The sequence below is a fragment of the Streptomyces sp. SID5469 genome (assembly GCF_009862865.1).
GTDB classification, from domain to species: Bacteria; Actinomycetota; Actinomycetes; order Streptomycetales; family Streptomycetaceae; genus Streptomyces; species Streptomyces avermitilis.
Window position 1 is genome coordinate 1,539,657 of record NZ_WWIN01000001.1, and the last position, 230,686, is coordinate 1,770,342.

General features: G+C 70.8%; 197 protein-coding genes, 1 tRNA gene and 3 pseudogenes (2 of these 201 only partly in view). 101 read left to right on the plus strand and 100 right to left on the minus strand.

The features are described from left to right. Both GTY58_RS06620 and GTY58_RS06625 read right to left on the minus strand, forming a co-directional pair. A protein-coding gene (locus GTY58_RS06620; protein WP_010982677.1) for a hypothetical protein crosses the window boundary here: on the minus strand, nt 1-84 show its 5' portion. It extends 414 nt beyond the left edge of the window; 84 of the gene's 498 nt are visible here — the first part of the coding sequence; it begins with the start codon at nt 82-84; its stop codon lies beyond the left edge, outside the window. A 95-nt stretch (nt 85-179) separates the two neighbouring features. After that, nucleotides 180-335, minus strand: a complete 156-nt coding sequence (locus tag GTY58_RS06625; RefSeq protein WP_154696722.1) for a hypothetical protein — start codon at nt 333-335, stop codon at nt 180-182. A 32-nt stretch (nt 336-367) separates the two neighbouring features. Between GTY58_RS06625 and GTY58_RS06630 the strand changes: the two genes are divergently transcribed. Continuing rightward, a complete protein-coding gene (locus GTY58_RS06630) occupies nt 368-628 on the plus strand; it encodes a hypothetical protein (protein ID WP_010982678.1) in 261 nt (86 codons plus the stop codon). 183 nt (nt 629-811) lie between these two features. On the opposite strand, the gene GTY58_RS06635 is transcribed toward GTY58_RS06630, so the two are convergent. The 5 genes from GTY58_RS06635 to GTY58_RS06655 all read right to left on the minus strand — a co-directional run bounded on the left by GTY58_RS06635 (nt 812) and on the right by GTY58_RS06655 (nt 5,121). Continuing rightward, complete coding sequence (locus GTY58_RS06635; protein ID WP_010982679.1) at nt 812-1,054, minus strand: DUF397 domain-containing protein; 243 nt, start codon at nt 1,052-1,054, stop codon at nt 812-814. Nucleotides 1,055-1,137: 83 nt separating this feature from the next. Then, a complete protein-coding gene (locus tag GTY58_RS06640) occupies nt 1,138-2,304 on the minus strand; it encodes a thiolase domain-containing protein (RefSeq protein ID WP_010982680.1) in 1,167 nt (388 codons plus the stop codon). Continuing rightward, entirely contained in the window at nt 2,301-3,350 is a 1,050-nt protein-coding gene (locus tag GTY58_RS06645) for a thiolase domain-containing protein (RefSeq protein ID WP_010982681.1), read from the minus strand. Before GTY58_RS06645 ends, GTY58_RS06640 begins: the two co-directional genes overlap by 4 nt. After that, on the minus strand, nt 3,347-4,297 hold the full coding sequence (locus GTY58_RS06650) for an OB-fold nucleic acid binding domain-containing protein (protein WP_037646089.1): 951 nt from the start codon (nt 4,295-4,297) through the stop codon (nt 3,347-3,349). The genes GTY58_RS06645 and GTY58_RS06650 overlap by 4 nt, the downstream gene beginning before the upstream one ends. Before the next feature lie 23 nt (nt 4,298-4,320). Further along, on the minus strand, nt 4,321-5,121 hold the full coding sequence (locus GTY58_RS06655) for a crotonase/enoyl-CoA hydratase family protein (protein WP_037646088.1): 801 nt from the start codon (nt 5,119-5,121) through the stop codon (nt 4,321-4,323). A 186-nt stretch (nt 5,122-5,307) separates the two neighbouring features. On the opposite strand from GTY58_RS06655, the gene GTY58_RS06660 reads away from it, so the two are divergent. Both GTY58_RS06660 and GTY58_RS06665 read left to right on the plus strand, forming a co-directional pair. Then, the gene (locus GTY58_RS06660) at nt 5,308-6,927 is read left to right on the plus strand and encodes an acyl-CoA synthetase (protein ID WP_037646087.1); all 1,620 of its coding nucleotides are present in this window, start codon (nt 5,308-5,310) and stop codon (nt 6,925-6,927) included. Between the two features lie 104 nt (nt 6,928-7,031). Next, nucleotides 7,032-7,817 (plus strand): phosphodiesterase, encoded by a 786-nt coding sequence (locus tag GTY58_RS06665; protein WP_037646086.1) that lies wholly within the window; start codon nt 7,032-7,034, stop codon nt 7,815-7,817. A 97-nt stretch (nt 7,818-7,914) separates the two neighbouring features. On the opposite strand, the gene GTY58_RS06670 is transcribed toward GTY58_RS06665, so the two are convergent. Further along, nucleotides 7,915-8,967 carry a GAF domain-containing protein gene (locus GTY58_RS06670; RefSeq protein ID WP_010982686.1) on the minus strand — a complete coding sequence of 351 codons (1,053 nt, stop codon included), beginning with the start codon at nt 8,965-8,967 and terminating at the stop codon, nt 7,915-7,917. An 863-nt stretch (nt 8,968-9,830) separates the two neighbouring features. Between GTY58_RS06670 and GTY58_RS06675 the strand changes: the two genes are divergently transcribed. The 7 genes from GTY58_RS06675 (at nt 9,831) to GTY58_RS06705 (ending at nt 18,958) form a co-directional block, all read left to right on the plus strand. Then, nucleotides 9,831-11,774 carry a beta-ketoacyl synthase N-terminal-like domain-containing protein gene (locus tag GTY58_RS06675; protein ID WP_037646084.1) on the plus strand — a complete coding sequence of 648 codons (1,944 nt, stop codon included), beginning with the start codon at nt 9,831-9,833 and terminating at the stop codon, nt 11,772-11,774. Beyond that, on the plus strand, nt 11,771-13,318 hold the full coding sequence (locus GTY58_RS06680; RefSeq protein ID WP_010982688.1) for an amino acid adenylation domain-containing protein: 1,548 nt from the start codon (nt 11,771-11,773) through the stop codon (nt 13,316-13,318). Before GTY58_RS06675 ends, GTY58_RS06680 begins: the two co-directional genes overlap by 4 nt. Nucleotides 13,319-13,383: 65 nt before the next feature. Next, nucleotides 13,384-14,568 carry an NAD(P)/FAD-dependent oxidoreductase gene (locus GTY58_RS06685; RefSeq protein ID WP_010982689.1) on the plus strand — a complete coding sequence of 395 codons (1,185 nt, stop codon included), beginning with the start codon at nt 13,384-13,386 and terminating at the stop codon, nt 14,566-14,568. Between the two features lie 246 nt (nt 14,569-14,814). Continuing rightward, nucleotides 14,815-17,565, plus strand: coding sequence for a nitrate- and nitrite sensing domain-containing protein (locus tag GTY58_RS06690; protein WP_037646082.1), 2,751 nt, complete (start codon nt 14,815-14,817; stop codon nt 17,563-17,565). A gap of 14 nt (nt 17,566-17,579) precedes the next feature. Further along, nucleotides 17,580-18,011, plus strand: coding sequence for a roadblock/LC7 domain-containing protein (locus tag GTY58_RS06695; protein WP_042492800.1), 432 nt, complete (start codon nt 17,580-17,582; stop codon nt 18,009-18,011). Then, nucleotides 18,004-18,378 carry a DUF742 domain-containing protein gene (locus tag GTY58_RS06700; protein WP_010982692.1) on the plus strand — a complete coding sequence of 125 codons (375 nt, stop codon included), beginning with the start codon at nt 18,004-18,006 and terminating at the stop codon, nt 18,376-18,378. The genes GTY58_RS06695 and GTY58_RS06700 overlap by 8 nt, the downstream gene beginning before the upstream one ends. After that, nucleotides 18,359-18,958, plus strand: a complete 600-nt coding sequence (locus tag GTY58_RS06705) for an ATP/GTP-binding protein (protein ID WP_010982693.1) — start codon at nt 18,359-18,361, stop codon at nt 18,956-18,958. The genes GTY58_RS06700 and GTY58_RS06705 overlap by 20 nt, the downstream gene beginning before the upstream one ends. Before the next feature lie 18 nt (nt 18,959-18,976). Here the strand turns inward: GTY58_RS06705 and GTY58_RS06710 are convergent, their stop codons facing one another. Further along, nucleotides 18,977-19,813 carry an alpha/beta hydrolase gene (locus tag GTY58_RS06710; RefSeq protein WP_010982694.1) on the minus strand — a complete coding sequence of 279 codons (837 nt, stop codon included), beginning with the start codon at nt 19,811-19,813 and terminating at the stop codon, nt 18,977-18,979. Between the two features lie 186 nt (nt 19,814-19,999). Here GTY58_RS06710 and paaK point away from each other — a divergent pair, with 186 nt between their 5' ends. After that, nucleotides 20,000-21,295 carry a phenylacetate--CoA ligase PaaK gene (gene paaK, locus GTY58_RS06715; RefSeq protein WP_010982695.1) on the plus strand — a complete coding sequence of 432 codons (1,296 nt, stop codon included), beginning with the start codon at nt 20,000-20,002 and terminating at the stop codon, nt 21,293-21,295. Nucleotides 21,296-21,343: 48 nt separating this feature from the next. Here paaK and GTY58_RS06720 read toward each other — a convergent pair whose 3' ends face one another. The 3 genes from GTY58_RS06720 to GTY58_RS06730 all read right to left on the minus strand — a co-directional run bounded on the left by GTY58_RS06720 (nt 21,344) and on the right by GTY58_RS06730 (nt 25,796). Continuing rightward, a complete protein-coding gene (locus GTY58_RS06720; RefSeq protein WP_010982696.1) occupies nt 21,344-22,843 on the minus strand; it encodes an acyl-CoA synthetase in 1,500 nt (499 codons plus the stop codon). 296 nt (nt 22,844-23,139) lie between these two features. Further along, complete coding sequence (locus GTY58_RS06725; protein WP_010982697.1) at nt 23,140-24,690, minus strand: acyl-CoA synthetase; 1,551 nt, start codon at nt 24,688-24,690, stop codon at nt 23,140-23,142. Continuing rightward, nucleotides 24,687-25,796 (minus strand): nitronate monooxygenase family protein, encoded by a 1,110-nt coding sequence (locus tag GTY58_RS06730; RefSeq protein WP_010982698.1) that lies wholly within the window; start codon nt 25,794-25,796, stop codon nt 24,687-24,689. The genes GTY58_RS06725 and GTY58_RS06730 overlap by 4 nt, the downstream gene beginning before the upstream one ends. Before the next feature lie 169 nt (nt 25,797-25,965). On the opposite strand from GTY58_RS06730, the gene GTY58_RS06735 reads away from it, so the two are divergent. From GTY58_RS06735 to GTY58_RS40515, 4 genes and pseudogenes are all read left to right on the plus strand, one after another. After that, nucleotides 25,966-27,813 carry a serine hydrolase domain-containing protein gene (locus GTY58_RS06735; RefSeq protein ID WP_010982699.1) on the plus strand — a complete coding sequence of 616 codons (1,848 nt, stop codon included), beginning with the start codon at nt 25,966-25,968 and terminating at the stop codon, nt 27,811-27,813. A 129-nt stretch (nt 27,814-27,942) separates the two neighbouring features. Further along, the gene (locus GTY58_RS40505) at nt 27,943-28,362 is read left to right on the plus strand and encodes an FAD-dependent monooxygenase (RefSeq protein ID WP_242432189.1); all 420 of its coding nucleotides are present in this window, start codon (nt 27,943-27,945) and stop codon (nt 28,360-28,362) included. Nucleotides 28,363-28,379: 17 nt separating this feature from the next. Beyond that, nucleotides 28,380-28,442: pseudogene (locus GTY58_RS40510) on the plus strand (hypothetical protein); the annotation flags it as partial. A gap of 116 nt (nt 28,443-28,558) precedes the next feature. Then, a complete protein-coding gene (locus tag GTY58_RS40515; protein ID WP_052082303.1) occupies nt 28,559-28,780 on the plus strand; it encodes a hypothetical protein in 222 nt (73 codons plus the stop codon). Between the two features lie 7 nt (nt 28,781-28,787). Here GTY58_RS40515 and GTY58_RS06745 read toward each other — a convergent pair whose 3' ends face one another. The 7 genes from GTY58_RS06745 to GTY58_RS06775 form a co-directional block, all read right to left on the minus strand. After that, a complete protein-coding gene (locus tag GTY58_RS06745) occupies nt 28,788-29,417 on the minus strand; it encodes a TetR/AcrR family transcriptional regulator (protein ID WP_037646077.1) in 630 nt (209 codons plus the stop codon). A gap of 11 nt (nt 29,418-29,428) precedes the next feature. Then, complete coding sequence (locus GTY58_RS06750) at nt 29,429-31,015, minus strand: NAD(P)/FAD-dependent oxidoreductase (protein WP_037646075.1); 1,587 nt, start codon at nt 31,013-31,015, stop codon at nt 29,429-29,431. Nucleotides 31,016-31,311: 296 nt separating this feature from the next. Continuing rightward, nucleotides 31,312-33,576, minus strand: a complete 2,265-nt coding sequence (locus tag GTY58_RS06755; protein WP_010982703.1) for a serine/threonine-protein kinase — start codon at nt 33,574-33,576, stop codon at nt 31,312-31,314. 60 nt (nt 33,577-33,636) lie between these two features. Further along, on the minus strand, nt 33,637-34,434 hold the full coding sequence (locus GTY58_RS06760) for an oxygenase MpaB family protein (protein ID WP_078234589.1): 798 nt from the start codon (nt 34,432-34,434) through the stop codon (nt 33,637-33,639). A 69-nt stretch (nt 34,435-34,503) separates the two neighbouring features. Continuing rightward, nucleotides 34,504-35,682 carry an acyl-CoA dehydrogenase family protein gene (locus GTY58_RS06765; protein WP_010982705.1) on the minus strand — a complete coding sequence of 393 codons (1,179 nt, stop codon included), beginning with the start codon at nt 35,680-35,682 and terminating at the stop codon, nt 34,504-34,506. Nucleotides 35,683-35,920: 238 nt separating this feature from the next. Then, complete coding sequence (locus GTY58_RS06770) at nt 35,921-36,334, minus strand: four-helix bundle copper-binding protein (protein WP_042494274.1); 414 nt, start codon at nt 36,332-36,334, stop codon at nt 35,921-35,923. Between the two features lie 277 nt (nt 36,335-36,611). Beyond that, the gene (locus tag GTY58_RS06775) at nt 36,612-37,013 is read right to left on the minus strand and encodes a nuclear transport factor 2 family protein (RefSeq protein WP_010982707.1); all 402 of its coding nucleotides are present in this window, start codon (nt 37,011-37,013) and stop codon (nt 36,612-36,614) included. An 83-nt stretch (nt 37,014-37,096) separates the two neighbouring features. Between GTY58_RS06775 and GTY58_RS06780 the strand changes: the two genes are divergently transcribed. After that, on the plus strand, nt 37,097-37,663 hold the full coding sequence (locus GTY58_RS06780) for a PadR family transcriptional regulator (protein ID WP_010982708.1): 567 nt from the start codon (nt 37,097-37,099) through the stop codon (nt 37,661-37,663). Between the two features lie 104 nt (nt 37,664-37,767). On the opposite strand, the gene GTY58_RS06785 is transcribed toward GTY58_RS06780, so the two are convergent. The 3 genes from GTY58_RS06785 to GTY58_RS06795 form a co-directional block, all read right to left on the minus strand. Beyond that, on the minus strand, nt 37,768-38,454 hold the full coding sequence (locus GTY58_RS06785; RefSeq protein WP_037646071.1) for a pyridoxamine 5'-phosphate oxidase family protein: 687 nt from the start codon (nt 38,452-38,454) through the stop codon (nt 37,768-37,770). A 19-nt stretch (nt 38,455-38,473) separates the two neighbouring features. Next, nucleotides 38,474-39,544, minus strand: coding sequence for an alcohol dehydrogenase catalytic domain-containing protein (locus GTY58_RS06790; RefSeq protein WP_010982710.1), 1,071 nt, complete (start codon nt 39,542-39,544; stop codon nt 38,474-38,476). A 135-nt stretch (nt 39,545-39,679) separates the two neighbouring features. After that, nucleotides 39,680-42,061, minus strand: coding sequence for a phosphoketolase family protein (locus GTY58_RS06795; protein ID WP_010982711.1), 2,382 nt, complete (start codon nt 42,059-42,061; stop codon nt 39,680-39,682). A 35-nt stretch (nt 42,062-42,096) separates the two neighbouring features. Between GTY58_RS06795 and ppk2 the strand changes: the two genes are divergently transcribed. Next, nucleotides 42,097-42,900 (plus strand): polyphosphate kinase 2, encoded by an 804-nt coding sequence (ppk2, locus tag GTY58_RS06800; protein WP_010982712.1) that lies wholly within the window; start codon nt 42,097-42,099, stop codon nt 42,898-42,900. A gap of 14 nt (nt 42,901-42,914) precedes the next feature. Here ppk2 and GTY58_RS06805 read toward each other — a convergent pair whose 3' ends face one another. Together GTY58_RS06805 and GTY58_RS06810 are read right to left on the minus strand one after the other, a co-directional pair. Continuing rightward, nucleotides 42,915-43,787 carry a universal stress protein gene (locus tag GTY58_RS06805; RefSeq protein ID WP_010982713.1) on the minus strand — a complete coding sequence of 291 codons (873 nt, stop codon included), beginning with the start codon at nt 43,785-43,787 and terminating at the stop codon, nt 42,915-42,917. 396 nt (nt 43,788-44,183) lie between these two features. Further along, a complete protein-coding gene (locus GTY58_RS06810; RefSeq protein ID WP_048894367.1) occupies nt 44,184-47,156 on the minus strand; it encodes an NACHT domain-containing protein in 2,973 nt (990 codons plus the stop codon). Between the two features lie 402 nt (nt 47,157-47,558). Between GTY58_RS06810 and GTY58_RS06815 the strand changes: the two genes are divergently transcribed. Both GTY58_RS06815 and GTY58_RS06820 read left to right on the plus strand, forming a co-directional pair. Then, nucleotides 47,559-48,023 (plus strand): cyclic nucleotide-binding domain-containing protein, encoded by a 465-nt coding sequence (locus GTY58_RS06815; RefSeq protein ID WP_037646070.1) that lies wholly within the window; start codon nt 47,559-47,561, stop codon nt 48,021-48,023. Between the two features lie 120 nt (nt 48,024-48,143). Next, nucleotides 48,144-48,971, plus strand: coding sequence for an SAM-dependent methyltransferase (locus GTY58_RS06820; protein WP_010982717.1), 828 nt, complete (start codon nt 48,144-48,146; stop codon nt 48,969-48,971). 229 nt (nt 48,972-49,200) lie between these two features. On the opposite strand, the gene GTY58_RS06825 is transcribed toward GTY58_RS06820, so the two are convergent. The 3 genes from GTY58_RS06825 to GTY58_RS06835 form a co-directional block, all read right to left on the minus strand. Further along, nucleotides 49,201-49,911, minus strand: a complete 711-nt coding sequence (locus GTY58_RS06825; protein ID WP_010982718.1) for an SDR family oxidoreductase — start codon at nt 49,909-49,911, stop codon at nt 49,201-49,203. A 203-nt stretch (nt 49,912-50,114) separates the two neighbouring features. After that, nucleotides 50,115-51,218 (minus strand): histidine kinase, encoded by a 1,104-nt coding sequence (locus GTY58_RS06830; protein WP_010982719.1) that lies wholly within the window; start codon nt 51,216-51,218, stop codon nt 50,115-50,117. Next, on the minus strand, nt 51,215-51,880 hold the full coding sequence (locus GTY58_RS06835; RefSeq protein ID WP_037646069.1) for a response regulator transcription factor: 666 nt from the start codon (nt 51,878-51,880) through the stop codon (nt 51,215-51,217). Before GTY58_RS06835 ends, GTY58_RS06830 begins: the two co-directional genes overlap by 4 nt. A gap of 175 nt (nt 51,881-52,055) precedes the next feature. On the opposite strand from GTY58_RS06835, the gene GTY58_RS06840 reads away from it, so the two are divergent. The 5 genes from GTY58_RS06840 to GTY58_RS06860 all read left to right on the plus strand — a co-directional run bounded on the left by GTY58_RS06840 (nt 52,056) and on the right by GTY58_RS06860 (nt 56,524). Then, a complete protein-coding gene (locus tag GTY58_RS06840) occupies nt 52,056-53,285 on the plus strand; it encodes a DUF418 domain-containing protein (RefSeq protein WP_010982721.1) in 1,230 nt (409 codons plus the stop codon). A 122-nt stretch (nt 53,286-53,407) separates the two neighbouring features. Continuing rightward, nucleotides 53,408-54,061: a histidine phosphatase family protein gene (locus tag GTY58_RS06845; protein ID WP_010982722.1), complete on the plus strand. Its 654-nt coding sequence runs from the start codon at nt 53,408-53,410 to the stop codon at nt 54,059-54,061. 416 nt (nt 54,062-54,477) lie between these two features. Next, nucleotides 54,478-55,470 carry a dihydroxyacetone kinase subunit DhaK gene (dhaK, locus tag GTY58_RS06850; RefSeq protein WP_010982723.1) on the plus strand — a complete coding sequence of 331 codons (993 nt, stop codon included), beginning with the start codon at nt 54,478-54,480 and terminating at the stop codon, nt 55,468-55,470. A gap of 45 nt (nt 55,471-55,515) precedes the next feature. Next, the gene (dhaL, locus tag GTY58_RS06855; protein WP_010982724.1) at nt 55,516-56,115 is read left to right on the plus strand and encodes a dihydroxyacetone kinase subunit DhaL; all 600 of its coding nucleotides are present in this window, start codon (nt 55,516-55,518) and stop codon (nt 56,113-56,115) included. Further along, nucleotides 56,108-56,524 carry a PTS fructose transporter subunit IIA gene (locus GTY58_RS06860; RefSeq protein ID WP_010982725.1) on the plus strand — a complete coding sequence of 139 codons (417 nt, stop codon included), beginning with the start codon at nt 56,108-56,110 and terminating at the stop codon, nt 56,522-56,524. The genes dhaL and GTY58_RS06860 overlap by 8 nt, the downstream gene beginning before the upstream one ends. Before the next feature lie 174 nt (nt 56,525-56,698). Here the strand turns inward: GTY58_RS06860 and GTY58_RS06865 are convergent, their stop codons facing one another. Beyond that, a complete protein-coding gene (locus GTY58_RS06865; RefSeq protein WP_037646066.1) occupies nt 56,699-57,445 on the minus strand; it encodes a glycoside hydrolase family 75 protein in 747 nt (248 codons plus the stop codon). Nucleotides 57,446-57,808: 363 nt separating this feature from the next. Between GTY58_RS06865 and GTY58_RS06870 the strand changes: the two genes are divergently transcribed. Both GTY58_RS06870 and GTY58_RS06875 read left to right on the plus strand, forming a co-directional pair. Beyond that, nucleotides 57,809-58,795, plus strand: coding sequence for a fibronectin type III domain-containing protein (locus tag GTY58_RS06870; protein ID WP_242432190.1), 987 nt, complete (start codon nt 57,809-57,811; stop codon nt 58,793-58,795). Between the two features lie 212 nt (nt 58,796-59,007). Then, a complete protein-coding gene (locus GTY58_RS06875; protein WP_010982728.1) occupies nt 59,008-59,544 on the plus strand; it encodes a hypothetical protein in 537 nt (178 codons plus the stop codon). A 73-nt stretch (nt 59,545-59,617) separates the two neighbouring features. On the opposite strand, the gene GTY58_RS06880 is transcribed toward GTY58_RS06875, so the two are convergent. The 4 genes from GTY58_RS06880 to GTY58_RS06895 form a co-directional block, all read right to left on the minus strand. Beyond that, nucleotides 59,618-60,163, minus strand: a complete 546-nt coding sequence (locus GTY58_RS06880; RefSeq protein WP_010982729.1) for a PadR family transcriptional regulator — start codon at nt 60,161-60,163, stop codon at nt 59,618-59,620. A gap of 42 nt (nt 60,164-60,205) precedes the next feature. After that, the gene (locus GTY58_RS06885; RefSeq protein WP_010982730.1) at nt 60,206-62,221 is read right to left on the minus strand and encodes an NADPH-dependent 2,4-dienoyl-CoA reductase; all 2,016 of its coding nucleotides are present in this window, start codon (nt 62,219-62,221) and stop codon (nt 60,206-60,208) included. Between the two features lie 298 nt (nt 62,222-62,519). Then, a complete protein-coding gene (locus GTY58_RS06890) occupies nt 62,520-63,338 on the minus strand; it encodes a putative protein N(5)-glutamine methyltransferase (RefSeq protein WP_010982731.1) in 819 nt (272 codons plus the stop codon). Nucleotides 63,339-63,516: 178 nt separating this feature from the next. Beyond that, nucleotides 63,517-64,605 (minus strand): hypothetical protein, encoded by a 1,089-nt coding sequence (locus GTY58_RS06895; protein ID WP_237528727.1) that lies wholly within the window; start codon nt 64,603-64,605, stop codon nt 63,517-63,519. Between the two features lie 191 nt (nt 64,606-64,796). On the opposite strand from GTY58_RS06895, the gene GTY58_RS06900 reads away from it, so the two are divergent. Further along, nucleotides 64,797-65,213: a MarR family transcriptional regulator gene (locus tag GTY58_RS06900; protein ID WP_042494276.1), complete on the plus strand. Its 417-nt coding sequence runs from the start codon at nt 64,797-64,799 to the stop codon at nt 65,211-65,213. Between the two features lie 39 nt (nt 65,214-65,252). Here the strand turns inward: GTY58_RS06900 and GTY58_RS06905 are convergent, their stop codons facing one another. Continuing rightward, complete coding sequence (locus GTY58_RS06905) at nt 65,253-65,978, minus strand: GNAT family N-acetyltransferase (protein ID WP_037646270.1); 726 nt, start codon at nt 65,976-65,978, stop codon at nt 65,253-65,255. 176 nt (nt 65,979-66,154) lie between these two features. Beyond that, nucleotides 66,155-67,075 (minus strand): NADP-dependent oxidoreductase, encoded by a 921-nt coding sequence (locus GTY58_RS06910; protein WP_010982735.1) that lies wholly within the window; start codon nt 67,073-67,075, stop codon nt 66,155-66,157. 248 nt (nt 67,076-67,323) lie between these two features. Between GTY58_RS06910 and GTY58_RS06915 the strand changes: the two genes are divergently transcribed. Next, on the plus strand, nt 67,324-67,929 hold the full coding sequence (locus tag GTY58_RS06915) for a sulfite oxidase-like oxidoreductase (RefSeq protein ID WP_010982736.1): 606 nt from the start codon (nt 67,324-67,326) through the stop codon (nt 67,927-67,929). Then, on the plus strand, nt 67,922-68,677 hold the full coding sequence (locus GTY58_RS06920; protein ID WP_010982737.1) for a ferredoxin reductase: 756 nt from the start codon (nt 67,922-67,924) through the stop codon (nt 68,675-68,677). The genes GTY58_RS06915 and GTY58_RS06920 overlap by 8 nt, the downstream gene beginning before the upstream one ends. A gap of 17 nt (nt 68,678-68,694) precedes the next feature. Here the strand turns inward: GTY58_RS06920 and GTY58_RS06925 are convergent, their stop codons facing one another. Beyond that, nucleotides 68,695-69,582: a universal stress protein gene (locus GTY58_RS06925; RefSeq protein ID WP_010982738.1), complete on the minus strand. Its 888-nt coding sequence runs from the start codon at nt 69,580-69,582 to the stop codon at nt 68,695-68,697. Between the two features lie 387 nt (nt 69,583-69,969). On the opposite strand from GTY58_RS06925, the gene GTY58_RS06930 reads away from it, so the two are divergent. From GTY58_RS06930 to GTY58_RS06950, 5 genes are all read left to right on the plus strand, one after another. After that, a complete protein-coding gene (locus GTY58_RS06930) occupies nt 69,970-70,554 on the plus strand; it encodes a hypothetical protein (protein WP_037646058.1) in 585 nt (194 codons plus the stop codon). A 321-nt stretch (nt 70,555-70,875) separates the two neighbouring features. Next, the gene (locus GTY58_RS06935) at nt 70,876-71,844 is read left to right on the plus strand and encodes an acetylxylan esterase (protein WP_010982740.1); all 969 of its coding nucleotides are present in this window, start codon (nt 70,876-70,878) and stop codon (nt 71,842-71,844) included. After that, nucleotides 71,841-72,260, plus strand: coding sequence for a nuclear transport factor 2 family protein (locus tag GTY58_RS06940; protein ID WP_010982741.1), 420 nt, complete (start codon nt 71,841-71,843; stop codon nt 72,258-72,260). The genes GTY58_RS06935 and GTY58_RS06940 overlap by 4 nt, the downstream gene beginning before the upstream one ends. Before the next feature lie 175 nt (nt 72,261-72,435). Further along, nucleotides 72,436-73,602, plus strand: coding sequence for an EstA family serine hydrolase (locus GTY58_RS06945; RefSeq protein WP_010982742.1), 1,167 nt, complete (start codon nt 72,436-72,438; stop codon nt 73,600-73,602). 141 nt (nt 73,603-73,743) lie between these two features. Next, nucleotides 73,744-74,475: a GntR family transcriptional regulator gene (locus tag GTY58_RS06950; RefSeq protein ID WP_037646056.1), complete on the plus strand. Its 732-nt coding sequence runs from the start codon at nt 73,744-73,746 to the stop codon at nt 74,473-74,475. A 175-nt stretch (nt 74,476-74,650) separates the two neighbouring features. Here the strand turns inward: GTY58_RS06950 and GTY58_RS06955 are convergent, their stop codons facing one another. Then, entirely contained in the window at nt 74,651-75,394 is a 744-nt protein-coding gene (locus tag GTY58_RS06955) for a class I SAM-dependent methyltransferase (protein WP_010982744.1), read from the minus strand. A 155-nt stretch (nt 75,395-75,549) separates the two neighbouring features. Here GTY58_RS06955 and GTY58_RS06960 point away from each other — a divergent pair, with 155 nt between their 5' ends. Next, nucleotides 75,550-77,139 (plus strand): alpha-amylase family glycosyl hydrolase, encoded by a 1,590-nt coding sequence (locus GTY58_RS06960; RefSeq protein WP_010982745.1) that lies wholly within the window; start codon nt 75,550-75,552, stop codon nt 77,137-77,139. A gap of 1 nt (nt 77,140) precedes the next feature. Here the strand turns inward: GTY58_RS06960 and GTY58_RS06965 are convergent, their stop codons facing one another. Continuing rightward, entirely contained in the window at nt 77,141-78,397 is a 1,257-nt protein-coding gene (locus GTY58_RS06965) for a cytochrome P450 (protein WP_037646055.1), read from the minus strand. 101 nt (nt 78,398-78,498) lie between these two features. Beyond that, nucleotides 78,499-79,686, minus strand: a complete 1,188-nt coding sequence (locus tag GTY58_RS06970; RefSeq protein WP_037646268.1) for a flavin-dependent monooxygenase — start codon at nt 79,684-79,686, stop codon at nt 78,499-78,501. Between the two features lie 378 nt (nt 79,687-80,064). On the opposite strand from GTY58_RS06970, the gene rho reads away from it, so the two are divergent. Together rho and GTY58_RS06980 are read left to right on the plus strand one after the other, a co-directional pair. Continuing rightward, complete coding sequence (gene rho, locus GTY58_RS06975) at nt 80,065-81,204, plus strand: transcription termination factor Rho (RefSeq protein WP_010982748.1); 1,140 nt, start codon at nt 80,065-80,067, stop codon at nt 81,202-81,204. A gap of 111 nt (nt 81,205-81,315) precedes the next feature. Then, nucleotides 81,316-82,164: pseudogene (locus GTY58_RS06980) on the plus strand (D-alanyl-D-alanine carboxypeptidase); the annotation flags it as partial. Nucleotides 82,165-82,175: 11 nt separating this feature from the next. Here the strand turns inward: GTY58_RS06980 and GTY58_RS06985 are convergent. From GTY58_RS06985 to GTY58_RS07050, 14 genes are all read right to left on the minus strand, one after another. Then, nucleotides 82,176-83,558, minus strand: coding sequence for a glycosyltransferase family 87 protein (locus GTY58_RS06985; RefSeq protein WP_010982750.1), 1,383 nt, complete (start codon nt 83,556-83,558; stop codon nt 82,176-82,178). After that, on the minus strand, nt 83,555-84,946 hold the full coding sequence (mptB, locus tag GTY58_RS06990; RefSeq protein WP_037646054.1) for a polyprenol phosphomannose-dependent alpha 1,6 mannosyltransferase MptB: 1,392 nt from the start codon (nt 84,944-84,946) through the stop codon (nt 83,555-83,557). The genes GTY58_RS06985 and mptB overlap by 4 nt, the downstream gene beginning before the upstream one ends. Nucleotides 84,947-85,089: 143 nt before the next feature. Continuing rightward, nucleotides 85,090-86,031, minus strand: a complete 942-nt coding sequence (locus GTY58_RS06995) for a glutaminase (RefSeq protein WP_010982752.1) — start codon at nt 86,029-86,031, stop codon at nt 85,090-85,092. A gap of 203 nt (nt 86,032-86,234) precedes the next feature. Then, nucleotides 86,235-87,647 carry an aspartate ammonia-lyase gene (aspA, locus tag GTY58_RS07000; RefSeq protein ID WP_010982753.1) on the minus strand — a complete coding sequence of 471 codons (1,413 nt, stop codon included), beginning with the start codon at nt 87,645-87,647 and terminating at the stop codon, nt 86,235-86,237. Between the two features lie 91 nt (nt 87,648-87,738). Further along, nucleotides 87,739-88,755, minus strand: a complete 1,017-nt coding sequence (locus tag GTY58_RS07005; RefSeq protein ID WP_078234590.1) for an asparaginase — start codon at nt 88,753-88,755, stop codon at nt 87,739-87,741. An 11-nt stretch (nt 88,756-88,766) separates the two neighbouring features. Further along, on the minus strand, nt 88,767-90,188 hold the full coding sequence (locus tag GTY58_RS07010; RefSeq protein WP_107083089.1) for an amino acid permease: 1,422 nt from the start codon (nt 90,186-90,188) through the stop codon (nt 88,767-88,769). Nucleotides 90,189-90,223: 35 nt separating this feature from the next. Next, nucleotides 90,224-90,937 (minus strand): FadR/GntR family transcriptional regulator, encoded by a 714-nt coding sequence (locus tag GTY58_RS07015; RefSeq protein ID WP_042492811.1) that lies wholly within the window; start codon nt 90,935-90,937, stop codon nt 90,224-90,226. 153 nt (nt 90,938-91,090) lie between these two features. Beyond that, nucleotides 91,091-91,924 (minus strand): undecaprenyl-diphosphate phosphatase, encoded by an 834-nt coding sequence (locus GTY58_RS07020; protein WP_010982757.1) that lies wholly within the window; start codon nt 91,922-91,924, stop codon nt 91,091-91,093. A gap of 69 nt (nt 91,925-91,993) precedes the next feature. After that, entirely contained in the window at nt 91,994-92,368 is a 375-nt protein-coding gene (gene crcB, locus GTY58_RS07025; protein WP_010982758.1) for a fluoride efflux transporter CrcB, read from the minus strand. Further along, on the minus strand, nt 92,365-92,607 hold the full coding sequence (locus GTY58_RS07030) for a DUF190 domain-containing protein (protein WP_010982759.1): 243 nt from the start codon (nt 92,605-92,607) through the stop codon (nt 92,365-92,367). The genes crcB (GTY58_RS07025) and GTY58_RS07030 overlap by 4 nt, the downstream gene beginning before the upstream one ends. Then, complete coding sequence (crcB, locus tag GTY58_RS07035) at nt 92,604-93,080, minus strand: fluoride efflux transporter CrcB (RefSeq protein WP_010982760.1); 477 nt, start codon at nt 93,078-93,080, stop codon at nt 92,604-92,606. Before crcB (GTY58_RS07035) ends, GTY58_RS07030 begins: the two co-directional genes overlap by 4 nt. A gap of 422 nt (nt 93,081-93,502) precedes the next feature. Continuing rightward, nucleotides 93,503-93,790: a hypothetical protein gene (locus GTY58_RS07040; protein ID WP_010982761.1), complete on the minus strand. Its 288-nt coding sequence runs from the start codon at nt 93,788-93,790 to the stop codon at nt 93,503-93,505. Nucleotides 93,791-93,960: 170 nt separating this feature from the next. Further along, the gene (locus GTY58_RS07045; protein WP_010982762.1) at nt 93,961-95,529 is read right to left on the minus strand and encodes an arabinogalactan endo-1,4-beta-galactosidase; all 1,569 of its coding nucleotides are present in this window, start codon (nt 95,527-95,529) and stop codon (nt 93,961-93,963) included. A gap of 134 nt (nt 95,530-95,663) precedes the next feature. Continuing rightward, complete coding sequence (locus GTY58_RS07050) at nt 95,664-97,685, minus strand: beta-galactosidase (RefSeq protein WP_010982763.1); 2,022 nt, start codon at nt 97,683-97,685, stop codon at nt 95,664-95,666. Between the two features lie 185 nt (nt 97,686-97,870). On the opposite strand from GTY58_RS07050, the gene GTY58_RS07055 reads away from it, so the two are divergent. The 7 genes from GTY58_RS07055 (at nt 97,871) to GTY58_RS07085 (ending at nt 104,187) form a co-directional block, all read left to right on the plus strand. After that, on the plus strand, nt 97,871-99,190 hold the full coding sequence (locus GTY58_RS07055) for an extracellular solute-binding protein (protein ID WP_010982764.1): 1,320 nt from the start codon (nt 97,871-97,873) through the stop codon (nt 99,188-99,190). After that, a complete protein-coding gene (locus GTY58_RS07060) occupies nt 99,187-100,110 on the plus strand; it encodes a sugar ABC transporter permease (RefSeq protein WP_010982765.1) in 924 nt (307 codons plus the stop codon). The genes GTY58_RS07055 and GTY58_RS07060 overlap by 4 nt, the downstream gene beginning before the upstream one ends. Continuing rightward, on the plus strand, nt 100,107-101,012 hold the full coding sequence (locus tag GTY58_RS07065; protein ID WP_010982766.1) for a carbohydrate ABC transporter permease: 906 nt from the start codon (nt 100,107-100,109) through the stop codon (nt 101,010-101,012). The genes GTY58_RS07060 and GTY58_RS07065 overlap by 4 nt, the downstream gene beginning before the upstream one ends. Beyond that, complete coding sequence (locus GTY58_RS07070; protein WP_010982767.1) at nt 101,009-102,040, plus strand: LacI family DNA-binding transcriptional regulator; 1,032 nt, start codon at nt 101,009-101,011, stop codon at nt 102,038-102,040. Before GTY58_RS07065 ends, GTY58_RS07070 begins: the two co-directional genes overlap by 4 nt. A gap of 238 nt (nt 102,041-102,278) precedes the next feature. Further along, nucleotides 102,279-102,635, plus strand: coding sequence for a VOC family protein (locus GTY58_RS07075; RefSeq protein ID WP_010982768.1), 357 nt, complete (start codon nt 102,279-102,281; stop codon nt 102,633-102,635). An 83-nt stretch (nt 102,636-102,718) separates the two neighbouring features. Next, the gene (locus GTY58_RS07080) at nt 102,719-103,108 is read left to right on the plus strand and encodes a MarR family transcriptional regulator (protein ID WP_010982769.1); all 390 of its coding nucleotides are present in this window, start codon (nt 102,719-102,721) and stop codon (nt 103,106-103,108) included. Further along, entirely contained in the window at nt 103,018-104,187 is a 1,170-nt protein-coding gene (locus GTY58_RS07085) for an FAD-linked oxidase C-terminal domain-containing protein (protein WP_255222040.1), read from the plus strand. The genes GTY58_RS07080 and GTY58_RS07085 overlap by 91 nt, the downstream gene beginning before the upstream one ends. Before the next feature lie 185 nt (nt 104,188-104,372). On the opposite strand, the gene GTY58_RS07090 is transcribed toward GTY58_RS07085, so the two are convergent. Together GTY58_RS07090 and GTY58_RS40520 are read right to left on the minus strand one after the other, a co-directional pair. Beyond that, a complete protein-coding gene (locus GTY58_RS07090; protein ID WP_010982771.1) occupies nt 104,373-104,792 on the minus strand; it encodes an SseB family protein in 420 nt (139 codons plus the stop codon). 450 nt (nt 104,793-105,242) lie between these two features. Beyond that, a pseudogene (locus GTY58_RS40520) lies at nt 105,243-105,473 on the minus strand (L-2-hydroxyglutarate oxidase); the annotation flags it as partial. A 47-nt stretch (nt 105,474-105,520) separates the two neighbouring features. On the opposite strand from GTY58_RS40520, the gene GTY58_RS07100 reads away from it, so the two are divergent. Beyond that, nucleotides 105,521-106,690, plus strand: coding sequence for a PP2C family protein-serine/threonine phosphatase (locus GTY58_RS07100; RefSeq protein WP_242432192.1), 1,170 nt, complete (start codon nt 105,521-105,523; stop codon nt 106,688-106,690). 76 nt (nt 106,691-106,766) lie between these two features. Here GTY58_RS07100 and GTY58_RS07105 read toward each other — a convergent pair whose 3' ends face one another. After that, on the minus strand, nt 106,767-107,240 hold the full coding sequence (locus GTY58_RS07105) for a hypothetical protein (RefSeq protein WP_237528729.1): 474 nt from the start codon (nt 107,238-107,240) through the stop codon (nt 106,767-106,769). A gap of 127 nt (nt 107,241-107,367) precedes the next feature. Beyond that, nucleotides 107,368-108,285: a rhodanese-like domain-containing protein gene (locus GTY58_RS07110; RefSeq protein WP_037646051.1), complete on the minus strand. Its 918-nt coding sequence runs from the start codon at nt 108,283-108,285 to the stop codon at nt 107,368-107,370. Nucleotides 108,286-108,709: 424 nt separating this feature from the next. Here GTY58_RS07110 and GTY58_RS07115 point away from each other — a divergent pair, with 424 nt between their 5' ends. From GTY58_RS07115 to GTY58_RS07140, 6 genes are all read left to right on the plus strand, one after another. After that, nucleotides 108,710-109,645 carry an ABC transporter substrate-binding protein gene (locus GTY58_RS07115; RefSeq protein ID WP_010982775.1) on the plus strand — a complete coding sequence of 312 codons (936 nt, stop codon included), beginning with the start codon at nt 108,710-108,712 and terminating at the stop codon, nt 109,643-109,645. Nucleotides 109,646-109,771: 126 nt separating this feature from the next. Continuing rightward, nucleotides 109,772-110,809, plus strand: coding sequence for an ABC transporter substrate-binding protein (locus GTY58_RS07120; protein WP_010982776.1), 1,038 nt, complete (start codon nt 109,772-109,774; stop codon nt 110,807-110,809). Continuing rightward, nucleotides 110,806-111,579 (plus strand): ABC transporter permease, encoded by a 774-nt coding sequence (locus tag GTY58_RS07125; RefSeq protein WP_010982777.1) that lies wholly within the window; start codon nt 110,806-110,808, stop codon nt 111,577-111,579. Before GTY58_RS07120 ends, GTY58_RS07125 begins: the two co-directional genes overlap by 4 nt. Beyond that, nucleotides 111,576-112,370: an ABC transporter ATP-binding protein gene (locus tag GTY58_RS07130; protein ID WP_042492815.1), complete on the plus strand. Its 795-nt coding sequence runs from the start codon at nt 111,576-111,578 to the stop codon at nt 112,368-112,370. Before GTY58_RS07125 ends, GTY58_RS07130 begins: the two co-directional genes overlap by 4 nt. Before the next feature lie 20 nt (nt 112,371-112,390). After that, the gene (locus tag GTY58_RS07135; RefSeq protein ID WP_202497308.1) at nt 112,391-113,491 is read left to right on the plus strand and encodes an aminoglycoside phosphotransferase family protein; all 1,101 of its coding nucleotides are present in this window, start codon (nt 112,391-112,393) and stop codon (nt 113,489-113,491) included. Between the two features lie 515 nt (nt 113,492-114,006). Beyond that, nucleotides 114,007-115,476, plus strand: a complete 1,470-nt coding sequence (locus GTY58_RS07140; protein WP_010982780.1) for an MFS transporter — start codon at nt 114,007-114,009, stop codon at nt 115,474-115,476. 174 nt (nt 115,477-115,650) lie between these two features. On the opposite strand, the gene GTY58_RS07145 is transcribed toward GTY58_RS07140, so the two are convergent. From GTY58_RS07145 to GTY58_RS07205, 13 genes are all read right to left on the minus strand, one after another. After that, nucleotides 115,651-116,922, minus strand: a complete 1,272-nt coding sequence (locus tag GTY58_RS07145; protein WP_048894368.1) for a helix-turn-helix domain-containing protein — start codon at nt 116,920-116,922, stop codon at nt 115,651-115,653. Next, entirely contained in the window at nt 116,919-118,334 is a 1,416-nt protein-coding gene (locus tag GTY58_RS07150) for an NAD(P)/FAD-dependent oxidoreductase (protein WP_010982782.1), read from the minus strand. Before GTY58_RS07150 ends, GTY58_RS07145 begins: the two co-directional genes overlap by 4 nt. Then, complete coding sequence (locus GTY58_RS07155; RefSeq protein ID WP_010982783.1) at nt 118,327-120,069, minus strand: DUF3556 domain-containing protein; 1,743 nt, start codon at nt 120,067-120,069, stop codon at nt 118,327-118,329. Before GTY58_RS07155 ends, GTY58_RS07150 begins: the two co-directional genes overlap by 8 nt. An 18-nt stretch (nt 120,070-120,087) precedes the next feature. Next, nucleotides 120,088-121,545, minus strand: coding sequence for an AMP-binding protein (locus GTY58_RS07160; RefSeq protein ID WP_010982784.1), 1,458 nt, complete (start codon nt 121,543-121,545; stop codon nt 120,088-120,090). A 410-nt stretch (nt 121,546-121,955) separates the two neighbouring features. After that, nucleotides 121,956-123,167, minus strand: coding sequence for an acyl-CoA dehydrogenase family protein (locus GTY58_RS07165; RefSeq protein ID WP_010982785.1), 1,212 nt, complete (start codon nt 123,165-123,167; stop codon nt 121,956-121,958). Further along, on the minus strand, nt 123,164-124,162 hold the full coding sequence (locus GTY58_RS07170; protein WP_242432193.1) for a 3-hydroxyacyl-CoA dehydrogenase NAD-binding domain-containing protein: 999 nt from the start codon (nt 124,160-124,162) through the stop codon (nt 123,164-123,166). Before GTY58_RS07170 ends, GTY58_RS07165 begins: the two co-directional genes overlap by 4 nt. Then, nucleotides 124,159-124,914 (minus strand): acetoacetate decarboxylase, encoded by a 756-nt coding sequence (locus GTY58_RS07175; RefSeq protein ID WP_010982787.1) that lies wholly within the window; start codon nt 124,912-124,914, stop codon nt 124,159-124,161. Before GTY58_RS07175 ends, GTY58_RS07170 begins: the two co-directional genes overlap by 4 nt. A 20-nt stretch (nt 124,915-124,934) precedes the next feature. Then, nucleotides 124,935-125,705, minus strand: coding sequence for a crotonase/enoyl-CoA hydratase family protein (locus GTY58_RS07180; RefSeq protein ID WP_010982788.1), 771 nt, complete (start codon nt 125,703-125,705; stop codon nt 124,935-124,937). A gap of 26 nt (nt 125,706-125,731) precedes the next feature. Beyond that, nucleotides 125,732-126,898: a CoA transferase gene (locus tag GTY58_RS07185; RefSeq protein WP_107083090.1), complete on the minus strand. Its 1,167-nt coding sequence runs from the start codon at nt 126,896-126,898 to the stop codon at nt 125,732-125,734. Between the two features lie 171 nt (nt 126,899-127,069). Next, a complete protein-coding gene (locus tag GTY58_RS07190; RefSeq protein WP_202497732.1) occupies nt 127,070-127,975 on the minus strand; it encodes a LysR family transcriptional regulator in 906 nt (301 codons plus the stop codon). Nucleotides 127,976-128,171: 196 nt separating this feature from the next. Next, nucleotides 128,172-129,527 carry a beta-1,3-glucanase family protein gene (locus GTY58_RS07195; protein ID WP_037646050.1) on the minus strand — a complete coding sequence of 452 codons (1,356 nt, stop codon included), beginning with the start codon at nt 129,525-129,527 and terminating at the stop codon, nt 128,172-128,174. A gap of 505 nt (nt 129,528-130,032) precedes the next feature. After that, on the minus strand, nt 130,033-131,424 hold the full coding sequence (locus tag GTY58_RS07200; RefSeq protein WP_010982792.1) for an APC family permease: 1,392 nt from the start codon (nt 131,422-131,424) through the stop codon (nt 130,033-130,035). A gap of 54 nt (nt 131,425-131,478) precedes the next feature. Continuing rightward, entirely contained in the window at nt 131,479-132,348 is an 870-nt protein-coding gene (locus tag GTY58_RS07205; protein ID WP_010982793.1) for a carbon-nitrogen hydrolase family protein, read from the minus strand. Nucleotides 132,349-132,442: 94 nt separating this feature from the next. On the opposite strand from GTY58_RS07205, the gene GTY58_RS07210 reads away from it, so the two are divergent. Then, a complete protein-coding gene (locus GTY58_RS07210; protein ID WP_010982794.1) occupies nt 132,443-133,213 on the plus strand; it encodes an FCD domain-containing protein in 771 nt (256 codons plus the stop codon). Nucleotides 133,214-133,343: 130 nt separating this feature from the next. Further along, a complete protein-coding gene (locus tag GTY58_RS07215; RefSeq protein ID WP_010982795.1) occupies nt 133,344-134,366 on the plus strand; it encodes an alcohol dehydrogenase in 1,023 nt (340 codons plus the stop codon). Between the two features lie 129 nt (nt 134,367-134,495). Here the strand turns inward: GTY58_RS07215 and GTY58_RS07220 are convergent, their stop codons facing one another. Continuing rightward, nucleotides 134,496-135,197: an SDR family oxidoreductase gene (locus GTY58_RS07220; RefSeq protein ID WP_010982796.1), complete on the minus strand. Its 702-nt coding sequence runs from the start codon at nt 135,195-135,197 to the stop codon at nt 134,496-134,498. A gap of 125 nt (nt 135,198-135,322) precedes the next feature. Here GTY58_RS07220 and GTY58_RS07225 point away from each other — a divergent pair, with 125 nt between their 5' ends. Then, nucleotides 135,323-136,033 carry a TetR/AcrR family transcriptional regulator gene (locus tag GTY58_RS07225; RefSeq protein ID WP_037646048.1) on the plus strand — a complete coding sequence of 237 codons (711 nt, stop codon included), beginning with the start codon at nt 135,323-135,325 and terminating at the stop codon, nt 136,031-136,033. A gap of 179 nt (nt 136,034-136,212) precedes the next feature. Beyond that, nucleotides 136,213-136,286, plus strand: a tRNA-Met gene (locus tag GTY58_RS07230). A gap of 36 nt (nt 136,287-136,322) precedes the next feature. Here GTY58_RS07230 and GTY58_RS07235 read toward each other — a convergent pair. Further along, nucleotides 136,323-136,532: a hypothetical protein gene (locus GTY58_RS07235; RefSeq protein ID WP_137865276.1), complete on the minus strand. Its 210-nt coding sequence runs from the start codon at nt 136,530-136,532 to the stop codon at nt 136,323-136,325. Nucleotides 136,533-136,786: 254 nt separating this feature from the next. Here GTY58_RS07235 and GTY58_RS07240 point away from each other — a divergent pair, with 254 nt between their 5' ends. Then, nucleotides 136,787-137,812, plus strand: coding sequence for a hypothetical protein (locus GTY58_RS07240; RefSeq protein ID WP_010982799.1), 1,026 nt, complete (start codon nt 136,787-136,789; stop codon nt 137,810-137,812). A gap of 307 nt (nt 137,813-138,119) precedes the next feature. Here GTY58_RS07240 and GTY58_RS07245 read toward each other — a convergent pair whose 3' ends face one another. Beyond that, on the minus strand, nt 138,120-138,596 hold the full coding sequence (locus GTY58_RS07245; RefSeq protein ID WP_037646246.1) for an Rrf2 family transcriptional regulator: 477 nt from the start codon (nt 138,594-138,596) through the stop codon (nt 138,120-138,122). A 151-nt stretch (nt 138,597-138,747) separates the two neighbouring features. On the opposite strand from GTY58_RS07245, the gene GTY58_RS07250 reads away from it, so the two are divergent. Further along, entirely contained in the window at nt 138,748-139,476 is a 729-nt protein-coding gene (locus GTY58_RS07250) for an NAD(P)H-binding protein (RefSeq protein ID WP_010982801.1), read from the plus strand. Between the two features lie 163 nt (nt 139,477-139,639). Beyond that, nucleotides 139,640-140,494, plus strand: a complete 855-nt coding sequence (locus GTY58_RS07255; protein ID WP_137865275.1) for a hypothetical protein — start codon at nt 139,640-139,642, stop codon at nt 140,492-140,494. Here GTY58_RS07255 and GTY58_RS07260 read toward each other — a convergent pair. Next, nucleotides 140,491-141,033, minus strand: a complete 543-nt coding sequence (locus GTY58_RS07260) for an FABP family protein (protein WP_010982803.1) — start codon at nt 141,031-141,033, stop codon at nt 140,491-140,493. The two genes, GTY58_RS07255 and GTY58_RS07260, sit on opposite strands and share 4 nt — an antisense overlap. Before the next feature lie 428 nt (nt 141,034-141,461). Between GTY58_RS07260 and GTY58_RS07265 the strand changes: the two genes are divergently transcribed. Next, complete coding sequence (locus GTY58_RS07265; protein WP_242432194.1) at nt 141,462-144,170, plus strand: M4 family metallopeptidase; 2,709 nt, start codon at nt 141,462-141,464, stop codon at nt 144,168-144,170. A 180-nt stretch (nt 144,171-144,350) separates the two neighbouring features. Here the strand turns inward: GTY58_RS07265 and GTY58_RS07270 are convergent, their stop codons facing one another. Beyond that, nucleotides 144,351-145,154, minus strand: coding sequence for an SDR family NAD(P)-dependent oxidoreductase (locus GTY58_RS07270; protein ID WP_010982805.1), 804 nt, complete (start codon nt 145,152-145,154; stop codon nt 144,351-144,353). Then, nucleotides 145,151-146,158 (minus strand): NADP-dependent oxidoreductase, encoded by a 1,008-nt coding sequence (locus tag GTY58_RS07275; protein ID WP_107083081.1) that lies wholly within the window; start codon nt 146,156-146,158, stop codon nt 145,151-145,153. The genes GTY58_RS07270 and GTY58_RS07275 overlap by 4 nt, the downstream gene beginning before the upstream one ends. A 421-nt stretch (nt 146,159-146,579) precedes the next feature. Here GTY58_RS07275 and GTY58_RS07280 point away from each other — a divergent pair, with 421 nt between their 5' ends. From GTY58_RS07280 to GTY58_RS07310, 7 genes are all read left to right on the plus strand, one after another. After that, nucleotides 146,580-147,119, plus strand: a complete 540-nt coding sequence (locus GTY58_RS07280; protein ID WP_010982807.1) for a DUF485 domain-containing protein — start codon at nt 146,580-146,582, stop codon at nt 147,117-147,119. Continuing rightward, the gene (locus GTY58_RS07285) at nt 147,116-148,732 is read left to right on the plus strand and encodes a cation acetate symporter (RefSeq protein ID WP_010982808.1); all 1,617 of its coding nucleotides are present in this window, start codon (nt 147,116-147,118) and stop codon (nt 148,730-148,732) included. Before GTY58_RS07280 ends, GTY58_RS07285 begins: the two co-directional genes overlap by 4 nt. 217 nt (nt 148,733-148,949) lie before the next feature. Next, nucleotides 148,950-149,966, plus strand: a complete 1,017-nt coding sequence (locus GTY58_RS07290; protein ID WP_242432195.1) for a GlxA family transcriptional regulator — start codon at nt 148,950-148,952, stop codon at nt 149,964-149,966. Further along, a complete protein-coding gene (locus GTY58_RS07295; protein ID WP_010982810.1) occupies nt 149,963-151,759 on the plus strand; it encodes a thiamine pyrophosphate-binding protein in 1,797 nt (598 codons plus the stop codon). The genes GTY58_RS07290 and GTY58_RS07295 overlap by 4 nt, the downstream gene beginning before the upstream one ends. Beyond that, nucleotides 151,731-152,384, plus strand: coding sequence for an SRPBCC family protein (locus tag GTY58_RS07300; RefSeq protein ID WP_010982811.1), 654 nt, complete (start codon nt 151,731-151,733; stop codon nt 152,382-152,384). The genes GTY58_RS07295 and GTY58_RS07300 overlap by 29 nt, the downstream gene beginning before the upstream one ends. Further along, nucleotides 152,381-153,400, plus strand: a complete 1,020-nt coding sequence (locus GTY58_RS40525) for a ketoacyl-ACP synthase III family protein (protein ID WP_010982812.1) — start codon at nt 152,381-152,383, stop codon at nt 153,398-153,400. The genes GTY58_RS07300 and GTY58_RS40525 overlap by 4 nt, the downstream gene beginning before the upstream one ends. A gap of 3 nt (nt 153,401-153,403) precedes the next feature. Beyond that, a complete protein-coding gene (locus GTY58_RS07310; protein WP_010982813.1) occupies nt 153,404-154,498 on the plus strand; it encodes an aminotransferase class I/II-fold pyridoxal phosphate-dependent enzyme in 1,095 nt (364 codons plus the stop codon). A 259-nt stretch (nt 154,499-154,757) separates the two neighbouring features. On the opposite strand, the gene GTY58_RS07315 is transcribed toward GTY58_RS07310, so the two are convergent. Then, nucleotides 154,758-155,555, minus strand: a complete 798-nt coding sequence (locus tag GTY58_RS07315) for a maleylpyruvate isomerase family mycothiol-dependent enzyme (RefSeq protein ID WP_010982814.1) — start codon at nt 155,553-155,555, stop codon at nt 154,758-154,760. Between the two features lie 271 nt (nt 155,556-155,826). Further along, nucleotides 155,827-157,287, minus strand: coding sequence for an MFS transporter (locus GTY58_RS07320; protein WP_306292882.1), 1,461 nt, complete (start codon nt 157,285-157,287; stop codon nt 155,827-155,829). Between the two features lie 179 nt (nt 157,288-157,466). Here GTY58_RS07320 and GTY58_RS07325 point away from each other — a divergent pair, with 179 nt between their 5' ends. Beyond that, nucleotides 157,467-157,904, plus strand: a complete 438-nt coding sequence (locus GTY58_RS07325; RefSeq protein WP_010982817.1) for a MarR family transcriptional regulator — start codon at nt 157,467-157,469, stop codon at nt 157,902-157,904. Between the two features lie 384 nt (nt 157,905-158,288). Here GTY58_RS07325 and GTY58_RS07330 read toward each other — a convergent pair whose 3' ends face one another. From GTY58_RS07330 to GTY58_RS07355, 6 genes are all read right to left on the minus strand, one after another. Next, a complete protein-coding gene (locus tag GTY58_RS07330; RefSeq protein ID WP_010982818.1) occupies nt 158,289-159,071 on the minus strand; it encodes an SDR family oxidoreductase in 783 nt (260 codons plus the stop codon). 1 nt (nt 159,072) lies between these two features. Beyond that, a complete protein-coding gene (locus tag GTY58_RS07335) occupies nt 159,073-160,338 on the minus strand; it encodes an acyl-CoA dehydrogenase family protein (protein ID WP_010982819.1) in 1,266 nt (421 codons plus the stop codon). 444 nt (nt 160,339-160,782) lie between these two features. Further along, complete coding sequence (locus tag GTY58_RS07340; protein WP_037646045.1) at nt 160,783-161,475, minus strand: TetR/AcrR family transcriptional regulator; 693 nt, start codon at nt 161,473-161,475, stop codon at nt 160,783-160,785. Between the two features lie 102 nt (nt 161,476-161,577). Beyond that, nucleotides 161,578-162,207: an HAD family phosphatase gene (locus GTY58_RS07345; protein ID WP_242432196.1), complete on the minus strand. Its 630-nt coding sequence runs from the start codon at nt 162,205-162,207 to the stop codon at nt 161,578-161,580. Between the two features lie 147 nt (nt 162,208-162,354). Continuing rightward, on the minus strand, nt 162,355-163,554 hold the full coding sequence (locus GTY58_RS07350; protein ID WP_010982822.1) for an acetyl-CoA C-acyltransferase: 1,200 nt from the start codon (nt 163,552-163,554) through the stop codon (nt 162,355-162,357). A gap of 769 nt (nt 163,555-164,323) precedes the next feature. Continuing rightward, nucleotides 164,324-165,436 (minus strand): catalase family protein, encoded by a 1,113-nt coding sequence (locus GTY58_RS07355; protein WP_010982823.1) that lies wholly within the window; start codon nt 165,434-165,436, stop codon nt 164,324-164,326. A gap of 140 nt (nt 165,437-165,576) precedes the next feature. Between GTY58_RS07355 and GTY58_RS40530 the strand changes: the two genes are divergently transcribed. Further along, on the plus strand, nt 165,577-166,314 hold the full coding sequence (locus GTY58_RS40530; RefSeq protein ID WP_237528731.1) for a transposase: 738 nt from the start codon (nt 165,577-165,579) through the stop codon (nt 166,312-166,314). A gap of 801 nt (nt 166,315-167,115) precedes the next feature. On the opposite strand, the gene GTY58_RS07360 is transcribed toward GTY58_RS40530, so the two are convergent. Continuing rightward, nucleotides 167,116-168,486 (minus strand): FAD-linked oxidase C-terminal domain-containing protein, encoded by a 1,371-nt coding sequence (locus GTY58_RS07360; RefSeq protein WP_010982824.1) that lies wholly within the window; start codon nt 168,484-168,486, stop codon nt 167,116-167,118. Next, complete coding sequence (locus GTY58_RS07365; protein WP_037646043.1) at nt 168,483-169,184, minus strand: GntR family transcriptional regulator; 702 nt, start codon at nt 169,182-169,184, stop codon at nt 168,483-168,485. The genes GTY58_RS07360 and GTY58_RS07365 overlap by 4 nt, the downstream gene beginning before the upstream one ends. A 111-nt stretch (nt 169,185-169,295) precedes the next feature. On the opposite strand from GTY58_RS07365, the gene GTY58_RS07370 reads away from it, so the two are divergent. The 4 genes from GTY58_RS07370 (at nt 169,296) to GTY58_RS41560 (ending at nt 174,582) form a co-directional block, all read left to right on the plus strand. Beyond that, nucleotides 169,296-169,910 (plus strand): cysteine hydrolase, encoded by a 615-nt coding sequence (locus GTY58_RS07370; protein ID WP_037646041.1) that lies wholly within the window; start codon nt 169,296-169,298, stop codon nt 169,908-169,910. Nucleotides 169,911-170,041: 131 nt separating this feature from the next. Further along, nucleotides 170,042-171,253, plus strand: coding sequence for a PucR family transcriptional regulator (locus tag GTY58_RS07375; RefSeq protein WP_037646039.1), 1,212 nt, complete (start codon nt 170,042-170,044; stop codon nt 171,251-171,253). A gap of 183 nt (nt 171,254-171,436) precedes the next feature. Further along, a complete protein-coding gene (locus GTY58_RS07380) occupies nt 171,437-172,966 on the plus strand; it encodes an NAD(P)/FAD-dependent oxidoreductase (RefSeq protein ID WP_010982828.1) in 1,530 nt (509 codons plus the stop codon). A gap of 1,166 nt (nt 172,967-174,132) precedes the next feature. Then, the gene (locus tag GTY58_RS41560; protein ID WP_052082302.1) at nt 174,133-174,582 is read left to right on the plus strand and encodes a peptidoglycan-binding domain-containing protein; all 450 of its coding nucleotides are present in this window, start codon (nt 174,133-174,135) and stop codon (nt 174,580-174,582) included. A gap of 272 nt (nt 174,583-174,854) precedes the next feature. Here GTY58_RS41560 and GTY58_RS07390 read toward each other — a convergent pair whose 3' ends face one another. Both GTY58_RS07390 and GTY58_RS07395 read right to left on the minus strand, forming a co-directional pair. Continuing rightward, a complete protein-coding gene (locus GTY58_RS07390) occupies nt 174,855-177,269 on the minus strand; it encodes a SpoIIE family protein phosphatase (RefSeq protein ID WP_037646037.1) in 2,415 nt (804 codons plus the stop codon). 354 nt (nt 177,270-177,623) lie between these two features. Next, nucleotides 177,624-179,297, minus strand: coding sequence for a GAF domain-containing protein (locus tag GTY58_RS07395; protein WP_237528733.1), 1,674 nt, complete (start codon nt 179,295-179,297; stop codon nt 177,624-177,626). 293 nt (nt 179,298-179,590) lie between these two features. On the opposite strand from GTY58_RS07395, the gene GTY58_RS07400 reads away from it, so the two are divergent. From GTY58_RS07400 to GTY58_RS07445, 10 genes are all read left to right on the plus strand, one after another. Continuing rightward, nucleotides 179,591-180,616: an NAD(P)-dependent alcohol dehydrogenase gene (locus tag GTY58_RS07400; RefSeq protein ID WP_010982831.1), complete on the plus strand. Its 1,026-nt coding sequence runs from the start codon at nt 179,591-179,593 to the stop codon at nt 180,614-180,616. A 20-nt stretch (nt 180,617-180,636) separates the two neighbouring features. Continuing rightward, on the plus strand, nt 180,637-182,238 hold the full coding sequence (locus tag GTY58_RS07405; RefSeq protein WP_010982832.1) for an extracellular solute-binding protein: 1,602 nt from the start codon (nt 180,637-180,639) through the stop codon (nt 182,236-182,238). Nucleotides 182,239-182,319: 81 nt separating this feature from the next. Then, nucleotides 182,320-183,198, plus strand: coding sequence for a sugar ABC transporter permease (locus GTY58_RS07410; protein WP_037646033.1), 879 nt, complete (start codon nt 182,320-182,322; stop codon nt 183,196-183,198). Continuing rightward, nucleotides 183,195-184,040 (plus strand): carbohydrate ABC transporter permease, encoded by an 846-nt coding sequence (locus GTY58_RS07415; protein ID WP_010982834.1) that lies wholly within the window; start codon nt 183,195-183,197, stop codon nt 184,038-184,040. The genes GTY58_RS07410 and GTY58_RS07415 overlap by 4 nt, the downstream gene beginning before the upstream one ends. Next, nucleotides 184,037-185,125: an ABC transporter ATP-binding protein gene (locus tag GTY58_RS07420; RefSeq protein WP_010982835.1), complete on the plus strand. Its 1,089-nt coding sequence runs from the start codon at nt 184,037-184,039 to the stop codon at nt 185,123-185,125. Before GTY58_RS07415 ends, GTY58_RS07420 begins: the two co-directional genes overlap by 4 nt. A gap of 1 nt (nt 185,126) precedes the next feature. After that, a complete protein-coding gene (locus GTY58_RS07425) occupies nt 185,127-186,206 on the plus strand; it encodes an ABC transporter ATP-binding protein (protein WP_010982836.1) in 1,080 nt (359 codons plus the stop codon). 361 nt (nt 186,207-186,567) lie between these two features. Next, nucleotides 186,568-188,874: a hypothetical protein gene (locus tag GTY58_RS07430; protein WP_037646032.1), complete on the plus strand. Its 2,307-nt coding sequence runs from the start codon at nt 186,568-186,570 to the stop codon at nt 188,872-188,874. Next, nucleotides 188,871-190,016, plus strand: a complete 1,146-nt coding sequence (locus GTY58_RS07435) for a hypothetical protein (RefSeq protein ID WP_010982838.1) — start codon at nt 188,871-188,873, stop codon at nt 190,014-190,016. Before GTY58_RS07430 ends, GTY58_RS07435 begins: the two co-directional genes overlap by 4 nt. 17 nt (nt 190,017-190,033) lie before the next feature. Next, entirely contained in the window at nt 190,034-190,936 is a 903-nt protein-coding gene (locus tag GTY58_RS07440; RefSeq protein ID WP_010982839.1) for a hypothetical protein, read from the plus strand. A 56-nt stretch (nt 190,937-190,992) separates the two neighbouring features. After that, the gene (locus tag GTY58_RS07445) at nt 190,993-191,400 is read left to right on the plus strand and encodes a hypothetical protein (RefSeq protein WP_010982840.1); all 408 of its coding nucleotides are present in this window, start codon (nt 190,993-190,995) and stop codon (nt 191,398-191,400) included. Nucleotides 191,401-191,407: 7 nt separating this feature from the next. On the opposite strand, the gene GTY58_RS07450 is transcribed toward GTY58_RS07445, so the two are convergent. From GTY58_RS07450 to GTY58_RS07460, 3 genes are all read right to left on the minus strand, one after another. Next, the gene (locus GTY58_RS07450) at nt 191,408-191,956 is read right to left on the minus strand and encodes a hypothetical protein (protein WP_137865273.1); all 549 of its coding nucleotides are present in this window, start codon (nt 191,954-191,956) and stop codon (nt 191,408-191,410) included. A gap of 92 nt (nt 191,957-192,048) precedes the next feature. Continuing rightward, nucleotides 192,049-193,035 carry an aldo/keto reductase gene (locus tag GTY58_RS07455; RefSeq protein WP_010982842.1) on the minus strand — a complete coding sequence of 329 codons (987 nt, stop codon included), beginning with the start codon at nt 193,033-193,035 and terminating at the stop codon, nt 192,049-192,051. Further along, a complete protein-coding gene (locus GTY58_RS07460; protein ID WP_010982843.1) occupies nt 193,032-193,865 on the minus strand; it encodes an amidohydrolase family protein in 834 nt (277 codons plus the stop codon). Before GTY58_RS07460 ends, GTY58_RS07455 begins: the two co-directional genes overlap by 4 nt. 607 nt (nt 193,866-194,472) lie before the next feature. Here GTY58_RS07460 and GTY58_RS07465 point away from each other — a divergent pair. The 8 genes from GTY58_RS07465 (at nt 194,473) to GTY58_RS07500 (ending at nt 205,843) form a co-directional block, all read left to right on the plus strand. Next, the gene (locus GTY58_RS07465) at nt 194,473-195,249 is read left to right on the plus strand and encodes an FCD domain-containing protein (RefSeq protein ID WP_010982844.1); all 777 of its coding nucleotides are present in this window, start codon (nt 194,473-194,475) and stop codon (nt 195,247-195,249) included. Nucleotides 195,250-195,705: 456 nt separating this feature from the next. Continuing rightward, nucleotides 195,706-198,726, plus strand: a complete 3,021-nt coding sequence (locus GTY58_RS07470) for a discoidin domain-containing protein (protein WP_237528734.1) — start codon at nt 195,706-195,708, stop codon at nt 198,724-198,726. A 56-nt stretch (nt 198,727-198,782) separates the two neighbouring features. Then, nucleotides 198,783-199,880: an enolase C-terminal domain-like protein gene (locus GTY58_RS07475; protein ID WP_010982846.1), complete on the plus strand. Its 1,098-nt coding sequence runs from the start codon at nt 198,783-198,785 to the stop codon at nt 199,878-199,880. Between the two features lie 32 nt (nt 199,881-199,912). Continuing rightward, nucleotides 199,913-201,298 (plus strand): ABC transporter substrate-binding protein, encoded by a 1,386-nt coding sequence (locus GTY58_RS07480; protein WP_010982847.1) that lies wholly within the window; start codon nt 199,913-199,915, stop codon nt 201,296-201,298. Then, the gene (locus GTY58_RS07485) at nt 201,295-202,227 is read left to right on the plus strand and encodes a sugar ABC transporter permease (RefSeq protein ID WP_010982848.1); all 933 of its coding nucleotides are present in this window, start codon (nt 201,295-201,297) and stop codon (nt 202,225-202,227) included. The genes GTY58_RS07480 and GTY58_RS07485 overlap by 4 nt, the downstream gene beginning before the upstream one ends. Next, complete coding sequence (locus GTY58_RS07490) at nt 202,224-203,138, plus strand: carbohydrate ABC transporter permease (protein ID WP_010982849.1); 915 nt, start codon at nt 202,224-202,226, stop codon at nt 203,136-203,138. The genes GTY58_RS07485 and GTY58_RS07490 overlap by 4 nt, the downstream gene beginning before the upstream one ends. Before the next feature lie 45 nt (nt 203,139-203,183). Then, nucleotides 203,184-204,878, plus strand: a complete 1,695-nt coding sequence (locus GTY58_RS07495) for a class I mannose-6-phosphate isomerase (protein ID WP_010982850.1) — start codon at nt 203,184-203,186, stop codon at nt 204,876-204,878. Then, nucleotides 204,875-205,843 (plus strand): ROK family protein, encoded by a 969-nt coding sequence (locus GTY58_RS07500; protein WP_010982851.1) that lies wholly within the window; start codon nt 204,875-204,877, stop codon nt 205,841-205,843. Before GTY58_RS07495 ends, GTY58_RS07500 begins: the two co-directional genes overlap by 4 nt. A gap of 733 nt (nt 205,844-206,576) precedes the next feature. Here GTY58_RS07500 and GTY58_RS07510 read toward each other — a convergent pair. Further along, a complete protein-coding gene (locus tag GTY58_RS07510) occupies nt 206,577-207,503 on the minus strand; it encodes a hypothetical protein (RefSeq protein WP_037646020.1) in 927 nt (308 codons plus the stop codon). Between the two features lie 388 nt (nt 207,504-207,891). Then, nucleotides 207,892-208,089 (minus strand): hypothetical protein, encoded by a 198-nt coding sequence (locus tag GTY58_RS07515; RefSeq protein WP_137865272.1) that lies wholly within the window; start codon nt 208,087-208,089, stop codon nt 207,892-207,894. A 294-nt stretch (nt 208,090-208,383) separates the two neighbouring features. On the opposite strand from GTY58_RS07515, the gene GTY58_RS07525 reads away from it, so the two are divergent. The 4 genes from GTY58_RS07525 to GTY58_RS07540 all read left to right on the plus strand — a co-directional run bounded on the left by GTY58_RS07525 (nt 208,384) and on the right by GTY58_RS07540 (nt 211,818). After that, the gene (locus tag GTY58_RS07525) at nt 208,384-208,893 is read left to right on the plus strand and encodes a hypothetical protein (RefSeq protein WP_037646017.1); all 510 of its coding nucleotides are present in this window, start codon (nt 208,384-208,386) and stop codon (nt 208,891-208,893) included. A gap of 10 nt (nt 208,894-208,903) precedes the next feature. Next, nucleotides 208,904-209,050, plus strand: coding sequence for a hypothetical protein (locus GTY58_RS07530; RefSeq protein ID WP_154696723.1), 147 nt, complete (start codon nt 208,904-208,906; stop codon nt 209,048-209,050). 278 nt (nt 209,051-209,328) lie between these two features. Beyond that, nucleotides 209,329-210,000: a hypothetical protein gene (locus GTY58_RS07535; RefSeq protein WP_037646015.1), complete on the plus strand. Its 672-nt coding sequence runs from the start codon at nt 209,329-209,331 to the stop codon at nt 209,998-210,000. 432 nt (nt 210,001-210,432) lie between these two features. Continuing rightward, nucleotides 210,433-211,818: an MFS transporter gene (locus GTY58_RS07540; RefSeq protein WP_037646013.1), complete on the plus strand. Its 1,386-nt coding sequence runs from the start codon at nt 210,433-210,435 to the stop codon at nt 211,816-211,818. Between the two features lie 64 nt (nt 211,819-211,882). Here GTY58_RS07540 and GTY58_RS07545 read toward each other — a convergent pair whose 3' ends face one another. The 4 genes from GTY58_RS07545 to lnt all read right to left on the minus strand — a co-directional run bounded on the left by GTY58_RS07545 (nt 211,883) and on the right by lnt (nt 216,892). Beyond that, entirely contained in the window at nt 211,883-213,820 is a 1,938-nt protein-coding gene (locus GTY58_RS07545) for a GAF domain-containing protein (protein ID WP_010982857.1), read from the minus strand. A 69-nt stretch (nt 213,821-213,889) separates the two neighbouring features. Beyond that, nucleotides 213,890-214,690 carry a 3-hydroxybutyrate dehydrogenase gene (locus GTY58_RS07550; RefSeq protein ID WP_010982858.1) on the minus strand — a complete coding sequence of 267 codons (801 nt, stop codon included), beginning with the start codon at nt 214,688-214,690 and terminating at the stop codon, nt 213,890-213,892. A 60-nt stretch (nt 214,691-214,750) separates the two neighbouring features. Beyond that, nucleotides 214,751-215,224: an NUDIX domain-containing protein gene (locus GTY58_RS07555; RefSeq protein ID WP_010982859.1), complete on the minus strand. Its 474-nt coding sequence runs from the start codon at nt 215,222-215,224 to the stop codon at nt 214,751-214,753. A 48-nt stretch (nt 215,225-215,272) separates the two neighbouring features. After that, nucleotides 215,273-216,892 (minus strand): apolipoprotein N-acyltransferase, encoded by a 1,620-nt coding sequence (gene lnt, locus GTY58_RS07560; RefSeq protein ID WP_010982860.1) that lies wholly within the window; start codon nt 216,890-216,892, stop codon nt 215,273-215,275. 206 nt (nt 216,893-217,098) lie between these two features. On the opposite strand from lnt, the gene GTY58_RS07565 reads away from it, so the two are divergent. Then, nucleotides 217,099-218,157, plus strand: coding sequence for an O-antigen ligase family protein (locus GTY58_RS07565; RefSeq protein ID WP_107083160.1), 1,059 nt, complete (start codon nt 217,099-217,101; stop codon nt 218,155-218,157). 48 nt (nt 218,158-218,205) lie between these two features. Here GTY58_RS07565 and GTY58_RS07570 read toward each other — a convergent pair whose 3' ends face one another. Together GTY58_RS07570 and GTY58_RS07575 are read right to left on the minus strand one after the other, a co-directional pair. Continuing rightward, nucleotides 218,206-218,751 carry a hypothetical protein gene (locus tag GTY58_RS07570; protein ID WP_010982862.1) on the minus strand — a complete coding sequence of 182 codons (546 nt, stop codon included), beginning with the start codon at nt 218,749-218,751 and terminating at the stop codon, nt 218,206-218,208. Nucleotides 218,752-218,889: 138 nt separating this feature from the next. After that, the gene (locus GTY58_RS07575; protein WP_010982863.1) at nt 218,890-219,675 is read right to left on the minus strand and encodes an aspartate/glutamate racemase family protein; all 786 of its coding nucleotides are present in this window, start codon (nt 219,673-219,675) and stop codon (nt 218,890-218,892) included. Nucleotides 219,676-219,733: 58 nt separating this feature from the next. On the opposite strand from GTY58_RS07575, the gene GTY58_RS07580 reads away from it, so the two are divergent. Next, the gene (locus GTY58_RS07580) at nt 219,734-220,909 is read left to right on the plus strand and encodes a glycosyltransferase (protein WP_010982864.1); all 1,176 of its coding nucleotides are present in this window, start codon (nt 219,734-219,736) and stop codon (nt 220,907-220,909) included. A 24-nt stretch (nt 220,910-220,933) separates the two neighbouring features. On the opposite strand, the gene GTY58_RS07585 is transcribed toward GTY58_RS07580, so the two are convergent. Then, entirely contained in the window at nt 220,934-222,244 is a 1,311-nt protein-coding gene (locus GTY58_RS07585; protein WP_042492830.1) for a TerD family protein, read from the minus strand. Nucleotides 222,245-222,595: 351 nt separating this feature from the next. On the opposite strand from GTY58_RS07585, the gene GTY58_RS07590 reads away from it, so the two are divergent. From GTY58_RS07590 to GTY58_RS07605, 4 genes are all read left to right on the plus strand, one after another. Continuing rightward, nucleotides 222,596-223,036 carry a DUF6643 family protein gene (locus tag GTY58_RS07590; protein WP_010982866.1) on the plus strand — a complete coding sequence of 147 codons (441 nt, stop codon included), beginning with the start codon at nt 222,596-222,598 and terminating at the stop codon, nt 223,034-223,036. A 44-nt stretch (nt 223,037-223,080) separates the two neighbouring features. Continuing rightward, nucleotides 223,081-223,905 carry an MOSC N-terminal beta barrel domain-containing protein gene (locus GTY58_RS07595; protein ID WP_010982867.1) on the plus strand — a complete coding sequence of 275 codons (825 nt, stop codon included), beginning with the start codon at nt 223,081-223,083 and terminating at the stop codon, nt 223,903-223,905. 249 nt (nt 223,906-224,154) lie between these two features. After that, on the plus strand, nt 224,155-224,760 hold the full coding sequence (locus GTY58_RS07600; protein ID WP_010982868.1) for a hypothetical protein: 606 nt from the start codon (nt 224,155-224,157) through the stop codon (nt 224,758-224,760). Between the two features lie 107 nt (nt 224,761-224,867). Beyond that, a complete protein-coding gene (locus tag GTY58_RS07605; RefSeq protein WP_010982869.1) occupies nt 224,868-227,306 on the plus strand; it encodes a right-handed parallel beta-helix repeat-containing protein in 2,439 nt (812 codons plus the stop codon). Here the strand turns inward: GTY58_RS07605 and GTY58_RS07610 are convergent. Beyond that, nucleotides 227,276-229,732 (minus strand): hypothetical protein, encoded by a 2,457-nt coding sequence (locus GTY58_RS07610; RefSeq protein WP_107083162.1) that lies wholly within the window; start codon nt 229,730-229,732, stop codon nt 227,276-227,278. The two genes, GTY58_RS07605 and GTY58_RS07610, sit on opposite strands and share 31 nt — an antisense overlap. A gap of 279 nt (nt 229,733-230,011) precedes the next feature. On the opposite strand from GTY58_RS07610, the gene GTY58_RS07615 reads away from it, so the two are divergent. Next, nucleotides 230,012-230,686, plus strand: the 5' portion of a protein-coding gene (locus tag GTY58_RS07615) for a DeoR/GlpR family DNA-binding transcription regulator (RefSeq protein ID WP_010982871.1). Its footprint extends 156 nt past the window's final position; 675 of the gene's 831 nt are visible here — the first part of the coding sequence; it begins with the start codon at nt 230,012-230,014; the stop codon falls past the right edge of the window.

Genomic DNA, 230,686 nt, shown 5'->3' on the forward strand with positions numbered 1-230,686 from the left:
GCCCGGCCAGTCGCCCGGGTCCATGGCCAGTACGTCGAAGTCAGGACCGGCGGGAGTGGCGCTGCGGCGGCGGAGGAAGGACATGTCGCAATGGTACGTGCCCGGCGGCGAACCGGGCTCTGGGGGCGGCCGCCGCCGGAGGCCGTGGCGGGCCCCGGTCCCCTCGCAGGTCGGGCCCCTCACCGGCGGCCCGGCGGCGCCCTGCGGGAGATGACCTTGCGGCGGCTGATCCGCCCGCCGTGATCGCCGAGCACGGCGGATTTCTCGTCCGTCGCGCCGCCGGTGGTGCCGTCCGCGTCGCTGCCGATGCCCTGGACAGAGCACGCACCTGCCATCGGCCCGACGCGGTGGGCACGACGTTCGTGAGGTGGTGGGCGACCGGGTCGCCGGGCCGAGCGCGCGCGACGCGTCCCGGCCGGCGGTGATGCGCTCCAGGGCCGGCTGCCCGAAGCCGCAGGGCCGGCTGCCCGAGCCGGTGATGCCGCAGACCGCATCGCATCGCATCGGTGGTGAACAGCGCGCCGAGCCGGTCCGGATTCCCGGCGTCGGACAAGTTCCCATGCGGGGCGAACAGTTCGGCGATCGCCGTGGGTCGTCGAAGCCGGGCGCCAGGAGAATCCTGCTGTGATCGGCAGGATCCTGCCCCCGGCCGGGGGCCGAGCGGGGGTTCGGCCGCCCCCGGGCGGTGAGCCCGCCGAGATCGTCCGCGGGTCTCTCATGGTCGTCGTGCCGGATGGTCGGGGCGGGGTCGAGGGCGACGCGCGCGGGCCGGCGGACCGACGCGCCTGACGTCGGCCCGCCCGGCCTCCGCTCACGTCAGGTCGAACTCCCCTTCGCGGGCCCCCGAGACGAACGCGCCCCATTCCGCGGGTGTGAAGATCAGAGAGGGGCTCTCGGGGCGGCCGCTGTTGCGCATGGCGATGAACCCCTCGACAAAGGCGATCTGGACGTCTCCCCGTCCTCGGCTGCTGGATTGCCACTCGGCCTTGCTGAGGTCCAGTTCCGGCTTGTCCCAGCCCGCGAGTGGATGCTCCTTGATGGTGCTCTCGGCCACGTCCGTACTCCTCCCGGTTCGTCGTCCGCCGCCAGCCTAGCGATCGGTCACGGCGGCGGACAGGCCACGTGAGGGGGAGGGCCTCACAAGACCGGGGGCTCCGCCCCGACCAGCCACATCGAGAAGAACTGCGACCCGCCGCCGTACGCGTGCCCGAGCACCCTGCGAGCCCCTTCCACCTGGTGTTCTCCGGCCTGGCCGCGCACCTGAAGCGCTGCTTCCGCGAAGCGGATCATGCCGGAGGCGCCGATCGGATTGGTGGAGAGGACCCCGCCCGACATGTTGACGGGCAGGTCCCCGTCGAGTTCCGTCACCCCGGACTCGGTGAGCTTCCAGCCCTCGCCCTCGTCGGCGAAGCCGAGGTTCTCCAGCCACATGGGCTCGTACCAGGAGAACGGCACGTACATCTCCACGGCGTCGATCTCCCGGCGCGGGTCCGTGATCCCCGCCTGCCGGTAGACGTCGGCCGCGCAGTCCTTGCCGGCCTGCGGTGAGACCGCGTCCTTGCCGGCGAAGAGGGTCGGCTCGCTGCGCATCGCGCCGCCGTGCAGCCACGCGGGCGGCCGCGGCGAACGGGCCGCGCCCGCACGGTCGGTGAGGATCATCGCGCAGGCGCCGTCGGAGGACGGGCAGGTCTCCGAGTAGCGGATCGGGTCCCACAGCATCGGGGACGCCTGGACCTTCTCCAGGGTGATGTCGTGTTCATGGAGGTGCGCGTACGGATTCTTCAGTGCGTTGCGGCGGTCCTTGTACGCGACCAGGGAGCCCACGGTGTCGGGGGCGCCGCTGCGCCGCATGTACGCGCGTACGTGCGGTGCGAAGAAGCCGCCCGCCCCGGCGAGCAGGGGCTGCTGGAAGGGGATCGGCAGGGACAGGCCCCACATGGCGTTGGACTCGGACTGCTTCTCGTAGGCCAGGGTCAGGACGGTGCCGTGGACGCGGCCCGCGATCAGGTTCGTGGCGACGAGGGCGGTGGAGCCGCCGACCGAGCCGGCCGTGTGCACCCGCAGCATGGGCTTGCCCACCGCGCCGAGCGCGTCGGCGAGGTACAGCTCGGGCATCATGACGCCCTCGAAGAAGTCGGGCGCCTTGCCGATGACCACGGCGTCGATGTCGGCCCATGTCAACTCGGCGTCCAAAAGGGCCCGTTGGGCCGCCTCTCGGACAAGGCCCGCGATCGAGACGTCCCGCCGGGCGGCCACGTGCCTGGTCTGGCCGATGCCCACGACGGCCACGGGCTCCTTGCTCATCGCGGGTCTCCTTCGAGTAGGGCGACCAGGTTCTGTTGCAGGCAGGGACCCGAGGTCGCGTGGGCGAGCGCGCGGTCGGACTCGCCGCGGTGGATGCGGGCGGCGGCCTCGCCGATGCGGATCAGTCCGGCCGCCATGATCGGGTTGGCGGCCAGTGCGCCCCCGGACGGGTTGACGGTCACGCGGTCGTCGAGCCGCAGCGCCCTGCGCAGGACCACCTCCTGGGAGGTGAAGGGCGCGTACAGCTCGGCGGTGTCGACGGGGCGTTCGAAGACGCCCGCCTTCTCGGCGGCCAGGCGGGTGGAGGGCGAGTCGGTCAGGTCACGGACACCGAGGGCGTGTGCCTCGATACGGTGGTCGATGCCCCGGATCCAGGCGGGCCGCGCGCACAGCCGGCGCGCCCGATCCCCCGCCGCGAGGACGACGGCGGCGGCTCCGTCGCCGACGGGCGGGCAGTCGCCGGTACGCAGGGGACGTACGACATAGTCCCCCTGCGGCACCGAACCGCTCAGCTGCGCATGGGAGTTGGTGGCGGCCGACGCACGGCTGCGGGCCGCGACACCGGCCAGTGCGGGCTCGTCGGCGTGCCCCGCGTCGATGAGCGCCTGCGCCTGAAGGGCGGCCAGGGCCACGGAGTCCGGCCACAGCGGCGCCACGTAGTACGGGTCGAGCTGCCGGGTCAGGACGTCGCGTACAGAGCCGGGTGACGACTTCCCGTACGCGTACACGAGCGCGGTGTCGGCGTCGCCGGTCAGCAGCTTCGTCCACGCCTCGTACAGCGCCCACGCCCCGTCCATCTCCACATGTGACTCGGAGATCGGCGGCCAGGCGCCCACCCCGTCGAGCGCCATGGTGAAGGAGAAGGCGCGGCCCGCGAGGTAGTCCGTGGAGCCCGAGCAGGTGAAGCCGATGTCGCCGGTCTTCAGGCCGGCCTGGCCGAGGACGTCGTGCAGGACCGGGATGAGCATCTCCACCTCGGAGAGCTCGTCGCTGGTGCGCCGGTGGTCGGTCTGCCCGAAGGCGACTACGGCGATCTCGCGCGTCACAGCAGCTCCTTGTACGTCTCGTAGTCCGCGTCGGGTTCGCCGGTGGGCCGGTAGTGGTCGGGGTGACGCCCGCCGTCCGTCCATACCGGCTCGACGCGCAGACCCATGCGCACCTGGTCGTAGGGGATGCCGCCGATGCGGCCGTGCAGCGCGAGGTCCGCGCCGTCCAGTGCGATGTGCGCGTAGACGTACGGCACTTCGATGTCGAGGTTCTTCGCTTTGATGTTGACGATGCAGTACGTGGTGACCGTGCCGCGCGGGCCCACTTCGACCGCTTCGGATGTGGCGACACCGCAGGTGGGGCAGGCCCCCCTGGGCGGGACGTAGACCTTGCGGCAGGAGGGGCAGCGTTCACCGACGGTCCGCTGTTCGGCGAGGGCGTCGAGGTGGGCGGACTGCGCGCGGCCGGGTGAGTAGACGTAGTCGAGACGGGCCGGGGCGACGATGCCGGTCACCGGGTCGGCGAACCGGCCGTCGTGGCCGGTGGGTTCGGCCGCCGCGTCGTCGCCGGAGTCGTACGGTTCGAAGCAGGCGATGTCCGTGATGGCTCCGGAGCGTTGCGCGGCCCAGCGGACGCGGACGCGCAGGCCGCTGTGTACGGCGTCGGGGCCGGCGGCGTCGAGGGCGTGGAGGAGGGCCGTGTCGGCGCCGTCGAGCCTGACCAGGACCCAGGCGAAGGGGGTGTCGAGGGGCTGGCCGCGGCGCGGGGCGTGGTTCCAGGCCCAGGTGGTGACGGTGCCGGTGGGGGCGACTTCGACGAGGTCGTGGATCTCCTCGGCGGTGACGGGGTCGTACTCGACGGGTGGGACGAGTGTGCGCCCGTCGCCGGTCTTCACGCCGAGGAGCACGCGCTCGCGCAGACCGGTGAGGAAGGCGCTCTGGACGGGGCCGAGTGAGCGGGTGAAGGGGAACTCCACGACCAGGGGGGCTTTGAGGACTTCGGGCACGGGGACTCCTCGTGGGGGTCGGCTCAGGTGCGCCTGTACACGGGCGGGCGCTTCTCGGCGAAGGCGCGGGCGCCTTCCTTGGCGTCGGCGGTGTCGAAGACCGGCCAGCCGCGCTTCAGCTCGGCCGCGAGTCCGTCGGTCTCGGTCATCTCCGCGGTCTCGTACACGGAGGCCTTGACGGCCTCGACGGCGAGCGGTCCGCAGGCGTTGATCCGCCCGGCGATCTCCAGGGCCGCGGCGAGGGCGGTCCCGTCGGGGACGACATGGCCGACGAGCCCGATGCCGGCCGCCTCCCGCGCCGGGTACGGGCGTCCGGTCAGCAGCATCTCCAGGGCATGGGTCCGCGGGATCTGGCGCTGGAGGCGGACCGTGGAGCCTCCGATCGGGAACAGCCCCCTCCTGACCTCGAACAGCCCGAAGGTCGCGGACTCGCCGGCGACCCGGATGTCGGTGCCCTGGAGGATCTCGGTGCCGCCCGCGACACAGGGGCCCTCGACGGCGGCGATCACGGGTTTGCGGGGACGGTGGTGGCGCAGCATCGCCTTCCAGTGCAGATCGGGGTCGGCCTGGAGCCGGTCCCGGTACTGCTGCCCTTCCATCCCCTGGCCGGCCAGGGCCTTGAGGTCCATCCCGGCGCAGAAGGCACCGCCCGCGCCGGTGAGCACGACCGAGCGGACCGCGTCGTCCTCGTCGGCCTCGACCCAGCCGTCGTACAGGCCGACCAGCATCGGCAGCGAGAGCGCGTTCCTGGCCTCGGGCCTGTTGAGCGTGAGCACCAGTGTGGCGCCCTCGCGCCGCACGGTGAGGTGTTCCGTCCCACCCATTGCCGTCCTCCCGTCAGACAGGCTCTCTGGAACGAGAACAGGTTGCAGTAGGTGCGGGACCAGTACAAGAGTTTTCTGACAGACAGTCAGATTTCTTGTCCCGGGGCCCTTCCCAGTTGCGTCGGCCTTTGCTCTGATGACCGTCGAGCCGATGGATGCCAGGCGTGCCCGGGGTCAGGAGGAGCGGTGGAGTACAACCTTGCCGACCTGTTCGAGTCGGTCGTCGACGTGGTCCCCGACCGCGAGGCCCTCGTGTACCTCGACCACCCCGGCACGGGCGCGGAGCGCCGTCTCGGCTACGCGGAGCTGGACGCGGCGGCCAACCGCGTCGCGCACCATCTGATCGACAGCGGGATTCGCCCCGGCGAGCACCTCGGGCTCCACCTCTACAACGGCGTCGAGTACCTGCAGACGGTCCTCGGCTGCCTGAAGGCCCGGATCGTCCCGGTCAACGTCAACTACCGCTATGTAGAGGAGGAGTTGGTCTACCTCTACCGGGACGCGGATCTGGTGGCGCTGGTCTTCGACGCGGAGTTCACCGAGCGGGTGGCGGCGGCGCTGCCGCAGACGGAGAAGCTGCGGCACCTGGTGCGGGTGGGGACCCCGACATCCGGCGCCGGTCCGCTGCCCGTGGTGGAGTTCGCCGACGCCGAGGCGGCCGGGTCTCCAGGGCGCGGGTTCCCGGCCCGCTCGGCGGACGACCAGTTCATCATCTACACCGGCGGGACGACCGGGATGCCCAAGGGGGTGATGTGGCGGCAGGAGGATCTGTTCTTCTCGGGTCTGGGCGGGGGCGCTCCGACGGGCGAGCCGGTGAAGACGCCTGAGGAACTGGCCGAGCGGGTGGCGGCGGGCGGGGAGGGCATCACCTTCTTCCCCGCTCCCCCGCTGATGCACGGCACCTCGACGCTGACGGCCTTCATCGGCTTCAACTTCGGCCAGCGGGTCGTCATCCACCGCAAGTTCGTGCCGGAGGAAGTCCTGCGGACGATAGAGAAGGAGCGGGTCACCAGCATGTCGCTGGTCGGCGACGCCATGCTGCGGCCGCTGATCGACGCGCTGAGCGGGCCCATGAAGGGGACCGACTGCTCCTCCATGTTCAGTGTGTCGTCGTCCGGGGCGATCATGTCGGAGACCGTGCGCGCCCAGTTCCAGGCGCTCGTGCCGAACGTGATGCTGCTGAACAACTTCGGCTCGTCGGAATCCGGCTTCAACGGCACGGCGACCCCTGACTCGGGCCCGGACCGCGGCTTCCGGATCCGGGTCAACTCCCGTACCCAGGTGGTGGATCCGGCCACGCACGAGCCCGTCGCGGTGGGCGAGCCCGGCCGCATCGCACAGCGCGGCCATGTGCCCCTCGGCTACTACAACGACCCGAAGAAGACCGCCGAGACGTTCTTCCGCAAGGGTGACGAGCGGTGGGTGCTGCTCGGCGACATGGCGACCGTCGACGAGGCGGGCGTCGTCACCGTCCTCGGCCGTGGCTCCCAGTGCATCAACACGGGTGGGGAGAAGGTGTATCCGGAGGAGGTCGAGCAGGCGCTCAAGTCGCATCCGGACGTGTACGACGTCCTGGTGGCCGGGGTGCCGGACACCACGTGGGGCAGTCATGTCGCGGCGGTGGTGCAGCTGCGCGAGGGCGCGGGACGGCCGTCCCTGGAGGAGATCCAGACCCACTGCCGCACCCGTCTGGCGGGCTACAAGATCCCCCGGCAACTGGTCATCACTAGCACCATCCAACGCTCGCCGAGCGGCAAGGCGGACTACCGCTGGGCACGGTCGGTGGCGGCGGAGGCCGACCGCTGACGGCAAAGGCCCGGCGGCCCGCCCCCTCCCCGCTCGCGGGTCGGCGTTGTTCGCCCACGGCTGGACCGGTTGCCCCGTGCCGACGCGGCGGAGAGCGTACGGGCATGGCCTTCTCCGTGGCACATCTCAGCGATCCGCATCTGACGACCGGGCTGCTCGCCGTGGACCGAGTCGCCGCCTTCTCCCGGGCCCTGCGCTGCGTCCTGGCCCTCGACCCGCGACCCGCCTGCGTGGTCGTCACCGGTGATCTGGTCGACCGGGGCGAGGCCGAGGAGTACGAGGTGCTGCGCGAGGTCATCGCGCGCTTCCCGCTCCCGGTGCACCTCGTGCCGGGCAACCACGACGATCCCGGCACCCTGCTGGAAGCCTTCGGCGGCGGCCCTCATACGGGCGGCGCCCGTGCGTTCCCGTACGCCGTGGAGTATCCGAACGCCACCGTGGTGGTCCTGAGCTCCACGGTCCCCGGGGCTCCCTCGGGCCGGCTCGGCGACGAGCAGCTCGACCGGCTGGAGGAGCTCCTGTCCAGGCGCCCGGAGGTGCCCGCCTTCGTGTGTCTGCACCATCCGCCGGTCGACATCGGCATCCCGTACCTGGACGGCATGAACCTGGCGGACGCCGACGCGTTCGGCGAAGTGATCGGACGGCATCCGCAGGTCGTACGCGTACTGGCGGGCCATGTGCACCGGGCGGTCACCGGGGAGTTCGCGGGCAGCACGATGGTCACCGCGCCCAGCACCTACTTGCAGAGCAATCTGAACCTGCGCGTCGGCGGACCGGTGGGATACGTCGACGAACCGACGGCGTTCCTGCTGCACCACCTCACCGGCACGGGGTGCGTGACACACACCGCTCAGGTCAGCCACGCGGGCGGGCTCATCGGGGGGTACTGACCGGGTGCGGGCCGGTGTCGGTACGCGTCGGGGCTCGGGGACCGCATCACCCGAGCCCACGGCCGCGACCTCGACGAGCCGTGTGGGAGGGCGGCATTCAGCCGCGGTACCCGGCGCTCTCCGCGCGCTGCCCGGGCATCCCTCCCGGCAGGCCACCCGCGCCCAGCCGCTCGAACCGCTCCTGGACATTGGCCGCGAAGGCCCGCTGCTCGGATCCCGCGAAGTCCTGCCCGGTGGTGTTCATGGCCACCGTGAGCACACCGCTGATCGGGGCGGCCGGGGACGTGCGCACCGGTGTGCACAGGAAGTTGAAGTCCTGGAGGGTGTGGGAGTCGTACGTCTGGATCGACGCCCGGGCCAGCGTGGCCGCCTGTCCCGTGTGGAAGGCGTCGTCCATCGCGCCGAAGACGCCTATCGCCTCGAGGCCGGGCAGGACGTGCCGCCCGGGGCTGAACTGCGGGACCAGGCCGAAGGCCGAGCCCTGCTTGCCATTGGCGTAGCGCAGCAGATGGTCGGGGCCCTCGGTGAGCATGATCGGGAACGGCGCACCGTCGAAGACGGCGAACAGCTCCTGCTGCTGGGCGAGCAGGCTGTCACGCAGCTTGAAGTCGGACAGCAGGGTCTCGGTGAGCTCCTGCATGCCCTCGCGAAGACCGCGGTCCCAGGTGCGGGGCTTCATGTCGGCGACGCACACGGTGCCGAGGATCATGCCTGTGTTGTCCCGCAGCGGGGTGCCGAGGTAGGAACGCACGCCCAGGTCGTTCACCAGCGGGTTGCCCTTGAAGCGCGGGTAGTCGAAGACGTCGTCCAGAGCCAGTTGGGAACCCTGGGCCACCACATGGGGGCAGAATCCGTAGTCGCCGGGCGCTTCCCGGGAGAGGTTGCTCAGATCGAAGGCGATGCCTCCGCTCTCCGGGCTCACCTTGTCGTCGGGCGAACCGGACGGCACGTACATGCCGCGGAACATCTGCCGTTCGTCGTTGATGAAGTTGACCATGGCCAACGGAGACTGGGTGAAGCTGGCCGCGAGTCGCGCGATGCGGTCGAACGTGGCCTCCGCCTCGACGGTATTGAGGCCGAGAACCTGCAGTCGCAGCCTGCGCTGCTCGCTCGCGAGCCGGGCCGGATCGGAAGATGAGAGGGGGTCCATGGGATCAGATGAAATCAGAATCCCGGCTTCCGTGGATCACCCCTCCCCGTATTTTCCGCATCAGGTGCCTCACACTCAACGCACTTGACCCCGCCGGGACTTGACTCGAAAGGTCCGCTGATGCTCGCGTGACCGTGCCGCCCCACCGGCCCCTCGCAGTTACCCAACCTCAAAGACTGTCCACATACTTCAAGGTTTCAACCTTCGACGATCACTTCCCGCCATTCCTTGAGCGGCCATCGAGCGGAAACGATTTTGCATACGACAATCGTGCGGTGGGCTGGTTTTCGACGCTGACGCGTTCATTCCGTCACGCCATCCAATGGTCGAACCTGAGTTCGGACACGCGATGGCGGGGCGGAAGTGATACGTCCCTCTGCCGGGGCCCGTGCGTACCGAGTTGTGGCGATACGTCTGCGAGAGAGGGCACAGCGGAGTGGGTCAGGTGCGGTTCGAGCCGCGGGCGTCCCGCCGGGGGCGGGTGCGGCAGGACCTTTTCGGTCAGAGCGCCATACGCGATTTCACGCCACGATCCACGCCGCCGCCGACGGCCCGAGACTCCGTGCGAGGCGACCACTCGCCGGCCCGGTCAGAGGTGATGGCCGCTCGGGGCACCGAGCCCGACTGAGCGAGGAGCCCGGTACGACGACGTCCGGGGCTCGAACCACTTCGTAACCCATCCTCATCCCGCCCGGAAACGGGGGTCCTGGCGGCATCGCGGCGCGAGAGACGGCAGGGGAGCCGTCCACAGGCGCCGCTCCCAGGAATGCCGTGGGGCCACATGTCCCCGCCCGGGAGCCATGCGGCAAGGTCAACTGCGCCATCGCGTACGGACAGTGGCGAAGGATCGAAAGGGATTGCTCATGAACAGGTCGGACGTGGACGCACGGTCGGTGGCTGTGATCGGCATGGCCTGCCGGCTCCCCGGCGCGTCGGGGACCGACGAACTGTGGGCCCTGCTGCGGGACGGCGTGGACGCCACCAGCGAGACCCCTCCTGAACGTTACGACGTGGACGCCCTGCACTCCGTCGCCCCCGGACCGGGAGGCATCGCCAGCCGCAGAGCGGGCTATGTCGGCCAAGTCGCGGATTTCGATGCCGAGTTCTTCGGGATGTCCGCCAACGAGGCGGTGGAACTCGACCCGCAGCAGCGGCTGTTGCTGATGACCGCCTGGGAGGCCCTGGAGGACGCGGGCCGGCGGCCCGACCTGCTGGCGGGCACCCGGACCGGCGTGTTCGTCGGCAATGCCCGCGCGGACTACCTGGAACTCGCCCTGCGGCAGGGCCCGGAGGCGGCCACGGCCTCCCAGCTGAACAACTTCCGGTCGCTGTTGCCGGCCCGCCTGTCGCACTTCTTCGACTTCCGCGGACCCAGCATCGTCGTGGACACGGCCTGCTCCTCCTCGCTGGTGGCCGTGCACCAGGCCGTACAGAGCCTGCGCGCCGGAGAGAGTCCCCTGGCGCTGGCCGCCGGGGTGAACATCACGCTCCGCCCGGACGAGGGCCTCGTGATGACGCAGGCCGACGCCATGGCTGCCGACGGCCGAAGCAAGTTCGGCGACGCGCACGCCGACGGGCACGCCCCCAGTGACGCGGTGGCCGTCGTCGTACTGAAGCGCCTGGCGGACGCCCTGGCCGACGGCGACCGCATACGCGCCGTCATCCAGGGCAGCGCCGTCGGCAACGACGGCCGTACCAGCGACACCGTCCTCAATCCGTCGCTGACCGGCCAGCTCGAGGTGCTGCGATGGGCGTACGAGGACGCGGGGGTGAACCCCGCCGATGTCGACTACGTCGAGGCGCACGGCTCCGGATCGCCCGCCCTCGACCCGCTGGAACTGGGCGCCCTGGGCAGGGTGCTGGGCGAGGGCCGGCCCGCCGACCGGCCGCTGCTCGTCGGCTCGGTCAAGACGAACATCGGGCACGCGGAGGCAGCAGGCGGACTGGCCGGACTGATCAAGACGGTGCTCTGCCTGGAGCACGGCCAGATCCCGGCCAGCCTCCACCTCGACACCCCGAACCCCCAGGTCGCCTGGGACGAACTGCCGCTGGTGGTACCGGGCAAACTGCTCGACCTCCCCGAGCTGGACCGGCCGGCCGTCGCCGGGGTCTGCGGGCAGGGCTCCTCGGCCCTCAACGCCCATGTGGTGATCCGGCAGGCCGACCCCGCCTGGTCCGCGTCCGCGCCGCCGGGCCGGGCCAAGCCGTACGTCCTCGCGCTCTCCGCGCGCAGCGCCGCGGCCCTGGAGGCGCTGGCCCGGTCGTACGCCGACCATCTGGGCCCGGACGGCGCGGGCACCGCGTACGCGCTGCGCGACATCTGCTTCAGCGCGGCCACCCGGCGTCAGCACCATGAGCACCGGCTGGCCGTCATCGGTTCGACGCACGCGGAGATCGCGGCGGCGCTCACCGGATCGCCGGGGCTGGGCGGCAGGCCGCTGTCGGCCGTCGCCGAGCGCTACCGCAGGGGCGAGGACGTGGACTGGGGGAAGGTGTTCGGGCGCTCCGGCCGCTTCGTGCCGCTGCCCCACTACCCCTGGCAGACCAAGCGCTACTGGCCCGGCGAGGAGCACGCGCAGGACGGCGGCGATCTGGCGTCCTGGGTCCTGCGCGAGCACGCCCGCACCGGCTTCGACGACGGCTCCACGCTCACCGAGATCGGGATCGACTCCCTGGCGAAACTGCGGATCGTCGTCGAACTGACCAAGCGGTCCAGCCAGGACGTCGACCCGGAGGAGTTCGGCCGGCTGCGCACCGTCGGCGAACTCCGCCGGTGGACGCGGTCCCTGGAGGCAGCGGCCCGATGAGCGATCCGCAGAACCTGTACGCCTGGTTCGCCCGCTCGGCGGCCGCGTACGGCGACGAGTGCACCGCGCTGGAGATCGGCGACGACCGGCTCTCCTACGGTGCGCTGCGTGACCTGGCGGAGCGGCTCGCCGGCCGTCTGGTCGCGGCGGCCGGCGGCACCCCGCCGCGCCGGGTCGGCCTGCTGGCGAGCCGTTCGGTGACCGCGTACGCCGGTTATCTCGCCGTGCTGCGGGCCGGTGCGACCGTCGTGCCGCTCAACCCCGAGCACCCGTCCGCGCGCACCCGCGACATCGTCGAAGCGGCGGGGCTCGAGCTGGTGCTGGCCGACGCCCCGGCGGCCGGCGCGGACCTCGGCGTGCCCGTCCTCGTGGCGGGCCCCGAGGAACTGGCGGCCCTCGCGGCCCTCGTGGACGAGCCGGTGCCCGAACTGCCGGACGCGCGGACCGGTCCTGACGACATCGCGTACATCATCTTCACGTCCGGTTCGACCGGCGCGCCCAAGGGCGTACCGATCCTGCACCGCAACATCTGCGCCTATCTCGGTCAGGTTGCCCCGCGCTACGACATCGAGCCCGGCAGCCGCCTCTCCCAGTCCTTCGAGCTGACCTTCGACGGCTCCGTGCACGACCTGTTCGTCGCCTGGGCGGGCGGGGGAACGCTCGTGGTGCCGATGCGCAGCCAGCTGCTGTCACCGGTGAAGACGATCAACAGCCTGCGGCTGACGCACTGGTTCTCCGTGCCGTCGCTGATCTCCTTCGCCTCGCGCCTCGGCACGCTCGAGCCGGGCAGCCTGCCGACACTGCGGTGGAGCATCTTCGGCGGCGAGCCGCTGACCCTGGCGGCGGCCCGGGAGTGGCGGGCGGCCGCGCCGGACAGCCGCCTCGAAGTCCTCTACGGGCCGACGGAACTCACCATCTCGTGCACCGCGTACCGGTTCCCCGACGATCTTGCGGACTGGCCGAAGACGCCCAACGGCACGGCTCCGATCGGCACGTGCTACCCGTTCCTGGATCTGCTGCTGCTCGACGCGGACGACCGGCCGAGCGACAGCGGCGAACTGTACGTACGCGGCCCGCTGAGGTTCCCCGGCTATCTGGACCCGGCGAACAACGCGGGACGCTTCCTGACGTCCGCTCAGCACCCCGCCACCGAGGAACCACTGACCGACCGCCACTGGTACCGCACCGGAGACCGCGTCGCCATGCGGGACGGGCACCTGGTCCATCTCGGACGGACCGACCACCAGGTCAAGATCCGCGGCCACCGGATCGAACTCGGCGAGATCGAGGCGATGCTGCGGCAGCAGCCCGGCGTCCGGGACGCGATCGTCCTCGCGGTGCCGGCCTCCGACGGCGAGCCGGAGCTGGAGGCCGCGGTCAGCGGCACCGGCTGCGTCCCCGACCGGCTCTACTCGGCACTGGGCGACCGGCTGCCGCCGTACATGCTGCCCCGCCGGATCGCCGTCCTCGACCAGCTGCCGCTCAACCCCAACGGGAAGATCGACCGACGGGCCCTGCTCGCCGAACTGGGACGCTCCCGCTGACCCACGGCGTCCTCGCCGAACCGCCCCGACACCCCACTCCCCGACGTCTGTTGTGAGGCACCCACATGTTCGACGCCATCGTGGTAGGCGCGCGCTGCGCCGGAGCGTCCACCGCCATGCTGCTCGCCCGCTCGGGGTACCGGGTACTCCTGCTGGACCGGTCGGCGGCCGGCTCCGACACCCTCTCCACCCATCTCGTCCACCAGCCGGGCGTCGCGGCTCTCGCCCGTTGGGGGCTCCTGGAGAACGTACGGGCCTCGGGGTGCCCGCCGCTGGACCGGGCGGTCTACGAGGTGGCCGACATCCACCTCGAAGGCTGCGCCAGGGGTGTGGAGGGGCAGCGTGCCTCGTACGCTCCCCGGCGCCATGTCCTGGACGCCATCCTGGTCGACGCGGCCGTCGCGGCGGGCGTCGAGTTCCGCGACCGCTGCCAGGTCACCGGCCTGCTGCGGGACGGCACCGGGCGCGTCGTCGGCGTGGAGGGCAGACACGGCGGCCGCTCCTTCACCGAGCGGGCCCGGCTGGTGATCGGCGCGGACGGCATGCGCTCCACCGTCGCCCGGCTGGTCGAGGCGCCGTACACCGTGACGGATCCACGGCTGACCTGCGCGTACTACACGTACTGGCCGGACGTGCCGGCCACCCTGGAACTGTACGAGCGCACCGGGAGCTGGGTGGCCGCCGTGGCCACCAACGACGCGGCGACCCTCGTTCTCGCCTACTTCCCGCAGGTCCGCTTCGAGGAGGTCCGCACCGACGCGCGCGGCGCCTATCTGGAGCAGATACGCACCACCGCGCCGGCCCTGCACGAGCGGCTGCGGGGCAAGGAGCCCGCCGAGCGGCTGCGCGGTACGGGTGACCAGCAGAACTTCTTCCGGCAGGCGACGGGACCCGGCTGGGTGCTTGTCGGCGACTCCGGACACCACAAGGACTCCATCACCGCGCGCGGGATCAGCGACGCGTTCCTCCAGGTCGACACCCTCGTCCGGCACGTGGACGGTCCGCTCGGCGGCGACCCGGTCCGACTCGACGCGGCGCTGGAGAAGTTCGCCGAGGAACGCGACAGCGCGCTCACCCCGGGTTACGAATCCACGCTGGCGGTCGCCCGGCTGGCGCCGCACGAGCAGCGCCTCTCCCTGCTGCGGGCCGTGCAGACGGATCCGGAACTCACCGCGATCTACTTCGACATGGTCGCCGGGATCGGCTCCGCGGGTGCCCTCTACACACCCAAGCTGCTTGCCCTGCTCTGACCCGTTTCGGGGCGAACGGCGACCCGGACACCCGCGGTGACCTGCCAGGACGGTAAGTCGCCAACTCCTGTCGAATGGCTGGCAGTTGCCCTGGGCCGGTGCTGACGCTGCGCCATGATCCTGATACGGTTCCACCGATCGCCGACTCCGATGACAGAGAGTCAAGTCGCCTCGCCGGTGGCAAGATCGGCACTTTTTGCACCTTCCCTGACCGCCCCAGTGTTTCGCTGCCGTACGAGGAATCAGATGCCAGGCACCCGCGACCGGCGGACGCGTCATCGGTCCGCCCCGCGCAGATCTCTCCGGTTCTCGTTCGTCCTGCCCTTCGTCGTGCCCGCGGTCTGTCTCACCGGACTCTGGGGATACACGGCGGCCGGACTCGTCGACGAGCAACTCCAACTGCACTCCGACGCGGATCGGGCCTCCTCCGTCGCCCGGCCGGCCCAGGACGTGCTGTCCCGGCTGCAGACCGAGCGCCGGCTGACCGCGGTCTGGCAGGCGAGCCGCACGAAGACCGCCCGTACGGAGCTGGACGGCGCCCGCGACGAGACCGACGCCGCCGTCGCCGCGTTCCGGCGCAGTTCCTCCTCCGCGCTGGACACCTCCTCGCTCCAGCGGCGGACCAGGCTGTTCGACGAGGCTCTCGACACCCTTTCCGGCCGCCGCGAGGCGATCGACGGCCGCACCCTCAGTACGGGCGACACGTTCGAGTTGTACACCGACACCGTGTCCCGCGGTATCGGCGTCCTCACCGCGGCCGTACACAGCGACGACGGCCGGCTCGCGCGGGGCGGCAACGCGACGGTGTCCCTGGCCCACATCACGGAGATGCTCTCGCGCGAGGACGCGCTCATCTCCGGCGCGCTGCCGTCCCGTCGGATGACCGCCACGACCCGCGCCCAGTTCGGCCAGTATCTGGCGATCCAGCGCGAGTTCCGCGCGGGCCTGGACATCCACGACCTCCCTGCCGGTGCGGCCGCCACCTACACGCAGCTCACGGACAGCGCCAAGTGGACCACCCTGGGCACGGTCGAGAAGTCCGTGACCACCGGCCGGGGCACGGGGCTGCCCGGTCAGGCCTCGTCCTGGCCGACGGCCACCGAGCCCGTCGTCGGCGGCCTGCAGTCGCTGGGCGCGGACTCCGCGGACGGTCTGTCCGACCTGGCCGCCGACCACGCCGACGACCTGCTGCTCGGCATGCTCCTGGGCACGGCCGCGACGCTGGCCGCCCTGGCCGGCGGTGCGGTACTGGCCCTGCGCGCCCGGCGCTCGACGCTCGGCCGGGTCTCCGAGCTCCAGGCGCACGTCGAGCAGCTGTCCGGCAGCTGGCTGCCCCAGCTTCTGGCCCGAATACAGAACGGCGAGCGGGTCGAGCCGGCCACGCTCGCCCCGCACGGAGAGCAGGCGACCGACGAGCTGGAGCGGCTGGCCGCGGCCATCGACCAGCTGGGCCGGGTGGCCGGGGACACCGCCGTACGGCAGAGCCTGGGCCGCGAGGGCACGGAGAAGGTCTTCGCCCAGCTCATTCGCCGTACGCAGATCCTGATCCACCGGCTGATCTCGCTCCTTGACGACCTCGAGCGCAAGCACGAGGACTCGGACCTGCTCAAGGACATCTTCAAGGTCGACCATCTCGCGACCCGGGTGCGGCGGCACGCGGAGAACCTGGTGATTCTCAGCGGCTCCCCGCCCAGCCGCCGGCTGACCGCTCCCGTCTCGATCACCGACGTGATGCGCGGCGCGGTCGCGGAGACGGAGCAGTACACCAGGGTCAAGGTGAAGAACCTCCCCGCGGACCGGCGCCTCGCCCTGGCCGGCCGGGCCGTCGCGGACGTCACCCATCTGCTCGCCGAACTGATCGAGAACGGCACGAGCTTCTCGCCACCGGACACCCAGGTGTTCGTCAGCGCCACGAAGGTCGCCAAGGGCCTGGCCGTGCACGTCGAGGACCACGGCCTCGGCATGCCGCAGGACCTGCGCGACCACGCGAACGACCTGCTCGCCCACCCGCCGCGGCTGGACATGACGGCCCTGGGCGAGGACCCGCGGCTCGGGCACTTCGTGGTGGCCCGGCTGGCCGAACGGCACAAGATCAAGGTGGAGCTGCGCGAGTCCGTCTACGGCGGCACCCTCGTGATCGTGCTCCTGCCGGCCGCCCTGCTCGAAGAGGTGGCCTCGCCGGTTCTCGACCAGCTCAAGTCGGCCGCCGTCGCTGCCAACAGGGCAGTCGCGGCCGAGGCCTCCCGGGCGGTCGCGGGGACGGACGACTTCGCTGTCGTGGGCGCCGAGGGCATGCCGCTCGTGGGCTCGGCCATCGGATCGGCCGGCCACAGCCTCGACGCGGGCGTCACGATCGGCGGCGTCGACGCGCTCACGCACACGCGCCTTCCGGACCACAGCGGCTTCCCCGAGTACGGAGGTGCGGGCCTCTTGCCGGCCGCCTCGGACCACCCCGCCCCGGCTCCCGGACCCAACGCCTCCTGGGCACCGCCCCGGGAGCACCCCGCGCCCCAGGGCCACCGCACCGAGCCGGGCGGCCTCGGACCACAGGCCGGGCAGCCCGCACACCCCGGAGCACATGCCGGACACCACGGATCGCGGGCCGGATTCACCGAGCCGCAGAGCGGTTTCACCGAGCCGCGGTCCGGGCCACCGTCCCGGCACGAACCCGGTGCCGGAAGCGGGGGTCCCGCCCCCGCCCGGGAGGAGGCGCCCGCACGCAGTGCGGCGCGCCCGCTGACCACCCCGCAGGTCCTGCCGCAACGGACCAGGGGAGCCAGCCTGGCGCAGCAACTGCGCAGGGAGGCGGAGCAGGCACAGGGCCGACCCGACGGTGAGGGAGACAAGGGCGTCATCTCCCCGGACGCGTCGGCCCGCGCGATGATCGCAATTCAGCAGGGGCTGAAGCGGGCCCGGATGTCCGAGACCGACGAGCCGACCGGTGCGGACGGCCGGCAGCAGACGGATCCGAGGGACCCCGGTGCCCATCAACTGTGAGGAAACGTTACGTAATGACTGAGCAGGTACAATCCGGTCCCCGGCTGGACTGGCTCCTCGACGGACTGGTGGACCGGATACCGGAGATCCGCTGTGCCATCGTGCTGTCCGGGGACGGCCTTCTCATCGGCAAGTCGAAGAACCTGCGCCGCGACGACGCCGAGCACCTGTCCGCGGTCGGTTCGGGCATGCACAGCCTCGCCCGGGGCGCCGCGCGCCACTTCCACGGCGGGGAGGTGCAGCAGACGGTCATCCAGATGGACCGGGCGTTCCTCTTCGTCACCGCCGCGGGCCGGGGTGCGCGGCTGGCCGCCATCGCCTCGGAGCAGGTGGACGTGGGGATGATGGCCTTCGAGATGGGCACGCTCGTCAAGCAGGTGGGCCAGTACCTGAGTGCCGCACCGCGCGTGGAGACCCCCTCCGCCGGACACATTCAGGATGCCTGAACCCCGATGGCTCGACGATGCGGAGGCCGGGCGTCACTTACGGCCGTACGCCATCACGGGCGGGCGCACCCGCCACAGTCAGCACACCTTCACATTGATCACGCTGGTTGTCGCGCGGTCCGCGCATGAGTTCGATCACGACCATCTGGAGCCGGAGTCGGTCCAGATCCTCGAACTCTGCCGGGATCGCGCGGTGGCGGTCGCCGAGATCGCCGCGCACCTGGACCTGCCGGTGAGCGTGGTGAAGATCCTCTGCGGAGATCTGCTCAACGCCTCCCTCGTCATCGTCCAGGCGCCGCCCGGGCAGGAGGACCAACCGAGCGTGGAACTCATCGAAAGGGTGATGGATGGTATCCGTCAGCTCTGAGCCCGTCATGCCGACGGCGCTCAAGATTCTGATCGCGGGCGGATTCGGCGTGGGCAAGACGACCATGGTGGGCTCGGTCAGCGAGGTGCCCCCGCTGGAGACCGAGGAGCGGATGACCGCGGTGAGCCTCGGCGTCGACGATCTGTCCGGAGTCGAGGGCAAGAAGTCGACGACGGTCGCCATGGACTTCGGCCGGATCACCATCGCGCCGGAGCTGGTGCTGTACCTGTTCGGTACGCCCGGCCAGGACCGCTTCTGGTTCATGTGGGACGACCTGGCGACCGGTGCCCTCGCGGCCATCGTCCTCGCGGACACCCGTCGGCTGGACGCCTCGTTCGCGTCGATCGACTTCTTCGAGGCGCGTGACATCCCGTTCGCCGTGGGGGTCAACTGCTTCGACGGCCGGCGGGACTGCTCGGCCGAGCAGGTGCGGACGGCGCTGGATCTGGATCCGTCGACGCCGGTGCTGCTGTGCGACGTACGCGACCGTGGTTCCAGCAAGTCGGTGCTGCTCGCCGTGTTGGAGGCGGCGCGTGCGCAGGCGGCCGCGCGTCTCGCTCCGCTGGGCGGCGGTCAATGAGCCGGTTCCGCTCCCGGCTCACCGGGCGAGGAACGCCTCGACCCGGGCGGTGAACCACCCGGGGTCGTCCAGCCACGGGTAGTGGCCGCCGCCCGGCTGCACCGCGAACTCGGCGGCCGGGAAGACGTCGGCGACCCGCCGGGCGAGCTCGGGGCGGGGGCCGCCGTCGAGTTCGCCCGCGTACACGAGGACGGGCGCGGTGAGTCCGGCGAGCGCGGCCCGGGTAGCGGGCGGGTCGTAGGCACCCGCCGAGCCGTACCGGTCCCCCGCCTCGTCGTTGGTCTGCTCCTCGCCACCGGCGGCGTGGGCGCGGGCGGCGTCGTCCCAACGCCCGTAGAAGAAGGGCTCGAAGACAGGGTCCCAGTCGCCGCTCTCCGCCAGCCACGCCTCGAAGGCCGGGAAGGCCGCCTCGAACCAGGGCTCTCCCTTCCTCAGCCGGGCCGCCGCCAGCCGGTCCTCGCCCCGCACGCCCATCCCGACGGCCCACGGGGTGGCGGTGATCAGCGCCAGCCGTGCGATCCGCTCCGGGTACCGGGCCGCGTAGAGCATGGCGAGGTTGCCGCCCGCCGAGTGCGCCAGCACATCCATGCGCTCGAGGCCCAGATGGACCCGCAGCGCCTCGACGTCGTCGACGAGACGGTCACACCGGTACGTCGCCGGGTCCGCCGGCTCCGCGGAGTCCCCGGTTCCGCGCAGGTCGAGCAGCACGAGCCGGCGCCGGGCACCGAGTCCGCCCAGGTCCCCGAGATAGGCGGAGGCCCGCATCGCCCCGCCCGGCAGCACGACGAGCGGTTCTCCCTCCCCCCGCGTGTGATAGGCGAGTTCGGTCCCGTCGGGGGCGCTGAAGTTCGGCATGCGTTCGATCCTCACGGCTGGGGCCGTCTCACGGCAACAGGGTTCTCGGGTCGGGACCGGCGGGCCGTGAGAAAGTCGGGGCCGACCTCTTGCCTGGGCGTGAGCCGGCTGGATTACTGATCTCCAGCAGGGCTACCGAATGATCGGTCGCCCGTATTGACACGGTTGGTGAGGGAGAGGGTTCCCATGGCGGATGCGCGGGACCTGCTGGACGAGGGAGAACGGCTCGACCCGGACGGGCTGCGGACGCTGCAACTGGAGCGGCTGCGCGCCTCGCTGCGGCATGCGTACGCGCACGTGCCCTTCTACCGGGAGTCCTTCGACAAGGCGGGCGTACGTCCCGACGACTGCCGCACGCTCGACGATCTCGCCCGCTTCCCGTTCACCGTGAAGGCGGACCTTCGGGAGAACTATCCGTACGGGATGTTCGCCGTGCCCCAGGACCGGATCCGGCGCATCCACGCGTCCAGTGGCACGACCGGCCGCCCCACGGTCGTCGGCTACACGGAGAACGACCTCTCCATGTGGTCGGACATGGTGGCCCGCTCGATCCGGGCGGCGGGCGGCCGACCCGGCGACAAGGTGCATGTGGCCTACGGGTACGGCCTGTTCACCGGCGGACTCGGCGCGCACTACGGCGCCGAACGCCTCGGCTGTACGGTCATCCCCGCGTCCGGCGGTATGACGGCACGCCAGGTCCAGCTGATCCAGGACCTGAAACCCGAGATCATCATGGTGACCCCTTCGTACATGCTGACGCTCCTCGACGAGTTCGAGCGCCAGGGCGTCGACCCGCGCGGCACCTCCCTGCGCGTCGGAATCTTCGGGGCCGAGCCCTGGACCGAGGAGATGCGGCGGGAGATCGAGGAGCGCTTCGCGATCGACGCCGTCGACATATACGGGCTGTCCGAGGTGATCGGGCCCGGTGTGGCGCAGGAGTGCGTGGAGACCAAGGACGGGCTGCATGTGTGGGAGGACCACTTCTTTCCCGAGGTGGTCGACCCGATCACCGGGGAGGTGCTGCCCGACGGTGCGGAGGGTGAGCTGGTCTTCACCTCGCTCACCAAGGAGGCCATGCCCGTGATCCGGTACCGGACACGGGACCTGACCCGGCTGCTGCCCGGTACGGCCCGGGTCTTCCGGCGGATGGAGAAGATCACCGGCCGCAGTGACGACATGGTCATCCTGCGGGGCGTCAATCTCTTCCCCACCCAGATCGAGGAGATCGTGCTGCGTACGCCGGGCGTGGCACCGCACTTCCAGCTGCGTCTCACCCGGGAAGGCCGCCTCGACTCGCTCACCGTACGGGCGGAGGCCCGGGCCGGTGCCACGCCCGAGCAGCGCGACGCGGCCGCGGGCGTCATCGCCGCGGCCGTGAAGGACGGCATCGGCGTCTCGGTCGCGGTCGAGATCGTCGAACCGGAGTCGCTGGAGCGGTCGGTGGGCAAGATCAGGCGGATCGTGGACCTGCGACCTCGGTAGCCGCAGCCACAAGCACAGCCACAGCCACAGCCACAGCCACAGCGGGGCCTACGCCTCCGCGAACCGGTCCCGCAACTCCCGCTTGAGGATCTTCCCGCTCGCGTTGCGCGGCAGCTCGTCCACGAACAGCACCCGCTTGGGCGCCTTGAAGTGGGCGAGCTTCTCGCGTGCGTGGGCGAGGAGTTCGGCCTCGGTGACCTCGCCGCGCGCGACGACGACCGCGGTGACCGCCTCGATCCACCGTTCGTCGGGCAGCCCGATGACAGCGGCCTCCGCGACCCCCTCATGTGTGTACAGCGCGTCCTCGACCTGCCGCGAAGCGACCAGTACGCCACCGGAGTTGATGACGTCCTTCACCCGGTCGACGACGGTGAAGTACCCGGCCGCGTCCCGCACGGCGAGGTCCCCTGAGCGGAACCAGCCGTCCCGGAAGGCCTCGGCCGTCTCTTCCGGCTTGTCCCAGTAGCCCTCGCACAACTGCGACGAGCGGTAGACGATTTCTCCCTGCTCCCCGTCGGCCACCTCCTTGCCGGACTCGTCGACGACCCGCGCCTCGACGAACAGCACGGGGCGCCCGCAGGAGTCCATCCGCCTCTTGTGCTCGTCGGGTCCGAGGACCATGGACAGCGGGCCGATCTCGCTCTGCCCGAAACAGTTGTAGAACGCCAGCTCGGGCAGCCGTTCCTTCAGCCGCTCCAGTACGGGCACCGGCATGATCGACGCCCCGTAGTACGCCTTGCGCAGCCCGCTCAGGTCGCGGGTCGCGAAGTCGGGGCGGTTCGACAGGCCGATCCACACGGTGGGCGGGGCGAAGAGGCTGTCCGCGCGGCCCGCTTCGACGAGGTCGAAGATCTGCTCGGCGTCGGGTGCGTCGAGGATGACGTTCTCGGCGCCGACCGCGAGATACGGCAGCAGGAACACATGCATCTGCGCCGAGTGGTAGAGCGGCAGCGAGTGCACGGGCCGGTCGCCCGCGCTCAGATCGAGGGCGGCGATCGCGCTCAGGTACTCCTGGACCAGCGCACGGTGCGTCATCATCGCGCCCTTGGGAAGCGCGGTGGTGCCCGAGGTGTAGAGCAACTGCGCCAGGTCCTCGCCGCGCGGCTCCGCACCGTCGTACTGAGCCGTCGTGGCGAGCCGGGTGAGCAGGGAGTCGTCCGCGTCGCGCAGTGCCAGGGTCCGGACCCCGTCGGCCAGATTCCCGGCGAGGTCCGGGTCCGTGAGCACCAGCGTGGCACCGGACTGGTCGACGATGTACGCCAGATCGTCGCCGGTCAGGTTCTGATTGACCGGCACATGCACCAGCCCCGCGCGGGCGCAGGCCAGGAAGCCGATCAGATACGCGTCCGAGTTGTGGCCGTAGGCGCCGACCCGGTCGCCGGGGGCGAGTCCCGTCTCGCGCAGGGCGCGGGCGGCACGGGAGACGGCCTCGTCGAGTTCCGCGTAGGTCCAGGAACGGTCGCGGTAGTGGATCGCCCTGCGTGCCGGGGTCCGCCGGGCGCTGCGCCGCAGCACCCCGTCGACCGTGACGCTTGGTCCCGCCGTCATGACCTGCTCCTTCGTCCGCCTGCCCTGGCGTGATCCTCGTGCCGTCGTACGAGCGGGGTCAAGCTCGCGGCCGCCCCCTTCCGCCACCGTAGCCGCCCTGTGGGGTGGGACCACACGTACTGTCACCGACCCATGTGGTCCAGGGCAAGGCCGATGACTCCGGTCGCTCCGGCGACGAGTACACGCAGGGGAATCGATCTCCTGATGCCGAACCGCCCCCGGGCGTTCCCGAGGGCGGTTCGGCATCAGGACGGGCGAGTGGGTCGCCGTGCGACAGACCCGAGGGGCGAGCTGGATCACACCTTTCGGGTGCGTCCCTCCCAGTACGGATCCCGCAGCCGCCGCTTGTACAGCTTCCCGTTGGGGTCGCGCGGCATCGTCTCGATGAAGTCGACGCTCTTGGGGCGCTTGTACCCGGCGAGCCGCTGTTCGCAGTGGCCGAGGATGTCGGCGGCGAGCGCCGGGCCCGGGTCGTGCCCCGGGGCAGGCTCCACCACCGCCTTGACCTCCTCGCCCCAGTCGTCGTGCGGGATGCCGAAGGCGGCCGCGTCGGCGACGGCGGGGTGGGCGAGCAGCGCCGCCTCGATCTCCGCCGGGTAGATGTTGACCCCGCCGGAGATGATCATGTCGATCTTGCGGTCGCGGAGGAAGAGATAGCCCTCCTCGTCGAGACAGCCCAGGTCGCCGACGGTGAAGAAGTCGCCGATGCGGTTCTTCTTCGTCTTGGCCTCGTCCTTGTGGTACGAGAATCCGCCGGTGCTCATCTTCATGTAGACGGTGCCGAGTTCACCCGCCGGCAGCCGGTTGCCTTCGTCGTCGAAGATCGCGAGTTCGCTGATGGGCCAGGCCTTGCCGACCGTGCCGGGCTTCTTCAGCCAGTCCTCGGCGGTGGCGAAGGCGCCGCCGCCCTCACTGGCGGCGTAGTACTCCTCCACACTGTCGCCCCACCACGTGATCATCGCCCGCTTCACATGGTCGGGGCAGGGCGCGGCGCCGTGGATGGCGTGCCGCATCGACGAGACGTCGTAACGCCCCTTCACCTCCTCGGGGAGTGCCAGCAGGCGGTGGAACTGGGTCGGGACCATGTGTGTGTGCGTGCACCTGTGGGTGTCGATGAGGCGGAGCATCTCCTCGGGCGTCCATTTGTCCATCAGGACCAGACGGTGCCCGATGTGCAGGGACGCGCCCGCGAACTGGAGCACCGCCGTGTGGTACAGCGGCGAGCAGACCAGGTGCACATTGCCCTCGAACGGCTTGATGCCGAAGATCCCGAGGAAGCCGCCGAGGTATGTCTCCTCGGGCAGCTTGCCGGGCAGCGGTCGCCGGATGCCGCGCGGCCGGCCCGTGGTGCCCGAGGTGTAGTTCATGACCCAGCCAAGGGTGCGGTCGGCGGGCGCCGACCCGGGCTGTCCGTCGAGGAGTTCGGCGTACGGCCGGAAGCCGTCGATCGCGCCGACCGCGTACCTCTGCTCTGCTGGCAGTTTCGCCTCGTCGGCGGCGTGGCGCGCGGAGTCCGCGAACCGCTCGTGCGCGATGAGCACCTTGGCGCCGGAGTCGGCGACGATCCAGGCGATCTCGGGGCCGACGAGATGGTGGTTGACGGGGACGAGGTAGAGGCCGGCCTGGGACGCGGCCAGATACGCGGTGAAGAACTCGACACCGTTGGGCAGGACGACCGCGAAGGCGTCGCCGCGTTCGAGGCCCGCGGCGCGCAGTCCGTGCACCAGCCGGTTGACCGAAGCGTGCAGTCGTCCGGCGGTCCACTCCTCGCCGTCGGGGGCGATCAGGACCGTACGCTCCGGGTCCGCGGCGGCCTGGGACCAGAAGCCGTTGGGGGGCACGCTCACTGCTGACTCCTTCCGGCGATGCGGTTGACGCGGTCGACGGCCCGCTCGAAGCCCCGTGTCAGGTCGTCGAAGACGGCCTGGACGCTGCGCTCGCTGTTCATGCGTCCGACGATCTGCCCGACGGGCGTGCCGAGCAGCGGCTCGACCTCGTACTTCTGGATGCGGGAGACCGCCTCGGCGACCAGCAGTCCCTGGAGGGGCATGGGGAGCGTGCCGGGCCCGTTCGGGTCGTCCCAGGCGTCGGTCCACTCGGTGCGCAGCTGCCGGGCCGGCTTGCCGGTCAGGGCTCGGGAGCGGACGGTGTCGCCGGAGCCGGCGGCGAGCAGTTTCCGGATCAGCGCGGGCGAGGGGAGTTCGGCCTCTGTCGTGGTCAGCCAGAGGGAGCCCAGCCACACGCCCTGGGCGCCCAGGCTCAGCGCGGCGGCCACCTGTCGCCCGCTGCCGATGCCGCCCGCGGCCAGGACGGGCAACGGGTCGACGGCGTCGACGACTTCGGGGGTGAGCACCATGGAGGCGATGTCGCCGGTGTGGCCGCCGGCCTCGTAGCCCTGGGCGACGACGACGTCGATGCCCGCCTCGGCGTGCTTGCGGGCGTGCCGGGCGCTGCCCGCGAGCGCCGCGACGAGCACGCCCTGGCCGTGGGCGCGCTCGACGACGTCACCCGGCGGCGAGCCGAGCGCGTTGGCGAGCAGCTTGATCGGGTAGTCGAAGGCGACGTCGAGCTGGGTGCGGGCCACCCGCTCCATCCACCCGGTGATGCGCCAGCCGGACACCTCGCCCTCCGCCAGCTCCGGCACGCCGTACTTGGCCAGGGTGTCCCTGACGTACTGCCGGTGCCCCTCGGGGATCATCGCCTCGACGTCGGCCTCCGTGACGCCCTCCACCTTCTTGGCGGGCATGACGACATCCAGGCCGTACGGTTTTCCGTCGACGTTCGCCTCGAGCCAGTCGAGGTCGCGCTTGAGGTCGTCCGGTGCGGTGTAGCGGACCGCGCCGAGCACACCGAAACCGCCGGCCCGGCTGATGGCCGCGGCGACGGCGGGAAACGGCGTGAAGCCGAAGATGGCGTGCTCGACTCCCAGTCTCTTGCTCAGCTCCGTCTGCATGGCCGCAGAATGCCGCAGCCCTCCGGACGAAGGAAGGCCTTTTCTGATACTCCGTCAGATTCCTTGTTCCGCACGTCCCGTTGACACACCCCACCGCTGACACGAAAGTTTCACCCCGCGGGGCGAACCTCGAAAGATACTTTCAGGCGGTGCGACGGGAGGCTTTTCGATGACCGAAGACACGGCGGACAGCGGGACGGGCGGGCGTGGACCCACCCGCCGTCACCTGGTCAGACGTGCGCTGGCCCTGGGCGGCGCCCTGGCCGTCGCCCCTTTCCCGGCCGGCCCCGCGAAGGCCGTTCCACCGCCTCGCCACCCCCACCGCACCCTGCGGCACGGCTCCCCCGAACGCGCCGGACTGCTCCCGGACCACCTCCGCGGACTCGTCACCGACGCCGAGTCCTTCCTCGGCCCCTCCCCCACGCACCCCTGGTACGCCGGTGCCGTGCTGCTCGCGGGGCGGGGCGACACGGTGGCCCTGCATCAGCCCATCGGCACGGCGGTGCGCTACTCGGCGTACGACGCGAAGACCGACACGGGCGTCGAGTTCCCGGCCGAGCGGCAGATCCCGATGGCCACGGACACCGTCTTCGACCTCGCCTCGGTGTCGAAGCTGTTCACCTCGCTGCTCGCCGTGCAGCAACTGGAGCGCGGCGCGCTGGAGCTGGAGGCCAGGGTCGCCTCGTACCTCCCGGACTTCGCCGGCGCGGGCAAGCAGGACGTCACCATCCGTCAACTCCTCACCCACACCTCGGGTTTCCGCGCCTGGCTGCCTCTCTACAAGGCACCGAGCCGCGCGGAGAAGCTGCGCCTCATCTGGAACGAGGCACCGCTCAGCCCGCCGGGCACCAAGTACCTCTACTCGGATCTGAACCTGATCTCGCTCCAGCTCGTCCTGGAAGAGATCACCGGTCACCCTTTGGACGCCCTGCTCCGCGACGAGATCACCGCTCCGCTCGGCCTGCGCAGCACCCGCTACAACCCGCCCGCCGCCTGGAAACCGAGGATCGCGGCGACGGAGGACGCACGCCCGCCGTGGTCCGGGCTCGACCGCGGACTCGTCTGGGGCGAGGTGCACGACGAGAACGCCTTCGGCTTCGGCGGAGTGGCAGGCCACGCGGGTGTCTTCTCCTGCGCATGGGACCTCGCGGTCCTCGGCCGGACCCTGCTCAACGGCGGCACGTACGGGCACACCCGCATCCTGGCGCCGGAGTCGGTGGAGCTGCTGTTCACCGACTTCAACACCGCCTTCCCCGGCGACGAGCACGGGCTCGGCTTCGAGCTCTACCAGCACTGGTACATGGGCGCGATGGCCACCCCGCGCACCGCCGGGCACACCGGCTTCACCGGCACCTCGCTCGTCCTCGACCCGACGACGGACTCCTTCCTGATCGTGCTGGGCAACTCCGTTCATCCCGTGCGCACTTGGCGATCCGGCTCCGCTCCCCGGGCGGCCGCGGGGAACCATCTGGCGCGAGCCGTCCAGGTCCGGCCCGCGCGCGGACGTACGTCCTGGTTCTCGGGCATGGCGACCGCGGCCTCCGCGACGCTGACACTGCCCGAGCTCGACACGGCCGGTACCGCGGATACCGCCGAAACCACCGGCACCGCCGACAGCACCACCGCCGACAGCGGGGGGCGGCTTCGCTGCGCCCTGTGGTGGGACACCGAACCCCGGTCGGACACCCTCTTCCTGGAGGCCTCGGCCGACGACGGCGCGAGCTGGCAGCCGGTGCCGTTCACGACCGCGTGTGACGGGGAGGAGGCGCGGGAGCACCCCACGGGCTCGGTCACCGGCTGGTCGGGGCGGGTGTGGCACCGGCTCCACGCGGACCTGCCGCGGGCGCGCCGGCTGACGCTGCGGTGGCGGTACACGACCGACCGGTTGTACGTGGGCCGGGGCGCGTACGTCGACGCGGTGCGGGTCGAGTCCGGCGGCCGGGTCCTCTTCGACGAGGCACGTCCGACGGACGCGGCGCGCATCGAGGCGGCAGGCTGGACGCCGTCCGAGAACTGATCCTTCCCGGCATCACCCTTCCCCACTTGCCCAGACTTGTCCATTTTTGTTGTGCCGACCGGGGATGTGCCGCAAATGGCCCACCGTGACGGTCACGAACCGTCGTTCACGCCGTGGAGGCGGACCGGGGTGACCGGGCTGCTGGAGGATGACTCCGGGCGCGTCACCGGCGTCCGGTACGTCGACGAGCACGGCTCGCCGGGCGAGCTGGCCGCCGACCTCACCGTCGCCTGCGACGGACGCGACTCGTCGGTCCGCCGGGCGGCCGGACTCGAGCCCTCGTACTTCGAAGTCCCCATGGACGTCTGGCAGGTGCGCGTCCCCGCCCGTGATCCGCTCAAGGAGGGCCGGGTCTCGCTGACCGTCCGGGACGGCCAGTTCGCCGCCACGCTGGACCGCGGCGACTACTACCAGACGTCCTATCTCATCAAGAAGGGCACGGACGGCGCACTCCGCCCCATGGCATCGAGTGGTTCCGCGACCGGCTCGGCGAGCTGCTCGGCTGGGACCGTACGGCGACGGACGCCATCCGCTCCTGGGACGACGTGAAGCTGCTGGAGGTCACCATGGGGCGACTGGACCGCTGGTACCGGGAGGGGCTGCTCTGCATCGGGGACGCGGCGCACATCATGTCGCCGATCGGCGGGGTCGGGGTCAATCTGGCGGTGCAGGACTCGGTGGCAGCCGCCGCCTGCTCGCCGGGCCGCTGCGGGAATCGACGGTCACCTCCCGCGACCTGGCCCGCGTGCAGAAGCGGCGCAGGCTCCCCACCGCGTTCACGCAGAGGTCCCAACTCGCCGAACACGAGATGCTGTTGCGTCCCGGACTCGACGGCACGCTGCGAGCGGACCGCCTCCCCGTGCCGCTGCGGGCGGTACAGCACGTCCCCGCGCTGCGCTCGGTCGCCGGCTACCTCGGCGGGATCGGGATACGTCCCGAACGCGCCCCCGAGTTCGCCCGGCGCTGAGCCCTCTCTAGCGTCGTCGTGGGGTGCGGCACTCGATGGCGTTCAGTGTGAACGTCTCCAGCTCGTCCGCCGCCGCGTCCAGGTCGAGTTCGGGGTGGGAGAGCCAGTGCGCGACCACCCCATCGATCGCGCCGCCGATGGCCAAAGACGTGACCTGGGCGTCGAACTCCCGGAAGTCACCGGCCTTCTGTCCCGTCGTCAGCAAGGCCGCGAGCTCTTCCCAGCGGCCGCCCGTGTCATGGCCGCCGGGCTCCTTCAACCGCGTCCCGCCCCCGTCGCCGAGGAGCATCTCGGTGATCACGCGCACATGGCGGCGGTTGGCCTGCTGGTAGCCGACCATCGCCCGGACGTACGCGACCACGGCGGCCCGCGGGTCGGACGCCACGAGGACACGCTCGGTGACGAACGCCCGGAACTGCTCCAGCACGTACGCGAACGTCGCCTTGGTCAGGTTGTCCTTGGACGAGAAGTGGTAAAGGATCGCGGCCTTCGAGAGTCCGGCCGCCTCCGCGATGGCCGAGAGCGAGGTCGCCGGATAGCCCTGCGTGGAGATCAGGTCGATGGTGCACTCGATGATCTGCCTGCGGCGGGCCTGCTCGGTGAAGGTGGGGGTGCGGTCCCCGCGACGCGAACTCATCGCCACCGAGCCTATCCCAGCGCACGCTCCCCGACGTCTTCCAGGGCGGCCATCGCCGCGTTGTGCCCCGGCACCCCGCTCACCCCGCCGCCGCGCACGGCGCCCGCCCCGCACAGCAGTACATTCGCGTGCGCGGTCTCCACGCCCCAGCGGCCCGTGCCCTCCTGTGCGTAGGGGAAGGCGAGGTCGCGGTGGAAGATGTTGCCGCCGGGCAGCCGCAGATCGCGCTCGAGGTCCAGCGGAGACTTGGCCTCGATACAGGGGCGCCCCTCCGCGTCGGTCGCCAGACAGTCCACGAGCGGTTCGGCGAGGTGGGCGTCCAGCTGCGCGAGAGTCGACTTCAGCAGCTCCTCCCGTACGCCCTCGTTGTCGCGTTCGAACAGCCGCGCGGGCGTGTGCAGACCGAAGAGGGTGAGGGTCTGGTAGCCCTGTTCGACCAGGTCCGGGCCGAGGATGGTCGGGTCGGTGAGCGAGTGGCAGTAGATCTCGGAGGGCGGCGCCTCGGGCAACGACCCGGCGGCGGCCTGGGCGTGGGCAGCCGCGAGCTGCTCATAGCCCTCGGCGATGTGGAAGGTGCCGGCGAACGCCTCGCGCGGGTCGACGGCGGTGTCGCGCAGTGCGGGCAGCCGCTTGAGCAGCATGTTCACCTTGAGCTGGGCACCCTCGGCTGGGACGGGCGGGCTGTCGCCGGTGAGGCGGGCCAGCTCCTGCGGTGCGGCGTTGACGAGGACGTGGCGGGCGGAGACGGTCCCTTCCCCGTCCGCGTCGCGGTAGGTGACCTCGGCCGAGCGTCCGTCGGTCTCGATGCGGACCGCCTCGTGCCCGGTGGCGAGCACCGCGCCGGCGTCCCGGGCGGCGGCGGCCAGCGCGTCGGTGAGCGCGCCCATGCCGCCGACGGGCACGTCCCAGGCGCCGGTCCCACCGCCGATGATGTGGTAGAGGAAGCAGCGGTTCTGCCGCAGGGAGGGGTCGTGGGCGTCGGCGAAGGTGCCGATGAGCGCGTCGGTGAGGACGACCCCGCGGACCAGGTCGTCGGTGAAGTTCTCCTCGATGGCGGCACCGATCGGCTCCTCGAACAGCACGCGCCACGCGTCCTCGTCGTCGACGCGTCGGCGCAGCTCGTCGCGCGAGGGCAGGGGCTCGGTGAGCGTGGGGAACACCTGCCGGGCGACACGGCCCGTCATGCCGTAGAAGCGCTGCCAGGACTCGTACTCGCGCGCGGAGCCGGTCAGCCGGCCGAAGGCCTCACGGGTGCGGCGCTCGCCGCCGCCGACGAGCAGTCCGGTGGGCCGCCCGTGCCGCTCGGCGGGCGTGTACGAGGACACCGTGCGGCCCCGCACCCGGAAGTCGAGCCCGAGGTCCCGCACGATCTTCCGGGGCAACAGGCTGACCAGGTACGAGTAGCGCGACAGCCGGGCGTCTACGCCGGCGAAGGGCCGCGTGGACACCGCGGCGCCCCCGGTGTTCCCCAGCCGCTCCAGGACCAGCACGGACCGCCCGGCGCGGGCCAGGTAGGCGGCGGCGACCAGCCCGTTGTGGCCCCCGCCGACGATCACGGCGTCGAATCGACCGGGTACGTGTCCCTCATCAGCAGCCATGGTTCTTGGTAGCACGCGATGATCTAGGTCGGCCAGAGGTGTGTGCCACAGGGCCCAACAATCGTCCGGCCTGTCGGCGCCGTTTTGCCTGTCGATGCCGCCCGGCCAGTCCGTGCCGCCCGGCCCTTCGGTGCCGTCCGGCCTGTCGGTGCCGTTTTGCCTGTCAATGCCGCCCGGCCCTTGGGTGCCGCCCGGCCCGTCGGTGCCGCCCGGCCCGTCCGTGCCGTCCAGCCCGTCCGTGGAGAAGACGCCGGTGCGAAGCGGTCCGCCGCGCGGCTCGTGGCCGAGCCGGCCGCTCAGTGGCCGCCCGACGCGCGCCGCTGCCGTAACGCCGCCACTCGCCGGTACAGCTCCACCGCCTCCTGCCCCCGGCCCAGCTGTTCCAGACAGTGGGCCTCGTCGTTGCGGCTGGCGAGGGTGTCGGGGTGGTCGGGGCCGAGGACGTGTTCGCGGGCCGTGGCGACGTGTCGGTACTCGGTGAGGGCGTCGGACCAGCGGCCGAGCCAGCCGAGGCCGACGGCGACCTCGCGGCGGCTGACGAGCGTGTCCGGGTGATCGGCGCCCAGCACCCGCTCGCGGAGGGCGCACACGTCACGGGACTCGGCGAGCGCCTCCTCCCAGCGGCCGAGCCGGCCGAGGTTGACGCCGAGGCCGTGGCGGGCGCGCAGGGTCTCGGGATGGGCGGGGCCGTGGACGCGGGTACGGTCCTCGACGAGGTCGCGGTAGAGCTTCAGGGCCTCGGCGCTGCGGCCCAGCCGGCCGAGGCTGATACCGACCTCGTAGCGGGCGGCGAGCGTGTCCGCGTGGTCGGGGCCGAGGGCCTGCGCGCGGGCCTCGGCGACCTCCTGATACGCCGCCAGGGCCTCGGGCCAGCGGCCCAACTGGCCGAGCGCGTAGGCGACTTCGTACCGGGTGACCAGTGTGTCGGGGTGGGTCGCGCCGAGCACCCGGGCCCGGGCGGCGGCCACTTCGCGGGCCATGCGGTACGAGTCCTCCAGGCGACCGAGCCGGCTCAGGTTGAAGGCGAGGTTGTGGCGGCAGCGCAGGGTGTCCGGGTGGTCGGGGCCCATGGTGCGCTCACGGGCGGCGAGCACCGACGTGTACACCTGGTGCGCGTCGAAGTGCTGCCCCAACTGGCCCAGTACGTAGGCCATTTCCTGCCGGGCGGCCAGCGTCTCGGGGTGGTCGGCGCCGAGCACCCGCTCCCTGGCCTGGGCCACGTGCGCGTACTCGCGCAGCGCGTCGGCGGGGCGGCCGGTGCGGCTGAGCGTGAAGCCGACCTCGTAGCGGCTGGCGAGTGTGTCGGGGTGGTCGGGGCCGAGGGCGTGTTCGCGCTCGGCGGCGACGGCACGGTGCACCTCCCCCGCCTCCGCCCAGCGGCCGAGCCGCCCAAGGCTCAGCCCCGCGTTGTGGCGCCCGGTGAGGGTGCTCACCAACTCGGGTGAGGGGGTGGGGCGTTCACTGCGTACGGGTGCCGGGGCGCGGCCCGTGTCGGGGCGGGCGACCCATTCGCCGGTGAGGCCCGCGCCGGCGTCCGGCGGGGCGGCGCCGAGGCCGGTTCCGGTGGCCTTGTGGCCGGTGGTCATCCCGCGGGTCCAGGAGGGCAGCCGGGGCTCGCGGGACAGCCGCCGCTCCGGGCGCGACGGGGCCGGGGGCGCCGACAGGTCCGGCAGCGGGGACGACGTCACCACGGTCGGCACATAGGCGGGCGTGCCGCGTCCGGCGCCGATGCGGCGGGCCAGCTCGCGGGCGTCGTGCGGACGCTCGTCGGGCAGCTTGGCGAGCAGGTCGAGGATGATCTTCTCGAAGTACGCGGGCAGTTCGGGACGGTGGCCGCGCGGCGGATCGGGCGGGGTGTCGCGGTGCCCGATGAGGATCGCCCAGGCGTCGTCGAGGTCGAACGGCGGCGCCCCGGTGGCGATCTCGTACAGCACGCAGCCGAACGAATAGAGGTCGCTGCGCTGGTCGACCGGGGAGCCACTGATCTGCTCCGGCGACATGTAGTGCGGTGTGCCCATCGCGATGCCGGTGCCGGTGAGGCGTGCGGTGAAGCCGATGTCGTGGCCGAGGCGGGCGATGCCGAAGTCGCAGATCTTCACGGTGCCGTCGGCGAGCCGCATGATGTTGGCGGGCTTCAGATCACGGTGGACGATGCCCTGTTGATGGGTGTACGCGAGGGCGGCGGCGACCTGCTCGGCGATCTCGACGACATCGGCGACCGGCAGCGGATGGTGCTTGTTGTCCTCCAGGAGCTGGCTGAGGTTGCGGCCCTCCAGCAGTTCCATCACCAGAAACAGCACCCCGTCGGACTCGCCGAAGTCGTGGACGACGGTCACCCCGCGGTGCTGGAGGGCGGCGGCCACCCGGGCCTCGCGCCGAAACCGCTCCCGCAGGACGCGCGTGAAGGACTGGTCGTGGTGCGTGCTGAGAGGCTTGAGGCACTTCACGGCGACCTGACGGCCCAGCGACTCGTCTCTCGCCCGCCACACCTCGCCCATGCCACCGCGCCCGATCAGGTCGAGCAGCCGGTACCGGCCCTGGACCAGCCTGGTGTCCGCCATCGCCCGCGATCGCCCCCGTCTTTGGCCCCCGCCCTCCCCTGGCCCGTCCAGTATGGCGAGCTATGCGCCGAGTTTGTACGGTGCCGGGCGCGAGCCGGGGCCGAGCCGTGACATGGCCCGGATAATGTGTTTGGGCGGGAGTTGCCAGCGCAGACGTGCGGGAACACAGCGCAGCAAGGTGCCGGTGCAACGCAGGCGCCGGGTCACCGTGGCGGGCGGCGGCCCCGGTCGGCCGTACAGCTCATGGGCGTACGGCGGCAGAGCGGCGTACGCCAGATGAGCCACGCGCCGCCACAGCAGGGCGCGCGCCGGGATGAGCAACGGGTGGATGGGCGGGCTCTGCAGGAAGTCGTCCACCTCTCGCGCCTCCGGACCGGCGGTCAGTTCCGGCCGCACCTTCTCGAAGTACGCGGCGAGCCCGGCCCGGTCCCCCGGTACGCCGCCCGGGTCGAGCCCCACCAGGCGTGCGGTGACCCGGTGTTCGGCGATGTAGCGGTCGGCCTGCGCGTCGGTCAGCGGGACCCCCGAGCGGCGCAGGACGTGCAGATAGGAGTCGATCTCGGCGCAGTGCACCCAGAGCAGCAGGTCCGGCTCGTCGACCCCGTACCGCTCCCCCGTGCCGGGGTCCTTCGCCGCCAGCATGCTGTGGATCTTCCGCACCCGGGCCCCGGCCCGCTCGGCGGCCTCGGTGCTGCCGTAGGTCGTCGTGCCGACGAAGTCGGCGGTGCGCATCAGCCGGCCCCAGGCGTCGCGCCGGAAGTCGGAGTTCTGCAGGACCCCGCGCACCACTCGCGGGTGCAGGGCCTGGAGGTAGAGCGCGCGGATTCCGGCGACCCACATCATGGGGTCGCCGTGCATCTGCCAGGCCACCGAGGACGGGCCGAAGAGCCCCGGGTCACCTGCGTGAGAGGCCTCCACCAGGTCAGGCTAACGCCGCACGCGCGGCATCCCCAGACCGATCCACGAGATGATCTCGCGCTGGATCTCGTTGTTGCCGCCGCCGAAGGTGAAGATGACCGCCGAACGGTAGCCGCGTTCCAGTTCACCGTGGAGCACCGCGCCCGCCGAGCCCTCCTTGAGAGCGCCGGCCGCGGCGACGATCTCCATCAGCCAGGCGTACGCGTCCCGGCGGGCCTCGGAGCCGTAGACCTTGACGGCCGAGGCGTCCTGGGGGGTGAGCGTGCCTTCCTGGACGGCGTTCACCATCTGCCAGTTGAGGAGCTTCATCGCGTCGAGCCTGGTGTGGGTCCGCGCGAGATCGCGGCGCACCCAGGGGAGGTCGACGACCCGGCGGCCGTCCGCGAGCTTGGTCTCCATCGCCCAGCGCTGTACGTCGCGCAGGGCCCGGATCGCCATCGTGCCGTGCGCGGCGAGGGTGACGCGCTCGTGGTTGAGCTGGTTGGTTATCAGCCGCCAGCCCTTGTTCTCCTCGCCGACCCGGCGGGAGACGGGGACGCGGATGTCCTCGTAGTAGCTCGCGGTGGTGTCGTGCGAGGCGAGGGTGGTGATGAGGGTGCAGGAGTAGCCGGGGTCGGAGGTCGGCACGAGCAGCATGGTGATGCCCTTGTGCGGCGGGGCGTCGGGATCCGTGCGGACGGCGAGCCACACCCAGTCGGCCGTGTCGCCGTTCGTCGTCCAGATCTTCTGGCCGTTGACGAGGTACTCGTCGCCGTCCCTGACGGCCTTCGTCTTCAGTGCGGCCAGGTCCGTGCCCGCGTCCGGCTCGCTGTAGCCGATCGCGAAGTCGATCTCGCCGGAGAGGATCTTCGGCAGGAAGTACGCCTTCTGCTCGTCCGTGCCGAACCGCATGATCGTCGGGCCGACGGTGTTGAGTGCCATCAGGGGCAGGGGCACGCCCGCCTGGGCCGCCTCGTCGAAGAAGATGAACTGCTCGATGGGCGTCAGTCCGCGCCCGCCGTACTCCTTGGGCCAGCCCACGCCGAGCCAGCCGTCCCTGCCGAGCCGGCGGACGGTGTCGCGGTAGAAGCGTTTCTGCGCGGCCGGGTCGGTGTAGCGGGCATAGGCGTTTCCCGGCACCAGATCGGCGAAGTAGCCGCGCAGTTCGGTGCGCAACCGCTGCTGCTCGGGCGTGTATTCGAGATGCACGGCGCCTCCCGGCTCCCAGGGGCTCGACGGGGTCCCCTCGACCTGACGGCGCACACAGTAGAACTTGTTCCAGAAATTGGGAACAAGCGGGAGCATGGTCGGCACCCGGGGGGAAGTGCGTCCACCCGGGGGCGTCGAGGATCCGGCCGCGGGGGCCGCGCGGGCCAGGGCCGGGTGAGCGCTCGGGACGCCGGTTGTCGCACCACCGGGTTCGTGCGCGGCGGCGTCGGCTGCGACGTCAGACGAGGGTCGCCATGAAGTCCGCACAGGCCTGGGCGCATTCACGGCAGGCCTTCGCGCTGTTCTCCGCTCCGGGGTGGTCGTCGAAGACGTGCGCGCACTCGAGGCAGACGGTCCGGCACCACTCCAGTTGGATGCGCAGGGTTTCCTCGTCCTGCCGGGCCTGCTCGGACAGCACCCGGCAGGTCGCGTCGCACACTTCCGCGCACATGATGCCCTTGCGGCGCACGAGTTCCTGCCCCTCCGGTCCGTCCGGACCGGCGAAGCTCGCCCGCAGGGCGCACGCCCGCGCACATTCGGTGCAGGCCTGCGCGCAGGTGAAGCGGTCCTCCAGGAACCGGAAGAGTTCCTGTGGAGAGGCCCCGTCGGGGAATGGATCAGGGGGTGTCCCGGGGGTCGTCCGGGAGGGAATGCGGGAGGCCGCGCGGGCGGTCCTGCGAGAGGTCGTCGAAGTCACACCGCGCGGGTAGCCGTAGGCGGTCGCGCCAAACCCGGAGCCCAGGGCCGGTCGGCTCCCCCGGCCGCATCATGGCCGGACCGGGATGCGCGGACGGCCCCACGCCGGCCGGGGGCGCACGGCGGTCCTTCCCTCCCGGCCGAGCGTCTCGACGGGACGGCCCCGCCGGGGGCGAGAGCCGCGGCGGCCCCTTCGGCAGCGGGGCCCGCGAGCGCCTGAGCAGCGCTCTTCGCTACGCGCCCGCGCCCTGTGCCGCCTCGCGTGCGATGCGGTCGAACTGGGCGCCCATCGCCTCGGACAGGGCCACGGCCGCCGTCAGCGGGCGGACCATGATCATGAAGTCGTCGATCCTGCCGTCCTCGTCGAAGTGCAGGAAGTCGCAGCCGGTGATCGTCTTGTCGCCCACTTTCGCCTCGAAGACGAGCGCATGGTCGCGGCCCTCGGCGCCGGCGATCTCGCGGACGTAGCGGAAGTCGGTGAAGACGCGGCTGACGCCCCGCAGGATGGCCGCGGTGATCGCCTTTCCCGGGTAGGGCTTGAAGGCGACGGGGCTGGTGAAGACGACGTCCTCGGCCAGCAACGCCTCGATCGCGGCGTGGTCGCCGGCCTCGACCGCCTTGCGGAAGGGATGCATCGCGTCCGCCTCTCATACTCAACTAATTGATTAGGTGCAGAGGAGATTAATCGCAGAATGCTCCGACCGTCTAGCCTTGGCGCATGGCATTGCGCAACGCGGTCCTCGCCGCCCTCCTGGAGGGCGAGGCATCGGGATACGACCTGGCGAAGAGCTTCGACGCGTCGGTGGCCAACTTCTGGATGGCGACCCCGCAGCAGCTGTACCGGGAGCTGGACCGCATGGAGTCCGACGGGCTGATCGAGGCCCGGCTGGTGCGGCAGGAACGGCGCCCGAACAAGCGGCTGTTCTCCCTGACGGCAGCGGGCCGGGCGGCGCTGCGCGACTTCACGGCCACGCCGTCGAGGCCGACCGCGATCCGGGACGAGTTGCTGGTCAAGGTCCACTCCGTCGACGACGGCGACACCGAGGCCGTACGGGCGGCGATCGCCGAGCGCCTGGAGTGGGCGCGCGCGAAACTGGCCCGCTACGACCGCATCCGCACCCGTCTGCTGGACGGCCGCGGTGAGGAGGAGTTCCTGGCCGACGCCGAGCGCGTGGGCCCGTACCTCACCCTCCTGCGCGGCCGCGCTTTCGAACGGGAGAACATCGAGTGGGCGGAGCGGGCCCTGCGGGTCCTCGAACAACGCCCCGCGCACAGGTCGCGCTAGCACCGCTCCAGGGTGCGCGGGTGATCGCCGAGCCCGACGTACGTCCACGGTCGGCACGCCCTCGTCCGCTCACCAGCTCACCAGCTCGTCAGCTCGTCAGCTCGTCAGCGGACCACGATCCGCCGGCCGGTGACGCCGACGGGATCGACGCACACCCAGGTGTCGCGCTCACCGCCGGCCCACGGGCCGCTGTACGCCAGTTCCGCCAGCCGGCGCAGGGTGTCGGGGTCCGTCACCAGCCGGGCGAGGCCGCGTACGAGCACGCTCCAGCCCTGGCTGAGCGCCTCGTCGATGTGGTCGACCTCGAAGGCGACCCGGGAGCCCGCGGACGCCGCCGGCTCGCTGTCGGCCGCTGTCCTGAAGCAGACGACCCCGTCGACGACGCTGTAGTTCAGGGGGACGATGACGGGGCCGGTGGGAGTGTCCACCGCGAGCCTGCCGACCCCGTGCGTCGACAACCGTGCCCGGCACTCCTCGTCGCTCAGCTCGAGCAGCTCGGGATGGGCGGCCGCCCGGCCCACGCCCGGTGGAAGGTCCGCGTCGCCGCCCCGCAGGGCCACCACGGTGGTCTCCAGGGCGTCGGCGAGCCGGATGAGGACGTTGGTGCTCGGCAGGGCGGTGGCCTGTTCTTCCAGGTACTGGAGGTAGCCCGGGTCCGTACCGGCCCGGCCGGCCGTTTCCTCCCGGGTCAGACCGAGCTCTTCGCGTCGTTGGGTGATACGACGCCCCACGTCTCCCCGCGCGGTGCCCGCCGACGCGGACGACGTGTTCGGTGATGCCTCTTCGGACATGACCGCTCACTTCCTTGGCTCAGGCCGCCCTGACCATCAGGACGTCGTGCTGCTGCTCACCGAGGACGACCTTGAGCGCGCCGGTATCGGCGGCCCTCGAGAAGACGTCGTACGCCTCCTCCATGGCGTCCAGCGGGAAGGTGTGGGTGACCATGGACGACGCGGGCAGGTGGCCGGCGGCCATCATGCGCAGCAGGGTCGGAGTGGAGCGCGTGTCGACCAGTCCGGTGGTGATCGTCACGTTCTTGATCCACAGGTCTTCGAGGTGCAGCACCGCGGGCCTGCCGTGCACGCCGACGTTGGCCACGTGCCCGCCCGGCCGCACCATGCGCGTGCACATCTCGAAGGTCTCGGGCACCCCGACCGCTTCGATGACGACGTCGGCCCCGAGCCCCAGGGTGAGGTCGGCGACCAGTGGCTCGGCTTCCTCGCCCGCGACGGCCACCGCGTCCGCGCCGAGGCGTTTGGCCGCGTCCAGCCGGGCCGGGGCGAGGTCCACCGCGATGATCTTCTCGGGTGTGTAGAGGCGGGACGTGGCGACGGCGGCGAGACCGACGGGGCCCGCACCGACCACGACGACGGTGTCTCCGGGCCGTACCCGCCCATTGAGCACGCCCACCTCGTAGGCGGTGGGGAGGATGTCGGCCAGCAGAACGGCGTCCTTGCTGTCCATCGCCCCGGGCAGCGGATGCACGGACAGATCGGCGTGGGGCACGCGGACGTATTCGGCCTGCGTGCCGTTGATCAGGTGGCCGAGGATCCAGCCTCCGCCGCCGCGGCACTGCCCGTACGCCGACTCGCGGCAGAAGCGGCAGCGGCCGCACGCCGTGATGCACGAGACGAGGACACGGTCGCCGGGGCGGACCGTGCGTACGTCGCCGCCCGTTTCGACGATCTCACCGACGGCCTCGTGACCGAGCACGGTGCCGGGGCGTACCTCCGGGAGATCCCCCTTGAGAATGTGCAGGTCCGTCCCGCAGATGGTGACGGTGTCGACACGGACGATCGCGTCGCCGGCGTCCTGGATACCGGGGTCCGCCACGTCCTCCCAGACTGACTCTCCGGATCCGTGGAAAACGAGTGCTTTCATGACGAGCCCTCTCCTGGGGTCTGCGCATGCCGGTCGCGCCGGGGGCGTGGCAGCGGCCGGACGGCTGCCTCTCCTCTCCAGCCTGACGGTCCCGGACCCGGCTCGCACGGGTTGACGGCCCGCAGAGCGCGGCTCTCACGCCTCCCACGTCCAGTTCGCGACCTCGGGCAGGTCGGTGCCGTGCTCGCGGATCCAGGCGTGGTGCCGGGTACGTGCGTCGGCCATCGTCTGGCGGACGGCGGCGGCGCGTACGCCGAGGCCGGGGACACGGTCGACGACGTCCATGACCAGCCGGTAGCGGTCGAGGTCGTTGCGGACGACCATGTCGAACGGGGTCGTGGTGGTGCCCATCTCCTTGTAGCCCCGCACATGGAGGTTCCCGTGACCGGTGCGGGAATAGGCGAGGCGGTGGATCAGCCAGGGATAGCCGTGGTACGCGAAGATGACCGGCTTGTCGGTGGTGAAAAGCCCGTCGTACTCGAAGTCGCTCATCCCGTGCGGGTGTGCCTCGCGCGGCAGCAGCCGCGTCATGTCGACCACGTTCACCACCCGGACGGCGAGGGCGGGCAGATGCCGGCGCAGCAGTGCCGAGGCGGCCAGGACCTCCTGGGTCGGCACATCGCCCGCGCAGGCCAGCACCACGTCCGGTTCGCCGTCGTTCTGCGTCCCCGCCCACTCCCAGATCCCCGCCCCGCGCGCGCAGTGGGCCCGGGCCTGTTCCATCGACAGCCAGTCGAAGCACGGCTGCTTGCCCGCCACGACCACGTTCACGTAGTCACGGCTGCGCAGGACGTGGTCCGCCACCGACAGCAGGGTGTTGGCGTCCGGCGGCAGATACACCCGTACGGCCTCGGGGCTCTTGTTGAGGACGTGGTCGACGAAGCCCGGGTCCTGGTGCGAGAAACCGTTGTGGTCCTGACGCCAGACGTGTGAGGTGAGCAGATAGTTGAGGGAGGCGATCGGCGCGCGCCACGCCAACTCCCGTGACGTCTTCAGCCACTTGATGTGCTGGTTGACCATCGAGTCGACGATGTGCACGAACGCCTCGTAGCAGGAGAACAGTCCGTGGCGGCCGGTCAGGAGATAGCCCTCCAGCCAGCCCTGGCAGGTGTGTTCGGAGAGGATCTCCATCACCCGGCCGTGCCGGTCGAGGTGTTCGTCGACCGGAAGGGTCTGGGCCTGCCAGGCCTTGCCGCTCGCGTCGAAGACGGCGTCCAGCCGGTTGGAGGCGGTCTCGTCGGGGCCCACGAGCCGGAAGTCGCGACGGGCGGAGGTGTCCTTCATGACCTGTTCGAGGAGGTCGCCCAGAACCCGCGTGGGCTCGTGCAGGGTCGCGCCGGGCTTGTCGACGGCCACGGCGAACCGGTCGAGGGGCGGGATCGGCAGCGGCCGTAGGAGGAGGCCGCCGTTGGCGTGCGGGGTGGCGCCCAGTCGCCTGGCACCGTGCGGCACGCAGGCCAGCACGTCGGCCGTGGGGCGGCCGTCGGCGTCGAAGAGTTCCTCGGGCCGGTACGAGCGCAGCCAGCCCTCCAGCTGGCGCAGGTGCTCGGGGTTCTCACGCACTTCGGGCAGGGGGACCTGGTGGGCGCGCCAGGTGCCCTCGACGGGCCGGCCGTCGACCTCCGCGGGTCCGGTCCAGCCCTTCGGTGTGCGCAGCACGATCATCGGCCAGCGGATCCGCTCGGTCGCGCCCTCCTCGCGGGCCGTGCGCTGCATCAGGGCGACGCGGTCCAGGGCCCGGTCGAAGGCCTCGGCCAGGGCACGGTGGACCTGGTGCGGGTCGTCGCCGGTGACGTGGAGTGGTTCATGGCCGTATCCGCGCAGCAGCTCGTCGAGTTCGGGCTCCGGGATGCGGGACAGCACCGTCGGGTTGGCGATCTTGTAGCCGTTGAGGTGGAGGATGGGGAGCACGGCACCGTCGTGGACCGGGTCGAGGAACTTGTTCGAGTGCCAGGAGGCGGCGAGCGGGCCGGTCTCCGCCTCGCCGTCGCCGATCACACAGGCGACGAGCAGGTCCGGATTGTCGAAGGCCGCGCCGTACGCGTGAGCGAGCGAGTAGCCGAGCTCACCGCCCTCGTGGATCGAGCCGGGCGTCTCCGGCGCGACATGACTCGGCACTCCGCCGGGGAACGAGAACTGCCTGAACAGCTTCCCCATGCCCGCGGCGTCACGGGAGATGTCCGGGTAGGTCTCGCTGTAGCTGCCCTCGAGCCAGGAGTTGGCCAGCACGGCCGGCCCGCCGTGCCCCGGGCCCCACACGCACAGCGCGTCCAGATCGCGGGCCTTGATGACGCGGTTGAGATGGGTGTGGACGAGGTTGAGGCCGGGCGAGGTCCCCCAGTGGCCGAGCAGCCTCGGCTTGATGTGCGCGGGGCTGAGGGGTTCGGTCAGCAGCGCGTTGGCCAGCAGATAGATCTGGCCGGCGGCGAGATAGTTGGCCGCCCGCCAGTGGGCGTCCAACGTGCGCAGTTCGTCGTCGGTCAGTACGGTGCTGTTCTGATGTTCGACCTGGGGCATGGTGACTCCGTAAGTCGTCGAGCGGAGGAGGCGGCATGGCCGGCAAGAAGACGGCGAGGGTGCCGCGCGCCGCATACGAGCAGGAACTGCTGCGCCTGCAGACCGAGTTGGTGAAGCTGCAGGAATGGGTGCGGGCGGAGGGCGCCCGTCTGGTCATCGTGTTCGAGGGCCGGGACGCGGCCGGCAAGGGCAGCACGATCAAACGGGTGGCGGAACATCTCAATCCGCGGCAGGCACGGATCGTGGCGCTGCCGAAGCCGACCGAGCGTGAGCGCACCCAGTGGTATTTCCAGCGGTACGTCGAGCATCTGCCGGCCGCCGGGGAGATCGTGTTGTTCGACCGGAGCTGGTACAACCGCGCCGGTGTCGAGCACGTCATGGGTTTCTGCACCAAGGAGGAGCACCAGCTCTTCCTGCGGCAATGTCCGATCTTCGAACGGATGCTGGTCGAGGAGGGGATCCTGCTGCGCAAGTACTGGTTCTCGGTGAGCGACGCCGTGCAGCAGGAGCGGTTCCGGCGCCGGATGAAGGATCCGACGCGGCGCTGGAAGCTCTCGCCGATGGACCTGGAGTCGATCACCCGCTGGGAGGCCTACTCGCGGGCGAAGGACGAGATGCTCGTCCATACGGACATCTCGGAGGCTCCGTGGTTCGTCGTGGAGAGCGACGACAAGCGGCGGGCGCGGCTGAACATGATGGCTCATCTGCTCGGCTCCGTGCCCTACTACGAGGTTCCGCCGCCGGTCCTCGAACTGCCGCGCCGCCCGCCGTCGACCGGCTACGAGCGACCGCCACGCGATCTGCAGACCTACGTGCCCGACCACGCGGCGAGCCTCTGAGCCGGCCACGGCCCTCACCCCCGGTGCGGTACGACGGCGACCGGGCAGGCGGAGTGATGCAGCATCGCGTGGGCGACCCGGCCGAGCTGGAGCCCGGAGTGTCCGGGATGGCGCCGGGCGCCGACGACGAGCAGGTCGGCGGTGGCCGAGGCGTCCAGCAGCACCTTGCGGGCCGGGCCCTCGACCGCGCGCCGGCGCAGTTCGACATCCGGCGGGGCCCCGCTCAGTACCGCTTCCAGCACCTCCGTGGCCCGCTCTTCGTGCAGCCGGGCCGCCCTTCGGGAGGACAGCGGGTGGCCCAGGGCCTCGCGAGCGGGGCGGCGCCAGGCCCGTACGGCCTCCACCGCACAGCCCCGTGCCCGCGCCTCCGCGACGGCGAACCGCACGGCGGCCGGGTCGTCCGGTTCCTCGCCGACGGCGAGGACGATGCGCCGATGGCCACCCGCCCCGGCCCGGTTGTCCTGGCTGCCGCGCAGCACGATCACCGGGCAGTAGGCGCGGGCGGCCACGGCCAGGGACACCGAGCCGAGGAGCAGCTCGGCGAGCCCGCTGCGGCCCCGCGACCCCAGGACCAGCGCGAAGGCCTCGTTGCCCTCCCGCAGCAGGGCGGGGGCCGGCTCCTCGGGCAGCACATCGGTGGAGATCTTCACGTCCGCGTGGCGGCGGTGGGCGCGCTGCGCGGCTGCCTCGACGATGTCGTCGGCGATCACCTGCTCCGGAGGCCTGCCGAGCCCGTCGGCGAGCGCGGCCCCTTCGTACCGCTCCCACAGCGACGCGTAGACCAGCCGCAGCGGAACCCCGCGCAGAGCGGCCTCGTCCGCCGCCCAGTCCACGGCGCGCATACTCGACTCGGAGCCGTCGACCCCCACGACCAGGGGAAGCTCCATCGCACTCACCTTCCTCACCGTCCTGCGCCGAAGTCGAAGACGATCGCCGAAGTCGAAGACGATCCGTACCGTGAGCCGGCCGCTCAGCACATCGTCGGACACCTCGGTGACGGAGGCGAGCGGCCGCCACTCACGGACCGCCCTGGTACGGCCCGCCGCGAGCGGCCGGAAGACCTCCGCAGCTCCTGCCGCGTAGCGGCGACGGGGCCCAGCGCCGAGGTGCCGCCGAGCACCGTGTCGAAGATCGGAACCTGGTCGTGCCGTGCGCCGGCCGGGTGACCAGGACTGAGCCTGCCGCGACGCCGTGGGCCCGAACGGACGGCGGCGAAGGCGTCCTCGGTCACGGTGAGCGCGAGGGCGGTGTGTGCGCCGCACCATCGCCCGAAGGTGACGGCCTCACCGAATCCACCGGGTGTCCCCGGCGGCCGTGGCCTCACTCTCGCCCCTTTCCGCCCGGGCCGCAAGGCACTCCTGCAACCGAAGATGCCGGAACTCGTAGCGTGCGCCGGACTGCCGGAGCACGCCCCGCAGGTGGGCCTCGTGCAGGAAGGCCATCAGGCGCCACGGCAGCTGTCCCGTGGCGCCGAGCCACATCCTTGCGACGGTCAGGCGGCCGTACGCGCTCAGGCTCAACGCCAACGGGCCCATGACAAGCGCCATTTGGAGTGACATCCCGTGCATCCCGTAACGGTCGGGCGTGGTCAGCAGCAACAGGCCGCCGGCGGCGGACCCGGCGACGGTGGCGGCCGCACCCCTGGTCAGCACGGCGAGCCGGTCACCTCGCAGGCCGGCGGGCGGACTCGTGGCGCGGGTCAGGTCGGCGGGTGTGTCGAGCCAGCGGTAGACGCCGCAGGCGCAGCCTCCGATGAGCCCCAGGACGAGGCCCGAGACGATGCCTCCCTTGACGCAGTTCTCCACCAGGCCCCAACGGCCGATCTGCCAGAACCACCAGGCGGCCGGCGGGTGCAGGGACGACAGGAGGGTGAGGTCGCGCGCGTCGTGACCGGCGATCCGGACGTGCCAGATCCCGTCCCGCGTGGTGAACCGCACCCGGGCGAGGGCCGTGCTGCACCGCCGGTCCACCGCGTGGCATGCCGCGCCGGGCCCGGGTGGCGCATACGTCCACGCCTGTGCCGGGTTGCGGACGTTCACCATCAGGACCACCCTGACCGGCTCGGCGGGCCGGGCCGTCTTGGTGCCGTCGGGGTAGGCCTCGAAGGTCCATGCGCCGGTGGTCGCGCGGCGGATTCCGGTGCGCGCGTCCAGGGCGGCGGCATCGGTGTGTACGGTTCCGGCGCGTGTGGCCCGCCATTCGATGACGGTGCCCATCACGGCTCCGATGGCGGGACCGAGTGCCAGACCGACCAGGAGGCAGGCGGCCGTGCCGCGGACCAGCCCCTGGCAGAACCGCCGGACCTGCTCCCGGCCCGGCACCCGGTGGCGAGACCCTCGCGGTCCGCGCCGCCGGATGCGGATGACGGCCACCACGGCCGCGCACGCGACGACGGCCGCCGCGCTCGCCCGCCACAGACCGCCGGCCGGGGAGAGGGGGTCCATGACCAGGATCGCCACGCCGGACAGGACCAGGAGGGCAGCCACACCGACGTGGCGGGCGACCGTCGGCCCGGCCCAGGGCAGCCCCAGCGGAGCGGGGCAAGCGGTGACTCCGGCCACCGCGAACACCGCCGACACGGCCGTGCCGAAGAGCACACCGGACAGAAACCGGAAGAGCCAGGCGTCCCCCAGGTCGGCGATGGAGGCGCCGTAGAGGGGCTCGGCCGTGACACCGATGAGGATGCCCAGGGTGGCGGCCGCCAGGGCGGCCTTCGCCATCAGTACCCGCAGTGAGGTCCTGCCGGTGCGGTCGATGAGGACGGCCAGCCCCACCACGCAACCGGCGACGACTCCTGAGGCGTTGCCGACGAGTTCGTACAGTTCGCCGTCGGCCCAGAGGTCGATCATCGTGTGCGGTGCCACCAGTGTCATGACGGCGCCGGCCACCACGGCGGACAAGCACGCGGCCAGCGCCCCCGGCGCCAGCAGCCGCACGATCCGCGGCACCGCGCTCTGCAACTCCCACCAGGCGAACTGCCCGGTGTCCCGGTTCCGCAGGTGACGGGCGAGGAACCCGAGCCACCGCTGGGCGTCCTCGGTCGTGCGGCACGATCCGCTGGTGTCGCCGAACACCGCCGGTACGAAGGCGGTGAGCAGGTGCTCCTCGATCTGGGCGGCCGTACGGAACCGGCCGTCCAGCAGTTGTCCGGGATCGCGGCCGCCGTCACCGTGCACCGCGCGGGCCATGGCGACCATGAGGGGTCGGCTCAGCACCTGCCGCAGGGCGTCCTCGGGCGGCCCGCCGGGCGCGGCCAGACGAGCCAGTGTCGCGCTCCAGGCCGTGCCGATCCGGCCGTCCGGCATGCGTCTGGGACGCGAAGTCCGGGTCAGATAGGACGCGGCATCGGTCAGCCGCAGTGGGGAGAGTTCGACGACCGCCGCGGCCGTGAGCACGTCGCAGGCCTCCACGGTGGCGGCGTAGGCGTCGGTCCTGCTGGTGAGGTACAGGGGCGAGTCGGCGTCCAGTTCGGCGTTGAGGCGGCGCATCGCCGGCGTCCGCTGCGCCTCGGGCAGTTCGTCGAATCCGTCGAGGACCGGCAGCACCAGACGGGCGGCGACCAGGGCGTCCGCCAGTGTGCCGCCGCCCGGCACTCCCGCCGCCAGGGCCGGGAAGTCGGCCGCGATCCGAGCGGCCGTCCAGACGCGCAGCGGTTCGCGGACGGCGTCCCAGGTCCCGACGGGCAGCACGACGGGGACGGCGTCTCCGGGCTGCCGGGCCGCCAGCAGCTCCAGGGTCAGGCTCAGCGCCAGAACCGTCTTCCCCGACCCGGGCTGCCCCAGCACGACCACCCGACGGGACGGAACGGAGAGGAAGGCGGCGCGGGCATCGCTCAACTGTCCCGATCTCAGGGCGGTGTGTGCCTCGGCGCCCCGCCGCACGTTCTCGTCGTGGTCGGCCAGCGGCGCGTCCACCGCAGACCACCGGACGGGCAGCGGTTCCGGATCCTGCAACCTGCGCAGCCGCGCCTCGGCCGCCCACATGTCCTGCACCACCTCGGCCAGGGCGTCGGCCCGGCCCTTCAGCCAGTCCGTGCCGCGGCCCTCCCCGGTACCGGACTCGCTCTGCGTCAGGGTGGACAGCAGCCCCAGCACGGAGACCACGAGCCCCAGAGCGGGCGTCCACCGCTCGATCACGCTCTTGCCGTCGGCGAGCACGGTGACGGCGACCTGAGCCAGGCCGGTGGCCACCAACGCGGCCGCCCACCACAGTTTGCGCACGCGCTGCGCGTCCCCGGCCCACCGCAGTGCCCTCATCCCACTCCCGTTTCTCCGCCCGGCGGCCATGCCAAGCGGAGCCCGGGGCGTTCCGCAACCGGCGCGCGGAAGCGTGACCGGCGGGGGAACGCGAGCCGCACCACCACCCGCCCAGGTGACCGCCGGCCACTCGGCAGGCGGTCGGGCCCGCCTGCCGCGGGCACGCCCGGGCCGCAGCACCGCTGACGGGCCCCCGACGGGCCGTGCCGAGGCGGTGTCCGCAGGACCGGTACGGCGAGTGGATCACCGTCCACGAGGGCGACCGGGACCGCACCGAGTACCGAAGGGCACGGACGCGGTGCCGGGTGTCCTGGTACTGGGGCCGGGCGGCCCGTGGCGCGGGCCGGAACACAGGAACATGCTGGAAGCGGCAGGTCCGTACCCACGTCCTGGAGGCCCGTCATGAACGCTCCCCCCACGTCCAGCATGCTCCGGGCGCTGCCGTCGGAGCACCGGCAGCAGCTGATGCGGGTCGCTCTGGAGGTGTCCTTCCCCGAGGGGACGCGCCTGTTCGAGGAGGGCGCACGCGCGGACCGCTTCTGGGTGATCCGCACCGGCGCGATCGATCTCGACATGCACGTTCCGGGCCGCAAGGCGGTTGTCATCGAGACTCTCCGGCACAACGAACTCGTCGGCTGGTCCTGGCTGTTCGCGCCGCACACCTGGCACCTGGGCGCCGAGACGACGACGCCGGTACGGGCGTACGAGTTCGACGCCGTGGCGGTCCGGGCGATGTGCCAGGAGGACTCCGCGCTGGGTCTCGCGGTCGCGCATTGGGTGGGCGAGATCCTCGCTCACCGCCTGCGGTCGACCCGCACCCGGCTGCTGGACCTGCACGCCCCCTACGGCAGCGGCAGCCGTCACTGACCGCCTCGACGCGAACCACAGGGCCTGGCTGTAGTTGGTGAAGCGGACATCGGCAGCGCAGGGAGGCGTCTAGGTTGGGCACGGTACTGATCACACAGCGACCGCGAGGAGACCCTCGGCATGTCGAACGTTTCGTTACCCCGCGACGAAGGCCGCGCCCACGTGGCCCGGCTCCGCACCGATGTGTCGCACTCGGCCCGCATCTGGAACTACTGGCTGGGCGGCAAGGACAACTACCCCGTCGACGAGGAAGTCGGCGATCAGATCCTGGGTTTCGTACCGGCCCTGCCCCGGTCCGCCGTGGCCGACCGGCAGTTCCTCGCGCGCGCCGTGGGGTTCCTCGCCGGCGAGGCGGGCATCCGGCAGTTCCTGGACATCGGCACAGGACTGCCCACGGTCGACAACACCCATGAGGTCGCCCAGCGGGTCGACCCGACCTGCCGAATCGTTTATGTGGACAACGACCCCATCGTGCTCCGGCACGCCCACGCCCTGCTCACCAGCACCCCCGAGGGGGCCACGGACTACATCGACGCCGATGTGCACGACCCGGACGCCATCCTGGAACGCGCCGCCCGCACCCTGGACTTCAGCCGGCCGGTCGCCCTCACGATGCTCGGCGTCGTCAACTTCATCATGGACACCGACCGGGCCCGGGCCATCGTCCGGCGGCTTCTGGACGGTGTGCCGTCCGGCAGCTATCTGGTGATCTCCCATCCCACCACCGAGGTGGACGGCGAGGCGATGACGGAAGCGGTGCGCTACTGGAACAGCCAGGGCTCGGCGCCGATGACCCTGCGCACCCGCGAGGAGCTGCTGCGGCTCTTCGACGGCGTGGATGTGCTCGAGCCGGGTGTCGTCTCGTGCTCGCGCTGGCGCCCGGCCCCGTCGGGGAAGGACGAGATCGTGGACGTGACGCACTTCTGCGGCGTGGCCAAGAAGCCGTAGGGCGTGGGACACCCGTCCACGTCGTCCACCCCGGCGTGCGCCCCGGCCCCGCGGTGCCCGCACGCTCGGAACCGGACTCGGTACGCGTACCGATCGGCGCACGATCGGCGTCTCCCCCGGCATCCGCGCCGGCATGCCGGCTGTCGCCCTCCAGCGCGGCGCCGGCCGGACCAGGTGGAGACGGCCCGCGTCGGCCGCCGACCGGCCGACGGCCTCGGTCGGGCAGCACCTACCAGGGAAGGATGCCGTCGGCATCGAAGTAGCCTCCGGTGGGGCCATCAGGGTCCACCTGCGCCATACGCACGATGATCTCGGCGCCCTGCTCGACGGTCTGGACACCGCTGTTTCCGTTCAGGTCGGTCTTGGTGTAGCCAGGCTCCACCGCGTTGATCCGCATGTTCGGGAACGCCTTCGCGTACTGCACGGTGATCATGTTGACCGCGGTCTTCGAGGCCGGGTAGGCCAAGCCCGGGTAGGTGTACGCCGGGTCGCCCGGGATGGTGGCCCGGGTCAGCGAGGCCAGACCGCTGCTGACGTTGACCACGACCGGGGCGGCGGAACTCCGCAGCAGCGGGAGAAACGCGTGGGTGACGCGCACCATGCCGAAGACGTTCGTCTCGAACGTCTGTCGCATCACGTCGACGGTCACGTCCGCCGCGCCGATCACGACGTTGTCGTCACCCATCTCTTCTTGGATGCCGGCGTTGTTGACCAGTACGTCCAGCCCTCCGTCGGCCTCGATGGTCTTCGCCGCGGCCGCCACGGACGCGTCGTCGGTGACATCGAGCCGGACCGCCCGCGCGCCCAGCCGCTCGGCGGCCCGACGCCCGCGTTCGGCGTCCCGGCTTCCGATGTAGACGGTGTGGCCCGCGGCGATGAGCCGGCGGGCGGTCTCGAAGCCGAGACCCTTGTTCGCTCCGGTGATCAGTGTTGCTGTCATGCCTCCACGATGCGGCGGAGCCGCGCGGTCAGCCAGACGTCCTGTGCTCCTGGGACTGATCAGTACCAGGGGACCGTGGTGCCGCCGAAGATGCTCAGCAGGGCGCTGCGTCGCCATAGGTGCGGGCAGACGGTGGCGGCCAGGGGCCCGAGCCGGTCACCGCCCGCTGCCCCGGCCGCGAGCGGGCTGGTGACCTCCGCGCGTCACGACGTGCCGTCGGCCGGAAGCTCCAGGCGCAGTTCGTAGCCGCCGTCGGCCGTGGGGCCGGAGGTGACGGTGCCACCGAGGAGTGCGGCGCGCTGACGCAGGCCGATCAGGCCGTAGTGCGCGCTGGGCAGGGGCAGAGCGGGCCGGGTCGGTGCGGTATTGGTGACCGTGGCACGGACGGCGCCGTTCTCCTGGCGGATACGAACCGTCGCGGTGGTGCCGGGGGCGTGCTTGCGTGCGTTGGTCAGCGCTTCCTGGACGGTGCGGTAGATGGCGCGCTGGACTGTGGGCGGAAGGCCGTCAGGCATGTCCGCCTGAAGTTCGGCCTCGATGCCGCTGTTGTCGACCAGCCGCTGGAGGTCGGCCAGGGACGGCTGCGGTGTCAGCTCCGTGGGGCGGCCTCCGGAGGCGCGCAGGACGCTGACCATGTGCCGCAGTTCGTCCAGGGTCTGCACGCTCAGCCGCCGGATCGTGGCCGCGGCTTCCTTGACGTCGGCGTCCTGGGTGCCGACCTGGAGTGCTCCGGCCCGCACCGCGATCAGGCTGACCTGGTGGGAGACCACGTCATGCATCTCCCGCGCGAGCTGCGCGCGCTCCTTGGCCAGCACGGTCTGGTCGGTCAGGAGCCGCTCGTGGTCACGCGCCGCGGAGATCTCGGCGAGTCGCAACGACAGATCACGCCGGGCCTGGACGAGCTGGCCGAGGAAGACCGGAGCGACCGCCGTCGCCCCGGTGTACCCCAGCGTGATCAGGGTCGCGGTCTCCGACAGGTCGAACGTCGGTGACGGCCACGAGGACATGCTGCTCAACGTGAACGCCGTGGCGCAGGCGGCCAGCAGGACACGGTGGCGGGTGAGTGAGGCGAGTGTGTACAGCGCGATCAGTGCGGCGAGGATCGCGTCGGAGAACAGGACGGCGGGCAGGGTGAGCAGGAAGGTCAGCAGCGGCAGGCGACGGCGCAGCACCAGAGCGAAGGCCGCTGCCACGGCGCACGCCATGCGCCCCGGCTCGTCCGAGTCGAAATGGACCCAGACGTCTAGCAGCGCCACCGCGACGACTATGGCGTCCAGCAGCGGGGCGGGCAGGCGGCGGGGGGTCATTCCCCCTCCTGGTCCCGTGGTGGCTTGAGAAGGCCGGCCCGTTCGGCGAGCAGGGCTGCCTGGACGCGGCCGTCCACCTTCAGTTTCGTGAGGATGGCGCTCACATGGTCTTTGACGGTGCCGGTGCTCAGGTGCATCCGGGTGCCGATGTCGGCGTTGGACAGTCCCTCGGCGATGAGGACGAGTACGGCGCGCTCGCGGTCGGTCAGTGCGGCGAGGCTGCGGGCAGCGGGCTCCTGGGGTCCGGCGTTCAGATAGCCGTCCACGACCGTCCGGGTGACCTTGGACGCCAGCACGGTGCCACCGTCGGCCAGGGTCCGCACGAGGAACGGAAGCCCCTCGGGGTCGGTGTCCTTGAGCAGGAAGCCGGCGGCGCCCGAGCGAAGTGCCGTGGCCACGTATTCGTCCATGTCGAAGGTCGTGAGCATGGCCACCACCGGAGGGTGCGGCAGCCGACGGAGGCAGGCCAGGAGGGTGAGGCCGTCGACGTCCGGCATCCGGATGTCGAGCAGCACGACATCAGGTCGTATCTCCTGTGCCGTCTGAAGCGCCTGGCCGCCAGGAACCGCCGCCACGACCTCGATGTCGTCCGCCGTGTCGAGGATGTGCTGGAAACCCGTACGAATCAGGGCCTCGTCGTCGACGACCAATACCCGGATCACGCATGCTCCACTCACTATCGGACCACTGTCCGATTCGTACCACGTCGAGAGACGCCCCGCGGGTTCCCGACACCGAATCCGGTCAGGCGGCGGGGGCTGCGCCAGCCAGTCGGCGGGGCGGTTCCGGACACCTGCCGGATGGTCCTGACCGGCGGCGTCTCCGACCCTGGATCACATGACGCACGTCGTAGCAGAGGCCGCGCCGGCCGAGGCGATGTCGGCTGCGCGGGCAGGCCCTTCCCGTACGTCGTCCACAGGACGGCTGATCGGCCTCGACCTGGCCCGTGGCCTGGCGGTTATCGGCATGTACACGGCCCACCTCGGTACCGACCCCTCGGAGGGCGGCCCACTGGGCTGGGTGACGGAGGTGACCCGTGGGCGGTTCCCCGCACTGTTCGCTCTGCTGGCCGGGTTCACCCTGATCATTCTCACCGGTCGGCCACAGCCGCGGACCGGGCGCGCGGGGCGCCAGGCCATGGGCAGGGTACTGATCCGCTCCGCCGTGCTGATCGCCCTGGGATATGCCCTGGCGTACCTGGACACCCCGATCGACGTGATCCTCGCCGCCTACGGAGTGATCTTCGCCCTCGCCCTTCCGCTGTACCGGCTGCGCGCCTCCACCCTGGCCGTCATCGCCGCGGCGATGACGCTCGTAATGCCCCCCGTCGTGTATCTGCTGCGGGCCGCGGTCGAGGGCGGCAGCTGGGCCGATGCCGTGATCGCCAACGATCCTCTGGCCCGGGTCACCGGTTCGGACGGGATCCTCGAATTGTTCATCACCGGCGAGTACCCGGTACTGACCTGGCTGCCCTTCGTCATCGCCGGGATGGCGGTGGCGCGGCTCGACCTCAGCCGGCCCGGTATCCGCGCCAGGATCGCCCTCCTCGGCGGCGCACTTGCCGTACTCGGTTACGGCGGCTCCTGGCTGGCCCTGCACCTGGTTCCGGGCGCGCAGGCCACCGTGAGCGCGGCGACGGACGGCGGGTCGGCGTCATCGGCCTGGTGGTCCGATGCCGTCGGCGACCCCACCACCAGTACCCCGGACTGGATGCTGGTGGCCGCGCCGCACAGCCAGACGACCTGGTCGATCCTGGGCAACACCGGCTTCGCCCTCGTGATCCTCGCTGTCTGCCTCATCGCCACGGACCGGTCGGCGCGCCTGCGGTGGTTCGCCACACCCGTCACCGCGGTCGGCTCCGTCGCCCTCACCGCCTATGTCGGTCACATCGTGGCCATCAAGGCCCTGGGCATGGACGACGTGCCGACCTCCGACGCCCTGGCGGTCCTGATCGGTTTCGCCTCGGTCGCCATGCTGCTGGCCCTCGCCTGGACCCGGGTCTTCCGGCGCGGACCACTGGAATACCTGGTGCACGCCGCCACCACACCCGCCCGTCTGATCAACTGACTGGCGGTGGACGACCAATGCCCGTAGGAGACACTCCCTCCACCGACGATTCCGCAACACCCACGGATTTCGACGGTCTCGCACCATCCGGCGTCACGCCGGGCCAGCAAGGAGGTAAGCCGATGACAGTCCGCCTGACATTCATGTGCGCGACAGCCGGGGGCACCACCAGGGATGCGGTCTTCGGTGACGGTCTCCTCAGTGAGCGCGGCCTGCGCCGGGCACGCGCCGCCGGCGCAACACTCCCCCCGTACTCGCTGGCCATCCGTGCGCCGTCGGTCCGCTGCGCGCAGACCGCTTACGCCCTCGGCCTGCCGACCACACTCGAGCCCGCACTGCGCGACCTCGACTACGGCACGTGGCGGGGCCGCACAGTCGGCGAGGTCGTCGCGGACGAACCGTACGGTTACTCCGCCTGGCTTACGGACCCGGATGCCGCGCCACACGGAGGCGAGTCCGTACGCCGGCTCTGCCGCCGAATCGCCAACTGGCTGAGCAGCGTGCCGCCTTACCCGGGCCGCGCGTTGGTCATCACGGAACCGTCGGTGGTCCGGGCCTCGCTCGTCCATGCTCTGTCCGCACCAGTGACAGCCTTCCGGCATTTCGATGTGCCGCCCCTGTCCACGGTCTCCCTTACCTTGAGCGACGGCCACTGGATCGTCCGGCCCGGCCGTGTCACCCCGGACAGAGTCGGCACCAGTCGCGCTGTTCCCACGCCCTATGACGCCGCCGAGGGCCGGACGGCGCTCCTGTGGGGCGAGGCGACCCCGGCGTAGCGGCGGGGTACAGGTACAGCGGTTGTGCGGAGTCGTCGGCGCCCGGATCGCAAGTTCGTCGACAGATCGACGAGTTCGGCCGAACAACGAGTTCGGCCGAACGACGACTCCAGCCGAACGACGACTTCGACATGAAGGTCGTCGACATGTTCACCACGGGATGCCTCCCGCCCACCGGCGACCACCGTCGCGCGGGGTGACCATGTACAGAACGGGCGCGGGACAACACCGGTCACGAATCCGAGAGTGTCGTTACACGTGACCATCATGCCCGAAGCGCCGATACTGCCGGGTGTGGGCTGTTCGACCCGCCCATGTGCGCAACAACCGAACAAGATCAACAACCGGTCGTACACGTTCTGACCAGGAAAGATACTGGTCAGGGGCTAAGCTGGAGATCTCACCGGGAGGCACCCATGAAGATGCTCATCAACGTCGCGGAGACGGTGGTCGCGGACGCGCTGCGGGGGATGGCGGCCGCGCATCCGGAGCTGACGGTGGACGTGGAGAAGCGGGTGATCGTCCGGCGCGACGCACCGGTGGCCGGAAAGGTCGGGCTCGTCTCCGGCGGCGGCTCGGGACACGAGCCGCTCCACGGCGGCTTCGTGGGCCCGGGCATGCTCTCGGCGGCCTGTCCCGGCGAGGTCTTCACGTCTCCCGTGCCGGACCAGATGGTGCGGGCCGCGGCCGCCGTGGACAGCGGCGCGGGTGTGCTGTTCATCGTGAAGAACTACACGGGTGACGTCCTGAACTTCGACATGGCGGCGGAACTCGCCGAGGACGAGGGCGTTCAGGTCGCGAAAGTCCTGGTCAATGACGATGTCGCCGTCACCGACAGCCTGTACACGGCCGGCCGGCGCGGCACGGGCGCGACCTTGTTCGTCGAGAAGATCGCGGGCGCCGCCGCCGAGGAGGGCGCGCCCCTTCAGCGGGTCGAGGCACTGGCCCGGCAGGTCAACGAGAACGCGCGCAGCTTCGGTGTCGCCCTGAGCGCCTGCACCACCCCGGCCAAGGGCAGCCCCACCTTCGACCTCCCGGACGGCGAGCTGGAGCTGGGTGTCGGCATCCACGGCGAGCCGGGCCGGGAGCGGCGCGCGATGATGACCTCGCGGGAGATCGCCGACTTCTCGGTGCACGCGATCCTGGAGGACCTTAATCCGAGCAACCCCGTGCTGGTCCTGGTCAACGGTATGGGAGCGACCCCACTCCTGGAGCTGTACGGCTTCAACGCGGAGGTGCAGCGGGTGCTGGTGGAGCGCGGTGTCCCGGTGGCACGCACGCTCGTCGGCAACTACGTCACCTCGCTCGACATGGCCGGCGCCTCCGTCACCCTGTGCCAGGTCGACGAGGAGCTGCTGCGTCTGTGGGACGCGCCGGTGAGCACGCCCGGCCTCCGCTGGGGCATGTGATCCACTCGACGTCCGGTCAACGTACGTACCACGCAAGGAGATTCCGTGCTCGATGCCGACTTCTTCCGCCGTTGGATGACGGCGACCGCCGCGTCCGTCGACCGCGAGGCCGAGCGGCTCACCGCCCTCGACTCGCCGATCGGCGACGCCGACCACGGCAGCAATCTCCAGCGGGGGTTCCACGCCGTGGCGGTCACGCTGGAGAAGGAGGCGCCGGACACGCCCGGCGCCGTCCTCGTGCTCGCCGGGCGGCAGCTCATCTCGACGGTGGGCGGCGCCTCCGGGCCGCTGTACGGCACGCTGCTGCGCCGCACCGGCAAGGAGCTCGGGGACACGGCCGAGGTCACCGAGGAACAGCTGACGGACGCGCTGCGCGCGGGCGTGGACGCGGTGATGCAGCTCGGCGGAGCCGCGCCCGGCGACAAGACCATGATCGACGCGTTGGTTCCCGCGGTCGACGCGCTCAGTGACTCGTTCGCCGCCGGCCGGGCCGCGGCCGAGGAGGGCGCCGTCGCGACGACGCCCTTGCAGGCCCGCAAGGGCCGGGCGAGCTATCTGGGCGAGCGGAGCATCGGGCACCAGGATCCCGGTGCCACCTCCTCGGCGCTCCTGATCGCCGCGCTCGAGGAGGCCTCCGTTGAGTGACACCACGGACAAGCTCGTCGGCATCGTGCTGGTCTCGCACAGCGCGGACGTCGCCACCTCGGTCGCCGAACTGGCCAAGGGGCTGGCCGGGGGCGGCACGACCGCGCCGGTGGGGCCCGCGGGCGGCATCCCGGGCGGCGGCCTCGGCACCAGCGCCGAGCTGATCTCGGCCGCGGCCGCCTCCGTGGACCAGGGCGCCGGGGTGGCCGTGCTCATGGACCTGGGCAGCGCGATCCTCACCGTGAAGGCCCTGCTCGCGGAAGGCGACGAGCTGCCGGAGAACACCCGGCTGGTCGACGCCCCCTTCGTCGAGGGCGCGGTCGCCGCGGTCGTCACCGCCTCGGCGGGCGGTGACCTGGCGGCGGTGGAGGCGGCCGCCACGGAGGCGTACTCCTATCGCAAGGAATGAGAACGGCGAGGAACGGCCACCGCGAGGAATGACGACCGCGAGGAACGGCCACCGTAAGGAGTGACCGTAAGGAGTGACTGCCGCAGGAAGTGAGCCGCAGGCCGGTCCGCCCGGTCCGCTCCGTCCGCCCGTCTCGGCGGGCAGGGGCCGGGCCCTGCGGCCGCCGCCCCGCGGTCAGTTCTGGCGGAGGAACTCGCGGGCCAGCGCCTCTCCTTGGGCCACGGCCTCGACGTGGTTCTCGATGGGCGACACGGCGGAGTTCTTGAAGACGATGTACGTCACCCCGGAGTCGGTGCCGCCGCCACGTGGGTCGGGGCGGATGCCGAGGGCCTGGGCGGTGGCGTACGAGGCCTCGCCGATGATGTCGTGCGGTCCGGTGTCGCCGACGACCGTGTACTGGACCCGGTCCTGGTAGATCACGGCGGCGACCGAACCACCCCGGACGCCATGCTCGCGGTGGTCCCAGATATCGCCCGCGGTGGGCACGACGATGTACGGCAGGGTCTCGGCATTCAGCTGACGGCCGTCGGACTGCTGAAACGCGGTGGCGTCGGAGAACGACGGGTCGGTGCTCTCGTTGCACAGCAGGCCGGGCCGCCCGTCGCAGTCGATGTCCATGTCGGCCTTCCAGAACACGGCGTCGCGCCGGCCGCAGACGGGAATGTCGGCCGGCGCGCCGTCGTCGCTGCGGTAGCGCCCGTTCGAGACGGGAGCGCAGTCGCGTACCTTTGCGAGCAGATCGGCGGCGAGGACGGTGCCCTCACGCGCTGCCGCCGCCGGTTCACGGGTCCCGGCGGCTTCACGTGTCCGGGCGGCTTCGTGGGTCCGGGCCACTTCGTGGGTCCGGACGACGGGTGGCGACGTCGTGGGGGCGACCAGGGCGGCACTGGCCGCGACCAGCGTCAGCGACTGGACACGCACGATGAGGGACCCTCTCGTGGGGGACATTGACGGTCACCCACCCCAAGGTGGTGCGGGTCCCGGGCCACGGCCACCGGGAGGGGTCCGGACGGTGCACGGCGCCCTTACCACGCGCCGTGCGGCCGAGGGCCGGGTCCCCAGGGACCCCGGCCACCCGACCGCTTTCGCCGGCGCGGGATCAGCGACGACAGCGGTCCGCGCCGCGGGCACGAACTCCCATGGAAGACAGGTGAGTTCACACCGCGTCAGCCCTCAGCATACGTAGCCGCGCGCCGTCCCGGCCAACGCCGTCCGCCCTCTTGATGCGAGCGCGCCGCCATGGCATACAGGTACAGACCAATCCCGTCGAGGGAAGGGGGACCCGTGCGCCGACTGGTGCGACGCCTTCGTGTGCCGGTGATCTGCGGCTCGCTGTTCCTGACGGTGTCCTGCGGGTGGGGCGGACAGGACGGCGGCCGGGACGGGCCGCTGCCCTCGGCCCCGATGGGCGTCACGGCCGCGGCCGGCAGCGCGACCAGCGTGCACGTCATGTGGAACCAGGTGTCCGGGGGCCCGAAGGTCGCCGGGTACGAGGTATATCGCGGCACCACGAAGGTGAAGGACGTACCGGGTGCGGAGCACATGGTGGACATCACCAGGCTCAAGCCCTCGACGACGTACGTCTTCACCGTCCGGGCACGGGACGATGCGGGGAACGCCGGGCTGCCGAGCGCGAAGGTGCGCGCCACCACGCCCGCGGCCGTCGCCGCCGATCACCGGGCCCCCACCCGGCCGGGACGGCCCAGCGGCAAGGCGGTCGGGAGCCGGGCGGCCCAGCTGAACTGGGCGCGCTCGACGGACGACCGGGGGGTGGCCTCGTACGACATCTACCAGGGCACCTCGAAGATCCACAGCGTCGGCGGCGGGCAGACGGCGACCGTCGTGACGGGGCTGCGGCCGGGCACCCGCTACTCCTTCACCGTCCGGGCCCGCGACGCCGCCGACAACGTCTCGGCCGCGAGCGCCTCCGTACGGCTGACCACCGCCGGCGGGGCGGACGACGGACGGGGCACCGCGCCCACCCGATTCCGCGCCGGGACCCACCGCGCCGACGGGGCGTACTACATCGACCTGTCCTGGTCGCCGCCGGACACGGACGGAGTGATCACCGAGTACCAGATCCACCTCGACGGCCGTCCGGCGACCTCGCTCGTGTGGGGCGGCAAGCCGCCACGCGGCAAGGCCACGTACAGCTTCTACCTGGGACGGGACGCCGGCGCCAGACACCGGGTGCGGATCCGGGCGAAGCTGCCGGACGGCACGTGGGGCGGCTTCTCCGACGAGCGGACCGTGACCACGGGGGGACGCTAGGCCGTCGCGGCCGAGGGCGGCGGGGCAGCGGACGATCGGACGACAGAGCATCAGCTGTCCGCCGGACGATGGAATCGTTCACCTGCCCGGGGGCCGTCCGCATGCGGGCCGTCCCAGGGGCGCGTTGGCTCTTCCTGAGGCAGCACGGGCGATTCCCGACCCCAGGCGGCGCAAGGGATGTACCGCCAACCGTGCCGCTGGAGGGCAGTCCTATGCGCACTATTCAGCTGTTCAGCCGTTCCGGCCTGGCCGTGGCGGCCGCCGCGCTTCCTCTCACCCTCGCCTCCCCCGCGGCCGCCGCCTGGAATTCAGGGATCTCGGTGAGCACCAGCGGAAGCAACGTTTCGGTCGCCACCACCACGTGCACCCCGTTCAACGGCAGCCTGGGCAACGCCTCGCTGCTCTCCAGCGGCCAGGCGAACTTCACCCAGGGGCGCCTGGCGATGCTGACCGGGTCGAACATCAGCCAGTCCGGCGTCTGGTCCAACGTGAGTCCGGGCACGTACACGGTCGTGGTGGTCTGCGCGAACGGTTCGACGGCCGGCACCCAGTCCATCATCGTCTCCGGCAGCTCGACGCCCACCATCTCCGCGACGGCCTCGCCCTCGCGCGGGGTCATGGGCGGTGTCGGCGGGTCCGTCGAGCACTACGGCACCATCACCTTCGCGGTGGGCGCGGCCCTGGTGGCCGTCGGCGCCGTGGCGACGGGCTGGTATCTGCGCCGCCGCACCAAGCCGTACCGGCTCTGAACGCGCCGGCTCTGGACGCGTCGGCTCTGGACGCGTCGGCTCTGAACGCGTCGGCGGTGAGCGCGCCGGCCACCTACTCGTGCGCGGGCAACTCCTCGAACTCCGCCAGCGCATGGGTCAGCCACTGCGTCCAGAACGTCTCCAGGTCGATGCCGGCGCGCAGCACGAGATGCCTCAGCCGGTCCTGCGGCGTGTCCTTGCCGGGCCCGAAGTCGCGGTCCTGGATCTCCTCGTACTCCGTCAACTGCCGCTGGTGCAGGGCTAGATGCCGACGCAGGTCGTCCTCGATCCCCTCGGTGCCGACCACCGCCGAGGCGCGCAGCCGCAGCAATAGCGTGTCGCGCAGGGGCTTGGGTTCCTGGGCGGCGGCGGTCCAGCGGGCGAGTTCGGCGCGACCGGCGGGCAGCACCTCGTACGCCTTCTTCTGCCCGCGGGCCGGCTGCTGCGTGGGCAGCGCGCGGATGTAGCCCTCGGCCTCCAGTTTTCCCAGCTCGCGATAGATCTGCTGATGCGTCGCCGACCAGAAGTAACCGATCGACTTGTCGAAGCGGCGGGTCAGCTCGAGCCCCGACGACGGCTTCTCTAGCAGGGCGGTGAGGATCGCGTGCGGGAGTGACATGGGCTCATCCTAGGGACGGTGCCGCGGGGGTCCCCGCGGCTGCTACAGCGCGGCCGCCAGCTCCGTGCCCTGCTTGATGGCGCGCTTGGCGTCCAGTTCGGCGGCCACGTCCGCGCCGCCGATGAGGTGCGCGCGGTGGCCCGCGGCGATCAGTTCCTGGTACAGGTCGCGGCGCGGATCCTGCCCGGTGCACAGGACGACGGTGTCGACCTCCAGGACCTGGCTGTGCCCGTCGACGGTGATGTGCAGCCCGGCGTCGTCGATCCGGTCGTACTGGACGCCCGGGACCATGGTGACGCCACGGTGCTTGAGCTCGGTGCGGTGGATCCAGCCCGTGGTCTTGCCGAGTCCGGCGCCGACCTTGGAGGTCTTGCGCTGGAGGAGGTGGACCGTGCGCGGCGGGGCGGGCCGCTCGGGTGCGCCGAGGCCGCCGGGTGCGCGGTAGTCCATGTCGACGCCCCAGCTGCGGAAGTACGTCGCCGGGTCCTCGCTCGCCTTGTCGCCGCTGTCGGTGAGGTACTCGGCGACGTCGAAGCCGATGCCGCCGGCGCCGAGGACCGCGACGCGGTCGCCCACCGGGGCGCCGTCGCGCAGGACGTCGAGGTAGCCGAGCACGCTCGGGTGGTCGATGCCCGGGATCTCGGGGGTGCGCGGGCTGACGCCGGTGGCGACCACGACCTCCTCGTACGCCGCGACCTGCTCGGAGGTGACGCGGGTGTTCAACCGCACGTCGACGCCGTGCTGTTCGAGCTGGGTACGGAAGTAGCGGAGTGTCTCGTCGAACTCCTGCTTGCCGGGGACCTTGCGGGCGACGTTGAGCTGGCCGCCGATCTCGCTCGCGGCGTCGAAGAGCGTGACGTCGTGCCCGCGTTCGGCCGCGCTGACCGCGCAGGCCAGCCCGGCCGGACCGGCGCCCACCACGGCGACCCGCTTGCGCAGCCGGGTCGGGGACAGGATCAGCTCGGTCTCGTGGCAGGCGCGCGGGTTGACCAGGCAGGAGGTGATCTTCCCGCCGAAGGTGTGGTCGAGGCAGGCCTGGTTGCAGCCGATGCAGGTGTTGATGGCCTCCGGGCGTCCGGCCACGGCCTTGGCGACGAAGTCGGGGTCGGCGAGCATCGGGCGGGCCATCGAGACCATGTCCGCGTGCCCCTCGGCGAGCAACTGCTCAGCCAACTCGGGGGTGTTGATGCGGTTGGTGGTGACGAGGGGGACGGAGACGGCACCCATGACCTTCTTGGTCACCCAGGCGTACGCGCCGCGCGGCACGGAGGTCGCGATGGTGGGGATCCGGGCCTCGTGCCAGCCGATGCCGGTGTTGATGATGGTCGCTCCGGCCGCCTCGACGGCCTGGGCGAGGGTGATGACCTCGTCCAGGGACGATCCGCCGGGAACCAGGTCGAGCATCGACAGCCGGTAGATGATGATGAAGTCCTCGCCGACCGCCTCGCGGACGCGGCGGACGATCTCGACGGGGAAGCGCATGCGGTTCTCGTACGAGCCGCCCCAGCGGTCCTCGCGCCGGTTGGTCTGGGTGGCGATGAACTCGTTGATGAGGTAGCCCTCGGAGCCCATGATCTCGACGCCGTCGTACCCGGCCTGCCGCGCCAGACGGGCGGTGCGCGCGTAGTCGTCGATGGTCCGCTCGATCTCGGCGTCCGTCAGCGCGTGCGGCGGGAAGGGGCTGATCGGCGCCTGGAGGGCGCTGGGCGCGACGAGGTCCTGGTGATAGGCGTAGCGCCCGAAGTGGAGGATCTGCATCGCGATCTTCCCGCCCTCGCGGTGCACGGCCTCCGTGATGGCGGTGTGCTGCTCGGCCTCCGCCTCGGTGGTGAGCTTGGCGCCGCCCTCGTAGGGGCGTCCCGCGTCGTTGGGCGCGATGCCTCCGGTGACGATCAGGCCCACTCCCCCGCGCGCCCGGGCCGCGTAGAACTCCGCCATGCGCTCGAAGCCGCGCTCGGCCTCCTCCAGGCCCACGTGCATGGAGCCCATGAGGACGCGGTTGGGCAGGCTGGTGAAGCCCAGGTCGAGCGGGTTCAGCAGGTGCGGGTAACGGCTCATCGGGGGTCCTCCGTGCGCGGTGTCGTGCGTCTGTTGTAGACGACGGCGCAGGCTTTATGCAACTAGTTGCACAATCAGCGGAGGCACGAGTGGGCACGGTCACAGGGCAGGGGCGGCCACGGCGGCGACGGTCCCGGGGCCGGCCGCCGGCCCCGGCATCGGCTCGCTCGACCGCCTCCGCGGGGCGGACGTCCCGCGCGGGGCGACCGCCGACGGCCGGGCGACGACCGTCGAAGGCACCGCGCACCAGACCGGCACGGTGCGGCCCGATGCCTTCGACGCGATCCCGCGCGACTCCCTACGCCCCCTGGGGCTCCGACGCCCGCCCAGGTCTGGTGCCGATCACGACGTTGGCGCAGAGCTCCTCCGAGACGGCGAGCCGGGCGTCCAGGCCGCCGCGGGTGAACGTCTCGACGGCCAGGGACGCTTGGCGCTCACTCGTCTCGACGAGCAGCGAGCCGCCGGGGGACAGCCACCGGGAGGCCTCGGCGGTGACCCGGCGCAGGATGTCGAGGCCGTCCGAGCCGCCGTCCAGGGCGACCAGGGGTTCGTGGTCGCGGGCCTCCGGCGGCAGGAGGCCGACCTCATCGGTGGGCACGTACGGCACGTTGGCGGCCAGGATGTCCACGCGGCCGCGCAGGTGGCCGGGGAGGGCGGTGAACAGGTCGCCCTCGTGGACGTGACCGCCGCAGGCGGCGAGGTTGCGGCGGGCGCAGCGCACGGCCGCCGGGTCGATGTCGGCGGCGTGCAGTTCGGGGCCGTCGAGCGACGCGGCCAGTGCGGCGGCGACGGCACCCGAGCCGCAGCACAGGTCCACGACGACGGACACCTCACGCGCGAGGGAGACCGCCAGATCGACGAGGAACTCGGTACGGCGGCGGGGCACGAAGACGCCGGGATCCACGGTGATGCGCAGGCCGTGGAACCCGGCCCAGCCCAGGACGTGTTCGAGCGGCAGACCCGCGGCGCGCCGCTCGACCATCGTGGCGATCTCGCCGGGCGTGCGGGCGGTGGAGAGGATCAGCTCCGCCTCGTCCTCGGCGAAGACACAGCCGGCCGAACGGAGCGCGGCCACGACGGCGGAAGCGGAAGAAGAAGCGGAAGAAAGTGGTGGCATGGAAGCCGAGAGCCTTTCGGTGAGCCGAAGGGCGCCCTCGCGATCGCCTAGGGGCGGCGATCCGCACTGCTCGGAGAGGAGAGCACCCGACCTGACACAGCGGTAATGGGTCTCACCTCCTCGACATCCGCCCGGCCGGGGCGATCCACAGCCGGGACGACGACCCTAGCAGGAGCGGTCAGACACCGACGGACTCCTCCAACTCCTCCTCGGCGTCGGCCGGCTCCTCCCCGGCCGCCTTCTCCGCCGACGTCACGCCCACCGGCTTCGCGTGCGTGCGCCGGGGTGCGGCCGCACGGGCCCGTACGCGCTCCACCGCGCCGGCCACGGCGGTGAGCACCAGACCGGCCAGCAGCCAGACCACCAGCCTCCACACGTCGCCCGACAGGCCGTCCCGGCCGAAGTACAGGAGGCTGCGGACGCCTTCCACGAATCCGGCGCCGTTCCAGAAGGCGTGCAGGGTGCCGAAGAAGCCGTTCTGCAGCTCGGGGCGGAACAGGCCGCCGGAGCTGGTGAAGTTGAGCATCACGAAGAGCACCATCATGGCGAGGGTGGTCCAGCGCTTGAGGAACGTGTGGAGGCCCACGCCGATGAAGAGGATGCCCGCCGAGTAGAGCCAGCTCATCCCCCACACCGTCAGCAGGTCGTGGTGCGCGAGGTGGAACACGGGTCCGGCCAGCAGCGCACCGATGACGCTCACCACGCCGGAGACTCCGGCGGCCAGCAGCGCCCGGGCCCTCATGGGCAGCGTGGAGCCCGCGGCGCCGAGCGCGGCGACCGAGGCGTACGAGCCGATGCTCACCGCGATGAGCAGGAAGAACAGTCCCTGGCCCGTGGGGTCGTCGGCGGCCGGCGGCGCCACGTCGGTGACCTTGAGCGGGACGTCCCGCTGGGCGGCGACGGGCGTGAAGACCTTCTCGACGGCGGTGGCACCCATGTCGGACGCGGCCGTGGCGACGACCAGTTCGGGCGTCTTCGCGCTCGGCACATAGGCGCCCGTGATGTCACGGGACTTCAGCAGGTCGACCGCCTCGGCACGGCTCGCGACGGTCCGTACGTCGAGCTTGTCCCCGGCCTCGTCCTTGACCGTCTGGGCGAAGACCTTCGCCTCCGGGGCGGCCCCGACGACGGCGACGGGCAGATGGTTCGGCTCCGGTGTCACGAACGCGCCCATGTAGGCCAGCCCCATGCCGAGACACATCAGCAGGGGGGTGACCAGGTGCGTGAGCACATGACGCAGCGCCGGCGACCGCAGCCCGGTGTCCATGTGAACCCTCCTAAAGGTTGGCTTATACAACTCTCACTCAAGTTGTACTATACAACTAGGAGACGGAAGGAGGGGCCGTGAAGACAGTCGAAGGGCCCGATGAGACCGTTGTCACCGTCGAGGAACCCGGCGCGCACGGCGCGCACGGCGGGTCGGACGCGGAGGCGGCCGTCGAGACCATCCAGCGCGAGATGACGGCCTTCGCCCGCCGTGCCCGGGCCTCGGCGGGCCGGATGCACCCCGAGTTGTCGCTGGTGTCGTACACCCTGCTCGGGCACCTGGAGGAGAGCGGCGGCTGCCGCGCCACGGACCTCGCCACGCACTACACACTCGACAAGTCCACGGTGAGCCGTCAGGTGGCGGCACTGGAGCGCACGGGGCTCATCGAGCGGCGGCTCGATCCCGAGGACCACCGGGTACAGGTGCTGCATCTGACACAGGCGGGCCGAAGGATCCTGGCCCAGGTCACCGAGAGCCGCCGGGAGGCGTTCCACGAGCGCCTCGCCGACTGGCCGAAGGAGGATCTGGAGCGTTTCGCGGCCTATCTGCTGCGCTACAACGCGGCGGCGGGCGAGGGCCCGCTCAAGGAGAGGTCGGCGGACGGCTGACCCGTACCCCCTCGAGCGGCCCTCGTGGACTCCGCCTGCTCAGACACCCACTTGGCGGCCGGCCGGCACGTGCTCGGGCACCCGGGCCGCGAGGAACCTGGTCGTGCGGCGCAGCCGGAAGCCCAGGGCCTCGTAGAGGCGGATGGCGTTGGTGTTGCCCGCGCCGGTGTGCAGGAACGGGGTCTCGCCGCGTTCGCGGATGCCGTGGGCGACGGCCAGGACCAATCGGCCGGCCAGGCCCTCGCCGCGGAACTCCGGGTCGGTGCAGACCGCGCTGATCTCGGTCCAGCCCGGCGGATGCAGCCGCTCCCCCGCCATCGCGACGAGGGCGCCGCCCCGGCGGATCCCGAGATAGGTGCCGAGTTCCACGGTGCGTGGCAGGAAGGGGCCGGGCCTGGTGCGCTCGACCAGGTCCAGCATCTCGGGCACGTCCTCGGGGCCGAGGCGTACCGCCTCCGCGTCCGGGGCCGCCGCGATCCCGTTGTCGACGAGCTGGACGCCCGCGATGTCGAAGGTCACCTCCCAGCCGTCCGGGGCCCGGCCGCGGAACCCGGCGAGGGGCGCCTCTTCACCGGGCCCGACCAGCGCGGCGAGATCGGCCCAGTCGTCGGCATCGGGCTCGTCGGGCAGGCCCAGCCACGGCGAGACGTCGACGGGGTAGCGCAGGACACGGCCCCGGCGTTCGGCGAAGTGGGCGTGCGGGCCGGTGAGCGAGGCGAGCGCGGGGTTGTCGAGGACGTGGCGCTCCGGGCGCGGGCCGGCGATGTCCCGTGCGGGACGCGCTGCGGTCTCGCCGCTCACGTCGAGGGCGCGACGGTCGTCGCTCTGCCCCCTCACATCCAGCACATGGCCCTCGGCGCTCCGCCCGCGCACCTGCGGGACGCGGTCCCCGGCGCTCCGTCCGGCCTCCTCCGGCGCGCGGCCGTCGGTGTCCTGTGCGCTCATTCGGCGACCTCGATCACGACCTTGCCGCGGGCGTGGCCTTCCTCGACCGTGCGCAGGGCCTCGGCGGCCAGTTCGAGCGGGAATGTCCGCGTCACGTACGGCTTCAGCTCACCGCCGACGGCGAGCGCGGCCACGGCGTCCAGCACGGCCGCGGTGCGGGCCCGTGCCACCGGCGCGCCGCCCAGCCGCGCGACGGTCTCCCGGTCGGCGCCGGTGATCAGCTTCGTGCGGTCGGTGAGCAGCGTGGCCGCGGCCTCCAGGACCTCGCCGCCGACGAGGTCGAACACAGCGTCCACGTCGCCCGGAGCCGCCGCGCGCACCCGCTCGGCCAGCTCGGGACCGGAGGGCACGTGCACGGCGCTGAGCGATTCGACGAGGTCCTTCTTGGCCTCGCTCGCGACCCCCACGACCCGCAGTCCCGCGGCCCGAGCGAGCTGGACGGCCGCGACACCCACGCCCCCGCCCGCGCCGGTGATCAGCAGCGTCGCACCGGAGGGCAGGCCGAGCTGGCGGACGCCGTCGTACGCGGTCGCCGCCGCGACGGGCAGGGTCGCGGCGTCCGTGAAGGACAGCCCGGCGGGTTTGTGCGCGGTCGTCGTCACCGGCAGCACCGCGTACTGGGCGTATCCGCCGGCCACCGGGTTGCCGAAGACCTCGTCGCCGACGGCGAAGCCGGTCACGCCCTCGCCGGTCTCCTCGACGACGCCGGATACCTCGTTGCCGAAGACGGCGGGCAGTTCGCGGGCCGGGCCGCCGGGGCGCCGGTAACCGGTGCGCTGCTTCCAGTCGACCGGGTTCACGCCCGCCGCGCGCACCGCGACGACGAGCTGTCCCGGGCCGGCGCTCGGCCGGTCCAGATCGACGAGCGCCTCGGTCTCCGGGCCGCCGTACCGCGTGAACACGTACGCCTTGGGCATCTGCTCCCTCACTCTCCTTCGCTGTCACCGAGTGACCGGCTGCCAGGGCCACCGGCGTCGGCACTCAACGGCAAGGGAGATCGCTGGACGGCTATTCCCGGGCCGCCGAAGAGTTCATACGGCCGCAACGATCGGCCGTCCGACAAGGGCGGGGGCGCCGTCGCCGACCGCGTACGGTTGAATGCGTAAGTACTGATCACGTCCGGCCGGCGGGCCGCCGCTCGGACGGCCTGGAGGCACCACCCGCAATGAACGTCACCCGAGGCTTCACGGGGCGCCCGCGCGTCCATCATCCCGGACTGCCGCCCGGCCAGTACGACGCGGGCGACGACTGGCCCGTCCTGTCCGCCGAGGTCACGCCGGACCTGGCGGCGGCCGACTGGTCCTTCCGGATCGACGGTCTGGTGGCCGAGCCGCGCACCTGGAGCTGGGACGCGGCGCACGCGCTGGCGCCGTCCGCCTACGAGGGCGACATCCACTGCGTGACCAGCTGGTCGAAGTTCGGGGTGCGCTTCGGGGGTGTGTCGCTGGACGCGTTCCTGGGTCTCGTACGCCCGGACGCGACCGCCACCCACGCCGTCGCCTACTCGCACACCGGGTACACCACGAACCTGCCGCTGACGGATCTCACCGGGGGGCGCGCCTGGATCGCGTGGGAGTACGACGGCAGGCCGCTGCCCGCCGAGCACGGCGGCCCGGCGCGGCTGCTCGTGCCGCATCTGTACTTCTGGAAGAGCGCCAAGTGGATCGCGGGCCTCAGGATCCTCGACCACGACGAGCCGGGCTTCTGGGAGCAGAACGGCTATCACGCCCGCGGCAACCCCTGGGAAGAGCAGCGTTACTCCGGTGACTGAGACCTTCGTACCCCCGACCCGGTTCGCCGTGCCCGGCCGGATCGCCGTGAGCAACCGGGCAGCGGCCGTCTGGCAGACCGCCACGCTCACCGAGATCCGCCGTGAGACGCCGCACGCCGCCACCTTCCGGTTCGCGGTGCCCGGCTGGCAGGGCCATCTGCCCGGCCAGCACCTGATGCTGCGGCTGACGGCCGAGGACGGCTACGGGGCGCAGCGGCACTACTCGATCGCGTCGCCGCCCGAGGACGCCGGGCACATCGAGCTGACGCTGGACCATGTCGAGGGCGGCGAGGTCTCCGGCTGGTTCCACACGGTGGCCGAGCCCGGTGACGAGGTGCAGGTGCGCGGTCCGCTCAGCGGCTTCTTCGCGTGGCCCGGCGACCGGCCCGCGCTGCTGATCGGCGCGGGCTCCGGTGTCGTACCGCTGATGTCGATGGTGCGCCATCACCGGGCGCAGGGGTCGACGGTGCCGTTGCGGCTGCTCGTCTCGGCGCGCAGCCCGCAGGAGCTGATCTACGCCCGCGAGTACGGCGACGAGACCACGCCCGTCTTCACCCGCGACGCCGCGGCGGGGGTGCCCGTGGGCCGTATGTCGGCCGCCCATGTGGCGCCGCTCCTGGACCGGGCGCCTCCTGGTGGGTGGGAGGCCTATGTGTGCGGCTCCAACGGGTTCGCGGAGCATGCCTCGCGGCTGCTCGTCGAGGCCGGTCAGCCGGTGCACCGTATCCGGATCGAGCGCTTCGGCTGACCTCCCGCGTGGGGCCGTCAGCAGTGCGGGACCACGGCCACCGGACAGCCTGCGTGGTGGATCAGGGAGCGGGCGGCCCGGCCCAGGCCCGGTGCCGACGTACGGCGGCCGATCACCAGGAGCCCGGCCCGGATGGACGCCCTGAGCAGGTGGTGTCCGGGATGACCGGGGATCACCCGCTCCAGGACGTCGGTCCCCGGAAACTTGTGCCGCCAGGGTTGCAGCGTCGTCGTCAGCGTCCGCCGCGCGCCCTCCTCCCGCTCGGCCGCGTCGCCGGGCAGCGGCGCTCCGGGCGCGTGTCCCGTCGGCGGGAGTGTCGTCCAGGTGTGCACCACGTGCAGCGGCGCCGAGCGCACGGCCGCCGCCTCGAAGGCGTAGGCGATCAGCCGGTCGGCCGGGTGGTCCAGGTCGAGGCCGAGGACGACCGGCAGATACGCGGCCCGGCCGGGCGGTGTGCCGTCGTCGGCCGGCATCCGCTCGTCCTCGGCCAGTTCGCCCGTGCGCACGAGCACGACCGGGCGCGCGGCGCGGGCCGCGACGGCGAGGGCCACCGAGCCCACGAGGAATCCCGCGAATCCGGTGAATCCCCGGGAGCCGAGGACGAGCGTCTCCGCCTCCGCTGCCGCCGCCAGCAGCGCCGGGACCGCGGGTGTCTCGGTACGGCGGGCGATGATGTCCAACGCCGGGTGCGCGTAAGCCAGTTGGACCGCGGCCCGGTCGAGGGCGGTGCGCGCGGGCAGGTCGACGTCCGGCACGGGGGCGGGGACGGGCGGTTCGGCGCCCGCGTGCAGCAGGCGCAGCGGGAGTCGGCGGCGTTCGGCCTCGCGTGCGGCCCAGTCGGCGGCGTCGAGGCCGGTGCGCGATCCGTCGATGCCGACGGTGATGGTGCGGGTGCCGGAGGTCATGGCTCCTGCCTTTCGGATTTCGACGATCGACCGTTCCGGGAGGCGTGCACGCGGGGTGCGCGAGGCGTGCGCGCGGGGTGCTGCTTGTGGTGACGGCTGAGGCGCGTGGGGATGTTGTGGCGGCGGGGAGGGCGCACCGGGGTGTTCCCGGCGGCGGTGGGGGCACCCGGGGTGCTGGGCATCCTTCGCCATGCGGGCTCCTTCTCCTCACGCGACCGATGCGCGGGTTCCACGGGGTGCGCGGATCAGTCGTACAGGCGGACAATCAGCACCAGGCCCCTTGTGGGCGCTGCCGTCGGGCGCACCGCGCCGGGAGAGGTGTACCTGCCGGGCCAGGTTCCGTTCGGCCCCTTCCCGGGCCGGGCGGAGGCGGCGAGGAGGTCGGACATGCGAACCCGGATGCGGTACCGGTATGAACGTCGTAATCCGCTGCGGCGCCGCTCGGACGTCGTCGAGGCGTGGACGGCCCTGGTCGTCGCCGTGCTGCTGTTCGTCGCCGCGCCGCTCGCCGGTGCGGCCGTGGGCTGGTGGGCGTACGACAGCTCGCACTCGCTCGCCACGGCCCAGCGGGCCGAGCGGCGGCATGTCTCCGCGACCCTCGTCGAGAACGCTCCCGCCGCGGTCCCGTCCGTCCAGGACAGCAAGGAGCCGCTGTACCAGGTGAAGGTGCGCTGGACCGAGCCGGGCCGGGGCGCGCGCACCGGACCGGCCATGGTCCCGGCGGGCTCCCTGCGCGGCGAACGGACCGATGTGTGGCTGGACGGCCGGGGCAGGAGCGTCGCGCCGCCGGTGACCGACACCCTGGTCTGGCAGCACGCGGTGACGTCGGGCGTGTGGACCACGGGCGGCGTCGTGGGCCTGGTCCTGCTCGCCCGGATCGCCGAGCGCCGGATCGCCGAACGGCACCGCATGGCCGAGTGGGAGGAGGAATGGGCGCGTACGGGCCCGGAGTGGAGGAAGCGGACCGCGTGACGGCGCCCGGGTACGCCCGGGGCGCCCCGGTCAGCGCCCGGTAGCAGGGCTCCGGGAGTCTCCCGCCTGTCTCGGGCCGGGTTCCCGCGACGTCGGCAGCCGCGACCCGGCCCGCACCGATCGCCGGCCAACCGCCGGAGATCTCGCGCTCCCCGTCCGCGACGAGCGGCCGGAGGTCCTTCCCGACCAGATCCGGACGGCCGTGCCGGAGCCGGTCACCGTCCTGTCCTGGCAAGGCCTGGCGGCCCCCTCGGCAGCCCCCGTACGGTGTGATCATCCGCGCTCATGGCCAGACACTCATGACATCAAAGGTGGTCCCTCATGGCCCTGTTCGACCTGCCTCTCGACCAGCTCCGCGGTTATCGCAGCGCGTCGGCCGAGCCCGAGGACTTCGACGCCTTCTGGGCCAAGACGCTCCAGGAGGCCCGCCAGTACGACCTCGGTCCCCGTTTCGAGCCGGTCGAGACGCACCTCGAGACGGTCGAGGTGTACGACGTCACGTTCGCCGGGTTCGACGGTCACCCGGTGAAGGGCTGGCTGACGCTGCCCGCCCGGGCGAACGCGCCGCTGCCGACGGTCGTGGAGTTCATCGGGTACGGCGGCGGACGCGGCCTTCCGCACACGCATCTGCTGTGGGCCTCGGCCGGCTTCGCGCACTTCGTGATGGACACACGGGGCCAGGGCAGCGCGTGGGGCGGCGGTGACACTCCCGACCCGGTGGGCAGCGGGCCCGCTTTCCCCGGATTCATGACCCGGGGGGTGGAGGACCCCGAAAGCTACTACTACCGGCGGCTGTTCACCGACGGCGTCCGTGCCGTGGAGGCGGCCCGGGCCCATCCCCTGACCGACTCCGCCCGCGTCGCGGCCGTCGGCACCAGCCAGGGCGGCGGCATCACGATCGCGGTGGGCGGCCTGGTCCCCGACCTGGCCGCGGTCGCGCCGGACGTGCCGTTCCTGTGCGACTTCCCGCGCGCGACGACGCTGACGGACCGCGACCCGTACCGCGAGATCGGCAGGTACCTCAAGACGAACCGCGGCCGCACGGAGCAGGTGCAGCGCACGCTGTCCTACTTCGACGGCGTGCACTTCGCCGCCCGCGGGAGCGCTCCCGCGCTCTTCTCCGCGGCCCTCGAGGACCAGACGTGCCCGCCGTCCACCGTCTTCGCCGCCTTCAACGCGTGGGCGCACGCCGACAAGGCGATCGAGGTGTACGACTTCAACGACCACGAGGGCGGCGGCCCCTATCAGGAGGCGGCACAGCTGCGCTGGCTGCCGGACCGTCTTCGATGAGCATGAGCCGGGCGGCGACGGCCGAGGCGGCCCGGCGGTTCGTGGCGGTGTGGGAGCGGGCCTGGGCGGCGCACGACGTGGACGCGATCGTCGGCCTGTACGCCGAGGACTGCGTCCACCGCTCGATGCCGTTCCGCGAGCCGCACCGGGGCCGCGCCGCACTCGCCGAGTACATCCGCTGGTCGTTCGCGGCCGAGCGGACCCAGGACGTGCGCTTCTCCGAGCCCGTCGTCGGCGACGACGGGCTCGCGGTCGCGGAGTTCCGGGTGCTGGCCGAGGAGGACGGCACGCCCTCGACACTCGCCGGCTGCGTCTTCGTACGCTTCGACGCGAGCGGCCTGGCCGTGGAGACCCGTGACTACTGGCACACCGTCACAGGCCACAAGGAGCCCACCGGTTCGATGTTCCTGAGGTGAGTTGGGGCTGACGTGGGGCTGACGTCGGGCCGGCTCGGGCCGACTTGGGGCCTCGGCCCGGTGGTGGCGCGACATCCGTCCGCGTCCGACGGCTTCCGTCCGGTCCGACCAGTCGGTACGTTCAGCACGCCCGGTCCCACGGCCGGGCCACCCGGACCCGGACGACGGAGGACCCATGTCCCAGCAGGTGCCACAGGTTCAAGGCCGGTGCGACGAGCGCTTCACGGCGGTGCGCGAGGCGTTCGAGGGGAACTTCCGCGAGCGGGGTGAGCTGGGGGCGGCGGTGGCCGTCACGCTCGGCGGCGAGACCGTGGTGGATCTGTGGGGCGGCTGGGCCGACGCGGCGCGCACCCGCCCCTGGGAGCGGGAGACGCTGGTCAACGTGTGGTCGACGTCGAAGGGCCCGACGTCCCTCTGCGCGCACATCCTGGCCGACCGCGGGCTGCTCGACTTCGACGCCCCGGTGGCCGCGTACTGGCCGGAGTTCGCGGCGGCGGGCAAGGAGTCCGTCCTCGTACGGCATCTGCTGTCGCACCGCGCGGGCCTCGCGGGACTGCGCGAGCCGCATTCCGTCGAGCAGCTGTACGACTGGGAGCTGACCGCGCAGCGGCTTGCGGCGCAGGAGCCCTGGTGGGAGCCGGGAACGCGGTCCGGTTATCACGCGATGACGTTCGGCTTCCTCGTCGGCGAGGTGGTGCGACGGGTGTCGGGGCTGCTGCCGGGTGCCTTCCTGGAGCGGGAGGTGACCGGGCCGCTCGCCATCGACTTCACGATCGGGCTGCCGGAGAAGGAGGCGGACCGGGCCGCGGAGCTGGTGCATCCGCGGGCCGCGGCGACCAGTGAACAGGCGGCGATCTTCTCCCAGTTGGCGCCGGTGGCCCTGGCCGCGCTGCTCAACCCCGTGGTCGGCGCCACCGAGGGCAACACCGAGCAGTGGCGGGCCGCGGAGATCCCGGCGGCGAACGGCCACGGCACGGCGCGCGCGGTCGCCGCGCTGTACGGGATCTTCGCCGGGCGGGGCTCGTGGGACGGACGGCCGATACTCTCCCCCGAGGCCGCCGAGCGGGTGCGCGAGGGCCAGGGCAGCTGCCGTGACCTGGTGCTGGGTGCCGGGTTCGAGAGTGAGACGGAGATCGGCCTCGGCCTCTGGCTCAGCGGGTCCAACGGATCGTACGGTCCCAACCCGAAGGCTTTCGGTCACGACGGCTTCGGCGGCTCCTGCGGTCTCGCCGACCCGGAGGCGGGTGTCTCGCTGGGGTACGTGATGAACCGCATGGGCCCGCACATCGCCGACGACCCAAGGAAGATGGCGCTTGTCGACGCCCTGTACCGCGCGCTCTGAGGCCGTCGCGAGCAGGCCGGGCGACGCGGGTCGGATTCGGCCGAACTGCCCGGCCGCTCTTCCCTGGTGGTTTAGACCAATGCTAGATCTGGTCGCGCAAAGATCCCGCACGACTACGTCTTGTCACCAGGAGGCGCGGACATGGCCCGCTCCACCACATCCGACCACGACCCGCTCTACTGGAGGATCGCCCACGATCTACTCGGCGAACTGCGCGACGGAACCATTCCGCCGGGGGAACGACTGCCCGGCGAGCGGCACTTGGCCACGCACTTCGGGGTCAGCCGCGAGACCGTGCGACAGGCCCTGCAGATGCTGCGCCGCGACGGGCTGGTCGCCACGGACCGCCGGGGCAGCCACGCGACGCTGCCCGGCGCCACGGCCGAACCCGGCGCCGACGCCGCCCACATGCCGTCGCTCACCTTCCCCGTGGGCGCGCAGACCACGGAGCCCTGCCGGGCGACCGTCACCTGGGAAGAACCCCCCGCGGAGCACGCCCTGGCCCTGGGGCTCGCTCCGCGGCGGCCGACGCTCGTACATCGCTACGAGTCGGTCGCGGCCGACGGCAGCGGGCTGCGTACGGCCCTGACGTCGTTCTCCGTCGTCGCGGTCACGGAGGTCGCGGAGCTGGCCCGCTACCGCGACCGCGCGGACGGCTCGGCGGCGGCCCAGCTGTGGCGCGCGTACGACTGGATGCGCAAGGCGGGGCTGACGCTGCACCACCGTGACTCGATCACCCAGTTCCCCCCGTCGGTACGGGTCACCCGGCGCGTGCACGACCAGCATCACCGTCCACTGGAGATCACGGACCTTGTCGCGGATGCCCGACTGGACGCCCTGGTCTACGAGTTCACCCTGCCGGCGGCCGGCTGACCCCTGTGTCGCGCGCGCGGTCCACGGCGGGGCGAACCGGCACCGCTGGAGGTACGCGACGTAAGGGCACGGCCGGTGCTGTGAGGGGTACGGCCATGCGGGGCGCCGTACCCCTTGCCCGGACGGTCAGGTGCGGCCATCCGGCAGATTGCGGGAGCGCCGCACCCGCATGGCGTCACGCCCCGGCCGTACCGCTCTCCCGGGTGGCCACGACCATCCGGCAGCGCGGGCTTCCGTCGGGCCGCTGTCCGAACCCGGGCAGGGCGACGAGCTCCACCCGGAATCCGGCGCGCACCAGTTCCCGGCGTACGTCTCCGAGGCGGAAGGCCCGGTAGTACATGACGAACGGCGGACGCCACAGGGCGTTGCGCACCCGCATCGCCGTGTCGAAGCCCAGCAGGGCCCAGTACCAGGGCGAGGCGGGGCGCGGCGGGGCCGCGACGGGGAACGCGAACCGCCCGCCGGGCCGCAGCACGGAGTGGACCTGAGCGAACAGACCGGGCAGCTCGGCCGGCAGGAAGTGCCCGAAGGCGCCGAAGCTCACGACCAGGTCGAACACGGGGCCGAACGGCAGCGCGCGGGCATCACCGCGGACCCATGTGACGTCGGGCTGGCCGACGGCCCGCGCCTGCTCCCGTCCCACCGCCAGCATCCCCGCGCTGATGTCGACCCCGGTGACGCCTTCCCGGCACACCGTACGCAGCACGTCGACGCCTGCCCCGGTGCCGCAGCACAGGTCGAGCCCGCGGTCGAACGGCCCCATCGGCTCCAAGGCACCCTCGACCGCTTCCAGGACCGAGTCCGGGGTCCGGAACGGCGTGTGGTCGAACTTGGGTGCGAGCAGGTCATAGCCGTGCTCGACGGACGACAGGGCCTGAACGGCCAGTTCGCGGAGGGTGGGACCGTGCGGTGAGAACATCGCGCTCAGCTTAGGGGCAAACGCGCCGCGAAGATGCTCGCCTTCGGAGGCACAGATACCGGAAGAGATCGCCTTCGGCAGCGGCGGGCGTCGAAAGGGGTCACCTTCGGCCGAGGGGCAGCGCGCGCCGGGCGGGCTCGCCTAGGGTCCGCTTCATGACTTCGTTCCGTCCCGCCCCCGCATGGCTGGCCGACGCCGTCTTCTACCAGATCTATCCGCAGTCGTTCGCCGATTCCGACGGCGACGGCATCGGCGACTTCAACGGGATCGTCCAGCGCCTCGACCACCTCGTGTGGCTGGGCGTCACCGCCGTCTGGCTCAACCCGTGCTTCGTCTCCCCGTTCCGCGACGCGGGGTACGACGTCTCCGACTACCTGAACGTCGCGCCCCGCTACGGCTCGGCCGACGACCTGGCCGAGCTGGTCGACGAGGCGGGCCGCCGAGGTATCCGCGTCCTTCTCGACCTCGTCGCCGGTCACACCTCCGACGAACACCCGTGGTTCACGGCCTCGGCGAACGACCCGGACGACCACCGCTACATCTGGGCGCCCGAGGGCCGCCCGGACGGCTTCGTCACCTCGCCCGGCACCCGTCCGGGCGCGTATCTCCCGAACTTCTTCGACACCCAGCCCGCTCTCAACTTCGGCTACGGTCGCAAGAACCCGGCCGAGCCCTGGCGACAGCCGGTCGACGCCGCGGGCCCGCGCGCCAACCGCGAGGCACTGCGCACGATCATGGACCACTGGCTGGGTCTGGGCCTGGCCGGTTTCCGCGTGGACATGGCGGCATCACTCGTCAAGGACGACCCCGGCAGGACGGAGACGGCCAGGATCTGGACGGAGCTGCGGCACTGGCTGGACACGGCTCACCCGGACGCGGTGCTGCTGTCGGAGTGGGGCGAGCCCGAGGTGTCCGTCCCGGCCGGCTTCCACACGGACTTCTTCCTCCAGTTCGGCGGCGCGACGGACGGCCTGCCCCTGCGCTCGCTGTGGAGCAACGGCGACGGCACGGTCAACGAGGCCTGGGACCCGCTGGACTGCTTCTTCGACGCGAGCGGCAAGGGCTCGCCGCGCCCCTTCGTCGAGGCGTGGCGCAAGGCCTCCGACGCCGTCGGGGCCACCGGCTTCGTCTCCCTGCCCACCGCCAACCACGACTTCTCCCGCCTCAACTGCGGTCCGCGCACGGCCGAGCAGCTCCCCGCGGCGTTCGCCTTCCAGCTGACCTGGCCGACACTGCCGGCGATCTACTACGGCGACGAGATCGGCATGCGCTACGTCGGGGGCCTGCCCGACAAGGAGGGCAGCGTGCTGGGCCCCCGCTACAACCGCGCGGGCTCGCGCACCCCGATGCAGTGGGACGACGGTCCGGGCGCGGGCTTCTCCACGGCCCCGGCCGACCGGCTCTACCTGCCGCTCGACCCGTCCCCGGACCGCCCGACGGTGGCCGCCCAGCGCGCCGACGACGGCTCGCTCCTCCATCTGGTGCGCCGCCTCGTCGCCCTGCGCGCGAGCACCCCCGCACTCGGCTCGGGCGGCTCGGTGGAGGTGCTGCACACGGGGTACCCCTTCGTGTACGTCCGGGGCGGCCGCTATCTCGTGGTCGTCAACCCGCAGCGCAACGAGGTGCGTTGCCCCTACGACGCCACGCGGGAGGCACGCGCGCTGGAGGCGTCCGGCGTGCGGGTCGGCAACGGCACCATCGAGGCTGAAGGGTTCTCGTACGGCGTCTTCGACCTGGGCCGGTAGATCAGCTCCGGGGGACTCCCGGCCGCACCGGGAGCGCCCGCACGCTGTTGCCCACGAAGCTGGAGTGGCGCGCCAGTTCCGCCTCGGGGACGGCGAGTTCGAGGTCGGGGAAGCGGGTGAACAGCCGCTCCAGGGCGATGGTGGCCTCCATCCGGGCCAGCGGCGCGCCGAGGCAGTAATGGGCGCCGTGCCCGAGCGACAGGTGGCGCGTGGTCTCGGACCTGGCGGGCCGGGTGACGTCGAACCGGTCGGCGTCCGGCCCGTGTGCGGCCGGGTCGCGTCCGGCGGCCGAGTAGCCGGCCAGGACGGGGGTGCCCGCGGGGATGACGGTGCCGTCGACCGTCAGATCGCGCACCGGGTAGCGGAACGGGAAGTAGCTGACGGGGGCGTCCCAGCGCAGGGTCTCCTCGACGACGTCCGGCCAGCCGGCGTCTCCTTTGCGCACCAGCTCCAGCTGGTCGCGGTTGCCGCACAGCGCGCGTACGGCGTTGGTGATGAGGTTCAGCGTGGTCTCGTGCCCGGCGATGATCATCAGGACCAGGGTGCCGATGAGTTCCTGCTGGCTGAGCCGGTCGCCGCCCTCGTCCCGGGCGGCGATCAGCGCACTGGTGAGGTCGTCGCCCGGGCGCTCGGCCCGGGCGGCGGCCACCGTGCTCAGGACGGCCACCAGCTCCCGGTTGGCGGCGATGGCCTGCTCGGGCCCGATGTCCGTGGCCACCACCTGGTTCGACAGGTGGTGCAGTCGGTCCCGGTGCTCGGCGTCGACGCCGAGCAGTTCACCGATCACACCCATGGGCAGGGGCAGCGCGAAGTGCGCTCGTAGATCGGCGACCTGGCCGCCCTCCTCGGCCGCGCGCCCGAGACCGTCGAGCAGCGCGGACGTCAACTCCTCTATCCACGGTCGCAGTCGCTCCACCCGGCGGGCGGTGAAGGCCTTGCTCACCAGCGATCTGAGCCGCCGGTGGTCCTCACCGTCGGCGGTTGTCATCCCCTGCACGGTGGCGAAGGTCAGCAGCGGCCACCCCGGCGCGGTCCGCCCCTCTTGCAGCGCGGTGAAGTGCCGTGCGTTCTTGGCCACTTCGGGGTGCGCGAGGAACTCCTTGAGCGCGTCGTGCCCGAGGACCGCCATGCCTTCGATGTCACCGGGCAGGAGAACCGGCGCGACGGCGCCCCGCGCGAGCAGCCGCGCGTTGTCGGCGTGCGGACAGCCGCCGGCCGGGTCCATGCGGTGCGGCTGCGTGCCGGACGAGGTGTCCAACGAGGTCTCCTGACTGCGGCGTCGGGTCGGGGCCGTACGACGGACGAGTCTGCCTGCTCGCGGTACCCCGCGCACACGCCCCCGGCGCTCCCTTCAGGCCATCACAGGAAGGGAGTACCCGGGTCCATGCCGGACAGCACGCGGCCGTAGATCTCCATGTTGGTGGTGGGGTTGACGAAGGAGTGCAGACACAGCGCGTGGATGTCGCGGGTGATGCGTTGCATGGGCACCTCCTGGTGAAGGGAGGAGGCTCCGCTCGCGGCGGCGAGCAGGTCGACGGCCTCCCGGCAGATCCGGGTCACATAACCGCTCTCGGCCCGGATGCGCGCCCGCTCCAGCGGGGTGTACGGGAGGTCGTCGCGGGCCTTGGCCTCGATCTCGGCGGTCAGCCGGGCCAGGTGCAGCTCGGCACCGCCGACCCTCATCTCGGCCTCGGCCACCTGGAGATGGGTGACCGTGGCTTCGTTCTGCCGCTCGTGGAAGGTGTACGTGATGCCGCGCCGGTGGATGCGCTCGGTGAACTCCGCCACCGCCGCCCGGGCCAGGCCAAGGGCCACCGGGGCCGACCAGGCGCAGAACAGCAGCAGTACCGGCATACGGTAGAAGGGGTCGTCCGCGTTGGCCTTCGACGGGAACCGCCCGGCGAGCATCGGCCCGACCGCGAGCATGCGGTGCGCGGGAACGAAGACGTCACGGGCCACGACCGTGTTGCTCCCGCTGCCGGCCAGCCCCGTGACGTGCCAGTCGTCCAGTATCTCCAGCTCGGCCATGGGGACGGCGGCCCACCTGATCTCCGGCGGCCCCGGCGGGAGCTGTCCGTCGGCGGCGGCCACCGCGGTCGTCAGCAGGTGCCAGTCCGCGTGATGGCAGCCGGTGGCGAAGGCGGAGGTGCCGCTGACGCGGTAGCCGCCGCCGTACGGCACCGCCGTGGCACCGGGGATCAGCGTCCCGCCGATCCTGACGTCCGGGCCGCCGGGGCCGGTGAAGAACTCGTCCTGCGCCTCGTCGGGGAAGAGCGCCGCGATGTACGAGACGCCCGCCTGACTCAGCGTCATCCACGCGGTGGAAGCGCACTCGGCGGCGATCTCGGCGAAAGCGTCGACCTGGGTCCGCAGCGGAGTCTGGTGACCGCCGTAGCGGCGCGGCACGTTCATACGGTGGATCCCGGTGCCGGTCAGCGCCTCGACGACCTCGTCCGGCACCCGCCGCTCACGCTCGGCGCGCAGCGCGTTCTCCCGGATCAGCGGTCGCAGTGCTCGTACGCGTTCGACGATCCCGGCATCGACCATGCCGACCACCGTCGCGCGCCCCGCCTCCCCTGTCAACGCTGCCGCGACCGGCCGCGTGGGCGGGAATGAGATGGCTCTCGGCCGTGTTGCAGGACTGGATCGCGTATCCAGTGGTACGCTGCCGATGGCACTTGTGTAACGCCCCTTCTTTCGGCGCCGGTGCCCAGTCCTTCTCCATCAGCTGTCGCGCCCGTCCTTCACGACCGGCGATCCAGCTTCTCAGCACCACCTCCTGAGCACGGCCACGGACAGATCGTTCCGTCCGCCGCACCCGAGGTGTTTCCGCCGCGCACAGGCGTGAGCACGCCGCCTCCGGCCTCTCCCCCCTTCCTCAAGACCGCATGACCTCATGACCCAGTCCGTGAAAGGACCTCTCCGATGACCACCACACTCGAACACCCTCCCGTACAGCAGCAGCTCCCGGCCCACGCCACCGGTGTCCTCGACATCGCACAGGGCGGGCAGGGGTACCTGCGCACCGGGAACTGCCTGCCCACTCCGAACGACCTCCAGGTCCCCGCCGCGCTGATCCGCCGTCACGGCCTGCGCAAGGGCGACGTCGTCGAAGGCGTACGCGGCGGCCAGCGCGGCCTCACCGAGGTGGCGTCGGTCAACGGCCGCGCCCCCGAGCAGCTGCGCGGCCGCCCCCACTTCCGTGACCTCACCCCGCTGCACCCCCGCGAACGGATCCGGCTCGAACACCCCGCGGGCGGGCTGTCCACCCGGGTGATCGACCTGATCGCCCCGGTCGGCAAGGGCCAGCGCGGGCTCATCGTCGCCCCGCCCAAGACCGGCAAGACCGTGCTGCTCCAGCAGATCGCCGCGGCCGTCGCCGGGAACCACCCCGAGTGCCACCTGATGGTGGTGCTGCTCGACGAGCGCCCCGAGGAAGTCACCGACATGCGGCGGTCCGTGCGCGGCGAGGTGTACGCCTCGACCTTCGACCGGGCACCGAAGCAGCACATCGCGCTCGCCGAACTCGTCGTCGAACGGGCCAAGCGGCTCGTCGAACAGGGCCAGGACGTCGTCATCCTCCTGGACTCGCTCACCCGGCTGTGCCGGGCGCACAACAACACGGCCGCCGCCGGAGGCCGCACGCTCAGCGGTGGTGTCGACGCTGCCGCGCTCCAGGGCCCCAAGCGGTTCTTCGGCGCGGCGCGCCTGGCCGAGGAGGGCGGTTCGCTCACCATCCTCGCCACGGCCCTGGTGGAGACCGGCTCCCGCGCCGACGACTTCTTCTTCGAGGAGCTCAAGAGCACGGGCAACATGGAACTCCGCCTCGACCGCGCACCGGCCGCCAAGCGGATCTACCCGGCCGTCGACATCACCCCGTCCGGCACCCGCCGCGAGGAACTCCTGCTGCCTTCGGCCGAGTTGGCCGCCGTACGAGGACTGCGCCGCGCCCTGCAGACCCGGGACGGCCAGGCCAACCTCGAAACCCTCCTGGAGCGCCTGCGCGCCACGCCGGACAACACGGCCTTCCTGCGCCAGGTCCAGCCGACGCTGCCCGCCGCATAGGCGGCGCTTGCGGCATCCGGGTGCTCGATCCCCCCGCCCGGCCCAGGCATCCCCGCGTGGGCGGTCTCCGTTCCTACGGTGTCCGGTATGACTATCAGATTCTCATCCCGCATGGTTGGCTCCTGCTCCGCCCTCTGCGTGGTCGGCGCACTCGCTCTGGTGCCGGGCCCGGCCGTCGCCCGCACCGGCGTCGACCCTGCTGCCCCAAAACCCACGGCGTTGCAGCCGCCGCCGCTGTACCGGTCCGGCACGCAGGTGCGGCCACGGGCCGGGGCACCCGAGGTCCCGAACGTGTCGGCGCTGTCGTGGCTGGTGGCCGACGCGGGCACCGGCGATGTGCTCGCCTCGCACGACGCGCACCGCCCGCTGCCGCCCGCCAGCACCCTCAAGACGCTCTTCGCCCTCACCATGCTCCCCACGCTGCCCGGCGGCATCCGGCACACCGTCGCGGAGCGGGAACTGGAGGGACTCGGCGACGGCAGCAGCACGGTCGGCGTCACGGAAGGACAGACGTACCAGGTCACGGACCTGTGGCGCGGAATCTTCCTGCACTCCGGCAACGACGCCGTGCACGTACTGGCCTCGATGAACGGCGGCTGGGACACCACGGCCCACCAGATGCAGGCCAAGGCCCGCGCCCTGGGCGCCCTCGACACCCATGTCGTCTCCCCCGACGGCTACGACGCACCGGGGCAGACGTCGTCCGCCTACGACCTCGCGATCTTCGGCCGGGCCGGTCTGAACCGCGAGGACTTCGCCCGGTACTGCTCCACCGTCGATGCCACGTTCCCGGGCAACGGTGGGGCGTACGAGATCCAGAACACCAACCGGCTGCTGACCGGCGCCGACGGGATCGCGCCGTATCCCGGCCTGATCGGCGTCAAGAACGGCTACACCAGCAACGCGGGCAACACACTCGTGGCCGCCGCGCGCCGGGGCGGCCGCACGCTCGTCGTCACGGTGCTGAACCCTCAGTCGGGCGGCGGCTTGGCCGTGTACGAGGAGGCTCGCTCACTGCTCGACTGGGGGTTCGGCGCCGCCGGGCGCGTCGACCCCGTCGGGTCGCTGCTCTCCGCGCGCACCGTGGCGCAGGCGGGCCCCGCCACGCCGGATGCCGTCATGGCGCAGGACGGTGGCGGTCCCGGCTGGCCGGTGACGGGAGCGATCGCGGGTGCGGCCGCCGTGGGCGCGGGGGCCGTGGTGCTGGCGCTGCGCTTCAAGGGCGGGCGGTCCGGGCGGCGCTGACCGACCGGCAGCCGCAGCAGCAGTCCGAGAGTGACCCACACATAGGTGTTGCTGCCGAGGAACCCGTCGACGCCGGACGCGTCGTCGAACCACAGCCAGACGACGCTGCTGCACAGCACCACGTACAGAGTGCCGGCGACCCGCGGCAGGCGTCGGCGCCACAGGACGGCGAAGGACGGGAGCAGCCAGACCAGATGGTGCACCCAGGTGATCGGGCTGACCAGGCAGGCGGCCAGGCCGGTGAGGGCGAAGGCGGCCCGCCAGTCGCCCGCCCGCAGGGCGCGGTGGGTGCGCCGGGCCCAGACGGCCAGGACCAGCACGACCGCCACCGCCCAGACCGCACGGCTCGGTTCGCCCGGTGCCGCGAGCCGTGCCAGGACGCCTTGCAGCGACTGGTTGGAGACATAGTCGAGGCGGCCGACGCGGGCGGTGTCCCACACCGCCCGGGTCCAGTAGAAGCGGGAGGCGTCCGGCGCCGCCCACGCCGCGAGCGCGGTGGCGGCCCCGGCGACCGCCGTCGCGACGGCCGCGGCCCGCCAGCGGCGGGCGAGCAGCAGCAGACCGATGAAGAGCGCGGGCGTCAGTTTGACGGCCGTCGCGAGGCCGATGCCGACGCCCGCCCGGCGCCCGCGCCCGGTGGACAGCAGCCAGGCGTCGCCGAGCACGAGGGCCAGCAGCAGAAGGTTGACCTGGCCGAAGCTGACGGTGTCGCGGACCGGTTCGAGCAGCGCCAGCGCACAGCCGGCCAGGGCCCAGCCGAACCAGCCGTGGCGCCGCAGAGCGGGCCCGGTGAGGATCAGCAGCACCGCGGCCGTCGCCGCGAGGTTGAGCAGCAGCGCGAGCGCGACCGCCGTCGGCAGGCCGACCAGGGCCATCGGCAGCATGCCGAGGGCCGCGAACGGCGGATAGGTGAATCCGTACGTCGTCCCCGGCACCCGGTAGTCGTAGATACGGCCGCCGTGGTGCACCCACGCGTCGACGGTCCCGTAGTAGACGCGCAGGTCGAACCAGTCGCGCAGCAGCGGCACGGTGGCGGTGAAGACGGCGACGGCGGTGGCGAGGGGCAGCACGAGGGCGAGCCGCCCCCGGTCGGTGTGCGGCAGTCTCACGCGGTCCGCCCCGGCACCGGTGCCCGCGCCGTCTGATGAGCCTGCCAGAGCACGACCAGGGCGAGCACACCACCGGAGACGGCCAGGACCACCTGCGCGGTGTCCGGCGGTCCGCCGTTGGGCAGCACCGCGAGCGCGAGCACGCAGCCGACAGCGGCGGCGACACGGTGGCGCAGGGAACCGCTGGGGGCGGCCGCCGCGATGAGGAACAGGCCCCACAGCGCGTACCAGGGCCGGATCGCGGGGCCGAGGACGGCCACCACGGCCAGGCTCAGCCCGAGCGCGTAGACCGGGCCGGGCCGCAGCCGCAGCCAGATGAACAGGACGGCGGCCGTGGTCGCCACGAGTCCGGCCGCCTGCCAGGCCGGCAGGGCGAGGGGCGCGAGATCGCTGCCGAGGTTCTCCAGCAGGGCGCCGGTGGCACGGCCGAGGACGCTGGTGGGCGACCAGTTGTGGGGCGAGACAGGGGTCTTGAGGGCGGCGATCCAGCCGTATCCCGTACCGGCGACGGCGGTGGCCAGGGCGGTCGTGGCGAGCGCGCCGGCCGTGGTCGTCGCCACCGCCCGCGCCACACCGACGTGTCGGCGCAATGCCACCACGGCGACCAGGCCGAGCACCGCCGGCGCCTTGACCAGCGCGGCCAGCGTCACGAGGACGACGCCCAGGACGTGCCACCGGCCGCGCGCGGCCACCAGTCCGGCGCCGAGCAGCCCCAGCATGACGGCGTCGTTGTGCGCCCCCGCGACCAGATGCAGCAGCACCAGCGGGTGGAGAGCGCCGAGCCACAGCGCGGCGGCCGGGTCGACGCCGCTGTGCCGGGCGAGCCGGGGCAGTGCCGCCGCCATCAGCGCCACCCCGAGCAGTGCGACCAGCCGCATGCCGAGCAGCCCGGCCGGCAGCTCGCCGCGCGTCAGGCCGGACAGGGCCGAGGCGACGGCGAGGAAGACCGGTCCGTACGGGGTCGGCGTGTGCTGCCAGACCGGGGCCACCTGGTCCGCGAGCGGCCCGCCGAGCCGCGCGGGGCCGTACGCGTACACGTCGATGTGGGCGTCGACCATGGCGCCCTGGGCGAGGTAGCTGTAGACGTCGCGGCTGAACAGGGGCGGTGCCAGCAGGAGCGGCGCCGCCCAGGCGGCGAGCACCCCCAGGAGCGAGCGCACGGTGGGCGGTTCGGGGCCTCGTACGACTGTGCCCAGCAGCGCCCACGCGGCGATCAGCAGAACGACGCCGAAGTACACGCCGACCAGTCCGAGCGCCGCGCGCCCGGACTCGGGGGCGATCAGCTCGCGGGCCGGCAGGGCCCCGGCCGTCTCACCGCCCGCCGCGAGGAAGGCGGTGCCGGCCAGGCCGAGGGCCTGACAGCGGCGGAGATCGACGGGGAAAGCCATGGCCAACACTCGGGAAGCGTGTCAACGCCGGATGGCCGGAAGGCGACGCACTTCCCTCCGGGCGGCGGCCTGCGTGTGACCGCCGTGTGCGCGGGGCCGGGCCGATGGGTTCGGACCCTCAGAACGCCGGTGAGTTCGGACCCTCAGAACACCGACACGCCCGTCAGGGTCGTGAAGCGGTCGAGGGCCGCGACGCCCGCCACCGAGTTGCCGCGCTCGTCGAGGCCCGGGCTCCACACGCACAGCGTGCAGCGGCCGGGGACGACCGCGATGATGCCGCCGCCGACGCCGCTCTTGCCGGGCAGGCCCACGCGGTAGGCGAAGTCGCCCGCCGCGTCGTACGTGCCGCAGGTCAGCATGACCGCGTTGACCTGCTTGGCCTGGCTCTGGGTGAGCAGCCGGGAGCCGTCGGCGCGGATGCCGTGCCGGGCCAGGAAGCCGGTGGCGAGCGCCAGGTCGGCGCAGGACGCCTCGATGGAGCACTGCCGGAAGTACTGGTCGAGGAGCACCGGCACGGAGTTGTCGATATTGCCGTACGACGCCATGAAGTGGCCGAGCGCGGCGTTCCGGTCGCCGTGCGCGGCCTCGGAGGCGGCGACGTCCTGGTCGAAGGTCAGCCGGGGGTTGCCGCTCTCGGCGCGCAGGAACTCCAGGAGCGACCCGGCCGCGTCGCCGGTCTGTGTCTGGAGCCGGTCGGTGACGACGAGGGCGCCCGCGTTGATGAACGGGTTGCGCGGGATGCCGCTCTCGTACTCCAGCTGGACCAGCGAGTTGAACGGGTTGCCGGAGGGTTCGCGGCCCACGTGCTCCCACAGGGCGTCGCCCTCGCGGGCCAGGTCGAGGGCGAGGGTGAACACCTTGGTGATGGACTGCGTGGAGAACGGCTGCCGCCAGTCCCCCACGCCGTACACCGTGCCGTCGAGCTCCGCGACGGCCATGCCGAAGCGGCGCGGGTCGCAGGCGGCCAGCGCCGGAATGTAGTCGGCGGGCCGGCCGCGCCCCGGGGTGCGCTCGATCTCGTCGGCGATGCGCTCCAGGACCGGCTGGAAGGCGTGGGACGACCAGGACGCGGACATGATCACCATTCTGCCGCCCGGTCACGCGGAACGCGCATCCGCCTCCGGCGGGCGGGGCCGGCGCCGGTCCGGCGGATCGGGCCGGAGGAAGGCAACGGTGTCTGCTGAGGGGCGGGCAGGTCGGACCCCGCGCCTGCGCCATGATCCGGCGAACAGGCCCTCGGCCGACCGGCCGACACCCCTCCCCGTGGCTTCCGGTGTTCGTCCACTGTTCAGATCTGCGGGGAGCCGCTGCCCGCGAGCACCTCGGGCCGCAGCAGCGACGCGAGCCGGTCGGCCGGCAACAGGCCCTTCTCCAGGACGAGTTCGGCGACCCCGCGCCCGGTGGCGAGGGCCTCCTTGGCGATGGCGGTGGCCGCCGTGTACCCGATGTGCGGGTTGAGGGCGGTCACCAGGCCGATGGAGTTCTCCACGGCGGCGCGCAGTTCCTCGGTGTTGGCCGTGATCCCGTCGACGCACCGCTCGGCGAGCGTCAGGCAGGCGGCCCGCAGATGCGTGATGCTCTCGGACAGCGAGTGCAGGATGATCGGCTCGAAGGCGTTGAGCTGGAGCTGCCCCGCCTCGGCGGCCATGGTGATCGCGACGTCGTTGCCGATGACCTCGAAGGCGACCTGGTTGACGACCTCGGGGATGACCGGGTTGACCTTGCCGGGCATGATGCTCGAACCGGCCTGTACCGGCGGCAGGTTGATCTCGTTGAGCCCCGCGCGCGGCCCGGACGACAGCAGCCGCAGGTCGTTGCAGCTCTTGGAGAGCTTGACGGCGATCCGCTTGAGCACCCCCGACATCTGGACGAAGGCACCGCAGTCCTGGGTGGCCTCGACCAGGTTGGCGGCGGTGACCAGCGGCAGCCCGGTGAGGGCGGCGAGCTGGCGGCGGGCCGACTCGGCGTATCCGGCGGGCGCGTTGAGTCCGGTGCCGATCGCCGTGGCGCCCAGGTTGATCTCGTGGATCAGTTCGACGGCCTCGGCGAGCCGGCTGCGGTCCTCGTCGAGCATGACGGCGTACGCGGAGAACTCCTGCCCCAGCGTCATGGGCACCGCGTCCTGGAGCTGGGTGCGGCCCATCTTCAGCACGTCACGGAACTCGACGGCCTTGCGGGCGAAGGCGTCCTGGAGCACCGCCATGGCCTTGAGCAGACCGCGCACCGCGAACACGGTCGCGATCTTCACGGCGGTCGGGTAGACGTCGTTGGTCGACTGGCCGAGGTTGACGTCCTCGTTGGGGTGCAGGTGCCGGTACTCGCCCTTGGCGTGGCCGAGCAGTTCAAGGGCCCGGTTGGCGATGACCTCGTTGGCGTTCATGTTCGTCGAGGTGCCCGCGCCGCCCTGGATGACGTCGACGACGAACTGGTCGTGCAGCTTGCCGTCCCGGATCTCCCGGCAGGCGGCCACGATGGCCGCGGCCTTCTTCGGCTCCAGCAGGCCGAGTTCCTCGTTGGCGAGGGCGGCGGCCTCCTTCACGGCGGCGAGGGCGTCGATCAGATGCGGGTACGTGGAGATCGGCGTCCCCGTGATGGGGAAGTTCTCCTTGGCGCGCAGGGAGTGGATGCCCCAGTACGCCTCGGCGGGGACGTCGCGGTCTCCGAGCAGGTCGTGTTCGCTGCGGTGGGCTGCGGCGGTCATGGCAGTGCGGGTCTCTTTCAGAGGGGGACGAGTCCGACGTACGGGGTGGGTGCGCCGGACATGTGAGGTGCGTACGTCGGGTGTGCGGGCGTCAGGAGTACGTGTGCCGGGTGAGGGGATCGAGAGCGCGGACGGGCCGGACGCCGCCGACCGGCCGGCCGCCGCCGAGCAGCGGCTCGCCCGCGAACTCGGCGAGCGCCGCCGGGTCGACACCGGCGCGCGCGAGGGCGGCCGCGGCGACCGGGACACGCGCCCGGTTCGCGCCGTCGGCGATCTTGACGGCGACGGCGCGGCCGTCCGGGAGCGCGGCGACCTGTACGCCCTCGAAGCCGTCCTTGGCGAGCAGTCCGGGCACGGCCCGCATCAGCGCGGCGACGTCGCGTCCGGTGCCGGAGGCCATCTCGGCGTGCTCGCGCATCGCGTCGGCCACCCGCGCCTCCGGGGTCCCCGAAGGCGCGGTGGTGATCCGGGCCGCGGCTCGCGCCAGGCCGTGCAGGGAGACGGAGAAGAGGGGGGCGCCGCAGCCGTCGACGGTCACCTTGGCGATGGCCTGCCCTGTGAGGTCCTCGACGATCTCGGCGATGGCCTGCTGGAGCGGGTGCGCGGGATCGAGACAGTCGTCGAGGGACCAGCCGTTGAGCTTCGCCGTGTACAGCATGGCCGCGTGCTTGCCGGAGCAGTTCTGGGCGAGCCGGGACGGCAGCCGCCCCTGGCGCACCCAGGACTCCCGCACGACCGGGTCGAACGGCAGGTCGGGCACATTGCGCAGATCGTCCTCGGTGAGCCCGGCCCGCTCCAGGATCCGCCGGGTGCCGGCCAGATGCCGCTCCTCGCCGGAGTGGCTGGCGGCGGCCAGCGAGAGCAGTTCCCCGTCGAGGGGCAGCCCGGCCCGCAGCATCGCCACGGCCTGTACGGGCTTGAGGGCCGAGCGTGGATAGAAGGCCGCCTCGATGTCGCCGATCTGCAGGTCCACGTTCCCGTCGGCGCCGAGCACCACGACGGACCCGTAGTGGATGCCCTCGATGACCCCTTCGCGTACGAGGTGGGCGACGGGGGTGTGCAGGGGCTCCCGGATCACGGGGGCCTCGGCCAGAGAACTGCCGTACAGCACCGCCTGGTTCACGCGTCCGCTCCGGAGGCCTTGCGGGCGACCCGGCCGCGTACGCCGTACCAGCCGGCCACCAGCGCCGCCGCGATCAGCGGCAGGCACAGCACCGTCGTACGGCCGGCGCCGCCGTCGGCGTACATCAGGACGAGCACGCTGACGAGGAAGCCGATGGTGACGATCTCGGTCCACGGCGAGCCGGGGAGGCGGTAGCTCGGCCTGGACAGCTCGCCGGTGCGGGTCTTCCGCCAGAACATGAGGTGGCAGAGCATGATCATGCCCCAGGTGGCGAGGATGCCGATCGCCGCGAAGTTGAGCACGATCTCGAAGGCGTCGGCCGGGACCACGAAGTTGAGGCCGACGCCGAGGATACAGATGCCGCTGGTGAGCAGGATGCCGCCGTAGGGGACCTGGCTGCGGCTCATCACGCCGGTGAACTTCGGCGCGGAGCCGGACATGGCCATGGAGCGCAGGATGCGGCCGGTGGAGTACAGGCCGGAGTTGAGCGAGGACATGGCCGCGGTGAGGACGACGAGGTTCATCACGCCGCCCGCCGCCGGGACGCCGATGTTGGAGAGGACGGTCACGAAGGGGCTCTGGCCGGCGGTGTACTTGTTCCAGGGCAGCAGCATCGACAGCAGGACGACCGAGCCGACGTAGAAGAGGCCGACGCGCCACATGATCGAGTTGATCGCCTTCGGCATGATCTTCTCGGGGTTCTCGGTCTCGCCCGCCGCGACACCGACCAGCTCGACGGAGGCGTACGCGAAGACGACGCCCTGGATGATCAGCAGCATCGGCAGCAGGCCGTGGGGGAAGATGCCGCCGTGGTCGGTGATCAGGGACGGGCCGGGGTGGTGGCCGTCGACCGGGTGCTGGGTGACCAGCAGGAAGATGCCGATGAGCATGAAGACGACGAGCGCGCTGACCTTGATGATCGCGAACCAGAACTCCAGTTCGCCGAACATGCGTACGGAGATCAGGTTCACGGTGAGGACGACGGCGAGCGCGATCAGTGCGATCACCCACTGCGGGATGTCGGAGAACATGCCCCAGTAGTGGGTGTAGACGGCCACCGCGGTGATGTCGGCGATACCGGTGGTGGCCCAGTTGAGGAAGTACATCCAGCCGGCCGTGTACGCGCCCTTCTCGCCGAGGAACTCCCGGGCGTACGACACGAAGGCGCCGGAGGAGGGCCGGTACAGGACGAGTTCGCCGAGCGCCCGGACGACGAGGAAGGCGAAGATCCCGCAGACCGCGTACGCGACGAAGAGGGACGGTCCCGCGTCGGCGAGGCGACCGCCCGCGCCGAGGAAGAGCCCGGTGCCGATGGCGCCGCCGATGGCGATCATGTTGACGTGCCGGGACTTCAGGGACTTGGCGTAGCCCGCGTCTCCGGCGTCGACGTGCCGCGAGGGCTGCGTCCCGGTCCGTATCGCGCCTTGGGCCTCGCCTTTGAGGGACTGCTCGCTCACGCCTGGGGTCCGCCTTCCGAAGGGGATGGTGCCGTGGAGTCCGTGGGGATCTGGGTGGGGGTGTCCGTGCGCGGGGTGCGCACGATGTCGGTGAGGGTCGTCTCGACGCGGTCCAGGTGGTGGGACATGGCCTCCACCGCGTCGTGCTCGCTGCGGTCGATCAGCGCCTCGACGATCGCCCGGTGCTCGCGGTTGGACTGTTCGCGACGGCCGCCCAGTTCGTTGAGGAAGGCCGACTGACGCGCCAGCGCGTCGCGGATCTCCTCGATCACCCGGCGGAAGACCGGGTTCTGGGCGGCCTCGGCGACCGTGAGGTGGAAGAGCGTGTCCATCGCGACCCACGCGGTGGTGTCCGTCTCCCGCTCCATGCGGTCCAGGAGATGGGCGAGGTGGTCGAGGTTCTCGGGAGTGCGCCGCAGCGCCGCGTACCCGGCGACCGGGATCTCGACGTGGCGGCGGACTTCCAGCAGGTCGCTGGCCACGTAGTCGCCGAAGGTGGGGTCCTCGACCGTGTGAGCCAGGACGAAGGTGCCCTTGCCGGTGCGGGACGCGGTCAGCCCCATCACCTGGAGGGCGCGCAGGGCCTCGCGGAGCACCGGCCTGCTGACTTCCAGGCGTCGGCACAGCTCGGCCTCGGAGGGAAGCTTCTCGCCGATGGCGTAGTCGCCGCGCTCGATGGCGCCGCGAAGGTGGCTGAGCACCGCTTCCATGGCGCTGACGCGCCGCGGTACCGCACCACCTGTCTGGCTGTCTGACAGGTTCACGGGTGTGATCCTCCGGGTAACGGGAGGCGACTGTCAAGGGTCTGAAAATGAGAATCGGCGCCCGCGGAACGGACGCCGATTCTCGTACCGCGGACGGACTCAGCTGAGCACACCCGTGCCGAGCAGGCCCAGGAGCAGCACGCCGATGACGATCCGGTAGATCACGAAGGCGTTGAAGGAGTGCTTGGCGACGAACTTCAGCAGCCAGGAGATGGAGCCGTACGCGACCACGAAGGACACGATCGTGCCGACGGCCAGCGGGGCGACGCCCACGCCCGTGCCCAGGGCGTCCTTCAGCTCGTACAGGCCGGCTCCGGTGAGGGCGGGGATGCCGAGGAAGAAGGAGAGGCGGGTGGCGGCGACGCGGTCGAGGTCGAGGATGAGCGCGGTGGACATCGTGGCGCCGGAGCGGGAGAAGCCCGGAAAGAGCAGCGCGAGGATCTGGGAGCTGCCGACCAGCATCGCGTCCTTGAAGGAGGTGTCGTCCTCGCCGCGCTTGTGCCGGCCCATCTGGTCCGCCGCCCACATCACGCCACTGCCGACGATCAGCGAGGCCGCGACCACCCACAGCGAGGCGAGCGGGCCCTCGATGAGGGACTTGGCGGCCAGGCCCACGATCACGATCGGGATGGTGGCGTAGATGACCCACCAGGCGAACTTGTAGTCGTGGTGGTGACGCTCGTCGCGGTTGCGCAGTCCGCGTCCCCACGCGGAGACGATCCGCACGATGTCCTTGAAGAAGTACACGAGCACGGCCGCGATCGCGCCGACCTGGATGACGGCCGAGAACCCGACGACGGCGTTGTCGTCGACGGGAATCCCCATCAGCCCCTCGGTGATCTTGAGGTGGCCGGTGGAGGAGACGGGAAGGAACTCGGTCACGCCCTCGACGGCTCCGAGGACGACGGCCTGACCGACGTTGATGACGCTCATGGGATCCAGTTCTGGGGTTGGTCGACAGTGTTGTAGACAGTCTTACTACGCGCGGGTGCACTCCGGCCGCTACGCCCACAGAGCCTGGGCGAACCAGACCCCGGCGAATGCCGCGCCGAGCCCCGCCGCCACACTCGCGATCGCGTTGGCGGCAGCGTAGAACCCCGCGCCGGTCTCGGTGAGCCGTAGTGTCTCGTACGAGAACGTCGAGTATGTCGTCAGCGCCCCGCACAGACCCGTGCCGAGGAGGAGCTCCAGGTGCGGGGAGGCGACGCCCGCCGAGGCCGCGCCGGTCAGGAGGCCGAGGACGAGACAGCCCGTGACGTTGATGGCGAAGGTACCCCAGGGGAAGACGGCGTCATGCCTGAGCTGCACCATCCGGTCGGTCACGTACCGCAGGGGCGCGCCGACCATGGCACCGGCGATCACCAGCAGCCAATTCACAACGACTTCTCACCTTTCCGGCCCGGGTTCTCGCGGGCCGCGTACCGGATGACCTCGCAGTCGTCGAGGATCAGCGCGGAGCCGCCGAAGCCCTCGATTCCCCGGAAGACGCTCGCTCCCGCCAGTCCGGCCGCGTGGGCGCGGTGCACGATCTCCGTGTAGAGCGGCTTGTGGTGCCAGGTGTCGCTCTCGCCGATGAGGACCGTCACGCGGAGCGCGCCGCCTGTGAGCCTTGTCATCGCCGCCTCCGTACGAGGACGCGGCGGGCCGCCGTCGCCGCGAGCCGGACCGCCGCGAGGGCCGCGAGCAGGGTCGCGGCGAGGTAGGCCAGCGCGGTGCGTGGATGGCCCGCGTCGACCAGCTTCTGGATGTCGACGGCGTACGTCGAGAAGGTGGTGAAGCCGCCGAGCACCCCGGTGCCGAAGAAGGGCCGTACCAGTCGGTGGGCCGGCCACACATCGGTGATCACGACCATGAAGACGCCGATCACGGCGCAGCCGACGACGTTGACCCAGAAGGTGGTCCAGGGGAATCCGCCCGACTGCGTGGGCCACAGCAGCGCGGCCGCGTACCGGGCGGTGCCGCCGATGCCGCCGCCGAGCGCGACGACCGCCACGACGGGGGCCTGGCCGTGCCAGGCGGAGCGCCGTCGGGCGGGGGCGCGTACGGCGATGCCGGGTTCGCCGACGCTTTCGGGGTGCGGGACTGTCATGTACGTACGTCTCCTACTCGCCGGGGCGCGGGCTCCCGGGCACTCCCCCGAGCTCTGGGCTTCGCTCGAGCGGGGAGGTGCCCCTGTCGCAAGTAGGGACCGTTGGCGGCCGCGGTGCCGCGGTTCGGGTACGGCGGGCCCCACCGCCGTGCCGCGAGGCAAGAATCGCGGCCGATGAACAGGTTAGCGCCGACGGCAGTGGCCCCGCACCCGGGTCAGCCGGCTCCTGCGGGCAGGCCGCACACGGCGACCCCGCGCTCCCCAGGGGCCCGGCTGACCGGTTCGCGACGCGGGGCCGGGCTCGCCGATTCATCACCCGAGGGCCGGGCCCACACAACACCGCCCGAGACCGGGCTCGGGGGTTCACCGGCCCGGGTATGCCGTGCTTCCGCGGCAGCGGGAGCGGTACCGGCGTCGCGCGATCACCAGCCCTTCTCGAACATGCGTCCGACCTCGGCGATGCGGACTTCGTCGCGGCGGTAGTACGTGCGTCGGCGGATCCTCTTCGTGCGCAGGAGACCGATGCCGGCGAGGAGGCCGAGATGGGTGTCGGCGACCGCTCTGCGGACGCCGAGCTTCACCGCGACGGCCGCCGCGGTGACGCCGTCCTCGACGAGGTCGCCGTGCCGGTCCGGCGGAAAGTGTGCGGCCGGGTCCTTCAGCCACTCCAGGATCTCCAGGCGTTTCTCGCTGATGGGTAGCTTCAGCATCTCGACCCTCCGTCCGAGCCTCCACGCGCCTCGTGGTCCTCTGTCAATGTCCCGCAGACCCGGCCGCCGCGTCCGGGACTCCGCGACCCTTGTCCAAGGCCGTTCGGTCGCCCGGCGCAAACAGCGAGGGCCCGGCCGCCCTCCGGCGGCCGGGCCCCGTCACCGCGGACTCAGCGGTGGCTGAACAACGTCATCGCCGGCAGCGCCTTGTCGTCGTAGCCGAACAGGGCCTGGTTCTCCCAGCCGTTGCCGGAGGCCGCGTCGGCCGGGTCCCAGCCGTTGCCGGTGACCGCCGTCCAGGTGGCCTCCCAGTAGAAGACGCCGAGGCCACGGCCGTTGGGCACGGCCTCCACGATGTTCATCACGTCGCGCAGCCAGGCGGACTGCCCGGCCGTGGTGGCGGCGTAACCGGACACCAGCTCACCGGTGGTGTCGATCTGGTTGGTGAGCGAGTCGTCGCTGTCGAGACGGAAGGGGTAGGCCGTCTCGGCGAGGAAGACCGGCTTGCCGTACCGGGACGCCGCGTCGTCCAACGTGGTCTGGAAGTCGTACAGCGAACCGTGCCAGTAACCGTAGTACGACAGACCGATGGCGTCGAAGTTCACGCCGCCCGCCACCGCCTTGTCGAACCACGCGCGGGTTCCCGCGAGGTCGCCGCCCTTGGCGAGGTGCAGCGCCACGACCGTGGACGAGGAGACCGCCTTGGTCGCGCTGTAGCCGGAGTTGAGCAGGCCGGCGAGCTGCGGCCAGTTGTCCGTGGAGCCCTCGGACCACAGCATGCCGCCGTTGATCTCGTTGCCGATCTGCACCATGTCGGCCGTGGTGCCCTGCGACTTGAGGGCGCTCAGGACGTCGTACGTGTGGTTGTAGACGTCCGTCTTGAGCTGGCTGTACGAGTGCCCGGCCCAGGCGGCCGGCTTGCTCTGCGCGCCCGGGTCGGCCCAGGTGTCCGAGTAGTGGAAGTCGACGAGCAGCTTCATGCCCTGCGCCTTGACGCGCTTGGCCATGGCGAGGACGCGCGTCTTGTTGTTGTAGCCGTCGGCCGGGTTCACCCACACCTTGAGGCGGGCGTAGTTCATACCGGCGGACTTGAGGATGGTGAGGGCGTCGCCGGTCGTGCCGGAGCCGGTCTTGTAGACACCGCCGAACGCCTCGCTCTTGGCCAGCGACGAGATGTCGGAGCCCTTGATGCCGAGTCCGGTCGTGCCGGAGGTGAAGGTCAGGTCGTCGACGTTGAGCCAGTTGCCCGCGTTGGCGTCGGAGTTGACGCTGATCGTGCACTGGTTGCCGGTCACCGCGACGGGGGTCACGATCCGGATCCAGCCGCCGGCGGACACCGGCAGGTCCGTGCGCTGCTCGGTGCCTCCGCAGTTCTTCAGCGCCAGATAGGCGGAGTTCTGGCCGCCGCCCGAGCGGACCCAGGCGGTGAGCGTGTAGTTCCCGTTGGCCAGCCCGGACAGGTACTGGTACGTCTCGACCTTGTAGGCCGAGGCCGACCAGTGCGTGAGGCGGTAACTGCCGCTGCGCCCACCGGACTCGGTGAAGGAGGCGGCGTTCTGGCCGGCCGCCGAGTACGTCGACCAGCCGGCCGGCGTCGCGGTGCCGGTGCCGTCCGACTCGAAGCCGGGATTGGTGAGCGTGGCGGCGGCCCGTGCCGAGGTGGCGGGCAGGGTGGTGAGCGCCAGACCTGCGAAGAGCGGTATCAGCAGGGCCCGTAGGGCGCGTCTCGCGTGGAACATCGTCGTCCCTTCGACGAAGGCGGGGGACCTGAAGGAGCGGAGCTGTGACGGCGCCGTGCCCGAACCGCTCCGGACACGGCGCCGCCGGGACCGGCCGGAGGTCCCCCCAGGAGTCCGGCCGGGGTCTTGGGGGGTCAGCCGTCGAGTCGTACGACCCTGACGGCGCCCGCGGGCACGGACACCTGTCCGGCGGCGCGCTCACCCGTGAGCAGCTCGGTGCCGTGGGCGTCGAGCGGCACCTTGGTGTCGAGCGCGGTGTGGTTGACGGCGAACAGGAAGGTGCCGGACTCGCCCGTGCGGCACACCACTTCGACATCGCGGGGCAGATCGGCGCGCGGCGCGATCCGGGCGTCGTCGGCGGCCCGGCCCAGAAGGGCGTCGAGGCCCTGGGCGGTCAGCCGGGTGGAGACGTACCAGGCGGAGCCCTCGCCGAACCGGTGCCGGGTGACCGCGGGGTGGCCCGCGGTGAGCCCGTCGGCGTACGTCCAGACGGTCTCGGCGCCGCGGGGCACCACGAACTCGCTCCACACGTCGCCCGTGAGCTCGGAGCCGTCGGGGCCGGTGACGCGGATCCGGTCGTCCTTCAGGAGCGGCGAGAACTCCTCGACGGTCAGGCCGAGTACGTCACGCAGGGCGCCCGGGTAGGGGCCGTCGTGCACGGCGTCGTGCTCGTCGACGATGCCGGAGAAGTAGGAGACGACAAGGGTGCCGCCGTTCTCGACGTACTCCTCGAGGTTGTTCCCGGCGGCCTCGGTCATCAGGTAGAGCGCGGGCACGACGACCAGCGGGTAGGCCGACAGGTCGGCTTCCGGGTGCGCGAAGTCGACGGTCAGGTGGCGGTCGTAGAGCGCCTCGTAGAACGCGTCGGCACGCTCGCGCGGATCGTGGTCCTCGCTGGGGCGCCACTGGAGGTTCTGCGCCCACCAGGACTGCCAGTCCCACAGGACGGCCACGTCGGCGCGGGTCCGGGTCCCGCGGATCGAACGCAACGAGTCGACGGAGGAGCCGAGTTCGACCACCTCGCGCCACACCCGTGTGTCCGTGCCGCCGTGCGGCAGCATCGACGAGTGGAACTTCTCCGCGCCGCGCCGGGACTGCCGCCACTGGAAGAACATCGCGCCCTCGGAGCCGCGTGCCACATGGGCGAGGGAGTTGCGGGCCATCTGGCCGGGAGCCTTGGCGGGGTTGTGGGGCTGCCAGTTGACGCCCGAGGTGGAGTGTTCGAGCAGCAGCCAGGGGGCGCCGCTCGCCACGGAACGCGTGAGGTCGGCGGCCATCGCGAGGTTGACGTGGGTGCGGCGGCCGTCGGTGATCAGGTAGTGGTCGTTGGTGACGAGGTCGACCTCGCGGCCCCAGGCCCAGTAGTCCACGGAGTCGCACTGGCTCAGGGCGGTCATGAAGTTGGTGGTCACCGGGATGCCGGGCGCGAGGCGGTGCAGGATGTCCCGCTCGGCGACGAAGTTCTCGCGCATGGTGGCGTCGGCGAACCGCTTGTGGTCGAGCGCCTGGCCCGGATTGCCGACCGTGGGCGTCAGGCGCGGCGGGTTGATCTGGTCGAAGCCGGCGTAGCGCTGGCCCCAGAAGGCGGTGCCCCATGCCTCGTTGAGGGCGTCGATCGTTCCGTAGGTGTCCGTGAGCCAGCGGCGGAAATGGGCGGCGCAGCTCTCGCAGTAGCAGGCCGAGACGGGGACGCCGTACTCGTTGTGGACGTGCCACAGCGCGAGGGCGGGGTGCTCGGCGTAGCGGGTGGCGAGCCGGGTGGTGATGTTCGCGGCGGCGGCCCGGTAGTCCGCGTTGCTGTGGCAGATGGCGCCGCGGGAGCCGAACTCGTAGCGGGTGCCGTCGGCGGTCACCGGCAGCGCTTCGGGGTGGGCGCGGTAGAACCAGGCGGGCGGTGCCACCGTAGGCGTGCCGAGGTCCGCGCGGATGCCGTTCTCGTGCAGCAGGTCGAGCAGGCGGTCGAGCCAGCCGAAGTCGTAGGCGCCCGGCGAGGGTTCGAGCAGTGCCCAGGAGAAGATGCCGACGCTCACCATGGTGACGCCGGCCTCTCGCATCAGCCGGACGTCCTCCTGCCATACGGTTTCCGGCCACTGCTCGGGGTTGTAGTCCCCACCGAAGGCGAGCCTGGTGAGGCCCTTGGGGGTGGTCTCCGGCATGGATTTCTCCCGGTTAATCGATCATTTGGGAACGTGCACACACATCGACAGCGGCACGAGCCCAACATAACCGCACAGCAACAACCATTGACAAGTGTCCTGGATGTTTCTCTACTGTGAACGCTCACAGAAGCATGGCAGGTCCTCCGCAGCAGGCGGAGACCCAGGTCAGGGGAGAAAGATCCATGCCAAACACGAAGCACTGCCGCCTCGTGGCCACCGCCCTCGCCGTCGCGCTCGGCGCCACCACGCTCGCCGCCTGCGGCTCGTCCGACGACGACAGCGACGCCCGGTCGGGGCCCGCCTCGCTGACGTACTGGACCTGGACGCCGGGCATGGACAAGGTCGTGGACCTGTGGAACAAGGGCCCGGGCAAGAAGCAGCAGATCACCGTCACGGTGAAGAAGCAGGCGTCCGGCGACACCCTGGTCACCAAGATCCTCACCGCGCACAAGGCCAAGAAGGCGCCCGACCTGGTGCAGGCCGAGTACCAGGCGCTGCCGACCCTGGTCAGCAATGACGCCCTCGCCGACATCTCGAAGAACGCGGGCGACGCGAAGGGCAAGTTCGCCGAGGGCGTCTGGCAGCAGACCACGCTCGGCTCGGACGCGGTCTACGCGATACCGCAGGACATCGGGCCGATGATGTTCTACTACCGCGAGGACCTCTTCAAGAAGTACGGCCTGACGGTGCCGACGACCTGGGAGCAGTTCGCGAAGACCGCCCGCGCGCTGAAGCACAAGGCCCCGGACAAGGACCTCACCACCTTCTCCTCCAACGACTCCGGCCTCTTCGCGGGTCTCGCGCAGCAGGCCGGCGCCAAGTGGTGGACCACCTCGGGCCAGAAGTGGAAGGTCGGCATCAACGACGCGGCGTCGCAGAAGGTCGCCGACTTCTGGGGCGGGCTCGTCAAGGAGGGGGCGATCGACAACCAGCCGATGTACACCCCGGCCTGGAACAAGGCGCTCAACACCGGCAAGCAGATCGCCTGGGTGAGCGCGGTGTGGGCGCCGGGCACGCTGACCAGCGGCGCGCCCGACACCAAGGGCAAGTGGAAGATGGCCCCACTGCCCCAGTGGGGCGACAGCGACAGCGTCACCGGCAGCTGGGGCGGTTCGTCGACCGCCGTCACCACGGACTCGAAGCACCAGGCGGCCGCCGCGAAGTTCGCGACCTGGCTGAACACGGATCCCAAGGCGCTGACCGCCCTCGCGAAGGAGAGCGGCATCTACCCGGCCGCCACCACGGCGCAGACCAGTGACGCGTTCCAGGAACCGCCGGCCTTCTTCTCCAACCAGCCGGACTTCTACCCGCAGGCCGCGAAGATCGCCAAGACGACCGCGCCGTCCGCCTGGGGCCCGAACGTGAACGTCGCGTACACGACCTTCAAGGACGCCTTCGCCGCCGCCGCCAAGAACAAGTCGGACTTCGGTGCCGCCCTGGCCAAGATGCAGGACGACACGGTCGCCGACCTGAAGAAGCAGGGCTTCGAGGTCTCCGAGTGACCAGTGCGCGCCGGACGTCGTACGGGGTCAAGGGGGCCCCGTACGCCTTCCTCCTCCCCGCGGCGACCCTCTTCGCGCTGTTCTTCGCACTGCCCATCGGGTACGCGGTCTGGCTCAGTCTCCACAAGGTGCGCGTCTTTGGCCTCGGCCTGGGAGCGGGCGCCCGGAAAGAGGTCTGGGCGGGCCTGGAGAACTACACCGACGCCCTCACCGACTCCGCGCTGCTCCACGGCGCGCTGCGCGTGGTCGGCTACGGTGCCATCGTCGTCCCGGTGATGCTCGGCCTCGCCCTGGTGTTCGCGCTGATGCTCGACACCGACCGGGTCCGGCTGGCCCCCTTCACCCGGCTCGCGATCTTCCTGCCGTACGCCATTCCCGGCGTCGTGGCGGCGCTGCTCTGGGGCTTCCTGTACCTGCCGGACGTCAGCCCGTTCTACTACGTGCTGAACGGGCTCGGCCTGCCGCAGCCCGACCTGCTGGACGGCGGCCCGCTGTATCTCGCCCTGTCGAACATCGCGGTGTGGGGCGGCACCGGCTTCAACATGATCGTCATCTACACCTCGCTCCAGGCCATCCCGGTGGAGGTGTACGAGGCGGCGAAGCTGGACGGCGCCACCCCGCTCCAGATCGCGCTGAAGATCAAGATCCCGATGGTGGCTCCGTCGCTGGTGCTCACCTTCTTCTTCTCGATCATCGCGACGCTCCAGGTGTTCAGCGAGCCGACCACCCTCAAACCGCTCACCAACTCCGTTTCCACGACCTGGAGTCCGCTGATGAAGGTGTACCAGGACGCCTTCGGCAAGGGCGACATCTACGCGGCCGCCGCAGAGGCCGCGATCATCGCCGTCGTCACGCTCGTTCTGTCCTTCGGCTTCCTGCGGGCCGCGAACTCCGGCAACAAGCAGGAGGAAGCACGATGAGTTCTCTTGCGCTGCGCAAGTCCGCACCGGCCGCCGGTACGACGCCCGGCACCGCCCAGGGTCCGCCGCTGCGCCGCCGGATCGCCCTGGTCCCGACGCTGACGCTGCTGCTCGGCGCCCTGTACTGCCTGCTGCCGGTCGCCTGGGTGGTGATCGCGGCCACCAAGTCGGGCCGTGAGCTGTTCTCCACCTTCACCTTCCTGCCGGGCACCGGCTTCACCCAGAACCTCAAGGACCTCAACGCCTACCGCGACGGCCTCTACTGGACGTGGATGGGCAACTCGGCCCTCTACGCGGGCCTCGGCGCCCTCCTGTCGACGGCCGTGTCGGCGCTCAGCGGCTACGCGCTCGCGGTCTACCGCTTCCGCGGCCGCGAGACCGTCTTCAACGTCCTGATGGCGGGCGTACTGATGCCGCCGGTCATCCTCGCGATCCCGCAGTACCTGCTGCTGGCCAAGGCGGACCTCACGGATTCGTACGCGTCCGTGCTGCTGCCGCTGATCCTGTCCCCGTACGGCGTGTACCTCGCCCGGATCTACGCGAGTGCCGCGGTGCCCGGTGACGTCGTCGAGGCCGGGCGGATGGACGGGGCGAGCGAGTGGCGGATCTTCATCCGGATCGCGCTGCCGATGATGGTGCCCGGCCTGGTGACGGTGTTCCTGTTCCAGTTCGTCGCCGTCTGGAACAACTTCCTGCTGCCGTACATCATGCTCAGCGACGACGAGAAGTTCCCCATCACGCTCGGTCTGTTCACGCTCCTCGAGCAGGGCGCCAACACCCCGGCGTTGTACACGCTGGTGATCACTGGGGCCACGCTGGCGGTCCTCCCGCTGATCGCCCTGTTCCTGGTCATCCAGCGGTTCTGGAGTCTGGATCTGCTGTCCGGGGCCGTAAAGTCATGACCATGCACGCGACGGGCGGCAGGCGCAGGCCGCCGACGATCCATGACGTGGCGCGCGAGGCCGGTGTCTCGCGCGGCACGGTGTCCCGGGTACTCAACGGCGGGCACTACGTCAGCCCGGCGGCGCAAGAGGCGGTCAACGCCGCCATCCGCAGGACGGGCTACGTCGTGAACCGGCACGCCCGCTCCCTGATCACCGGGCGGTCCGACTCGATCGGCTTCCTGCTGACCGAGCCTCAGGAGCGGTTCTTCGAGGACCCCAACTTCAATGTGCTGCTGCGCGGCTGTACGCAGGCGCTGGCCTCGCACGACATCCCTCTGCTGCTCATGCTCGCCGGCACCAAGGACGAACGGCGGCGCATAACGCGGTACATCACGGCGGGCCATGTCGACGGGGTGCTGCTGGTCTCCAGCCACTCGGGCGATCCGGTCGCGGAGGAGCTGCGGGAGGCGGGCGTACCGCTGGTCGCCTGCGGCAAGCCGATCGGGCTGGGCTCCAAGGTGAGTTACGTCGCGGCGGACGACCGGGACGGCGCCCGTGACATGGTGCGCCATCTGCTGTCGCTGGGCCGCCGCCGCGTCGGCGTGGTCACCGGACCGCTCGACACTCCGGGCGGTGTGGAGCGGCTCGCGGGCTACCGGGAGGTGCTCGCCGAGGCGGGCCTCGAGTACGACGAGCGGCTCGTCGTCCCCGGCGACTACAGCCGGGCGAGCGGTGCGGCCGGCGCCGAGCGGCTGCTGGAGCGGGCGCCGGAGATCGACGCGGTCTTCGTGGCGTCCGACCTGATGGCGCAGGGTGTGCTGACGGTGCTCCGACAGGCCGGGCGCCGGGTCCCCGAGGACGTGGCCGTGGGCGGCTTCGACGACTCCCCCGCCGCCACCGCGTCCACTCCGTCGCTCACCACCATCCGCCAGCCCTGGGACCGGATCAGCAACGAGATGGTACGCGTGCTGCTGGCCCAGATCGGCGGCGAGGACCCGGCGGCGGTGATCCTGCCCACGGAGCTGGTCAGGCGGGAGTCGACTTGAGGAGTGCGGGGAGGGAGCGGGCGGCGGGGGTCGGGTCCCCGCGGGCTCAGAGCCCCGCGGCGCGCACGGCCTGCTCCGCGAGGAGGCCGCGGCCCGTGCCCTCCCGTGTCGCCGGCGCCGTCCGCACGCCGTGCACCGCAGACGGTCAGGATTGAAGAAGCCGGACCGGGCTTCCTCCGCCTAGCGTGAAAGCGCCGGCCCGATCGCCGGCGCCCACCGCACCACGGAGGAGTACGTCATGACCGCCGGCCTCAAGACCATCATCTACCCCGTCAAGGATCTCGCTCGGGCGAAGGCGCTGTTCGGCGCGCTGCTGGGCGTGGAGCCCTACGCGGACGAACCGTATTACGTGGGCTTCAAGGACGCGGGGCAGGACGTCGGGCTCGACCCCAACGGACACGCCAAGGGGATGACCGGCCCGGTGCCCTACTGGCACGTGACCGACATCAGGTCCCGCCTGTCGGCCCTCCTGAACGCCGGGGCCGAGCCCCTTCAGGACGTCCAGGACGTCGGCGGCGGCCGGCTGATCGCCTTCGTGAAGGACGCGGACGGGAACCTCATCGGGCTCATCCAGGAGCCGGCCGCACACCAGTGATCCCTGGCCGGCCCCGGTCGGGTGGTTGCAGCTGCACTAGTTGCATGGTCAATGAATGGCCGGTTTTCTGTTACCTTGCAGCCATGGCAGCGAAAACGACCGGTGCCCGGCTCGAGGAGCAGTGGCGGGACATCCTGTCGGTGCACGCCCGCACGATGTGCGAGATCGACCGTGCGCTCCACCCGTACGGCCTCGGCGCCAGCGACTTCGAGGTACTCGACATCCTCGCGACGGAGTCGGCCGAGGCCGGCGACCAGTGCCGTGTGCAGAACATCGCCGGCCGGGTCCATCTGAGCCAGAGCGCCCTGTCCCGCCTGATCGGCCGGCTGGCGAAGGACGGTCTGGTGGAGCGCTCCGTCTGCGAGGAGGACCGGCGCGGAGTGTGGGTCGCCCTCACCCGCAAGGGACGCGACCTGCACGCCGAGGCACTGCCGCTGCAACGGGCCGCCCTGGCCCGCGTGTTGAACGCCTAGGACCGTCCGGCGGTCAGGCCCTGCCCCGTACGGACGACCAGCTCGCCGTCGTGGAACCCGGTGTGATCACCGCCGTTCTGGACCGTGCGGCCGGTGCGCACGGGCTGCGGTACGCGCCCGATCCGGCGAGCGCGGCCCTGTCGACGATCGGCGGGAACATCGCGACCAACGCGGGCGGTCTGCGCTGCGCGAAGTACGGCGTGACCCGGGACAGCGTGCTGGGTCTGGAGGCGGTGCTCGCGGACGGCACGGTCGTGGGCACGGGCCGCCGTACGGTCAAGGGCGTGACCGGCTACGACCTCACCGCCCTGCTCACCGGCTCCGAGGGCACCCTGGCGGTGATCACGTCGGCGACTGTACGGCTGCGGCCCGTGCCGGTGGCGACGGCCACGCTCGCCGCCTTCTTCGACTCCTTCGAGGCGGCCGCCGAGGCCTCGTACGCGATCGGCCGGGCCGGTATCGAGCCCGCGCTCGCGGAACTGGTCGACGGTCCGGTCCTGCACGCCATCGACCCGGCGCTGCGGGAGCGCGGCGCGGCGCTGCTGCTCGTGCAGTGCGACGGCGCGGGCGCGGCCGCCGAGGCGGAAGTGGTCGCCCGGGTGCTCGCGCCGTCCGCCACGGCCGTCGAGACGACCACGGACCCTGTCGAGGCCGAGTCCCTGCTCGCCGCCCGACGGCTCGCCCTGCCCGCTCTCGAACGGCTCGGACGCCCGCTCATCGAGGACATCGCGGTGCCCCGCTCCCGGCTCGCGGAGGCCGTTCGCGAGATCCGCGCCATCTCCGCACGCCATGACGTGCCCGTCTTCACCATCGCGCACGCGGCGGACGGGAACCTGCACCCGATCATCGTGGTGGACCGGTCCCTGCCGGGGCTCCCCGACGCGGCCTGGGAGGCGGCGGGCGAGATCTTCGCACTGGCCCTGCGGCTGGGCGGCACGCTGACGGGTGAGCACGGCGTGGGCGTCCTGAAGCGGCAGTGGGTGGCGGACGAACTGGGGCCCGCGGCCCACGCGTTGCAACGGAGGATCAAACGGGCGTTCGACCCCAGGGGGGTCCTTAACCCCGGAAAGTGCCTTTGAGGCAGGGCCGGCCGGGACGCACTCACCTCGGCCGCTTCGCACAGCGCTGACGGGCCCGGCTCGGGGAGTCGCCACCGCAGTTCCGCCGCAGCCTGTGAGCTGACCGCCGGTGCCCCCCGGGGCCCGGCCGCTGCCCGTTCACCGTGGCCGGGCCCGCTTCCCACGGGCCCGGGCGCCGGATGACTTCACGCGGAGGGCCGGGCCAGCAGGGTGCGTACGCCGTCGGAGTCGAGCGTCAGTCCGTGCGGTGAGCCGGCGTCGATGGCGAGCGAGAGACCGGCGGACGGCCACTGCGAGGCGAGCGCGCCGAGCGGCACCACCCGGTAGCGCGAGACGAACGGCAGCAGTTCGGCCATGGCCGGCTCCGAGGTGAACACGGGCACGGTCTGTTCGCCGCCCGACTCCTCCAGGACGGGCAGGGCCACGATCGAGGGGTCGGAGGCGTCCGGCTCGGCGGCGTCGTCGGGGACGGGCACCAGCACCTCGCTGTCGGCCAGCGTGTCCAGCGCCTCCGTGTCCATCGTGTGGACGGAGAGTGCGGTCAGCGCCTCCTGCGCTGCGGCGGCGGTCTCGGGCGTCGGGCGGTCGTTCGAGGGTGTGTCCATGAGGTATTCCCAGGTAGTGGCGGGTGGGACGCCGGGGCCGACAAGATCCGCCCCGGCTGCGATTCGGGTCGCGTACCCGTCCCCAGCCGGGGCATGCCTGCGGGTGCGGTCAGGTCACCGGGGGTGGTCGGCAAGCACGTCGTCCACCACACCCCGCGTGCCCGGCGTCGGTCAGGGGACCGCGGCCGGGCACGCGATGGACGGGACCGCCTTCGGCACATGGACGCCGGAGCCGGCCGGCTCCTGGTGCCGGGCCGCGGCCGAGCACGGAGGGTCCGACGGCGGCGACGCCCTGGGCGCGGGCGCGCTCGACCGCCTCCTCGGCCGCCGTGGACAGGGCCACCGGTCCGGGGGCGCGGTCGGCGGACACGGTGGCCACGGCCGGGAACGTGGACTCGACGGTGATGTCCGGCCGGGGGTTCGCCTCCCCCGACGCGAGGAGTTCCAGACGATCGCCATGCTCGACGTGGCGGCGGGCGAGGGAGCGTTGCGTACGGTCGTGACCCGGCCGAGGCGGTGGATGCGGAAGTCGCCCACGAGGGTGCCGTCGCGGTCCAGCGCCTGGGCCCGTACGCCGTTCTTGGTCCGTACGACGTCCCTGGCGCCGATGTCGGGCACGTACCGCCGCGCGGCCTTCATGTAGGCGGAGGCGGAGAGCGAGCCGGCGTCCCGAAGGAAGGAAGCGCCCGAGCGACAGGCGCAAAATGGGAGATATGGATGCCCGCCGTGTGTCAGTGGACCGCCTCGTGGGGCGGTCGTCGGGCCAGGGGCTGGTGGCGATCCCGCTCGCGCTGATCGTGGTGATCACCGTGGTGGACATCCACTCCCCTTCGACCATCCATCTGGGTCCGTTGCTGGTCATCGCACCCGCACTCACCGCCTCCATCGCCGGGCCGCGGCTGACCGCTCTGGTCGGGGTGGTGGCTGTGGCCGCCCAGGTGTTCATCGCGGTGTTCCACGGCGGGCTGGCCACGGCCAACCACATCGCGCAGATCATCGCCCTGTCCGTGCTCTCCGCACTGGTGGTCTTCGTCTGCCATGTACGGGAGCGGCGGGATCGGGAGCTGAGCCGGGCGCGATCGGTGGCCGAGACGGCGCAGTTGGCTCTGCTGCGGCCGCCGCCCCGCCGGATCGGGCCGTTGCGCGTCGCCTGGCTGTACATGACCGCCGAGGACGAGACCCAGATCGGGGGCGACCTCTTCGCGGTCGCCCGCGCCGCCCACCCCTCCACCCGGGTGATCATCGGCGACGTCCGCGGCAAGGGCCTGGCCTCCATCGGCGAGGCATCGGTGGTGCTGGGCTCGTTCCGTGAGGGCGCCCACCGCTACGCCACCCTGCCCGAGCTGACGGCGGCGCTCGAGGTGAGCGTGTGCCGGGACCTGGAGGACGTGGCCGATACGAGGCACGACCCCGGAGAGCACTTCACCACCGCACTCGTACTCGACATCCCCGACGACGACTCACAGGCCGAGATGATCGACTGCGGCCATCCCCCACCCCTGCTGCTGCACGATCACCAGGTCACGGTCCTGTACCCCCGCCGTCCCGTACCCCCGCTGGGCATGTGCGAACTGCCCGCCGCGAGCCACCGCACCGACCCGTTCGCCTTCGAACCCGACGACATCCTCCTGCTCTACACCGATGGCGTCATCGAAGCCCGCTCACCAACGGGCGCCTTCTACCCACTCGCCGAGCGGGTCGCCTCCTTCCCCACCTCCAGCCCCGACACCCTGCTGCGCCACATCCACGATGACCTGCTCCACCACATCGGCGGCCAACCCGCCGACGACGCCGCCCTCCTGATCATCGAACGCACCGCCTCCCACCTCCACCGGCCGCACCTCCCGGCCCGCACCCTGGACGGCCGCCGGCGGATCCACCACGGTGGATCCTCTTGACCTGCCGTCGGCACCACGCACCCGCCGCACTGGCCCCGTGCAAGAGCCCGCTCTCCGCCGCGGAGCGCGTCTCCGCTCAGCCGCCGGCGGCCTGGGCAACGACAGCAGCGCGCACGTGGGAACAACTTCCGTCAACGACTGTCCTGGGGATGCGCATCCGGCGCAGCAGACCACGCGTGAGGCGATGGTCGAGCGTGGTGCGCCAGGTGACACCGGGATGCCGGGAGCGCAGATGCAGCAGCGCCCTCGTGCCCAGCCCGCTGTCGCGGAACGGCCCATCGAGGACCACATCGGTGATCACGCCCTCGGCGCACTCGTCACACGCCTGATACGTCACCCGGCCGACCACCTTGCGGATGTGCACCAGCAGCAGACAGTCCTCACCCCGGCCGTCAGGCGCGGGGCACTGCACCAGCTCGACATCGCGATAGGCGAGCAGCCTGCGATGCCACCGGCCCCCTCGCCGTCCGGAACGCCGGTGCCTGCCCTCGGCCCGCCGCGGTGAGGCGCCGGCCCGTGACCCGGGCAACCGGCCGTGCACGGCGGTCATCACCGATGTCTGGTTTCCCTGCATGCCATCGCGTGTGCCCCGATATCAGGGACCAATGTCCGCACCGGGCGATGCACGCGTCGGCCCGCGTGCCGTCAGGACTGCTCCGGCTCCGTCCGCACTCCCATCACCGCTGATCACCCAGCCGCTGATCACCCAGCTGATGACCCAGCCTGATCGGCCTGGACAGGTCCCCGGACCACTCTTCCAGCGAACCGTCGTACAGGCTGATGTCCTCACGGCCGAGCAGCGTCAGGGCGAGTGCGGTGCCGGCGGCCGAGATGCCACCACCGCAGTAGAGGACGACGGGCGACTCGGCGTCCTGGAGAACTGCGCCGGTGCGCCGGGCGAGTTCGGAGCGGGGCAGGAGTCGCCCGGTGGCATCGAGCAGACCGCGTCCCGGGAGGCTGAGGCTGCCGGGAATGTGGCCCCGGCGGCTGTAGCGCGTGGCGGCAGAGCCGTCGAAGCCGCCGGGCGGCAGGGCGCACACCAGTGTGCCGGGACGCTCACCTCGACTGATGGCGGCCACCTCGTCGATACCGGTCCACACATCGGGACGAGGTACCGGCGTGAGCGGCCGCGAGACCCGCACGGCACCCGTCTCGTCGCCGTGGGCGACCGGGTGCCCGCCCTCCTCCCAGACGGCCCACCCTCCGTCAAGTACCGCCGCCGGTACGGAGATCGACCGCAGCATCCACCACAGCCGGGCCGCCCAGATGCCGCCGCCGCTGTCGTACGCGACGACCTCGGAGCCGTCGCGCACACCGAGCCGCTGGAGAGCGTCGGCCAGCGCCCTCGGAGACGGGACCGCGAAGTGGTACGGCGCCTCGTGGTCGGACAGGTCACCCGTGAGGTCGGCGTGGCGGGAGCCCGGGATGTGGCGCTCGGCCCACTGGGCGTGGCCGCTGCCGGACCGGTGGTCGCCGTCGTGGCGGGGCGACGGCAGCAGCGCGGTGGCGTCGAGGACGACCAGTCGGGGGTCGTCGAGGTGGGCCGCGAGCCAGGCGTCGTCGACGAGCGGTCCGGAAAGCAGGGCGTCGGTCATGGCCGGGATGCTAACCCGGCGGCGGATAGAGGCCGCCCCTGAACTGCGATATCTCGCCCACTGGGCAAGGGTGTCCCACATTCTGGAAGCCGTTTGCGCAGCATCGGTTGCCTGGGGTTATGGTTTCGGCCATCTACGCGGGAGCCCCTACCCGATTGGGCTGAGAGGGCGTCTGGGATCCAAGTCGGCGCGAGCCGACCGGTCCCCATGGGAACGCCGACCGCATCACTTGAGCCATAGTGCCCGCGTAGGAGTACCGCATGTCTTCGGCAGTCGAGCAGCAGTGTCCCCCGGCCTCCGCCGCGGCGCCCCGCTCCTGTTGTTGACCCGGACCGGACTCCTCCCTCCTCCCGTTCTCTCTTTCCTCCCTTTCCTTCTTCACCAGGCCCACGCGCCTGAGTGCCCTCCGCGGAGTTGTCTCTCGATGTCGCACGTCCGAGTCATGCTCGACTACTTCCACCCTTGGCCGAATTCGGCCGGTTTGTACGTCGCCCGGGAGCGCGGCTGGTACCGCGAGGCCGGCCTCGACGTGGAACTCGCCGTCCAGGACCCGGGACGTGGCGACACCCTTGAGTACCTGGCCCGCGGCGAGGTGGACCTCGGCCTCTTCCCGCCCAATCGCCTCCTCGCGCGCCGGGCCGCCCACGCCCAGCCCCTGCTCGCCGTCGCCGCCGTCAACCACCGCGCCCTGGAGGCGGTACAGACCGCCCGCTCCACCGGCATCACGCGCCCTCGCGACCTCGCCGGGCGCCGCCTCGCCTACAACCCGACGCCCCGCGGCCGCGCCATGGTCCGGCACCTGGTCGCGACCGACGGCGGCGACCCGGACGCGGTGATCACCGTCGATTCGGGCTACCGCGAACTCACCGTCGACGACATAGCGGCCGGCGAGGCCGACGCCACCTTCGGCAACTACTGGTCCTGGGACGCCCTGCGCGGCGATCTGCCCGAAGAGCACCGGCTGACCTGGCCGGTCGACGAGATCGGCGCACCCCGCTACCACAGCTACCTCCTCGGCACGAGCGAGGCCTTCGCCGACACCGAGCCCGGCCTGATACGCGCCTTCCTGTCCGCCACCGCCCGCGGCTACGCCGCCGCGGCCGCCGAACAGGACCGCGCGCAAGCGCTGTTGGAGCGGGTGATTCCGTACTTCTCCCGCCCCCTGATCGCCCGCTCCCTGGCCCTCGTCGCCCCGACCTGGACCGGCGCCGACGCACGCTGGGGCGTCATCGACGAGACCCGCATGGGCCCGTACGCCGACTGGCTCGCCCGGCACGGCGCCATCGCGCACGCCCGCGACTGGGCGTCGTCCTACACGAACGAACTGCTCGAAACCACCGCCCCGGCGGTCAGCACATGACCTGCCAGGCACGGGAACTGACGAGGCGTATGGCCGTCGACCTCATGCGGGTCAACAGCGCGCTGTGTCGGGCGTGAGGAGCACTGCCACGCCTTCATCGCCGCCCTACCCCCTCCGAGGATCCCCATGAGACCCCGTACGACCGCCCTGCTCGCCCTGGCCACCGCCGCCGCCCTCACCGCGACCGGCTGCGCAGCCCAGGACTCCACCTCCGCCGCGACGAAGAACGGCACCACCCAGGTCACCCTGGCCCTGGACTGGACGCCCAACACCAACCACACCGGCATCTACGTCGCCCAGCAGAAGGGGTGGTTCAAGGACGCCGGGATCGACCTGCGGATCGTGCCGTACGGCTCGACCGCACCCGAGACGCTCGTCGCGAACCACAAGGCGGACTTCGGAATCTCGTACCAGGAGGGCGTCACCACCGCGCGCTCCGCGGGCCAGGACATCACCTCCGTGTACGCCGTCACACAGAAGACGAACGTCACGGTCTCCGTGCGCGCCGACCGTGACGACATCAAGTCCCCCAAGGACCTGGACGGCAAGACGTACGCCGGCTTCGGCGCCCCGTACGAGAAGGCCCTGCTCCAGAAGGTCATCCAGGAGGACGGCGGCAAGGGCGACTTCAAGCAGGTCACGCTGAACACCTCGGCGTACGCGGCGCTGTACGCGGGCAAGGCGGACTTCGCGATGCCGATGCCGACCTGGGAGGGCCTGGAGGCGAAGCTGACGGGCAAGCCCCTCAAGGACTTCCAGCTCGCCGACCACGGCTTCCCGGCCATCTACTCGACGCTCGTCGCCTCCTCCGGGCAGTACCTGAAGCAGAACCCCGAAGTCGCCAAGAAGTTCCTGGCCGTGGTCGACAAGGGGTACGAGTACGCCGCCGGCCATCCCGGCCGGGCCGCCGACCTCCTCATCGCGGCGAACAAGAGCACGCTCACCAACACCGAACTGGTCAAGAAGAGCGAGACGTTGCTCGCCAAGGAGTACTACCGCGCCGCCGACGGCACGATCGGCACCCAGACCGCCGAGCGCTGGCAGGACTTCGCCGACTTCGAGTTCAGGGCCGGGCTGCTGACGGACAAGAACGGCAAGAAGCTCACCAAGGCCCCCGACGCCTCCACCTACTTCACCGACGCGTACCTCCCGGACACGAAGTGAGGGCGGTCCTGCGTGCCGTCTGGCCGCCGCTCCTCGTCCTCGTCGTGCTCGTGACCGGCTGGCAGTGGTACGTGAGTGCCGCCGGTGTCGACCCGACGGTGCTGCCCGGCCCCGGTCGCGTGCTGTCCGAGGGGTGGTCAAACCGTACCGATCTGTGGGACCAGACCCTGCCCACCCTCCAGGAGACCCTGCTCGGCTTCGCGCTCTCCTTCGCCGCCGCCTGGCTGGTGGCCGTGGTGCTGGACTTCTCCGCCGTGGCCCGGCGGGGCCTGTATCCGCTCCTGGTGGCCTCGCAGACCATCCCGATCGTCGCCGTCGCGCCGCTGCTGATCATCTGGTTCGGCTTCGGACTGCTGCCGAAGATGCTGGTGGTGACGCTGACGACGTTCTTCCCGCTCGCGGCGAACCTGGCGGCGGGCTTCGCCGCCACCGACCGCGACGCGATGCGGCTGCTGCGCTCGCTGGGCACGGGCCGGCTGCGCGCCTTCCGTCTGGTCCGCGTCCCGAGCGCGCTGCCGCACTTCTTCACCGGGCTGCGCGTGAGCATCACGTACGCCGTCGTCGGCGCCGTCTTCGCCGAGTACGCGGGCGCGGAGAAGGGCCTCGGGATCTATATGCAGGCGCAGAAGAGCGCGTTCCGCACGGACCTGGTGTTCGCGGCGGTCACCGTGACCGCGCTGCTGAGCATCGCCCTGTTCGGGGCGACCTGTCTGCTCCAGCGGCTCGTGCTGCCGTGGGAGCGGGCGCTGGTGAAGGAGGGCACGTCATGAGTCTCGAAGTGCGCGGAGCGGGCAAGGCGTTCGGCACGCTCGAAGTGCTGCGCGAGCTCGAACTCAGCGTGCGGCCGGGCGAGTTCGCGGCCGTCATCGGTCCGAGCGGCAGCGGTAAGAGCACCCTCTTCAACCTGATCTCAGGGCTGGACACCCCCACCTCCGGCGAGATCCTCGTCGACGGCGCCCCGGCGTCGGTGGCCTCCGGCAAGGTCGCGTACATGCCGCAGAAGGACCTGCTGTTCCCCTGGCGCACCGTGCTCGACAACACCGCGCTGGGACTCGAGGCGCAGGGCGTACGGAAGAAGGAGGCGCGGCGCCGGGCGGGCGAGCTCTTCGAGGCCTTCGGCCTGGACGGCTTCCAGTCCTCCTACCCCTTCCAGCTCAGCGGCGGTATGCGGCAGCGCGCGGCCCTGCTGCGCACCGTCGTCCTGGAACGGCCCGTGCTGCTGCTCGACGAGCCGTTCGGCGCGCTCGACTCACTCACCCGCACCGAGATGCAGCTGTGGCTGGCCGACATGTGGCAGCGCTATCGCTGGACCGTCGTCCTGGTCACGCACGACATCCGCGAGGCCGTGCTGCTGGCCGACACCGTGCATGTGCTCTCGCCCCGGCCGGCCACCGTCGTCGAGCGCGTCGAGGTGCCGCGCTCCGGTCCGCGCGGCCTGGACGCCCTCGCCGAACCGGAGTTCGCGGCGACCGAAAGACGTGTCCTGGACGCTCTGCGCGGCCCGACCGCGGTGACAGCGGCGGTCACGACCGCCATGACAACAGCGGTGAGCGCGACGTGAGTTCACATCTTGCGCACGGCATGGGAACCGAACCGGTCGAGCCCGACTGGCCCCCGCTGACCGAGGCCGAGGTGGCGGATGTCGTGGGACCGTCGCGGGTGGTGTGGCGCAGCCCGCGCCCGCTGTCGGCGGCCGCTGTCGTCGAACGCGGGGGACGCCGCCTGTTCGTCAAGCGGCATCACCTGAGCGTGCGGACGCCCGAAGGCCTCGCGGAGGAGCATGCCTTCCTGCGGCATCTGCGCGAACGCGGGGCTCCGGTGGTGGAGGTGCTGGACGTCGCGACACGGCAGGAGTGGGTGTACGAGGTCCACTCGGCCGGCCTGGGCACGGATCTGTACCGGGACGATCTGTCCTGGTCGCCGTTCCGGTCCAGCACACACGCACGGGCCGCGGGCGCGGCGCTCGCCCGGCTCCATCTGGCCGCGGACGGATTCGAGGCGCCCCGCCGGATTCCGCAGCCGCTGGTGGCCTCGTTCACGATCTTCGCCGCGGACGACCCCGGTACAGCCCTGGAGCGGTACGTGGCCGAGCGGCCCGCCCTGGCCGGGGCGCTGGCGGACCATCCGTGGCGTGCGGACACCCGCCGTGTCCTGCTGCCCCTCTTCGAGCGCTTGGCCCCGCATCTGCCCCTTCTGGAGCCTCTCTGGACCCACAACGACTGGCATGCCTCGAACCTGTTGTGGGACGCCTCCGGAGAGGTCTCCACCGTGCTCGACTTCGGGATGAGCGACCGCACGACCGCCGTCCACGACCTGGCCACGGCGATCGAACGCAACGCCGTCCAATGGCTGCAACCAGGCTTTCCGGTGCGCGAGCAGGACGTCGACGCGCTCCTGGACGGCTACCAGTCCGTTCGGCCACTCACCGTGTCCGAGTCGGCGGCACTGCCCGAGCTGCTCCCTCTGGTGCACGCGGAGTTCGCGCTGTCCGAGATGGGCTACTTCCACGGCATCACCGGGTCCGCGGAGAATACGCGGCTCGCGTACGCGTACCTGGTCGACCACGCCGAGTGGTTCACCGGCGACGCCGGCTCGCACCTGGTCGACAGGGTGCGGCACCGGGCAGCCGCCGCGCCGAAGCCTCCCCCTGCCGGAAGGCCGCTCTCGGATGCCTCCTCCTAGGACACCGGGGCACCGCCCCCGGTTACCGTGCGGGGTCATGCGCCCGGCACCCCGACCAGAGCGACCAGAGCGACCAGAGCGACCAGAGCGACCAGAAAGAGGAGCCGGCATGCCCGGCGAAGACACCTCCGCGCCCGGCTTCCTCGCTCTCGGCGCGCTGCCGTGCTCCGCCGAGGAGGTGTGACGTCCACGAGCGTGTCGCTGCGTGGCGCGGATGCGATGAGCCTGGCAACGCGCGAACGGTCGCCTCGTATCCGGACGAGTGAGCGCGACGTCAGGAGCGCGGACACGTGGCGGCGTCGACGCGCGCCAGATCCACATGCAGTCTGCGGTGCAGCACTGGAGTGCTCACCTCACCATGTCCAGCAGGCGGGCGCGGGACGGACCGTTGCGGCCGCATGAAAATCCGACGGGCCGGCGCGCGGAGCCATCACCTGCGAACGCGGTGTTTCCGTTCTGCGAACAGGAAGCCGTGGCCGGGGACACGCGCCGTCGGGCGGTGTGACCATGTGCGCATGCTCCCGGGAGAAGGTCACGCCGCCCGGCGGGTGTTGATGGTGTGCATGGCGGCCGGGGTCACGACCCTGCTCGACCAGTCGGTCCTCAACATCGCGGTACCGGCGCTGCGTCAGTCACTGGAGGCGGGTTCCACCGATGTGCAATGGATCGTCGCCGGATACTCGCTGACGTTCGGTCTCATGCTCGTGCCCGGTGGCAGCCTCGGCGATGTGCACGGGCGCAAAGGCCTGTTCCTGGTGGGCCTGTCGGTCTTCGTTCTCTTCGGCGTGATCGCCGCCACCGGTGTGCGGCCGGAGATGGTGATCGCCGCACGGCTGATGCAGGGCGCCGGGGCCGGCCTCGTCAACTCCCAGGTCATCGGCACCCTTCAAGATGTCTTCACCGGCCAGGACCGGGCTCGCGCGCTAGGCCTGTACGCCGTCACCGGCGGGCTCGCCGCGGCACTGGGACCGGCGCTCGGCGGCACGCTCGTCGCGGCCTTCGGCCCGGAGCTCGGGTGGCGGCTGTGTCTGCTCCTGAGCACACCCTGCGGAGTGATCACTCTCTGGCTCGCGGCCCTTTGGCTTCCGCGGGCGCGGCGGCCCGACGGACGAAGTCGGCTCGACTGGTGGGGGCTGCTGTGGGTGGGTGCGCTGACGTTGACGCTGATGCTGCCCTTCATCAGCACACCGAGCAGCGGCGGCGAGGCGGCGCTGTGGGCCGGCGCCGCAGTCGTCCTGACCGCCTGCTTCGTTCTGGGGCAGCGACTGCGCGTACGGGCGGGGCGGGCGCCGCTGGTGCATCCGTCGCTCGCCCGCTCGCTTCCGTACACGCTCGGGACGGCCGTTGCGATGGCGAGCTTCGGGTCCTCGCTGGCCGCGACGCTCGTCCTGACCATGTTCCTGCAGAGCGGTCTCGGGCTTTCCGCTCCGGCCGCGGCACTGGTCACTCTCCCGGCGGCGCTGGCCATGGGGGGCGCGTCGGCGGTGGCGTGGCGCACGGTCCGCCGCCTTGGGCCGCACACGGTCACGCTGGGACTCGCCCTGGGGATCCTCGCGCTGCTCGCGGCGGCCGCGGGCGCCGTCATCGCATCGCGCACCGCGCTCCCGTGGGTGCTCGCCGCCGTTCAGTTGTGCTCCGGTGCCGCCTCGGGCCTCACCGTCTCACCCAACCAGGCCCAAGTGCTCCAGCACGCCCCGGCCGAGGCCGCGGGCGTGGCGGGCGGCATTCTCCAGATGGCCCAGCGCATCGCCGCGGCGGTGGCCCTGAGCGCGGTCTCCGGGAGCTATCTGCGCGGCGTGGCCGGGGCGGCGGGTGCGCCCCGTGCGGCTTTCGCCCACGCCATGCTCATCTGTGCCGCTCTGCTCGCCCTGGCCGTCGCCCTGTCCTTGTTGCGCTCTCACCGCACGGGCCCGCGGCGCCCTCCTACGCTGCTGGCTCCCGGGCACCCGCAAGCCACACCCGCACCCGTTCACGAGGAACCGTGACGTCCCTGCCGCCCTGCGACGCGGGAGCGGACCTGCGCGGGGCGCCAGGCCGCCGGCGCCGTGGACGCGGGCCGACGCATCGACGAGGGCATGCGCGGCTGCGCCCCCGACGTCTGGCCGGACGACACCAGGGGGCGACGCGTCACCGGACCTGCCGTCCCCCGTCCCGTTGCGTCATTTTCCCTTGGGTCGCAGGACCTTCCCGCCGTGCCAGCGGCAGACGTTGAGGGCGAAGTGGAGGTCGAAGGCGTTGGCGTCGAGGTCGAGTCGGTAGTGGTCGACGGCGCGCTGGACGCGGTAGTGGACGGTGTTGCGGTGGACCGTCAAGTGGTCCGCGGTGGCGGCGTAGCTGCGGTTGGTGGCGAGGAAGACGCGGAGCGTCTCGCGGAGGACTTCGTTGCGGGGATCGTCGACGGCGAGGTCGCCGAGGGTGTCGGAGACGAAGTCGGCCAGTTCGCGGGGCTCGTCGACCAGGAGGGCGACGGGAGCGACGCGGGCGAAGGCGACCGCCCGGGGCGCGGTGGGTCCCGCGGAGAGGGCGAGGGCCTTCGCACGGGCGGCGGCACGCGTGCTGCGACGGAAACCGTCGAGTCCCGGGCGGACGCTGCCGAGGGCGACCCGCACCGGCAGCGCGGCGTCGGCCAGTTCGGCGGCCACCGTGTCGGCGTCCACCGGGCAGTCGGGCCTGACGGCAAGCCAGATCCGGACGCCGGCCTCGTCGGTGTGGATCAGCAGGGGGCGGCCGTGGGCGCGCAGCACGGTGTGCAGCAGCGAGGCCAGCCGGTCGAAAACGGCGGTGGGGTCGGTGGTCGCCGCGGTGCCGTCGAGCCAGCCCTCCACGCCCAGATGGCTGCCGGACAACCGGTAGCCGAGGGCGGCCTCGGCCTGCCGCTGATCCACCCTGGGATTGTCGAGGAGCTGAGTGACCCAGTGCCGGCGCAGTACACCGCGGGTGCCCACCCAGCGTTCGCGCTCCTCCTCGTAGACGCGGGCGATCTGGTCGCAGACCCGGTCCACATAGGCCGAGCTGAGGCTGACCAGGGTGATGAGGGTGCCGGCGATGTCCGGCAGGTTCAGTCGGACCGCCTCGCCGAGGACCAGATCCAGGCTCTGCGCATGGCCGAGGCGGTAGGCGCGCAGCAGGGCCGAGAGCGGGACGTCTCGCTGGGCGAGGCGGCGGGCGTACGAGACGGCCGAGGCGGGGGCGTCGACGGTCCCCGGATCGATGCGGTTGATGACGACGTGCAGGGAGGTGACGATGTTCTCGGTGATGCTGGCTTCCAGCAGTCCGCGCAGCGGTTCGTCGTGTTCCAGCTGGGAGATCTCCGCCTCCGTGGTGGCGACCAGCTTGGCGATGAACTCGTCCCGGTGCGCCTGCATCACCTGGGCCGCGAGGACGGCCGGGTCCGGCGCCCCGTCCGCCGGCCGCTGCGCGGGGCCGTTCACCGGTCGAGGTACCGCAGCGCGGATCGGGCGGCGTTCGCACCGCACATGCCATGCACCCCGGCGCCGGGCGGGGTGGCCGCCGAGCACAGGTAGACGCCGGGGATGCCGGTGCTGTAGGGGTCGAGGGCCACGCGGGGGCGCAGCGCGACCTGCCGTGCGGTGTTGGCACCGCCGACGATGTCGCCGCCGACGAAGTTCGTGTTGGAGCGGGCCAGTTCGGCGGTCGAGCGCGCCGCGATCCCCACGATCCGGTCCCTGAAGCCCGGTGCGAACCGCTCGATCTGCCGCAGGACCGCCTCGGTGGCGTCACCGGGATAGCCGTGCGGGACGTGCGCGTACGCCCAGATCGGGTGGACGTCGCCGCGGGAGCGGCTGGGGTCGGCGAGGTACTGCTGGCCGACCAGGACGAACGGGCGCTCGGGCATCCGCCCCCCTGCGGTCTGCGCCTCGGTGCGGACGACCTCTTCCAGGGTGCCGCCCAGGTGCACGGTGCCCGCGCGGCGGCATGCCTCATGGGTCCAGGGGATGCCGTCCTGGACGGCGAGGTCCACCTTGAACGCGGCCGGGCCGTGCCGCCAGCCCTCGTAGGCGCTGCGCACCCGGCCGGGCAGCCGGTCGCCGCAGATCCGTGCCGCCGCGCCGGGCGCGGTGTCGAGCATGACGATCCGGGCGGCGGCGAGTTGGTCCAGGGAGTCCACCCGCACCCCCGTCTCGATGGTCCCGCCGAGCTGGGCGAGCAGTGCGGCCAGCGCATCGGTGATGGTGCGCGACCCGCCGCGGGCGACCGGCCAGCCGAAGCGGTGGGCGGCGCCGACGAGCATCAGCCCCACCGCGGAACTGGTGGGCCCCGTCAGTGGATGCATCAGGTGCGCCGCCGCCCCCGCGAACAGCGCCCTGGCCTCCGCACCGCGCCAGCGCCGGGCCACCGTCGTGGCCGGCTGGAGCGCCCGGAGCCCGAAGCGGGCCAGCTCCACCGGGTGGGCGGGCAGATGGGGGACCGGACGCAGCAGATCCTCGGTGAGTGCGTCGAAGTCCTCGGCCAGCGGGGCGAACAGCCGCTCCCAGGCCGGGCCGTCCGGGCCGAGTCCGCGCACGGTCCGCTCCATGGAACGGACCAGCACCCCGGCCCGCCCGCCGTCCAGTGGATGGGCCAGGTCGACGTCGGGCCACGCCCAGGTGACGCCGTACCGCTCCAGGCCGAGGGTCCGCAGGAACGGCGAGCCGACGCCCAGCGGGTGCACGGCGGAGCAGTGGTCGTGCAGCAGCCCGGGAACGGTCAGTTCGCTGGTCCGGGTGCCGCCGCCGATCTCGTCGGCGGCCTCCAGGACCGTCACCTTCAGGCCCCGCCGCGCCAGGGCGACGGCGGCGGCCAGCCCGTTCGGCCCGGCCCCCACCACGATCGCGTCACTCATGTGCGGCCGCCGCCTCGGTCACCGGTCGCGGTGCCTCGATGGGCTCGACGGGGATCGCGGGCGTGTCGTCGTCGAGCCAGGGCTGCCGGACCACCATGTCCCGCACGTTCACATAGCCCTCCTCGATCAGGCCGCTCGCCGCGTCCACGATGCGGTAGTGCTGGCGCGAGCGGTGCGTCGGCTGCGACTCGAGCAGGACGACGCGCAGCTCGCCCGGCGCGAAGCCGCACCGCTGCTGCACGGCGGCCACCAGCTGCTCGTTGTGCAGATGGCCGTCGCCGAAGTTCCAGCCGAGGACCGCTCCCGCCACCATCTCGCCCTCGCGTACATCGTAGGACTCCACGTCGTCCACGGCTCGCGGCAGCAGCCCGACCAGCGCGCGGCCGTGGCTGTGCATGGCGCGCCAGGCCAGCCCCTGGTGCAGCACGAGCTCGGCGGTGTCGGCGCCGTACAGGCGGGTGAGCTGGTCGACGGGCAGACCGGACGCCTTGACGATGTGCTCGTTGAGCCGGTGCTCGGTGCCCTTGCGGAAACACCACAGGCCGGTGGCCCAGTTGCCGGCGTAGTAGCGCATCGAAGGGAGGAACGACACCAGGTCGGGGCGGACATGGCCGAGCACCGGGACCATGACCAGGCTCAGCACCAACACCGCGGCCAGCGCCGGGGAGTGCAGCGCGAAGGCACCGACCGCGGCGTCGTGGCCGAAGAGGACGAGCGCCGAGTAGATGAAGAAGACGTTCCACTCCAGCGGCACGCCCATCGGGAAGGTCGACATGATGTGCAGGTGGAAGACGACCATCACGGCCAGCGCGACGGTGGTGACGGTCCCGCCGTGCGAGAGCACCAGGACCAGCGGCACCACGTACTCGATGACCGTGCCGCCGTGCGCGGCCGCGGCGGCCAGGCCGGACGGCCGCAGATCGTCGGGGTAGTGCCGGTACAGCCGGCGCTTGAGCCAGGCGGGACGCAGCGGACTGTTGCTGATCATCACCGCCACCACGAACGGGAAGTGGCGGTTGAGCTTGGAGGTGGCGGCGCCCCACCACAGGGCGAGCATGATCAGCTTCAGTGCGGCGGTCATGTCGGCCGCCGGGAAGAGGAAGACCAGCAGTGTCAGTCCGTAGTGCTCGGCGCGAGCGGCGAGGAAGACGGTCTTGTCGCGCAGCCCGAGCAGCGCGAGTGCCGCGGCGAGCACGGCGACGCGCCACGGAGCCGCCACGCCGGCCGCCCCCGGGCCGCCCGGTGCGCACAGCAGCCACCCGGCCGCCCCCAGCACCGCCGCGTACAGGGTCACATCGGCCGCCGTCCGCCGGGTCCCCGAGGTGAACGGGATCCTGTCCGGCCACGGTGGCAGCCGTACGGTGCCGGGGCGCAGCCAGTGCAGGAAGGCGCCGACCGGCGGCAGGAAGTGTGAGCTGAGCGGGCCGGAGCCGCAGCCGAGGCCCAGAACCTCGTACAACAGCGTCCAGACGACGAGTTTCTGGTAGACGAGCGGCTCGGCCCACCATGAGCCGAAGTGCGCGATGCCGCCGACGCCGGGGGTCAGGGAGACGACCGCGATGCCGCCGAGCGCGTACGCCGTGATCTTCACCAGGTACAGCAGGTGCACGATGCCGGGGGTACCGAAGCCGTGCCCGGCCCAGTGCTCGGCGAGCGGCCTGATGCGTTGCTGGTACGGGCGGGTGCGCCACTGCCGGATGTCGACGTCCGCCATGTTCGGTGCGAGGAATCCCATGACTGTCTCCGTGTCCGTTCAGCCGGCCGTGGTGAGGGCGGTGGTCCCGGACCGGAGCGCGGGCTTGTCCGTCTTGCCGACGGGGTTCCTGGGGAGCCGGCCGACGAGGGTGATCCCCGTCGGCACTTTGAACTCGGCCAGCCGCGCCCGGCAGTGGTCGAGCAGGTCGGCCGTGGTGGCCGACGCGCCCGGGCGCAGCGCCACGAAGGCCACCGGTACCTCGCCGAGCCGCGGTTCGGCGGCGCCCACGACGGCGGCTTCCAGCACCTCGGGGTGGTCGCCGAGGACGGTCTCGATCTCCTTGGGGTAGATGTTCTCGCCGCCCCGGATGATCAGGTCCTTGATGCGGTCGACCAGCACCAGATAGCCGTCCTCGTCGAAGCGGCCGACATCGCCCGTGTGCAGCCAGCCGTCGATCACGGTGCGGGCGGTCTCCTCCGGGCGGCCCAGATAGCCGCGCATCACGTTGGGACCGCGTACCACCACCTCACCGGTCGCCCCCGCTGGGGCGATCCGGCCCTGCGGGTCCATGACGGCGACCTGCTGTCCGGGCAACGGCAGTCCGACCGTCCCGGGCTTGCGCCGGCCGTACAGCGGGTTGGTGGTGGAGGCGCAGGTCCCCTCGGAGAGGCCGTAGCCCTCCAGGACCGGGATGTCGTAGCGGCGCTCGAACCGCTCGATGAGCGCGGCCGGCATCGGCGCCGCCCCGCAGGCGGCGAACCGTACCGACGAGGTGTCGGGCCGTACGTGGTCCGGCAGTTCGGCGAGCATCGAGTAGATCGCCGGGACCGCGGAGAAGCAGGTCGGGCGGACCGTGGCGACCAGGTCGAAGAAGGTCTCCGCCCGGAACCGCCCGGCCACCGTGACCCGGCCGCCGGCCAGCAGCGGGGACAACACGCCGACCACGATCCCGTTGACGTGGAACAGCGGCAGGATCAGCAGGCTGTGGTCGGTCTCGGTCAGCCGGGCGGTGCCGGTCATCATCTCCGCCATGGCGGCGAGGTTGGCGTGGTCGAGCATCACACCCTTGGGGCGCCCGGTGCTGCCGCTGGTGTAGATCAGCAGGGCGAGCGCGCCCGCGTCCGTCTCCGGGGCGGTCGTGTCCTCGGGGCCGGTGCTCAGCTCGGCCACGGGCAGCGCCCCGGCGAGCGGTGACGGTCCGGCGGTGACGGCCACCGCGGCTCCCGCGTCGCCGAGTTGGTACCGCACCTCGCTCTCGGTGAGTGCCGGGTTGACCGGGGTGACAGCGGCGCCGAGCCGCCAGGCGGCGAAGAGCGCGACGACGAAGTCCGCCGTGTTGGGCAGCAGCAGCGCCACCACGTCGCCGCGTCCGACGCCCCGCGCCCGCAGGGCCGACGCCGCCCGGCGCACCCGCCGGGCGAACGCCGCGTTGTCCAGATCTGCCGCGTCGTCAGCTATACAGGCACCGTCCGCGTCCTGTCGGGCCCGCAGATCTGGCAGTTCCGCACTGTGCATGTCGGCTCCTCGAAGTACGTCGGCGGACGTCGGACGGACGGGGTGCGCGTCCCGAGGCGGGACGGATGTCCGGTACGTGAGGAGAGACGGTACGAATCGGCGGTGCCCCCGGCCCATGGGCGCGGGCGACGACGCTCGGGCCGGTCCTTGTGCGCGGCGCACGAGGCCGGGGGCGGGAGGGCCACGATGGTGCCGGCGCACGAGAGCGGGGCGGGACGCCACAAGCACACCCGGCGCCCAAGAACCCGGCAGGACACCCGCAATGGACCGCGCCGGCGCCGAGGCACGGTTGCACTCGGGGCCGGCGCGGGGGTCGGTGGGGCTGTGGTGGGAGGTCGGGCAAGAGGCCCTGCCCCGCGCCGGCGGCGAGCGATGTGCTCCGGGTCGGCGCGGGTCGTCGGGGACCGCGGTCAGACGAAGGCGCTCTCGCCGGTGACCGCCTTGCCGACGATGAGCGTGTTCATCTCACGGGTGCCTTCGAAGGAGTAGATCGCCTCCGCGTCGGCGAAGAACCGGGCGATGTCGTAGTCGAGCACGATCCCGTTGCCGCCGAAGATCTCCCGGCACCACGCCACCACTTCGCGCATCCGCGAGGTGACGAACGCCTTCGCCAGCGAGGAGTGCTCGTCGCGGAAGACACCGGCGTCCTGGAGTCGCGCGAGCTGGACCAGCATGCCCCAGCAGGCGGTGATGTTGCCGAGGCTCTTGACCAACAGGTCCTGCACCATCTGGAACCGTGCGATCGGGCGGCCGAACTGCTTGCGCTCCTTGGCGTAGCCCAGCGCCAGCTCGTAGGCGCCGAGCATCACGCCGAGGGCCTGCCAGGCGACCCCGCTGCGGGTGGCGCGGAGGATCTCCGCCACGTCGCGGAAGGAGTCGATGCGCTGGAGGCGGTTGGCCTCGGGCACCTTGACGTCGGTCAGGGTGATCTCGGCGTTCTCCACGATCCTGAACGCGATCTTGTTCTCGATCTTCACCGGGGAGAAGCCCGGGGTGCCCTTCTCCACCACGAAGCCCTTGACCTTGCCGTCCGCCTCGTCGCGGGCCCAGACCACCACCAGATCGGCGAACGTCGCGTTGCCGATCCACCGCTTGGCGCCGTTGAGCACCCAGTTCTCCCCGTCCCGGCGAGCCGTGGTCCGCATGCCGCCGGCCACGTCGGAGCCGCCGAGGGGTTCGGTCATCGCGAAGGCGCCGATGGTGTCCAGCGCGGCCATCGAGGGCAGCCAGCGGTCTCGCTGCTCCTGGTCGCCGCCGCGGTAGATGCTGTACATCGCCAGGCCGCTGTGTACGCCGAAGAACGTGGCACTGGAGGCGTCGGTGCGGGTGTACTCCATCGACAGCATGCCGACCAGCAGATTGCTCCCGGCCGGCAGCGGGTCGCCGTACCCCTCGTAGGGAACGCCCGCGAGTCCGAGGTCGCGGAACTTGCCGATGAGCTCGCGGGGGAACTCGCCCTTCGCCCAGTACTCGTTGACCAGCGGCTTGACCTCGGTGCGCATGAACGCCCGGGCGTGCGTCAGCAGTTCGCGCTCATGCGGCGGCAGCAGCGACTCGATGTCGTAGAAGTCGGCGGCCAACCGCTCGTCGACGGATGTCTTCTCGGGCAGCAGGGCGGTCATGACCGGGTCTCCTTCTCCAGGTGGGTGGCGCTGTCCCGGGCGGACAGCACGGCGATCTGCCGGGCGTCGCGCTCCTGGCTGAGGTCGGCGTAGGAGCGGGAGCCGTAGGCGTTCTCGACGGCCTCGACCAGCCGTTCGACGTGTTCGGGGCTCTGCTCGGGGCGGCCGAGCGAGTCCCACATCTTCTGCATCGACACGCCGATGTGCTCGGCCATGTGCCGGTAGCCGCCGGGGCCGCCGCCGAGGTGCGCGCCGAGGAACGGGCCCACCGTGGCCCAGCGCAGGCCGAGCGAGTTCACCATCACGGTGTCCAGTTCCGCCGGGCTGACGACGCCCTGCTCGACGAGGTAGATCGCCTCCCGGCTGAGGGCGTTCTGGAGGCGGTTGCCGACGAACCCGGGGATCTCCTTGCGTTCCACGACCGGGACCCGGCCGACGAAGCGGTAGAACTCCACGGCCCGCGCCACGCTCTCCTCCGAGGTGCGCTCGCCGGGCACCACCTCCACCAGCGGCACCAGGTGCGGCGGGTTGAAGGGGTGGCCGATCAGGATCCGGCCGGCGTCCTCGATGGTGTCCGTGAACGCCGTGGCGGGGATCGCCGAGGAGGAGCTGAGCAACAGCGCGTGCGCGGGGGCGGTACCGACCAGGTCGGTGAACAGTTCCCGCTTGAAGGCGGCGTTCTCGGGGCCGTTCTCCTGGACGACGTCGGCGTCGCGCACCGCGTCGGCGAGGTCGTCGGCGATCAGCACCCGCTCGGCGAGGCCGTGCACGTCCAGGCCCTGGGCGGCCAGCTGCCCGGCCGCCTGGTCGAGTGCCTCGGCGACCGCCTCGGCCAGGTCCGGTCGCGGGTCGGTGATCCGTACCCGTATGCCGTGCCCCGCGAAGAGCGCGGCCCAGGACAGTCCGATCGTCCCGGCGCCGACCACCGCGGCGGCGGTGAATGGCTTGGTCATCACATGTCTTCTTTCTGCGTCCGTGACCGTGGCCGCGCTCACCGCGTGGGGTACGCGGGGTGGGCCAGGTAGTCGTGGACCGGCTTGACCGGCGCGAGGGTCAGATCGGTGAGGATGTGGCTGGCGGAGATGACCTCGCGCACCGGCAGATCGGCCAGCGGCGCCAGCACGTGCTGGAACAGCTGAAGCCGGGCGGGGCCGGTCCAGGCACCCTTCACCGTGATGTCGGTGATCTCGTTGCGCACCAACTGCGCGACCTGCGGCGCCCCGTCGAAGCCGGGGACCAGCTTGAGCATGTAGGTCGGCACACCGACCTGGGCCACGGCCTCCTCGACCGACAACTCGTAGTGCTTGTAGCCCATGGTGGCGGTCGCCACCCGGAGCGTGCCGACGTCGAGGACGCCGACCAGCGCGCCGTGTTCGGCGTAGAGGCCGGGCGAGCCGGCGGTCTTGGGGTAGGCACTGGCCTCGCGGCCGGAGGTGATGGCCGGAAGGTTGTCCAGGTACATGGCGTGCAGGTACTCGCCCCGCTCCCCCTGGTAGGTGACCGGGATCGCCTGGCCCGACTCGGTGTACGGGCCGTACCCGCTGACGTCGCCCATCCGCATGACCTCGAAGCGCACCAGCGGTTCGTCGATCTCCAACGGTTCCGGCACCACCGCGCGCAGGGCCTCGTGGTCGGTGCGGTAGACGATGTTGAGGTACTCGCGGTTGGTGAACCGCGGCACGACCGGCGGATAGGCCGGGTTGGCCAGCGGCGTCGCGAAGTGCCGGGGCACGTCCTGCTGATTCATGGTGGGTTCTCCCTCGGGTTCTACCGGCCCTGCCAGACCGGGGAGCGGCGCTCGGTGAAGGCGGTCATGCCCTCGCGCACGTCGGCGGAGGCCGCGAGAGTGGCCATCAGCCGCCCCTGTACGGCGAACGCCTCCTCCTCGGGCGCGCCGTCCGCGGCGCGGACGAGGTTCTTGACGGCGGCCAGGGCCAGCGGGGCGTTCTGCGCGATCCGCTCGGCCAGGTGCAGTGCGGTGGCGACGGTCTCCCCCGCCGCGACCACACGGTTGGCGATGCCGAGCTGTCCGGCCCGTTCGCCGGAGACCGGCTCGCCGGTGAGCAGCAGTTCCATCGCCAGGTGGTACGGGATGCGCTTGGGCAGCCGGATCACTCCGCCGCCCGCCGCGATCAGCCCGCGGCCGACCTCCGGCAGACCGAACCTGGCGTCGTCCGCGGCGACGATCAGATCGCAGCCCAGGGCCAGTTCGAATCCGCCGCCCATCGCCCAGCCCTCGACGGCCGCGATCAGCGGCTTGGTGGTCCGCGCCCGGGTGAGCCCGCCGAAGCCGCGCCCCGGGATCTCGGGCGATTCACCGGCCAGCGCGGCCTTGAGGTCCATCCCGGCGCTGAACGTGCCCTGGGCGCCGGTGAGCACCGCTGCGCGCAGGGCGGGGTCCGCCTCCAACTGGTCTATGGCGAAAGCAAGTTGAGTGGCTACGGCGGCGTTGACCGCGTTGCGCGCCTTCGGCCGGTCGATGGTGATGAGCAGGGACGAACCGATGGTCTCGGTCCGCACCTCGGTGGTGCTGTGCATGGTGTGAATCCTTGGTCGACGGTGAGTCAGCGGCCGGTGGCGAGCTCGCCGAAGACCTCTTCGGTGTGCTGGCCGGGCAGCGGGGCGAGCCGGCGGACCGATCCCGGGGTGGCGGAGAACCGCACGGGGATGCCGACCGTGCGGATGGCGCCCTCGCTGGGGTGGTCCACCACATCCAGCAGCCGGCCGCCGCGCACATACGGGTCCTCGGCGGCTCGCTCGAGCTCGAGCACGGGTGCCATCGGGATGCTGTGCTTGGCGCAGACCCGGGCCCACTCCTCGGTGGTCATGCTCGGCGAGCACTCCCCCACCAGTTCCATCAGCGCGTCGACGTCGTCATCGGCGACGGCCTCGCCGTTGACCCGCGGGTCCGCGGCGAGGTCGGCGCGATCGGCGGCGAGGAAGAAGTCCCGGAAGTTCTGCGGGTTGTACGGGATGACGCAGGCGAGGCCGTCCCTGGTGGGCACCGCGCGGTGCCCGCGCTTCATCGACAGCGGGAACCCGGTGGGACCCTCCGGCGGCTCGAAGACATGGCCCGCCAGGTGCTCGACGAGGTTGAAGGCGATGAGCGTGTCGGTCATCGGGATCTCGATGTACTGGCCGGCGCCGGTGGGGCCGCGGTGGACCAGCGCGGCGAGCACCGTGTAGACGATGGTCAGCGCGCAGACCTTGTCGCCGATGATCGTCGGCAGATACGCCGGGGTGCCCAGCGCCCGGTTGGCCACGTCCACGAGTCCGGAGGCGGCCTGCACCGTCTCGTCGTAGGCCGCGTTGCCGGCCCGGTCGGAGTCGCTGCGGAACCCCTGGGCGTGGGCGTAGACCAGGCCGGGGTTGCGGGCGGCGACGTCGGCGTGGGCGAGGCCGAGGCGGGCGAGGGCGCCGGGGCGCATGTTGGTGACGAGCACGTCGGCGCTGTCGATCAGCTCCAGGGCCCGTGCCCGGTCGGCGTCGTCCTTCAGGTTCAACGACACGCTGCGCTTGTTGCGATTGACGTTGAGGTTGAGCGGGGTCATGCCGGGTGTGGTGCGGTAGGGGCCCACCCGTACGGTGTCGGACGGGGACTCGATCTTGATGACGTCGGCGCCGAGGTCGCCCAGGATCTGCGCCGCGTAGGGCCCCATCACCACCGTCGACAGATCGATCACCCGCACGCCGTTGAGCGGACCGGTGTCGCCTGCGGTCGTGCTGTCCATCATCGCTCCGTTCCACGCAGTAATTTCGTGGTGAATGTTTTCACCGACGACGTTATGCGCGAACGAGCCGAGAGGGAATGATCAATGGACGAACAAGGGTATGACCACAGCGGTCACACCCTTTCCATGGACCCCCGGAAAAGGATCCAAGAAAAGGGCCCCAGAAATTGGTCAGACGGAGATGACCTCGTGGAAGATCTGCCGCGCCCGCGCGGCGACGTCACTCAGGTCACCGCCGTCGTCCGCTCGGTCCCTACGGAACAACAGGCCTGTCACCAGGGCCGGTTGGAAGTCCTCGACGGGCAGTACAACCACATTGTCCAGCCGGTACAGATGCATCGGACTCTCCGGCGAGAGCATGGTCATCGAGAACGCCATGCCGGACGAAATCAATTCCGAGCTTCCCGAATAATCCGCCATATTTATGCGGATCCTTTTCTTCACGCCGACGGAATTCAGATGGGCGTCGATTTCCTCGAAATAGGCCGGGGTGGCGTCGTTCGGCGTGGCCACATAGGACAGATCGGCCAGCTCGTCCAGGGTGACCGACGCCCGCCCCGCGAACCGGTCGGCCGGCACCGCGGCACCCAGCCGCTCCCGCATCACCTCGATGATCTCCAGCGCGGGATCGGAGACCGGCAGCCGGACCAGCGCCATCGCCAGCCTCCCGTCGTGCACGGCGTCCGCGAGATCCGCCGACGTACCGGGCCAGCGCTTGAGTTCGCACACCTCCCGGCAGGCGTCCTCCAGCAGCCGGACCCGCTCCCGCAGCAGCGGATGCACTCCTGCGGGCATCCCGATGAACAGCCTGTCCAGCCGCGGCCGCACCGCCTCGCTCAGCCGCCAGGGAATCGCGTTGACCCGCTCCAGGATGTCGCGCGCCATCGGCAGCAGTGCGGAGCCCGCCGGGGTCAGGTCGACCCGGTGGGTGGTGCGCTCGAAGAGCTCGTAGCCGAGTTCGCGTTCCAGATCCTTGATCCGCTGGCTCAGCGGAGAGGCCGCCATGTGCAACTTGCGCGCCGCCTGCGAGAAGTTGAGTTCCTCGGCGACGGCGACGAAGTAACGCAGGTGCAGCATGTCCACGCCGTCACCCTACCCATGGCTGGATCCCCCGGCGGCAGAGGCGTCGAAGGAGGCAGCCGGTGCGCCGGTACCGTTCACCCGCGCACGCGACGCAGGGCCGCGCCCCGTCCGACACAGGGCCGCACCTTCACTCACCGCGGTCGGGAGCGGTCGGCCGACCTCGTGCGGGCCTGGGACGAGACGCGGTCGTCTACCAGCCCACCGCGACCAGCAGCCACTGCGGGTTGCTGTGCGAGATGAAGGACGACTGACTCGCCACGTCGTCGTAGGGAAAGCCGTAGGCGAGGCGGTTGATGGCGTTGTCGTGCCAGAACTTGGCGTAGTAGTTCGCCGGCGCCGCCTTGTAGTACTGGGCCGGATCGGCTTGCTGGGAGGCCGGCAGCGTGGCCACGTGCCGGTTGAGGGCCGCGCACACGTCGGGGTGGCCGGCCAAGGAGGCGGCGCAGCCGAAGATGTCGGAGGTGGCCGCGTTGACGCCGACGGACTGGGCGTAGGAGGTGAAGTAGTTGGCGTTGGCGCCGCCCGCGCGGAAGCTCGGGTCACTGCCGGGCGCGATGATCCGGTACGGGCCCTGGGTCCGGGTCAGTACCTTGAACTCGGCCGGGACCGCGTCGGTGAAGCGCTGGAAGGTGGCGGCGCGGTCCTCGGCGAAGGTCTGCCGGTTCTCGCCGACCTCGACGTCGTAGTTGTCCTTGGTGTGCAGTCGCACGGCGAGCTTGAGGCCGAAGGCGTCGACCCGGGTGGTGTTGCCGTTGAAGACGTTGTTGCCGACCGTGAACTCGATGAAGTCGTAGTAGGGGCTGTCGGGTGTGCCCAGGTGGAAGTACATGCGCCCCGCGGAGTTCGCCGGCATGTCGAGGTAGGGCTGTTCGGCGATGGAGTGGACCTGGCCGTTGAAGCTCCAGTACACCTGGCTGTCGGGGTACTTTCCGTTGGTGCGGTTGAGGATCTTCACTTGGACGGCGTTGTTCGCGGGGGGAATGTCGCTGGTGCTGCCCCAGAAGTCGTCCTGCGGAGGGGTGCCGCCGGGCCCGTACACCTCGAACTCCCACAGGGAGTGGCCGTATTGAGTGGCCCTCGCCGTTGCGAGGATGCGCACATAGCGGCCACTGCCGGTGACGGGCAGGCTCTGGGTGCCGCCGGCGGCTGTGGTGGTGGAGTAGATCGTCGTCCAGCTGCTCGCGTTGGTGGACGTCTGGAGCTGGTAGGCCGTGGCGTAGGCGGCTTCCCAGCGCAGGCCGACGCGGGTGATCTGCTGGACGGAGCCGAGGTCCACCTGGAGCCACTGGGGATCGGCGAAGGCCGAGGACCAGCGGGTGCCCGGGTCCCCGTCGACCGCCGCGGCTGCGGGGAAGGCCGAACTCTCGGTCGAGGACGCCGTGGCGGGCCGCCCCTGCGACAGCAGCAGGTCGGCGGCCCACGCGGGCGAGGGCGTCATGGCGACGAAGCAGGCTGCGAGCAAGGCGACGACCAGGCCGAGAGCCGTCCGGGAGCGGGCGGCACCGGTCGATGGTCTGCGCGCGGGAGCACAGGACGAAGTCTGCATGGGGAGCTCCGGAAGCCGAGCCGGCGTGCATGGAGGGGGGAGGAGCAACAGCAGGCGGGAGAGCGCTCTCTCTCACGGGGTTTGTACCCCTGCCCCTGCCCGGCGTCAACAACTGAAGGCAGAACCAGCACAGTTCACAGGAACGAGGCGGCGCGCGGTGTCCGCGGTGACGACGTCACACAAAGCACCGAGCATCCATCCCCTGCCCATCGGCAACGCCCAGCTGGGCGGAAATGCCCCTGGGACCGTGGCCGCAACGCCACGCGGGGGATCCGACCCCTGGTGCGGCCGCTTCGGGTTCCGAGCGCTTGCCCCGGTCCAAGGCGACGTCTCCTTTCACCACTTGACGTGTCTGGTTCAGACCTTTAGGTTCCGGCCAGTCAGGCTTTGTGAAGGCACTCAGGGTTCAGTCAGCCGATCCGGCGCATCGTCTCCGAGCCTCCGCAGTCGTACCCGCTGTGATCGTCTTCCATGGCCGGAGGCCGCCCCACGGCCGGACCTGCTGTCACTTCGTGTTCTGCAGGGCCCCCGCGACCTGGGCCTCGTCCGAATCCGCAGGTGTGAACGACATTTCCGGCGGCGGGACGCGGAACATCCGGGTCAGGTAGGCCAGGTACACCACGCCGAGGCCCAACCAGATCAGGCCCAGGGTGAGCGCCCTGCCGTCGAGGTTGTACAGCAGGTAGAGGTCCACGACCGCGCCGATCGCGGGGGCGACGACGTACGACAGCGGATTCAGGGTGTCCCCGGCGCGCCGACGCCGTATGTACATGGCGAGTACGGACACGTTGACGAAGGTGAAGGCGACGAACGCGCCGAAGTTGATGAAGGACGTCGAGGTGGCCACGTCCAGGCGCAGGGCGATCAGGCCGACCGCGCCGGTCAGCACGATGTTGAGCGCGGGGGTGCGGTAGCGCTCGTGGAGGCGGGCGAAGACCTTGCGAGGGAGGGCGCCGTCGCGGCCCATCGCGTACAGCAGTCGTGAGGTGCTCGCCTGCGCGGCGATGCCGGAGGCGAACTGCGCGACCACGAGCCCGGCCAGGAACACCGACGAGAACAGGTCGCCGCCGATGCTCTTCGCGATCTCGAAGGCGGCGGAGCTGGGGTCGTCGAAGGAGCTGCCCGGGTGGGCGAGCTGCGTGGTGTAGGCGACCAGGACGAAGATGCCGCCGCCGATCAGCGCCGTGAGCAGGATGGCGCGCGGCATGGTGCGCTTCGGGTCGACCGTCTCCTCCGTCAGCGTGGTGACCGCGTCGAAGCCGAGGAAGGAGTACGCGGCGATGGCGGCACCCGCCGAGATGCCGGCCGCGGTGGTCGCGCCGTTGGCGAAGGGCGCGCCGCTCGCCAGCGCACCGGCGCCGCCGATGTGGAGGACGTGACGCAGGGAGAGGACGACGAAGATGCCGATGACCAGCACCTGGAAGACCATGAGCAGGTCGTTGACGCGCTCGGCGGTCTTGATGCCCCGGATGTTCAGCACGGTGGTGACGGCGATGAAGCCGATGATCCATATCCAGCTCGGCACAGCGGGGAACTGCGCCTGGAGATACGCCCCGCCGATCAGCCAGATGACCATCGGCAGGAAGAAGTAGTCGAGCAGGGTCACCCAGCCGACGAGGAAGCCGAGCCGCCCGTCGATCGCCTTGCGGACGTAGGTGTAGGCGGAGCCGGCGACGGGATACGCGGCGGCCATCTTCCCGTAGCTGTGGGCCGTGAACAGCATGGCGACCAGGGCGAGCAGGTACGCGGTCGGGACCGCGCCCCCGGTGTCGGCGGCGACCACACCGAAGGTGCCCAGCACGATCAGTGGAGTCATGTAGGCGAGACCGAACAGGGTGACGGCTCTGAGGGTGAGGGAGCGCGCGAGAGCGGGCGCGCCGGTGGCGTGGTTGACCATGGGGTGGCTCCGGGGACGTACGAGCGGGACGGAGAAGGGTGAGGAGCCGGAGTGTCAGGCTCCGGGACGCCAGGTGCGCGGGTCGATACGGCCGCCGTACAGCGGCAGTTCGATGGGCGCGTCGGTGTCGGTGAACTGGTCCCACATGCGGTTCACGCCTGCGGTGCCGTGGGTCCGGACGCGGGTCACGTCGTCCAGATCGATCACGTCGGTGAGGATGGCGGTGCCGTCGCCGGGCGCCTCTGCCCGGATCCGGCCCTCGGGGTCGACGACCAGGCTGTGCCCGCTGCCCAGGGGGCCCGCGGTGTTCACGCTGACCACGTGGACCTGGTTGACGATGGCGTTGGCGCGGGCCAGGACGACCTCCTGGGCGCGGTCGCTGGTGGTGGTCATCACGGGGTTGACGATGACCTCGGCGCCGCGCCACGCCAGATGGCGGGCGACCTCCGGGAACCAGGCGTCGTAGCAGATCGCGAAGCCGATCCGCCCCGCCTCCGGGACGTCGAAGACCACGAACCGGTCGCCGGGATCGTAGGGCTCGCTCGGCCGCCAGGGGAACACCTTGCGGTACCAGGCCGCCAGACGCCCCTGCGGGGAGAAGGCCAGGGCGGTGTTGAACAGTTCCCCGGCCGGCCCGCGCTCGCACACCGAGCCCGGGAGCAGCCACACCCCCAGATCCCCGGCAAGCTCGGCGAGCTCCTTGACCCGGGGTCCGTCCAGGGGTTCCGCGATCTCCCGCAGCTGCTCGTGCGCCTCGGCGCCGAGGGCGTCGACGCCGCACAGGTGCAGCTCGGGGAAGACCGCCATGCGGGTGTGCGGGAACCGGGCGAGAATGCTCTCCGCCTCAGCCGCGAACCCGCTGAGCGGGGCATGTGCGGGCCGCGGGGGGAGCTGGGCGAGAGCGAGGGGCAGGGGGCGGGACATGGACGCGAAACTAGTTCAAGATGAGCAGTTAAACAAGAGTGCTCAATACGAGCTTTTTTAGCGATGATCCAGCGGAGCTGGCTAGGGTGACGCCATGCCTGGCAGTGACAACGTCCCGACCACCGGCCTCACCGCCCTCGAACTCAGCGGTGTGCGCAGGCTGTCCGCCCTGGAAGCGGTACGCGCCCGGATCGCTCTCGCCGTCGACCTGGGCCTGCTCTCCCCCGGCGAGCGCCTGCCCGGCACCGCACAGATCGCCCGGGCCCTCGACGTCAGCGAGATCACCGCTCGCCGCGCCCTGGTCTCCCTGTGCGGCGACGGCGTACTGGAACGCCGCCGTGGCCGTAACGGCGGCACCCTCGTCGCCGCCCACCCCACCCCGGGCACGGTCCTCACCACGGAGACCTACCGCACGGCCACCGACGCCGTGCACCGGCTGATCGACCACCGGCTGGCCCTGGAGTGCGGCATCGCCCACCTCGCGTCGGTCCGCGCCAGTGGCGAAGACCTGTCCGAGCTCCAGGAAATCGTCGAGGAAATGGACCGCGCGCCCAGCTGGGCGGAGTTCCACGGCTGCGACGAGCGCTTCCACCTCCGGCTCGCCGAGGCGACCGGCGTCCCCTCGATCACCGGCCCCTACGGCGCGGTCCTGCGCGAGCTCTACCGCTACTACCTTCCCTACCCCGTGGACGCGCTGCGCGCCTCCAACCGCGAGCACCGCGACCTCCTCGACGCGCTGCGCCGTCAGGACACCGCCGCGGCGAGCGAGGCCGCCCGGCACCATGTGGAAACACTGCGCCACACCATGTTCGTAGGCCTGCTGAGCGCATCCGCCGACACCGGAACCGTCGCCCCGGGAAGCTGAGCCTGTCCGCTGGTGGGCCTGGCCGACCCGTCGCCGTGATCTGTTTTCGGCGCGCGGGCTGGGACGGGAACTGGTGTGCTGGTACTGGGGCCGTCATTGAGCAGTCGTTCCCGTTCCCGGAGAGATCCCCATGAGTACTTATCGAGCAGCGCAGGTGGCCGCCGCGAGCGGTCCGTTCGAGATCGTCCAGCGTGAGGTGCCGCGGCCCGGCCCCGGCCATGTCCGGATCGCCGTGGACGCCTGCGGGATCTGCCACAGCGACTCCGTCTTCGTCGACGCCCTGTTGCCGGGCGTCCGGTTTCCGCTGGTCCCCGGGCATGAGATCGCCGGGCACATCGACGAGCTCGGCGAGGGAACGGACATCAGCTGGCAGGTGGGCGACCGGGTGGCGGTGGGCTGGTTCGGCGGCAGCTGCGGCCACTGCCCGCCCTGCAGACAGGGCGACTTCGTCGTGTGCCAGAACCTGAAGGTCCCCGGATGGGCGTACGACGGAGGCTACGCCGAGGCGGTGATCGCACCGGCCGACGCCCTGGCCCGGATCCCCGACGCGCTGGCGGCGACCGACGCGGCACCCCTGGGCTGCGCGGGAGTGACCACGTACAACGGGCTGCGACGCAGCTCCGCGCGGCCGGGCGATCTCGTCGCCGTCCTCGGCATCGGTGGCCTCGGCCACCTGGGGGTGAAGTACGCGGCCGCCATGGGCTTCGAGACCGTGGCCATCGCCCGCGGATCCGACAAGGCCGACTTCGCCAAGCAGCTCGGCGCACACCACTACATCGACAGCACGGCGGACACCACCGTCGCGGATGCGCTGCAGTCCCTCGGCGGCGCCAAGGCCGTGCTGGCCACCGCCGCCAACTCGGACGCCATCACGGCGACCGTGGATGGGCTCGCGCCCCGCGGCGAGCTGGTGGCCATCGGTGTGGACGCCGAGCCGCTGGGCATCAGCCCGAACCAGCTGCTCATGGGCGGCAAGATCATCCGCGGTCATCCGTCCGGCACCGCGCAGGACGTGCAGGACACCATGGCGTTCAGCGCCCTGCACGGGATCCGGCCGATGACCGAGACCGTGCCGCTGGACCAGGCCGATGAGGCGTACCGGAAGATGATGTCCGGCGCCGCCCGCTTCCGCATGGTGCTCACCACCGGCTGACGTGGCACGTGCCGCCCCGCCGCGCCACACCAGCGGCGGCATCGAGGCGTCCCTGCGCGACCCGACGCCGGTCCCCCCGCACTCGCGCGGTGCCGGTCGCGGTTGCGGCGTGGGTCCGCCGGTGTCCGTTCAATAGCCGATCGTGAAGCGGCGTTGGACGAAGCGGGGCAGTTCGGCCTCGTCGACGAGTGCGACGGCCGCGTCCTCCACCGAGATGCGGCTACGCCCCTCCGCGTCGAGAACCGGCTGATCGCCGCCGGTCCGGAACCGGCCCGTGCGCTCGCCGGGAGCGATGTCCTCCGCGGGGCTGAAGTAGGTCCACAGCCGGTTGGACGTGCGCAGCACGTTCAGCGCGTCCCGATGGCCGCGCACCGCAGCCGCGTACTGCCTCGGCAGGCCAAGCGCGTCGAGACTCGAGTGCAGGAGCTCGTCGGAGTCCGCACGTACGACTCCAGGCTCGATCTCCAGGCTGCCGGCACCACCGATGACGATCAGACGGGTCCGGGGGTGACTCTCCAGCGCCTTCAGCAGGGATCGCGCGGCAGTGGCGTACACCGTGGGATCGGCGATGGAGCGGGCCACGGTGTCGGCGATGTCCTTGGCCGCGTTGCCGGGCTGGAATCCACTGATCAACACGTCGAGGCCGGATATGCCGGCGGCGACGCTCGCGGCGTCGAGCACGTCGAGGCTCTTCCAGACGACGTTCCCGCGGTCCTCGTCGATCTGCGTCGAGTCGCGCGTGAAGGCCGTGACGTGGTGCCCCCGGGCGAGGGCTTCGGTGACGACACGACTGCCGATGGTGCCGGTGGCTCCGATGACTCCGAGGTGCATGGCTCTCCCCTGTAGATACACATGCCGCCTGCCCTTCACGGCACGCGAAAACTATACGCCGTGAAGTATACGGCGTGAAGTAAATGTACGGCACTCACCATCGTGACGCTGTAGAGTCAGCGACTGTGGGAAAGACCAATGGGCGCCGCGAGCGACTGCGAGCCGAAACGACCGCCGAGATCAAGAGGGTCGCGCTCGAACTGATGGCCACAGGCGGGCCCGACGCGATCACGCTGCGGGCCATCGCCCGCGAGATGGGCATGACGGCCAACGCCATCTACGGCTACTTCGCCACCCGCGACGACCTGGTCACCACGCTGATCAACGATGTGTACACCTCGTTGGTCGACACCGTGGACACCGCCTGGGAGACCGCACCCGCCCAGGATCCGGCCGCCCGGATCCAGGCATGGGCGTGCGCCTTCAGAGGCTGGGCCCTGGCCGGCCCCGAGGGCTTCCGGCTCATTTACGGCGACCCCGTACCCGGCTACCGGCCCCCCGCGGGGGGCGCCGCCCCGGACGCCGCCCACCGCGTCTGCAAGGGCATCACCGCACTGGCGGCCGCAGCCTGGCCGCACGCCGAACACCGCTACGCGGACAGCGACTTCTCCTGGTCCGACTTCGACACCGGCCTCCTGGACAAGGTCCGCCCGGCCTTCCCGGAACTGCCTCCGGCGGCGGTGGCCCTCGCGCTGCGCATCTGGAGCCACCTGCACGGCCTGATCTCACTGGAGATCTACGGCCACCTGCAGACCCAGACCCTCAACCCGGACAAACTCTTCCGCGAGGAACTGGCCCAGCTCATCCGCTCCTTGAGCATGACCCCCCAGGGGTAGTGCGAACAGCGCCGCACGCTCCCATGAACACCGTGGACACCCACGCCGATGTGGACAGCGCCGAGGCGGGGAAGACCAGCCCACCGAGGGAATCGGTCCCGCGCGGTGCGCTCTCCCGTCACCGGCGGGCGATCATGGTCTCGGGGCCGGAAAAGTTGACGTAAGGTAGAGCAAGTCGACGCGGGGTGGAGCAGCTCGGTAGCTCGCTGGGCTCATAACCCAGAGGTCGCAGGTTCAAATCCTGTCCCCGCTACTGAAACCTGAGGGGCCAGCACGGTGTGCTGGCCCCTCAGGCATGTCCGGCCCCGGGGCACGCGTCACCACGAGGATCGTGCCGGCCGCGAGGTCCCGGCACGCTCGCGGCGATGACCAGTACGGCCAACAGCGGATCGAGCGTCTCGATGACGACCCCCCACTTCCTGCCGACGATCTCGCTGCCGGCGATCTCCTCGCCGGCGCCGACGCCCTGGCTCGCGGCGGCACACTGCTTCCCTCTCACGCAGTTTCGGATCACCACGTTCTCGTCGCTGCCGTAACCCCGGGGCTTCCGCCTCGGTCTCCCCACTGTCCGGCGCCCTGGCCGTCGCCCGCGCCCACGGCGGCGACGCACGGGCGGCAACCAGAGCGGAGGAAGGGTTGACGGTGCAGCGTCAGGCGCCAGTGGTACAACGCGACACGGACGCCTGATTTCACTCCTATGACGGGTTACTGGGCGAACGCTACTTTTTACCGGAAAGCGAAAGGAGAGACAGTATGAGTGGTTGGACCTTATTCGAACTCTCACCCGGGGGAACTGCCGATCCGGACACCGGAGTTGCCGCGGTGTCCCGCATCCCCGGTCACATGGAAGTCTGGTGGGTGGGCCCCAACGGCTCGGTGGAAGGCGCCTATTGGTACGACGGCCACCCCTGGGCCCGCTATCAGATCGCCCCGAACGGCAGCGCGGGGGGAGCGAGCCGGATCACCGCGGTGTCCCGCATCCCCGGCCACATGGAAATCTGGTGGGTGGGCCCCAACGGCTCGGTGGAAGGCGCCTATTGGTACGACGGCCACCCCTGGGCCCGTTACCAGATCGCCCCGAACGGCAGCGCCCGGCGCCATGGGATCACGGCGGTCTCCCGCATCCCCGGCCACATGGAGCTGTGGTGGATCGGCCCCAACGCCTCGGTGGAAGGCGCCTATTGGTACGAGGGCAGCTCGTGGGCGCGGTACCAGATCGCCCCGAACGACAGCGCCGCGCTGAACGGAGGCATCACGGCGGCGTCCCGGATCCAGGGCAGCATGGAACTGTGGTGGGTGGGCCCCAACGAATCGGTGGAAGGCGCCTACTGGTACGACGGCCACCCCTGGGCCCGCTACCAGATCGCCCCGGCCGGCTCCGCGTCCGCCGTCGGCGGCATCACCGCGGTCTCCCGCATCCCGGGCCACATGGAGGTCTGGTGGGTGAGCCGCAACGAGTCCGTCGAGGGGGCGTACTGGTACGAGGGCAGCCAGTGGGCCCGCTACCAGATCGCCCCGAACGGCAGCGGCTACCGGGGCTCCGACCTCACCGTGGTCTCCCGCGTCCCGGGCCACATGGAGCTGTGGTGGACGGGCACCGACAACTCGGTCCAGGGCGCCTACTGGTACGACGGCCACCCCTGGGCCCGCTACCAGCTGGCCCCCGCCGGCGCCTCGTCCGGCGACGGCATCGCCTCCGTGTCGCGGATCCCCGGCAGCATGGAGGTCTGGTGGCTGACCGGGCGCCAGTCCATCGAGGACGGCTACTGGTACGAGTGACAGCACGGGCGCGCGGCGACCGCCCGTAGCGGCTTCGTGCTCGGCAGACAGGCCCCGACCTGGAGCATGAACGCCTCTCCCCCGGCTCCAAGAGCAGGTCCTGGCCACCAGGAATGGCAGCCAGGACCTGTGGGGCCGGCGCCGCCCGTAGATCCACAGCCTCCGTGACCCCTGCACGTGCGCAATTCCGCCCCGCGGACCCAACGGACAGCTGGAGCGAGGGCCGGATCCGGACGAGGCCGGGGTTCGACGGGATGACGGCGCCCGGGACACGGGGCGCGGCAGGCAGTCGCGCGGTCCGGGGTCCTCAGGCGTCCGGCGCGGACAGCCACGCGCTGATGCCGGCCATCGCGCCGGGGCCGCTGTCCGAGCGGACGTTCTGGACCAGATCGGCGATCGAGACGGCTCGCAACGCCGCTCGCCAGGCCGCGTCCGCCCCGGTCATCGCGCGGGCGATCGCACAGGGTACGGCGCACGACTCGGCCGGTGTGGCCAGTGGACCCCTCTGACGGATCTCCGTGCAGGTGAAGGCCTGGTCGGGACCGTCGACCGCTTCGACCACATCGAGCACCGTGATAGAGGCGGGTTCCCGGGTGAGCACGTAACCGCCCGCCTTGCCCTGCACCGAACGCACGAGCCCGGCGCGAGAGAGCGCCTGCAACTGCTTGGCCAGATAGCTTGCCGAGACGTCGTGCAGCTCCGCCAGCCGGGTCGCGGGGACAGGCTCCTCAACCGATGTGAGCACGACGCAGCAATGCAGGGCCCACTCGACTCCGCCGGACATCTTCACTCGGTCACTCTAACCAGATGCATTGACTCGGACAACACATGTCCACGTATAGTCCCGGACAGAACGTGTCCGAGTTTCGCACATGCGACGCCCGCATGGGATCATGTGCAATATTCCGGACATACCTCTCGTCGAAAGGCATGTCATGAAGTTCGCGGTCATCGGCGGTACCGGGCTGATCGGGTCGCAGGTCGTCAAGAATCTGAACGCCGCCGGGCACGAGGCGGTACCGCACTCGCAGTCCACCGGAATCGACGTCATCAGCGGTCAGGGACTGGACCAGGCGGTGGCGGGGGCCGACGTCATCGTCAACCTGACGAACTCCCCGACCTTCGACGAAGCCTCCCCGGCCTTCTTCCAGACCTCGATGGACAACCTCCTGGCCGCGGGCCGGAAAGCCGGCGTCCGTCACTTCGTCATCCTCTCGATCGTCGGCGTGGACCAGGTGCCGGAGCTGGACTACTACCGGGCCAAGGCGCTCCAGGAGAAAATCCTCGCGGCCGGACCGATCCCCTACTCGATCGTCCGCGCGACGCAGTTCATGGAGTTCATCGACGCGGTCCTGTCCTGGACCGCGGACGGCGACACCGTCCGGCTGCCCGCCACGCCGATCCAGCCGATCGCCGCCAAGGACGTGGCCGACGCGGTGGCCGAAGTCGCCGCGGGCGCCCCGCTGGGGGGCATTCGCAACGTCGCCGGCCCCGAGATCTTCTCCCTGGACGAGCTGGGCCGGATCACCCTGTCCCACAAGTCCGACGGCCGCACCGTCGTCACCGACCCCACCGCCGGCATGTTCGGCGCCGTCAAGGGTGACGTCCTCACCGACAAGGACGCCCACCTCGCCCCCACCCACTACGCCGACTGGCTCTCCTGAACCGCTCGCGCCCTCCCCGGCGCGCGGACCTCACGAGCTGGTGCTCCCCGCAACCGAGCCGGCTGCGGGGAGCGGGATGCGTCCAATGGAGTGGAACAGCGCTAACCGATTCACCTCAGTGGGCAATAAAGGCCGAGACGCTGCCCAGCGACAGGAGAAGCGCATGTCCAGCCGTCGGCCACCACGGAGGGACCCGCGAAGCCATGCGCACGGACCGGCACGACGTTGGTGGCGCCGACACTGGAAAGCCGGTACCGCCGTCCTTTCGGCGCTCTTCGTCGCGACCGCGAGCCCGCTGATCTACGACGCGATCAAGAGCGGGACTTCGGCGATCGTGGAAGGCGACAGGCCGCCCTTCGCATGGACGACACAAGTGGACTCGCCGGAAGATGCCGGGTGCAAGTCCTATGTCTTCGACTCTGACGCGAAGATGTCGGCTCCCTCGCCCAACGAGGACTGGCAGGTTTGGGCAACCCGCCAGGGAGGAACCGCCGCCAATCTGACAACCATCCGGCTCACCCTGCAAGGGCGCTCCGCCAGCAGTGTCGTCCTCCACGGCCTCCGAGTGGACGTGGAATCGAAAAGCAGGCCCAAAGGGTCCGTGTACGACCTCGGCCTCAGCTGCGGCGGGCTGACATCTCGAAATTTCGACATCAATCTCGATGACCCCGAAGTCGCTCCGGCATCGCGCGCCGGCGATGACGGAACTCCTGCTGCGCGTTTCCCCTATCGGATTTCATCCACAGAGCCGGAGGTATTCCTGGTCCACGCTCGTACCGAGAATTGTGATTGCAGGTTTCACCTGAACCTCGACTGGACCAGCGGAGACCGCAAAGGGACCCTGCGAATCGGCGACGGAAAGAATGCCTTTCGCGTCATCGGGACGCAGCGGCTTCGGTGGTTCGAGCTGGACATGGACAAGCAGCAATGGGTGAAACAGCCGGTTGTGGACACCGTTCCAGGAGCCGAACTCGGCCGACTGGTAAAGCGATCGGATGTTCGGAGGGAAGCGGCCTAGCCTCTACGTCGCAGCCGTGCCGAGAGATGGTGCTGCATCGGCTGGCCGACCGCCTCGAGGTCGTGGTGGAACGTGAGCGTGTCGTCGTCGGTCAGGGTGTAGCGGCGGCGGGTGGCGTTGACCTTCTTGGCCGTGGGAGCGAGGGCGACCTCATGGGTCGAGAGGTCGATCGTGTTGCCGGTCGCACGCCCGACCATGATCTCCGCGATGCCGGTCGGCTGGGTGATCAGCGCCTCCACCCGGCCGTCGGGCTGAAGCCGCCACCAGCCGCACTCCCGGGCCGACGGACGCAGCGGTGCGTCATCGGCGTCGAGCAGCCAGGCCCGGGCCTCGTAGCGCAGGAAGGGGCGGCCGTCGTGACTGAAGGTCAGCTCCTGCGCGTACCCGAAGTCCCCGGTGAGCGTCGGGTACCCGCCCTCGCCCCGGCCGTACCAAGAACCCAGGAGGCCGAGCACGGGCTCGAGCAGTGCGTGTGGTGCGGGCGCCTCGTCCGGTCGGTGGCCGTCGGGGTACGGGTGCTCCGGTGCGGGGTCAACCACGGTGCGCGCTCCTGGGGTCGGTGTCGGTGTCGGGTGGAAGCCTAGGCTGTCGGTCCACTCGGAATGCGCGCGAGAACGGTGCGTCGGACAGCGCTGCCGCGTCGAGCCGAGTCGATCAGGCGCGGGCCGTGCGGCCGGCAGGCGCTTCCGGCGCCTCGTCGCGGGGCCGGAAGTCGTCTGTGGAAACCCCCGCCCCATTGATGAGTCGGCGTATCGCCCGTTCCATGGGCCCTGCCCGGCGGTGTTCCGCCGCCGGTACGGATTCCGCAGGGGATGGGGAGACGGTGGGGCAGTCCAGAGCAGACTCGAAGAGACCGACGGGATTATCCAGAGCACGAAGAAGCGGCATTTCCGGTGCGGCGGCGCTTATCGGCGTCGCCGCACTCGTCGTCTCGGCGGTCCCCGCCGACGCGAAGGCGGGGGGACCGGTGCCGCCGCCGAGCCCGGGAGAGCTGATCCCGGGGCAGAAGACGGCGACGCCCGCACTGGTGGAGGGCCTCCGGGAGCAGGCTCCGGCGGCGCGGAACGCCGCGGGCGCGGCGCGCGCGTACCTCGCCGCGAAGCAGGACCGCTACCGGATCGCGGACCCGGGCCGCGACCTGGAGCCCCTGGGGACCGTCACGGCCGACGGCCAGGAGACCGTGCGACTGCGGCAGAGGTACCACGGCATCCCGGTCCTGGGCGGCCAGTACGTCGTACGCATGGAGAAGCAGGACGGCGGACGGGTCGTCACCGGCACCTCGGGCAAGTACTTCACCGGTCTGCGGACCGGCACCACGGCCGAGGTCGACGACGCGCTCGCCGTCGAGCGGGCGGTCGACGCGGTGCTGGCCCGGCTCGGCGCGGAGAAGTTCACCGCGTACGGGGAGGACGACGAGGGCAAGAAGGACGCGACGCCGCTCACCGGCACCTCCCACGGCCTGGTCGTGCTGCCCACCGGCACGGGCGTACTCGCCCGGCACGTCACCGTGCGGGGCGCGGACCCGGCGCGCGGTGAGCCGGTGCTGCGCGAGGTGTACGTCGACGCGCAGGCCGGATATCCGGTGCTCCAGTACAGCGGTATCCGGACGTTCGACGCGCCCGGGACGACCGCCGAGGGGAGCGCGGCGAGCCACCCCGCGCAGGAACCCACCGAACCCGCCCCCGGCGAGACGGGCTCCGGCGTCAAGCTGGACGGCAAACCCGTCGAACTACAGGTCACCCACGACGACACGCGCGCCGCCTACGTCCTGCGCGACCACTCCCGCATCCACAACGACACCGCGGACGTCCTCGCCACCTGGGACGCGCGCGGCAAGTGGGCCTCCGACGTGGTCGGCAACTGGCCCGCCGACCTTCAGGAGTTCGCCTCGCCGACCCCGGCCTTCGGCGCCGAGGCGACCGAGGCGGGGGCGGTGGACGCGCACTGGGCCGCCGGGCAGGTGTACGACTACTACAAGAACAAGCACGGCCGGGACAGCCTCGACGGGCGGGGCATGTCGATCAACTCCCTCGTCGGGACGACCGATTACGGGCAGCCGTATGTCAACGCCTTCTGGGACGGCCAGAAGATGGTGTACGGCAACGGCGACGCCGAATACCGTCCGCTCGCCGCCGGACTGGACGTCGTAGGGCACGAAATGACCCACGGCGTCGTCGACCACTCCGCCGACCTCGTCTACGCGGGCCAGTCCGGCGCCATGAACGAGGCGATCGCGGACTACTTCGGCAACGCCATCGAGACGGATGTGCACGGCATAGCCATGGCCGACCCGGACTCGGGGCTGCTGGGTGAGGCGCTCTGCCGGACCAGGACGCCGCGCGAGTGCGCGGTCCGCGACCTGAACGACGGGCGGACCACCGCCAAGTCCTTCCTCGGTGTGGGGTTCGGCACCGACAACGGCGGTGTCCACCTCAACTCCACGATCTTCTCCGGTGCGTTGTGGGACATCCGCGAGGACGTCGGCCCCACTCTCGCCGACAAGATCGTGTACAAGGCGCTCACGGAGTACCTCACCCCGCTCGACGGCTTCACCCAGGGGCGGGACGCGGTGATCGCCGCCGCCAGGGCTCTGGGGACCGGCGGCAAGGACCTCACGGCCGTCCAGCGGGCCTTCAACGCCCATGGCATCGTGCCCAACTGGGAGCTGGCGCTGGGCGTCGACTCCGACCTGCTGATCGAGCGCGTCAACACCTACGACTCCCAACTGGGCGCGGGCGGCGACTGGTGGACGGCCGCCACGTCCAACGAGGAGGGCTCCGAGGCGTACTCGGTGTGGGCCGGGCGCACGGACGGCACGGGCCAGCTGAAACTGATGAGCCCCAACGACGGCCGCTACCACGTGAATCCGGCCACGGACGGCAAGACCGTGGTGTGGCAGGCGCACGGGACCTCCGGCGTGGACATCCTCGCCCGGCCCCTCGCGGGCGGCCCGGTGAAGACGTTGTGGCACGGCCGGAGTGTGGGCGGCGCGCTGGACGTCGACGGTGACGTGGTGGCCTTCGCGTACAACAACCACGGCGGAAGAGCCGGCGTGGCCTACCTGAGTCTGAAGGACCCGGCGAACGTGGTCACGATCGGTGGGGGCACGTACCACCGGGCGACCTTCCCGTCGCTGAGCCACGGCAAGGTCGTCTACCAGGACCGGCAGCGGGTGAGCGCCGTGTACGAGACCACCACCCGGGTGGTCGATGTGGCGACCGGTGAGGACAAGGTGATCCAGCGGGCCGCCCCGGGGGCGAGCCTCGGCCCGACGGCCGTCACCGGCGATCACGTCTACTGGCTGCTCGACGAGATCGATCAGAACGGCACGACGGCCCTGCGCCGTGCCGGGCTCGACGGCTCGGGCATCACGGACCTCAGCCCGGAGACCGGCCCGGAGTCCCTGAACGTCTTCGATCTGACGGCCTCCGAGGGGGCGGTGACAGTGGACGCCCGGACGCCGGACCCCGCGTTCCGCAACGAGTCGCTGGCCAAGCTCTGGCAGTTCTCAGCGGAGGGCAAGGGCGATGGCGTACGCAAGAGCCGGGTCTCCTGCAACCGGGGTGAGCAGCTGTCGGCCGCCGCGGCATCCGGCACCCAAGTGGTGTGGCTCGACGCGACGACCGGCATCAGCAATGTGGTGACCCGGACCCGGCCGAGCGGTACGTGCGGCTGACGGATTCGGAAGGGGTCGGCGGCTTACCGGACAGGTGTCCGGCAAGCCGCCGAAACAACGCGCGGCCGCACATCGGGGCTACCCCTCGCGTAGCGCGGCACCGGTCCGACCGCACTTGGTGAACGTGCGCCCGGCTCAAACACGCATGCCCGCCGGCCTGATGGCGGCGTCCGCGGGCGCTCAGGTACCGGCGGGCTTGCCCGGGCCGGGGACGTTGCGGAAGCGGAACGGCTCCGGTTCGCGGTCGGCCTGGACGAACCAGCACTCCCCCGTGCCGTCGCCGGTGACGATCCGCAGCACCGTGTCCGCCACGGCCTGAGCCGGGATGACCGGCAGTCCCTGCTCGGCGAGCATGTCACGCAGGTCGTCGATGATCCGTGACTCGGCGTACCCCGGGCAGACCGCGTTGAAGCGCACGTTCTCCGGCGCGAGAGCCTGCCCCAGGGAGCGTGCGAGGCCCACTACCGCATGCTTGTTGGCCGCGTACAGGGGATCGAGCGGTACCGCCGCCAGACCGGCCAGGGACGCGGTCGCCACGATCGACCCTCCGCCGCGGGCTCGCAGCGCCGGCAGCACCGCGTGGGTGCCGAAGACCACACCGTCGAGGTTGGCGCCCATCGCCCGGCGGTAGCGGGCCAGGTCGAAGTCCTCGCCGACGCCGCATCCGGTCGTCACGCCCGCGTTGAGGAACGCGATGTCGACGCCGCCGTACTGCTCCTGGGCGAAGTCCACCAGCGCGCGGTTGGCGTCGAGGTCGGAGACGTCACAGGCGCGGAAGTGGCCGCCGACCAGGTCGGCCACCTCCTTGCCGCCCTGCGGGTCGAGGTCCGCGACGACCACCCGGGCCCCCGCCTTCCCGAGCGCCAGCGCCGTGGCCCGGCCCAGTCCGCCGGCACCGCCGGTGACGATCGCCACCTTGCCCTGGAGCGTGGCGCCGTCCGTCTGTTCTCTCCGCGCGACGGCGGTCCCGCCCTTGACGGTCATGCCAGCTCCAGCACGAGCTTGCCGACGTTCTCGCTGCGGAAGAGCATCTGCAAGGTCTCGGGGAAGTCGTCCACGGTCCCCCTCACCACATGCTCCTTGACCTTGATGTGGCCGGCGCCGATCCAGCCGGAGATCTCCTGCGTGGCCTGCGGGTAGCGCTTGGCGTAGTCGAAGACGACGAGGCCCTCCATGCGGGCGCGGCGCACCAGCAGCGAGAGGTAGTTCGAGGGGCCCTTGACCGGTGTGGCGTTGTTGTACTGACTGATCGCGCCGCAGACCACGACGCGCGCGTGCATCGCCAGCCGGGTCAGGGCGGCGTCGAGGATGTCCCCTCCGACGTTGTCGAAGTAGACGTCGATGCCGTCGGGGGCATGCCCGCGCAGTGCTTTCCTGACATCCTCGGTGCGGTAGTCGATCGCCGCGTCGAATCCCAGCTCGTCGGTGAGCAGGGCGCACTTCTCCGGCCCTCCGGCGATGCCCACGACCCGGCAGCCCTTGGCCTTCGCGATCTGACCCACCATGCTGCCGACCGCGCCGGCCGCCCCCGACACCACGACGGTCTCGCCGTCCTTCAGCGCCCCGACCTCCAGCAGGCCGAAGTAGGCGGTCATGCCGGGCATGCCCAGCGCCCCCAGATACGTCGAGGGCGGGGCGAGGGAGGTGTCGATCTTCATGGCGCCCTTGCCGTCGGAGACCACGTGCTCCTGGACGCCGAACGTGCCGACCACGTGATCACCGGGCTGGAAGTCGGGGTGGTTGGACGCGGTGACCTCGATGACCGACCCGGCGCGCATCACCTCGCCGATGCCCACGGGCGGCAGGTAGGAGGGGCGGTCGTCCAGCCAGCCCCGCATGGCCGGATCCAGGGAGATGACACGCGTCCGGCCCGCGAACCGGCCCGGACCCGGTTCCTCGACGGGCCCGGAACAATGCTCCCAGTCGTCGGGCTTCACCTCACCCACGGGGCGGGCTGCCAGACGGATCTGACGATTGGTCGCAGACATCGTGCCTCCTGTTGTTCGCGCGGTCCCCCGCGACCATACCGACCAGTAGGTACGAAGAGGCCTGTGATGTACACCACATGCCATGGGTGACTCCGCCCTCGACCCCTGAGAGTCACCGCGAGGACGGCCCGGACGGGCACGGGAATCGACGCCGAAGATCCGGCATGACTGCCCGGAAGTCCTCAACCTCCCTTTCCCTCTCGCGGAGTTCACCGACGGCCCCACAGGGCCACCGGCCCGGTCCGCGGCCCGTCGGCCTTCGACCGTCAGGCGATCACCGCCGGCCGGATACCGCATCGAGCCGGAAACGTAACGCACGGCGGGCTTACCAGCCATACTGACCAGTCGGTACCGTGCGCCGCCGTGCCCATTTCTTCCCCGCTCACCTCCACGGATCCGAGCCGCACTGGAAGGCCACGCGATGACACACGCCGACGACAACCGGTACCCGCCAGCAGCACCACCGGGATGGCCGCAGCCGCGGACCGCGCCCCATGAGAACGCCCCTCGGCACGAGCCGTACGGATATGACGCCCCTCGGCACGACTCGTACGGATACGACACCCCTCGCCGCGACTCGTACGGATACGACGCCTCTCCGTACGACCCGTACGGGCAAGCCCCTCGGCACCGGCCGTCCACGCACGAGCCCCATCGGCACCATGCCGACCTCGCCGCCCTCCGCTCGGCCTACCGCGTGCTCCGCCGGGTGTCCACTCTCACCGCGCTCGGCTCCTTCGTGGTGTACGTGGTGCTCTCCTGCTACGCGCCGGACCTGATGGGGTCCAAGATCGCCGGGGAGCTGAGCCTGGGCATGGCCCTGGGGGTCCTCCAGCTCATCGTCACCTTCGCGGCGGTCCTCTGGTACGGACGCAGCGCACAACGTTCCGTGGACCCGCTGGCGCGGGTGGTCAGGGAGCGGGCGGTCCGGCCGGGCCGGGACGCCGAGGTGGCGAGATGAACGACTTCAGCTCCGGGACGCAGGCGACCGTCCTGATCCTGTTCACCGCCCTGGTCACCCTCACGCTGCTGATGTGCGTGATGGCGGGACCGGACCGCGACGACCTGACGAACTTCTACACCGGCTACCTCTCGCTCACCCCGCTCAAGAACGGCCTGGCGATCGCGGGCGACTACATTTCCGCGGCCACGGTGCTGAGCACCACCGGCATCATCGCGCTCGCCGGATACGACGGCGACGTGCTGGCGGTCAGCACCGCCATGTCGCTGGTGCTGCTGATGTTCCTGCTGGCCGAACCCCTGCGCAACGCCGGCAGGTTCACCATGGGAGACGTCCTGGCCCGCAACATGCCCGGGCGGGCCGTCCGTATCGCCTCCTGCGTGGTGACGCTCGCGGCGACCCTCCCCTTCCTGGTCGTCCAGCTCTCCGGGGCCGGGTCGCTGCTCACCTTCATCCTGGGCATCCCGCACCTGTCGGGCGCCAGAACGGTGTGCATCGTCCTCGTCGGCAGCTTGATGATCATTTACGCGGCGATCGGCGGCATGCGCGGCACCGCACTCATCCAGATGATCAAGATCGTGCTTCTGCTGGGCACCAGCGTCGCCCTCGCCGCCCTGGTCCTGAACCGCTTCGACTGGAACCCCGGCGACCTGCTCCGGGCCGCCCAGCGCGGCAGCGGCGCGGGCCCGGCCTTCCTCCAGCAGGGCCTGCAACTGGGCACCTCGGCCGGCAGCCGGCTGGACTTCGTCAGTCTCCAGATCACCGTGGTACTCGGCGTGGCCTGCCTGCCGCACATCACGATGCGCCTGTTCTCCGCGCGGGACGTGCCCGCCGTGCGCCGCTCCATGTCGTGGGCGGTCGGCACGGTCACCACGTTCTGCCTGCTCGTGATCGTCATGGGCACGGGCGCGGCGGCGCTCGTGGGATCGCGGTACATCACCGCGGCCGACCCGCACGGCAGGACGTCCGTGCTCATGCTGTCCCAGGTGCTCGGCGGCGATGCCGACTCCGCGGGGGCGACGATCCTCTACGCGGCCATGGCGGGCACGGTGTTCATCACCCTGCTGTCCTCGGTCGCGGGGATGACCCTGGCCGCGGCCTCGTCACTCGCCCACGACCTGTTCGCCCATGCGGCGCGGCGGGGACAGGCGGCGCCGCGCACGGAGATGACGGTCGCGGCGTGGACGAGCGTGGCTGTGGGAACCGTCGCCATCACGCTCTCCACCCTGGTCCAGCACTGGGACGTCGGCGTACTGACCACGCTGGCGATCTGCATCGGGGCGTCGGCGGTGGCCCCCGCGCTGACGTACTCCCTGTTCTGGCGAGGCTTCACGCGCACCGGCCTGCTCGGGAGCCTCTACGGCGGCGCGGCCTGCGCGCTGGTGCTGATGGTCTTCTCCCAGGCCGTTTCGGGTACGCCGTCCGCCGTGTTCCCGAAGGCCGACTTCGCTCTGTTCCCGATGCAGTCGACCGGCCTGGTCTCCATACCGTTCGGCTACCTGGCGGGCTGGCTGGGCAGCCGTCTCGACCGCCGGCGCCGCGCCGCCGAGAGCCGCGAGAACCAGCGGCTGTACGAGGAGAGCGAGGCACGGCTGCTCGCCGCCGCCGAATGACCGCGTCTTCGGGGGCACGCCACTCCTGGGGGCTTCGGCCCCCAGGGCGGCCGCCCCCGACCGCGACTCCTGTGAGCTGCCTCACCCGTCGCTGTCGGTTCGCGCATACGAACCGCCTGGTCAGCGCCACTCTGCACATTCGACGGACCGCGCGTTGGCCGGATACGTCACTAATCTGTCATTGCAGCCAGTGCGACTCCCGATACAGGCTGTGACCGTGCTAGAGCGACGTGTTGTTGTGGTGGTGTATGCGGGCGCGCTGGCCCTGGACATCACCGGACCGATTGAAGTGTTCGATACCGCCAACCGGCTCCTTCCTCCCGCGGGTGCCCCCTACCGGATCGACTTGGTGTCCCCCGACGCACCACTGGTGCGCACGAGTTCGGGAGTGAGGGTGGAGGCCTCTCCGCTGGACGCGGGGCAGGGCCCGATCGACACGCTCCTCGTGCCGGGCGGATGGAGTCTCGACAACGCGCTCCGGGACCGGGCGCTGGTCTCCTGGATCGGCCGGGCAGCGGCCCGGTCGCACCGAGTCGCCTCCGTATGCGGCGGATCCTTTCTGCTGGCCGAGGCGGGTCTGCTCGACGGCAGACGCGCCACCACGCACTGGGCATACAGCGAGGCGATGGCCTGCCGCTACCCGGACGTGACGGTGGACGCCGAGCCGATCTTCGTCTGGGACGGCCCCTTCGTGACGTCAGCGGGCGTGTCGACCGGGATCGACATGGCGCTGGCCCTGGTCGAGGCCGATCACGGAGCGGCGCTCGCGCTGGAGACGGCGCGGTTTCTGGTGCTGTTCCTCAAGCGGCACGGAGGACAGTCCCAGTTCAGCGCCATCCTCGACGCCCAGTTGGCCGACCATCCGCCGATCCGGACCGCACAGGAGTGGATCCTGGACAACCTGCACAACCCCTTACCCGTGGCCGAGATCGCGAGGCGGGCCAACATGAGCCTGCGCAACTTCGCCCGGGTCTTCAGACGCGAGGTGGGCACGACCCCGGGCCAGTACGTCGAGCGGACGCGGATCGCCCGCGCACGCGAGCTGCTGGAAACCACCGATCTGACGATCGGCCAGATAGCGGGCCGCTGCGGATTCGCCGCCCCCGAGACCTTCTTCCGCTCCTTCGGACGCACCCTGGGACTCACCCCGAAGGAGTACCGGCACCGCTTTCAGGTCATCTCGCCATCCGGCCTCATCGACCGGCACCACGAGACGGACAGGAGCCCCGCATGACCACCCCCACCTCGGACATACGCTCGGGCATACCCTCGGACTTACCCGAGGCAGGAACGGTACGCCTGGTCGACCACCTGGCCGGGGAACTCGCCAGGGCGGGCGTCACCCACATGTTCGGCGTCGGCGGCGCGAACATCGAGGACCTGTACGACGCCGTTCACCGCGGCCGCGCCGTCCACGGCGTCGTCGCCAAACACGAGTTCTCCGCCGTCACGATGGCCGACGGATACGCCCGAACCACCGGGCGCCTCGGTGTGGTCGCCGCCACCTCGGGCGGTGGCGCGATGAATCTCGTACCGGGCCTGGCGGAGGCGTACGCCTCCCGGGTACCCGTGCTGGCCCTGGTCGGGCAGCCGCCGACCGGCCAGGAAGGCCACGGGGCGTTCCAGGACTCCAGCGGCAGGGCGGGCTCCTTCGACGCCCGGGAGGTCTTCACCCCGGTCTCCCGGTTCTGTGCCCGGGTCGAGAACGCCGACTCGCTCACGGAGTTACTGCCCCGGGCGATGGCGGCGGCACAGGCCCATCCGCGAGGTCCTGCGGTGCTGCTGCTGCCCAAGGACGTGCAGCAGGCACGGATCCAGGTGCCCGGTCGCGGCGCGACGCCGACACCAGGCATGCCGGAGCCGGAGCCGACGGCAGAGGCGGCGTGGCTCGACTCCGCGGTCCTCACCGCCGTGTCGGACACCCTGCGCGGGGCCGGCCGCGTCCTCGTCATCGCCGGTGAAGACGTGGCCGCCGCGGACGCGCGGGCGGAGCTGGCCGAACTGGCCGGACGTCTCGGGGCGTGGGTGGCGGTCACCCCCGACGCCAAGGATGTCTTCGACAACCGTGATCCCCGGTTCGCAGGTGTGGCCGGGGTGATGGGCCATGCCAACGTCGAGGAGTGTCTGCGGCGGGCCGACGTGTGCCTGCTGGCCGGTACCCGGCTGCCGCTCCTGGCACGCGGCGGCCTCGACCGGGCCCTGGCCGCCACCGAGGTCGTGTGCCTCGGTCCCGAACCGCCGTTCGTGGCGGGCACCGCACTGGGCGGGAACCTGCGGGACGCGCTGCGCGCGGTGACCGGCCGGCTCCCGCCGCGCCCACGTGCCTGCCCGGAGCACGCCGGTCCGCTCCCCACCCCCACGCCGAGCCCGGTTTCTCAGGCCCGTGGGCGACCCATCCCCTATGCCCAGGCGGTCGCCGCGGTGGAGGCGGCCCTCCCCCAGGACGCGCACGTCTTCGTGGACGCCGGCAACGCGGGGGCCAGCGCGGTCCATCTCCTGCCGGCTCCGCGCCACGGCCGCTTCGTGGTGGCGGTCGGCATGGGCGGCATGGGCTACACCTTCGGCGCGGGGATCGGCGCCGCGCTCGCCACCGGCCGACGCACCTACGTACTCGCCGGCGACGGGTCCTTCTTCATGCACGGGATGGAAGTGCACACGGCCGTGGAGTACGCCGCACCCGTGACCTTCGTCGTCTTCAACAACAACGCCCACGCCATGTGCGCGGTGCGTGAGGAGTTCCTCCAGGGCGGCGTCCGCAGCGACGACCTGTTCGCCCGGACCGACCTCGCCGCCGGGGTGGCCGCCGCCTTCCCGTCCCTGGAGGTCACGGGGGCCGACGACGCTGCGCAGCTGCGTCAGGCGCTGCTGCGCAGCAATGCGGGCGGCGGCCCGGCGTTCGTCGCACTGGACTGCGACCCGGGGGAGATCCCCCCGTTCCTTCCCTTCCAGTCCTTCACCGAAGCCACCGAGAACGCCACCGAGAACAAGGAGAGCCCAGTTGAACGAGGAATCGTCCACGTTGGCTGACATCCCCGGTCTGATGCGGATCGAGAATCCCGGCAAGGAGGAGCTGACCGCCCACTGCATGGAGCTCACTCACGCCGTCTACCCCCACCATCAGGTCTACGGGCAGTACTGCACCATCCACGCGTACGTCGACTGCCCACCGGAGCGGGCCTACGACTACCTGCGCCAGGGCCACCACCTGGAGGAGTGGACCTGCAGCCTGCGGGACTTCGCGCCCGCCGGCCCACCGGGACTGTGGGTCGGCCACGACCGGCTCGAGGACGACACCAGGATCTACTGCGAGGTGGTCGCCAACCCCGAGGCCATGACCGTGGACTACCACTGCTCCTGGGACCAGGGCGAGAAGCTGTGGATGATCTACCTGATGCGCGTCGTACCGGCCCGCCTGGTGCTCGACAAGCCGGGGTCGGTGATCACCTGGACCAACTGCCGGCACCCCTACTACGACGACAACCCGCACCCCGGCGCGGCTCCCCGCCCGGACCGGCCCTGGGTGGGCGACTACTGGGATCTCTTCTACGCGGGGCACACCGTGGAGATGAACAACCTCAAGGCGATCCTGGAACACCGCCACCGCAACGGACTGCCCGTCAACGTGGCTCCGCCGACGGCGGTGGCGCGGTGACCACGGTCAGCCTCACCGACGTCGCGAGCTACCTTCCCGGCGAGCCGGTCCCCGCGGAGTTCTACACCGACTACCCCGGAGCCGAGGACAAGCTCCGCAACCACCCCATGTTCAAGGTCCCGCCGTCGCGGCACCACGTGGCCGCGGACGAGTCCAACGCGGACATGGTCGAGCGCGCCGTACAGCCTCTGATCGAGCGGCACGGCAGGGACGAGATCCGTGGCGTCGACGTGCTGTTGGTGCACAGCCAGCTGCCGGACCTGCCGTTCGTGGGCGCCGGCACCGAGGTGGCACGCCGGTTGGGCCTGAACCCGGAGTGGCTCGTCGACGTGGCCAACGCGGGCTGCGCGTCCTTCGTGTACATGCTGAAGCTGGCCCGGCAGATCCTCACGACCACCGACGCGAAGACGGCGCTGATCTGCAACGCGCAGAGCGCCGCGGGCCAGTGCTTCACCCAGTCCGAGGTGCGCAGGCTCGCCCAGGCCGCGATCCCGGGCGACGGCTGCGGTGTGGGGTATGTGACGACGTCGGCCGACACCCCGGTCCTTGACGTGGAGACCCGGCACATCGGCGAGTACGCCGGGGACATGACCGTGGCGGTCGACGACGGCCGCAAGTACTGGGAACCGGGAGAGTCCCAGCTGCGGATCGGGTTCACCGACGCCAGCGTCGCCAAGGTCCTGGCACGCGGGAACCGTCTGGTACCGGAGGTGGTCACGGACCTGTGCCGACGGCTCGGCGTGGCGACCGCCGACATCGACGTCCTCATCACCAACCAGCCCAACCGCACGTTCCTGCGGAACTGGCGGGAGGCGCTGCAACTGCCGCCCGAACGGCATCTGAACACCTTCGATCAGTACGGGAATCTGTTCGGAGCGGCGATCCCGATCACCCTGGACCGCGCGATCCGCTCACGGCAGGTCGAGGACGGCGACCTGGTGGTGCTGGGAGGTTTCGCCCACGCGGGCGACTTCGCCGGTGCGACCGCCGTCCGCTGGCACGGCGGGCGGGGATGACCGATGGACGTCCCGGTGCTGCACCGACTGGCCCTGAACGAAAGCCCGTACCCCCCGCTGCCCTCGGTCCGCAAGGCGATGCGACGGGCCGTCGCACAGGCCCACCGGTACCCGCAGTTCTACCCCGACGACCTCACCGAACTGATCGCCGCGTGGTGCCGGGTGACCCCCGACCGCGTCGTGGTCGGCAGCGGATCGGTGGGCGTCGCACTCCAGTTGCTCCAGGCGGTCGTCGAGCACGGCGACACGATGGCCTACGCCTGGCGTACCTTCGACGCGTATCCCCTGCTGGCCGCCATGGTCGGCGCTCATCCCGTTCCCGTACCCCTGTCGCCGGACGGACAACAGGATCTGGGCGCCCTGCTCGCGGCGCTCGACCACCGCACCCGTGTCGTGGTGCTGTGCAATCCGCACAACCCCACCGGAAGCCTGGTCACCGCGGACGATCTGTCGGCGTTCCTGCGTCAGGTCCCCCCACGCGTCACCGTGCTCCTCGACGAGGCGTACGTGGAGTTCGCCCGCGGTCCCGGCCTGCCGGACACACCCGCGCTCCTGGGCGCGCACCCCAACCTGCTGGTCCTGCGCACCTTCTCCAAGGCCTACGGCCTCGTCGCCCTGCGGGTCGGTTACGGACTCGGCGCCCCCGACCTGGTGGCGCGGATCCGCCGGCAACAGCTGCCCTTCGGGATCAACGCGGTGGCGACGGCGGCGGTGCGGGCCTCGCTGCGGGCCGACGGCGAGCTGCGCCTACGTGTGGACACCGTCGTCGCCGAACGCGAACGGCTCCGGCACGAACTCGTCGACCTCGGCTGGCGCGTTCGCCCGGGCCACGCCAACTCTGCCTGGCTCGACGCGCCGGATCCGATCGACGAGGGCGCCGCGGCACTCACCGCCGCCGGTGTCCAGGCGCGCCACTACCCCGGCGAGGGACTCCGGCTCACCGTCGGCAGCCGCAAGGCGAACGACGCCGTGCTCGCCGCGCTGGCGGGAGTCGGCCGACACACGGCGTCCGGCAGGCGCGCCTCGTCCGCAGCACCCGACGGGACGGTCGCCGCCCATCGGCGACCGCCGGTGAGCGGGCAGCGGCCGGACGGATGAACGACGGCGCGGGCGACCGGCCGGGGCAGTCGTACGCCGCTGGAGGGTGGCGAGTGCGTGACGGACTCGCCACGCACGTGCCGCCTCGCCGGTCGCCGGGTCTGCTGCGCAGCGGCTCCGCCTTCCCGCACCTGGCCCGGCGCCTCTCCTGGCATCCCTGAACCGCGGCCGGACCGGCAGGACGGGCCCGTCGGGCTCCGCGTCACGAGCGGAGCCCGACGCGGACTCCGGCGGCATCCGGAGCAGGGAGGTCGCCGTCTCAGAAGGCGGAGTTGGCGAACCAGTGGGCCAGGAGGCCCTCGTCCCCCTCGTGCGCGAGGGCCTCCGCGTCGTAGGGCAGGCGGCCGTATGCGAGGAGGAGCAAGTCGGTCGCGGTTCCCCGGACGGTCGCGGCAGCGGTGTCCTCGGTCGGGTGGGTCGTGTCGAGCCCGAAGCCGTCGGGCCGCAGACGGACGAGCCAGTCGTCGTCCCCGTCGGTGGCGCGGAAGCGGATGGTCCTGTCGGGGCCGCGCAGGTTGGCCACCTTGGGGGCGAAGAAGGCGGCGAAGGGCAGGTTGACGAGGAACTCATCGATCCCGTCGACCGCGAGCGGGCGGTCGATCGTGGGCCGCAGGCCGAGCGCCAGCTCGGCGTCGGCCCGGTGCAGCAGGGTCTCGAAGAGCATCCGGCGGGCCCAGAAGCGGGCGTGCTGGTCGACGCCCCACGCCCACATCGGCAGGTTCGGGTCGGTGGCCGCGAAGGCTTCCGCGGCCACGGTCGCGCTCTCGGCCAGCCAGTCGGCGTATCCGCCCTCCTCGTCAGGGAACCGCAGGTCCACTTCACGCTTTTGCGGGGGTTCCTGGATGCGCGCCCGCAACAGCACCGAGAACCACCGCTGGACGCTGCCTGTGTGCTTGACGAGGTCGGCCAGCGTCCAGCCGGGGCAACCGGGTACCGCTGTCGCCAGGTCGGCGTCCTTGACCACTGCGACGAATCGGGCGGTCTCCGCCGCGACCGCCGTGCGATGGTCGACCGGGGCGAAACCGGATCCGTGGTCGGGGTGGTCCGAGATCTTCATCGTGGCATGCCTTTCGGAGCAGGTGCGGGTTCAGCCGAGCGGCCGGCTGAGGATGGTGTGGGAGTGGCTGGCCATGTCGAGGGAGGTGTCCGCCGGATCACCGGCCCGCACGCCGACACCGCCGAACGGGAGCTCAGGGACGGGTTGCACGAGAACGAGCGGCGAGGACGGCTCACTGACGGCTCCGATGCCGCCTCCGCGCACTCTCTCACCAGCGGACGAGTACGCGCCGCCGGTCCCGGCCGGGCCGGGCCGTGGGCAGGGAACCCGATCACACGAGTTCGGCGTCGGCTTCCACCTCTGCGGACTGCGGCGTCCCGGACTGCGTGACCTTCCTCAGCACGGGCGTACGAGGCGCATGCGCCGCCTTGAGTCCGACCAGGGCGACTGCCACCACCAGGACGAACGCCGCTCCGGCGATGGTGAAGCTCAACGTGAACTGGCTCTCCTGCGGCAGCGCGGGCATCCCGTCCGGAAGCGGGATGGTCTTCGACGCCAGCAGCGAGGTGATCACCGCGCTCGCGACGGCGCTGCCGACCGAGCGGGAGATGGAGTTGATGCCGTTGGCGATGCCGGTCTGGTGGGCCGGGACGCTGGCCACGATGAGCGCGGGCATGGAGGCGTAACCGAAGCTGATCGCCAGTCCGATGACCATGCCCGCGCCGATCACCGAGGCAGTGGCGTCGTGCGCGGCGCTCAGCCACGTGAAGCCGAGCACTCCGAAGCAGGCCCCGGCAGCCAGCGTGACGCGGGCGCCGAGCCGGCGCACCAGGACGCCGCCGAACTGAGCGCCCACGAGCGAAACGAGTGTGGTCGGCAGCAGATACACGACGGACGCCGCCAGCACGGAAGCGCCGAAGCCGTAGCCGGCGACGTCTTCGGGCATCTGGACGAGGTACGAGACGCCGATGAACTGGGTGAACATCGCGAAGCCCAGCAGCAGTCCGGCCAGGTTGGTGAAGAGGACGGGCCGATGGGCGAACATCCGCATGTCGACCATCGGTTCCTTGACCCGGCTCTCGGTGATGACCCACACCACCGCCATGACGATCGCCCCGACGAACGCGCCGAGCGTACGGCCGGACGTCCATCCCCACTCGTGCCCCTGCGAGATGGGCAGAAGCAGCAGCACCAGCAACATCGCCAGGGTGAACGCACCCAGCCAGTCCGTCCGGCCGCCCGTCTTCGTCCGGGAAGCGGGCACGGCGAACAGCACACCTGCCAACGCCATCACCGCGAGCGCCACCGCGAGCCAGAAGACCCGGTGGTAGTCGGGGTCGGAGCCCTGGGTGAGGAGCCCCGCGCCGACCAGCGCGAGTCCGCTGCCGAACGCGAGTGTGCCACTGACCAGGGCCATGGCCCCGTGCAACTTCTCCGGCTTGATCTCTTCGCGCAGGACGGAGAGGGCGAGCGGGAAGATCGCGGTCGCCGCTCCCTGCATCACGCGGCCGACGATCAGCCAGGTCAGCGAGGTGGTGGTGGCGGCGAGCACCGAACCGGCGATCATCACGAGCAGAACGCCGACGAGGGTGGGCTTCTTGCCGTGCTGGTCGCCGAAGCGGCCGAGCAGCGGGGTGAACACGGCGGCCGACAGGAGCGTGGCCGTGGTCACCCAGCTGACGTTTGCCGTGGTGACCTCCAGGTCGCTCTGGATGATGCCCAGGACCGGGACGACCAGGGTCTGCATCATCGAGACGACCATGGCGGCAAGCCCGAGCGCCAGGACGACCACGGTGTCTCCTGAGTGTCGTCGGGGCACCGCGTGCTGTGCGTGAGACACGGAAAGTCTTCCCTACTTGCGAACGTGGATGAACTACTTGACAACCTCGATGCTTGAGAACTTCAAGCAATGGCGGCACCGTAACCACCAATACTTGAGATCGTCAAATATTCTGGCGTAGGCTGAGCCGCATGACAGGAACCCCCCGCATCGACACGGCCCAGCTCATGGAGCTGCTCTCGGTGTCGCTGGCTGCCTACTACGGCGACTTCACGGTCGCCGCCGCGAGCGAAAGCCTCACGGCCAGCCAGGGCAAGACGCTGAACGTGCTGCGTCGGGGACCCGCGTCCATGAGCGTCCTGGCCACCACGCTGACCTGCGACGCCTCCAACATGACCGGGATCGTCGACCGGCTGGAGAAGCGCGGTCTGGTGCGCCGCGAGCCCAGCCCTTCCGATCGGCGCGTCAAGAACGTCATCCTCACCGCCGAGGGCGAGCGGGTCATCGACGTGATCCGCGGGAAGATGCACGCCACGCTCGCCGGCCTGAACAGACTCAGCGCGCAGGAGCGGGACACCCTGTACGCGCTGCTGGAGCGTGCTTTCACCGCACAGCTCGCTGCCGCCTGACTCTGTCGCCGCCCACCGACGGGGGCTCGCGGGGCGATCGGATCCACCACGGGGCACGGGCACGGGGCACGGGGCACGGGCACGGGTGCCTCGGGTGCAGGTAGTCCGGATTGCACCGGGACAGCTCCGCGGCCGAACTTGCCGAGGTAGCCCACGAGGCACGGAGGCTGACCGCGTCGGAGGACGCCGCAGGACCCACCCCCCGTGGGTGCCCGGGCTGACCGACGGCCCGTGGGCGAGCAGGTCGTCGACACCACCTGCCGGTACGCCGAGTACGACCCGGTCACCCGTCGGCAGCCCCCACCAGCACGGTTGAGCTACGCCGACGCCGAGGTTTCGAGTCGACTGCTCACCGCCCCGGCGTCGATTCCGACGATGTCCGCGCTAAAGGCCGATGCCGGCTCCTTCCCTGAACGGGAGCGCGTCACCGAGGAGCTGCCCGCCGTCGATCACCATCGTCTCGCCGGTGATCCAACTCGCGGCGTCCGAGACGAGAAAGGCGACCGCCGAGGCGATGTCGGCAGGCTCCCCTATGCGCCCGAGTGCCGTCGCGGCGGACACGGCCTGCTCGTGCTCCTTCCACAGAGACTCGGCCAGCTTCGTGCGCACCACACCCGGCGCCACCGCGTTGACGCGAACCTTCGGCGAGAGTTCCAGGGCCAGTTGCTTCGTGAGGTGGATCAGCGCGGCCTTCGACGCGTTGTACAACCCGATGTTCGCCTCGAAGGCCATGCCGCCCACCGACGCGGTGTTGACGATCGCGCCGCCGTGCTCGCCCATCCAGGCCCGCGTGGCCAAACCCGTCCACAGGACGGGAGCCCACAGGTTCACGTCGAAGGTCTTGGCGAACCGGCCGTGGTCCTGGTCGATGACGGGCCCGAAAGCCGGGTTGGTTCCCGCGTTGTTGACGAGGATGTCCAGGCTCCCGAAGCGCTCGAGCGTCAGATCGACACAGCGCCGGGCCGCTTCCTCGTCGACCGCGTGCGCACCGACGCCCACCGCCGTGCCCCCGACCCGGGCCGCGGCGGCGTCAGCCGCCTCCTGGGACCGGGAGGTGAGGACGACGTTTCCGCCGGCGGCGGCGATGGCCTGCGCGATCGCCAGCCCGATACCGCGCGAGGCGCCCGTGACGACGGCGGTGCGACCGGTGAGATCCAGTCCTGCCATGTCAGCTCACCACTGCCTTGTGACCGCCGGGGGTGACCGTGCCGCCGGCCGCCCCGGCGGCGTCGCGGTACCGGCCCAGTTCATGCCTGGCGATGGCTCGCTTGTGGACCTCGTCGGGACCGTCCGCGAGCCGCAGTGTCCGCAGCTGCGCGTACATCATCGCCAGCGGGAAGTCCTCGCTCACGCCCGCCGCTCCGTGCACCTGGATCGCGCGGTCGATGATCTTCAACGCGATGTTCGGGGCGGCCACCTTGATGGCCGCGATCTCGGTGCGCGCCCCCTTGTTCCCGACCGTGTCCATCAGATACGCGGCCTTGAACGTGAGCAGGCGGATCATCTCGATGTCGATACGCGCTTCCGCGATCCAGTCCTGGATGTTGGACCGCTCGGCGACCGGACTGCCGAATGTCACCCGTGACTGCGCGCGTCGGCACATCAGCTCCAGCGCCCGCTCGGCCGCGCCGATGGCCCGCATGCAGTGGTGGATACGACCGGGCCCGAGCCGGGCCTGGCTGATCGCGAAGCCCTCTCCCTCGCCCTTGAGGACGTCCTTGGCCGGCACCCGTACGTCGGTGAAGTCGATTTCGGCGTGCCCCTCACGGTCCTGGTAGCCGAACACCAGCAGGCCGCGCATCACCGTGACCCCGGGGGCGTCGATCGGGACGACCATCATCGACTGCTGGCGGTGCGGATCAGCGGTGGGGTCCGTCTTCCCCATGACGATGAGCACTTTGCAGTTGCGGTGCAGGGCGTTGGACGCGAACCACTTGCGGCCGTTGAGTACGTACTCGTCGCCGTCGCGCTCCATCCGCAACTCGATGTTGGTGGCGTCGGAGCTGGCGACACGCGGCTCGGTCATCGCGAAGGCCGAGGCCATCGTCCCGTCGAGCAGGGGCTTGAGGTACTTCTCCTTGTGCTCGTCGCTGCCGAACAGCGTGAGCACCTCCATGTTGCCGGTGTCGGGAGCATTGCAGTTGCACGCTTCGGAGGCGATGTGGCTGCGCCCCATGATCTCCGCCAGCGGCGCGTATTCGAGGTTCGTCAGCCCGGGGCCCCATTCCGGGTGCGGGTGGAAGAGGTTCCACAGTCCGCGTCCCCGCGCCTCCGCCTTGAGCTCCTCGATGACCGGGGGGTGGAAGTGCGGGTCACCCGAAGCGCTCATCTGCTCGTGGTACACCGCCTCAGCGGGGTAGACATGCGAATCCATGAACTCGAGCAGTTCCGCCTGGTATTTCTTGGCGCGGTCCGACATCTCGAACAGGGACATCTGAACTCCTGACAGGTAGGGAGCGAAAGGTCGGCGGCCACTTGTCGAGGTGACTGGCCATGCCCTCGACGACACCGGACCCCGCGGAAGGCCTGGGCGTGACGCCTGCCGCCCGGGCCACGGAATCGGGCGGGCCGGGCCGGGCCGGGGCATGGCCCGGAGATGGATGGTGTGACCGTGCTCTGTCCCCTGTATAATTGAATCTGACGTCAAGTTCAATAGCTGGGCTCGCGGCACCGCCCGGAGAAGGCCGCGTGGCCTCTACTGAACTGCGGACGGGGACATGCCGATGGCACCGCCGGGATCACCGAACGGATCATCAAGGAACTCGGTTCCAGGAAACGGCCATGCGCCCGCTGGCCGTGCCGATGCGGCGCCAGGGCCGCCGTACGGCCGTGAGCGGCAGGCTTCGTTCCGGGTCAGGCTGCGGGCCAGACTGCTGGATCAGCCGTGGCCGGGGAACCGCAGGGCGTTCGCCCAGAGCCGGGTGACCGTGGACACGAGCTCCTCGAAGTCCACCGGCGCATCTTCCTCGTGCCGTTCGCCGAGCACGAAGGCGTTGTAGGCCATGACGCTGACCATGCCCGACAGCGCACGGGAGGCCATCAGCGGATCGACCCCACGGTCTGCGACACCCCGTGCCTGAAGGTCAGCGATGCCGCGCGCATTGCGGCGGATGAACGCGTCAGCGCGCCGGCTCCGGAACGTACGGAACTCCGGCTCCACCTGTGCGACCTGCTCGAGCAGCGCCATCAGCTTCGCATTCCGTTTGTACGCCTCGAGATACGCGCGATTGCTCGCCTCGAGTACCGCATAGGGATCGTCGCTACCCTGCACCCGGCTCATGCCGGGGTGCATCATGTCCTCCTGCGCCTCCAGGAGGACGGCGGCAAGCACCTCTTCCTTGTTGGTGAAGTAGGTGTAAAAGGATCCCGCCGCGCATTGCGCCTCTTTGGTGATGTCGGTCAGGCGGGTGTCGAGGTAGCCGTCCCGTTCGAACACCTTCCGCGCGGCCTTCACCAGAGCGGCCCGGGTCCGCGCTCCGCGCTTCGTCGTAGGCGGCTCGCGAAGGTGCGAGAGGGGCGCCACGGGCGGTACCTTCTCGCCGTCGATCTCCTCGGGCCCAGTGGTGTCCATCCTGGAAACTCTACTTGAATCCGACGTCATCGTCATAAACCTGCGAGGCGTGCGGGGCCCACCGGCGGCGCCGGTGGATGTCCCGCCGTAGCGGTCGACCGGTCAGGCGGTGATCCCGAAGCGTTCGGCGAGTTGGCGGCGGGTGTCGGCGGCGCTGGTGTGCAGGACGCCCCCGATTCCGATCCGTGCCGCTCCGTCGAGGTTCTGCCGCAGATCGTCGATCATGACCGCCTCCTCGGGGTCGATGCCGAGGCGTTCACATGCGATCGCGTAGATCCGCCGGGAGGGCTTACGGATCCCGACCTCGGCGGAGATGACGACCACATCGGCAACAGCGGCGAGGTCGACGCCGTCGTAGGTTCCGGTACCGAACGAATTGGATACGAGAGCAACCGGATGGCCGGCGGCTCGAAGACCACCGAGCAGCGCGAGCATGTCCTGGTCGATCGACATTCCCGCTTGCATCCGGGCCGTCAGCCCCTCGGCCGGTACGTCGGCGCCGTGGACGCGGAGACGTTCGGCGAATCCTCGCTCAAAGGCTTCGGCGTCGATACGGCCGCACTCGTGGTCGGCCAGAAGGGTGCGTGACGGCTGGTCCCGGCCGAGGAGGTCCAGCGGCAGGCGCGGGTCGCCGCCGAGCGAGGCACCGAAGTCGGTGAAAGCCCGCAACACACTGGAGGTGATGACCCCGCCGAAGTCCACCAGGACCGCGGTTCGGGTCTTTTCCGCCACGTTCGACACCGTATTCACGCCTCTCGCTCGGTCTGCCTACCGTCGGACCATGCGACGGCAGCCATGTTTCGTAGGCACTCATGAAGTGCCCGTGGTACCCCGCACCCGGCCGGTCCTCGCCGCCCCTGTCCAGCGAGGACGCCGAGCTCAGACGACCTCGAACAGTCCGGCCGCGCCCATGCCGCCGCCGACGCACATCGAGACCACCACATACCGGACACCTCGGCGCTTGCCCTCGATGAGGGCATGCCCCACCAGCCGGGCACCGGTCATTCCGTACGGATGACCGACCGAGATCGCGCCGCCGTCGACGTTGAACCGCTCCGGGTCGATATGCAGTTCGTCACGGCAGTACAACGCCTGGGAAGCGAACGCCTCGTTGAGTTCCCACAGGCCGATGTCGTCCATGGTGAGGTCGTGCTGCTTCAGCAGTTTCGGAATGGCGAACACCGGACCGATGCCCATCTCGTCCGGCCCACAACCGGCAACGGTCATACCCCGGTAGACGCCCAGCGGTTCCAGTCCGCGGCGCTCGGCCTCCTTCGACTCCATCAGTACCGACGCCGAAGCCCCGTCCGACAACTGCGAGGAGTTGCCCGCCGTCACGCTGGAATGCGCGCTCACCTGACCGTCCGGAAGCACCGGCGCCAGCCCGGCCAGACCTTCGAGCGTCGTCGACGCGCGGTTGCCCTCGTCCCGGGTCAGGGTGACCTCCTCGTCCCGCACCTCGCCGGTCTGCTTGTCGAGGACCTTCTTGACGCTGCCGAGCGCCACGATCTCGCGGTCGAACCGGCCGGCCTCCTGCGCCGCCGCGGTGCGCTGCTGTGACACCAGCGCGAACTCGTCCTGGCGTTCCCGGCTCACGCCGTAACGTTCGGCGACGATCTCCGCCGTCTGCAACATCGGCATGTAGATACTCGGCTTGTGCTCGACCAGCCAGGGATCCGCCATGCGGTGGGTGTTCATGCGGTCGTTCTGCACCAAGGAGATCGACTCGACACCGCCGCCGACAGCGACCTGCATGCCGTCCGTGACAATCTGCTTGGCGGCCGTCGCAATGGCCATCAGGCCCGACGAGCACTGCCGGTCGACCGTCATGCCCGACACGGTGTCCGGAAGTCCGGCACGGAGAGCGGCCTGACGCGCCACGTTGCCACCGGAGGATCCCTGCTGCACGGCGCAGCCGAAGATCACATCCTCGACCTCACCTCCCTCGAGCCCGGCGCGCCGCACCGCGTGCGAAAGGGCATGGGCGGCAAGTTCCTGCGCCTGGGTGTCGTTGAACGCGCCCCGGTAGGCCTTTCCGATCGGCGTCCGTGCCGTCGAAACGATGACTGCTTCCCTCATGTCGCCTCACTGTTTCCTGTTGGCCCGGTTCGTCCGGGAGCTTCGGGGCCAAGACTCCGAGCTCCGTGAGCCGGGCTCGATGCCGGTAGGCGGTGTCGAACGCCAACTGCGGCGCGGCGAAGGCTCCTTGACCGTCTCCTCCGGCGACCGACGCCATGAGCCATGGCCGCAGGGGTGACGGGAGTCGGCCTTCCGGTTGGTTATAGTTGAATTCGGCGTCATGTTCAACCGAGCGGGCCCTTGGGTGATCAGGAAGACATGGGGTCACGGGTCCGACAGCAAGGCGACCAAAAGCCCGGCGCCCGGCCGCCATTGCCGGGGTGGGCATGCTCGCGGTCTTGGCAGCCGCCTGCCCCTGGAGACCGGCTGACAGGGCCTCGCGCTTGATCTGCTCGATCTGCTCGATCTGCTCGACACGGGTGGCCGTTGCTTGCGGGAGGAGTGTCCGCCGGCGGCGGACACTCCTCCCGCGAGGCGGCAGCCCTGACGCTGTTTCACCACGGCGACGGCCGCTGCTGCCGCAACAGCGCGGCAACGGCGACTGCCCCGGCGTGCGCGGCGAGCACCGACACACTGGGTCGGCGCCGGCCGGAGTGGAAGACAGGACCGGACCGAGTGAAACGCCGATGCCCCTCTCGACGACGTGCGTCGGTACGGCTCCTGCCGGCCACCACCTGGCTGTCGCGCGCCCCTGGCCGCCCTGCGGGCCGATGGGCGGCGGCGCGGGGCCCCCTGGACCCACGCGGCGGCGGGGCGCGACCGCGACAGCTCAGCCCAGCAGCTCAGCGCTGCCGGCCGGTTCGCGCCGCTCTTGTCCGTTGATGCGGTGCCGTTCGATGGACGAACGCCGGTACACCTCCTGCCGCACCCGCTGAATCTCGCCGATGGGCCGGTGTTCCTGGCGTGATCGCCACGGCGTGATCGACGTGGCGTCGGCGGCCGCCAGGTTGTCGTTCCCGCCGATGTCCTGGCGCGGGATGTCCACCCGGGCGACCGTCCCCCAGGGGGACAGATCCTCGGGCCACCTGACGGACGTGTTGTCCACCGGCATACGGGCCAGATCGGTGTTGAGCTGGACCTGGAGCTCGAAGGAGTGGTCTCGCTCGGCGGCCTCGGCCACCAGGGTGCGCCGGAACGCCTCGTTGTCCGCGCGCACGTCCACGATCTGGTGCGTGAGGGAGGCCAGGGACGCGGCGGTCGGCACGGTACGGATCTTGGCGATGTGGTCGCCGTACCGGAAGGCGCCCATGCTGTTGTAGCTGTACGACAGCAGGTTCCTGCGCGGGACACTGGTGAACGACAGCATGGCGAGCAGTTCGTCCCACAGCCAGCTGCCGGGATCGGTGAGCGTCTGCCGGCGGGTCAGGAACTCCGCCATCCAGGTCTTGCGGCGGGCCGGGTCCACGAGCGCCTCGGGCAATTCGGCGAACAGCTCCTCGATCACCATATAGTCGTAGGCCGTGTTCGCGAAGAAGACATCGTTGTTGATCAGGTTGAGGTCGAAGGTGCCGCTGTCTCGTTCGTCGTCCAGCAGCGAGGGGCCGTCGACTCCGAACAGCTTGATGCCCATTCCGCACGCCGCGCCCAGCTGGTGGTCGGGGCGGAAGTGGCCCAAGCCGTTCGAGTAGCGGACGACGGCGTCGTACGCGGTCGGGCGGGCGAAGATTCCCTGCCCGTAGACGCCGGGGTTGTCACCAATCGTGACCGTGGCCTTGAGGAGGCCGTAGGTCTTTCCGTGGGCGGTGCGGACAGCGCGGCCGACGGTCTCGCGCTCGACCGAGGCGCGCGTACGACGCGCCACCTGGGCGACGACTGCTTCCATCTCCTCCTGGTAGGACGGGCGTTCGGTGGGCCGGTAGTCCTCGTAGCGGACGGGATTCATGGTGCCGCCTCTCTGTCGTGGTGCACTGCTCACAGACGCTAGTACGCAATTTGATTGTGCACAACGTAACTGTGCGCCATCACACGCTCCCGGTACCGACGTCGGTGCTTCGATCGATCCGGCGGCCTGGGTGATCGATGATGTGCCGGTGCCCAAAGGCGGCCGGATGTCGGCCGGGGTGGCCCTTCAGGGCTGCGGGGCATTGGGCGAACCCCCACGCGCACCTGCGGACCGCGCTGTCCGAGCGCGGACTTGACTACGTCCTGGCCGTCGGGTCGGAGGTGAGCGCGCATCCCTTCGAGGCGGAGCCCGTGGCCCCGGCTCGCAATGAGGCCATCGGCTGCCGGCCTCAGCCCCGCCGGCGGCACCCCGCACCGTCGGTGGCGGCCCTGGCCGCAGGCCTCGGCCAGGAGGCATTCACCCCGTCACGCGGCGGCACGGCTCAAGCGGGGAGTCGTGCTCCCGCTTCGCCGCCGTGCGTGTGCGCCCCGCCGGCAAAGCAGTCGAGCGCAGCAGTGACTCAGCCACCGGCTTGCCTTCTGCCGCTCGGTGAGCCACTGCTGGTGGGAGAGGCGCTGATGCTGCCGGAAGGACTGGCGGAGGGACTCGCGGAAGGGGTCGCCGTCTGCGAGGGCGAGCTGGGGCGGCCACTGGAGGTTCGGGAGGGCGGCTTCGCCTTCACTGGTGGCGGCGCAACGGTGGTGGCGGCGGGAGGCCGGGAGACCGGTGACTCGCTGCGAGTTGCCGTCGGCAGAGGACGCCGGCTCCCGTCAACGTTTCGGTCCCGGACGCCCTTTCGGCCCGGGTGCGTGGTCACACGCTCCGATGAAGCCGGTGCGTCGGTGCCGCGGACTCCCAGCTCTTCGGGGGATGACTGATCCGGGATCGAGGCTGCTCGTGGGGCTGTCGGCTGGGAAAGCACCGATGCGGTGGTCAGACCTCCGAGGATGGTGAAGGCGGCTGCGGCGAAAGACCGGACGGCGTACTTCTTCAGCCGCGACGGACGGTCGTACCCGTCTGCCGGCAGGTCTGGCCCGGGAGTTGGTGACCCGGCAAGGGGAGACGCGGAGGAGCTCGGTCCCCCACTGAAGCGGACCTCCGGCATCACGGCGTCTGCGGCCGGAGCAGCGTCTCTCCGATCGCTCAGCTGTGCCATGCCGGGGTCGTATGCCCCGCACTCCGGGCAGGTTACGGCGCCGTTGAGCGTGCGGCTGCACGGGAGGCAGTAGTCCATGATGCGATCGATCTCAGCCCTTGAGTTGACGGGAGGAAAGGTGCACCCGAGCCGGGCAGCAGTCAGCGGCGGGGAGACACCGCTCGGTTTGTTCCGGACCGATCTTTAACATGTGCGAACCTCCCTTACCGGTCTGCCGGCGGGTCGCCGGTTACTGGGGTCAACGGGGCGGATCGAAAGAGTGCTCAGCCGCCACCCGAAAAGTGGGGTACATAACTCTGCTGGAAGAACCGTTGATGACCCGAACGTCGCGGCACCCTCGGCGTACGAGCCGACGGCCGCGGCTCGATCCGGGCCCAGTACCGCTCATTTCCCACAGCTCGACACTGCTCATTTCCCACATCTCGACGCCCGCTGCCCGCAACGACTCTCTTCGCTCCTGCGATGCCGTGTGGGATCGCCACGGGATGCGGAAGCCGTGGCCCCGCTTCGGCCGGCGCACGCCCTAATACGCGCGTCCCGGGTTGAGGAGGTCCGCGGGGTCGAAGACGGCCTTGATGCCGGTCATCAACTCCAGCTCGGTGGGACCGAGTTGTGCGTCGAGGTAGCGTGTCTTGAGTGAGCCCACGCCGTGCTCGCCGGTGATCGTGCCGCCGAGAGCGAGCGCGGCGGCCACGATGTCGTCGAAAGCGGCACCGGCGCGGTCTGCCGCGTCACGGTCGGCGGCGTCGTAGACGACGGTCGGATGCAGGTTGCCGTCGGCGGCGTGGCCGAAGGTGCCGACCAGCACATCGTGCTCGGCGGCGGTTCGCTCGATCGCGGCAAGCAATCGGGGGAGGTCCTGAACCGCGACGCCGACATCGTCGAGCAGTGTGGTGCCCAGCCTCTCCAACGCGGGGTACACCATTCGTCTGGCCTGCATGAACATCTCGCCTTCCGCCGGGTCGGCGGTGTGCAGCGCTTCGGTGGCGCCACCGGCTTCGGCCAGCCTGGCGCAGGTGGCGGCCTCCTGACCGGCGGACGGCCCGTCGCACTGGACGAGCAGGAGCGCCCCGGCCGACTCGTCCAACCCCATGCGTGTCAGGCGATTGACGGCGCCCATGCAGGTGCGGTCCATGAGCTCCACCACCGCTGGGTCGGCGACCGCCGCGATCCGCAGCACGGTGTCGACCGCCTGTCGAGGTGTCGGGAACGTGGCCACCACCGTCGCGGTGGCCACCGGGAACGGTCGCAGTCGCACGGTGGCGTCCACGATCACCGCCAGGGTGCCTTCGGAGCCGACGAGGAGCCGGGTGAGGTCGAGCCCGGCGACGTTCTTGCGGGTCGGCGGACCGGTACGGATCACGCGGCCATCGGCGAGTACGGCCGTCAGCGAGGCGACATGGTCGGCGGTGACCCCGTACTTGGCGCAGCACATGCCGCCCGCGTTGGTCGCCAGGTTGCCGCCGATGGTGGAGATCGCCTTGCTTCCCGGGTCCGGCGGATACCACAGGCCGTGCTGGCGGGCTCGGGCGTCGAGATCGCCGGTCAGTACGCCCGGCTCGACCGTTGCCGTGCGGCCAGGCACGTCCAGGGCGAGGATCCGGTCCATCGCGGCGAGCGAGAGGACGACGCAGCCGTCGATCGCATTGGCCGCGCCGGCCAACCCGGTGCCGGCCCCCCGGGTCACCACTGGGGCGTGATGGTCGCCGGCTGTGCGCAGCGTGGTGATCACGTCATCGGTCGAGCGAGCGCGCACCACCGCCGCCGGGCGCCCCGCGGGAGCCAGCAGGCACTGGTCACGGCGGTAGGCCTCCATCGCGTCCCGGTCGGTGACCACCCGGCCCGGCAGCGCGGCGGCGAGGGCGGTGGCGACGTCCGCGACCACCTCGGTCATGGCGTCTGCGGCTCGTAGAAGCCGCGGACGTGAGCCACGACCAACTCGGCGGCGCGGTCGGTCTCGCCCGCGTCCAGCGCGTCGACGATCGCCTGGTGTTCGGCGAGCAGACGCGCGAGCACCGTGCCCCGATCGGCCACCGCGGCGAGCGCGTCGAGCAGGTAGCCGGCGATGCAGTCGCGCAGCACGCCGATGACGAACCCCAGCGCCTGATTACCGCCGGCGTAGGCCAGTTGCCCATGGAAGTCCACGTCAGCGGCGTGGAAGGTCTGGATGTCGGCGTTCTCCACCGCTGCCGCCATGGTCACCAGGCAGGACCGAGCCGCATCCGGCACGGCCGTGGTCTGCCGTATCGCCTCCGCCTCCAGCAGCGTGCGCAGCGCCACCAGGTCGGCCAGCGGGATCGCGCCGACCTGCAGAGCGGTGCTCAGCGCCAGGCCCGCCGCGCCCGCCGTGCGCTCGTGGGTGACGCGCGGACGCGCGGTGGAAACGGTGTCCGCGCCGCTGATCAGACCGTGCGCCTGCAACACCCGCAGCGCCTCGCGGACGGTGGACCGCCCGACACCGAAGGACTGGGCGAGTTCGGTTTCCGTGGGCAGCTCGGTGTCGGCGGGAAATGTGCCGTCGAGGATGGCCGCCCGCAGGCGCTGAGCCACGTCGAGACTCAAGGGCACGCGCGATACCGGCGAAATCGTCATACCGCGCACGGTAGCTCCTTGTCTGTTTGTCAGACAAGGAGCTACCGTGGTTCTCGCTGTGCCTCAGGACACAAGGCCACTACCTCAAAGACGCGGAAGTCAGGTGTCGCCATGACCGAGAAGCTCGAGCTCGACCCGGCCAGGACCGCGATCGTGCTCATCGAGTACCAGAACGAGTTCACCAGCGACGGCGGCGTGCTGCACGGGGCGGTCGCCGACGTCATGCAGCACACCGGGATGCTTGCCAACACCGTCGCCGTGGTCGACGCCGCCCGGCAGGCCGGAGTACCGATCATGCACGCGCCGATCACGTTCGCGGAGGGCTACGGCGAGCTGACCCGACACCCGTACGGCATCCTCAAAGGCGTCGTGGACGGGAAGGCGTTCGTGAAGGGCACGTGGGGCGCGGCCATCGTCGACGAGCTGGCTCCGGTGAACGGGGACATCGTCATCGAGGGAAAGCGCGGGCTCGACACCTTCGCCAGCACCAACCTCGATTTCATCCTGCGCAGCAAGGGCGTCGACACGATCGTCCTCGGCGGCTTCCTCACCAACTGCTGCGTGGAGTCGACCATGCGCACCGGTTACGAGCGCGGCTTCCGGGTGATCACCCTGACCGACTGCGTCGCCGCCACCTCGCAGGAGGAGCACAACAACGCGATCTCCTACGACTTCCCGATGTTCTCGGTGCCGATGACCTCTGCCGACGTCATCGCCGCCCTGTAGTCCCGCCGTCGCCCCGCCCGCCGGCAGCGCTGCGCGGCCTCGCCGGCATCTGTGACGCGGCCATCGTGGACCGGCCGCCGGCCGATCCCCATGGCCCCTCGCCCTTGTGCACCTCACTCACGGAGCGCGACATGCCATCGGACCGGATACGTGAGCTGATCGGGCGGGGCGCCGCGGTGGCCGCGCGTGCTCCGGAGGAGTGGCTGCGCGAGATCGAGGACGCCACTTTGTCGGCGGAGTACCTGCAAGCCCTGGCCGATGACCCGGATCTCACCGCTCAGATCCGCCGCACCAGCCGCGCCAACGTCCTGCACTGGGCGACGTGGAACGTGCGCAGCCCAGGTGCTCCGGTGCCGGCGAACGTCGGCCCGGAAGCCTTGGCCACCGCCCGGGAGCTGGTCCGCCGCGGGCTGAACGACTCGGCCTTGCAGTCCTACCGCAGCGGTCAGAACGCGGCCTGGCTGCGCTGGATGTCGATCGCTTTCGAGCTGACGTCCGACCCCGCAGAGCTGCGGGAGCTGCTGGATGTCTCCACCCGGTCGATCTCGGCGTTCGTCGACGCCACCATCGCCGCGGTCTCCGCACAGATCCAGGCGGAGCGCGACGAGCTGACCCGCGGTACGAATGCCGAGCGCCGAGAGGCGGTGACCTTGCTGCTCAACGGGGCGCCGATCCACCCGGACAGGGCCTCGGCCCGGCTCGGCTACCGGGTGGAGCAGACCCATACCGCGGCCATCGTATGGAGTGACGCCGCGGAGTCGGACCTGGGCGATCTGGAGCGCGCGGCCGACGCCCTGGCCAAAGCCGCCGGCGTGTCCCGCTTCCTCAGTGTGACGGCCGGTGCCGCGATGCTGTGGGTGTGGCTGCCTTCTGCCGCGCTGCCGGCGACGAACCGGCTGGAGCGACACCTGGACAGCCATCCCACTGCCCGGGCAGCCCTCGGCAGTACCGGGCACGGCGTGGAAGGCTTTCGCCGCAGTCACCTCGACGCGATGACCACGCAGCGCATGATGGCGCGCCTGCACACCGTCCGCTCCGTGGCCCGTTTCGAAACGGTCGAGATCGTTGCTCTGGTGACGCGGGAACCGCAGCAGGCCGACCAGTTCGTACGGCGTACCCTGGGCGGACTCGCCACGGGTGCGCCGGAGCTGCGTGAGGCGGTGGCCGCCTACATCCACGAGGAATGCAACGCCACCCGGGCGGCAGCCCGCCTCTTCACCCACCGAAACACCCTGCTCCGCCGACTCGAGCGAGCCCAGCGCCTCCTGCCCCACCCGCTGGCGGGGAACACGGTGCGCATCGCGGTCGCCCTCGACGTCCTGCACTGGCGCGGCGACGGATGAACCGGACGTGGGCCCGTGCCCGCCTGCTGGGACGAAGGAACGAAGCATGGTTCCGTGCGGCACATCGCCGGGTGCACAGTGCACCACCCGTCCCGAAGACAGGTGCTGATGACACCTTCCGGCGTCCTGCGTGCGGCCGCAGCATGGAAGGGCGACGTCGAACAGATCACTGGAGGGCCGCTCATGTCCGTCTCTGAGGCACCGACAGCTACCGAGCACATCGATGTGCTGATCGTCGGTGCCGGCATCTCCGGCATCGGGGCGGCCCACTACCTGCAAAGCGAGCACCCGCAGCGCGGCTACGCGATTCTGGAGACGCGTGGCGCGCTGGGCGGCACCTGGGACCTGTTCCGCTACCCGGGCATCCGCTCGGACTCCGACCTGCACACCTTCGGCTACGCCTTCAAGCCCTGGGAAGAGGAGGCCATCGCCCGCGGCGACAAGATCCTCGCCTACCTGCACGAGGCCGCCGCGGAGGACGGCATCGACAAGAAGGTGCGCTTCCACCACACGGTGCGCGGCGCCGCCTGGTCGAGTACCGAGGCTCGCTGGACGGTCCAGGTCGAGCGCACCGACACCGGCGAGCGGCTGAGCCTGTCGTGCAAATGGCTGTTCTGCGCCGGCGGCTACTACCGCTACGACCAGGGGTACACCCCGCACTTCGAGGGCATCGAGCGGTTCGAGGGCCTGATCGTGCATCCGCAGCACTGGCCCGAGGACCTCGACTACCGCGGCAAGCGGGTCGTGGTGATCGGCAGCGGCGCCACGGCGGTCACCCTCGTGCCGGCCATGGCGGGCACGGCCGCCCATGTGACGATGCTTCAGCGCACCCCCACCTACATCTTGCCCGTCCCCGCCACGGACAAGATCGCCCAGCTCCTGCGCAAGGTCCTGGGCCGACGCCGCGGGTATGCGTGGACACGGCGCAAGAACATCGCCCAGCAAGCCGCGATCTGGCGGTTCTGCCAGCGCTTCCCGCGCAGCGCCCGGCGGCTGATCCGCTGGGTCAACACCCGTCGGCTGCCCAAGGGCTATCCGGTCGAGGAGCACTTCGACCCGCCCTACGATCCGTGGGACCAGCGTATGTGCGTGGTGCCGGACGGCGACCTCTTCGAGGCGCTGAGCAACAGCAGCGCCTCGATCGTCACCGACCGGATCGACACCTTCACCGAACGCGGCATCAGCCTGTCCTCCGGGCGCAGGCTGGAAGCCGACATCATCGTGACCGCGACCGGGCTGAACGTGCAGGCACTCGGCGGTATCCAGCTCACCGTGGACGGGACGAAGGTGCACCTGCCGGACAAGGTCGCGTTCAAGGGCATGATGCTGTCCGGGGTGCCCAACTTCTCGTTCTCCGTCGGCTACACCAACTCCTCCTGGACACTGAAGGTCGGCCTGCTGTGCGAGCACTTCTGCCGCCTGCTCGACTACATGGACGCCCACGGCCACACCATCTGCTGCCCGGAGCTGAGCGACCCCGACATGCCCACCCGCCCGCTGCTCGACTTCGAAGCCGGCTACATCAAGCGGGGCATCGACCACCTGCCGCGCCAAGGCACCGAGGAACCGTGGCTGATGTCGATGAACTACCAGGCCGACGTCAAACTCCTGCGGGAAGACTCCGTGGAGGACGAGAACCTCTGCTTCTCCTCCCCCACCGCCACCCCCCGCCCGGCGCGCGGCCTCCAGGCGACGGCACACCTGGAACCATGAACGGGTCGACGTCCCAGGCTTGGAGATGCTGTCGGCCGACCCGGCCACCGCTGCCGCACGCCTTGCGGAGTGCCGGCCGTCGGCGATTCCGCTGACCGCGAGGACGGCACGGCGACCGCGCCCGGGGCGTCGGTGACGGCGCGTACCCGAAGCGCTCGGCCAGGCGTCGCACGCGCCATCAACCCTGCCGGACGGCCGACCGGACGGCTGGACCACCGCCCGGGCTGTGAACGAGGCGTGGGTTACATACCGGCCACGGGATGAGGACAAAGCCGCGCGGCCCACGTATTGCCTCCGAGAGAAGAAGAAGGAAAACCCCAGGGCGCCCGGCGCAGAGGCCCTCGTCACCATCCGGCCTCTGGTACCTGACCGCCGCTGACGAAAGAAATGGCCCGTCAGGAACAAGACAAGTTGAGGAGGACCCGGTGGCTCGCAACGACGCCAACCCTGAGCGGACTCCCGCCTCAGGCCCTGACAACGCGCTGGAGATCAGGGACTCCTTCCAAGCCGTGCTGGACGCTTTGGATGCCGCACGCGCCGACCTCCTGCGCGACGAGCGGCAGGAACACGCCGAGGGCCCGTCCCAGCCCCAGATCCGGCCCGGTCAACCGACCGGGGATGCCCGCCTTCCCCAGCCGACCTCGCCCCCGGCTTCCTCCACATCCGGCCGGGCGCTGCCGGTCAGACGTGCGTCGTCCGGCACGCAACCGGAGCGTCCCGGGCCCCACCGGCCAACTGCCGCTGAATCGCCGCCGACCGGCGGCCTGCGCCAGGCCGACGCCCCGGAGGCCGTCATGGCCGAGCCACCGGGATTACCCAGCGAGCTGGAGGCCGTCCCGCCCCCGCCGGCGGGAAAGCCACCGACGGCCAGTGGACCGGGGCCTGGACCGGGTCCGGGACCTGGACCTGGACCTGGACCGGGGCCTGGACCGGAGGCTGTCGCACCAACCGTGCCTTTCCCCACTCCGGCTGCTCCCTGGCAGGAAAGCGGGCGGAGCAGGAGCCCCGGGCCGGGCACCGCTGGGCCGGACGTACCACTCTGTCCGGCCGCCCCGTTCGACCAGTTCGCCACCGCGCCTTCAAAGGGATCTGCGCCATCCGTCCGCGCCCACGGGAGAAAGACCAGCGGCGGACGGCGGCGATCCACCAACCGCAGGGACCTGCGAGTGGCCGGCATCTCCGGGCTGGGCGCGGCGAGCGGACTGATCCTCGCCTCTTGGCTGCTGACCTACCACAACGCCGAGCCCGCGACCTCCTCTTCGCCTCCCGGGCACGTGGAAACCCCACTGCCGGCGAGTCCCGCGCCGAAGGACCCCTCTCCCCCGGCTCCGGGGCAGACGAACCGCCCGCAGCCCAGCACCCCGGACCCGCCGCTCCCCGAAATCCCGGGCACGGGCCTCCTGCGCCAAGGCGACAGCGGCCATGGGGTCTACGAATTGCAGGTACGTCTCCTGCAGATATCGCACGTCTACGACGGCGGCGCGATCGACGGACGTTACGACGCGGAGGTCCGAGCGGCCGTGACCCTGTTTCAGAAGCGGTACGGGATCCGAGGCGATGAGAGCGGGGTGTACGGCGACAACACACGTCATGCCCTCATGCTGCGGACCAAATGACCAGCGGCAGAAGGCCGGGGGACGCGCGGGCGCGGTCAGGGTGATGGGCCACGCCCGCGTCGAAGACCGTCTGCGGCGGGCCGACGTGTGCCTGCCGGCCGGTACCCGGCTGCCGCTGCCGGCACGCGGCGGCCTCGACCGGGCCTGGCCACCACCGATGTTCGTCTGCCTCCCCCTGCCGGGCGGTGCCCGCCATGAACGGCGGTCAGGCGGGCCTTCGGGATGCGCTGTGCGCGGTGACCGGCCGGCTCCCGCCGCGCCATGATCCGGATTCACAGCCCGAGCAGCGGCTGTTCGGTCCAGACGGTCTTGCCCTCGCGGGAGTAGCGGGTGCCCCAGCGCTCGGTCATCTGGGCCACCAGGAACAGGCCGCGACCGCCCTCATCGGTCGTGCGGGCGCGCCGCAGATGGGGTGAGGTGTGGCTGGCGTCGGCGACCTCGCAGACGAGACATCGTTCACGGATGAGCCGCAGGGTCACCGGGCCGCCGGCGTATCGGTAGGCGTTGGTGACCAGTTCACTGGCGATCAATTCGGTGGTGAACGCCAGGTGTTCCAGTCCCCATTGACTGAGCTGGGCCGTGGCGAGCGCTCTGGCCTGGGCGGCGGCGGTCGGCTCCAGCGGCAGTTGCCAGGACGCGACGTTCTCCGGTGGCAGTACCCGGGTGCGTGCGATGAGCAGGGCGATGTCGTCAGCGGGCTGTGCGGGCACGAGGGAGTCGACAACCGCCTGGCATGTCTTCTCCAAGGGGTCCGCCGGGTGCGTGAGCGCTGTGCGCAGCCGTTGCAAGCCCGTGTCGACGTCGATGTGGCGTTCGCCGATGAGTCCGTTGGTGTAGAGCGTAAGCAGGCTGCCCTCGGCCAGCTCGATCTCCCGGGCCTCGAACGGCAGGCCGCCCAGGCCCAGCGGTGGGCCTGGAGGCAGGTCGAGCAAACCGGCCTGCCCGTCCGGTGTGGTCACGACCGGTAGGGGGTGGCCGGCGCGCGCCGCGGAGCATTGCCGGGAAACGGGGTCATAGACGGCGTACAGGCAGGTGGCGCCGACGATCTGCTCGCCCGCGGGTCCTTCGCCGGCTGTCTCTTGTTCCGCGGCCAGGAGGTTGACCAGGTCGTCCAGTCGGGAGAGGACCTCGTCCGGTTCCAGGTCGAGGGTGGCGAGGGTGTGCACGGCCGTACGCAGCCGGCCCATCGTGGCAGCGGCGTGCAGTCCGTGGCCCACCACGTCGCCGACGACGAGTGCGACCCTGGCCCCGGACAACGGGATGACGTCGAACCAGTCACCGCCGGGGCCGGACGCCGTACTGGCCGGGAGGTAGCGAGGGGCCACTTCGACGGCCGGCTGGTGCGGAACCGTCCTCGGCAGCAGGGTGCGTTGCAGGGTGGACGCGGTCTGCTGCTGTTGGGTGAAGCGTCGGGCGTTGTCGATGCTGACCGCGGCGCGCGAGGCGAGTTCCTGGGCCAGGGTGAGATCGTCGGGCTCGAACGGCTCGGGGTGCCGCGATCGCCACAGGCTCATCACGCCCAGTACCAGGCCGCGCGCGGCCAGTGGCACCACGATCAGGGAATGGGCTGACAGGTCCGGTGCGTGCTCGCCCTGACGCGGTTCTGCCAAGAACCAGTCGGGCGAAAGGACCGGTTCCAGGACCGGACGCCCGTCGGCCAGACAGCCGGCCTGCGGTGTGCCGGGTGCGAACTGCACCGGCTCCCCTTCCGGGTACTCGAGGTCGGGCTGCCGGGCCACGACGCCGCGGACCGCCACCCGTGCGACGGGCCCCGTCGGCGCCTGCGCCGGCTCCTCGCCGCGCATCACCGGTGGCGACAGGTCCACCGATACGTGGTCGGCCAGGTGGGGGACCATCACATCCGCGAGTTCGCGGGCCGTCTCCCGCACGTCGAGCGTCGATCCGATGCGGGCGCCGGCCTGGTTGAGGAGCGCCAGGCGAAGGCGGGCCCGATGGCGTTCGGTGACGTCCTCGACCGTCTCGGCCACCCCCAGGACCCGGCCGGCGGGATCCTCCAGCCGGAAGGCCGAGACGGACGCGGCCCGCACGCGTGCCGGATCCCGCTCCAGGCGGGCGTACTGCTCGGTGGAGACCTGTGATCTTCCGGTCTCCACCACCTGGCGGACCCGGTCCACGGATGTCCGCGCGTCCTCGGCGACCAGCAGGGCGCCCGTGGGCATTCCCCGAAAGGAGGCGGCCGGAATTCCGGTGAACCGTTCGATCGCCCTGTTGACCCGCAGAATCGTCAGCTCGGGGCTGTGCACGACCAGACCGATCGGGCACCGGCGGAACAATCCGTCGAGGACCGCGCGGTCCCTTTGCCACTCGAGGACCTCCGCCGCGGGTGCCCCGACGAGGAACCATTCGCGGACATGGTCACCGCGCAGCAGCGCACGTGCCCGGAAACCCATCTCCACGAGCCGCCCGCTGCTGTGCCGCACCGCCAGTACGCCGAACCAGCCTCCGTCCCTCCTGCACGTCGCCGCGGCGTCCTTGGCGGCCGGCAGGCTGCCGGGATCGATCAGGACATCGAAGGCCGGACGGCCGATCACCGCGGACTCCGGGTAGCCGAGCAACTCCTGGGCCCGCCGGCTCCAGCCGACCACGGTCCCCCGGTCGTCGAGCACCACCGAGGCGGCGTGGTGCAGAGCGAACGGATCGTCCCCACTCTCGCTGAGCACCGTCATCCGCTTTTCCACCCCGGACACCACCTCGTATCGGATACCTATGTCGTCCACTCCGGTTCTTCGCACGCGGCCCGCGACCGTCGTGACGCGGACCCGGGTGGGTCGCTCCCTGCTCCCACGCCTGGTGGGGGACCAGGCTGATGCCATGTGACGTGTTGAACGCGGTCAAGGCCGGCAGCCCGCCGGGCGCGGTGTCACGGCGTGGCGGCCACCACCCGCACGTCCCACGATGGATCCCGCCCGCCATCCACGCCACAGGGGCCGGGCCACCGTCCTGGTCCGTGCTGCGTCGCCGCCCGGGCGGCGACGCCGGGCAGACGCCGCGCGCCACGGCCGACGTGCCGGATCGGCCCGTCACGTCAGGCTCGACGGGACGATCCCGTAGCGGCGCATCTTGCGGTACATCGTGGCGCGGGAGATCCCGAGGTCCTGCGCGGTCCGCTGGACGTTGGAGTTGCGGTCCAGCAACCCGCGCAGAATGGCGTCGCGTTCCAGCGCCTCGATGGTGGTCAGGACCTTGTGCGAGGACACCCGGCATTCCGGCGGCAGGTCCTCCACGTGGATCATCCGGCCGGAAGGCCGTCGCGCCAGGCCGCGGATCACCGTCTCGAGCTGCCGGACGTTCTCCGGCCAGGGGCATCGCTGAAGCAGGGCCAGCGCATCCGGGGAGAACGTGTTCTCGCCGCTCGGCCGGTACTTGCGCAGGAACAACCGCGCCAGGTGCTCGATGTCCCCATACCGATGACGCAGGGGAGGCACCTCCACCGAGGCGCCACAGAGCTGGTCGAGGTGGTCGTCGGCACCGACCATCGACGGCTGGCAGATCATGACCAGCTGCCCACTCGCGCTGCCGTCCAGCCGCACCAGCAGGTCCGCCAGCCGCTGCCGCAGCTGGTCGCCCAACAGGTGGACGTCGCTCAGGACGAGCACGGTGGACGGCACGACAAGCAGCTCTCCGATGTCGTGCAGCCAGCGCTCGGTGACGGCCGGTGAATCCGACGGCGGCGCTTGTGTCATCTCCAGCCGGCGTCCGGCGCCGTGGGCCCGGTGCAGGGCCGCGACCAGCGTCCTCTTGCCGACGCCGGCTTCGCCCAGGAGATGAAGCCAGGTCCCGGCGACGAACGCTGCTTCGCTGTCGGCGACCGCGCGCAGCCAGTGCGGGGACGAGCCCACCAGTCCCAGGCTGGAGCGGGCGGGCGAGGCGGAACCCGCAGATGTGGGCTGGAGCCGTCCGATCAGCCGGACTCGGAAGACGGCGCCCGCGTCACTGTCCTCGCGCCGACAGCGACTGACCCTGAGTTCGGCGACCCGTCCCGAGGGCAGGGCGATGCTGCGGGTCCCCTCGAGCCGGGGATGGTCGGCGATCTCACGGGCGTGATCGAGCAGCGCATAGTGATCCGGCCCGGTCACGGCGGCACTGAGCGGCTCGTTCATCATGACGACATCGCGGTTGAGGGCCAGCACGGGTCCCGGGCGCGTCGAGGAGCACGCCTCCATGTAGTCCTGGAACAGAGCCCGCTCGCGCCGCGAGGTGATCGCCGCGATCTCGGCCTCGATCTGGGCCGCGACCGAGCGGGCGAAGGCCATCAGCATGCCGCCGGAGCCCTGGCGGATGGTGGTGAGGTTGAAGGCTCCCAGCAGGGTGCGCCGGGTGGGATGCAGGATCGGTACGGCCGCGCAGTGGAAGTCCCGCAGCGCCTCGACGTAGTGCTCCATTCCGGCGATCATCACCGGGCGGCCGCTGGCCAGCGCGGTCCCGATGCCGTTGGTGCCCACGTAGCGCTCGGCGAACACATGGCCGGGGGCCAGGTGCACGCGGTTGAGGTTCGTCGTCAGGCCCTCGTGCGAGACCTTCCGGGACAGGACCACACCGTTACGGTCCGTGATCATCGTGGAGACCGGGTCGTCGGCGAGCTGCTCGTGCAGCCTGTCCTGGATCGGCAGCGCGGCCCTTGCGAGGGGGCTGTCCAGATTGGGGTTGTCCAGGTACGGAGCCTCGAGGCTGCCCGACTTCACCTGGTATTCCATCGAGCGATGCCATGAGGCCACCACGAGCGGCCGGGCGCTTGGATCCTTGGTGACTTCCAGGTAGAGCTCTCTGGCTGCTCTCAGTGAGCTTCCGGGTTGTTGGCGGGGCATTAACACTCCCGTACTGCGCGCGTCACAATCCCTCGGTTCAGTGATTGGACCAGCTCGATGGCGTGGCGCCTACGGCGTGTATCACATTGAGACATTCGCGGACGGATTCTGAGACATCGCCCTGCGATCGGCGGCCTGTGTAATCGGCGCACCACCCACCCGCCGACTCGCAGGGAGCCGCTATGAAAGCCGTGCAGGTCATCGAGTACGACGAGCCGCCCGCGCTCGTGGACGTACCGGACCCGCAGATCACCGGCCCGCTGGATGTGATCGTGAAGATCGGGGGCGCCGGAGTCTGCCGGACCGATCTGCACATCCTCGAAGGACAGTGGAAGGACAAGAGCGGGGTCGCCCTTCCGTACACGATCGGTCATGAGAACGCCGGCTGGGTCGCCGAGGTCGGGCAGGCCGTGACCCACGTCAAGGTCGGTGACCCGGTCATCCTGCACCCGCTGGTGACCTGCGGTCTGTGCCGCGCCTGCCGGGCCGGCGACGACGTGCACTGCATGAACTCGGCATTCCCCGGCATCGACACCGCCGGGGGCTACGCCGAGTACCTGAAGACCAACGCCCGCTCCATCGTGCCCCTCGCCCCGTCCCTGGAGCCGGCCTCGGTGGCGGCCCTGGCCGACGCCGGGCTCACGGCGTACCACGCCGTCGCCAAGGCGGCGCGGGTGCTGCGGCCCGGTGACAAGGCCGTGGTCATCGGCGCCGGCGGACTCGGGCACATCGGGATTCAGGTGCTGCGGGCCCTGTCGCCGGTCGAGATGATCGTCATCGACCGCAGCCCGGAGGCCCTCGCGCTGGCCAAGGAACTGGGCGCCGACCACACGCTCGTCGCGGACGGAAGCGAGGCCGAACGCGTACGGGACCTCACCGCGGGGCACGGGGCGGAGGCCGTCCTGGACTTCGTCGGCGAAGGGGGCGCCGTCGAGACGGGAGTGGCCTGCCTGCGCCGCAACGGCAATTACCACGTCATCGGTTACGGCGGCCGTCTGAACGTGCCGACGATCGACGTCATCTCCACGGAGATCAACTTCATCGGCAACCTCGTCGGGTCCTACAACGACCTCTCCGAGCTGATGGTCCTGGCGGCCCAGGGCAAGGTCACCCTGCACACCCAGCGCTACCCCCTCGCCTCCTTCCGGCAGGCCCTCGACGACCTGGACACCGGGGCCGTACGCGGCCGAGCGATCTTGATCCCCTGACACGTCCAAGGAGCACTTCCATGCGTACGAGACCCTACAAGCGGTTCGCCGCCGTCGCGGCCGTCGCGGCGCTGACCGCCACCGCGTGCACCGCCCCGGACCAGGCACAGGAAGGGCCGAAGGACAAGGCCCCGCTCTTCAAGCTCGGCTCGCAGATCAGCTACGAGAAGTACGGCAAGGACTACCCGGACACCAAGGTGGAGGACGTCCCGGGGCCGTGCAGCTATGAGGCGATCAGCCGGAAGGACTACTCCGGGCAGACGCTGAAGATCATCAGCCATGCCGTGCCGGTAATCGGCGAGCCGACTCAGCTGCACGCCAAGCAGTTCGAGGAGATCACCGGGGCGAAGGTCGAGGTGGTCAACGTCCCCTTCGGTGAGCTGCACCAGAAGATCCTCACGCCCCTTCAGGCGGGCCAGCCCGCCTACGACGTGATGTTCTACCCCTCGCTGTGGATAGGCGACCTGGCCCCGTACCTCGCGCCGGTGCCGAAGAAGTATCTGAACACTCCCGGCATGAAGGACGTCACGGGTACCTATATGGACGTGGCGACTTGGAACAGGAAGGTCGTGCAGTACCCCATGGACGGGGACCGGCACTACCTCAAGGTCCGCACCGACGTGCTGAACGACCCCAAGCAGCAGGCGGCCTACAAGGCGGCCACGGGCAAAGAGCTGAGAGTTCCGAAGACCTGGGACGAATACCAGGACGTCGCCAAGTTCTTCAGCGGCAAGGACTTCGACGGCGACGGCAAGCGCAACTACGGCAGCGCCGAGGTGACCAAGCGCGACGATCTGACGTTCTCCGCCTTCATCAGCCGGGCGGCGCCGTATGTGAAGAACCCGGACGTCAAGGGCGGTGTCTTCTTCGACCTCGAGACCATGAAGCCGCTGATCAACACGCCCGGCTTCGTCCGCGCCCTGGACGACATGGTGAAGGCCAAGTCGACCTGGGCACCCGGTGGCGCCAACTTCGGCCTGGGAGACGAGATCTTCTCCTTCGGCGGCGGCCAGACGCTGATGTCGTACTCGTGGGACGACGCCTTCATCCAGGCCCAGCAGCCCGACAGCAGGATCCGTAACAAGGTGCAGGCGGCGCCACTGCCCGGGTCCAGCGAGGTCTACAACCGCACCACCAAGTCGTGGGACACGAAGGCGAACCAGGCTCCCTACTTCACCTGGGGCTGGACTTCGGCGGTGGCCAAGGCCTCACGCCACCAGCAGATGGCGTTCGACTACCTGTGCTTCTTCAGCAACGAGGCCAACACCGCCCTCGACCTGACCATCGGCCGGTTCGGCGTCAACCCCTACCGCTACTCCCACTTCGACCCGAGCTTCTGGGAGAGGCTGGGCTGGGACCCGAAGGTCGCCAAGTCGTACGTGAAGACGCTCTCCGGTATGGAGGAGAGCCGCAACCGCGTCTTCGACCTGCGCGTTCCCGGTGTCAACCAGTACATGTCCGCGCTGGCCAACGGCGTCGCCGCGGCGCTGGCGGGCCAGGACTCCCCGCAGGACGCGCTGGACGGCGTGGCCGGGGAATGGTCCAAGATCACCGGTCAGATCGGCAAGGACAAGGTCCAGAGCGCCTATCGCAACGTGGTCGCGCTCGAGGACAACTCCTGATCCGACCGCAGGACGCCCCGGGTGGCCGGACCGGACCGGCCGGCCACCCGGGGGCGCCCGCCCCCTTCCGCAAGGAGAACCATGGACGGCCTGCGCCGGCACAAGAGCATGTTCCTGCTGCCGGGACTGCTCACACTCTTTCTGATCATCATTTTCCCGCTTCTGTTCACCATCCGGGTCAGCTTCTCCGGCTGGAACGTCAGCAACCCTCAGATGGACTTCATCGGAGGCGCCAACTACACCGCGATGCTGCACGACAGCCGTTTCTGGGCCTCCATCACCCGGCTGATCCTGCTGGCGGGCGGCACGGTCCTGATCCAGTACGTCATCGGATTCGGTATGGCCCTGCTGGTCTGGCGCGAGGCGCGCGGCCGCAGATTCTGGCGGGTGCTCTTTCTCGTCCCCATGATGACCACGCCCGTGGTGATGGCCGCCATCTGGCAGACGATCTTCCATGAGTCACTGGGGCCGGCGAACGATCTGCTGGGGATGCTGGGCCTGACGAACATTCCCTGGCTCACCGAGTCGGGTCCGGCGCTGGTCGCGCTGATGACCGTCGAGGTCTGGCAGTGGACCCCCTTCATGTTCCTGTTGCTGCTGGCCGGTCTGCTCAGCCTTCCCAAGGAACCGTTCATGGCCGCCGCGATCGACGGCGCCGGCACCTGGCGCACCTTCTGGAAGGTGACCTTCCCGCTGATGGCACCGGTCTCGGTCGCGGCGATCGTCATCCGGCTGATCGAGGCGTCCAAGCTCTCCGACAGCGTCTACGTACTGACGTCCGGCGGGCCGGGATCCTCCACGGAGACCCCGGGTTACTACCTCTACATCCAGGGGCTCCGCGATCAGCAGACCGGCTACGGCGGGGCGATGTCCCTGACCTACCTCGTCCTGATGATCGTCACGCTCACGGTCGTCGCCGCCCTGCTCACCAGGGCCTTCAAGCTGAAGGGGGACTCATGAGGTCGCGCCTTTATCCCGTGTTCAAGTACACCGTGATCGCGCTGTGGGCCTGCTTCGTCGCGGGACCGTTCCTCTGGGCCATGACGACCAGCTTCAAGAACGCCAACGCCGTCCAGGGCGGTCCCACCTACATCCCCTGGGTGCAGTACAAGCCCACCCTGACCGGCTGGCACAACATCTTCGGCGGGGCCGGCGGTATCGATGTGGTCCAGCCCTTCGTCAACAGCGCCGTCATCACCATCGCCGCGTCCGCCATCAGCCTGGCCCTGGGGTCCCTGGCCGCCTACGCGCTGTCCCGGTACCGGTTCAAGCTGGGTTTCATCAAGAACAGCGACATCGTCTTCTTCTTCGTCTCCCAACGGATCATGCCGCCCGTCGTCCTGGTGATCCCCTTCTTCTACCTCCTTCAGTGGGGCGGCCTCCTGGACAGCATCCCGGGCCTGGTCATCGTGACGGTCGCGCTGCTGCTGCCGATCGCGGTGTGGGTGATGGTGGACTTCTTCAACGGCATCCCCCGGGAGATCGACGAGATGGCGATGCTGGACGGCTGCCCCCCGTTCCAGACCTTCGTGCGGGCGATCCTGCCGAACTCCCTGCCCGGGCTGACCGTGGCGGCGATGTTCTGCGCCGTGTTCGGCTGGAACGACTTCTTCTTCGCCTTCCGGCTGACCTTCACCGAGGTCCAGACGCTGCCCCAGGCGGTCGTCGCCCTCAACTCCTCCATTCCACCGTGGTGGACGCTGTCCGCCGCCGCGCTCTTCGGCGTGGCACCGCTGATCCTGCTCGCCCTCTGGGTGGAGCGTCTGCTGTCCAAGGGCAACCTGTCGGGAGCCGTCCGATGAACCTGCATGCCACTGATCTGTGCCTGACCGTCGACGGCGTCGACCACCTCAAGAACGTGACCGCCACCTTCCGGCCGGGCCGGCTCCACACCGTCATCGGCCGGACGATGGCCGGGAAGACGACGCTGCTGCGGGCCCTGGCCGGCCTGCAGAAAGTGGACTCCGGCTCGCTGACCCGGGCGGGAGCCGACTTCCTCAAGACGCCGGTGTGGCGGCGCGACACCGCCATGGTCTACCAGCAGTTCATCAACTACCCGCATCTCAACGTGTTCGACAACGTGGCCTTCCCGCTGAAGCGGGCCGGGCTGTCACGGGACGTGATCCGGCGACGGGCCCGGCAGAGCCTGGCGAGCGTGGGACTCGCGGACTTCGAGAAGCGCAAGCCCTCCCAGCTCTCCGGCGGCCAGCAGCAGCGCGTCGCGATGGCTCGCGCCCTGGCCCGCGATACCGGCATCCTCCTGCTCGACGAGCCACTGGCGAACCTGGACTACAAGTTGCGCGAACAACTCCGCGACGAGTTCAAGGCCCTCTTCTCGGACCAGGGCGACACGATCGTCATCTACACGACCACCGAACCCGCCGAGGCGATGATGCTCGGGGACGTGGTCCTGGTCATGCACGAGGGGCGGATCCTCCAGACCGGCACCCCGCAGGAGGTCTTCGAACGCCCGGCGACCACCACGGTGGCGTCCATCATCAACGACCCGCCCATGAACATCTTCGCGGGCCGGATCGAGGGCGGTCAGGTCACGGTGGCCGGCTTCCAGGCCACGCACATCTCCGCGCACCTGGCCGACCTGCCCGACGGTACGTACCAGTTCGGACTGCGCGCCACCGACGTCGGCCTGGCTTCCAGCGGGGTCGAGGGCGAGGTCACCTTCGTCGAGATCTCCGGCTCCGAGACCTTCGTCCATGTGGTCGTCGGCGAGACCCCCTTCGTCGTACAGATCGAGGGCATCCACGACGTCGCCCTCGGCGACCTGGTCAGACTTCGGCTCCGTCCCGACCGGCTGTTCGCCTTCGACGAGCAGGGGACGCTCGTGCGAACACCTTCATACGATCTCGCTTCAGTGGAAGGGCGCTGACATGGCGCAGTTGGACATCGTCGACGTCGGGCACGCGTACGCGCCGGGTGCCGAGGAGGAGCAGTGGGCTCTCAAACCGCTGAGGCTGACCTTCGAGTCCGGCAAGACCTATGCGCTGGTCGGACCCTCGGGCTGCGGCAAGACGACGCTGCTGAACATCCTGTCCGGCCTGGTCAGACCATCCCGGGGACAGGTGCTGTTCGACGGCGTCGACGTCACCGCCCTGCCCACGAAGGCGCGCAACATCGCCCAGGTCTTCCAGTTCCCCGTCATCTACAAGTCGATGACGGTCTACGAGAACCTCGCCTTCCCGCTGGAATGCCGGCGCTGGGACAAGGCGAGGATCGACGCCAAGGTCCGGCAGGTCGCCGAGGCCCTGGACCTGCACGACCGGCTGAGGCAGCCCGCTCGCGGGCTCACCGCCGACGACAAACAGCTGATCTCACTCGGCCGCGGCCTGGTCCGTGACGACGTGGCGGCCGTCCTGATGGACGAGCCGCTCACCGTGATCGACCCGCAGCTGAAGCACTCGCTGCGGCGCAAGATCCGAGAGATCACCGAGCAGTTCCGGCCCACGGTGATCTACGTGACGCACGACCAGTACGAGGCGATGAGCTTCGCGCAGGAAGTGCTCGTCATGAAGGACGGCCGCGCCGTACAGCAAGGCACCCCCGAGCAGCTCTTCGAGGCGCCCTCCTCCACCTACGTCGGCTACTTCATCGGCTCACCGGCGATGAACTTCCTGACCGTGGACCGGAACGAGAGGCCCTTCGCACTGGGCGGCCGGACGCTGTCCGTTGCCTGGGACATCCCCCAGGGCACGACCGACGTCCAGGTCGGCGTCCGGCCCGAACACGTCAAGGTCGTCACCGACCCCGGCCCCAACACCTTCCCCGGCCGGCTGCGGAGCGTCAGCGACCACGGCGCGCAGCGCGTGCTCGAGGTCGAGGTCGCCGGGCAACTCGTCAGGGCCAAGACTCCGCGGGAGGAGGGAGTTCCCCTCGGCGAGGCGGTCCTCGTACACCTGCCGCGCGCCAAGGTCCTTCCGTACGCGGACGGTCAGTTGGTACTCCGGTCGTAACGATCCGCCCCACCTACCCGCCCCACCTACCCGCCCCACCTACCCGTCCCACCTACCCGTCCCACCGCGGCGGGCCCCCACCAGGGGCCCGCCGCGGCGCGTGACGCGCCGCGGCCGTGCGGCGGAACGCCGACGCGTGGGGTGCACGCGACGCTTGGCTGATGCACCTGGATGTGCTGCGCCGACCATGTCCAGAGCGCTGGACGCGAAGTCTGGACCTGGGTTGTTCCGCTTCGTGCGGTAATCACCGAACTCCGGGCAGGGGCACGTCCACACCGGTACGGTGCCTACCAGATGGGGAGTGACGCACCTAACTCGTATGCAGTGGGGTGAAGGGTGCCATTGCGCTACTGGGGGACACATGTCGGAGATATCGACAGCAATCGACGCCCTGCTGCAAGCCCGGCTGCGGCAGTTACCCGAGGTGGAACGCGAAAGTGCGCGCTGGCACACGCTGGGCGAGCGCCTCGCCGAGTTGGCGGACGCACTCGCCGATCTGCGGGCGCACACCACCATGGACGCCGAACTGGTGGCGGCCCTGACCCTTCCTCAGCTGACGGAGACCCAGCTGTCCGTAGCGCAAGCAGCGGACTCATTCAGAGTGATCGCCTCCCGCTTCACCCGGGCAACGGTCAACATCGGTGTGAGCGGCGCGGCGCGCATGGGCAAGAGCACCCTGCTGCAGTCGATCTCAGGCCTCGACGACAACCAGATTCCGACCGGTCACGGCATCCCGGTCACCGCGGTCCGCAGCCGGATCTTCCACTCACCTGCGGTGCGGCGGGCCGAGTTGGAGATGCACAGCCCGGAGAGCTTCCTCGCGACGGTGATCTCCCCGCTGCACGCGGCGCTCGATCTCTCCCCCGTGCCGCGTACGGTCGCCGAATTCGGCCGCTGGGTCTATCCGGAAGTCCTGCCGGACACCCGGGACAGGGTGCTGCTGACCCGGCTGCGTGAACTGCAGAGTGCCCTGACGTCGTACGAGCCGCTACTGACCGGCGGTGTCAGAACGGTGCCGCTGGAGGAGGTGCGGCCGTTCGTGGCGTACCCGACCCATGAGGAGATCACCAAGGCGGGCGAGCGGGTGGGACGTGCCTATGCGGCGGTGCGCGAGGCCCGCATCGAGTGCGCCTTCCCGCATGAGCATGTGGCCAGGATCGGCATCGTGGACCTGCCGGGCCTCGGGGAGGTGGTCGCGGACGCCGACCGGCGGCATGTCGCGGGTCTGCGCAACGAGGTCGACGCGGTGCTGGTGGTCAAGCGTTCCTCCGACACCTCCTCGTACTTCGACGAGACGGACACCGCCGGACTCGGCCTTCTCGAGGAGGTACGGGGATTCGTGCGCAGCACCGGGGAATTCACCTACTTGGTGCACAACGCCGATCCGGACAAGCCCCACCTCGCGGAGAACCTCCGCGGCGATCTGCTGCGCAATGTCAACGGGGGCGAACCGGACCGCTTCTTCACCGTCTTCGAGACCGACGTACGCGACCCGGAGCGGGTCGGCCGGGAGGTGCTCGGTCCCCTGTTGAAACGGATGGCGGAGGGGCTGCCCGTCATGGACGCCGAGGTGCTCGCCGGCATCCGCACCCAGGCCTCATCCGTACGGGACCGTGTCCGCCTGCAGCTCACCGATCTGCGTCTGGCGCTGGACCAGGTGGCACAGCGGGCTGGAGTTCCGGAGGAAGTCAACGACGCCAAGGCCGCGCAGTTGCGCAGCGCTGTCGCCAGGCGGTTGCGCGGGCTGGTCGCCGAACTGGCCGCGGAGGCGCACGGCTCGATGGTAGGTCCGGGCTTCGGCGAAGCGCTTGAGAAGGCATACGAGGGCGTACTCGAGTGGATCCAGGACGGCTTCGGCAAGGGCACGGACGCCTGGCGGGAGGAGGCGCTGACCTGCATGATCACCGAAGGCCACTCGGCGGCGTTCGCGGGGCCGGAATTCAGCAGGGTCCGGGTCGAGATCAGCCGCCGCTTCGCGGCCCTGGACGACTTCTTCACGGCACGCCTCAACGCCGCCTGGAACCGTACTGCCGCGATGCTCGCCGCCGAGTGCGGAGCGCTTTTCCAGCGTAATGACAGCAGGCAGGCGGACAGTGTCTCCAGCTCCGACGACGCCACTGCCACACCCTCCGCCCACCCCGGACGCGATGTCCTCGCCGAGCTGGCCGAACTGTTCGCCCGTTCCTCCCAGCCGTGCCCGGGTCTTGCCTCCGCGGTCGACAGTCTGCTGGACGTACGGCTGGAGTACCGCACCCTGCTCTACCCCCGGGTACGCCCCGAGCTCGCCCCGCTGAACCTCCAGGTCACTCACCCGAACACGGGCGAGCAGATGCAGCAGGTGGCGGTTCCCCTGACCGCAGAGGGGGCCGAGCATCTCCACGAGCTGTTCAACAGCCTTGCCGAGCAGGCGGCGTTCCGGATCAAGCAGTCGCTGTCCCAGGAAGCCGCGGTGCCTGCGGCTGTCATCCACGCGCTGGTGGAGCAGTTCGAGGACACCCTGATCCGGTCCGGCACGTCGGTCATGGAATTCCGGCGGTTCGTCCGTTCGTACCGCAACGACCTGTGGCCGGCGGAGTTCAAGGGGATCGACGAGGCCAACAGCCGCTTCGCCCGCGTCCTCCGCGTTGTACAGGACATCTCCGACGTACTCGATGAGGAGCAGCCGTGACGGACGAACACTCGGTCTTCGAGTACAAGATCGGCTTGCTGGCCCCCAGCCGCGTGGGCAAGAGCACGCTGATCGCCGGCCTGCTCACCGAGGGCCAACAGCAGCTGGCACAGGACTCCTCGGTACACCTGCTCACCGCGGACCGGCCCACCAAGAACCGGCTGGCCGCCACCTACAACCTGGTCTCCGGAGCGCTCAAGGCCCGGATGTTCGAGCCGGGCCTCGTGCCCAGTACCAGCGATCCTTCCTGGTTCCGGCTGCTGCTGGAAGCACGGGGGCAAGACCTGCAGATCCGGTTCGACATCCTCGACTACCCGGGTGCGTGGCTGGAAGGAGCCGGCGAAGGCACCGAGGACGAGCAGAAATGGAACGAATGCGAGGCGTTCCTCGCCGACAGCTCCGTGCTCATCCTCCCGATCGATTCGGTGCTGCTCATGGACTCCGGTGACGACCACGCGCATCTGCTCGCCTCTCACCTCTCCGTATTCCAGATCAACCAGGCCGTACTCAGATGGGCGAAGAACCGGCGGGAGCTGTCCGGTGAGCCCGCGATGATCGTGTTCTGCCCGGTCAAGTGCGAGACGTACCTGTCGGACAGCGGCAGTCTCCAGGATCACGCGGGTACGTTGCGGGGCAAGGTGGTCGACCAGTTCAGCGATGTACTCAAGACGGTCCGGGACGCGGCCCCGCACGCGGCGGTCCGCTACCTCCCGATCGATACCTTCGGCTGTGTAGAGCTCGTCTCGGCCCGCTGGATCCATGCCCAGGGATCTCCCGGCGGCGAGATGCTCGTGCCCAAGTACCGGGTCCGGCCACCCGGCCAGATCGTCCGGAAGGGACTGGACGACCTCCTCACCCTGCTCTGCCGGCAACTGGTCGACACCGCGCGGGCGCAGAGCGAGCGGACGACAGCCGCGAAGCAGACGGCGGCCCTGAATTCCCGAAACCACGCGGAGTTGAGGGAGGGCTTCTTCCGCGACCTGTGGCTGAACTTCAACGGCGAACGCAACCGTCGCAGGCACACAGCCGCCACCGACGAGAGGCTGTTCGCCATGTCGCAGCGGACCACTCAGTCGCTCTTCGACGTGCTCACCGCCCTGGCCGGGCGGGAGAGCGGGCCCCGTCTGCACCACCTGAGCTGACCGCCGAAGGGACTACCGTGCACGTTTATCTTCGTACCCGGGGTGTGCCGCGCAAACTGGACTACGGCTTCCTCGGCGCCGCACCAGGAAGCCGCTGGTGGGACACATACTCGGAGCTCACCGCCACCGAGCGTCCCTGCTTGCTCGCCGTCACGTCGAAGGGCCGCTGGCGGGTACTGATCAGCGGGGTGCCCTCCACCCGAACCGACTCCGTGGGCACCCTTGTCTACTACACCCTGGTCCTCGACGGCTCTCCTTCTCCGGCCGGAACGGTGGGGCCCCGGCAGGACCGGCCCACGGTGTTGGCGCTCGCGTCACGTTGGCTGGACGACATCGCCCGTCACCCGGAGGGCCGCGGGGTGCTGTCCGAGCTCCTGGACGGTCTGTGTTCCAGCGCGGAGGTGGATCGGCTGCTGGCCGCCCGCCACTCGGAGCTCACCACCGAGCGCGCGGAGCTCACCGCCCGGCTCGCCACCGCGCTGGCATCCCTGAGCCCCGCCCCATCCCTGAACCCCGCCCCGTCCGTCCCGTCCGCGCAGGACAGCGGCGCCCCTTCTCCCGTCCTGCTCACGGAGCGCTGGATCGCCGGACGGACAGCACCGGGCGCCGACGCGGCCTTCCTGGCCCGACTGTCCTCGCTGCTGTCCGGGGAGGACGGGCAGGCGCACCTGCTCAACCTGGTCTCGTCCGCCGAAGACATCACCACACTGCCTCAGAAGCCAGGGCTGCTGGCCGTACTCATTGAGGGCGGCATGGTCGGCGACCCCGCGATGCCGGCCGAGGCGCTTCCGAAGCTGCCTTCGGAGGTCGTCGCCAGTGCCCCAAAAGCACGGTGGCGGGCGGCAATGGTTCCCACAGTGCTGACCGCCTTGATCCTGCTGTTGGTGGCCCTGGTGCTGGTCGCCGGCAACTGGACCTGACCAAGCCGTTTCTGAGCCAGGGCAAGATCCGCTTCCGCAGCCCGGAAAAGCGCCAGGTGCAGGTCTCGGTCGAACTCCGGGCACCGAGACGGCGTCTGACGTTCTTTTCCGCGGCCACCTATCAAAAAGAGTGGCTGGAGCCCGATTCCCTGCTGGCCTTCCGCTGTGAATTCGTCGCGGACGAAGCGCGGACCGGGCACCCCGTGCGGGCCCTCCTTCTCGCGCGGCTGGCCGTCGGCCGAGCCCGAGTATTCAATTACGAAACGGCCCGCTACGAATTCGGCCGGGTAGAGGACCTCGACTTCGCCGTATCTTTGGATGGTGAGACGGTGTACGAGGCATACGGTGCCCGGCCGATGGAGGAGGACAGGGGGCTGACTTTCAAGGACGAGACCGGTTACTGGACCACGATCCGCCCGATAACGTCCGCCCTGAAGCAGGCAGTGCGCGATGAGAATCCGTGACAGCATGTCAGCCCGCCGAACAGGGCTCATCGTCCAGAGCCGCGCGGGCGGAACCGGTGAAGTCTTTCAACCGCGCCCTGGCTTCGAGCACGTGTGCAGCGTGCCTGTCTCTCCATGTGTCGGTCCCAGCTCCTCGCAGGCTGTCGGCGTGCCAGGAGAAGAGATCGGACAAGGCAATGCCGAGAGCCGTCGTCAGAGCGTCCGCGGACTCGACAACCGCCGTGGACCCCTCCACCGCCACAGTGGACGCGGCGCGGCGAGCCGCGCTCACCAGATTCTCGGCCGCCCTGATGCGCTCCATCGCCTCTTCGAGGTGCACGGGACCTGCGCCACTCAGCGCTGTCCAAGCCCCCCGCAAGCCTTCCTCGGCCGCCACCGCCTCGGTGATCAGTGCGCTGTACGCGGCCTGGCGAACTTCTCGGCGCCATCGGTGGTGCTCCAAGTAAGCCTGTGATCGCACCTGCCAGCGAGTCGACCACGCTGCCACAACCGCCGCGACCGTTGTCCCCGCGACGCCGACCGCCGAGCCCAGGATTGCCGCCACCCCTGCGTCCACCCGCCCAATTCTGAGGCCGCCGGGCCGAGCGCACCAGAGACGACTTCCCGATGGAGGTCGTCCGGGAAGCCGAGCGACAGGCACCTCTTCTTTTACGAGGGCGGGATCTCTGCCGCCCATGTGGCTGCCGTGTCGAGGTCCAGCCATGCTTCCCCGGTCAGATCGGTGGTGGCCCAGCGGGCAGCGGAGACGACCTCCTCAGAGGTACGGAAACCTGCGACCACGCAGGCCACGCTGGGGTCGCGCAGCGGAAACCGCAGGGCGGCGTGGGGAAGTGCGGTGCCGTGTCGACCGGACACCCCGGCAAGGAGCCGAGCACGACGCAGTGCCGATTCCGAGGCGGGGCCGTAGTCGAAGGTGGCGTCATTCGCGGGGTGAGGACGGCTGAGCAGACCGGAGTTGAACGGGGCGGCGGCCACCACCGCGACCCCACGTTCGGCGCACGCGTCCAGCAAGGGGCGAGCGGTGCGGTCGAGAAGGGTCCACCGCCCGGCCACCATCACTGCGTCGGCCTCCGCCTCCGCGACGACGCGCAGCAGCGGGGCGACCGCGTTCATGCCGACACCGACGGCACCGATGACACCTTGGTCGCGCAGAGCCGTCAACGCGGGCAGGGCATGGTCGAGGGCGGCGTCCAGATGATCGTCGGGATCATGGACGTAGACGATGTCCACATGGTCCAGGCGCAGGCGATTCAGGCTGCCTTCCAGACTTCGCAGTACACCGTCCCGTGAGTAGTCGGGGCGGCGGACCAGCGTGTCGGGTACGGCGAAGCCTCCTGCCGTCAGGTCGGATCCGGTGGGTGCCGGGTGGGGTTCCAGCAGTCGGCCGACCTTGGTGGAGATGGTGAACTCCGACCGTGGACGGTGGGCGAGGGCATCGCCGAGCCGCCGTTCGGACAGTCCGAGGCCGTAGTGCGGGGCGGTGTCGTAGTAGCGCACTCCCACGTCCCAGGCGGCCTTGAGGGTGGCCTGTGCCTGGCAGTCGTCGATCGGGCCGTAGAGATTGCCGAGGGGGGCGGCGCCGAACCCCAGCGTGCTGACACGGACGCTCGTACGACCGAGCGGGCGGGCCTTCACGAGGGGATTCCGTACCAGCGCGCGGCCGTTGTCCCGAAGACCGCTTCCCGTTCGTCGGCGCTGAGCTCCTCGGTGAGCGATTCGGCGACGGCCACCACTTCGTCGTACTCGGCGGCGAGCAGGCAGACCGGCCAGTCCGAACCGTACATGAGGCGGTCCGGTCCCATCGTCTCGAACAATACGTCCGCGTAGGGGCGCAGAGCCGCGGCCGGGTCCCCGCCGGTCCGGGTGACCAGGCCGGACAGCTTCACCGTCACATTCGGGCACTCGGCCAGATCCGTCAGCAGCGCGGTCCAGGAGACGAGGCCGTCCGGACTCACGACGGGATTGCCGGCGTGATCCAGCACGAACCGGACGTCGGGCAACTCGCGCACGGCCCGCACCGCGGAGGGCAGTTGGTCGGGGCGGACGAGAAGGTCGTAGACGAGACCCGCTGCCGCGACCGACGTGATGCCGCGGCGGACCTCGGGGCGCGCCGGCCACTGCGGGTCGGTCTCGTCCTGGATGCCGTGCCGGATACCGACGAGCGCGGATCCGCCGGGTTGCTCCCGCAGTTCCGCGAGGCGGTCGGCGATGCCGGGTTCGGTCAGGTCGGTCCAGCCCACGACCGCCCGCACCTGCGGGTCCGTGCACGTCAGGGCCAGCAGTTCCGGTGTCTCCTGCGGCACGGCGATGGTCTGTACGACGACGGTGGCGTCGATCGCGTTCCGTTCGAGAGCCGGCCTGAGTTCAGCGGCGGTGAAGGTCCGGCGCAGCGCGGGCACGTCGCTGGTCCACGGCTGATCGCGAACTGACAGATCCCACAGGTGGTGATGAGCATCGATACGCACGCTTCGGTCCTTGAGCGTCGAGAAGGACTGGCGAGGGAAAGGCGCACGCGCCCACTGCGAGGAGCGCGGCGCGGGAGCGCCCTCCTCGCGGCGGCCGGTGCGTGAGGTGCGGCCCGCGGACGGCTCGGGCGTACGTGAGGTCTCAGTCAAGGCCGGCGGCCGCCGCCGATTCCCACTTCCACGATGTCTCCTTCGTGCGGGTAGCGTTCATCGGTCAGCCAAGTAGCGGATCAGTCCGGCACCCCGAACATCGGAGGTGCGCTTGTCCCACTGGCCACGGTGTTCCAGGCGGTCCCCGGGGGCCGGGGGCGACTTCGGGCGAGGCTCGTGCCGTCGGCGGGTCCTGGTGGCCGCCGCGTGCAGGGGCCGCCCGGCATCGCGTACCGCATGAGGAAGGATCTGCTTCATCTGGCAGGCAGGACCTTATGGATGGGATCCATTCTGCGCAACATCCTGACGGGAGTGCGTAGTTCAGTCCGTTTTGATGAGGTCTTCGCAGGGCTTCCGCCTGAGGTCTGTCCGTTCTCTTCCCAACTCGCAGCGGCAGTGCCATATTGGCCACCGTCAATGAATCAGATTAATCCGTGACGCAAGAGGGAGGTTCGCCTTGGGCGACTCAACACAGGCTCCTGGCAAGGCAGATGACGCGACGTCACGTCCCTACCGTCCGGGGTATGAACTGGTCGCGGAGCAACTGCTGGACTACATCGCCCAGGAGAACCTGCGGCCCGGCGACCGCCTCCCCACCGAACAGGGCCTGGCCCAGATCCTGGGAGCGTCCCGCAACGTCACCCGGGAGGCCGTGAAGGTCCTGGCCGCCATCGGCCGGCTCAATGTGCGGCGGGGCGCCGGTATCTTCGTCGCCGCCTCGGTCGGCGGGCTGCTGGACGACGAACTCTCGCACTTCCGGCCGACCAGCATGGAAGACGTCCGCATGCTCCTGGACTACCGCAAGGTGATCGAGTCGGAGACAGCACGCCGTGCCGCCTCCCTCGCCACCCCGATCGAGGTCCGGGCCATACGGGAGAGCGCGGAGAGCTCCCTGGCAGCGGCCACGATGAACGACGTGGACACCTTCGCCAAGGCTGATGCGGCCTTCCACGACGCGGTGGGCGCCGCCTCGCACAACGTGTTCCTGAGGTCGAGTGTCGCCGGTGTGAGGCGCTTGGCATCCCAGTCCGACGTGCTGCTCTTCCACGGTGACGTGCCCGGATCGCTGGAAGTCGCCGCGGGTCAGCATGTGGCCATAGCGGAGGCGGTCGCCGCGGGGGCGGCCGATCTCGCCGAGCGGCTGATGGTGGAACACATCGGCACCACACAGAGCCAGTTCGAGAAGAAGATTCGCGACCGGCTGTTCAGTCCCGACGCCGACACGGCCCCTTAGGCGCCCCCGGAGCCTTCGAGGAGCGGCGGCTCCGGGGCTCCACCGCCGTCCGCGGAGGCGGCGGCCTCGTGAACCGGCCGACCCCGCATGTGCCGCAGCACAGCGGTCGAGCCGCCCATCGCCCTGGGAGTCCCGGTGGACGACCGGGACTCCCAGGTATCACCCCCCTCAGGCGATTGGATACGTGTGTCTCATCCGTCTGCGCGCAGGCGCGTCTTCGCGCCGCTGCGAAGAAGTTTCACGGCCGCCTTCTCGGTGGCCGCAGTGGCAGCCCTGCTGACTGCCGTGCCGGCCCAGGCGGCTCCCCCACCGCCGGACATCGATGTCTATGTCTCTCCAGCCGGCCGGGACGTGGGCTCAGGTAGCGCCGCACACCCTTTCAGGACGCTCGAGCACGCGCGGGACCACGTGCGCGACGTCAGGCGGAACGCCAAAGGCGACATCCATGTCCGGCTCATGTCCGGTACCTACCGGCTCAGCCGTACGTTCGCCCTGACCGCCCGGGACTCCGGCCGCGACGGACACAAGATCGTCTACGAGGCCGCCCCCGGCGCACATCCGGTGATCAGCGGAGGCGAGCGAATAACCGGCTGGGTTCCGGCCGGCGGAGCAGGACGGGTCTACAAGGCCAAGGTGGGCGACATCGACACCCGCCAGCTGTATGTGGACGGCGAGCTGGAGACCCGGGCGCGCAGCGCCAAGAACCCCTCCGGCTTCAGCAAGACGTCCACCGGCTACACCTTCACCGACACCGGCCTCAACGCCTACAAGCGTCCCTCGGACCTGGAGGTCGTCAGCTCCTGGGGCTGGAAGCTGATGCGCTGCCCCGCGCAGTCGATCGCCGACAACAAGATGACGATGCAGCAGCCGTGTTGGCACAACGCGCATCTCCAGCGGGGCCAGGAGATCCAGAACCCGACCTGGCTGGAGAACGCCCGCGAACTGCTGGACACGCCCGGTGAGTGGTACCTGGACAAGGGCGAGGGCGAGATCTACTACATGCCCAAGGCCGGCCAGGACCTGTCCACCGCGACCGTCACCGTGCCGCGCGTGCAGGACCTGGTGGACCTCGACGGCACCAGGACCGACCCGGTCAGCAACGTGTCCTTCCGAGGCGTCACCTTCTCCTACTCCACCTGGCTCGCGCCCAGTTCCTTTGAGGGCCTCATCGAGGGCCAGGCCGGCTTCCGGATGGTCGGCCACGACCCCGACTTCGACGCGACCCGCCTGAAGTGGCAGAAGACGCCCGGCGCCGTCAATGTCAGCTACGGCCACGGCATCGGCTTCGAGGGCAACACCTTCACCCATCTCGGCGCGGTCGGGCTCAACCTGAACACCGGTACCCAGGGCTCCGACATCACGGGCAACGTCTTCCGCCAGATCGCCGCCACCGGCATCCAGATCGGCGGGGTCGCGGTGATCGACGCTCATCCCGACGACTCCCGGGACATCACCAAGGACACCAGGGTCGACAACAACGTGGTCACCAAGGTCGCCGACCAGTACAACGGCTCCATCGGCATCCTGGCCGGCTACACCGACCACACCGTGATCACCCACAACAAGGTCTACGACCTGCCCTACACCGGCATCTCCGTCGGCTGGGGCTGGGGCCTCACCGACAAGGGCGGCAACAGCAACTACTCCCCGGGGAATCTGGGCGTGCCGATCTGGGACACCCCCACGACCAGCCGCGACACCGAGGTCACGGACAACGAGATCTACGACATCATGAAGTCGCAGGCCGACGGCGGTGCCGTCTACACACTCAGCACCGACCCCGGCGGCGTGGTGTCCGGCAACTACATCCACGGCATACCGTCGCCCGCCTACGGCGCGATCTACCACGACGAAGGCAGCCGGTACTGGACGAACACCGGCAACGCTCTGTGCGACGTCGCATACCAGTGGCTGTTCCTCAACCACGGCATGGACATCGACGCCACAGGCAACTTCACCACCCAGCCCGCCTACTCCGCCCAGGCCAACAGCACGGGCAGCACCATCAGCGGCAACACCACTGTGGGTTCCTGCGGCCAACTGCCGGCCTCCGTGGTCAACAACGCGGGCCTCCAGCCGAGTTACCGCCACCTCGACCCGGGCCCCGACGTCGCCGACCACCAGGCGCCGAGCAGGCCCGGCACTCCGAGCGCGGTCACCGATTTCCCGACGGTGGCAGACCTCACCTGGGCCGCATCCACCGACGACACCTCGGTCACGGGCTACTCCGTCCACCAGGACGGCAAGCTGATCAGCGCCACCGGGAAGACCTCGGTGCGCCTTCCGGGCCTGACCGCCGGGAAGACGTACGCCTTCCAGATCACCGCCCGTGACGCCGCCGGCAACGAGTCAGGTCCCGGCCCGACACTGCACGTCACCATGCCCTCAGGCACGGACCTCGCCCTCAAGAAGTCCCTCACCGCCTCGTCGTACTCGGAGAACAACACCCCGGAAAAGGCGGTGGACGGAGACCTGTCCACGCGCTGGGCCCAGGGCCTGGGCCTGCCCGATCCGTCCTGGATCCAGGTCGATCTCGGTGCGCCGTACGACGTGAACGGCGCGATCACGACCTTCGAGAAGGCCAGCGGGTACAAGTACCGCATCGAGGTGTCACCCGACGAGGTCCACTGGAAGACACTCGCGGACCACACCGCCGCGAACACCACGGCGGCGACCGACTACGCCCACACGGACGATCCGGTCACGGGCCGTTTCGTGCGGCTGACCGTCACCGGATCCAGCTGGAACGGCGGCAGCATCTACGACTTCCAGGTCTACGGCACTCCCAGGACCGTCACGGACCACACGGCCCCTACGGCACCCGGACAGCCCACGGTCAAGCCGCTGCTGCCCGGCCTGGTGGACGTCAGCTGGTCCGCGGCCACCGATGACACCGGCGTGACCAGTTACGTCGTCTACCGGGACGGCAAGCGGATCGGTGTCACCGACGCCACGACACTGCGGGTTTCCGGCCTGACCGCGGACACGGAGTACTCCTTCACCGTCGTGGCACGCGACAAGGCGCTGAACGCCTCCGACCCCGGCAAGGCGGCTGTCGTCACCACGCCGGCCGACCACGACCTGGCCCTGGACAAGCAGGTCACCGCCTCGTCGTCGTACTCCAAGGACTACGCGCCCGAGAAGGCGGTGGACGGGGATCTCTCCACCCGCTGGGCACAGGGCGCGGGCCTGCCCGACCCGTCCTGGATCCGGGTCGACCTGGGCAAGGACACCGGGGTCTCCAGCGTGGTGACCACCTTCGAGAAGGCCGGCGGCTACAAGTACCGCCTGGAGTACTCCACCGACGGCACGACCTGGTCCATCTTCGAGGACCACACCTCCGACGCCACCTCGTCGTCAGCCGTCCACTCCTTCGCCGACAAACCCGTCACCGCACGCTACCTGCGCCTGACCGTCACCGATTCCAGCGGGAACGGCGGCAGCGCCTACGGGCTCCAGGCGTACGGCGGCTTCTGAGCACTCCGCTTGCGAGCCGACACCTTTCACATCTCGTACAGAAAACGAAAGCCAGGATGAAGATCACCCATGTCGAGGTACACCGGATCGATGTTCCGGCAGCCAGTCCGCCCTTCCGCTGGCGCGACGGGCTGAGCGGAAGCGCTCCGGTGGGCGACGGCGCGGTCCTGCACATCGGGACGGACGAGGGAGCCGAGGGAGTGTCGGTATTCGCTCGTCCGGGCGCCTACTCCACCCTGCGGGACCTGGTGGACCGGGTCTTTCGTGCGGAACTGGTCGGAGCCGACCCGTTCCAGCGGGAATGGCTGTGGCACCGGGTGTGGGAGCTGGACCGTATCCACGAACTCCCGCTCCCCACCCTGGGCCTCATCGACATCGCCTTGTGGGACCTGGCCGGCCGCTACCACGGCGAGCCGGTCTGGCGTCTGCTCGGCGGCTTCCGGGAAGCCATCCCCGCCTACGCCTCCACCTCGACGTTCTCCAGCGTCGCGGAGTTCCTCGACGTGGCGGACCAGTGCCTGGCCCTGGGGTATCGCGGTATCAAACTGCACGCCTGGGGCGACGCCCGCCGTGACGCGGAACTGTGCCTGGCCCTGCGCGACCACGTCGGTCCGGACGTCCCTCTCATGTACGACGGGTCGGCGGGCTTCGACCTGCCCGACGCGATCCGGCTGGGGCGGGCCCTCTCCGAGGCCGACTACCTCTGGTACGAGGAGCCGATCCGCGAATTCAGCATCTCGGCCTATCAGCGGCTCGCCGAGGCCGTGGACGTACCGCTTCTGGTGGCCGAGACCTCCGACGGGGCGCACATGAACGCGGCGGACTTCATCCGGGCCGGTGCCGCCACCTTCGGTGTCCGGGCCGGCACCACTCTCCGGGGCGGTATCACCGGCGCCATGCGCACCGCGCATCTCGCGGACGCCTTCCGGCTGCGGGCCGAGGTGCACGGTTCGGACATCCCCAACCACCACCTGTGCATGGCCATCTCCAACACCACCTACTACGAGTCCCTGGTGACCTCGGTGAACGTTGTCCGTGAGCGCCACGTGGACGACCAGGGCCTGGTGCACGCCCCCGCGGGGCCTGGCATAGCCCTTCCTCTCGACTTCGGCTACGGCAACGAACTCCTGCCGTTCGTCGAGCAGCCGCGCTGACCGGCGCAAGAACAGAAAGGCAAGGAAAGACAATGGAGTCTTCCCGATCTCCGAGAACCGGCCGGCGTCACTCGCTGCTCCGCACCGCGGCAGTCACGCTGTCCCTGGCCACCACGGCCGCCCTTGCAGGCTGCGCCAGCGCCGACACCACCACCCGTTCCTCCTCCGGGCAGTCGGCGTTCAAGCCGGCCGCGCAGAAGGAGGGCTCGCGGATAACGGTGTGGGCCGACTCGACCAGACTGCCGTCGGTGCAGGCGTACCAGAAGTCGCACCCCGACGTGAAGATGAAGATCGTCACGTACGACGGCGGAGCCGACGGATCGACGTATCTCCAGTCGAAGGTGCAGTTGTTCGACAGGACCGGCAGCGGGTGGCCGGACGTGGTGTTCGGCACGCCGACCGACGTGACCTGGGCGTCGGAGGCCACCAAGCCCGACGCGCGGCCGTTCGCCGCGCCCCTGGACGAGAAGCTCGTACCGCAGAGCACCCTGGACGAATTCGCCAAGGGTTCGCTGACGCCCTGTGAATTCGACGGCCACACCTACTGCATGCGCAACGACATCGCGCAGGTCCTCCTCTGGTACAACAAGTCCCTCATGGACAAGTGGGGTTACAAGGTCCCCACCACCTGGGAGGACTACGAGGCCCTCGGCAAGAAGGTCGCCAAGGACCATCCGGGCTATCTGGTCGGCTCGGTCGGTGACACCAACTCCCACGAGTCGTACTTCTGGTCGGGGCAGTGCCCCGCGTTCAGCCTGGTGAAGCCCGACACCCTGCGCACCGACCTGCGGGACCCGAAGTGCACCCGGATGGCGAAGCTGCTGGACGACCTGATCGGCGCCAAGGCCATCGCCACACAGGGCTTCTTCAGCCAGGGATTCGCCGAGAACAGCGGCGGCAAGGTCCTGATGGCCTACGGCCCTTCTTGGTACGGCCAGTACCTCTTCAAGGCCGGCTTCAAGACTCCGGCCAAGCAGATCGCCGCGGCGCCCCCTCTGGCATGGAAGGGAGAGAGCACGACCGCCACGGGCAACGTCGGCGGCGGCGTGTGGATGGTGTCCTCGCACAGCGCCAACCTCAAGGCGTCCACGGACCTGGTCACCTGGCTGACCACCTCCGACGAGAACCAGGCCGGCGCGCCCACCTATCCGGCCTACACCCAGGCCGCGAAGGCCTGGCTGGCCAACCCGGCCAACAGGAACTACTTCGCCAATGATGTGAGCGAGCCGTTCGAGCAGGCCGCGAACGAGGTGTGGACCGGCTGGTCGAACACCAGGTTCTCGGACTCCACCGCCTGGTCCAGTGTCGTCCTCCCGGCTCTGACCTCCGGAAAGAGCCTGACCGAGACGCTGCCGGCCTGGCAGCGGGAGATCGCGGGCGAGGCCAAGAGCCAGGGCTACAAGGTGGTCGATCAGTGACCTTGCTGGAGACCGAGCCTGTCGCCGTCTCCCCCGTGCGCCGCGGCACCACGCCGCGGCGCACGGGCCGCGGTCGCGCGGGCTACTTCTTCGTCGCCGGCTACGCGCTGCTGCTGCTCGCGTTCGGCGTCTTCCCCACCGGGTACGCGTTCTACCTCGCGCTCACCAATGACCGGGGCCAGTTCACCGGGCTCAACCAGTTCGTGAAGGTCGTCCAAGACTACCGCTTCGCCCCGGCCTTCACCCACATGCTGATCTATCTGGTCATGTGGCTGGTGACCCTCGTCGTCCTGGTCGTGCTGACCGCCGTGGTGCTGCGCAGCCGCGTGCGTCCGGGCACATCGGCGCTCTTCCGCTTCCTGTACTACATTCCCGGCGCCCTCGCCGGAGTGGCGAGCGTTCTGGTCTGGCTGTTCATGCTGGACCCCGATGTCAGCCCGGTGTCCTGGCTGCTCACCGCCATGGGGTTGAAGACGTTCGCCGCTGTCCTGGCGCCCGGCAACCTGCCGCTGATCCTCATGTTGATCGCCTTCTGGACCGGTGCCGGAGGCTGGATGGTCGTGATGTACGGGGCTTTGAACAACATCCCCGACGACGTGCTGGAAGCGGCCCGCATGGATGGCGCGGGCCCGTGGCGCACCGCCTGGCACATCCAGATCCCGATGATCCGGCAGTGGATCGTCTACATGACGATCATGGCTTTCGCGACGGGCACCCAGCTGTTCGTGGAGCCCCAGCTTCTCCAGACCGCCAGCCTCGGCAGGGTGAGCCCCACCTGGTCGCCGAACCAGCTCGCCTACGTCTACGCCTTCCAGCAGGGCGACTTCAACGGCGCCGCCGCCATCTCCGTCGTCCTCCTCGCCGTGGGCCTCCTCGCCGCCGGGCTGCTGGTCGCTCGCTCGAACCTGTTCAAGTTGGATGAGAAATGACACAGACCGCTGTCTTCCTGACGGCCGTGAGGCGGCGTATCCGTCCTTCCAGGACCCTGCCCTTCCTGGTCGTAGGACTCCTCCTGGCCTTGCTGCTGTTGTTCTTCGTGCTGCCGGTGATCTGGCTGCTGCTGACACCGTCGAAGACCGCCGGCGAAGTGGTGCGGGACAACCCCCTCTCCTTCGGTTCGTTCCATCAGATCGGCACGGCCTGGCGGCACCTGTTCGCCTTCCAGGACGGCGCCATGACGAGATGGCTGCGCAACTCGGCCGTCTACTCGGGCGGTTCGCTCATCCTGACGCTGGCCGTCAGCGTTCCGGCCGGCTACGCGCTGGCGCTGACGAATTTCCGGGGACGCAAGACGCTCCTCGTGATCACCCTGGTCACCATGATCATGCCGCAGGCCACCCTGGTGCTGCCGATCTTCCTGGAGCTCAACCGCTTCCATCTGATCGGCACCATCTGGTCGGTGATACTCCCTTTCTCCTTCTATCCGTTCGGCGTGTATCTGGTCTACATCTACTTCGGGAGCAGCCTCCCCAGGGACCTGCTGTCCGCCGCGCGGATCGACGGCTGCACGGAGTGGCAGCTCTTCTCCCGCATCGCGCTCCCGCTCGCCAAGCCGGTGGTCGGACTGGTCGCGTTCTTCAGCTTCGTGGGCAACTGGAACAACTTCTTCCTGCCCTACCTCGTCCTGCCGAACAGCGAGCAGTTCCCCGTCCAGGTGGGCCTGAACCAACTGCTGACCTCGACGCCGTCCTTCAACCCCGTCGCCGGCGCCGGACTGAACGTCACCATCCCCGAACTCGCCCTGGCCATCCTCATCGCCATCCTGCCGGTGCTGGTGCTGTTCGTCTTCTCGCAGCGCACCCTGGTGTCCGGGATGCTCGCCGGAGCGAGCAAGGAATGAGCGGCGTCGCGCCACCCTCTTCAGCACGTCCGCAAAGGAGACCGTGTGTACCGGCTCGATCCGCGCTACGCCCCCGCCCCGCAGGCCGTCCTCCACACGGGATGGCAGGCAGTGGCCTCCCAACTCCCCGACGGCCCCGTGGTGGTGGCCATCGACGGGCCCCCGTCCGTCGACTGGTCCCTCCTCGGTGATCGCCTCGAAAACGAGCTGACCGGACGCGGTACCCCCGTCACTCTGCTCGACATACGGAGCCATTACGCACGGCCGGCACACGTCAGGAGCCGCACCGAACACCCGGCGGACGCCGACGACCCCTACTTCCGCAGGCTCGCCGACAATCCCCTTGACGACCTCTTCGAGATCCTCCCGGTATCCGCACCGCCGACGGAAGGGCTGCTCCTCGTCTACGGGCCCGGCGCCGCCCTCGTGGAGCACGACCTGCTCTGGTACGCCGATGTGCCCAAGCGATACGCGGAGGCCGCCGTCGGCGCGGGTGAGCCGGGCGTCAACCTCGGTCTGCCGGGTGAGAAGCCCGACTTCAGGCGGCTGTTCTACATCGACTGGCCGATGCTCGACCAGCACCGCGACGCGCTCGCACACCGCCTCGACGCCTGGCTCGACATGCAGAGCCCCGACCACCCGGCGTGGATCGACGGAGCAGGCCTGCGCGCCACATACGCCGCGCTGGCCCGCAAGCCCGTCCGCACCCGCCCGTACTTCAACTCCACGCCCTGGGGAGGCCATTGGGCCCAGCGCGAGCTCGGATTCAACCCCAACTGCCGCAACACAGCGCTCGGCTACGAACTGATCGCGCCCGAGGCCGGCATCCTCATCGGCACCGGACCGGAGGACCAGGCCGAGGTGCCGTTCCAACTCCTGTGTGTGCTGGAACCGTTGAGCGTGCTGGGGGCAGAGGGGCACGCCCAATTCGGCACGTCCTTCCCGATCCGCTTCGACTACCTGGACACCGTCGGCGGCGGCAGCCTCTCCGTGCACTGCCACCCGAAGGAGTCGTACATGCGGGAGCGTTTCGGCTGGGCGTACACCCAGCACGAGACGTACTACCTGACCCTCGGCAGCACCGACACCAAGGTCTTCCTCGGCCTGCGCGAGGACGCCGACGTCGACGTCTTCCGCAAGGAGGTGGAGAGGGCCGTCACCGACGGAGTCCCCATGGACCCCGAGGACCACGTCCTCGCCTTCCCCGCCGAACAGGGCCGGCTGTTCATGATCCCGGCGGGCACCCCGCACGCCAGCGGCGCGGGCAACCTCGTACTGGAGATCAGCGCCACCCCCTACCTGTACAGCCTCAGGTTCTACGACTGGCTGCGACCCGGCGCCGACGGCAACCCGCGCCCCCTGCCCTACGAGCACGGGTTCGCCAACCTGGAGACCGGACGCCGCGGCACGGCCGTCGCCCGCGACCTGGTTCAAGAGCCGCGCACCCTGCGCGAGGGCACCGGCTGGCGGGAGGAGGTCATCGGCGCGCTGGCCGAGATGTTCTACGAGGTCAGGAGGTTCGTGCTCGACGCCGGCGCCGAGGCGACCGACGACACGCAGGGACGGTTCCACATCCTGAACGTGGTCGAAGGGGAAGGCGTCACGGTGCACACGGCGGCCGGAGACCGACACGAACTCGCCTACGCGGAGACACTCACCGTGCCGGCCGCGGTCGGCCGCTACACCCTGCGAGCGACTGGCGTCGGCCCGGTGCGTGTCGTGAAGGCGCTGGTCCGTTGATTCCGGTCCTGGAGATCGGCGGCACCCATGTCACCGCGGCGCTCGTCGACCTGCGCGACGGGCGTGTCACCAACCGTACGCGCGAGCCGCTCGACGCGGACGGCGATGCCGACGACATCCTCGGCACCGTACGACACTGCGCCGACGGGCTGTCGGTGCCTCCGGGTGCGCGGTGGGGCGTGGCGGTGCCCGGGCCGTTCGACTACGCGAGGGGGATCGCCCTCTTCAAGGGCGTGGGCAAGTTCGACGCCCTGTACGGGATGGACGTGCGAGCAGCCTTCCTCGAAGGACTACGGCAGCGCCCCGCCGACGTCGTGTTCCTCAACGACGCCCACGCCTTCCTGACCGGCGAGTGGTCCGCGGGCACCGTCCGCGGGCACCACCGCGCCGTGGGCATCACGCTCGGCACCGGTGTCGGCTCGGCGTTTCTCGCCGACGGCCGCATCTGCGCCAACGGTCCCGGCGTGCCACCCGAGGGTCGGATGGACCTGACCGAGATCGACGATCGGCCGCTGGAGGACACCGTCTCACGCCGGGCGATCCTCGCCCGTTATGGCGACCCCGCCGCCGATGTACACGACATCGCCGGACGAGCCAGAGCGGGGGAGGCGCGGGCCCGGCGGGTGCTGGACGACGTCTTCACCGGACTGGGCGTCGTGCTGGGCCCGCGCCTGGTGGACTTCGGCGCGACCGCCCTGGTCGTCGGAGGCTCCATAGCCCGCTCCTGGGACCTCGTCGCGCCCGCTCTGTCCGCTGGCCTCGTGACCGGGGGCTGGACGCCGAACTCCCCACACGCCGACGCGGATTCACTGCCTCCCGGAGCCCCCGAGTGCCCCGTAGGAGACGCGCCCCCTGGTCCGGGTGGCACCTCGGCGGCAGGCGCACAGCGCACTCGTACGATGAAGCCTGCCGGCCCCGCGGGGAACGCCGCACTGGTGGGCGCGGCCCGTGCGGCGGGGGCGTGAGACCGACGAAGGGCAGGCACAAGCCGTGGACACCTGGCCCTCGGCCTGGCCGCGCTCCGCGTCACTATCGCGTCTTAGGGCTTGCAGATCATTAACTCGTCTTCTTGACCTTGGTCGGGGTGGGGTTGGAAGCGAGGAACGCCGCGACGTCGACTGGCGTGCGGAAGCAGGCGATTGAGGTGTTGATGTGGTGGCCGTGTGCTTCCAGGAGTGGGCGGAGGAGATTGCCGCACCGCTGATACCGCCGTTCCGGCCCAGGCAACAGGGTGGCGGCACGGTGCCGGTGGCGGGTCGGAAGGTGTTCACGGCGGTGGTGTACGTGCACACCAGCGGTTGCGCCTGGCTGTACCTGCCGCCGATGTTCGGCACCTCGCCTGCCACCGCGCATCGCCGGTTCGCGGCGTGGACCAAGGCCGGTCTGTGGCGTGGACCAAGGCCGGTCCGTGGCGTCGACTGCACTGCGGCGGGCCGCCCGGATCGCCTGGGAAGTGGGCCTGCGCGCGGAGGCGTTCGGCAACCGGGGCTCGTGGCGCTTCGGGGAGACAGTGGTCTGAACGCTCGTCGCCCAGGACCCGGCCGTCTTTGCAGCTTCTACGACTCACATGGTCGGAGACCATCCCCGGCGAACAGTACCGTTCACCAGCACAGCAGGTCAGCTCAGGGCGCCGGTGCCGCACGGGACTGACTGAACCGCCCCGCGACTCTCAGGGCAGGCACCCGTACCAGTGGCGGCTCAGCTCCAGCTGGGCGAGGTCTCAGGCCACTTGCTGTACGGCACCGGTCGCCCCGTGGATGCGTCCAGGAGAATGCGGTTGCCGACCGGCCGGCCCAGCTTCACGGTCACCTTCTCGCCACCCAACTCGCTGGTGCAGGCGCCGTCCTTCGCCCCGACGACAGATGCGGACAACACCACGCTGCCGCCCGTCTCCAGCACGTCCACAGCGGGACCGTCGTCACAGGATCCGTGAGTGGCCACCACGGTGACGGACCGACCGTCCCCGGCGACCTGCACCAGCCCGCCCAGCGGCGCCAGCACATTGGTGGACATCCCCTTGGCCGGCTTGATCGGAGGCTCGGGGAGCTTCGACGGGCTGACGGCGACCCGCTTGAGCGGGGTGTCATAGCCCTCCAGCGTGAACAGCCAGGCCGGGACGGTCGCCGGCCCACGGCTGGTGGTCAGGGTCATCTCGCCCAGCTTCGCCCCAGTCGCGACGAGGTGCGGTCCGTCACTGCTGTCGCGGTCCAGAGCCATGTACGCCTTCTGCGCCCCCATCAGCGGCAGCGTGAGCGAGCCTCCGCTCCCCCACCTCACCTGCCCGTCTTTGTGGAAGCTGGCGGGGAGGCCGCCGCGCAGGAGAAAGTTGCCGGTCTTGTAGGCGCGCTTGTCGGCGTCGTTGTGAAGGCCAGTCCCGGGCAGCTGCACCACCTCCCCCATCGGGTAGTAGCCCTTGTGCCAGATCTCGGCGGCCTTGGATCCGTCCCAGGCGTCGGCGACCTGACCGGCTCGGACCTTCACCTGCGGTGACGCCGAGTTGCCGTCACCGACCTCCGCTCCACGACTGCCGTCCTCCTTCTCGCCGCCGCAGCCAGCAACGGCAGCACCGGCCAACAGGGCGAGTGCGACGAGCAGATGGACGGTGCGTGCGCTGTTCGCAGGCATGTATCCTCCAAAGGCTGACGGTGGCAAATGGACGCTGTGCGCTGACGGCTGGCGGCCCTACCCGCCGATGTGACGCGCCGATCCCGGGCTGCGTTCGGCCCATTCCGTTGTCCGGTCGAGTTCGTTTCCGCATCGTGACCAGACTTCTAGTCGCGTGATGTCCGTGGCGCTGCGCGGACCTGCACCACGCAGCGTCGGTGCAGGTCACTCCTACCCGCAGTGAACCGCCACACGGCGACTGCAACGAGGACTTCCCCGGCTTGGGATACTGCCTGGACCGAGCGTCCTGCCCTCGGCAGGAACAGGAAGTCCCGCTCCTGCCCCCATTCCGCGGAGACTTGTCCGCACGAGCGATCTACAGAGCGATCACGGCGTGGTGGCTTCAGGTTCAGTAGACGGCGAGGTTGTGCGTATTGAGCACCCCCTGCACCGGCTGGTAGTCGGTCACGCGGTCGGGTTGCGCGTCCGTATCGCCGCAGGGCTCGTCGACATAGTTGCCACCGGACGTGATTCCCAGGGCAATAGCCCCTGTGAACATAGCCCCACCGCTGTCGCCGTACATGTCGCAGAGGCTGGTCTCGATCACCTTGTAAAGCGTAGCCCCGGTCCTGGGCCGCATGCGCGCCTACGCCAACTCCAGCTCTGGCACGCGTTCACCAAAGTGCCGACTCCTCGGCACCTTCGACACTGCCGGTTGCCGACAGCGCTGAAGAGCAGACCGCCGCGCGCAGCGGCGCACTGGCAGCGCTGAGCTGCCTGAGCGACGCCGAACGTGAGGCAGTGCTGCTGATCGCGTGGGAGGGGCTGAGCCCCGCGCAAGCCGCGCGCGCCGCCGGCTGCTCCACGCCCGCCCTGACTCGCCGCCGTGACGGCGGGAGCGATGGCACTGTCCGGTGCCTTCGGTTCCGGCCCGGACAGCGGACCTCGCGGACCGGTTGAAGCCGAGGCCCTGTCCGCTTTCCCGCTGGAGAACACGACCGACTGGGTCTCCTACGGCGATCACGTGGCGGTCATCCACGTCGACAACGAAAAGATCAGTCCCGTCCCGGACAAGGCGAAGGAGCACGGCGAGGGGCACGTGGACCGCACTGGCCGTGTCGTCATCGACAAAGTCCTCTACAACCGCTCAGGGTCCCCTGAACTGCCGTCTTCCTTCACCACGCAGTTGGCCGGCCTGTGGTGGGAGGACGGCGTGGGCACGCGGGAGTTCAACTTCCGCGGTACCTCCCGTCTCGAGTCAGGGCACAGCTACATCGCCGTCCTAGTCTGGGACGAGGATGTGCAGGGCTTTGAGGCCGCCGCCCTTGGCGGCGTCCTTCCCTTCGACAAGGGCACTGTTGGCCTGGGAGAAATCGACGGCAAGACCCGTCAAAGCCTGCCGCCCGACTGAAGTCGAAGGCATGGCCAAGGAATTCAACGGATCCGACCTCTCTGAGATCGAAGACGCACTGAAGCAGGCCACGCCCTACCCCGCCGCGGCGGCAAACCCCACGCTGCCCGCTGAACAGCGCTACGAGAAAGTCGTAGAGGCAGGCCAAGACACCTGACCCTCCCGGTCGGACTTCCTGTCCCTGCTACTGCCGAACGGGGCCCGGGCCCTCTTCAGGATCCGGGCCCTGTCGCATGTCGGGGGCGCCCGCCGGGTGTGGCGCGCGATGCGCGCCTACGCCGCCAGTTCGACGGCCGGCTCCTGAGTAGCTGACGCTGTCGGGGATCTTGGCTTCCGGTCTGTACGTGCACTGCGCGTAGTGGGAAGTTGGAGGACCTGCGGCGGTCGGGCTGGTCATCGGCCCCATGTGTTCCACTCGCCTGGGGAGGATCGACCGTGACCTCCGATCACGACCTGCTCTGGCGTCGCTGCGCGCACCTGGGCCGTGTCCTGCTGCCTGTGGTGGACGAGGAGGCGTGGCGCCAGGCCCGCCTCCTCGTCCACCAGGAGGCGTGGCGCCAGGCCCGCCGCCACGAGCACCTGGAGGCCTGGGGCATCAACATCGTGGAAGGCGAGCGGCTGATCGAGCTCTTCGCGGCCCTGGCCGCCCATGCCGTCACGGTCGACATTTCTGCATCTGCCGCAGAAATCGACGTCCTACCTCCGAGCGTGGTGGCTGACGCGGCAACCGGTAAACGCGATCTCGAGCTGCTCGCCGGACTCCCGGACACCTTCGCCGACGGCCGCGACGAACTCGCCGTCAAGGTCTTCCGGCTGTACACCTACAGGGGTGGGCAGTACAGCCGCCGGCTTTTCCAGCTGAGCACAGAACTGCGCCGTGCGCTGATCGTCCTGCGCGGCACGCGCAACGCGCGGATCCTCGCATTCGCCGGCTCCGCGTCGCTCTTGGACACTCCAGCGCCGGTCGAGCACCAGCGACCGCATGCCGCGCACCACCTTCGAACCGCACCAGTGCTCATACGCCGTGGCGTCAAGAGTGGCCAGGACTACGGCACCTGCCCGCGAGCTACAACACGCAAGGCTTCACTGCGGCGGCGATGCCTGTGATCAGTAGCGGGATGGCGGCGGCGTGTGCGGGGCACACGAAGCGGTGCCCGGGCAGCTCCGAACGCAGGGCTTCGTACAGCGTGCCACCCGACTCGCCCCTAGGCCGGCACATCGTTGTGTTCCAGCACCGCCATTCCCGCATCGCTCGGCCCGATGTCCGACACACGGGGCCGGCGTTGGGTTTTGGGTCAGCATCAAACCAGCACGGGAGTCAGCACGGCACCGTCAAAGCGCCGCGAACCACGCACCCTGGACACCTCCTCATTCACCACCGGCTGAGCGTCTCTGCCGGAACCCAACGTCCAGGCATGGGGGCCACACGCACACCCCGCCCCTGAACTATGGTGTCCCACCACATGTGCGCCTGACCTGCACGTTCCTACGGTGTCCGGACACGTACCCGTCCCCACCGAACACCCGGAAGTGGTGCACATGGCCTCCGCAGCAACCGCTCCCCCGCCACCCGCCAGCCTCAAGCGCATCGTCGCCGCGAGCCTCATCGGCACCACCATCGAGTGGTACGACTTCTTCCTGTACGGTTCCGCCGCCGCGCTCGTCTTCAACAAGCTGTTCTTCCCGGGCTCCGACCCCCTGGTCGGCACGCTGCTGTCCTTCCTGACGTACGCCGTGGGGTTCGCCGCCAGGCCGCTGGGCGCTCTCGTCTTCGGGCACTACGGCGACCGGCTCGGCCGAAAGAAACTGCTGGTCCTGAGCCTGCTCCTGATGGGCGGGGCGACCTTTGCGATCGGTCTGCTGCCCACGCACTCGACCGTCGGCAGCGCCGCTCCGGTCCTGCTGACCACGCTGCGGCTGGTGCAGGGCTTCGCGCTCGGCGGCGAATGGGGCGGCGCGGTGCTGCTCGTCTCCGAGCACGGAGACGCGCGGCGCCGCGGGTTCTGGGCCTCGTGGCCGCAGACCGGGGCACCCGCCGGGCAACTCCTCGCCACCGGTGTGCTGTCGCTGCTCACCGCCGTACTGTCGGACGCGGCGTTCGTCTCCTGGGGCTGGCGCATCCCCTTCCTGCTCTCCGGTGTCCTGGTGATCGTCGGTTTGTGGATTCGTCTGTCTGTCGATGAATCACCCGTGTTCCAGCAGGCGCTGGCCCGCGCGGAGGCCCGCAGCGCGGCACCGGACGCCGTCGCGGAGAAGCTCCCGCTGGTGTCCGTGCTGCGGCACCACTGGCGGGACGTGCTGGTCGCGATGGGCGCCCGCATGGCGGAGAACATCAGCTACTACGTGATCACCGCGTTCATCCTCGTGTACGCGACGACATCGGCCGGTGTGTCCCGGCAGACGGCACTCAACGCGGTGCTCATCGCCTCCGCCGTGCACTTCGCGGTCATCCCGGCCTGGGGCGCGCTCTCGGACCGGATCGGCCGCCGGCCCGTCTATCTGCTGGGCGCGGCCGGGGTCGGCCTGTGGATGTTCCCCTTCTTCTCACTCATCGACACGGGCGGCTTCGGCAACATGATCCTGGCCGTGACCGTCGGACTCGTACTGCACGGGGCGATGTACGCACCCCAGGCGGCGTTCTTCTCCGAGATGTTCGCGACGCGGATGCGCTACTCGGGTGCGTCCATCGGCGCCCAGTTCGCCTCCGTCGCGGCCGGTGCGCCCGCTCCGCTCATCGCGACCGCGCTGCTCTCCGACTACGGCAACTCCACCCCGATCTCCCTGTACGTGATCGCGGCCGTCGTCCTGACGCTGATCGCGGTGGGCGCGGCGAAGGAGACCCGCAGTCGCGACCTGGCCGCGGTCGACCCCGTGACGGACGCGGAACCCGCCGCGGCACGGGCAGCCGACGCGCCCGCCGTCTGACCCGCTCCCGCCGACCGTCTTTTTCCCCGGTCCTTCCGGCCCCCGTACAGCACACGTACGGGGGTCAGGGCCGTGCGGGTGACGACAACCGGTGCAGACGCAGGGCCAGTTGTATCTCCAGCGCGCGGGCCGGGCTCTGCCAGTCGTCGCCGAGGAGCCGGCCCACCCGCTCCAGCCGTTGCGCCACCGTGTTCACATGGACGTGCAGTTCGTCCTTGGTGCGTGCCGGGCTCATCCCGCAGGCGAAGTACGCGTCCAGGGTGTGCAGGAGGTCGGTGCCCCGCCGTTCGTCATACGCGACCACCGGCCCGATCGTGCGCCCGACGAAGCCGGAGATGTCCCGGTCGCCGGCGAGCAGCAGGCCGAGGAACCCGAAGTCCTCGGCGGCGGCTCCCTCCCCTGCCCGGCCGAGCAGGCGCAGCGCGTCGAGGCATCGCTGCCCCTCCGCATAGGCGGCCCCCACCACGTCCGGGTGGTCGGCGAGGCTCTCCACGGGCGCGGAGGCACCGACGGTGACCGGCTCGTGAACGGCGGTCCCGAGCTGTCCCGCCGTGCGACGGGCCAGCGTCGTCGCGGTGTCCCCGGGATCGAGGGGCAGCAGCAGAACGGTGCCGCCGTCGCGGGCGGCGGCCAGTCCGTGCCGGGTGGCCGCCAGATGGGACGCGGCCGACCACAGGCGTCGGCGCGCGGACGCCTCCTGGTCGGCGTCGGCCGCCGCGCCGTCGAGACGGGCGGCCAGGACCACATGGGTGGCGTCCAGATCGGCGTGCAACCGCCAGGCCCGCTCGCGCAGCAGTCGCGGGTCGCGGTCACGGGCGTCGAGCAGGTCGTCCAGCAGCTCGCCACGGACGCGCTGTTCGGCCTCGGATGCCGAGCGTCTGGCGAGCAGCAACAGTGAGGTGACCATCGCGGCGCGCTCCAGGGTGCGCTGGTCGACGGGGTCGAGGCCCGGATGGCCGCGCAGCACCAGCGCACCGAGGAGCTCCCCGCCGGCCGCCACGGCGGCGATCCAGTCGTCCCCGTGCCGCACGGCGTGGCCCTCGGCGCGGGATGCCTCCAGGGCCACGGCCGGTGTGACCACGGCCTCGGCGAACTCGACCGTACCGTCGAGCACTTGGGAGACCGCCGCGGCCACGTCGTGGACGCCGCCACCGCGCAGGACGAGCTCGGCGAGCCGGTCATGGACGTCCGACGCGCGCTCGATCACTCCGCTGCGATCCCGGATGATCTCGTTGGCACGGGCAAGCCGGTCCAGTGCCGAGCGGGTCTCGGTGAGCAGGTTGGCGGTGTCGATGGCGGCGGCGGCCAGTGCGGCGAACGAGCCGAGCAGCGCGATCTGTTCGCGTTCGAAGACACGGGCGCGGCGGTCCGCGGCGAACAGCACACCGATGACCTGCGGCCCGATCATGAGGGGCACGCCGAGGATCGCCACCAGCCCTTCGTCCCGTACGCCCCCGTCGATGACGCGGGTGTGCTGGAAGCGCTCGTCGTTGAAGTAGTCGGGGGTCACGTAGGGGCGGGCGGTCTGGGCGACGAGGCCGCCGAGCCCCTCTCCCATCCCGAGCCGCAGTTGCTGGAAGCGCGCGGCGACCGAGCCCTCGGTGACCCTCATATAGGTGTCGCCCTCAGCCTCGTCGTGCAAGGTCAGGTACGCGACGTCGGTGCCCAGCAGCGACCGGGCCCGCTGGACGATCGCCTGTAGCACGGCGTCGAGGTCACGCAGTCCGGCCAGGTCATGGGCTGTTTCGAAGAGAGCGGACAGCTCGGCCTCACGGCGCCGTCTGCCCTCCATCTCCGAGCGCACGCGCAGCGCGAGGCGCTTGGTCCGCTCCAGCGCGGCGACCCGCTCGGGAGACAGGCCCTCGGCGCGGGCGAGAAGCACCGGCTGCTCGTACGCGTCGGCGGACGCGCCCCGGGCCAGGAGCTCCAGGAACGGCGCCTTGGGGCCGGTGGCCGCTGCCTCGCCGGAGCGCTGGGGGGACTGCACGTGATCGCGAGACATGTTCACAGGATGACCCAAGGTCGGGCCGGCGCCGCCGGCCCTGTGGACAACTCAGGAATTCCGAGCTGCTCAGTGTGCGGTCCAGCCGCCGTCCAGCGCCAGCGACGTACCGGTGATGAAGGACGCCTGCGGGCTGCACAGATAGGCCACCGCCTCGGCGACCTCCGCCGGCTCGATGAGCCGCTTGACCGCGCTGTCCCGGAGCAGCACCTCGGACAGCACGCGCTCCTCGGGGATCCCGTGCGCCGCTGCCTGGTCGACGAGCTGTTTCTCGACCAGCGGGGTGCGCACATAGGCGGGGTTCACACAGTTCGAGGTGACGCCGTGCGGCGCGCCTTCGAGCGCGGCGGTCTTCGAGAGCCCCTCCAGGCCGTGCTTCGCCGCCACGTACGCCGATTTGAACGCCGAGGCGCGCAGCCCGTGCACCGACGACACATTGACGATCCGCCCCCAGCCCTGTCCATACATGTGGGGCAGGGCACCGCGGATGAGCCGGAAGGGTGCCTCCAGCATGACCGTCAGCACGGTGTGGAAGGCCTCCGGCGGGAACTCCTCGATGGGACGGACCAGTTGGAGCCCGGCGTTGTTGACAAGGACGTCGGTTCCCGCGGCGGAGAGTTCCGCGGCGTCCAGATCGGTGAGGTCGAGGACCTGAGGCTCGACCGTGCCCGCGAGGCCCCGTGCGGCTTCGGCGAGGGTGTCCAGGCCCTCGGGGTCGCGGTCGACCGCTCTCACCTTGGCCCCGGCGGCGGCCAGCCGCAGCGCACAGGCCCTGCCGATGCCGCCTGCGGCGCCGGTGACCAGGGCGGTCCGACCGCCGAGGTCGAGGGAGGTGGCGTGCGGGCCGGGGAGGACCAGGGGCGCGTTCATGCCTTGACCCTAGGCAGCGGCCCCGCCCCGACCGATGTGCTCAGAGCACACTTTTTGCCCTCAGGTCATAGGGTCGAACCATGTGGGTCCATCCGACAGCGCCTGCTTGATCCGGAGCAGCCCGAACTCGTTCAGCTCCGGCAGGGCGTCCAACGGGAACCAGCCGACCTCGAGTGACTCGTCGTCGTTGACGCGCGCCTCGCCGCCGACGGCCCGGCACCGGAACGTGATGTCCATGTACTGGCAGGTGTCACCGTTGTCGTACGTCACCGGCTCCAGGGCCTGCACAAGGACGACCCGTTCGACGACGCACCGCACGGCCGTCTCCTCGTACACCTCCCGCACGGCGCAGGCCGCGGGCTGCTCTCCGGGGTCGGGGATGCCGCCGATCACCGACCATGTGCGGGTGTCGGAGCGGCGCCCCAGCAGCACCCTGCCGTCGTCGTCGAGGACGATGGCGGTGACTCCGGGGAGCCAGAGCAGCTGGTGGCCCGCGGAGGCCCGGATGGTGCGTATGAAGTCGGGAGTAGCCATGCCCCGACCCTAACGGGCCGGTCCCGTCCGGCGTGCGGTCCGGGAACGTCAGCCCTGAAGGGCGTCGTTCCGCCGCCCGCGGACCACGGCGGCGACCGACCAGCCGAGCCCGCCCGCCGCCACCAGTACCAGGACCATCTCGGGCAGGATCCCGAGCCGGGTGGCAGGGGTCTGGGAGGAGCGCAGCGGCACCTTCTGCACGAGTGAGTCGGCCACGAACATCCCGGTCTTCTGCGTGATCTTCCCGTCCGGCATGATCACGGCGCTCACACCGCTGGTCACCGGCACCGTGACGGTGCGGCTGTGCTCCACGGCGCGGACCCGGGACATGGCGAGCTGCTGGTAGGTCATCTCGCTGCGGTCGAACGTCGCGTTGTTGCTGGGCACCGAGATGATCTGCGCGCCGTGGGTGATGTTGTCCCGCACCGCCCAGTCGAACGCGGCCTCGTAGCAGGTGGCGAGGCCGACCTTGGTGCCCGCCATGGTGAACACGCCCGGCTCGGTGCCCCGGCTGAAGTCCTGGCGCACCATCGAGGTCCAGTTCTTGTTGATGGCGCCGAGCAGCGAGCGCAGCGGAAGGTACTCGCCGAACGGCTGGACCTGCCGTTTGTCGTACGTGTCCAGGGCCCCCTTGGCGGGGTCCCACAGGATCTGTTCGTTGTAGAGCTTGCCGTCCCGTTCGACGACACCGCCGACCGAGATGGGGACGCCGACCGCCTTGGCCGCACTGTCGATCACGGCACGCGCGTCGGGGTTGGTGAACGGGTCGATGTCGGAGGAGTTCTCCGGCCACAGCACGAAGTCGGGCTGCGCGACCTTGCCCGCCTTGATCTTCGCGGCCAGACGCTCGGTCTCGCGCGCGTGGTGGTCGAGCACGGCGCGCCGCTGGGCGTTGAACTCGAGCCCCGAGCGCGGCACATTGCCCTGGATGACCGCGACGGTCGCGGTGCCGTCCTCGGCCTTGTCGCTGACCAGGGACCGGGCGGCGAGGGCGCCCACCACCGGGACGGCCACACTCAGCAGCGCCACGGCAGCGGCCCCACGCCGTACGACTCCGGTGCGGCGCCCGTCGACGACCTGGCGCACGATCTCGTACAGCCCGAAACCGCACAGGACGACGGCGAATCCGAGGACCGGGGTGCCGCCGGCCGCGGCGAGCGGCAGGAAGACACCGTCGGCCTGGCCGAAGGCGATCTTGCCCCAGGGGAAGCCGCCGAACGGCGCACGCGCGCGTGCCGCCTCGCCCGCGATCCACAGCGCGGCCGCCCACAGCGGCCAGGCGGGCAGCCGCGACACCATGGCGATGCCCGCGCCGACGAGGGCGACGAAGACCGCCTCCACCACGGCGAGCGCGAGCCACGGGCCGGGGCCGACCTCGACGCCGGTCCACACGAGCAGCGGCAGCAGGAAGCCGAGGCCGAACAGATAGCCGAGGCCGAGGCCCGCCTTCCAGGTGCGGTCCCGCAGCGCCCAGCCCAAAACCGCGAACGCCGGAAGGGCCAGCCACCACAGGGTGCGGGGCGGGAAGCTGACGTACAGCAGCACTCCGGAGAGCGTCGCGGCGGCGGCCGGAACGAGTCGCCGTACCCGTCTGGCACCGCGCGACGCGGGCGCGGCCTGGGGTTCGAGCTGTTCCGGCTCGTCTACGGAGGTTGCGGTGACGGTCACTCGGGGAGTGTACGGCGCGTGACCAAGACGCGGACAGCGCGGTCCGTGCGGCGGCGACCGCTGCTGCCGACACCTCAGGCGCATCGTTTCTGCGCAACTCATCCACAAACCGGCGCATCACCCGTTACGGTGTGCCCCGAGCCTCTGACGTGCGGCCGGATGCGGCCGGACCGGCCGGGGCCCGTCACAGGTCGGGGGGCGGCTGGGTGGGGTCCACGGGGACGGAAGCGGCGGCCGGTACGACGGCCGCCGACGACAGACGCAACGTATCCGACGCGACAGGCATCGCCGTACTCGCCGCATGTGCCACCTGGTCGTTGGTCACGGCCGCCGCACGGGGCGGTCGGCCCGAAGGTGTCCTGCTCGCGGTGCTCGCCGTCTCCGCCGGCTACGCCTCGGGGCGGATCTGCGGGGCGCTCCTGCCGGTCGCGACGCCCTGCGCCGGGGCACTGGCCGGGCTCGGTCTGGTGCTCGCGGCCCCGCACGGCACGGCGGGCCTCCAGGGCTCCTCGCCGCTCGGCCCTGCGGGCGCGACCGCCGCGCTGCTGACGCTCTGCGCGGGAGCGGCGTGCTGCGCGGCGTGGGCGGCGCGTCCTTCGGCATCGCGGCTCGCGCTGCGGCTGCTGGCCGCCGCCATCACGGTGACCGCGGCGGCTCTCGGTTCCCTGACCGGCTTCGCGGCCTGCGCCGGAGTGCTGCTCTGCTCGTCGGCCGCCGACCGGATGCGGCGCCGTGGCCCGGGGCTGGCCTGCCTGGCGCTCGGCACCGCGCTGGTGAGCGCGACAGCCTGGGCGATCGCCGAGAACGTACTGCCTGCCGGGCTGACCACGGCCCTGGAAGGCCAGCTCACAGAGCGCCGGATCCTGTTGTGGCGCGACGCGCTCCGTCTGGCCCGCCAGGATCCGGTGCTCGGCGCGGGGCCTGGACGCTTCGGGGAGCTGAGCCCTACGGCCGCGCAGTCGCTGCTGCCCGACGGCAAGCCGCATTCCGCGCCGCTGCAACAGGCGGCCGAGCAGGGTCTGCTCGGCGTGGCACTGCTCGCGGCAGTGTTCTGCTGGGTGCTGTACGCGCTGTGGCGCAGCCCGCGCGCCACGCCGATCGCGCTCACCGCGGGCGCCTCCCTCACCGCGCTGGCGGCCATCGCCACGGTGGGGGACGCACTGAGCTTCACCACGGTGACGGCGGGAGCGGGGCTGCTGGCGGGGATCGCCACGGCACGGCCGCTTCTCAGTGGGGAGGCGGAAGGCGAGCGCGGGGCGGACTGACCGTCTTCGGACGTCTCGGGGCTCAGTGCGGCACGGCCGCAACGCTCGTCAGTGCGCGGCACCCGGAATGGTCGAGTGCAGCCGGTCGCGAATGATCCGTACCGCCGCTTCCGCGTTGTCCACCGTGATGGTGAACGTGTGGCCGTCCCAGAGGCGCAGCACCACGCCCTCGCCGCGACGGACCACGACCGCGGTGCCCTTCTCGGGCCGCCAGCGATAGCCCCAGCCACCCCACTGACACGGGGTGACGCGGGCCACGAACTCGGCGCCCGCGACCTGCGCGAGAGGGATACGGCGGCGCGGCAGACCGATATGGCCGCAGCGCACTTCCAGGCAGTCCTGGTCGACCTTCACCGCGACGTGCACGAATGCGAGCGTCCCGAAGATGACCAGCAGTCCGGCCGCGATGCAGCCCACGACGGCCATCACGAGCGGGGCGATGCCCGACGTCCACGCCGAGTCGACGGCCAGCTCGACACCGAGCGCCAGGAAGGCGGCACCGCCGAGCGCCAGCAGCCATTGGGCACGATTGGTCGCGCGTCCCGTCCAGACCTCGGTGAGCGGGACGTCTTCGTCGTGGGGGTGGTCCCTCATACCTATGAGACTACTCAGGTTCCGCACCGCGGGCACCGGGTTGCTCAGTGTCACTGCTCCGGGTGGGCGGTCGGGAGACCCAGGGCGCCCGCCCGGTCACGGCCGGTCACCCGGTCACCCGGCCCAGGGCGGGGTCGGTCAACGCGCTGTGCTGAGGGTCTGCAGCAGCTGGCCTTCCTCGTACGCGAGTGCCGGTGCGGGCAGCGTTTCCTCGCGCCCGCCGAGGAGCACGGTGAGGGAGGCGCCCATGGGTGCCTCGGGCGCGGGCAGCTCGCCGATCCTGCGCAGCGCCTGCGCGGCCACCGCTCCTGCGGAACCGTGCAGGACGAGCGGCGGAAGGCCCGGCTTCTGCACGGCGGCGCGAATACGCTCGGCGACGAGTTCGTAATGAGTGCAGCCCAGGACAACGACCCTTACATCGTCCGGGGTGCGCTCCGCGGCCGCGGCGATCGCGGCGTCGATGGCCGCTTCGTTCGCGTGCTCCACGGCGTCGGCGAGGCCGGGACACGGCACCTCGGTGACCGCCACTCCGTCGGCGAACTCCCGAATGAGACCGCGCTGGTACGGGCTGCCGGTGGTGGCGGGCGTCGCCCAGATCGCCACCGGACCGCCACTCGCCGCGGCGGGCTTGATCGCCGGAACGGTGCCGATGACCGGCAGTCCGGGTTCGAAGCGGGCCCGCAACGCGGGAAGGGCGTGCACCGACATGGTGTTGCAGGCGGCGATCAGCGCGTCCGGGCGGTGCGCGGCGGCCGCCTCGGCGACGGCGAGGGAACGTTCCGTCACGTCCTGTGGAGTGCGCGGTCCCCACGGCACGCTGGCGGGGTCCGAGGAGAGAACGAGATCGGCGTCGGGCCGCAGTCGACGTACCGCGGCGGCTGCCGCGAGCAGCCCGATTCCGGAGTCAAGGAGCGCGATCTTCACCCGGTCACCATAGACGATCGGCCTCGACGGGCAGCCGTGGTGGGGCAGACTGCGGCGGGTGAGCGCCGTTGTGTGGATCGCCGCCGGATCACTGACCGCCTGGCTGTGGCTGCTGCTCGGCCAGGGCTTCTTCTGGCGTACGGACGTGCGTCTGCCCCCACGCGTGGAGCCCGCCGACTGGCCGTCCGTCGGCGTCGTGGTGCCGGCGCGCGACGAGGCCGGCGTGCTCCCGGACAGCCTGCCGTCGCTCCTCGCCCAGGACTACCCGGGGCGTGCCGAAATCTTCTTGGTGGACGACGACAGCTCGGACGGCACCGGGGCCCTCGCCCTGGAGCTCGCGGAGCGGCACGGCGGGCTTCCGCTCACCGTCGACTCCCCCGGCGCGCCCCCGCCGGGCTGGACCGGCAAGCTGTGGGCCGTACGTCATGGCATCGGTCTCGCACGCGCGCGTGACCCCGAATTCCTTCTGCTGACGGACGCCGACATCGCGCACGCACCGGACAGCCTGCGGGAGCTGGTGGCGGCCGCGCGTACCGGCGGCTTCGATCTCGTCTCGCAGATGGCCCGGCTGCGCGTGGAGAGTGTGTGGGAGCGGCTGGTCGTGCCGGCCTTCGTCTACTTCTTCGCGCAGCTCTACCCCTTCCGACGGATCGGGACGAAGGGGGCTCGGACGGCCGCCGCCGCGGGCGGCTGCGTACTGCTGCGCACGGACGCCGCCGAGCGGGCCCGGATTCCGGACGCGATCAGGCACGCCGTCATCGACGACGTGGCGCTCGCCAGGGTGGTCAAGGGCGACGGGGGCCACATCTGGCTGGGCCTTGCCGAACGAGTCGACAGCGTGCGCCCGTATCCGCGGCTGCACGACCTGTGGCGCATGGTCTCCCGCAGCGCGTACGCCCAGCTGCGGCACAGTCCGCTGCTGCTGGTCGGCACCGTGCTGGGTCTCGTCCTGGTGTATCTCGTCCCGCCGGGCGCTCTCTTCGTGGGCCTCGCCGCGGGGAGCGCGCCGACGATGGCGGCGGGAGGGATCGCATGGCTGGTGATGACCGGAACGTACCTCCCGATGCTGCGCTACTACCGCCAGCCCCTGTGGCTCGCTCCGCTACTGCCGGTGACCGCGTTCCTGTACCTCCTCATGACGGTCGATTCGGCGGTGCAGCACTACCGGGGACGTGGTGCAGCCTGGAAGGGCCGCACCTACGCCCGTCCCGGCACCGCCTTCGAGGAACGGTGACCGTGCCGGTCGGGCGGTGACGGGTCACTTCCGGCCGGGGGTCCAGTTCATGCCCCACCCGTAGGCGTGGTCGATCGTGCGCTGCGGGCTGACCCCGCGCTCCGGGATCAGATAGCGGGCCTCGCGCTGGACGAGCAGGTCGGCGCCGGTGTTGGTGATGAGGGCCAGCGCGCACACGGTCGAGGGGACGGTGCACTCGTCGAGCGAGAAGTCGACCGCGGCCCCGTTCTGCGGCTGAAGGGTGACCGTGGCGTGCAGGTCGGCGAAGGAGCGGGCACCTTCGTAGATGGTCACGAAGACGAGGATGCGGCGGAAGCTCTGCTTGTGGTCGAGGTTGACGGTGAGGTTCTCGCCGCTCGCCACGGCGCCGGAGCGGTCGTCGCCGTCGAGATGGATGTACGGGGGCCGGTACAGCGAACCGAAGGCGTTGCCGAGCGCCTGGACGACTCCCTTGCGGCCGTCGGACAGCTCGTACAGGGCGCACAGGTCGAGGTCGAGGTCCGCGTGCGTCGCGACGGCCCGGCCGCGCTTGCCGCCCCACCCGGAGAACTGCTTGCGCATCTGCCAGTTGAGGTTCACGCGCAGGGCGCCGGACGTACCGCCCTGCTTGGTGAGCGAGACCGAGGGCGCCTCCTTGGTGAGCGTGACCTTGCTCAGGCGCACCGGGGTCGGGGAGGCGGCGGGCGGCACGGTCATCGGCGGGGGCGGCAGGGGCACGGGCGGGCCGGCCGGCGGAGGGGCGGCGGCCTGCGGGGACTGTGCTTCGGCGGGCCGGCCGACGCGAGTATGCCGTGGGGTCGGCAATAGGTGCTGCGGCTCGTCCACGGTGATGCCGAAGTCCTTCGCCAGTCCTTCGAGTCCGCTTCCGTAGCCCTGTCCCACGGCGCGGAACTTCCAGGCGCCCTGACGGCGGTAGAACTCCCCGAGGACGAAGGCTGTCTCGACGGTCGCGGTGGGGTCGAAACGGGCGACCTCGGAGCCCTGGCGCGCATCGACGACGCGAATGTACAGGCCCGGCACCTGCCCGAACGTTCCGCCGTCGGCGGAGGCGGCGAGCACCACTCTCTCGATGGCGGGCTCCACGCGTGCGAGGTCGACGAAGAGCGTGTCGGTCACCTGACCGCCCGCCTCCCGCGTTCCCTCGTGCCGCACCGCGCCGGAGGAGTGCGCCGGCTGGTTGTAGAAGACGAAGTCGCCGTCAGAACGGACCTTTCCGGAGACGAGCAGAAGCGCCGAGGCGTCCACGTCGGGCCCGCCCGGTCCTGAGCGACGGCCCACCTCGACGCGCAGCGCGGTCGTCGGCACCGGAATATTCGATCCTTTTGGCATTGTCATGTCCGCCCCCATCACGTGCCGCCGCGCCAGGCCCGCGCCTTGGGCAGTCTGTCGGTTCCGTACCGGTCAACTTAATCCCCCAGGGCCGTGAACTCCCCGCCTCATACCCGGACCGAGACCCACCGGAAGATCGCCGGCCGACCGCGAGCCAACCATGAGTCAACCGCGAGTCACAGGAGGTCAACCGCCGGTAACCCGCCAGGAACTCGGCCTTTACACGATTTGAACCTCGATTGCCGCCCTTTTTTGACGTGTTCGCTCGCATTGGGGATCCCGCGTCACTGCCGACACGGAAAACAACCCTCTTATCGGTCTCCCCAACCAGCACATCGTGGGCTTAACTTATGTGCCATGACCTCCCCCCGCTCCACCTATGGCGGCGGTTACTACTCCGCGTCGCCCTTCCCGGACACTCCGATCTACGACTCGCTCGTCGCCGAGCGGGGCACCCCGCAGATCGCCCCGATCCGGGTCCCCTCCGCTTATGACGCGAGCAACAACCTGCCCGCGCTCCCCTCGGCTCTGCCCGCTCTGCCGGCCGGTCCCTCCCAGCAGGTCCCCGCCTACGGATATCCGCAGGCCCAACAGCCCGCCCCGCTGCAGCAGGCGCCCACCGCCTACATCCCGCAGCAGGCCGCCGCCCCGCGCGGCTACCCGGGCGCCCAGCCGCAGCAGCCGCGCCCGATGGCGGCCGGCACGGGTTACGAGGCGATGCGCCCCGCGGCCCCGCGCCCCGCCCCGGCTCCTTACCAGGACCCGTACAACAACGGACAGCAGTACCGCGGATACTGAGCAGTTCACCCCGGACTGTCGGTGCCGCCTGGCACGATGGTCGTATGGGGAACGCGGAGCTGCACTCGATTCACATCCATCCGGTCAAGGCGTTCCGGGGCCAGTCGCCCCGGGAGGCCGTCGTGGAGCCGTGGGGGTTGGCCGGAGACCGGCGCTGGGTGCTTGTCGACGATGGGGGCAAGGTCGTCACCCAACGCCAGGAACCACGCCTGGCCCTGGCCACCGCCGAGCTCCTGCCCGGCGGTGGCGTCCGGCTGTCCGCGCCCGGACACGAGCCGGTCTCCGTCCCTGTGCCGGAGCCGGCCGTCACGACGACGCTGGACATCTTCGGCGACAAGGTGGAGGCAGTCGTCGCCGACGACACCGCACATGCCTGGTGCAGCACCTATCTGGGCGCCGACGTGCGCCTCGTGCACATGGACGACCCCGCCACCCGCCGGCCCGTCGATCCCGACTACGCGCGCCCGGGCGAGACCGTCAGCTTTGCCGACGGCTATCCGCTGCTGGTCACCACCCTCGCCTCCCTGGACTCCCTCAACGACCTGATCGCACAAGGTGATCATCCCGACGAGGGCCCGCTGCCCATGAACCGCTTCCGGCCGAACGTCGTCGTGGCGGGCACCGCGGCCTGGGCCGAGGACGACTGGTCACGGATAGCCATCGGCGAGGTGACCTTCCGGGTCACCAAGATGTGCGGGCGCTGTGTCGTGACCACCACCGACCAAAGCACCGCCGGGCGCGGCAAGGAGCCGCTGCGGACCCTCGGCCGCCACCGCCGCTTCGGCAAGGACCTGGCCTTCGGGCAGAACCTCGTGCCGGAAAGCCCCGGCACGGTGCGCGTCGGCGACCGTGTGCGGATCCTCGAATAGTCCGCTCACGTGGCCTGCCCCGGCCGGTTCGACCGGCCGGCTCGAACCCGATCGCCCCGCCGGTTTCCCCGATTCGGGGCGCGCACGGGGAACCCGGGCCCCGGGCACGGTCGTTGGGACTCGATGAGAAGTTCGTGAAACACCCGTGGGGCGGAGAGGGGTGATCTCGCTCTCTCTTCCCGTGACCCGGGCATGCGCAGCCCGGGCCTGGGTTATCACGGACGCGGAGGCGGAAGGGGGTGCGGGACGATGCGAGCGATCGGAGGCCTCTGGCGCTGGCGGCACAATCCGCTGCGCCGTACGACCGACCTGATCGAGGCCTGGGTGACGCTGACCGCCCTCCTGCTGATCCTCGTCGCCGTGCCCGTCATCGGTGCCGTGGTCGGAGCGGTCGCGCAGGACGCCCTTCAGCAGTCCGTGCGGGACCAGCACCGGGCCCGGCACGAAACGGTGGCCACCGTCGTCAAGAAGCTCAACCGCGGCCCGCTGGACCCCGATCCCGAGACCTCGTCGGCGCGGGACGCGCACAGCCGCGTGCTGGCCGCCTGGACGGGACCCGACGGCTCGGCGCACCACGGCGCGGTGCTGGCGGACCTCAAGACCCCGCACCGCGGCGACCACTTCACTCTCTGGACCGACCAGCAGGGCCGCATGGTGGGCCGCCCGTTGGACACCGCCACCGCGACGACGCACGCCATGCTGGCCGGGTTCGGCGCGGCCGCGATGTCGGCGGGACTCGTCGAAGGCGGCAGACGGCTGATCGTCTGGCGCATGGTCCGCCGCAGATATGCCCGTTGGGACCAGGCGTGGGACAGGGCGGGCCCGGACTGGGGCAGGACCGGCGCCGGCAGCTGACGGCCTTCCGGCTCCGGTCAACCCGCCGTCTCCGCGCACGCTACGGTGGACCGGCCGAACTGTTCGGCATCGACCCGCGTACGACGAGGTGGGGGCACAGCAGCGCCATGGCACAGGGCACGGTCCAGGTGACGCACACCGGCACGTCGAGGTGGCGCCGCCGTACGGGTGAGTACGCATCGCTCGCCGCCGCCCTGGAGGCCGCGGGCGACGGTGACGTCCTCACGGTCGCTCCCGGCACCTACCGGGAAAACCTCGTCGTCCAGCGGGCGGTGACGCTGCGCGGCCCCGAGGGCTCCCCCGGCTCCGTGCGCATCGCCCCGGTGGACGGGGTGCCGCTGACCGTGCGCGCCTCCGCCGTGGTCCAGGACCTGCACGTGGAGGGCCAGGACGCGGCCGCGCCCGCGGTCCTCGTCGAGGAGGGCACGCCGGAGCTGATGGACGTGCGGATCGTCACGCGGTCCGCGGTCGGCATCGAGGTACGGGGCGGCGCGCGCCCCACGGTGCGGCGTTGCACGGTCGACAATCCCGCGGGCATCGGCATCGCCGTACTGGACGGCGGCGGCGGGGTGTTCGAGGAGTGCGAGATCGTGGCCGCGGGCCAGTCGGGCGTCGCGGTGCGCGGGGGCGGCCATCCCCGCCTGGAGCGCTGCCGGGTGCACCACGCCTCGGGCGCCGGCCTGTCGGTCACCGGTGAGAACTCCGCCCTGGAGGCCGTCGGTTGCGAGATCTACGAGATCAAGGGCTCCGGGGTGCAGGCCACCGGGCGGGCCACGGCACATCTCACCGACTGCGATGTGCACCGTACGACGGCGGACGGCGTCACGCTCGACACGGACGCGGTGCTGACGCTCGCCGACTGCCGCATCCACGACGTCCCCGAGAACGCGGTCGACCTGCGCTCACGCTCGGTGCTCACGCTGACCCGCACCACCGTGCGGCAGTTCGGGCGCAACGGTCTGTCCGTCTGGGACCCGGGCACCCGCGTGGACGCCAACCAGTGCGAGATCTTCGACAGCACGGGCGACTATCCCGCGGTCTGGATCAGCGACGGCGCCACCGCCGTACTCGAGGCATGCAGGGTGCACGACGTGCCGGACGCGCTGTTCGTCCTGGACCGCGGCTCGCGTGCGGACGTCGTCGACAGTGACCTCTCGCAGGTGCGCAACACGGCCGTGTCGGTCAGCGACGGCGCCACCGCGCAGCTCGACGACTGCCGCATCCGGGACGCGGCGACGGGCGCCTGGTTCCGCGACCACGGCAGCGGCGGCACGCTGTCGGGCTGCACGGTGGACGGCACACAGACGGGTGTGATCGTCACGAAGGGCGCCGACCCCACCATCGAGCGCTGCACGGTGACTTCACCGGCCGAGGCGGGCTTCTACGTGTCCGCCGGGGGCCGCGGCAGCTTCCACAACTGCCGGGTGACGGACAGCGGCGGCTACGGCTTCCATGTCATCGACGGCTGCCGTGCGACGCTGAAGAAGTGCCGCACGGAGCGGTGCGCGCGCGGCGGCTACGAGTTCGCGGACGGCGGGCCCGGCGCACCGGGCGGAGGCGGTGCGATCGTCGAGGACTGCACCAGCGACGAGAGCGCCGGTCTGCGTCCCCCGGCCCAGGCGACCGCCGTCGAGACGACCAGCCAGTCGCCCGGCCTGCTGGGCGCGATCCCCGGCCAGCGCATCACCGAGCACGAACCGCACATCGCGGCCGCCCCGGAGCCCGAGCAGCCCTCGCGCACGTCGAAGGCGGTGCTCGGTGAGCTCGACACACTGGTCGGCCTGGAGAGCGTCAAGCGCGAGGTCCGTGCCCTCACCGACATGATCGAGGTGGGCCGCCGCCGGCAGCAGGCGGGGCTCAAGGCGGCCTCCGCCCGCCGCCATCTGGTGTTCACGGGCTCTCCCGGCACCGGCAAGACGACGGTCGCCCGGCTCTACGGCGAGATCCTCGCCTCGCTCGGCGTCCTGGAGAAGGGTCATCTCGTCGAGGTGTCCCGGGTCGACCTGGTCGGCGAGCACATCGGATCGACGGCCATCCGCACCCAGGAGGCCTTCGACAAGGCCCGCGGCGGGGTGCTGTTCATCGACGAGGCGTACGCGCTGTCCCCCGAGGACTCGGGGCGCGACTTCGGCCGTGAGGCGATCGACACGCTGGTGAAGCTGATGGAGGACCACCGGGACGCGGTCGTGGTGATCGTCGCGGGCTACACGGCCGAGATGGAGCGGTTCCTGACGGTCAACCCCGGTGTGGCGTCCCGTTTCTCGCGGACCATCACCTTCAGCGACTATGGGCCCGAGGAACTGCTGCGGATCGTGGAGCAGCAGGCCGAGGAGCACGAGTACCGGCTGACGCCCGGCGCGGGCGAGGCACTGCTGAAGTACTTCACGGCGATTCCGAAGGGGCCCGCGTTCGGCAACGGGCGTACGGCACGGCAGACCTTCGAGGCGATGGTCGAGCGGCACGCGGGCCGGGTCGCCCAGCTCGACGAGCCCAGCACTGACGATCTGACCCTGCTCTACCCGGAGGACCTGCCGGAGCTGCCCTGATCTCCGGCGCCGCCCTGATCCCCACCCACGTCCTGATCCCCACCCACGCCCTGGTCCCCGGCGGCGCCCCGGGCGCGCGGTCCCGGCACGTCCGGGCGCAACCGCGCCAGCAGCCGCTCCCGTTCCTCCGCGAACGCCGGATCCGCCTGGTAGCCCCCGTGCCCGAGGATCGGCGCGGGCAGCGGATGCTCCTCCGTGCGGCCGTAGGCGAGCGGATCCCGCAGCGGGGCCCGGTCGACCTGCGGGCCGCAGTCACCGGGCAGCCGGACGGGCCCGCCGATGGGATCGGTGAGCCGGTACAGATTGCGCCAGCAGTCGACCTCGCGGTGCAGGGCGCTGAGGGCCGCCGGACCGAAGTGGGCGGGAAACCAGCGCCCGTACAGCCGCTCCAGCGGAGACCCGTACGTCAGCAGCCCGACCCTCCTGCGTTCCGAGGGCTTCAGCTGCCAGGCCGCGGCGGCCGCGAGCACGCTGCCCTGGGAGTGGCCGGAGAGGACGAGCCGTCCGCCCGTCGCACGGGTCCAGGTGGCCATGCGCCAGGTCAGGTCGGGCACAGCCCGCTCGGCGTAGCAGGGTGGGGCGAAGGGGTGGGCGGCACGCGGCCAGAACGTGCCGACGTCCCACAGGATGCCGATGGTGCGCCGCGCGGCGGGGTCCTTGTAGGCGCGGCGGCCCCAGGTGACGAAGAGTATGAAGCCGAAGCTGATCAGCCAGGAGCCGAGCCCCTGCGCGGTGTCGGCGCTGCCCTGGACGAAGGAGTACGTGCCGCGGGCCGCCCTGCCGGGAACGTCACCGGTGGCCGCGGCGCCGACCAGGGCGGCCGCGCCCAGGAGCAGCGTCACGGTGGACGTGATGCCCACGACGAGGGGTGCCCGGTCGGTGAGGGCGGCCATCGCTCGGGTGCTCGCGATACGGCGGGTGCGGGTCGTGTCCTGCGGCTCCCCGTGGTGGTCGCGCTCCACGGCGTCCATCTCGGCGCGCCGCAGCAGCCAGGTGCGCCGGGCCAGCCAGGCGAACAGCACGAGCAGGACGATCAGCAGCGGCGGGATCGCGGAGGCCTGCCAGGTGAGCAGGACGGGCGGGCCGGTCATGACACCCCCGCTGCCGTCCAGCCAGTCGGCGACCCGCTGGGAGATGCCTCCGGACATCACGCTGCCGAGCGCGCAGGCCAGCATCGCGACGGCGGGTCCGGCGAGGCCGCGCATCGCGGTGCGCGCTTCGGTGGGGGTGCCCCCTGCTGGAGCGGAGCCGACAGCCTGGGGGAGGGTGCGGTACAGCACCCGGGCGACCACCCCGAGCGCGATCACGACCAGGCCCTGCGTCAAGGCGATCCCGCCGAACGTCATGTCGCCGGGCAGCCGGCCCGTCGAGTGCCAGCCGGGGCGGGACCACCCGGCGTACAGCATGGTGAGCGCGAGCAGCGCAAGGGCGCCCCTGGGCAGCCGGCGCACCAGTGTTCCGTCGAGTTCCCGGTCGAGCCGGTTCTCGGTGCGGCCCCTGCGGCAGACGACCCAGACCACAACGACCGCGCCCCCGACAAGAGTTGCGGCGAGAAGCCCGGCCAGCCATTGGAGGGCGGCCGGGCCGCCGGCCCGGCTGTCGTGACGGACGGCGGAGGCGCCGACCGCCGCGGCCACGGTCAGAAAGCCCGCGGCGGTGTGCGCGGCGCGCAGCCTGGCCACCAGGCGGCGGCCGTACCAGAAGCCCGGGCGGCCGAGGGCCGTGCGGTGGGTCTCTTCTTCGGGCTCGGCCCGGCGGGAGATCGGCTGCTGGGACTCGTACGCGCTCCAGGTGCGGTGGGAGAGGTACCAGAGCAGGCCGGTGAGCGCGGCCGGTGCCAGGGCGGCCAGGGCGAGGCGGCGTCCGGGCTGGCTCCACCAGCCGCCGGAGGCGACGGGTGACAGGAAGCCCAGCCAGGAGTGCTTCTCGGCGCAGGCGTGCGTGCCGGCGCACTGCCAGGCGGCGAGGTCCAGTGCGACCTCGCAGGCGGCCGCCACCAGCAGCACGGTGAGGGTGAGGCCGATGAGCCGGACCAGCAGCCCGTACAGGCGCACCGTCCGCTTCCGGCCGCGCGTCGCGGGACGCATCCAGTGCGCGAGGTTGATCACCATGAAGGGCAGCAGCAAGAGCCACAGGGCGCGGGCGCCATTCCCGGAGGTGAGGTTGCACCAGACGTACGCCTCCGGGACCGGGGTGCCCCGGTGGTCGCCGGGCCGCCGCTCCGCGTCGGCGTCGTCGGCGCGCCGGTAGACCGCCGCGGTTCCGTCGCCGGTGATCCGCACGGTCCGCGGATCGTTCAGCATCTCCTCGGGTGTGGTGCCGCCGACTCCGTGGACCAGCAGTTCCAGAGCGGTCCCGGCCGCTTCGGGCCGCTGGGTGGAGTCTCCGCGCTCCCCCGCCGAGGCATGTTCGTGTGCACGCTCCACTGTTCCGCACTTCCCCCGTGCCCCTATGGCGTGTGTCATGTGCAGGCACAGGATCTCCGCTGCGGCACGCCCGCACACCTGTAGTCGCCGAATCTCACCGATCCGTGTGAAAGTGGCGGGCGGAGGATCATGATGTGAGGTGCACGGGCGATGGCGCGGCCCGCGGTGCCCCGTGCGAGGATGGGGCGTCCTCCGGGGCCGGTGGCGGGGCGAAGGTCCTCGTGGGAGCCGGTGCTCGGGGCGTGTCGGGTGTACTGAGGCGAAAGGACCGGAGCGGACGTGAGTGAGAATCAGAACCTCCTCGCGGAGCAGCGTCGCGCCCTCATCCTCGACGAGGTGCGAAGGCGCGGCGGCGTCCGTGTCAACGAGCTGACCCGCAAGCTCGGCGTGTCCGACATGACGGTCCGCCGCGATCTGGACGCCCTCGCCCGTCAGGGTGTGCTGGAGAAGGTGCACGGCGGCGCGGTGCCGGTGGTCGAGGCGAGCACGCACGAGCCCGGCTTCGAGGCCAAGTCGGGTCTGGAGCTGACGGCCAAGGAGGACATCGCGCGAGCCGCGGCCGAGCTGGTCGCACCGGGCACGGCGATCGCGCTCTCCGGGGGTACGACGACGTACGCGCTGGCCCATCAGCTCGTCGACGTGCCGGACCTGACGGTGGTGACCAACTCGGTGCGCGTGGCCGACGTCTTCCACGCGGCGCAGCGCACTTCGGGTCAGCGGCAGGGCGCCGCCACGGTCGTGCTGACGGGCGGAGTGCGTACGCCGTCCGACTCGCTGGTGGGGCCTGTCGCCGACCAGGCGATCGTGGCGCTCCACTTCGACGTGCTGTTCCTGGGAGTGCACGGCATATCGGTCGAGGCGGGCCTGTCGACGCCGAACCTGGCGGAGGCGGAGACGAACCGGCGACTTGTGCAGTCGGCACGGCGCGTCGTCGTGGTCGCCGACCACACCAAG

Coding starts and splice junctions, on each gene's coding strand:
- GTY58_RS06625 (WP_154696722.1), bottom strand. CDS start 335: ATGGCAGGTGCGTGCTCTGTCCAGGGCATCGGCAGCGACGCGGACGGC.
- GTY58_RS06640 (WP_010982680.1), bottom strand. CDS start 2,304: ATGAGCAAGGAGCCCGTGGCCGTCGTGGGCATCGGCCAGACCAGGCAC.
- GTY58_RS06655 (WP_037646088.1), bottom strand. CDS start 5,121: ATGGGTGGGACGGAACACCTCACCGTGCGGCGCGAGGGCGCCACACTG.
- GTY58_RS06665 (WP_037646086.1), top strand. CDS start 7,032: ATGGCCTTCTCCGTGGCACATCTCAGCGATCCGCATCTGACGACCGGG.
- GTY58_RS06670 (WP_010982686.1), bottom strand. CDS start 8,967: ATGGACCCCCTCTCATCTTCCGATCCGGCCCGGCTCGCGAGCGAGCAG.
- GTY58_RS06675 (WP_037646084.1), top strand. CDS start 9,831: ATGAACAGGTCGGACGTGGACGCACGGTCGGTGGCTGTGATCGGCATG.
- GTY58_RS06680 (WP_010982688.1), top strand. CDS start 11,771: ATGAGCGATCCGCAGAACCTGTACGCCTGGTTCGCCCGCTCGGCGGCC.
- GTY58_RS06685 (WP_010982689.1), top strand. CDS start 13,384: ATGTTCGACGCCATCGTGGTAGGCGCGCGCTGCGCCGGAGCGTCCACC.
- GTY58_RS06690 (WP_037646082.1), top strand. CDS start 14,815: ATGCCAGGCACCCGCGACCGGCGGACGCGTCATCGGTCCGCCCCGCGC.
- GTY58_RS06695 (WP_042492800.1), top strand. CDS start 17,580: ATGACTGAGCAGGTACAATCCGGTCCCCGGCTGGACTGGCTCCTCGAC.
- GTY58_RS06700 (WP_010982692.1), top strand. CDS start 18,004: ATGCCTGAACCCCGATGGCTCGACGATGCGGAGGCCGGGCGTCACTTA.
- GTY58_RS06705 (WP_010982693.1), top strand. CDS start 18,359: ATGGTATCCGTCAGCTCTGAGCCCGTCATGCCGACGGCGCTCAAGATT.
- GTY58_RS06710 (WP_010982694.1), bottom strand. CDS start 19,813: ATGCCGAACTTCAGCGCCCCCGACGGGACCGAACTCGCCTATCACACG.
- paaK (WP_010982695.1), top strand. CDS start 20,000: ATGGCGGATGCGCGGGACCTGCTGGACGAGGGAGAACGGCTCGACCCG.
- GTY58_RS06720 (WP_010982696.1), bottom strand. CDS start 22,843: ATGACGGCGGGACCAAGCGTCACGGTCGACGGGGTGCTGCGGCGCAGC.
- GTY58_RS06730 (WP_010982698.1), bottom strand. CDS start 25,796: ATGCAGACGGAGCTGAGCAAGAGACTGGGAGTCGAGCACGCCATCTTC.
- GTY58_RS06735 (WP_010982699.1), top strand. CDS start 25,966: ATGACCGAAGACACGGCGGACAGCGGGACGGGCGGGCGTGGACCCACC.
- GTY58_RS06745 (WP_037646077.1), bottom strand. CDS start 29,417: ATGAGTTCGCGTCGCGGGGACCGCACCCCCACCTTCACCGAGCAGGCC.
- GTY58_RS06750 (WP_037646075.1), bottom strand. CDS start 31,015: ATGGCTGCTGATGAGGGACACGTACCCGGTCGATTCGACGCCGTGATC.
- GTY58_RS06755 (WP_010982703.1), bottom strand. CDS start 33,576: ATGGCGGACACCAGGCTGGTCCAGGGCCGGTACCGGCTGCTCGACCTG.
- GTY58_RS06760 (WP_078234589.1), bottom strand. CDS start 34,434: ATGCACGGCGACCCCATGATGTGGGTCGCCGGAATCCGCGCGCTCTAC.
- GTY58_RS06775 (WP_010982707.1), bottom strand. CDS start 37,013: ATGCATCCCTTCCGCAAGGCGGTCGAGGCCGGCGACCACGCCGCGATC.
- GTY58_RS06780 (WP_010982708.1), top strand. CDS start 37,097: ATGGCATTGCGCAACGCGGTCCTCGCCGCCCTCCTGGAGGGCGAGGCA.
- GTY58_RS06785 (WP_037646071.1), bottom strand. CDS start 38,454: ATGTCCGAAGAGGCATCACCGAACACGTCGTCCGCGTCGGCGGGCACC.
- GTY58_RS06790 (WP_010982710.1), bottom strand. CDS start 39,544: ATGAAAGCACTCGTTTTCCACGGATCCGGAGAGTCAGTCTGGGAGGAC.
- GTY58_RS06795 (WP_010982711.1), bottom strand. CDS start 42,061: ATGCCCCAGGTCGAACATCAGAACAGCACCGTACTGACCGACGACGAA.
- ppk2 (WP_010982712.1), top strand. CDS start 42,097: ATGGCCGGCAAGAAGACGGCGAGGGTGCCGCGCGCCGCATACGAGCAG.
- GTY58_RS06805 (WP_010982713.1), bottom strand. CDS start 43,787: ATGGAGCTTCCCCTGGTCGTGGGGGTCGACGGCTCCGAGTCGAGTATG.
- GTY58_RS06810 (WP_048894367.1), bottom strand. CDS start 47,156: ATGAGGGCACTGCGGTGGGCCGGGGACGCGCAGCGCGTGCGCAAACTG.
- GTY58_RS06815 (WP_037646070.1), top strand. CDS start 47,559: ATGAACGCTCCCCCCACGTCCAGCATGCTCCGGGCGCTGCCGTCGGAG.
- GTY58_RS06820 (WP_010982717.1), top strand. CDS start 48,144: ATGTCGAACGTTTCGTTACCCCGCGACGAAGGCCGCGCCCACGTGGCC.
- GTY58_RS06825 (WP_010982718.1), bottom strand. CDS start 49,911: ATGACAGCAACACTGATCACCGGAGCGAACAAGGGTCTCGGCTTCGAG.
- GTY58_RS06830 (WP_010982719.1), bottom strand. CDS start 51,218: ATGACCCCCCGCCGCCTGCCCGCCCCGCTGCTGGACGCCATAGTCGTC.
- GTY58_RS06840 (WP_010982721.1), top strand. CDS start 52,056: ATGACGCACGTCGTAGCAGAGGCCGCGCCGGCCGAGGCGATGTCGGCT.
- GTY58_RS06845 (WP_010982722.1), top strand. CDS start 53,408: ATGACAGTCCGCCTGACATTCATGTGCGCGACAGCCGGGGGCACCACC.
- dhaK (WP_010982723.1), top strand. CDS start 54,478: ATGAAGATGCTCATCAACGTCGCGGAGACGGTGGTCGCGGACGCGCTG.
- GTY58_RS06875 (WP_010982728.1), top strand. CDS start 59,008: ATGCGCACTATTCAGCTGTTCAGCCGTTCCGGCCTGGCCGTGGCGGCC.
- GTY58_RS06880 (WP_010982729.1), bottom strand. CDS start 60,163: ATGTCACTCCCGCACGCGATCCTCACCGCCCTGCTAGAGAAGCCGTCG.
- GTY58_RS06885 (WP_010982730.1), bottom strand. CDS start 62,221: ATGAGCCGTTACCCGCACCTGCTGAACCCGCTCGACCTGGGCTTCACC.
- GTY58_RS06890 (WP_010982731.1), bottom strand. CDS start 63,338: ATGCCACCACTTTCTTCCGCTTCTTCTTCCGCTTCCGCCGTCGTGGCC.
- GTY58_RS06895 (WP_237528727.1), bottom strand. CDS start 64,605: ATGGACACCGGGCTGCGGTCGCCGGCGCTGCGTCATGTGCTCACGCAC.
- GTY58_RS06900 (WP_042494276.1), top strand. CDS start 64,797: ATGACGGCCTTCGCCCGCCGTGCCCGGGCCTCGGCGGGCCGGATGCAC.
- GTY58_RS06910 (WP_010982735.1), bottom strand. CDS start 67,075: ATGCCCAAGGCGTACGTGTTCACGCGGTACGGCGGCCCGGAGACCGAG.
- GTY58_RS06915 (WP_010982736.1), top strand. CDS start 67,324: ATGAACGTCACCCGAGGCTTCACGGGGCGCCCGCGCGTCCATCATCCC.
- GTY58_RS06925 (WP_010982738.1), bottom strand. CDS start 69,582: ATGACCTCCGGCACCCGCACCATCACCGTCGGCATCGACGGATCGCGC.
- GTY58_RS06930 (WP_037646058.1), top strand. CDS start 69,970: ATGCGAACCCGGATGCGGTACCGGTATGAACGTCGTAATCCGCTGCGG.
- GTY58_RS06935 (WP_010982740.1), top strand. CDS start 70,876: ATGGCCCTGTTCGACCTGCCTCTCGACCAGCTCCGCGGTTATCGCAGC.
- GTY58_RS06940 (WP_010982741.1), top strand. CDS start 71,841: ATGAGCATGAGCCGGGCGGCGACGGCCGAGGCGGCCCGGCGGTTCGTG.
- GTY58_RS06945 (WP_010982742.1), top strand. CDS start 72,436: ATGTCCCAGCAGGTGCCACAGGTTCAAGGCCGGTGCGACGAGCGCTTC.
- GTY58_RS06950 (WP_037646056.1), top strand. CDS start 73,744: ATGGCCCGCTCCACCACATCCGACCACGACCCGCTCTACTGGAGGATC.
- GTY58_RS06955 (WP_010982744.1), bottom strand. CDS start 75,394: ATGTTCTCACCGCACGGTCCCACCCTCCGCGAACTGGCCGTTCAGGCC.
- GTY58_RS06960 (WP_010982745.1), top strand. CDS start 75,550: ATGACTTCGTTCCGTCCCGCCCCCGCATGGCTGGCCGACGCCGTCTTC.
- GTY58_RS06970 (WP_037646268.1), bottom strand. CDS start 79,686: ATGGTCGATGCCGGGATCGTCGAACGCGTACGAGCACTGCGACCGCTG.
- rho (WP_010982748.1), top strand. CDS start 80,065: ATGACCACCACACTCGAACACCCTCCCGTACAGCAGCAGCTCCCGGCC.
- mptB (WP_037646054.1), bottom strand. CDS start 84,946: ATGGCTTTCCCCGTCGATCTCCGCCGCTGTCAGGCCCTCGGCCTGGCC.
- GTY58_RS06995 (WP_010982752.1), bottom strand. CDS start 86,031: ATGGTGATCATGTCCGCGTCCTGGTCGTCCCACGCCTTCCAGCCGGTC.
- aspA (WP_010982753.1), bottom strand. CDS start 87,647: ATGACCGCCGCAGCCCACCGCAGCGAACACGACCTGCTCGGAGACCGC.
- GTY58_RS07015 (WP_042492811.1), bottom strand. CDS start 90,937: ATGGAAGCGGTGCTCAGCCACCTTCGCGGCGCCATCGAGCGCGGCGAC.
- GTY58_RS07020 (WP_010982757.1), bottom strand. CDS start 91,924: ATGAGCGTCATCAACGTCGGTCAGGCCGTCGTCCTCGGAGCCGTCGAG.
- GTY58_RS07030 (WP_010982759.1), bottom strand. CDS start 92,607: ATGACAAGGCTCACAGGCGGCGCGCTCCGCGTGACGGTCCTCATCGGC.
- crcB (WP_010982760.1), bottom strand. CDS start 93,080: ATGACAGTCCCGCACCCCGAAAGCGTCGGCGAACCCGGCATCGCCGTA.
- GTY58_RS07040 (WP_010982761.1), bottom strand. CDS start 93,790: ATGCTGAAGCTACCCATCAGCGAGAAACGCCTGGAGATCCTGGAGTGG.
- GTY58_RS07045 (WP_010982762.1), bottom strand. CDS start 95,529: ATGTTCCACGCGAGACGCGCCCTACGGGCCCTGCTGATACCGCTCTTC.
- GTY58_RS07050 (WP_010982763.1), bottom strand. CDS start 97,685: ATGCCGGAGACCACCCCCAAGGGCCTCACCAGGCTCGCCTTCGGTGGG.
- GTY58_RS07055 (WP_010982764.1), top strand. CDS start 97,871: ATGCCAAACACGAAGCACTGCCGCCTCGTGGCCACCGCCCTCGCCGTC.
- GTY58_RS07065 (WP_010982766.1), top strand. CDS start 100,107: ATGAGTTCTCTTGCGCTGCGCAAGTCCGCACCGGCCGCCGGTACGACG.
- GTY58_RS07070 (WP_010982767.1), top strand. CDS start 101,009: ATGACCATGCACGCGACGGGCGGCAGGCGCAGGCCGCCGACGATCCAT.
- GTY58_RS07075 (WP_010982768.1), top strand. CDS start 102,279: ATGACCGCCGGCCTCAAGACCATCATCTACCCCGTCAAGGATCTCGCT.
- GTY58_RS07080 (WP_010982769.1), top strand. CDS start 102,719: ATGGCAGCGAAAACGACCGGTGCCCGGCTCGAGGAGCAGTGGCGGGAC.
- GTY58_RS07090 (WP_010982771.1), bottom strand. CDS start 104,792: ATGGACACACCCTCGAACGACCGCCCGACGCCCGAGACCGCCGCCGCA.
- GTY58_RS07105 (WP_237528729.1), bottom strand. CDS start 107,240: ATGACCGCCGTGCACGGCCGGTTGCCCGGGTCACGGGCCGGCGCCTCA.
- GTY58_RS07110 (WP_037646051.1), bottom strand. CDS start 108,285: ATGACCGACGCCCTGCTTTCCGGACCGCTCGTCGACGACGCCTGGCTC.
- GTY58_RS07115 (WP_010982775.1), top strand. CDS start 108,710: ATGTCGCACGTCCGAGTCATGCTCGACTACTTCCACCCTTGGCCGAAT.
- GTY58_RS07120 (WP_010982776.1), top strand. CDS start 109,772: ATGAGACCCCGTACGACCGCCCTGCTCGCCCTGGCCACCGCCGCCGCC.
- GTY58_RS07130 (WP_042492815.1), top strand. CDS start 111,576: ATGAGTCTCGAAGTGCGCGGAGCGGGCAAGGCGTTCGGCACGCTCGAA.
- GTY58_RS07135 (WP_202497308.1), top strand. CDS start 112,391: ATGGGAACCGAACCGGTCGAGCCCGACTGGCCCCCGCTGACCGAGGCC.
- GTY58_RS07140 (WP_010982780.1), top strand. CDS start 114,007: ATGCTCCCGGGAGAAGGTCACGCCGCCCGGCGGGTGTTGATGGTGTGC.
- GTY58_RS07150 (WP_010982782.1), bottom strand. CDS start 118,334: ATGAGTGACGCGATCGTGGTGGGGGCCGGGCCGAACGGGCTGGCCGCC.
- GTY58_RS07155 (WP_010982783.1), bottom strand. CDS start 120,069: ATGGGATTCCTCGCACCGAACATGGCGGACGTCGACATCCGGCAGTGG.
- GTY58_RS07160 (WP_010982784.1), bottom strand. CDS start 121,545: ATGCACAGTGCGGAACTGCCAGATCTGCGGGCCCGACAGGACGCGGAC.
- GTY58_RS07165 (WP_010982785.1), bottom strand. CDS start 123,167: ATGACCGCCCTGCTGCCCGAGAAGACATCCGTCGACGAGCGGTTGGCC.
- GTY58_RS07175 (WP_010982787.1), bottom strand. CDS start 124,914: ATGAATCAGCAGGACGTGCCCCGGCACTTCGCGACGCCGCTGGCCAAC.
- GTY58_RS07180 (WP_010982788.1), bottom strand. CDS start 125,705: ATGCACAGCACCACCGAGGTGCGGACCGAGACCATCGGTTCGTCCCTG.
- GTY58_RS07185 (WP_107083090.1), bottom strand. CDS start 126,898: ATGGACAGCACGACCGCAGGCGACACCGGTCCGCTCAACGGCGTGCGG.
- GTY58_RS07190 (WP_202497732.1), bottom strand. CDS start 127,975: ATGCTGCACCTGCGTTACTTCGTCGCCGTCGCCGAGGAACTCAACTTC.
- GTY58_RS07195 (WP_037646050.1), bottom strand. CDS start 129,527: ATGCAGACTTCGTCCTGTGCTCCCGCGCGCAGACCATCGACCGGTGCC.
- GTY58_RS07200 (WP_010982792.1), bottom strand. CDS start 131,424: ATGGTCAACCACGCCACCGGCGCGCCCGCTCTCGCGCGCTCCCTCACC.
- GTY58_RS07205 (WP_010982793.1), bottom strand. CDS start 132,348: ATGTCCCGCCCCCTGCCCCTCGCTCTCGCCCAGCTCCCCCCGCGGCCC.
- GTY58_RS07210 (WP_010982794.1), top strand. CDS start 132,443: ATGCCTGGCAGTGACAACGTCCCGACCACCGGCCTCACCGCCCTCGAA.
- GTY58_RS07215 (WP_010982795.1), top strand. CDS start 133,344: ATGAGTACTTATCGAGCAGCGCAGGTGGCCGCCGCGAGCGGTCCGTTC.
- GTY58_RS07220 (WP_010982796.1), bottom strand. CDS start 135,197: ATGCACCTCGGAGTCATCGGAGCCACCGGCACCATCGGCAGTCGTGTC.
- GTY58_RS07240 (WP_010982799.1), top strand. CDS start 136,787: ATGAGTGGTTGGACCTTATTCGAACTCTCACCCGGGGGAACTGCCGAT.
- GTY58_RS07245 (WP_037646246.1), bottom strand. CDS start 138,596: ATGTCCGGCGGAGTCGAGTGGGCCCTGCATTGCTGCGTCGTGCTCACA.
- GTY58_RS07250 (WP_010982801.1), top strand. CDS start 138,748: ATGAAGTTCGCGGTCATCGGCGGTACCGGGCTGATCGGGTCGCAGGTC.
- GTY58_RS07255 (WP_137865275.1), top strand. CDS start 139,640: ATGTCCAGCCGTCGGCCACCACGGAGGGACCCGCGAAGCCATGCGCAC.
- GTY58_RS07270 (WP_010982805.1), bottom strand. CDS start 145,154: ATGACCGTCAAGGGCGGGACCGCCGTCGCGCGGAGAGAACAGACGGAC.
- GTY58_RS07275 (WP_107083081.1), bottom strand. CDS start 146,158: ATGTCTGCGACCAATCGTCAGATCCGTCTGGCAGCCCGCCCCGTGGGT.
- GTY58_RS07280 (WP_010982807.1), top strand. CDS start 146,580: ATGACACACGCCGACGACAACCGGTACCCGCCAGCAGCACCACCGGGA.
- GTY58_RS07285 (WP_010982808.1), top strand. CDS start 147,116: ATGAACGACTTCAGCTCCGGGACGCAGGCGACCGTCCTGATCCTGTTC.
- GTY58_RS07295 (WP_010982810.1), top strand. CDS start 149,963: ATGACCACCCCCACCTCGGACATACGCTCGGGCATACCCTCGGACTTA.
- GTY58_RS07310 (WP_010982813.1), top strand. CDS start 153,404: ATGGACGTCCCGGTGCTGCACCGACTGGCCCTGAACGAAAGCCCGTAC.
- GTY58_RS07315 (WP_010982814.1), bottom strand. CDS start 155,555: ATGAAGATCTCGGACCACCCCGACCACGGATCCGGTTTCGCCCCGGTC.
- GTY58_RS07325 (WP_010982817.1), top strand. CDS start 157,467: ATGACAGGAACCCCCCGCATCGACACGGCCCAGCTCATGGAGCTGCTC.
- GTY58_RS07330 (WP_010982818.1), bottom strand. CDS start 159,071: ATGGCAGGACTGGATCTCACCGGTCGCACCGCCGTCGTCACGGGCGCC.
- GTY58_RS07335 (WP_010982819.1), bottom strand. CDS start 160,338: ATGTCCCTGTTCGAGATGTCGGACCGCGCCAAGAAATACCAGGCGGAA.
- GTY58_RS07340 (WP_037646045.1), bottom strand. CDS start 161,475: ATGGACACCACTGGGCCCGAGGAGATCGACGGCGAGAAGGTACCGCCC.
- GTY58_RS07350 (WP_010982822.1), bottom strand. CDS start 163,554: ATGAGGGAAGCAGTCATCGTTTCGACGGCACGGACGCCGATCGGAAAG.
- GTY58_RS07355 (WP_010982823.1), bottom strand. CDS start 165,436: ATGAATCCCGTCCGCTACGAGGACTACCGGCCCACCGAACGCCCGTCC.
- GTY58_RS40530 (WP_237528731.1), top strand. CDS start 165,577: ATGTGCCGGTGCCCAAAGGCGGCCGGATGTCGGCCGGGGTGGCCCTTC.
- GTY58_RS07360 (WP_010982824.1), bottom strand. CDS start 168,486: ATGACCGAGGTGGTCGCGGACGTCGCCACCGCCCTCGCCGCCGCGCTG.
- GTY58_RS07365 (WP_037646043.1), bottom strand. CDS start 169,184: ATGACGATTTCGCCGGTATCGCGCGTGCCCTTGAGTCTCGACGTGGCT.
- GTY58_RS07370 (WP_037646041.1), top strand. CDS start 169,296: ATGACCGAGAAGCTCGAGCTCGACCCGGCCAGGACCGCGATCGTGCTC.
- GTY58_RS07375 (WP_037646039.1), top strand. CDS start 170,042: ATGCCATCGGACCGGATACGTGAGCTGATCGGGCGGGGCGCCGCGGTG.
- GTY58_RS07380 (WP_010982828.1), top strand. CDS start 171,437: ATGTCCGTCTCTGAGGCACCGACAGCTACCGAGCACATCGATGTGCTG.
- GTY58_RS07390 (WP_037646037.1), bottom strand. CDS start 177,269: ATGACGGTGCTCAGCGAGAGTGGGGACGATCCGTTCGCTCTGCACCAC.
- GTY58_RS07395 (WP_237528733.1), bottom strand. CDS start 179,297: ATGGAATACCAGGTGAAGTCGGGCAGCCTCGAGGCTCCGTACCTGGAC.
- GTY58_RS07400 (WP_010982831.1), top strand. CDS start 179,591: ATGAAAGCCGTGCAGGTCATCGAGTACGACGAGCCGCCCGCGCTCGTG.
- GTY58_RS07405 (WP_010982832.1), top strand. CDS start 180,637: ATGCGTACGAGACCCTACAAGCGGTTCGCCGCCGTCGCGGCCGTCGCG.
- GTY58_RS07410 (WP_037646033.1), top strand. CDS start 182,320: ATGGACGGCCTGCGCCGGCACAAGAGCATGTTCCTGCTGCCGGGACTG.
- GTY58_RS07415 (WP_010982834.1), top strand. CDS start 183,195: ATGAGGTCGCGCCTTTATCCCGTGTTCAAGTACACCGTGATCGCGCTG.
- GTY58_RS07420 (WP_010982835.1), top strand. CDS start 184,037: ATGAACCTGCATGCCACTGATCTGTGCCTGACCGTCGACGGCGTCGAC.
- GTY58_RS07425 (WP_010982836.1), top strand. CDS start 185,127: ATGGCGCAGTTGGACATCGTCGACGTCGGGCACGCGTACGCGCCGGGT.
- GTY58_RS07430 (WP_037646032.1), top strand. CDS start 186,568: ATGTCGGAGATATCGACAGCAATCGACGCCCTGCTGCAAGCCCGGCTG.
- GTY58_RS07470 (WP_237528734.1), top strand. CDS start 195,706: ATGTCCGGTACCTACCGGCTCAGCCGTACGTTCGCCCTGACCGCCCGG.
- GTY58_RS07475 (WP_010982846.1), top strand. CDS start 198,783: ATGAAGATCACCCATGTCGAGGTACACCGGATCGATGTTCCGGCAGCC.
- GTY58_RS07480 (WP_010982847.1), top strand. CDS start 199,913: ATGGAGTCTTCCCGATCTCCGAGAACCGGCCGGCGTCACTCGCTGCTC.
- GTY58_RS07490 (WP_010982849.1), top strand. CDS start 202,224: ATGACACAGACCGCTGTCTTCCTGACGGCCGTGAGGCGGCGTATCCGT.
- GTY58_RS07510 (WP_037646020.1), bottom strand. CDS start 207,503: ATGCCTGCGAACAGCGCACGCACCGTCCATCTGCTCGTCGCACTCGCC.
- GTY58_RS07525 (WP_037646017.1), top strand. CDS start 208,384: ATGGCACTGTCCGGTGCCTTCGGTTCCGGCCCGGACAGCGGACCTCGC.
- GTY58_RS07530 (WP_154696723.1), top strand. CDS start 208,904: ATGGCCAAGGAATTCAACGGATCCGACCTCTCTGAGATCGAAGACGCA.
- GTY58_RS07540 (WP_037646013.1), top strand. CDS start 210,433: ATGGCCTCCGCAGCAACCGCTCCCCCGCCACCCGCCAGCCTCAAGCGC.
- GTY58_RS07545 (WP_010982857.1), bottom strand. CDS start 213,820: ATGTCTCGCGATCACGTGCAGTCCCCCCAGCGCTCCGGCGAGGCAGCG.
- GTY58_RS07550 (WP_010982858.1), bottom strand. CDS start 214,690: ATGAACGCGCCCCTGGTCCTCCCCGGCCCGCACGCCACCTCCCTCGAC.
- GTY58_RS07555 (WP_010982859.1), bottom strand. CDS start 215,224: ATGGCTACTCCCGACTTCATACGCACCATCCGGGCCTCCGCGGGCCAC.
- GTY58_RS07570 (WP_010982862.1), bottom strand. CDS start 218,751: ATGAGGGACCACCCCCACGACGAAGACGTCCCGCTCACCGAGGTCTGG.
- GTY58_RS07585 (WP_042492830.1), bottom strand. CDS start 222,244: ATGACAATGCCAAAAGGATCGAATATTCCGGTGCCGACGACCGCGCTG.
- GTY58_RS07590 (WP_010982866.1), top strand. CDS start 222,596: ATGACCTCCCCCCGCTCCACCTATGGCGGCGGTTACTACTCCGCGTCG.
- GTY58_RS07595 (WP_010982867.1), top strand. CDS start 223,081: ATGGGGAACGCGGAGCTGCACTCGATTCACATCCATCCGGTCAAGGCG.
- GTY58_RS07600 (WP_010982868.1), top strand. CDS start 224,155: ATGCGAGCGATCGGAGGCCTCTGGCGCTGGCGGCACAATCCGCTGCGC.
- GTY58_RS07605 (WP_010982869.1), top strand. CDS start 224,868: ATGGCACAGGGCACGGTCCAGGTGACGCACACCGGCACGTCGAGGTGG.